Below are 223945 nucleotides of genomic sequence, written 5' to 3' on the forward strand. Positions count from 1 at the left end.
CAGGCCAATGCTTACAAAACCTGGGAAGAGATGGGTGGCACCGTCCACTACCTCCCCAAAGAAGAGCGCGATGCCCTTCTTTCTGAGATGCGGGTGGCCGTTCTTGAGCTTTTGAACGACGATCCGAAAACCGCCGAAATGCTCGCGGTCCTGCTTGACGCTGCAGACCGCACAGCAACACAATAAGATCGCGCCGCCCTGTCATTCAGATGCCAGGGCAGCCATATTTTCAGAGGGTTTTCAATGCAATACGATATGACATCCTTAGAGGCCCGGAAGCGATATAAACTCCTGTCTTCCCTTGTGGTGCCGCGCCCGATCGCATGGGTTTCCACCCTTTCTCCCTCCGGCGTTGTCAATCTTGCTCCCTATAGTTTTTTCAACGTGATGGGCCACGATCCTGCCGTGGTTGCGCTTGGGATTTTGGAACATCCCGAAAAATCGCTCAAAGACACGGTGCGCAACATCACGCAAACCGAGCGCTTTACGGTGAATTTGGTGACCGAAGAGCTTGCTCCGTTGATGAACCAAACCGCAACAGATTTGCCCTATGCCGAGAGCGAAGCAGATATGGCCGCGGTTGCGCTTTGCCCGGCCGCCACCAATGGGGTTCCAGGCATTGCGTCCTCTCCCGTCCGGTTGGAATGCCAGTTGATGCAAATCATATCGACGCGCACGCAACAGAAAATCGTCCTGGGAGAAATCCTGTCGCTTTACGTTCAAGATGAGTTGATGATCGACTCACGCACGGCCACAATTGACCTTGATGCTTATACCCCCATTGCGCGCATGGGAGGCGCGGGCCTCTATTGCAGAACGTCAGATCGTTTCAATCTCGCGCGCCCCGACAGTCACACTCAGCCGCTTGAGTGACTTTGGGCCTGTCGCGCTTTTGTGCCGTCCCAAGTTCCCGTTGAGGCCACCTGTCGCTCGAAGGCCGACCGGGATTGCATCCGAGTGCTGAATGGTGCGTTTTTTGGGACGTATGGGCGCAGTGGCCCGTTCGTATTTTCATTGCTTCGATGTTGCCACGGACTTTGAGGAACACAGAAGCAGACATTGATGCCGGGGACTGACGTCAGTTTTCGTGTTGGGCCATTTCCGCCCCCTGATCCCATGGCAACGACTTGCACAAATGGCCCGGCAGATTCTGTAGGGATTTAGCAATGGCGTCGCGAACAGCTTCAGCTCCGCGCCGGTCCAGAGTATGATCCATCTCCTTGATCCAGGCCGTTTGAATGTAGAAGCCGTTGCTATTTCTGTCTCGTGATCAGACCGGGGGATGGTTGAGATCGGCGTACTTCTGCTTCCCGGCATGTCGGATCGTTCAGCGCGCCTGGGATGAGCGGGCGAGTTCGCGCGCAAGGTCGACAAAGACCTTGAAGGCCGCAGGCGGATTGCGACGGCTGGGATAGTAAAGACACAGTGGCGCGATTTTGGGCGTCCAGTCTTCAAGAAGCCGCACCACCCGTCCGGCCTCGATGTCATTGAGCACATCGGATTCCATGAAAAAGCCAATGCCCACCGAATTCAGCACAGCCGTGCGCGCCAGACTGGCTTCGTCCAAAGTGACAGGGCCGCGCACATCTACCTGTAAAAGTTGATCGTGGTCTTTGAACTGCCAGCGAAACATCGCTCCATTTGGCAAGCGTGTGCAGACGCAAGCGTGTGCCAGAAGGTCGGAGGGCACGCGGGGCTGATCGCGAGTTGCGAGATAAGAGGGAGTTGCGACCACCGCGTATCGCCGCGCAGGACCAAGAGGGATCGCAATCATATCCGCGGGGACGCGATGTTCGCTGCGCACCCCGAAGTCAAAGCCTTCGGCCACGATGTCGACGAAATTGCCTTCGGTCACCAGATCAATGTGAACTTCGGGAAACCGTCGCAGGAACGCGATGATCAAGGGTTCGATGATCTCGCGCGCGGCCGTCGCGAAGGCATTGATGCGCAATGTGCCCGACGGTGTCTCTTGTTCGGAGCGCACAGTGTCGAGGGCTTGATAGATGTCCTTCAGGGCAGGTGTCATCTGATCAACAAATCTGCGCCCCGCATCGGAGAGCGAGACACTGCGCGTCGTCCGATTGAAAAGTCGCACGCCCAACTGCCCCTCCAGCTTGGCAATCGCATTGCTCAGAGCCGTGGTCGACAGTCCGAGGTCAAGCGCAGCGGCACGGAATGAGCCTCGACGGCTTATTGCAATCACTGCATCGAAATCTGTGAGATTGTAGCTGCCCATTGTCCCGAAAATCGAAATTCCTCATCCATATTTGTCCCTATTATCAGGATTCAATCAAGACCCTAAGGTGTAAGCACACAGAAACGGAGCAAGAAAATGCAGTATTACCAAGCCTTCATCAGTGCCGAACAAACCGCTCAGGCATATCGAATTCTCGATGCACTCATCGCCAAGCAACTTGTGTTTGGCGGTCCGGTGGTTGGCGGTCCCGCAAAGTTCTTGTGGAACTTCAGGGACAGCGATGTGTCGGCAAGCCTGCGAAAGTCCAAGCTCTATACCCTTGATCAGGATTACAAATACATCATCACCTACACACGCGAAGATCTTAAGGATGAGCTCATCGAGGTGGCTGAAGCAGCTTCGCTTGAAGAGGTCTGCATGATCTCCTTCCTGCCGATGGAGACCAACAGATCCCTGCGTTTGTTGCTTGATGCATCCTTTGAAGGCCGCGACGCGCATGCCCAGCCCGAAACCGTCGACGCGGTTGCTGCTCTGACCTTCGTGCCCAAGGCGCAAATCTCGACCCGCACCAAAAGCTCGGACGGCCCCGTTGGCGGCCGCCGCTGATCCCCCCAATTCAAAGGAGACACGTCATGTCCATCGACCTCCCACCCCCGATCGCCGCATATTTCGCCACGGACAAAAAAGGCACTGCACAGGCGATTTCCGAATGCTTCACGCAGGACGCCGTCGTCATGGATGAGGGCAATACATATATGGGCCGCGATGCCATCCGGCAATGGATGGCGAATGCGTCCACACAGTACACCTATACGGTCGAGCCCTTTTCCATCCATGAGGAGGGCGGGAAAACTGTCGTCAGCAGCCATCTCGTGGGAAACTTTCCCGGCAGCCCAGTGGATTTGCGTTACTTCTTTGTCCTTGAAGGGGACAGGATCGACGAGCTGGAGATCATCGTGTAACATCCTTCCCGGACCTGAAGGGGAAATGCGCCGCCCAGCGCGTGCCGACCTCATGGGCCTTATGGGACATGAGGGTAACCACGCTGCCGGGAGGCGTATTTTGACAGTGTTGCCTCAGCCCAAAACGGATGTCACTGCTTTTGTCGTGGCATCGACCACCTTGTCGGCCTCTTCTTTCGTCAGGCAGAAAGGCGGGGCAAAGCCAAGGATGTCGCCCTGCGGCATGGCGCGTCCGATCACGCCCTCAGACAACAAAGCCGCGGCCAGCGCATACCCCACCTTATCCGCCGGATCGAAGAAGGTGCGCGTGTCGCGGTCTTTGACAAACTCCACCGCACAGAGCATCCCCTCGCCGCGAATGTCGCCGACATGCGGGTGGTCGCCCAAAGCCACCTTCATCGTGTCGTTGAGATATGTGCCAACGGTTCCGGCATTCTCAATCAGGTTCAAATCGTCAATCAGCTTGAGATTGGCCACCCCCGCCGCCGCACCAATCGGATGCGCCGAATAGGTCCAACCATGACCGATGGGGCCGTTTTCATCAGTGCCTTGCTCCAGAACCTGCCATATTTTGTCAGACACGATGGACCCCGAAAGCGGCGCATAGGCGGAGGTCAACCCCTTGGCGATGGTGATCAGATCGGGTTTCATCCCGTAGTGATCTGAGCCAAACATGGACCCCAAACGGCCAAAGCCCGTGACCACCTCATCCGCGACCAAAAGGATGTCGTGTTTGTTCAGAACCGCTTGGATCGCGTCCCAATAGCCCGCAGGCGGCGGCACAATTCCACCCGTGCCCAACACCGGCTCGCCGATAAAGGCGGCAATCGTGTCCGCGCCTTCGCGGGCAATCAGCTCTTCGAGCTTGGCGACGCAATCGGCGACAAACGCCGCCTCCGACATGGCAAGATCGGCACGGCGGAAATAATACGGCGCTTCTGTGTGCACGACACGGTCGAGCGGCAGGTCGAATTTCTTTTGAAACGCTTCAAGCCCGGTGAGAGAGCCAGTCATCAACCCAGAGCCGTGATACCCGCGCCACCGCGAGATGATTTTCTTTTTCTCAGGGCGACCAAGGATGTTGTTGTAATACCAGATCAGCTTGATGTTGGTCTCGTTGGCGTCTGAGCCGGATTGGCCGAAATAGACTTTCGACATGTGATCCGGCGCCCGGTCCAGCACCATTTTCGCCAGCGTGATAGAGGCTTCGGTGCCGTGGCCGACATAGGCGTGATAATAGGCCAATTCGCGGGCCTGATCGGCAATCGCTTCGGCAATTTCCTGACGTCCGTAACCAACATTGACGCAGTACAGCCCGGCAAAGGCATCCAATGTTTCCTTGCCATCGCGGTCCACAATATGCACGCCCCTGGCGGTTTTGATCACCCGCGTCGGTGTTTCACCGCGCGCGTGTTGTGCCAAATGTGTGGAGGGGTGAAAGAAGTTTTCGCGGTCCCATTGGCCAAGTTGATCATTTGTCAGCATGTTATTTCCTTTTCCGTTCAAGTCTTTGCGTCCGTGTGCGGGGTCAGCCCCAATCGCGACAGACGTATTTCAGGTCCATAAACTCCTGCATCCCCATCCGCGCACCTTCGCGGCCCAGACCGGATTGTTTGACGCCGCCAAAGGGGATCGGCGCGCCGGTGACCTTGGTCCGATTGACCGCGACCATGCCGTAGTGCAGCGCCCGTGAGAGCCGATAGATGCGTTTCGGGTCTTGCGAATGAACATAGGCGACAAGGCCATATTCGCTATCATTGGCGCGTGTGATGACCTCGTCTTCGGTGTCAAATGGCGTGATCGGCGCGACGGGGCCAAAGCTTTCTTCATGCATGATCTTGGCGCTGTCAGGCACGTCAGTCAGCACGGTGGCGGGGTAGAACAACGGGCCAAGATCTGCGGGCGCACCGCCGCAGGCCAGTCTCGCACCCTTGGCCAGAGCGTCGTCGACATGCGCCTGTTGTTTGGCCACAGCGCGGGCGTTCATCAAGGGGCCGAGATCGGCGTCCTCCATGCCGGGCGCAAGAGTCAGCGCTTTGGCCGCCGCCACGAATTTCACGCAAAATGCGTCATAGATCGGACGTTCGACATAAATCCGGTTCGCGCCCAGGCAATCCTGACCCGAGGTGGCGAATTTGGCTTTGATCACCTCCGCCACAGCCCGGTCCAAATCGGCGCCTTTGAACACGATCACCGGTGCGTGGCCACCGAGTTCAAGCACCAATTTTTTCACCGTCTCCGCCGATTGGCGATACAAAAGTCGCCCGACTTCGGTAGACCCCGTAAACGACAGCGCCCGCACGCGGGTGTCTTTGGTCCATGGTTCCACCACAGTGGGCGCATCTCCGGTCACGACGTTGAACACGCCCGCGGGCATCCCGGCGCGCTCGGCCAATTCGGCCAATGCCAATGCCGAATAAGGGGTCTCAGTCGAAGGGTGCGCCACGATGGTACAGCCCGCCGCCAAAGCCGCCGCCGCTTTGCGTGTCAGCATGGCGGAGGGAAAATTCCACGGCGTGATCAGGGCGACAACGCCCACGGGTTCGAGCCAAAGCTCCACCTCGGCGTCGGGCAAATGCGAGGTCACGCCTTCGACATTCGGCCGTTTTGCCTCTTCGGCGTAATAGTCAATGAACGCTGCGGCATAGTCGATCTCGCCGCGCGCTTCCGACAGCGGTTTACCCTGCTCAAGCACCATGATCCGCGCGAGGTCCTCTTTGGCCGCGATCATCAAATCATGCCAACGGCGCAGCACCATAGCGCGCTCTTGCGGCAAACGCTGTGACCAGGCGGGAAAACCCGCTTGAGCGGCGTCAACCGCGGCGGCGGATTGCGCGGCGCTCAGTGCGGCGATATCGCCCAAATGCGCCCCTGTGGCCGGATCGGTCACGGCAAAACAGGCGCCAGCCTCGCCGGAGGTCCATTTGCCATTCACATAGGAAAAGCCCCGCAACAGACGTTTGTCGCCAATATCAGTACGGGCAGAAATCGCAGTGTCACGCATGTTGGCCTCCTTATCCCCGGTCACTGTGACGGATCACGGCAGAGGGAGAGACCAAAGTGCGGGTGAATGCGCGGTATTCGGACTGCCGGGGTGGGATGTTCTAGTCCAAATGGTCTGTGAACAGCCCAAGCGGTGGGGTGCCACCGCCTTTGACCTGTTTGGTGACAATATAGGTGAAATAGCGCGCAATGCCGATGCGCGCGTCCAACAGCGTGTCGATCAGCCGTTGATAGGCGTCGATGTCGCGGGTGACGATCTGTAACAGGTAGTCAAACCCACCACCCAAGGCCCAACAGCCCAGGATTTCCTCATGCGATTGCACCGAGGATTCAAAGGTCTGAAACGAGGCTTGGGTATGGTCGGCAAGTTCGGCGGCGACGAACACCGTCACGGTCGAACCCAATTTGCGCAGGTTGATTTCGGCGTGATAGCCCTCGATCAACCCGGCTTTTTCCAGCTTTTTCAACCGCTCCCATGCGGGCGTGGGTGAGAGGCCAATGGCCTCGGCCAGACGCGTCTTTGACATCCGTCCCTCCCGAGACAGGGCGCGCAGAATGTCGAAATCACGGGCGTCCAGTTTGATCATGGGGCAAGGTTACGCGGAAATCACCGTGCCCGCATCCCCCAAACGGGTCGCGACATGGCTGGCGATGGCAGTGTCCTGCACGCCGGTTCCGGTCAGATCGCAGATTGTGATCTGACGCAGATCGGTGCGGCCCTGGGCGACTCCCGTGATGATCTGGCCCAATTCCGGCGGAGTATGCCGCATCAGCCCTTGCGCACGTGCCGCCCGCAATTCGCCCAGCACCTCGCATTGGCTGACCCGATCACAGACATAAAGATCGGCGGTGGCCAAGGCCTCTGGCGCGATCTCGTTTTTGCCCGCCTGATCCGATCCCATGGCGGTGATGTGCACCCCGTCATGGAGCATGTCGGCGGTGATCAACGGCGTCGTCGCAGGGGTTGTGGTGACCACAAGCTGGCTTTGCGCCACAAGCGGTGCGATCTCGGTCATCACCGCCACCTCGACCCCGGTCATCGCGGCAATATCGACTGCGCAGGCTTTGGCCTTTTGCGCATCACGCCCCCAAACGAGACAGCGTTTGAACGGGCGCACCAGATGCGCCGCCTGCATTTGCAACCGCGCTTGTACGCCAGTGCCGATCACCCCCGCCGTCTCGACATCGGGCGCAAGATGGCGCGCGGCCACCGCGCCCGCCGCCGCGGTGCGGATGTCGGTGAGGTAGCCGTTGTCCAAAAATACCGCCTGAACCAGCCCGGTTTTGGTCGAAAGCAGGATCATCAAGCCATTGAGGGAGGGCAGACCCAATTGGGGATTGTCGAAAAATCCGGGCGAGACTTTCAAGGCAAAGCCGTCCACACCTGGCACATAGGCGGTTTTGACATCGACTTCGCCATGATGGGCCGCAATCGCCATGGACAGCACCGGCGGCATCACCACGCCGCCTTCGGCCAAGGCGCGAAAGCCGTTTTCGATCACATCAATGGTCTCAAGATCAAGCGAGACAACCCCGCGCAATTGCGCTTCTGTAAGGATGCGGATGTCGGGGCGGGGCGCGCTGGCCTGTGCCTCAGTCGTCATAGGGCGTTCCTTTTACAATCACATCACCAAGCCGCACATCTTGGCCCGTCACCACGCGGGTGAATTGCGCCATATCGACATTGCGCCCGGTGATCACGGTGCCCATCTGTCGGCTTGGCGCGATCTTGCCCGCCAAAAGCGCGGCGATGCCGACGACACAGGCCCCTTCGGCGACCAAACGGTCCTCGTAATAAAGCGCCTGCATGGCGGTATAAATCTCGTCTTCCGTGATCAAAACCACCTCATCCAAAAGAGTGCGGCAGAGCGGGAAGGAAAACCGGTTTGACAGCCCGATCCCGCCACCCAGACTGTCGGCCAAGGAGGCGACCTCTTCGACCTCAACCGGCCGGCCCGCTGTGATCGAGGCCGCCATCGCCGCGCCGCGATCCATGCTGACGCCGATCAGGCGGATGTCCGGTTTGATCGCACGGGCCGCAACTGCCATACCCGCCGCCAAACCCCCGCCGGAGAGCGGGATCATCAACGTGTCGAGATCGGGGCGGGCGCGCAGCATTTCCAGCGCAATGGTGCCTTGTCCGGCAATCACATGCGGATCGTCAAAGGGCGGAATGTCGATCAACCCATCGTCGCGCGCCAACTGTGTGGCATGGGTTTGGGCCTCGTCTTGCGAGCGGCCGTGGATGTGGACCTCTGCGCCAAGCGCGCGGATGCCGTCGATTTTGGCCTGCGGCACAAGGTCGGACATACAGATCACGGCGCGCAGGCCCTTTTGCGCCGCAGCATAGGCCACAGCGCGACCATGATTGCCAGTGGAACAACAGGTCACGCCTCTGGCCCCATCCGGCACATGCGCCATCGCATTGACCGCCCCGCGCAGTTTGAATGCCCCCATCGGCTGGCAAATCTCAAGTTTGAGCCAGAGATCGCCCCCGAGCTTTTGCGACAGGTACGAGGGCACAAGTGGCGTGCCATCGGCCACGCCTTTGATCACTTCTTGCGCGGCCAAAACATCCGTTAAGGCCAGCATCAGCCCGCCTCTTTGACCGCGCTGAGGAATTGCTGCGTCCGCTCCCTTTGCGGATTGCCAAACAGCGCGTCAGGCGCGCCTTGTTCCTCAATGGAGCCATCGAAAAAGAAACAAATGCGGTCCGAGATGTCTTTGGCAAAGCCCATTTGGTGGGTGACCATCAACATGGTGAGGTTGTGTTTGTTCACCAGATCGCGGATCACATTGGTCACTTCACCGATCACCTCAGGGTCAAGCGCGGATGTGACTTCGTCAAACAGCATCACCTTGGGCCGCATCGCCAAAGCGCGGGCAATGGCAACACGTTGTTGTTGCCCGCCCGAAAGACGCGAGGGGTGCTGATCCTTCTTTTCGATCATGCCGACAAGTTCCAACAGGTCCTCAGAGCGCTTGCGCGCCTCGGCTTTGGACATGCCCAGAACCTGAACCGGCCCTTCCATGCAATTTTCCAAGGCGGTCATGTGGGGGAACAGATTGAAGTGCTGAAAACACATGCCAATCTGGCTGCGCATCATCCGCAGGTGCTTGGGGGAGGCGGGCACGAGTGTGCCGTTTTTCTCCATATGGGTCAGCGGTTTGCCATCGACGTAGATCACACCTTCATTGATGGTCTCAAGCGTCATCAGCATTCGCAACACAGTGGTCTTGCCCGAGCCAGACGGACCGATCACGGTCACCATTTCGCCCGTTGCCACATCAAGGTTAAGCCGATCCAAAACGGTCAGTTTGCCGTAGCGTTTGGTGACGTTCATGAACCGCACCATCGGGATATCATCGCCAGTCAGTTCCAGCGGGTATTGCGACATATCTTCCATTATTTCAGTCCAAGTTTGCGGCGCACATAGGTTTCAAACACACGGATGAAACCGGCGGCAGGAAGGGAAATGGCGAGGAAAATCACGCCGACGAGGGTGTAGGGTTCGAGGAAGCGATAACTTTCAGATCCGATCGCATTGGCGGTGTGCATCAGTTCCGCAACGCCGATCACCGAGAGCATTGGCGTGTCCTTGAAAATCCCCACAAGATAGTTGCCCATACCCGCCAAAGCGGGCGGCACAGCCTGCGGAATGATGATCCGGGTATAGGCCTGGCGCGTGCTCATGTTGAGCGCTGTACAGGCCTCCCATTGGCCTTTGCCCACACTGTTCAAGCCACCGCGATAGACCTCGGAGAGATAGGCCGAATAATGCAACCCGATGGCGATCATGCCAGAGGTCCACGGGCTCATCCGCACTCCGAATTGCGGACCAACGTAGAACACGAAAAAGATCTGAAGGATCAGCGGTGTCGAACGGATGAACTCCACAAATTCGCGCACCACAAAGGTCAGTGCCCGGTACGGCGTGCGCTGCGCCAGTGCCAGGACCAGCCCCAACACGATGGCGATGGCATAGCCCGCCCCCGCTGCGATCAGGGTGTTGAGCGTTGCCTCAAGCAGACGCGGCAGGATTTCCCAAGTGAAATCCCATTTCCAATGAAATCCCATGGCTTAGGCCCTCCCCAACTTGCGGCGCATGACACCTTCGAGCCATCGCATAAAGGGCGTGACGATGAACCGCGCGAAGACGTAATAAACGATCAGCGCAAGACCAAAGGCCTGAGCCGAGAGGAAGGTCGATCCGTTGATCTGTTTGGCCACGAACATCAGGTCGGTGACGGAAATCAGCGACACGAGGGCGGTGTTTTTGAGAAGCTCGATCAAAAGATTGCCCCAGGGTGGCAACATATTGACCAGAGCCTGCGGCAAGATGATCCGCCACATCCGTTTGGCCGGGCTCATTGAGAGCGCATAGGCGGCTTCCCATTGCCCTTTTGGCACGGATTGAATGCCGCCGCGCACAAGCTCGGCGCCGTAAGCGCCCAAGTTCATCCCAACGGCAACAAAACCCGCGGTGAACTTATCCAGCGTCACGCCGAACAGCGGCAGCACAAAGAAAATCCAGTAAAGTTGCACCAAAAGCGAGGTGCCACGAAAAATTTCGATATAGGTCACCGACACGCCGCGGATCACGGCATTGTGGGACAGTTTCATCAATCCGGCCACCAATGCGATCCCGATCGCGAGCATCGTGGCAAGGATGAATTGGGCGGCGGTGATCCCGGTTCCTTTCAGGAAATCGGGCCAATACGTCGCGATAAATTCCCAGAGGCTCAAGGGCATCTCCCGAGGCTGAAAATGACGTGCGGGCCGGAACCGTTGTCCCGGCCCGCATCAATCACTTGGATGGATCAAAGAGAGCGTCGATCACTTACTTCATGGCGCAGGCGTCTGCGGTTTTCATTTCCCCCGGCAGGTTGCCTGTGGAGTAGCCATAGGCGGACACGGCCCCCATCATCGCATCGGAGCCAAGGTATTCGGCTTGGGCGGCGTTGAATTTTTCGACGAAATCCGCGTCCTCATCCCGAAAGCCGATGCCGACCCAGTTTTGGGTCCAGTCGGGGAGTTGACTGACGTCGGAGACTTCGACATCGCCGCCGGATTGTTCGGCCAAATTGAGCGCGGTGAAATAGGTCACCCCACCGGCATCGGCACGTCCGGCGCGCACAGCGGCGAGAATTTCGGTCGGGCCGGGTACAGTCATGACTTTGTCGTCATCAACGCCACCGCGCTCCGCCGCTTCGATTTGGTTGTAGCCCGCGCCAGTCACGAAAATCGCGTCTTTTTCGGCAAGCTGCTCGTAGTTGTTGAGGTCTTTGGGATTGCCTGCAGGCACGATGAAGGCATCGCCCACTTTGGCCATCGGCTCGGAGAACGTCATGTTTTCGCAGCGCGAACCAAGGATATACATCCCGCCGGTCACAATGTCGAAACGGCCCGCGTTGAGGCCAGGGATGAGGCCGCCCCATTCGGTGACGACCGGCTCAATGTTGTCATAGCCCATCGTTTCGAGCACGCCGATGACATAGGCATTCACAAACCCTTCGGCAGCGCCGTCTTCACCCGGATAGGCCCAAGGCACTTCGTTGGCAAAGCCGATACGGATCGGATCACCGTTTGCGATCCGGTCACTCAACGTCCCGGCCATGAGGGCGGTCGCGCTTACGCCCAGCGTGAGACCCGCAGCGGCGACGGTTTTAAGGATAGGTTTCATAAGTCACTCCCGATTATTTTCATTGACGAGGAAACAGGGCTTCCCTCAACTGATGTATACAACATTAGGCGAATCGCCTGAGTGTCAAGGAAAACGGCCCAAAAACATCCTTATTTTTCGGCTTTACATGCGGAAACGTCCTATAGAATCGCACAAGATGTGCACAATAAGCGAGAAGTACATGCCTATTGAGAATGCCCCTTTCTCCCGTTCCGAGTATGAACGGCGCATCCATTTGACACGCGAGGCGATGAGTGCGTCTGGAATCGACATTCTTTTCGTCACGAATCCGTCGAACCAAAACTGGCTCACCGGATATGACGGCTGGTCATTTTATGTGCATCAAGGCGTGATTTTGAGTCTCGAGGGCGACCCGATCTGGTGGGGACGGATGCAAGATGCCAATGGCGCCAAACGCACCGTCTGGATGGAAGACGAGAACATCCTCCACTACGCGGATCGCTATATTCAGGCCACCGACATCCATCCGATGGAAGACCTCGCTTCGCATCTGCGGATCATGGGATATGGCGACAAACGCATTGGGATCGAGATGGAGACCTATTACTTCACCGCCCGCGCCTTTGCCGTTTTGGCGCAGGGGTTGCCGGAGGCCGAACTGGTAGATGCCTCCAGTTTGGTAAACTGGAATCGGCTGATCAAATCCTCTGAGGAATTGGATTTCATGCGCCGGGCCGCCCGCATTTCCGAACTGGTGATTGAGCGCGCGATTGAATTGGCCGAACCGGGCATGCGTAAACACGATCTTGTCGGCGAGATGTTCAAAACGTCGGTGCAGGGCGAAAACGACAGTTGGGGCGACTACCCGGCCATCGTGCCGCTCTTACCCTCGGGCGCGGATGCTTCTGCGCCGCATTTGACATGGAATGGCGAGGCGCTGAAGCGGGGCGAGGCGACGTTTATCGAACAATCCGGCTGTTATCGCCGCTACCACGCGCCGCTGTGTCGGACGATCTTTTTCGGCAAACCACCCCGTTTTATGAGCGACGCGGCAGAGGCGCTAACCGAAGGGTTGAACGCCGGGATCGAGGTGGCGCGCCCCGGCAACCGGGCCTGTGACATCGCCCGCGCTTTGGATGCGGAACTGATCAAAGTGGGGATCGAGCGTCCGAACCGCTGCGGCTATGCAGTCGGTCTGTCCTATCCGCCGGATTGGGGCGAACACACGGTCTCCCTGCGCGCCTTTGATGAAACGGTTTTGGAGCCGGGCATGACCTTTCACTTCATGCCGGGGCTGTGGATGGACGGCTGGGGCATGGAGACGACGGAGACGATCCTGATCCGCGATGACGGGCCAGCGGAGCCTTTGTGCAACGTGCCGCGCAAGCTGTTTGTGAAGGACTGATCATGTCCGATCTCGACCGCTGCCAAAGCATGCTGGCCGATCTCATCGCCTTTCCCTCGGTGTCCTCCGAGAGCAACCTGTCCGTGATCCACTATATCGCGGACAGGTTGGAGCGTGCGGGCGCGCGGGTGGAGGTGCTCAAAGACCCGAGCGGCACCAAGGCCAATCTGTTTGCCACGCTCGGGCCGGAGCGTGCGGGTGGGTTGGTCCTGTCCGGGCACACCGATGTGGTGCCGGTGGCGGATCAACCGTGGCGCAGCGATCCGTTTAAAATGGTGGAGCGGGACGGCAGGCTCTATGGCCGCGGCACCTGTGACATGAAAGGGTTCATCGCCACCTGTCTGACCAAACTCGACACGCTCAAAGCGGCGACATGCGACCACCCGATCCATTTCGCCTTTACTCATGACGAAGAGGTCGGCTGTCTCGGCGCGCGCGATCTTGTCGATGTGCTCAAGGCGCGCGACATCCGGCCCGCGATGGCGCTGATTGGTGAGCCGACGCAGATGCGGGTGATCGAAGGGCACAAGGGCTGTTGCGAGTATACCGTGACCTTTACCGGCGCGGAGGGGCATGGATCGGCCCCGGAGAAAGGCGTCAACGCAATCGAATATGCGGTGCGCTACATCAACCGGCTGCTTGTTTTACGACAGGCCTTGATCGACCGCTGCCCGCCGGGATCGCGGTTTGACCCGCCGCACACGACGATCAACATCGGCGGCCTTAAGGGTGGTCATGCCCATAATGTCATCGCGGGCAAAGCCACGTTAGAATGGGAAATGCGCCCGACCTCTTTGGCGGATTATGATTTGGTGCAGCGAGATCTGGCGCAATATGTCGGCGACGTGTTGTTGCCGGATATGCAGGCGATCGCACCGCAGGCGGAGATCACCACCGAGGTGATTGGTGAGGTTGCGGGCCTCACACCCATGGACGAGAACGCCGCGCGCGATCTTTTGTATCGCCTCACCGGGGCCAACACCGCCGATGTTGTGCCGTTTGGAACCGAAGCCGGGCTTTTCCAAGAGATCGGCATGAGTGCGGTGATTTGTGGTCCCGGCTCCATTGACCAAGCTCATAAGCCCGACGAATATGTTGAACGCGATCAGCTTTGCCAAGCCATGGCAGTGCTGGATCGACTTGGGGAGACCTATGGCAGACACGACAGAGACTGAACCGATGGACATGATGCCCGAACCGTTGCGGGCCCGCGAACGTGCCGAGCGCATCCATGCGGACATCCGCAGCCGCATCTGCATGTTGGACTACCCGCCGGGCATGAAACTTTCGGAAACGGCGCTGGCCGCCGAACTTGGCATTTCACGCACCCCCATCCGCCGCGTTTTGGCGCGGCTTGAGGATGAGGGGCTCGTGACCTCGGTTCATGGGGTCGGCACCATGGTCACCAATGTCGATTATAGCGAGATGTCACAGGTTTATCGCCTGCGCAAAGAATTGGTGCTGTTGCAAACCGTGCTCGATCCGATTCAACCCGATGCCGCGTTTTTGCAACGGTTTCAGGCCTTGTATACCCGCTCCGAGGCCCTCAAAACCGCCCCATCGGCACGCGACTTTTCGCTTTTGGACCAAGACACGTTTCTGACCTTGTTAGACCTCACCGCCAATGCCCCGCTGCGGACAATGGCGGAACGGCTGTATTTTCGCACTGCCCGCATTTGGCTACAACAGGTGACCAGTTCGCATATTGATTTGATGCAGGAAATCGACATTTACGCCCGCGAACTCCAAGACCTGTTGGGGGCGCTGGAGCTCGGCGATCTGGATGCTGTCGGCCATATCCGCCGTGGCCATATTTCCATGAGCTTTGCCCGCATGCGGGTCTAAAGCCCCCGCCAACTGGGGCGCAGTGCCCAGAGGCAGGCACACACCGAAGGGATTATCGCCCAAAGACAGCATCCGGCAGACGCAGGATCAGGTTGGGGTCCGGGCTGATGTCTGACCAAACGGACCAAAGGCTATCATGGCCAACGCCAAAGAAATTGCCGCCGGTTTGGGTCAAGAGGCTGGTGATGATCTGAACATGCAAATGCGGTGCCCAGCCGCCGTTCTCATGCCAGTCCCCGAGCGGGGCAAGGTCTTGACCGATGGTAATCTCTGCCCCTTCGGCGAGGCCGGGGAGGGGGACGCCAAGGTGCCCATAAAGGGTCCAAAACGGCAGGTCCTCCGCCGTCCTATGTTCCAAAATCACCGTATGGCCGTAATCCAAAGGATCGGCATTATAGGCCAGGCGATGCACCCGTCCGGGCAAAGGCGCGCAAATCATCGTGCCAGCGGGCGCGAAAATGTCGATGCCCAAATGACGGCTGCGTGGTTCGGGACCCGAGGCATCGCGGTATTGATCGGCCATATAAACACTGCGCTGTTCGCCATAGAGGCCATAGCCGTAAAACGGTTGGTCGGCGGGCAGATCGGGCGCGCGTTGCCCGGTGAACCACGCATCAAAGGCGCGGTCGGAAAAGGCGGGCATCCCGACGCGATCCGAAGGCAGCGGCAGGAATGCGGTGCCATTGGGGTCAGGGCGCATCACCGGGGCCACCGCCACGCGCGCAAGATCGGCGCGAATGGCCGCCGCATGGGGGATCGGCGCATGGCCCAGCCCATAGCGGATCACAGCGGTTAAAAACGCCGGGTCCAGCGCCTCAAGCCTTTGAATGAGGGCGGCATCCTCAATTGGATCAAGAGCGGCACAGACCTGATCATAAAGCCTGTCTGCCTGATCTTCCGCCACAAACACGCCTGCCACAGACACCCCGTCGAGACAGGCGACAATCGCCCGGTGCAGATCCGGCGCATCGCGCAACGTCATGGCCAGCTTTTGCGCCAATTGGGCGGGCATTTCAATCTGGTGCATCAGGGGCCTCCTTAGCAGAGCGACAAGCGGAACGGCAGAGGATTACAGCATTGAGCCAGTGTCAATAAACCTTTGATGCCAACTTAGAGCCTCGCGCAGATCATGCGGCGTATGGCCGCCAAAGGAGCTTTTTTTCGCCCGCTCGAAATACTCCCGCAGCGCATCGCGATACATCGGATGGGCGCAGTTTTCGATGATCAAAGCGGCCTTCTTTTTCGGGTCCAAACCGCGCAAATCGGCCAAGCCTTGTTCGGTGACAATCACCTGCACGTCTTGGTTGATGTGATCGACATGGCTCGCCATCGGCACAATCGCGGAAATGGCACCGTTTTTGGCGGTCGAAGGTGTCATGAAAATCGACAAATAGCCGTTGCGGGCAAAATCGCCCGAGCCACCGATGCCGTTTTGAATGCGCGACCCCATGACATGGGTCGAGTTCACATTGCCGTAAATATCCGCCTCGATCAGCCCGTTCATCGCGATACAGCCAAGGCGGCGCACCAGTTCGGGGTGGTTCGAAATTTCTTGCGGCCGCAGAATCAATTTGTCGCGGAACAGCTTGGCATGGGTGTTGAAATACTCGGCCTTTTCGGGTGAAAGCGAAAAGGCGGTGGCGGAGGCGACGCGCAAGGTGCCCGCCTCGATCATATCAAGCATGCCGTCCTGTATCACCTCGGTGAAGGCGGTCATTTGTTCAAACGGCGCTTTGATCAATCCGGCCATCACCGCGTTGGGCACGTTGCCGACGCCCGATTGCAATGGCAACAGGCTGGGCGGCAGGCCCGCGCGTTTGGCCTCCCACATCAGGAATTCAAGGATGTGATCGGCAATCGCTTCCGCCGTGTCGCCGGGGGCGGAAAACGGTGCGTTGCGGTCGGGGGCGTCGGTTTCGACAATGGCGACGATTTTGGAGGGATCGACCTTGAAATGCGGCTGACCGATGCGATCGTCGGGCTTGTTCAACGGGATCGGCACGCGGTTCGGCGGCAAGGCTGTGCCGTAGTAAATGTCATGCATCCCGTTGAGCATTTCGCTTTGCCAACTGTTGACCTCAAGGATGATTTTGTCGGCACGTTCCAGCCATGTTTTGTTGTTGCCAATGGAGGAGGAGGGGATCAAATCGCCTTCGGGTGTGATGCCGGACACCTCGATGATTGCGGTGTCGAGCGGGCCCAAAAAGCCCTGCCATGCCATTGGCGCGACTTGCGACAGATGCATGTCGACATAGTTCATCTCACCCGCGTTGATTTTTTGCCGCGCGATGGGATCGGAGTTGTAGGGCAGGCGGAAATCAATGCCATCGGCCTTGGCCAAAGCACCGTCAAGCTCCGGTCCCGTCGATGCGCCAGACCAGATTTTGATCCGAAACGGATGGCCTGCGCTATGCTCGGCCTCAATGCGCGCGGCCAGAGCGAGCGGCACGGCTTTGGGATACCCCGAGCCGGTAAATCCGCTCATGCCCACCGCCGCGCCATTGTGAACAAGGCTTGCGGCGTCTTCGGCGCTCATGATTTTGGAGTGAAGCGATTGTGGCGCGATGCGCGAGGGCTGGGTCAAGGCCGGTCTCCATTTTACACGGATTCCGGGCGTGATGTGGGAGTATCACGGCAAATGGGGTCCCCTCCCTCCATCAGCGCCCGATGTTTCTCGCATCTACGCCTTCGATGGAAGGAGGGTCCAGCACATTCTTGTGATGCAACCCCGCTATGCACATTCGCACAGATATATGATAATTTATTTGCAAAACCGATCAATTGAACCGATTTTGCAAATGCCTTTTGCAGAGCTTTTTGGCGCGGTTTTGAGCGCGCTCAACCGTCGCTTTAGGCCCGGTGTCCACGCGCCACGCGCAGGAAGTGAACCACACGCGACGCAGTGTGCGCGCTCCGCGTGTCTGGCCGGTCCGCGCGGCTGAGCTGATCCCACATCGGATGTCTGCGGGCAGTGCGATCCAGTTTTGCAAACTGCACAAGGCGGTGGTTTTTCATCGGATCGTGGTGGCGATGATGGGCGTCAAAAACAGTGTTGTGGGTCATCAAAAGTCCTCCTCTTGGACGAAAAGCCTAGCAGAAAATCGGCATTTTGTCAGGTCTTGCACGCTGAGAGTAATCCCCAAGCGGGCTTTGGCTCACGCCGCATCTTGCCGCACCCGCCAGCGCCACAGCACGACCCCGGCCACGATGACGATTGCCATCGACAACAAAAACGGCGCGCCGGGCAGGTAATGTGCCGTGCCGGGGCGTGAAAAGACTGCGAAGGTTTCGGTCATGATCAAGGGGCTGAGGATGGTCGCCATGGCGGCGATGGAGCCGATCACGCCCTGTAATTCGCCTTGTTGCGTGTCGGGCGTGGCGCGGCTCATCGTGCCTTGCAGGGCAGGAATGGTGACCGAGGAAATCCCCGACAGCACGGTGACGATCCACACCAGCGGCACGCTACTGGTCACGCCCAAGGTGGCAAACACAACGATGTCGGCCAAAATGCCGCCCATGGTGACGCGATACGCCCCAAAGCGGCTCACGAGCGGTCCGATCAACACCGATTGCGCCAGACCCATGGAGAGGCCAAAGGCAAAGAGGGTCAGGCCAATCATCCGGGCGTCAAAGCCGAATTTTTCAACGCCATAAAACGACCAGATCGCCGGATAGACAAAATAGGCCATCTCATAGAGGCCAAAGACCAGCAAAAGCGGCTTTACCCCGGACAGTGATCCAATGGCGCGAAAGGCGGCGAAAGGATTGGCGCGGCGCCAATGAAACGGGCGGCGTTTGTCGCGGGTCAGGCTCTCGGGCATGACCAAAAGGCCAAAGACCATGTTGAGCCCGGCGATGCCCGCCGCCACATAAAACGGCGCGCGCGTATCAATTCCGGCCAAAAGCCCGCCAATCATCGGCCCCACGGCAAAGCCAACCCCCATCGCCGCATGGACAAGGCCAAAGCGCTTTTCGCGCTCATCAGGCGCGGAAATATCGGCCATATAGGCGGCGGCCGTGGCATGGGTCGCCGCAGTCAATCCGGCGATCAGCCGCCCGATCAGCAACAGCCAGATCGTATGCGCCACCGCCATCACCAGATAATCGAGCATCATCACGAACAGCGCTGAGATCAGAACAGGTTTACGGCCAAACCGATCCGACAGATTGCCCACAATCGGCCCAAACAGAAACTGCATGACGGCATAACCCGTGGCCAAAACCCCGCCCCAAAGCGCCGCATCGGCCAAGGTGCGCCCGGTCACGTCACGGATCAGATCGGGCATGACCGGAAAGATCAGGCCAATGCCGATGCCGTCGATCAAGACGGTGAACACGATGAACAAGATCGGAAGATGACGCAACATGACGGGCCCCTGACACAGACTGCGCCTTTTTGACCGTCAAAGCCGCCGCTGTCTATCCGTCTTTGCGCACAGCCTTGATGAGCAGATCCGCCAGGCTGTCCGGGTGAGAGAAATAGGGGGAATGGCCCGCAGCGAGGCGATGCACATGGCCCTCAGGCCAGTCTTTGACCATTTTTTCCTGCTCTTCCGGCGGGATGGTGCGGTCATCCGTGCAAAGCACATAATCGCGCGGCAGGGTGGTGGAGCGCGCGGTGATCGTCAGGGGCGTTTCTTGCGGGCGGATCGCCTGCGGTCCCAGATGCAGCAGGGCATAGGCCACGGCTTGAGCTGGGCAATCATGAAACAGCGTCGCCTCGACGGTGTCAGGGCGAAAGGTGAAAGCCTTGCCGTCCGGGGTTTTTGCAATCGCGGCCAACACCGGATGAGCACGGGCACTGCGGCGCATGTCACCAAGGCTTTTGCCATCCTCGGGCACATAGGCACACACATAGATCAACTGCGCGATGCGTTCGGGCGCCGCCTCGGCGGCGGCGGTGATCGCATAGCCACCGGCGGAATGGCCGACTAGGATCACCGGCGCGCCGATCTCGGAGATCTTATGGAGGATCGCATCGCGGTAGAGATCAAGCGTCACCTCGGTATAGGGCGTGGGATCATCGCCATGAGAGGGCAGGTCCATCGCGTGAGCCGTGGCCCCGCGCGCGCCGAGCGCCGGGACCAGATCGCGCCAACACCATGCGCCATGGGCGGAGCCGTGGACCAAAAGAAAGACCGGATCAGACGTGCCCAGCTCAGACATGGCCGATCTCCTGTAAGAATCTCGTCAAAAGCGCGGCAAAGGCCTCGGGCGCATCCACGGGCGGCAAATGCCCGGAACGCCGCAGCAATTCAAACCGCGCGCCGGGGATGACATCCAAAGTTTCGCGCATCAAATCGGCGGGGGTCGATCCGTCATAGCCGCCGCCAATGCCCAAACACGACAGACGTAAGCCCGAGGTCGGCGTATAAAAATCCGTGCCCGCGATCGCGGCACAGCACCCCAAATAGCCCTCCACAGAGGTGTCCAAAATCGACTGGCCCCAGCGTTTGGCCACCTCGGTTTTGCGAAATCCGGGGGCGAACCATCGTTCAAGCGTGGGCGCGACGATGCTTTCAAGCCCATGTGCCTCAATCGCGGCGATGCGTTTGTCCCAGACCGAGCGGGTACCGATTTTGGCCGCCGTGTTGGACAGCACCAGCGCACGAATCTGATCCAGCCGTTTGACCGCCAGGCCCTGCGCGATCAACCCGCCGATGGAAATGCCGACAAACACCGCATCACGCACCGCCAAATGATCCAGCAACCGTTCGGCGTCGCGCACCAAAGCGCCCATCGAATAGGGGCCTTTCGGCACGTCAGAGGTCCCATGCCCGCGCAGATCATAGCGGATGATCCGCAGACCTGTGGGCACAAGCGGCAGGACGTCATCCCACAGGTGCAAATGGGTGCCCAAGGCATGACAGAACACGATGGGCGGGCCACTGCGCGGCCCGTCGTCTTCCACGTTGAGAGTAATGTCGCCGAGATCAACCCGCATCTGATCGCTCCTTTAGGGGTGCGGGCAGATCATAGAGGGCGGGGCGGTGGGTCTCAATGGGGGAGGCGGGTCAAAAATCGCGCGATCACATCAAGGCTTTCAGGCTCATCCAAAAACGGCACATGGCCGCGATCCTTGACTTCGGCGCAGATCATATCCGGACGGCGTGCGCACATCTTGTCCATACAGGCGCGGGGCAAAAGCGTGGAGTTTTCACCCCGCAACAGCGCCAAGGGCAGCCCGTCAAGCGCCTCGAACAAAGGCCAAAGATCGGGTACGGCCCCGGTCACGCTTTGCGCCTCTATTGCCTCCCTGAGCTTGGGGTCATAGCGCAACTCAAGCCGCTCCTCGCCCTCGGTCCAAATCCGCCGCGCATAGCTTAGCCATTGATCCCGGCTGACATTGCGGAATTGATCTCCCAAAGCGCGGGGCAATTTGTCGGCGGCATCTTCAAACGAACGGTAGGCCGGGCGGCGACCGAGATAGTCCATGATGTGGCTCAGCCCGCGCGGATCCATCTCTGGCCCGATGTCATTAAGCAACACGCCTGAGAGCCGATGTTTGGCGCTGATCGCCAAGACCATGGCAATCAACCCGCCGCGCGAGGTGCCCAGAATGGCCGCGCGGTCCAGCCCCAGATGATCCAAAAGGGTCAGCGCATCCGCACCCTCTTGCGGTAGCGTGTAATTGAGGACATTCGGGTCATACTCCGACGCCCCGCGCCCGCGACTATCAACGCGAATGATCGTGGCCCGGTTTGCAAAATGCGCCACCACAGGTTCGAAATCATCCATGTTGCGGGTCAGTCCCGCGAGGCACAACAGGGCGGGGCCTTTGCCCTGAACGTCATAGGCCAACGATAGACCATCGGAGGTTTTGAAGGTCTCAGGCATGGGCGGCGATCTCCGGGATTTGGGTCAGATCAGAGAGGATATGAGCGGGCTGTCCGGGCATCCGGTCGACGGGCAGGGCCGCGCGGTTCACCCAGGCGGTGACAAAGCCAAACCGTGCCGCCCCGGCGATGTCCCAGCCATTGGAGGAGACAAACAACACCTCGTCGCGGGCGCATTGGAACCGATCCGGGACCATTTGATACACCTGATCGGAAGGCTTGAAGATGCCGACCGTGTCGACTGAGAGCACATCGTCCAACAGGCGGTCTAGCCCCGCCGATGACACCGCGGCATCGAGCATGTCATGCGAGCCGTTCGACAGGATCGCGGTGGAAAATCCTTTGTCTTTCAGAGTTTGCAGCATGATGGGTACCTCTGGGTAGGCGCTCAGTTCCTGATAAAGCTGTAACAATCGCGCCCGCAACGGCGGATCATCCTCAAGGCCTGCACGCGCCAGCGCCCAATCGAGCGCATCCATGGTGACGGTCCAAAACGGCGTGTGATCCCCCATGATTACGCGCAGCCAACTGTATTCCAACTGCTTGGCGCGCCAATCCTGCGCCAGTTGGGGCCACAGTTGCGCAAGGCGCGAAAACTCGGGGTCATGCGCGGCGCGCTGGGCGGCGGAGGTGACATCGAACAACGTGCCATAGGCGTCGAAAATACAGGTGGTGATGGTCACATGAGCCTCCCTTGTCGTCGGCTCAGACTGTCACGGAGCGTGCCCTGAGGAAAGAGGAGATGGTGCGGGTTTCAGAGCAATCCGGTCAAAAGCCAGAACCCGCCGGTGAAATGCACGGTCAGGGTAAAGGCATAGCTTGCCATCACCAAAAGCGCCTGATTTGGCGTCAGGCGGCTTTGGTTGGGGCGGCGGATGTGGAACAGGCTTTGCACGCCCGCGGCGGCGAGAATCATCATCGCCACCGAGTGATCGCGCAGAGCCGCCGAGGCAAAGGCGGCGGTCATGAACAGTGTGATGACACGCCCGAGACGCGGCCAAAACGCATCTGAAACCGCGCGCACAACCCGACCGCCACCAAAGGGCAGGAAGGGCAAAAGCATGATGAAATTGAACGTGCCCAACATGATTGCGGTGCTGCGCATGACATCGGCAAAGAGGGGGGCGGCCAAGGCAAAGCTGTGAAACAGGCCAAAGGCGAGGATCATCGGCACAATCGCCAAGGCAGGGGCATAGAGCGCGGCAAAGCTTTCCTCAAGCGCGTGATCAAAGGGGCGATCCGAGCGAGGTGCTGCCACAAAGGGCAGGGGGATCAGCCGCACCCGCGCCACCTCATGGCCGATGATCCGACAGGCCAGTGCGGACCCCAACTCATGCAACAGAGCGGCAAAGACAAAGCCAATGCCAAGCAAAGGCGAGGTCAGTGCCGCGACCGCGACGGTGAATGCAAATCCAATCACAACGCCCGTGCCATCAAACCCGCTTGTGGTCATCCGGCCCTGATTGGGTGACACCCCTTTGAGCAGAGGCAGGGAAAATATCCCCAAAAGAATGGCGAGGAAAAGGAATGTCATAGCGATGTGAGGCGGGCCCTTTGGCGTTGGTCTTTGGGTTTTTGATGGGGCGGAAATATGGCGACACTGTGGCAGATGGCAGGTTTGGTTGGGGATAACTCAACGTTCAACGCTGTGTTTCTGAAATGAAAACGTTTAAAAATGCTTTCAAATTCGTCAAAAAATCCATGAAAATGCAAAATTTCAGAACAGGGGATGATTTGTCCGTTCCGCCTGCTAAGTCTATAGCTTGGGTGCCCCTGTTTGGAGATAATGATGAACAGCACGGTTGAGAAACTCCGCGACTCCCTGCGGCAACTTCAGGATCAATTGGAACGGGATGCCTTGGCGGCGCGTGAAAAGTTTCAGTATCGTCTGACCAACGGCCGGGTGGTGTTTGAGGAAGAGGCCCGCAAACGCGGACGGCTTTTGCGGGTGCGCTTGTCGGTGTTTATCCGCCGCGCCCGCCCCTGGGAGGTGATCACCGCCCCGATCATCTACAGTTTGATCGTGCCCTTCGTGATCCTTGATCTCTTCGTCACCGTCTATCAGGCGATCTGTTTCCCAATCTATGGCTTGCCAAAAGTTGAACGCAAAAAATACATCGCCGTGGATCGGCACAAACTGACCTATCTGAACTTTATGCAAAAGCTCAATTGCGTTTATTGCGGCTATGGCAACGGGCTTTTGGCCTATGTCCGAGAAGTCGCCGGGCGCACCGAATATTACTGGTGCCCGATCAAACACGCCAGCCATCTGCCCGATCGTCACGAGCAGTATCAGAATTTTTTGGAGTTCGGTGATGGCGAGGCTTGGGACGAAAAATTCATTGAAATGAAAGGCAAAGCCCGTGCCTGCGAGGATTGTAGTGGTTGTGGCACGGGGGGGTGTCACTAAAGGATCAAGGCCGAAGCATCATGCCCGCCACGTTTTCTGCGATCATCATCGTGGGCGCATTGGTGTTGCCCGCGATGATCTGCGGCATGATCGAGGCATCCACCACACGCAGCCCAGATACGCCGCGCACCCGCCCTTGTGGGTCTACCACGGAGTTTTCGTCCATCCCCATGCGACAGGTGCCGACCGGGTGATAGATCGTCTCTGAGCGGGCACGAATATCCGCGATGAGCGCTTCGTCGCTTTGCAGAGACGCACCAGGTAGAACCTCGGATGCGATATGGCATGCGAGGGCGGGCGCGGCCATCACCGAGCGGGCGATTTTGAGGCCGGATAAAAGCGTTACCACATCCTCGGGGTGACTTAGATAGCCCGCTTCAATCATCGGCGCGGCCCTTGGATCATTGGAGGCCAAAGTGATCCGCCCACGCGATTTTGGCAAAAGGTCGCAGACATGCAACGTCATGCCGTAGCCAAGGGAGGTCTTGCGCCCATGATCGCGCAGATAGGCCGGGATAAAATGGAATTGCAGGTTGGGGCGCGGCTGATCGGGACCCGAGCGCACAAACCCCCCGGCTTCGGCGACATTCGAGGTCAGTTCCCCGCGACGTCTGCGGGCAAAGTCCCAAGCGGCGCGTAGGGCGCGGGGCAGGTAGGTGGGCGCAATGCCAATCGGCAGGCGATTGCGGGCGGCGGACATCACGGTGATGTCGAGATGATCGGCCAGATTTTCGCCCACCTCGGGCGCATCATGCCGCACTTCGATCCCCTGCGCGCGCAACATCTCGCCCGGCCCGATGCCAGACAACATCAACAGATGCGGTGACTTGATCGCCCCGGCACTGAGGATCACCTCGCCGCCGGGATCGAGCACAATCTCACGATCCCGCAGCGCAACGCCATGGGCCTCTGTACCCTTGAACAGCACCCGCGAGACCTGTTCCCCGGTCAAGATCGTTAAATTGGGCCGGTGGCGCACCGGATCCAAAAACGCCCGCGCGGTTGAAAATCGCTTTCCGTCTTTCTGAGTGACTTGGAACAGGCCCACGCCCTCCTGATCCGCGCCATTAAAATCGCGCTGCTCTGCAAACCCTGCCTCAACACCGGCTCGTACAAAGGCGTGTGACAACGGGTTTGGACTGCGCAGATCTGAGACGGAAAGCGGCCCGTCGGTGCCATGATACGCGTCCGAAATCTGTGTATTGCCTTCCAAGCGCTTGAACAGCTCAAACGCGCGCGGCCAATCCCACGCTGCACCTGCCGCCCGCGCCCAAGCCCGGTAATCCTCCGGGTGGCCACGCATATAGATCATCGCATTGATCGAAGACGACCCGCCCAAAACCCGTCCGCGCGGCCAGAACAGGCGGCGGTGGTTCAGGTTTGGGTCCGGGGCGGTGTGATCATTCCAATTATAGCCTTTGAGGCGCGCCAAAACCGCCAGCCCCAAAGGAACATGAATGAAGGGGGAGCGATCCTTGCCCCCGGCTTCGATCAAACAAACCCGTTTGCTTGGATCGTCCGACAGGCGATTGGCCAACACGCATCCCGCAGACCCCGCACCCACAATGATATAATCAAACATGCTGCTCTCTCCCTTGAGGAGAGGCTACATCAGCCGTGCGGCCTGTCAGGTGAGACGTCGCGTCACATCCGTGGCTTTACCCGTGATACAAATACTTAAAGAAAAGCCCCGCACGGGGGCGGGGCTTGGAGCTGTGGCAATCTGGATCGGATCAGAGATTTTCAATCCGGGGCATGCCCATGATGTGATAGCCGCCATCAACGCGGATGATTTCACCGGTTGTATACGCGCCCACATCGGAGGCGAGGTAGACGGCGGTGCCGCCCACGGCCTCAAGCGTTGCATTCGACAACAGCGGCGCGTTTTGTTCGGCGTGTTTATAGGTGCGGCGCGCGCCACCGATGGCGGAGCCAGCCAGCGTTTTCATCGGACCCGGCGAGATGCCGTTGACGCGGATGCCCTCGGGGCCGAGGTCATTGGCGAGGTAGCGGATCGAGCTTTCGAGCGCCGCTTTCGCCACGCCCATCACGTTGTAATTGGGCACAACTTTGTTGGAGCCTTCAAAGGTCAGCGTCATCAAAGTGCCGCCATTGGGCATCATTTCGGAGGCGCGTTTGGCGACGTCGATGAAGCTGTAGCACGAGATATGCAGCGAGTTTTTGAAGTTTTCGACAGAGGTGTCGCGGAACCGGCCGGTGAGTTCGTCTTTGTTGGAATAGGCGATGGCATGCACGACAAAATCAAGGCTGCCCCATTTGGCTTTCAGCGCCGCGAAAGCCTCGTCCATCTGCTCCGGGTTGGTGACGTCGACGTCGACCATCGTGTCCGAACCCACGCTTTCAGCCAGCGGTTGCAGCCGTTTGCCAAAGGCCTCGCCTTGGTAGGTAAACGCAAGCTCCGCGCCCTCGGCGGCACAGGCTTTGGCGATGCCCCATGCGATGGAACGTTCGTTGGCGACGCCCATGATAAGCCCGCGTTTGCCTTTAAGAAGATCTGCCATGGATGAAATGCCCTTTTTGCTTTGCCGGTATTTGACCGTTTTGCGACGCTAGGTCAAGTTTTTGAGGTGTTTGTGGAATGGAGGCGTCTCGGCAATGAGACCCGAGTGCGGCTGTGCGCACGAAGCTATCGTTGCGATTACCCCCAGCCTGATCGGATGTGCTACACTGAAACCAAAGGCATGACCAACATGAAAGATTGATCTATGATTGAACCCGGCAAGAACATTGCAATCAAAGTGCCACTCCATAAGTGGGAAGAAACGGTAGCCTACTACCGCGACCGCGTTGGTCTGAAGGTTACTAAAGAACTCAAGAACAGCATCGGCTTTTCTTTTGGTAATATGACTTTATGGATAGATAGAGTTGAACAGCAGAGCCAAGTGGACATCTGGCTGGAACTCTTCACTGACGATCCCGACAAGGCTATCGAAACATTGGGAAGTCCAGTCCGCGACGAGTTGGAACCGCTGGATGATGTGAATGGTCATTGGACGTCTGACCCGGCAGGCGTGATCCTTTTGGTTCGCAACGAATAGTCCCAGTTCGGCAGGTTGGACTCAGTGCCGACCTTGGCAATTCTCGGTCCAGCCGCGCACAAAGCAAAACGGCCACGCTCGTAAAACGTGGCCGTTCAAAATCATACCCTGAAACCAGATCAGTCGCGGTATTTCGACAACAACATAGACCCGTTCGTGCCGCCAAAGCCAAAGGAGTTGGTCATGACGGTATCAAGCCCTGCGTTCTCCACCAGAGTTGTGGCGATTTCATTGGCGTGGATCGCCGGATCAAGCGTCTCGACGTTGATCGACGGAATGATGAAATCATGTTGCAGCGCCAAGAGGCAATAGACCGCTTCCTGTGCGCCGGTGGCGCCTTGGGAGTGGCCGGTCATGGATTTGGTCGAGGAAATCACCGGAGTGTTGCCTTCGCCAAAGACCCGGCGCACGGCCTCGACTTCGCCAACGTCACCGACCGGGGTCGATGTGCCGTGGGCGTTGATATAGCCGACTTTGCGACCCTCAGGCAAGGTCGAGAGGGCAAGCCGCATCGCGCGTTCACCGCCCTCACCAGAGGGGGCCACCATGTCCGCGCCATCCGAGGTGGCGGCAAAGCCGGTCACTTCGGCATAGATTTTCGCGCCGCGCGCTTTGGCATGTTCCAACTCTTCGAGCACCAAAATCGCGCCGCCGCCGGAGATCACGAATCCATCGCGGTTGGCATCAAAGGCGCGCGAGGCTTTGGTCGGTGTGTCGTTGAACTTTGAGGACATCGCGCCCATCGCATCAAACAGGCAGGACAGGGTCCAATCCAATTCTTCGCCACCACCGGCAAACATCACGTCCTGTTTGCCCATCATGATCTGTTCAGACGCCGCACCGATGCAGTGCAGCGAGGTCGAACAGGCCGAGGTGATCGAATAGTTGATGCCCTTGATCTGATAGGCGGTCGCCAAGTTGGCGGAAATCGTTGACCCCATGCATTTTGGCACCGCAAACGGCCCAACGCGTTTGGTGGCTTTTGTGGCCAAGACGGATTGATGCGCGGTGAACATGGCGGAGGTGGACGGGCCACCCGAACCGGCAATCAAGCCGGTGCGCACGTTGATCACGTCTTTTTCCTCAAGGCCCGAGTCCTTGATCGCTTGGTCCATGGCGATGGAGGCATAGGCCGCCCCCGGACCCATGAACCGCAAGGCACGTTTTTCGACGTGATCTTTGATGTCGAGTTTGATGTTCCCGGCGATTTGGCTACGGAACCCATACTCTTTCATGTCTTCATTGGCAGTGATGCCGGAGGTGCCCGCCTTGAGAGAGGCCAGCACTTCCTCAGAATTATTGCCGATCGAGGAGACAACCCCGAGACCTGTGACGACGACGCGACGCATGGCGTGTTCCTTCCCTGTGGTGTTCATTTCGATCCGCTTTGGGATCAGCTCTCGGAGAGCGCGACTTTCATGTCTTTGACGATGTAAATCACTTCGCCATCGGCCTCGACGATCCCGTCCGCAACACCCATGGTCAGGCGGCGGGTTTGGATCGCTTTGGTGAAATCAATTTTATAGGTCAGCATCTTACGATCCGGCCGCACCATGCCGGTGAGTTTCACCTCACCCACGCCAAGCGCATAACCGCGCCCCTGCCAGCCGCGCCAGCCAAGGTTAAATCCGGTGAGTTGCCACAGACCATCAAGGCCCAGACAGCCGGGCATGATCGGGTTGCCGGGGAAGTGGCATTCAAAGAACCAAAGGTCCGGCGTGATGTCGAATTCCGCCACAACATGACCTTTGCCATGTGCGCCCCCGTCACCCGAAATCTCGGTGATCCGGTCCATCATCAACATGGGCGGGGCGGGAAGCTGCGCATTGCCGGGGCCGAACAATTCGCCCGCCGCACATTTAAGCAGATCTTCCTTGGTGAAACTCGTGGGATACTCGGCCATATAGAACCCTTGCCTTCCTGCAATCTTTCAAAGTCGCATCCCCTCTATCACCCCGCCCCCCAACCACGCAAGGCGCAAGAGCGGCCAAAGTCGGATGGGCGGGAGCGGGTGAAAATCAACCGAGCTGAACCGAAACGACGCCTGATCACGGCTGGCCGTTCCTTGTTGCGATCTATTTTCATTTGAATTTAACCCCGCCATCGCCTTATATTGGCACTTATACCAACGAAACGGACCCCGATGACCCAGTCCCCAGCCCCCGAGCCGACGTGCCAGGCAATGCAAGACAAGACAAAGCGCGACCCGCGTCGCGGTGAGGCGTGGCTGTGTGAGGCGGGGGTGCGACCGACCCGTCAACGGGTGGCTTTGGCAACGTTGTTGGTCGGCGATGGCCATGATCGTCATGTCACCGCCGAAAGCCTGTTTGCCGCTGCGCGCGATGCGGGCGAAAAAGTGTCTTTGGCGACGGTCTACAACACGCTGCGGGCGTTTTGTCAGGCGGGATTGATGCAGGAGGTGACCGTTGATGGGTCGCGCTCCTATTTTGACACCAATATGAATGAGCACCCGCATTTCTTTTGGGAAGATCAGGGCGCATTGACCGATGCGCCCAGCGATGAATTAAAAATCGCGCGCCTGCCCAAAGCTCCCGAAGGCATGGAAATCGCCTCTGTTGATGTGGTGATCCGTCTACGCCCCAAACTTCAGAGTTCGCACTGACCGCTGTGCCGGGCTATCGGGCGATTCTATTGAATAGGCTTGTTTTTATGCGCTTATTTTCGATCTGCGCAGGCGTCGTGACGTTGTGTATGCCGGTGGTGCCAATGGCGCTATGGGCGCAAGGTGCGGTTCCGATTCAATTCGAAACGCTCACCACACCCGGCGAATTTACGATCTATTTCACCGACCTCCAATATTCCGCTGATCAAGTCTGGTTCGTTTCCGGCAGTTGCGAAAGCGCCACTGAGGTGGCGGTGGTTTCGGTCCAGGATTACGCCTATTCCGCCGATTTGACGGTGTTTTTGGCGCGCTACGCCTTTGAAGCGGATCAGGTGGTCTGTGTCTCCAATCCGGGGCAGGCACCACAGACGTTTTGGGACGCCTATCCGCAAAAATAAAGCGTCTCAGTGGGCTGTTGGGGCTTGAGTTTGTCCCAAAACGCGGACAGGTTTCGGCCATGCACGGCATTTCACGGTCCCCTCTATGCTTGGGGGCAACTCGTTTTAGGAGACCGATGTGACACAGCTTTTTACCGGACCTGATGGTCAATCGCGCTGCGCATGGTGCGCCAGTGATCCCGAATATATTCGCTATCATGACGAAGAATGGGGCTATCCGGTTTCCGATGACATCCGTTTGTTTGAGAAAATTTGCCTTGAGGGGTTTCAATCCGGCCTGTCTTGGTGGACGATTTTGCGCAAACGCGAAGGGTTTCGCGCCGCTTTCGCCGGGTTTGATTTTCACAAAGTCGCGCAGTTTGGTGAGGCGGATGTGACTCGGCTCTTGGCCGATGCAGGCATCGTGCGCCACCGTGGCAAAATCAATGCGACGATCAACAACGCCGCCCGCGCGGTCGAGATGGTGGCGAACGAAGGCTCGCTTGCTGCCTATTTTTGGTCCTTTGAACCCATGCCTGACGAACACGGCGCACCGCAAACGGCGTCGATTTCGGAGACCTCAAAACGGCTTTCGAAAGACCTGAAAAAACGCGGCTGGAACTTTGTCGGCCCGACCACCTGTTTTGCCTTCATGCAGGCGATGGGAATGATCAACGATCACGCGACGGGCTGTGTGCATCGCGAGATCGCGGATCAAAAACGTGCGGCGTTTACGCCTCCGCCACAGGGGTGATCACCTCCGCCAATCCGCGCAGCCAGCCCCGGATGGCGCGCGGGTCCACCTCTTCGAGACGGTCCAGATCGCCCGCCGCATCCGCAAGCTGGTCCAAAATGTCGAGCCGCCTGTCATCTATCGCATCCGTGAGGGGCAGGGTGGCCGCTGCCGCCAAAAGCTGGCGCAATTCCTGCACCTCGCGCATCCTGCGAAACGCTTCGATCATCGGCCCGGTCAGGGACGGGTCACTGCGCCAATCGTGTTCAAACAGCTCTGTGACCCGTTGCCCGGCCCCTAGGCAATCAAAGGCGATACAGCCGGAATAGCCGCGCTCCGCCAGATCGCCATGAATGCCACAGGTAAACCCCGCAAGGTTGTGACAGCCCACACCTGCCGCTTTGTCATGGTCAAAATGATCGCCGCGATCAAAGGCCAAGGCCATACAGCACAGCGCGGCGCAGCGGCTACAGTCTGCAGAAAAGAGATCCGGTTTTCCCATGCCGCCATTTGACGCTAAAGCCGCGCCAATTCAACGAAAAAGGCGGCACGCGGGTGCCGCCTTGTCCATTCTTTGATCTTCATTGCTGCGAAAATACTCAGCCGACTTCAGACGATTTCGACCAGTTCAATGTCAAAGGTCAGGTCTTCGCCGGCCAAACGGTGGTTTGCGTCCAGAATGACCTCTTCGTCGGTGACGGAGACCACGGTGACCGGGATCACTTGGCCTTGCGGGCTTTGCATCTGAAGTTGCAGACCAACTTCGAGCGGGATTTCCGCCGGGATTTGGGCGCGCGGCACCGGTTGTTGCGCGTCGTCATGGCGCGGGCCATAGGCCTCGTCTGCCACGGCGACGATGGTTTTTTTCTCGCCCACGGTCATGCCCGGAAGGTGCTTGTCCATGCCGGGGATGATTTGGCCGGACCCAACTTCGAACTCAAGCGGATCACGACCCGCCGAGCTGTCGAACACGGTGCCGTCTTTGAGGGTGCCTGTGTAGTGAATGCGAACTTTGTCGCCGGATTTGACTTCGGACATCAGAAAACTCTTTTAATTTCGGGTGGATTTTGGGCGATTTCGGGTGAATTTTGAGGCCGCTTTGGTCCTGTTGGGCGCGGGTGCTCGTCGATTGCGGCTCAAGATAAGGGCTTTGAAGCAGATGTAAAGGGTGGGTTCCGTCGCCAAAGCGGCTAAAATCCCGTTAAAACCCCATTAAAACCACTGTCCCGGCTCCATCAGGCCCAGATCGAGCAACTGTTGGCTGTGCCATTCGAATTCGGTCGAATTGTGCCAACGAAAACTGTCGATGTCATAGGTCGAGCCGGAGTTGGTTTTGAGCGCCTTGGCGGTGCGAAAGGACACGATGGTCGCTGTGAGATTATGGTGCCAGGGGCAGGCGTAGGTGTTGTATTCTTCCTCGTTGAACAGGTGGGTTTCCGACAGGGTGAGGCCTTTTTTCGCTTTGAAGATTGCGATCCTGTCGATGTGACGGCGGTTGGCGGGAATATGTTCCTCAAACCGCCAGCGCAGCCCGCCGAAAAAGTCGAGTTGGCGTTCTTTTGGATGACCTGCGGCGTCCATGCGGCCCAAAGCGTAATAGCCGGATTTGTCGAGACAGGCATCTTCGAGCGAGACCGCATTGGGCGCGTCATGCAAATCACCCGCATACAGATCCACCACATAGGTCAACATCCCGCCGCGGCGTTCCTCGGTGTGGAAGGTCAGCATGTCGGTGATACTGCGGGTCTCGCAAAACGGGAAAAACAGGTATTCGGCGTTGTAGCAATAATACATCCAAATCCCCGGCGCCGCCGCGATGAGGCGATTGACCGCTTGGGTCAGCATATTGGGCGCGCGGGTGGCGTAGCGGATGCGGTGAATTTGTAGCTCAAGCCCCTCAGGCAGCGTCAGCTCATCGGGCGCAAACAACAGCACGGCTTTGAACCCAAGCGTGATATGATGGCGCAGGGTCGTGTCCACCTCGACCAGATCTTCGGCAAAGACCATCGCGACCGGCCCTTTGATCAGGGCCTCTTTGCCATCGGAAAGAAAAGTGTCGAGGCTATCGTAACGCATAAACTGTCCCTATTCGGGGTGGCGGTGTGTGTGACTGTCCCCGATAGCAGTAAAAAAGCCATGAAGAAGAGGGGATTGCAAGGATTGAGGAAACAGTTTGGGCGGTTGTCGCGACAGGGCGGCAGATCGGTCGCACCTGTCAGGCGCATGATCCTACGCCCACAACCCACAAACCCGTTTGCTCCCGCACCCCTCATGGGCTAGAGAGGCGACTTAAATTCCCCAATCATCCTGGACCCAAGGTCATGTCTGACACAAAAGCCAACACCAAAAAGCTCTATATCAAGACCTATGGTTGTCAGATGAATGTCTATGACAGCGAACGCATGGCCGAAAGCCTTGGCGGCTCGGGCTATGTCGAAGTGTCGAGCCCGGAAGAGGCGGACATGATCCTGTTGAACACCTGCCACATTCGCGAGAAGGCGGCGGAAAAAGTCTATTCCGAATTGGGGCGCTACAAAGACCTCAAGATCGCCAATCCCGATTTGAAAATCGGCGTGGCCGGGTGTGTGGCACAGGCCGAGGGCGCGGAGATCATGCGACGGCAGCCGATGGTCGATCTGGTGGTGGGGCCGCAATCCTATCACCGCCTGCCAGAGATGGAGGCGAAAGCCGGGAATGGTCAAACCGCGCTCGACACCGATTTCCCCGAAGAGGACAAGTTTGAACATCTCAAAGCCCGGCCCAAAGCCAAACGCGCGCCTGCGGCGTTTTTGACGGTGCAAGAGGGCTGTGACAAATTCTGTGCCTTCTGCGTTGTGCCCTATACGCGTGGGGCCGAAGTGTCGCGCCCGGCGGAGCGCGTGATGAGCGAGGCGCGCGATCTGGTCGAACGGGGCGTGCGCGAGATCACACTTTTGGGCCAGAATGTGAACGCCTATCATGGCGCGTTCGAGGGCGGGACTTGGGGGCTGGCCAAGCTCATTCGCGAGTTGGCCAAGGTCGATGGATTGGAGCGCATTCGGTTTACCACGAGCCACCCGAATGACATGGAAGACGACCTGATCGCCGCCCATGGCGATTGCGAAAAATTGATGCCTTACCTGCATTTGCCGGTGCAATCGGGTTCGGATAAAATCCTCAAGGCGATGAACCGCAAGCACACGGCAGAGTCGTATTTACACCTGATCGAGCGCATCCGCGCGGCGCGGCCGGACATCGCGCTGTCTGGCGATTTTATCGTTGGCTTCCCCGGTGAGACGGATGCGGATTTTGAGGCAACGATGGATCTGGTGCGCGAGGTCAATTACGCCTCTGCCTATTCGTTCAAATACTCGCCGCGCCCCGGTACGCCCGCCGCTGAGAAGGGCGATAAGATGGTCGATTTCGATGTCGCCTCAGAGCGGCTTCAGCGCCTGCAAGAGCTGATCACACAGCAGCAACGCGCGTTCCAAGACGCGATGATTGGCCGCGATGTGTCGGTTTTGTTTGAGAAAACCGGACGGCAGGCCGATCAAATGGGCGGCAAATCCGAGTATCTTCACGCGGTCCATGTCACCGACCCAACGGTGCAAATCGGTGAGATGCGCCGGGTGAGAATCATCGAGAGTCGGACCAATTCTTTGTCCGGTGTTGTTCTTGGTTAAGCCAAGCCGTTGACGTTACGATAGTTTTTTTGGCGCGTGGCGCACCATGTGCGCAACAATCGCCAAAAAATGCACGCTTCGTTGCGGGCGAAGATACAATATATGGTATTTTTCCTTCACAAACCAACGAAGTTTGCTATCATTTAGACATATTTATGGTGAATAACGCGCGGCAACCAAAGTGCCGCTCGGGTGGGGTTAAATTGGCCCGAAAACGGGACCATTGGGGGACGAAAGACGTGATCAACGCATTTCTTGAAAAAGGGCGGGCGGTGATGGCCTGTGCTGCCATCGCCGGGCTCTCGCTCAGCACTGCCGCTCAGGCGCAAATGATCTCAGGTGTGGTCAACGGCGAACGCTATGCGCCGACAATCTGGATTGACCCGGATGGCTGTGAGCATTGGGTCATGGACGATGGCGTTGAGGGCTATATGGACCTCAAAGTCGATCGTCAGGGCATTCCAACCTGTCATCCGGTTCAGGCCTGTGCGGTGATGAATTCGGATCAGTTGTTTGCCACCGACCGCTACACTATTTCAGCATCGGGCCGCAAACGTCTGACCGATTTCTTTGCTCAGGCGGGGGCCACCGCCTATATCATCATTGGTCACACCGACAGCCGTGCCTCGGATGAGTATAATATGAAACTCTCCTACAACCGCGCCAATGCTGTGGCAAAAATCGCCCAAAGCACCGGCGCGCGTATCGCGGATGTGCGTGGCTACGGCGAGCGTATGCCTGCGGCCTCGAATGCGACGGCTGCCGGGATGCAGAAAAACCGCCGCGTCGAAATCATCTGTATCAAGTGAGGAGTGGACCGATGAAAGCACTGAAAGCAATCGCCCTTCTCGGCCTTTTGGGCGCGACATCCGCCTGTACGGAAGCTGCCCTTGGCAACATGGGGTACGAATCCCATAAGAAAGACAAAACCGTCGACCGCGGCTTTGACAGCAAACACCTGTCGCAGCTTCAGGCCGGGATTTGGATCGACCCGCAGGGCTGTGATCACTGGATCATCGATGATGGTGTCGAAGGGTATTTGAGCGCACGCGTCGACAAATACGGCAAACCGGTCTGTTCCGGCATTGCGTCGCCTAACACAGCCGTTGGCCCGTATAAAGATGGCTCCAAGTTTGGCGACCCGATCTAAAGCCTCTAAAAATTTAAAATCTATGGCGGCCATCCTATACGGGGTGGCCGCTTTTCTTTTGCATGTTTTTTGGGCGCAGGCATGTTTTTTGGGCGCGGTTCCGCCGGGCCTAATGCGAAGATTTTGTGTCCCCGCTTGCCAGAACCGCAATCGCTTGGCACCATGAGGGTATAGGGACCTCTAGAGTCGGAGATATTATTTGGGCCTAAGCGCGCTGACACCCCCGAAATCGCAGGACGCAGTCCACGAAACGCTTCTCGAATTTCACGACAACAGGTTGTTGATTGACCTGTGTGGGGAGTTCGACAGAAATCTCGCTCAGATCGAGCATAAGTTGGAAGTGCAGATCGTGCGACGCGGCAACATGTTGTCGGTGATGGGAACGGGGTCTGCGCGCGGTCGCGCGGCGGCGGTGCTTCAGGAACTTTATAGCAAATTGGAAGCCGGGCGTGACGTGGAGCCGGGGGACATCGACGGTATGATCACCTTGGGCAATGCCGAGGTCGAAAAGGGTTTGCCGGGCGATCAGATTGAGATGTTCCGCGGCAGCGACGTTGAGATCAAGACCCGCAAAAAACTTGTTGAGCCGCGCACACCGGGTCAGAAAGCCTATGTGCAAAACCTGTTCAACCATGAGTTGGCCTTTGGCATCGGGCCTGCGGGCACGGGCAAAACCTATTTGGCGGTCGCGGTCGGCGTGAACATGTTGATCAACGGCCATGTCGATAAAATGATCCTGTCGCGCCCTGCGGTTGAGGCGGGCGAGCGGCTTGGGTTTTTGCCGGGCACACAGGACGAAAAAGTCGATCCTTATATGCAGCCGCTGTTCGATGCGCTCAACGATTTCATGCCCGCCAAACAAGTGGCGAAGATGCGCGAAGAAAAGACCATCGAGATTGCGCCTTTGGCGTTTATGCGTGGGCGCACACTGAGCCGCGCCTTTGTGGTTTTGGATGAGGCGCAAAACGCCACAACGATGCAGATGAAAATGTTCCTCACCCGTCTGGGCGAAGGCTCTCGTATGGTGATCACCGGCGACCGCTCGCAAGTCGACCTGCCGCGCGGTGTGCCATCTGGGCTGCGCGATGCCGAGCGGGTGCTGGCGGGCATTCAAAAAGTGTCGTTCAATTATTTCACCTCCAAGGATGTGGTGCGACATCCGCTTGTCGCCGCGATCATTGAGGCCTATGAGGCAGATGAAGCGCAGTAACGCGCACCTCGTTTGGGCAAGATGACCGCAAAAGATGACCATAGACGTCGTATATGAAGACCCGCGCTGGCAAGAGGCGGGGTTGGATGATTTGGCCGAGGCCGCAGAACATGCGACCTTGGCTTTTCTCGGGTTGGACCCGGATCTCTGCGAGGTTGCGGTTTTGGCCTGTGATGATGCGCGCATTGCCGAATTGAACGCCGAATTTCGCGAAAAACCGACGCCCACCAATGTTTTGTCATGGCCCTCCGAGGAGCGCGCCACCCCCGGCGCGCGTCCCGATATGCCCGAACCTGACATGCCGGGCATGGAAATCGAACTGGGAGATATTGCCATCGCCTATGAGACCTGCGCCGCTGAGGCCAAGGCGGGCGGCACGCCATTTAACGATCATGTGACCCATTTGCTTGTTCATGGACTGTTACATCTGTTGGGTTATGATCACATAACGGACGAAGATGCCGCGATTATGGAAGGCATTGAGACCGAGATACTTGCAACCATGGGTATCAAAGACCCATATTAGGCGAACGGTCGATTTGGGCCGCAAACCGATAGATTTGATTTCTGGAAAGGACGCATGGGCGACACCGAGCCTGGGTCTTCTACGGCAGCGCAGAGCGCGCCGACGGACCCCATAAGTAGAACGCAGACCACACCCCGAGCCACGGCGCGCAAACGCTCAAAATGGCTGGGTCGGATGGCAAAGGCGTTTTCTTCCAAACCCGCCACACAAACGGATGCAGCCGGGGCAAAATCTGTGCCCCAAACGGCACTGACCCCGCGTCCCGGCATGATGAACCTGCGCCGGATGCGCGTCGATGACGTGGCCATTCCAAAGGCCGAAATCGTTGCTGTGCCATCTGATATCAAAAAGGACGATCTGGTCGAGGTGTTCCGCGAGAGCGGAATGACGCGATTGCCGGTCTATAAGGGCACGTTGGACACGCCGGTGGGCTTGGTTCACCTGAAAGATTTTGCCCTCAATCACGGCTTCAATGGCAAGGGCGAGCGTTTCAACCTCAAAAAGATGTTGCGCCCGCTGCTCTACGCGCCACCCTCCATGCCGATCGGTGTGCTGTTGCAGAAAATGCAAAGCGACCGGATGCATATGGCCTTGGTGATTGACGAATATGGTGGGGTGGACGGGTTGGTCACGCTCGAAGATCTGGTCGAACAGGTCATTGGCGAGATTGAGGACGAACATGACATCGACGAGGATGTGTTTTGGACCCAATCCGCGCCGGGGGTGTTTGTCGCCCAAGCCAAAGCGCCGCTGGATGAATTCGAAGCCGCGATTGACATGCGCCTGACGACGGAAGAGGACGAAGAAGAGATCGACACTTTGGGCGGTTTGGTCTTTTTGCTCTGCGGTCGGGTACCGGCGCGTGGCGAGGTGATCCCGCATCCCTCTGGTGCGGAGTTTGAAATCATTGACGCCGACCCGCGACGGATCAAACGCATTCGCGTGCGCTTGCCCTCGGCGGTCAAACCGAAAGCAGAGGCTTAAACCATGCGCGTGATCCCTGTGCTGCGGCGCGGGTTTGCTCCGCCGCGGCTGTTTGCCTTGGCGGCGGGGGTCTTGGTGGCTTTGGGGCAGGCGCCGTTAAGCGCCTGGCCATTGGCGCTGACGGGATTGGTCATGGCGGTGCTGTCGTGGTCCGAGGCACTCACTGCGGGAGAGGCGGCGTGGCGCGGCTGGACGGTCGGTTTTGGCGCCTTTTTGATGTCGCTCACATGGCTGGTGAATCCCTTTCTCGTCGATCCCGTGCGCCATGCAGGGATGATCCCCTTCGCGCTGTTTTTCATGTGTGGCGGCTTGGCGCTGTTTTGGGCGCTGGCTTTTTATGCGGCCAAAAGGCTCAGGCTGGGCTTGCCAGGTTTGGTGGCATTTTGGGGGCTGGCCGAATTGGCGCGCGGGCATCTGTTCACCGGATTTCCATGGGCAATGCCCGGCTATATCTGGCTTGATCAAGCCCCGGCGCAGCTTGCAAGCCTCATCGGCCCCTATGCTCTGACTGCATTGACCTTCGCTTGGGCGGCACTGGTGGCGCGTGCGGTGCTGCGCCGCTCGGGTCTCACCGGCGGGGCGGCTCTGATCCTGATGATCTTGGCCTATGGATACGGATGGGCCCGCCTGTCACAGCCGCTGCCACAGGATCGGCCACAGTCGATCCGCGTCGTGCAACCCAATGCGCCACAACGGGAGAAATGGGACCCCGAACTGGTCTGGACCTTTTATGAACGCGCCCTGAGATTAAGTGCGCCAGAGGGGGCCGATCTGGTGATTTGGCCGGAAACCTCCGTTTCTGTGCCGCTTTGGGCCGCCGATCCTTATCTTACTGAAATCGCTCAGAATGTTTCTCCCGCACGCGCCATTGTCGGGCTGAACCGGGTCGAGGGCTATCAGGGCTATAATTCCGCCGTTCTGGTCGGCCATGATGGCCAGCCGCAAGAGATTTACGACAAACACCACCTCGTGCCCTTCGGGGAATATATGCCGATGCCCGCACTGTTGGAGCGGATCGGTCTGCGCGCCTTTACCGCACAGGAGGGCTATGGTTATTCGGCGGGGCCGGGACCGCGACTGATCGACACGGGCGGCACCGGTTTGGCGCTGCCTTTGATCTGTTACGAGGCGATTTTTCCGCGTGATCTGCGCACGGATGAGCGCCCGGACTGGCTACTGCAAATGACCAATGACGCGTGGTTCGGCACGTTTTCCGGCCCGCAACAGGCCTTGGCCCAAGCCCGGTTTCGCGCGATTGAGACCGGCCTGCCGATGGTCCGTGCCGCCAACACCGGAATTTCTGCGGTGATTGATGCGCATGGCGACATCCGTGTTGCGATCCCATTGGGCACATCGGGGGCGGTAACTTCCACCCTACCGGGGGCTTTACCAAAAACGCTCTATATGCGCTATGGTGAGACGGCCCTTTTGGGTTTGTTAACTCTTTTGATGGTATCAGGTCTGAGCGTCTCAAGACTGGGCACAGGACAGGGACAACGTGATCGCAGAACCCGAAAAACCGATTGACCCTTGCGTAGGGCAACTATATCGCATTTTAAGTATCGACCCGCACAACGGCTTCCTGGCGTGCGGGACACATGAACCAATGGAGCACCACCCACATGTCCCGTAAAGACTTCGTTTTCACTTCGGAATCTGTGTCCGAAGGTCACCCTGATAAGGTCTGTGACCGTATTTCCGACGCTGTGCTAGATGCGTTTATCGCCGAGGAACCCGAAGCGCGGGTCGCCTGTGAAACCTTTGCCACCACCAACCGTGTGATCATCGGCGGCGAAGTGGGCCTGTCCGATCAGGATAAACTCCACGCGTATATGGAAAAGGTCGATGGCATTGTGCGCGACTGCGTGCGCGACATCGGCTATGAGCAGGATAAATTCCATTGGCAAACGCTGGAGGTGCAAAACTACCTCCACGAACAATCCGCTCATATCGCGCAGGGCGTCAATGCCTCTGGCAACAAAGATGAGGGCGCGGGCGATCAGGGCATCATGTTTGGTTTCGCGACCAATGAAACAGAGGCGCTTATGCCCGCGCCGATCCAATATTCCCACGCGATGCTGCGCCGTTTGGCCGAAGTGCGCAAAAACGGCACCGAACCCGCGCTTGGCCCTGACGCCAAGGCCCAGCTTTCAGTGCGGTATCGCGATGGTCTCCCAGTGGAAATTGCCTCCCTCGTGCTCTCGACCCAGCATTTGGACGAGACCATGACTTCGGACGATGTGCGCGCGCTTGTGGCCCCTTATATCGAAGAGGTGCTGCCCGACGGGTGGCTCACCGCCAACACGATCTGGCACGTCAACCCGACTGGGAAATTCGTCATCGGCGGCCCCGATGGCGATGCGGGTCTGACCGGACGCAAAATCATTGTCGACACTTATGGCGGTGCCGCGCCGCATGGCGGCGGCGCGTTTTCGGGCAAAGATCCAACCAAAGTGGACCGCTCCGCCGCCTATGCCGCGCGCTATTTGGCGAAAAACGTTGTGGCCGCAGGCTTTGCCGACAAATGCACGATTCAGCTCTCCTACGCGATCGGTGTGGCCGCGCCCTTGTCGATTTACGCCGATTTGCATGGCACGGGGAAGGTCGAGCCGTCTCAGATCGAAGCGGCGATCCCAAAGGTCATGGACCTCACTCCGCGCGGCATCCGTACCCATCTCGATCTGAACAAGCCGATCTACCAACGCACCGCGGCCTATGGCCATTTCGGCCGTGCGCCGGACGCGGATGGCGGGTTTTCATGGGAACGCACCGATCTGGCAGAGGCTTTGGCAAACGCTGTTTGAGAGCCGGGACGTTTTGAAATATAAAATCAACGGGGCGGGATTTCTCGCCCCTTTTTGATGGGAGGCACCTCATGGTCACAACCGATACATCGCATTTGACTCAACTTGGCGGCGCAACCGCATTGCCCGCCTCGCCAGAAGAGGCGGTGTTGGAGCGGGTGCCGCACACCCACGCGGGTGAGCGCTACGTGGTGCGGTTCACCGCGCCGGAATTCACCTCGCTCTGCCCGATGACGGGGCAGCCGGATTTCGGTCATCTGATGATCGACTACATTCCCGGCAATTGGTTGGTTGAGAGCAAATCGCTGAAACTTTTCCTCGGCTCATTTCGCAATCACGGCGCGTTTCATGAGGATTGTTCGGTCTATATCGGCAAACGTCTGGCCGAGCTTCTGGACCCGGAATGGTTGCGCATCGGTGCCTATTGGTATCCGCGTGGCGGCATTCCGATTGATGTGTTTTGGGCCACCGGGCCGGAGCCAAAAGACGTTTGGATCCCCGAACAAGGCGTGCCACCCTATCGCGGACGCGGGTGACGGCCGTGTCCCGGCTTGCTCTCGCGGCGAAAACTTGGCAAAAGCCCGGCTGAAAGAGGCGGGGTTTTCATGTCTGATACGAGCAAACACACATCCGGGGTCCAATCTGACGGCCAGTCTGACGATCCGACGATGGCACAGTCCGATGATCCACATGCCTCCGCTACGCATGACTCTGGCGCGCCGTGGCGCAATTTCTATGGTCGCATCCATGGCAAGACGCTCAATCAGGCGCAAAAGGATTACCTCGTCGAGGACCTAGACGGCCTGTCGCCCGGCCCAGTGACTTGGGAAGAGAACCCCGACCGCACGCCGCTTGACTTGGCCGCGCGCTATGGCGGCAAACCGATCTGGCTTGAGATCGGCTTTGGCGGCGGCGAACATTTGGTGCATATGGCCAAGACCTATCCCGATGTCGAACTTATCGGTTGCGAGCCCTATGTGAATGGGGTGGCGGCGCTTTTGGGACGGCTGCGGCGCGCGCCTGAGGTCAAAAACGCCTCAATCCATGCGGGCGATGTCCGCGATCTGTTTGACGTGTTGCCTGATGGTTGCATTGAAAAAGCGTTCCTGAATTACCCCGATCCCTGGCCGAAAAAGCGTCACCATCGTCGCCGTTTCGTCACCGCCGAACATCTTGAACCGCTGCACCGGGTTCTCAAACCCGGTGCCGAATTCCGGGTCGCGACCGACATCCCGGACTATGTGCGTCAAACCATGGAAGAGGTGCCGCAAGCCGGGTTTGAATGGCTGGCCGAGGGCCCGGAGGAGTGGCGTAAACCATGGGCTGATTGGCCCTCAACGCGCTATGAACAAAAGGCCATTCGCGAAGGTCGCACGCCACATTACATGACATTTCGCAAGGTCTGAGGCGCAGTCATTTCGCGCCGGTTTCGCTTGGGTGTGCGCAAGCGGCCTGCCCTGACGAAGACGCGGTAGACCGGGCCGCAGGGTTGCGCTATCAGGTCTGCGAAGAATGTGAGGAGAGACACATGTCGAGCCATGGCACCCCGATCCCGATGACCGCGCGCAAATCCGGCCCCCTCAAGGGCACGGCGGCGGTGCCGGGGGATAAATCCATTTCCCACCGGGCGCTGATTTTTGGCGCGATGGCCGTGGGCGAGACCAAGATCACCGGGCTTTTGGAGGGTGAGGATGTGTTGGACACCGCCAAAGCGATGCAGGCGCTGGGTGCGGATGTGGTCCGCGAAGGTGCAGGTGAATGGACCGTGCATGGGGTCGGCGTTGGCGGCTTTACCGAGCCAGCCGATGTGATTGATTGCGGCAATTCCGGCACTGGCGTGCGCCTGATCATGGGGGCGGTCGCGACCCATGATTTTTGCACCACGTTCACCGGAGATGGATCGTTGCGCAAGCGTCCGATGGGGCGGGTGACCGATCCTTTGGCGCTGTTTGGCGCGCGCTCCGTTGGCCGTTCGCAGGGGCGGCTGCCGCTGACGCTGATCGGTGCGGCGGAGCCTGTGCCGGTCGAATATGAAACGCCGGTGCCAAGCGCACAGGTGAAATCGGCGGTGTTGCTGGCCGGGTTGAACGCGCCGGGGCAGACCGTGGTGATCGAAAAGGAAATGACCCGCGATCACACCGAACGGATGTTGGTGGGATTTGGCGCAGAACTTAGCACCGAGACCACACCGGAGGGTTATCACAAGATCACTCTGACGGGTCGGCCGGAATTGACCCCGCAAGAGGTCGCGGTGCCGCGTGATCCAAGTTCCGCCGCCTTCCCGGTCTGCGCGGCGCTGATCGTCGAGGGGTCCGAAGTGTTTGTGCCGGGGGTCAGCCAGAACACGACCCGCAACGGGCTTTACACCACATTGGTTGAAATGGGCGCGAATATCAGCTTTGAAAACCCACGGACCGAGGGCGGCGAACCCGTTGCCGATCTGCGGGTGAAATATTCCAAACTCAAAGGCATCGAGGTCCCGCCCGACCGCGCCGCCTCGATGATCGACGAATTCCCGGTCCTTTCCGTCGTCGCGGCCTTTGCCGAAGGCACGACGGTGATGCGCGGCGTCAAGGAATTGCGGGTGAAGGAAAGCGACCGGATTGATGCCATGGCGCGCGGACTTGAGGCCTGCGGTGTGGAGATCGAAGAGGATCACGACACGCTGATCGTGCATGGGCGTGGCGCCAAGGGCGTCAAAGGTGGCGCGACCTGTGCCACCCATATCGATCACCGGATCGCGATGTCGTTTTTGGTCATGGGGCTGGCCTCTGAGCAGGCTGTCACCGTGGATGACGGCAGTCCGATTGCCACCTCTTTCCCGGTGTTTGAGAAATTGATGGCGGGCCTAGGTGCTGCGATCACGCGGAACAACTGAGGCCCTTGACCTTGCGCGCGTGAGCGGGCAGCGTGAACCTCCCTTAGAAGGAAAACGCCATGAGTTTTTGCGTCGCAATTGATGGACCTGCCGCCGCTGGAAAAGGCACGATCGCCAGGGCGGTCGCAGATCATTTTGGCTTCGCTCATATGGACACCGGCTTGCTCTATCGCGCGACAGGGGTGAAGACCTTTCAGGGCCTCTCACCGCTTGAGGCGGCGCAAAACCTGCGCGCCGAGGATCTCAAACGCAATGATTTGCGCACAGGCGACGCGGGACAGGCGGCAAGCCGCGTGGCGGCGGAACCCGAGGTGCGCGCGGCATTGGTTGATTTTCAACAGGCGTTTGCGCGGCGTGAAGGGGGGGCGGTTTTGGACGGGCGCGACATTGGCACGGTGATTTGCCCGGACGCGGAAGTGAAACTTTTCGTCACGGCCACCGATGAGGTGCGTGCGCAAAGACGCCATGCGGAATTGCGGGGGAAGGGTGAAAGGGTCACTCTGGAACAGGTGCTTGAGGACCTGCGCGAACGGGATGCGCGTGACAGCGCGCGGGCCACCGCCCCATTGGCGGCGGCCAAAGATGCGGTGCTGATAGACACCTCCGAGATGAGCATTGACGAGGCGGTGGCACAGGTCGTGGCGCTGATTGAGGCCCGCCGTAGGGGATAAGATGGGGGGAGGGGTGTTTGCGGCCTGCGCATTGGCGCGCAGCGACTGAGCGCGCTTGCACCATTGTCAGTTTTTTCTTTTTCTATCAATTTGTTAGTGGGTTCCTGGACATGATACTCTGTGAGGGATGTGCGCTTGTATGATGGGGTATTTGGCCCATATTTGAGCGTAAGACATGCAGAGCACGCGTGCCATTTCCACCCACCAAAGGACTGAATTGATGTTTCTTGATAAGCTCGACTGGCGCTACGCCACCAAAAAAATGGACCCGTCCAAACCCGTCTCCGAAGACAAGGTTGCCCAGATCGTCGAAGCGATCCGTAAAGCGCCGACCTCTTCCGGGCTTCAGCCGTTCCACCTCTTTGTGATCCGCAATCCGGAGCTGCGTGCAAAACTCAAAGCCGCGGCCTATGGTCAAGAACAACTGACCGATGGCTCGCATCTTTTGGTTTTTGCAGCTTTTGATGGCTATAACGATGCACGCATCGACGCCATTGTGGACCAACATGCGGATGAGCGTCCCGGCACCCGCGAGATGTTGGAAGGCTATTACAACAACCTCAAATCCATGTATTTGCCGCGTGAAGATCATGTGAACTTCGAACATGCCGCGCGTCAGACCTATATCGCATTGGGCTTTGCCTTGGCCGCTGCCGCCGAACTGGGCGTCGATAGCACGCCGATGGAAGGCTTTGACCCGGCGCAATTCGATGAGATTCTCGGGCTGAAAGACAAGGGTCTGAAAACCGTTGTGATCCTGCCGCTGGGCACCCGTGCTGAGGAGGGCGACTGGTTGGCTCCGATGAAAAAAGTACGCAAACTGGCGGAAGATTTGATCACCGAGATCAATTGAATCCAAGATGCGACAAGGCCGGGACTGATGGTATCAGTCCCGGCCTTTTTGTGCGGGGCCCTCTGATTAAGAGGGGTTATCTTGATTTTATGCGATGAAGCAGCACGAAATTCAAGACAGGTGGCAGAAGCAACAAAACGGTAATAAGTCCAAGCATGTCACCCAGCGCGAACTTGATGGCATTGATCCGAATGTCGACTGACTGCGTGTTGGGATAGATGTAGAAAATATGGATGAGGAGGCTGATCATGACGGAGGACAAAAACCCCACAGCGATCAGTTTGCGCCAGCTCAGTTCCGGGCGTGGGGCTGGATGATGCACGCAGTGTGATGCCCAGTTTACGGCTGAAAAGATGAGGGGGGCGGTTCCATAGCTGATGCACAATGAAATATAGGCGTAGCTTGTAGCCCACGATAAATCCATGAACAAGACCGATGAGAGAACGGCTCCGGGGAGCAAGTATAAAACCGAACGCCACCCCTCGAAAAAGGCCGAGATGATTTTGATCCCGAAGGGGAGGTAGATCAAGGTGGCGCTGATGTTTTGCACCTTTGTTTGAGGCAGGATCAGTTTTTGGAGTGGCGAGATCACAAGCCAGGTGATCGCCATGGCCAAAAACAACGCTCCGCTATGAACCGCGACCGGGCGCAATACGGACAGAATGGCAAAGTAGGTGACGCGGGTCGAACTCAACATGCGCATCCCCTGACAATTGGATTTTTTACAAAGGCCGTTATGTGTTTTGTACGTTTTGACCTTTGATCCGGTAAGCTCCGTGCGGGAGATCGTCGGACTTTTCGATGAATCCTTTTTCGATCAGCCGTTTGAGAGCGCGGTGAAACGTCGGCTGAGATACATCCCGCACGGTGGGTTGAGCTCGCACGCGTTCGGTTGTACATGTTCCGGCATTTGATGCGGCACAGAACGCAAGAAAAATATCTTTTTCGTTCCGTGACAGGGTGCTGAGACCCAAATCCGTTTCCATATTGTGCAGTAAAATTCGCAATTGTGCGATCTGTGCAAAAATAGTCTGATCCATTCCCATCAAGCCTTAGTAACCATCTGACATGTACTGGCCTCGAATTTAGACCTATAAAAATATAGTCAAGATGCGTATCACGACTTTGATTTGGATCAAAACACATTTGATCACTTTTCCTAGCTGGGCAGATCTCTCTGTGCGTATTTGATATAGCTGCACTATAATATTCTACAGCTAATAAACCTATAGTTGTTTTTTACTCGATTGGGTAGAGTAAAGCTTGAAATTGGCTATAGGGTGGCGACGTGTCGGCGGCATCTTGCGAGTGTGGGCGAGATGCCGCCTATTTCTAAATGACTGTACAGCTGAGCAAACGGGCCTCGCGATTCGTTGCGAGAGCGTAGGCTGGGAGCACATATTTGGCATCAAGGCCTCTGATGTCCGGGAAAATGGCAATGATTTCTGCAATGTCTTCGGAAGTGAGGCTACGAAGGCCAACTTGACCCAAGAGAAGGGTCTCGGTCGCGAGGCCATTTGAGTGGATCACGCAGTGGGCGTCGCAGAGGATGTGGTAATACGTCACTTCATTTGCGTCGAGATGTTGGGATGCCTGATGCCCGATGAAGGATTTTGCCGGGCACAGGGTTTCCTCCATCCCGAGAAGCAATTCGACCGCGTGACCCTCGATGAGGACACGGTGTTGTGGCGAGACGTAGAGGTCCGTATGGGGGCGGCCCGGTCCAAACGCATTTGCGTGGATGCAGATCGGAGCCAGACGCTTGCGCGTTTCATGGCAGGTGATCTCACGCAGGGGGATCGTTTTTTTACCGATCCATTTGATTTCTTGTGGAGACCCATCAATATCAAGTACGAAATCACCGGGTTGAAGGGTCTCCACGGCACGCTCTCCACTGGGGGTGAGAATAAGCGTGCCAGCGCCAAAACATACCGGGGTGAAGTCCGAGTATGGCGCAGGGGAAAGGTCAATGACGACTGCCACAGCAGAAAGCAGGTTGGGGGGGCCGTCCGGGTAGCTGAAATAGATTTGGCCGCCAGCTTCAAAAACGACGACGTCCACGGATGTACCAAGCGGGATGACCACGCCCAGCACTTCAACGCCTGGGGTGGCTGTCCCAGACCCGATATATGTCACGGTCTCACCGTTGAACGTGGCCACGCCATCATCATTGGAATCGAAGGTCGCGTCGTCGTTTGTGAAGGTTCCTGTAGAGGTGCCGCCAAAACTAGAAAGCACGAGCGTTTGCGATCCCGAGAGCAAATCCAAGGAGAGGAGGGAGCCGTTATATGCGACTGCGTCAATCGTAGAACTGGGCATGGGTGCTCCATGGTAAATTCATTCTGAATACAATCACTGTGACTACACGTATTGGGCGAGTCAAATGCATTTGAGCGCCGGATTCTGGATTCGAATGTGATTATTGTTAAATTGTATTATAAAACAATTGGTTAAATTGTATTCTCTGGGTTGTTTCCATATTGGAAATTATGGCGCGCAACTGTTGATTGGCCGTAAATCTAAGCAATTTGTTGTTTTTGAGATAAATTTTCAGCATTATTATAGTCATTTTGGGCGAAGTGAACCCGCACGGTGAATCCCCAATGTGTGTATCTGAGCGTCTATCTGGCATTGATTCTCAGCACGGGGGTCACGAGGATTGGATGTGCCATCAGGCTGTAGATCGCATGGCGGGGCATCATTTCTTGCAAAACCGGAGAAACTCTCCTATATGCGCGACTGCTAACGAGGCAATCAGGTAGCACAAAGCCAATGAATCGGGGTTGGGGCGATACTCACCCTGATGGTTTCGTGTTCGAAGAATGAGCAGGCAAATCGTAATTGAAGACCGGCGGAGACAACCGCATGGCCCGTATAAACGTTTGAAAAGGAAATTGAGACCACATGGCTCAGAACGTATCTATGGAGGACTTCGAAGCCCTCTTGAATGAAAGCTTCGAAATTGACACCCCGGCAGAAGGCTCGGTTGTCCGCGGCAAGGTTCTTGCGATTGAAGCAGGCCAAGCCATCATCGACGTCGGCTACAAAATGGAAGGCCGCATCGATCTTAAAGAATTCGCAAATCCTGGTGAAGCTCCCTCCGTTGCCGTTGGTGACGAGGTCGAAGTGTTCCTCGACCGTGTCGAGAACGCCCGTGGCGAAGCTGTCATTTCGCGTGACAAAGCCCGCCGCGAAGAAGCCTGGGATCGTTTGGAAAAAGCCTATGCATCCGAAGAGCGCGTCGATGGCGTTATCTTTGGTCGCGTCAAAGGCGGCTTCACGGTCGACCTCGGCGGCGCTGTTGCGTTCCTTCCGGGCAGCCAGGTTGACGTGCGCCCCGTGCGCGACGCTGGCCCGCTCATGGGTCTCAAGCAGCCGTTCCAGGTTCTCAAAATGGACCGTCGTCGTGGCAACATCGTTGTGTCGCGTCGTGCGATCCTTGAAGAATCCCGTGCAGAACAGCGCGCAGAAGTCATTGGCGGTCTGACCGAAGGTCAGGAAGTTGACGGCGTGGTCAAAAACATCACCGAATACGGTGCGTTTGTGGACCTCGGCGGCGTTGACGGCCTGTTGCACGTCACCGACATGGCATGGCGTCGCGTGAACCACCCGTCCGAGATCCTCGCCATTGGCGAAACGATCAAGGTTCAGGTGATCAAGATCAACAAAGAAACCCACCGTATCTCCCTCGGCATGAAACAGCTGCAGGACGATCCGTGGGATGCTGTTGAGACCAAATACGCGCTCGAAACCGTTCACATGGGCCGCGTGACCAACATCACCGATTACGGCGCATTTGTGGAACTTGAGCCGGGCGTCGAAGGCCTTGTTCACGTCTCCGAAATGTCCTGGACCAAGAAAAACGTCCATCCGGGCAAAATCGTGTCCACAAGCCAAGAAGTGGAAGTCATGGTTCTCGAAATCGACACCGCGAAACGTCGCGTGTCCCTCGGTCTCAAACAAACCATGCGCAACCCGTGGGAACTCTTTGCTGAGACCCACCCGGAAGGCACCGTTGTCGAAGGCGAAGTCAAGAACATCACCGAATTCGGTCTGTTCGTGGGTCTGCCGGGCGACATCGACGGCATGGTTCACCTGTCCGATCTCTCGTGGGACGAGCGTGGCGAAGACGCCATCCAGAACTACCACAAGAACGACATGGTCAAAGCCGTTGTCACCGAGGTCGATGTTGAGAAAGAGCGTATCTCTCTCTCCATCAAAGGTCTCGACGACAGCTTCTCCGGTGCGGTTGAGGGCGTGAAACGCGGCTCGATCATCACCGTGACTGTGACCGCGATCGAAGAAGGCGGAATCGAAGTGGAATATGAAGGCGCGAAATCCTTCATCCGCCGCTCCGACCTCTCCCGTGATCGTGCCGATCAGCGTCCTGAGCGCTTCCAGATCGGGGATCACCTCGATGTGCGCGTGACCAACGTTGATCAGAAAACCCGTCGTTTGGGTCTGTCGATCAAAGCACGCGAAATCGCCGAAGAAAAAGAAGCCGTCGAACAATATGGCTCCTCCGCTTCTGGCGCGTCCTTGGGCGATATCCTCGGCGCGGCTCTGAAGTCCGGCGACGAATAATCACATCGCTTAAGTGCGACCAAGACTTTGAAAAGGCCCTGCTTTATCGCGGGGCCTTTTTGCATGAGCGCGATGGGCGCCTTCCCCTGCGGCAGCTCTCCCGAATCGCCTTGGCCACGCCGCGGCGCAGCGTTCCTCCGGATGTGCCCCCGGCGGGAAAAATTCTGAGATTTTCGAATTTTTGGGCTAAATCTCAGCACATTAGGGGTAAAAAAATTCATTCCGTGTCTCGGAGCCTATTCCCCGCAAAACGATCCCATCCTATAGTCGTTGGACAAATGAGAACGTCAAAGCGTTCCGCCAAAAATCGAAAACTGGGCTTTGGTGCAATGCCGTATGACAATGTTTGTTGTCAGCGCTTCGCATGATCCTATATCTCAGACGAAAGGCGTCACGCTTGAAAGAAACGTGCCCAAACCAAGGGGGGACTTCATGATCCGGTCTGAACTGATCCAGAAGATCGCTGATGAGAATCCGCATCTTTATCAACGCGACGTTGAGCGGATCGTGAACACGATTTTTGAAGAGATCATCGAAGCGATGGCGCGTGGCGACAGAGTCGAGCTGCGCGGATTTGGCGCCTTTTCCGTCAAGAAGCGGGATGCAAGACTGGGGCGCAATCCGCGCACTGGCGAAAGCGTTCCGGTTGATGAAAAGCATGTGCCGTTTTTCAAAACTGGTAAGCTGTTGCGCGATCGTCTAAACGGCGAGTGAGTTTTGACATAGAGGAAGGGGGCGCTGATGCGCTACATCCGTTACGCGTTTCTCGCGGCGCTTGCCGTTGTGCTGGTGACTGTGGCCTTGGCCAACCGCGATGTCGTTGTGCTCCACCTTTTGCCCGCAGATCTGGCCAGCCTCACAGGCCTGTCCCTGACCTTGAGCTTGCCGATGTTTGTGGTGATCTTTGGCGCGATCGTGGCCGGGCTTTTGATCGGGTTTGTCTGGGAATATATGCGCGAGTATAAACACCGCTCCGCGGCTTCGGGCCACAAGCGCGAAAAAGAAAAACTGGCGCGTGAAGTCGACAAGCTGAAAACAGCCAAAGCCAAGAGTGAGGGCGACGAAGTCCTGGCACTTTTGGAAAACTGATTGCACTAGAACAGGTCCATGGACACACGCGTCAAAATTTGCGGGCTGAGCACGCCCGAGACGGTCGACGTGGCTGTTGAGGCCGGGGCGCAATACTTGGGCTTTGTGTTTTTTCCGAAATCCCCCCGCTATGTCGATATCCCCAAAGCGCGCGCGCTGGCGGTTGAGGTGCCTATGGGCGTGGCCAAGGTCGCTTTGGTGGTGAATGCCACCGATGCGGAACTGGACCGGATCACCGATCAGGTGCCGCTCGATATGCTGCAACTTCACGGCACGGAAAGCCTTGAGCGGGTGTCGGACATCCGTGCGCGCTATGGCTTGCCGGTGATGAAGGCTGTGGGGGTTTCTGGACCTGAAGATTTGGCCGCCTTGGATGCCTATGGCATGGTAGCGGATCAGATTTTGGTCGACACCAAAGCCCCGAAAGGTGCGGTTATTCCCGGCGGAAATGGTCTTTCCTTTGATTGGCGGTTGATTTCCAAACGTGCCTGGAATGCGCCATGGATGTTGGCCGGTGGCCTGACGGCGGAGAATGTGGTTTCTGCGATCCAAACGACCGGCGCGAAACAGGTTGATCTCTCGTCCGGTGTTGAAAGCGCACCGGGGGTGAAGGATCCCGCCAAAATCCGTGCCTTTATGGCCGCCATTCGGGACGCCTGACCGGCTTTTTCGAGTATTTTCCCTGCAATGAAGACGGGCGCGCTTTACCGGCCCGCGCCTGTGAGCTACATCCATGTGGATCCGCAAAGGAGCATCGCGATGAACGATCTTTTCAACAGCTTCATGAATGGCCCTGACGAAAAGGGCCGCTTTGGCAATTACGGCGGGCGGTTCGTGTCTGAGACACTGATGCCGCTGATCCTCTCACTCGAAGAGGAATATGAGAAAGCCAAGGTCGATCCCGAATTTTGGGCCGAAATGGAAGATCTGTGGAAACACTATGTCGGTCGCCCGAGCCCGCTTTACTACGCGCAAAAAATGACCGAAGAGTTGGGCGGCGCGAAGATTTATCTCAAGCGTGACGAGCTCAACCACACTGGTGCACATAAGATCAACAACGTGCTGGGCCAGATCATTTTGGCACGGCGCATGGGCAAAACCCGGATCATCGCCGAAACTGGCGCGGGCCAACACGGGGTTGCCACGGCGACGGTCTGTGCCAAATTCGGTCTGAAATGCGTGGTCTATATGGGGGCGCATGATGTCGAACGGCAGATGCCGAACGTGTTTCGGATGCAGCTTTTGGGCGCTGAAGTGGTGCCGGTGAAATCCGGTCGCGGCACGTTGAAAGATGCGATGAACGATGCGCTGCGCGATTGGGTGACCAATGTGCGCGACACGTTTTATTGCATCGGCACGGTGGCGGGGCCGCACCCGTACCCGGCGATGGTGCGTGATTTCCAATCCATCATCGGCAAAGAGGTCCGGTGGCAGTTGCCCGAGCAAGAGGGCGAAGGCCGTTTGCCCGATACGGTGATCGCGGCGATTGGCGGCGGCTCCAACGCGATGGGGCTGTTTTTCCCGTTCCTCGATGACGAGAGCGTCAATATCATTGGCGTCGAAGCGGGTGGCAAAGGCGTGAACGAGAAGATGGAACATTGCGCCTCGCTGACGGGCGGGCGTCCGGGCGTGTTGCATGGCAACCGCACCTATTTGTTGCAGGACGACGATGGGCAGATTCTCGAAGGCTTCTCGATTTCTGCCGGTTTGGACTATCCGGGCATCGGGCCAGAGCACGCCTGGCTCAATGACATCGGCCGCGCCAAATATGTCTCGATCACCGACACAGAGGCTTTGGAAGCGTTTCAGTTTTCCTGCCGCACCGAAGGGATCATCCCGGCGCTTGAGCCGTCGCATGCGCTGGCGCATGTGATGAAATTGGCTCCGACCCTGCCCAAAGACCATATCATCGTGATGAATATGTGTGGGCGCGGCGACAAAGACATCTTTACTGTGGCGCGCCACCTGGGCGTGAATATCGCAGGCTCTGAAGGTCGCGATCTTAAATAATATAAAGAGATCAATGCGCTATGAGGGCCGTTCCAATGGGAGCGGCCCTTTTTCATGCCCTAAACTCAGGTTTAGGGTCGTGGGGCGGGGGTTTATGGGGCCGGGTTTAGGCCCGTGGTTGGTAGAACTCGGTAAGGTTTGTCGGTGAGAGTGCAGTCGTTCCGGGGTGCTCTCGTACCCCGTTCATTGAAACCTGATTCCTCCGAAAGGAACGACCATGCATAAAGTACTTTTGACCTCCATCGCCTTTCTCGCTGCAGGCGTACCCATCACGGCATTTGCCGAGATGACCACCGAAGAAATCGTCGATATGTTCCCCGGCGCGCAAAAAATCGAAATCAAACGCCGTGCCAACACCACCAAAGTGGAAGTGCTTGTGGATGGTGAAAAGATCGAAGTGACATTTGACAATGCCACCAACCAAATCCGCAAACGTGAGACCGAGCGGCTTTCTGACAATGATTTGGCTGATGAGCTTGATGACATTGAGCAGCATAACGGCGATACTTACGCTGACGAAGATCATGATCGTGATGAGGCCGATGATGACAGCGATGATGATCGTGGCAGCTCTCATGACAATGATGACAGTGACGACAGTGACAGTGACGACAGTGACAGTGACGACGATGACAGCGATAACGACAGTGACGATGATGGTGGCGATGACAGCGATGATGACGAAGGGGATGATCGCTAAGCCGCGCAGACAATCTGCCTGTCGCATGGCGCATCCCCGCGCCAGATGATAAAAATGACGTCCCCCGCGAAACCGCGCGGGAGACGTTTTCAAGGTGAGGATAGACGATGAATCGAAGACGCTTTTTCATAGGGTTGTCTGCGGCGCTCACCATGGGCGGGGCCGCATTGGCGCAGCCAGCCGAAGATATGATCCTCGCGCAATTGCGTCAGCAGGGGTTCAAAAAAATCACAGTCGGTCGCACCCTATTGGGGCGGACGCGCTTTGTCGCGACGGGCAACGGGCAAAGGCGTGAGATCATTCTCAATCCGGTCACTGGCGAAATTTTGCGTGATTTCTGGCAGGATGAGGTGGGGAACAAAGCCCCGCGGATTGTTGACAGTTCCGGGTCGCGTGATGCCGGTGACGGGCGGGAGGACGATACATCGCCTGATGAGGGCAATGAGGCCGAGGACGACGACGATCAGGACAGCGACGATCAGGACGACGACAAAAGCTCCTCAGACCGCGAAGACCGCGAGGATAGTCGCGACGAGAGCGACAAAGAGGATGATGGTGGAGACGACGACGAGTCTGACGACGACAGCGAGGACTGAGCAGGGGCCGCACAGCCATTTATGCGGCAAGGGGAGGGACGCGTTTGCAAGAACGCTACATAATTTTGACCATTTTCATCGTGCAGGCCATCTGCGCGTTTTTCTTTGTGTCGGACATTCTTGGATCTGTGATCGGCCTTCGTGCCAGCCCGATCGCATGGCAAACCCGTGAGCTTATTGAAATTTTGGCCGCTGTTGGGCTGCTCCTTGGCCTTGGGCTGGGGGGCATTGCTCTGAATCGCTCGTTGCGTCACCGGCAAAGGGCCGAGGATAAATTGCGCCGCGCCTCATCGGCCTTTGTTGATGTGTTGGAGGAACGGTTTGCGATCTGGTCGCTGACGCCCGCCGAACGCGATGTGGCGTTGTTTTTGATCAAGGGCCTGTCCATTTCTGATATCGCGGCAGTGCGTGCCACATCGGAAGGCACGGTCAAGGCACAGATGGGCGCAGTCTACCGCAAAGCGGGCGTAAGTGGTGCTGCGCAACTGCTGAGCTTGTTCATCGATGATCTGATGGATGGCGTCACGGTCGAGACATTGCGCGACGATGAAGCCGCCTAGAGCGTCTCAATGGCGTGGGCTTTGAGCACCTCAAGAGGCACAATCTCAAGCGCGCGGACATGGGTCGAGGCCAAAGAGACTTTGGGCGCACAGCCTTCATCATGGGCCTGAAAAAAACGTGCGGCACAGAGGCACCATGCATCCCCCGGTTTGAGGCCGACAAAGCCAAACTCCGGTCGCGGTGTCGACAGATCATTTCCGACATATTTGGAATAGGCGAGGAATTCCCCGGTCATCACCGCGCAGACGGTGTGCGAGCCGGTATCTTCAGCGCAAGTGTTGCAGGCGCCATCGCGAAAATAGCCCGTCATCGGATCGGTGGAGCAGGGCGCCAAAGCGCCGCCCAGAACATTGATCGAAGGGGAGGGGGTGACCATCGCGCATCTCCTTTCGGGTCAAGGTAGAGGGTATGGCACCGTGGTCAAGGGGAGAGGATCAGCGGAATTTGTCGCGCAGCGTGTCGAAGGGCGATTTTGGTGCCTCAGGCGCGTTTGATTTTGGGGCAGGCGCATCGGTTTTGGGAGCGCGGGCTTTGGTCCCGGTCGAGGGCCGGGGCGGGCTTGTGCGCAAGGCGACGGCATTGGAAAACTTTGCAGTATCACCAGCCGCCAGAGAGGCCGCTCCATCGGAACAGCCCCGGATCACATCGTCGAGCCAGTCCTGATCAGCTTTGGCAAAATCCGACAAGACATAGGGGGCAACGCGGTCCTTGTGGCCCGGATGGCCAATGCCCAAACGCACCCGGTCATAGTCCGCCCCGATATGTTGATGAATAGAGCGCAACCCGTTGTGCCCGGCATGGCCACCGCCGGTTTTGACCCGAACCTTGCCGGGCGCGAGGTCCAACTCGTCATGAAACACCACCACGTCGGCCGGGGTGAGTTTGTAAAACCGCATCGCCTCGCCCACCGATTGGCCGGAGAGATTCATAAAGGTTTCGGGCTTGATCAGGATCACCTTTTCGGACCCAAGTTTGCCCTCAGACACCTGACCCTGAAATTTGGACCGCCACGGCGCAAACCCGTGATCTTCCTGGACCCGGTCCACAACCATAAAGCCGATATTGTGGCGGTTTCCCGCATATTTCGTGCCCGGATTTCCGAGGCCGACAAACAAACGCATGACAGTCTCCTTTGGCGAAGACCTAGCGTGTCATGGCGCTTTTGGCGAGTCCTGAGAGGTGCGAAAGGCATGAAAGGCCGAGACGTGATCGGTGTTGAGGCACCCAACGCCCCAATCCCGGATCTGGGCAAAAAGCGCGGGCGAGACTGCGTCGGAATAGACCTGCGTGGCCAACCCTGCCGCCTGTGCCGCCCGGACGTTTTCAAGGGTGAAATCATTCTTGGCGTCATCGCAGGCATAGAATTCGACGATGGTGGCGTCAAATTTGTCGATCAGCGTCTCAGGCGTTGCGCGCCGCCAATGCACCATCTGGGCGACATCGGGGGCCGCGCGCAGCATGTCGAGGTGCATCTGTTCCGAAAAGGAGCAGGTGTAACACTGTGCGGCGATGTCGAGGCGATGGATGATTTGGGCGATGGCGTCGCAATCGGCCCATTTGACTTCGATGTAGAAGGCTGCGCGGGATTTGAAGGCGTCCAAAAACGCATCGAGACGGGGAACGGGCGTTGTCGCAAATCGAGCATCGAACCAAGCGCCCGCATCCAGGGCATCGACCTCTTTCGATGTCATGTCGGCGATCGGGCCGGTGCCGTTGGTGGTGCGGTCCACGGTCTCGTCATGCATCACATAAAGCACGCCATCACGGGTTTGGCGCACGTCGAATTCAAGAACATCCCCGCCCTGCGCCAAGGCAGCCTCGAAGGCGGGAAATGTGTTCTCAGGCGCGCTGAGGCGTGCGCCGCGGTGGCAGGCAATCTGTGTCATCATGCGCCCGTGCTAAATGGGCGAGATCACAGGGGCATGACGTTTGGCGTGGAAATGGGGGGCAAAACGAAAAACGCGAGCCCCAAAGGACCCGCGTTTCCATGCCTGAACAGGGCGGCTGAGGATTATTCCTCTGCAGCGGCCTCTTCGGTTTCTTCATCATCCGAGCTGCCAAGGCCAGCCGGTGCGGTGATGTTTGCGATGACGAAATCGCGGTCGATCACGGCTTTGGTGCCTTTGGGGAGTTCGATGTCGGAAATGTGGTACACATCGCCGATGGTGCCTTTCGAGATGTCGAGCGTGATGTGATCGGGGATATCCGCCGCAGTCACGATCAGTTCAACCTCGGTGCGCACATGGGTGACAACACCACCTTTTTTGATGCCCGGGGACACTTCCTCGCCGACGATTTCAACCGGAATGAACAGGTTGATGCGGGAGTTGCGGTGCAGGCGCATGAAATCGACGTGAGTCGGAAGGTCTTTCACCACGTCGCGCTGAACGCCACGGCAGATCACGCGCACGTCGTCCTGGCCTTCAACTTTGAGGTTGAACAGCGTGGACAAGAAACGGCCCGCTTTCAGGCGTTTCAACAGCACGTTGAACGGAAGGTTGATCGGCATCGGTTCTTTGTCGTCACCGTAAACGATACCCGGTACGAACCCGTCACGACGAGCTTGGCGAGCGGCGCCCTTGCCTGTCCCCGCGCGTACCGTGGCAATAAGATCAGGAATCTCACCAGCCATTTTAAGTCTCCAAATGTTAGGGCGGGACTCCTCCAAGGCTGTAGTCCCGCATGAAGTCGCGCGTATAGGCGAGATTCTCCCAAATTGAAAGCCCCATCTTGCTTGCCCCGGCACGCGAGGGTGCAAATGCGACTTGTGGCCCGGGCTGCTTGCGATATACCTTATCCAAAGCGCTTTGAATAAAGCGCATCCAATCCGATTCAGTACAGCTTTGGAGCCTGATATGGCAAAGACCTTTTTACGCGCGCTTACGGTTTCGCGCGGTCCTATTTTGGCGCTGGGCGCCGTCGGCGTGGTCTGGGGCACGTTCGCCGCGATGGTCCCTGTCATTAAAATTCAGGCACAAGCCAGTGATGCTGCCTTTGGCGCAGCCCTTTTGGGGTCTGCGGCTGGGGGGATGGTGGCCATGTATATTGCCCCCAAACTCTCTGAGACCCTTGGGCGCTTTGTCTTGCCCCTTTTGGCAGGTCTGTCGATGATGGTGCTGCAATTGCCGATTTTTGCCGCATCAACCGCCCTGCTTTTCCCCGTGATGGTTGCGCTTGGCATGGCCGTGGCCAGCCTCGACATCAACGCCAACCTGCGGATTTCGCAACTTGAAGAGCGCCATGGCCTGCACCTCATGAACCTCAATCACGCGATGTTTTCCCTGTGTTTCGGTACGGCAGCGCTGTTTGTGGCGACGTTGCGACAGTCCGGCTGGAGCATCGCGCAGGTCTTGCCTCTCATGGGTGGGGTCGTCTTGGTGTTGGGTCTTCTCACATTTGAAGCGCGCGATCCGGAGGTCCCGGACACGGACGAAGCGACCACGCTTGAGACGCCCGGTTTGCCATGGCGTCCGATCCTGTTGGTCGCTTTGATGTTGTTTGTGTCCTTTGTGGGCGAAAACGCCATCGAATCCTGGTCGGCGCTGTTTCTTGAGCGCGAGCTTGGTAGCGCGGCAGGGCAGGGCGGTTTCGGCCCCTCCACCCTTGGCTTTACCATGGCCACGTTTCGTCTTTTGGGGCATTTGGGCACACAGCGGCTCGGCGAGGCACGTGTGGTGCTGTGGTCAGGCGTTTTGGGCGTGATCGGGGCGCTGATCCTGTCTCAGGCCCAAACCCAACCGATCGCGCTGTTTGGGATCGCCGTCACCGCAATCGGCATGGCGGTGATCGTGCCAACCGCGACCTCTCTTTTGGGCAAACGCGTGTCGCGTCGCCATCGCAGTCTCGCCATTTCCCGCGCGTGGATGTTGGGCTTTGTCGGTTTTTTTGTCGGACCCTCAACCATCGGTTTCGTGTCTGATCATTTTGGCTTGCGCGTGGCGTTTTTATGCGTCGCAGGGATGCTTTCTGTGATCATCCCTGCGGTGCTTTCATTGACCCGTGCGCGGAACTGACTGGGGTTACGCCCAGCGACCGGCGAAATCTTCGGGCACCAAAACCATATCCCGGTCGACCTGATCCACGGTTCTGCGGCCACAGAGCGCCATGGTGGTGTCCATTTCCTTTTGGATCACTTCAAGCGCCTTGGTCACGCCTGCCTCGCCCATGGCACCAAGCCCATGGACAAAAGCGCGGCCAATATAGGTGCCTTTTGCCCCCAGAGCCAAGGCTTTGAGCACGTCTTGCCCCGAGCGAATGCCACTGTCGAGGTGCACTTCGATCTTGTCGCCGACCGCGTCCATGATTTCGGGCAGCATCCGAATGGAAGACAGCGCGCCATCAAGTTGGCGTCCGCCGTGGTTGGAGACCACAATGGCGTCCGCGCCGATATTGGCCGCCTGTTTGGCATCTTCCGCGTCCAAAATGCCTTTGAGGATGACGGGACCGTCCCACATCCGGCGCAGTTCGGCGATCCGGTTCCAGTCAAGCGACTGATCAAAGGCTTCTGCGGTCCATGCGCTCAGAGAAGATGGGTTGGTGACGCCCTTGGCATGGCCGACAATGTTGCCAAAAAAGCGTCGTTTGGTGCCGAGCATTTCAAGGCCCCATTGCGCCTTGGTCATCATATTGGCGATGGATTTCGGTGTGAGCTTGGGCGGGGCGGAGAGACCGTTTTTCAGGTCTTTGTGGCGCTGGCCCATGATTTGCAAATCGACGGTGATCACCAGAGCGGAACATTTGGCATCTGTGGCACGGGCAATCAGGCGACGCATGAAATCGTCGTCTTTGAGGGTGTAAACCTGAAACCAAAAGGGTTTGTCCGTGTGTTCGGCGACGTCTTCGATGGAACAGATCGACATGGTCGACAGGGTGAAAGGCACGCCAAATTTCGCCGCCGCCTTCGCCGCTTTGATCTCGCCATCGGCGCGTTGCATCCCGGTCAGCCCCACAGGGGCAAGGGCCACGGGCATGGCCACATCTTGCCCAATCATTTTAGAGGCGGTCGAGCGGCCCGTCATGTCCACAGCGATGCGTTGGCGCAGGCGGATCTTGTCAAAATCGGTGACGTTTTCGCGAAAGGTCTGTTCGGTCCAGGACCCGCTTTCGCAATAGTCATAAAACATCTTTGGCGTGCGCATTTTATGCAGCCGTTTGAGATCATAAACATTGGTAATGACGGGCATTGCTGATCCTAGATGGTGGAATTGGTTTTCTAACTTAACCAATTTGCACATATTGAGACCAAAGCCAAGACCAATTGCTGCGGCGTTTTGTGCGGGCACAGTGACACATCGGATCAGCCCAGTTTCAATATGGTTGTGTTGCCCAAAGTCTGATCTCCATGGGGGGCGGTCGATTACAGGCTCATAAAAATGGCAATGTTTTCGTGCAGCTTCGCGTCCAAAAACTCAATGCCAAAGGACATGTCTGGCAGCAGGTCGATCATGTCTTGGCCATTCGGGTCTTCAACGACCCCTTCAAACAGCGTTTCAAGGCCAACCCAGTCCTGCCACGTGTTGAACGCCGCCTGTTCAAGCGCATCTGGCTGCGTAATAGGGGATTGTGCCGGGCGCACGAAAGTCAGATCAAAGATATTCTGATCGAAGGTCGCAAGGATGTCTTTGAGCTTCTCCACTTGTGCTGCACCTGCTTGCGCCCCGCGCGCGAGATGAATGAGACAGGCCTCTTTGCCCGCCTCTTGCAACAGTCGGCTTTGATTTGTTGCGGTGGCAATGATCCGGGTTCGGACCAGTTTTTCTGGCGCTTGGTTCACCGAGGTTTGAAGTTCCAGGGATTGTGAAACATTGCGCCAGAGTTTTTCCAGAGATTGCGATTTAAACGTGAGTTTGAGCACCTCTTCATCTGTCAGACCTGTATCCGAGAGAAAGGCCGCCACTTTTTTGTCGAGTCCTTTCCAAACCATCTCAACAGAGCCAATTTGGGTGCGGATGTTGCCGTTTGTGATCGGGGGGATGGCATCGTTGCCCTCAGTGAGGGCGACAAGCGCTACAGAAATCTCCGTGCGGGTCTGTTCGACCACCCGACGATTGCGTGCGACATCAATTCCGGCCTGCGCGAAACAGATACTTCTGACAAGACGGTGACCAAGCGCGCTTTGCTCCCCGATCAAGAGCACATGTTGGTCATACGATGCCTCTACCTCAGAGGCGCGCAGGGGGCCGATACTGGAGACCACTGTTAAACAAATCACAAAGAGGAGGCGGATGAGGGGCATGGACGTCTCGCTGGTTTCACTGCGCTGACCTTGTGCGATTCGCCTTTCCATTCTCTTAAATTGCGGCCAGAGACCATAAAAAAGCCCGCCAAACAGCGGGCTTTTCAGCGTGGAGAGGTGGGTTTAGGCGTCCCAGGCTTTGTCTTCGCCGCCAAGGCCGCCGATCTGAACACGGGTCGGAAGCCCCATTTTGTCCAGCAGCGTAAAGAACGGTTTCGGATCCATTTCCTCAACGTTTTTCATGGTCTTCGCATCCCATTCGCCAGAGGCCACCAACATCGCAGCCGCAACAGGAGGCACACCTGCCGTGTAGGAAATGCCTTGGCTGCCGACCTCATCAAAGGCCTCTTTGTGATCGGCGACATTGTAGACAAACATCTCGATGTCCTTGCCGTCTTTCACGCCCTTCACCAGATCGCCGATACAGGTTTTACCGGTGTAATCGGGTGCCAAGGACGACGGGTCGGGCAACACGGCTTTGACGACTTTGAGCGGCACAACCTCTTGGCCTTCCGCGGTCATCACCGGCTTTTCGGACAAAAGGCCGAGGTTTTTCAAAACGGTAAAGACGTTGATGTAATGATCGCCAAAGCCCATCCAGAACCGCACATCGGCTTTGGGGTAATTGGCGGCGAGGCTGTGCACCTCATCATGGCCCGATTGATAGGCCTTTTGCGTGCCCACAACCGGCAAGTCCCATTCGCGGCCGGAGGCGAACATCGACGTCTCTTTCCATTGCTGGTCTTCCCAGTAATAGACCGTGCCGGTGAATTCGCGAAAGTTGATTTCGGGATCGAAATTGGTGGCGAAATATTTGCCATGCGACCCGGCGTTGATGTCGACGATGTCGATGGATTTGACCTCGTCCATCTGATCGGCGGCAAAGCGGGCAAAGGCGTTGACCACACCCGGATCAAACCCGGCCCCAAGGATTGCGGTGACACCCTTCTCGGTGCACAGGTCGCGCTTTTTCCATTCATAATTGCCATACCATGGCGGGATTTCACAAATTTTCGCCGGATCTTCGTGGATCGCCGTGTCGATATAGGCCGCACCCGTCTCGATACAGGCATCCATTACCGTCATGTTGACAAAAGCGGAGCCGACGTTGATCACGATCTGGGCACCGGTCTCGCGGATCAGGGCCGCCACCGCCGCACTGTCCATCGCATCGACCTGATGGGCCGCCAGAACGCCCTCTTGTTTCATCGCGCGTTTGGCATGCACGGTCTCAAGGATGGATTCGCATTTCGAAAGCGTCCGGCTGGCGATATGAATATCCCCCAGCACATCGTTGTTTTGAGCGCATTTATGCGCCACGACCTGAGCGACGCCGCCAGCGCCAATGATGAGTACGTTCCGTTTCAACGGTCGAGACCCCCTATCGTTTGGGTGGTGAGTGAAAGCGGCCTCAGCCGAGCGCCGCGACGAAATCCGGATACCCGAAGGAGCGGGCTATGGTGATGGACCCATCCAATTCGCGCAGGGCGATGGAGGGCATTTGCACACCGTTAAACCAGTTCTTTTTAACCATTGTGTAACCAGCGGCGTCCTGAATCGAGATTTTATCGCCAATTTCGAGCGGTTTGTCGAACAAGGCGTCACCAAAGATGTCCCCGGCCAAACAGGTTTTGCCCGCGATTTGATAGGCATGCGTGCCGTTTTGCGGCAATTTCGCCGTCTCGCGGTAGATCAACAGATCCAGCATATGCGCCTCGATCGAGCTGTCGACGATGGCAACTTTTTTGCCCCGATCTTCACTTTTGGTGTCGATGATGTCGAGCACGGACACTTCCAACGTGGTCGAGCCGGTGATCGAGGCCTCGCCAGGTTCAAGATAGACCTGAACACCCATCGCATCCGAGAAGGCTTTGAGGCGATCCGCGAGCTTGTCCAAAGGATAGTCATCGCCGGTAAAATGAATGCCGCCGCCCAAAGAGACCCAGTCCAAACGTTTCAAAAACGTGCCAAACTCGGCTTCGATCCGGGTCAATTGATCGGAAAACAGATCGAAATCGCGGTTTTCACAATTATAGTGGATCATCACGCCGGTGATGCGATCCAATGCGCTCTCAAGCCGATCCATGTCCCATTCGCCCAGCCGCGAAAAGGGCCGCGCCGGGTCCGCAAGATCAAATCCCGAGGTCGAAAACCGTGGGTTCAGGCGCAGTCCGGTGGCAATGCCTGTCGCCTTGGCTCCGAAACGATCCAACTGCCCGAGAGAGTTGAAAATCAGCTTGTCAGCATGGCTGACAGCTTCGTCAATCTCGTGATCGGCCCAGCCGACGGAATAGCCATGGGTTTCCTTGCCGAACTTCTCCGCCCCGAGTTTCAGCTCATAGAGTGACGACGAGGTCGTCCCGTCCATATAATCGCGCATGAAATCGAACGCCGGCCATGTGGAAAAACATTTGAGCGCCAAAAGCGCTTTGGCACCGGAGCGCTCACGCAGCCGGGCGATTTTTTCCATGTTGGGCAACAGGCGCGCCTTGTCGATGAGGTAGTAAGGCGTCTGGATCATCGTGGGTCCCCTCACGGTTTCAAAAGGGATGAACGGTGTGAGGGGCACTTAGGGCGATTCATCCTCTAGGGCAAGGAAAATACGGATGTACCGCCTCTGCTCTCATATCCGTATTGGGAGGTGGACCGGGTAAAGCATTGCGCTCCCCCGACCAGAAATGCGCTACGTTTTTGGCGTATTAAAGAACGGGTTAGGCGCGATGTGCGCCTTCGGCCAAGGCGGCGACATAGGCGATGATCTCATCCACCGACTTGCCCTGTGCGATCTCATTGACAATCGCGGACCCAACCACGGTGCCGTCAGCCACGCTTGCGATCTCTTGGGCCTTCTCGGGGGTCCGAACGCCAAAGCCCACGATCACTGGCAGGTCCGTCTTGGCCTTGATCCGCGCCACTTCCGGGGCGACGTCGGCGCCAGAGGCGGCGGCGGCGCCGGTGATCCCGGTGATCGAGACGTAATAGACAAAGCCCGAGGTATTGGTCAGCACTTTCGGCAGGCGTTTGTCATCGGTGGTCGGCGTGGCCAAACGGATAAAGTTCATTCCGGCCTTTTGCGCCGGAATGCACAGCTCGTCATCTTCTTCGGGCGGCAGATCGACGATGATCAACCCGTCAATCCCGGCCTCAACCGCATCGACCAAAAACTTATCGACACCGCGCGAATAGATCGGGTTGTAATAGCCCATCAAAACGATCGGGGTGGTGTCATCGCCCTTACGAAATTCTGCTGCCATATCAAGGGTCTTTTGCAAGGTCATGCCGTGATCCAGCGCGCGCTGACCGGCCAGTTGAATGGTCGGACCATCGGCCATCGGATCGGTAAAGGGCAGGCCCAGCTCGATGATATCCACGCCCGCACCGGGCAGGGCTTTGACAATCTCAAGCGACTTTTCAACATCGGGATCACCCGCCATCACATAGGCGACAAAGGCTTTTTTGCCCTGAGCTTTGAGCTCTGCGAATTTGGCGTCGATGCGGGTCATAGGGGCCTCCGGCTTGCAAGTCTTCACCGGGTTTGGCCGATCTTTGCGCCAAGTGCAATGGCGAAGGCTTGCGCGAGGCCTCTTTGCACCTTAGACACGCGTGGAATCTGGACAAAGGGACGCGATATGGGCTTTAAAATGGGAATTGTCGGGCTGCCGAACGTGGGCAAATCGACGCTGTTTAATGCTCTGACCAAAACGGCAGCCGCGCAGGCGGCGAATTTTCCGTTCTGTACGATTGAGCCCAACGTGGGCGAGGTTGCAGTGCCGGATGCGCGTCTGGACAGTTTGGCCGAGATCGCCGGGTCAAAGCAGATCATTCCAACGCGGATGACATTCGTTGACATCGCGGGTCTGGTCAAAGGTGCCTCAAAGGGCGAGGGGCTTGGCAACCAATTCTTGGCCAACATCCGCGAATGCGACGCCATCGCCCATGTGGTCCGTTGTTTTGAAGACGGCGATGTGACCCATGTCGAAGGCCGGGTTGACCCGGTCGATGATGCGCAAGTGATCGAGATGGAATTGATGTTGGCCGATTTGGAAAGCATCGAAAAACGCCGGGCCAATTTAGCGCGCAAACTCAAAGGCAATGACAAGGAGGCGCTTCAGCAAGATCGCCTTCTGGCCGCAGCCCAAGCCGCCCTTGAGGCCGACAAACCGGCCCGGTCCGTCGAGATCGACCCGGATGACATGAAACAATGGCGGATGCTGCAACTTTTGACGCAAAAGCCGATCCTCTATGTCTGTAACGTTGAGGAAGAAAACGCCGCCAAGGGCAATGCGCACTCAGAAGCGGTCGCCAAAATGGCCGCGGAGCAGGGCGCGGGCGCGGTGGTGATTTCGGCCAAGATCGAGGAAGAAATTTCTCAGCTTGAGGCGGAAGAAGCCGAGATGTTCTTGGGCGAAATGGGATTGGAAGAAGCCGGTCTCGACCGTCTGATCCGCGCAGGCTACGAGTTGCTGCATCTGGAAACCTATTTCACCGTCGGTCCGAAAGAGGCCCGCGCTTGGACCATTCAAAAAGGCACCGCCGCACCGCAAGCTGCGGGTGTGATCCACGGCGATTTTGAAAAAGGCTTCATCCGCGCGGAAACCATCGCTTTTGCAGACTTTGTGCAATTTAAAGGCGAAACTGGCGCGAAAGAAGCCGGCAAAATGCGCGCTGAGGGCAAGAGCTACATCGTCCAAGATGGCGATGTGATGCATTTTTTGTTCAGCCGCTGAGGCAGTTTCCAGCAGATCTAAAATCTTTGAGGGCCGTCCGTTTGGGCGGTCCTTTATGTTACATAAAGCTGCGCAAACGTTTGAGAAGCCGGGCTTTGAGGCCTTTGAATGGGGGCTCCACCAAAGCCATCCCGTTCCACTTCACTTGGCGGACCACGGGTTTGAGATGGGAAAACGTCTCGAACCCGGCGCGGCCATGATAGGCGCCCATGCCAGAGGCACCGACACCGCCAAAGGGCAGTGTGTCAAAGCCCACATGGATCACCGTGTCATTGACTGTCACACCGCCCGAAATGGAGTGATCGAGCCACAGGTTCTGCTCGGCGCGGTCCTCGGCAAAGACATAAAGTGCGAGCGGATGATCGCGCCCGGCGACAAAATCAAGCGCCTCTTGCGGCGTGTCATAGGGCAGGATCGGCAGGATTGGCCCAAAGATTTCCTCCTGCATCAAGGCGATGTCCAAAGGCGGGTCGAGCACGAGGGCGGGGGCGAATTTGCGGGCATTCCCGGTTCCGCCGTCAAGCCGGATCACCTCGGCCCCGCGCATTTTTGCCTCCGACAACAGCGCGTCAAGCCGGGCCAGATGACGCTCCGTGATGATCCCGGCAAAATCAGGGCTTTGCGCGCCTTGCGGATAGAACCGCATCATCGCGCCCATCACCGCGTCGGCCATGGGGCCAATTTTATGACGCGGCACCAAGACATAATCGGGCGCGACACAGACCTGACCGGCATTGGCGGTTTTGCCCCAGGCGATGCGCCGCGCGGCGCGGTCCAGATCGGCGGAGGGCATCAGAATGGCGGGGGATTTGCCGCCCAATTCCAAGGTCACCGGCGTCAAATTTCGCGCCGCCGCCTCGGCCACTTTGCGGCCCACAGCGGTGGAGCCGGTGAAAAACAGGTGATCAAAGGGCAGGTCGGAAAACGCCGCCGACACATCGGGGCCGCCGGTGATCACACTGATTTCGTCGGGGGCAAAGGCATCGGTGATCATGTCGCGCAAGGCGGCGGAGGTGCGCGGCGTCAATTCCGAAGGTTTCAGCATCACCCGATTGCCCGCAGCCAGAGCAGCCGCGATGGGCGCAAGCGACAGCATCACCGGAAAATTCCACGGTGCGATCACGCCGACCACGCCCAAGGGCTGGGGTCGGATTTCAGCGCGAGCAGGTTTGTAAATCAACGGCGTACGGATGCGCCGGATTTTCATCCAGGCTTTCAGGTGGCGTTTGGCGGTGCGAATCTCACCAAAACTCACGTCGATGTCAAAGGTCTGGCTTTCCTGTGCACTGCGATGGGAAAAATCGTCGGACATGGCGGTGAGCAGCGTGGGCTCCGCTTTGGTCAGGGCGTTCTCCAGCCGTGTGAGGCGGTCGAGGCGCACCTCATAGGATACCACTGGCTCCGCGCGATGGGCACGGCGCATGGCCTCGAAAACGGATGGCATCTCGGTACTCATATGACGTCTCCCCCGGTCTGTTCGGCATTGAGCCAGAAAACAGGAGCCATAGGAAGGCGGCAGATGCGTTGTGTCGTGACGTCAGAGGCCCAAAAGGCGGCGCATTGTGGCGCGAATGCCGTTTTGCGACGGTTCCAACAGGCATGCCAAAACGAATGCGAAAGGTCTGATCTCGGTCATGTTGCAGGTTCCTACGCCTGATTGTCTCTCATATGCCCCTGTTACCTCTAAATTGTCTCGATTGCGTGACAGATGGGGCAGGGGCGCGCCCAAAAAATCACCTGTTTCAACGTTTCATTAGGAGCTTTGTGGTTTTGTGGCGGCATGGATTGGCGGGGGCCGATTTTGTGCCTGTGGGCACAGTTTTGTCACGTGGGGTGAAAACATGTCAAAGATCGGAAAAAGCCTGTTCTCACGCCCTGTGTGTCCGCGCCTTGGGATGCTGATGCTTTTGGGTGTGATGGCGGTGAGTGCGCCGCAGGTGGCACTGGCGGCGTTTCCAAATCTGAAAAACCGCGCGGCTGTGCCGATGGGCGATCCTGTGGATCAACCGCCCGTGAGTGTCGGGCGTGGAGAAGGCGAAATTTCACCTTTGCCCAAGTGAGGCGCTTGGGGGGTTTATCCCGCCTCGACCCGCTTACAGGCGCAATATTTTGAGTGTGATCGGCCGATGACGTGCCGGATTTGTCTCATATATGAGGGCATTGACGATCTGGGCTAGATAGGCGCGTGCGCTTCCTCTATCACGTTCGTGTCTGAGGTTTGTCCTCTCATACGAAAGGGTCCCCATGAAGATCGCAGTCGCTGGTATTGGGTATGTTGGGTTGTCGAACGCGGTTTTGTTGGCGCAGAACCATGATGTTGTGGCCGTGGATATTTCTCCCTCTCGTGTCGATATGCTCAACGCGCGCACATCCCCCGTCGCTGATGCCGAACTTGAAGAGTTTCTGGCGCATAAGTCTCTTAAATTGCGGGCGACGACGGATGGAAAAGCGGCCTATGCAGACGCAGATTTTGTGATTGTGGCGACGCCGACGAACTATGACGCCAAGTCCAATTATTTCGACACGTCGAGCGTGGAGAAAGTCATTTTACAGGTGCTCGCCGTTAATGAAACAGCGACGATCGTGGTGAAATCGACCACTCCCGTAGGCTTTGTCAACCGGATCAGAGAGGAATTCGATACCGATCAGGTGATATTCAGCCCTGAGTTCTTGCGCGAAGGCCGTGCGCTCTATGACAACCTGTATCCCTCGCGGATCATCGTTGGCGAACGTTCGGATCGGGCGCGGGTGTTTGCGGATTTGCTGCTTGAAGGCGCGATCAAAAAGGACGTTGAGGTTCTGTTCACCGATGCGGATGAGGCCGAGGCGATCAAATTGTTTGCCAACACCTATCTCGCGATGCGGGTGGCGTTTTTTAACGAATTGGACAGCTATGCGATGGCTGGCGGGATGGACAGTCGCCAGATCATCGAGGGCATCGGTTTGGACCCGCGCATCGGGTCGCATTACAACAATCCGAGTTTTGGCTATGGCGGTTATTGCCTGCCGAAAGACACCAAGCAACTCTTGGCGAATTATTCGGAAGTGCCACAAAACCTCATTCGCGCCATTGTGGATGCCAATCGTACCCGCAAAGATTTCCTCTCCGATCAGATCATCGCGAAGCGTCCAAAAGTGGTTGGCGTGTACCGTTTGGTGATGAAGGCGGGGTCCGACAATTTCCGCCAATCCTCGATCCAAGGCATCATGAAACGTGTCAAAGCCAAGGGCATCGAGGTCATCGTCTATGAGCCGGTGATGACGGAGAGCGCGTTTTTTGGCTCGCGTGTGATCAATGATCTGGCCGCGTTCAAAGCCGAGGCGGACGTGATCGTCGCCAACCGCGTCACCGATGACATTTCTGATGTTTCTGAGAAAATTTTCACCCGCGACCTGTTTGGCGCGGATTGAGGACAGACCCTATGCCCACAGCTCTCGTCACCGGCGCGGCCGGATTTATCGGCTCTTTTGTCTGCCGCACTCTATTGGAGGACGGCTTTCGTGTGATCGGTCTGGATTGCCTGTCCGATTATTATGACGTGGCCCTCAAGGAGCGCCGTGAAGACACGTTGTTGGCCTATGATGGCTACCGCGCGGTGCATGATAAGGTCGAAACACCGGGCCTTTTGATGTCGCTGTTCGAAGACGAAAAGCCTGATGTGGTGATCCATCTCGCGGCTCAGGCGGGGGTGCGTTATTCGATCGAGAATCCGCGCTCCTATCTTGAAAGTAACCTCATCGGCACGTTTGAATTGTTGGAAGCGGCGCGTGCCTTTCCCCCCAAACACATGCTTTTGGCCTCCACCTCATCGGCCTACGGTGCCAATACCGAAATGCCGTACCGCGAGACCGACAAGGCCGACCATCAGATGTCGTTCTATGCCGCGACCAAGAAATCCACGGAAAATATGGCGCATTCCTACGCGCATTTGTTTGACCTGCCGATCACCATGTTCCGATTCTTTACCGTTTATGGTCCCTGGGGGCGCCCCGATATGGCGCTGTTCAAATTCACCAAGGCGATCTTGGAGGACAGGCCGATCGACGTCTATAATTTCGGCGATATGAAGCGCGATTTCACCTATGTCGAAGACCTCGTGCATGCCATCCGCCTGTTGATCGACGCGGTGCCGGTGCGGCCCGAGGATGGCGTGGTGGAGGAGGGCGACAGCCTGTCGCCAGTTGCGCCTTTCCGGGTGGTGAACATTGGCAACTCCGACGCCGTGCAATTGGTGGAGTTCATCGAAGCCATCGAGGCCGCGACCGGCAAAAAAGCCACGCGCAACCTCATGCCGATGCAAGCCGGCGACGTGCCCGCCACTTGGGCCAATGCCGATCTGTTGCAAAAACTCACCGGATACGCGCCGAAAACTGCAGTGAAAGACGGCGTTGCCAAATTCGTAGGGTGGTATCGGCAGTATTACGACAAGTGATCGCCGCCCTGGCACGCAGATCGCATGCAGAAAAACATGCGCTCATAGGGTGTCATTTTATCTTGTGTCTCTGAAACGCCTCCATTACACGGGTCGGCGGAGACGTGGCCGAGTGGTCGAAGGCGCTCCCCTGCTAAGGGAGTAGGCCCGGAAGGGTCTCGAGGGTTCGAATCCCTTCGTCTCCGCCACCCACCATTTTGGTTGATTGGCATCCGGTGCTGTTCTACCTTCTAAGGTACTGAATAGACACATCGTTCTACTCACTTTCAATTGCGACCACCTCATATCGGTTACGCTCGGTGGTCTTCATTCCGAACGTGTCTACGATGACAATGACGTTGAGCTGGATCTGATTGCGCCTAAATCAAAGCGTGCGCAGTGGCGGCACAAGGGTGTCGGTCCTGCGTACCTGTGCTTTGACCGCCGCATCAAATAGAGTGGCCACGATCTGAATTCTTGGGAACAGTGTGCGGGTCGTGACCCCGAGGCCACCTGACGCACAAAGCCCCGCACTGGGCGGGGCCTTGCAAAGTACGATCTGCACCATCTTTGTAGCCCGTTCCCGTCCACCTCAACGCCTAGGCTGATTGCTGTGGACTCTTCAGGTTTCGTGTCTTCCTCATCGCCGACGCGGTCATACGGTGATGAGGCTGACGTCTCTTTAATATGTAGGCTGTATCAGGATTTTTTCTTCATCGCGTCCAACAAGGCGGCCCCGAGGGCGCTGTTGCCGCTTGGGGTTGGTGTGCGGTTCTGCGGCGCTGGGGCCTTTTTATGATCTTTGGAGCCGCCCGGTTTTCCACCCGCTTTGCCCGATGGCGCGCCCTGCGGTTTGGCGGCGAATGTCCCGCGCGCGGTAGGCGCATCGCTGCGGCGCCCATCGTTGGCGCTATTGCCGTCTTTGCGCATCGTCAGCCCGATCCGTTTGCGCGGAATGTCGACTTCCGTCACCCGCACCCTCACAACATCCCCGGCTTTCACCACCTCATGTGGGTCTTTCACGAACCGGTCGGCCAGTTGGCTGACATGGACCAACCCGTCTTGGTGCACGCCGATGTCAACGAAGGCACCAAAGGCGGCCACATTGGTCACGGTGCCCTCAAGGCTCATCCCCGGTTTCAGGTCCTTGATGTCCTCAACCCCGTCGGTGAAGCTCGCGGTTTTGAATTCTGGCCGCGGATCACGGCCCGGTTTTTCCAGTTCGGTGAAAATGTCGCGCACGGTCGGCAGGCCGAAATCGCCGGTGACAAACTCCTCGGCGCGCAGGCCTTTGAGGGCGGCGGTCTGCCCCATGATGTCGCGAATGTCACGACCACAGGCCGCCACGATTTTGCGTGCCACATCATAGGCTTCGGGGTGCACAGAGGAGGCGTCCAAAGGCTCCGCCCCATCACGAATGCGCAGGAATCCGGCGCATTGTTCAAAGGCTTTCGGCCCCAAACCGGCAACTTTCAAAAGCGCCTTGCGCGACGGGAAGGCGCCGTGTTGGTCGCGGTGCAAGACGATGGCATGGGCCAAAGACGGACCAAGCCCCGCGACCTGTGCCAACAGCGGCGCCGAGGCCATGTTGAGGTCCACGCCCACCGCGTTCACCGCGTCTTCGACCACAGCGTCAAGCGCCTGCGACAACCGCCGTTGGTCGACGTCATGTTGATATTGGCCAACGCCGATGGATTGCGGCGTGATCTTGACCAGTTCGGCCAGAGGGTCTTGCAGGCGGCGGGCAATCGAGACCGCGCCGCGCAGGCTGACATCGAGATCGGGGAATTCCTGTGCGGCCAATTCGGAAGCCGAATAGACCGACGCACCCGCTTCGGACACGATGACTTTGGTCGGCACTTTGACGCCCTGCGGCAGGCGTTTGAGCGTGTCTGCGACAAGCCGCTCGGTCTCCCGGCTGGCGGTGCCATTGCCGATAGCGATCAGGGCGATGTTATGCCGTCCTATCAATTCGATGAGTTTGGCCTCTGCGCCGCGCACATCCATTTTGGGCTGAAACGGATAGATCGTTGCCGTGTCCAAAACCTTGCCCGTGGCGTCCACAACGGCGGCTTTCACGCCGGTGCGAATGCCGGGGTCCAGGCCCAGCGTGGCTTTTGCACCTGCCGGGGCGGCCAAGAGCAAGTCTTTGAGATTGCGGGAAAAGACGTTGATCGCCTCGTCATGGGCGCGCTGACGCAATTCGCCCAACAGATCGATATAGAGCGAGATCGAAAACTTCACCCGCCACGCCCAACGCGCCACACCGCGCAGCCACTCATCGCCGGGCAATTGTCCCTCTGTGCCCAAAGCTGCGCCGATCATGGCGATGGCGCGCGGTTCGCCCTCCTCAGAATCGGGGCCGATTTCCATCGTCACGATGTCTTCTTTCGCGGCGCGCAGGATCGCCAAAGCGCGGTGGGACGGAATATCCGACCAGCGTTCGCGGTGGTCGAAATAATCGGAAAATTTCGCGCCCTCTTGGTCCTTGCCCGCAATGAGTTTGGCGGTGACAAAGGCCTCGCGTCGCATGAAATCACGCAGCTTGCCCAAAAGATCAGCACGCTCTGACAGTTCCTCGGTCAGGATGTCGCGCGCGCCATTGAGTGCGTCTTTGACGGTGGGCACCGCCTCGGTCACATAGGCTTCGGCCAGGGTTTCGGGCGGAGCCGTCCGGTTGGTATCAATCGCGCGCAGCAAAGGCTCCAAGCCGTTTTCACGCGCGATCATCGCCTTGGTCCGGCGTTTGGGTTTGTAGGGCAGGTAGATGTCCTCAAGCGTCGATTTGCTTTCGGCTCCGGCAATGGATTTGGCCAGATCGGCGGTCAATTTGCCCTGTTCGGAAATGGATTTCAGGATGGTCGCGCGGCGGGATTCCAGATCGCGCAAATAGGTCAGCCGGTCGGACAACATCCGCAATTGCGTGTCATCCAAGCCGCCCGTGACCTCTTTGCGGTAACGCGCGACAAAGGGCACGGTCGCGCCGCCATCCAACAGATCGACCGCCGCGCTGACTTGCGACGGGGCGGCGGAGATTTCAGTGGCGATGGTGCGCGCGATGCGGGCGGCGATGGCGGCAGGTGAGGTGGCCGGTGCGGCGGTGGCGTGATCCAAAACAGGCTCCATGTCTAACAGAACCGCAGTCATACCCGCCCTGTCGGGCGAGGCCAAGTCACAAGCCGCGTGGGCCAAATGAAAACACCTGTTGAGGCGGCCCAACCGAGGCTTGCTCGATTGGACCTGAAGACGTGTCGCCCAAAGACCTCAGGCCGGTTGATCGGCGTCCAGTAATTCATTGGCGCGGTTCAAAATCGCCGCGCCATCCAGGCCGCGGTCATTGAGCTTGTCGATCCAGGCCTGATGTACTGGCTGTGCGATCTCGCGCCATGCCGAAATTTCCTCTGCCGCGATCTCACCGATGGTGTTGCCCTGTTTGATCACCACCTCTTTGCCCATCTGTTCAAACGTATCAAATTGGCGGCCAATACGTTGCGACAGCGCGATGCCGGAATGATCGTCGATCACCTTGCGCAGATCGTCCGAGAGGTTCTCATAAACGCGTTGGTTCATCAGCATCGAGAAGGTGTTGGCATACAGCCCACGCGACGCGGGGGCAGGGGCGGATGAGAATTTGGTCAGTTCTTGTAGCTTGAACGCGGGCACCACCTCATAGGGCAGGCAACAGCCGTCGATCACCCCATTTGAGAGGCCAACAACCATTTCGGTCACCGGGAAAAACACCGTCTCCGCGCCCATCAGTTCAAGCAGCTTGCCCGTCGCCTGATTGGGGGCGCGCAGCTTGAGACCTTTGAGATCATCGGCGGTGTGAATAAGCCCCTCGCGGGTGTGGAATTTGCCGCCATCATGGGTGTGAAACCCAAGCGTTTTGGTGCCCGGATATTCATCTTGGCCAAACTCATCCATCAGCTTGTGCATGACCACGGAGGTCTTTTCGGCATTGGTCACCATAAAGGGCAGCGCCAACGTTTCGGCCACCGGGAAGCGATCCGGCGAATAGACCGGAAGGGTCCAGCTTATGTCGCAAATGCCCTGACGGACCTGATCAGGCAACTGACCAGGTTTGCCGCCAAGCTGCATCGACGGGAACAGTTGGATGTCAATCGCGCCCTCGGAGGCGGTGCGAATTTCCTCGATCCAGGGTTCAAAAAACTGCGTGTTCATTGTTGCCGGGGCGGGCAACATCGAATGGAGTTTCAGGGTCACTTCGGCGGCATTGGCGCGCTTCAAAAACGCCGGGGTGGCCAGTGCCGCCCCCATGCTCGCCAAAACCGTGCGGCGGGTGAATGATGTGGTCATGTGGGTCTCCTCCCTTGTGTTCCGACGGCGTTGCGCCGGTCATGCGTTGGTGCGCTTCAATCTGGCCTGCGCTTTGCCGCCTCCTCCTGCGGCAAAGGGGCCGTTTCGGTCAGTCCACGGTAACGGGCAAATGCACCACAAGCCCGTCTAAATCCTCGCTCACTTTGATCTGACAGCTCAACCGCGAGCTGGGCCGCACCTCGTCTTCGGCACAGTCCAACAAATCCTCTTCGCCTTGGCTCGCCTCTCCGGTGCGTGCGTCTTCAATGTAGCAATGGCAGGTGGCGCACATCATTGCGCCGCCGCATTCGGCGAAAATACCGTCGATGCTATGGGCCAGTGCCGTCTGCATCACGCTGTCTCCTGCGCGTGCGCTGACGGTCTGGCTGCGGCCGTCGGGTTGGACGAATGTGATTTTCGTCATGGTTTAGTCCTCATTTAGTGCGTTATATTGATATTAGGCCAATGTGACTGGCAGGTTCAGTGGGCCACGAAAGCCAAAGCCACTCCAAATCACCTCCTTCGGGTCGGTCAGGGCCATGTTGGGAAAGCGCTCGAACAAAAGCGGCAACATGATCTGCCCCAGCGTGCGGCGCGCGACCTGCGCCCCGGCGCAATGATGCGGGCCGCTGCCAAAGGCCTGATGCGGATGTTTGTCGCGAAACACGTTGAACGCCTCGCCATCGGCATAGATCGCCTCATCGCGATTGGCGGAGGCTTGGATGGTCATCACCGTCTCGTTTGGGCCGATCACATGATCGCCGATCTGCACCTCTTGCGTGGTGCGCCGACCCGACACCTGAATGGGCGCGACCCAGCGCACACCCTCCTCGAAGGCGTCAAGCCATGCCTCTTGGCGTTTGACCTCTTCGAGTTGCTCAGGGTTGGTCAACAGCCCGTAGAGAATGGTCGCCAAAGCATCGCGCGGTTCGTTGATGCCGCCGCCAATGGCGATTTTGATATTGGCGTACATCTGACTGACCGGGATCGGCATTTTCGCATTCAACATGACGGAAAAGGCCGAATTGTTTGGCGCGGCGATGTGACGGGGCATGACCTGTTCGAACAGCGCGTTCATTTCGGCATTGGCCGCGTCGGAGAGGGCAAAAAGTTCAGGGTCATTGCCAAAATTGCCCGCCCCGTCGATCAGGCGCTGGGACCAGCGTTGCATCTGTTCGTCCGTGGCCTCTTCCAGCCCCAACATATGCGCCAGAATGCGCGCGGCGATCGGGCCGCAAAGGTCGGCAAACAGGTCCACCGTCTCACCTTTGGGCAGGCGCGAGACATAGTCTTCTGCCAGTTTGGTATAAAGCTCGGCCCAGTCGGTGCGGATCACTTTCGGCGAAAAGGCGGGCTGCATCGCCATGCGTTCGGCCCGGTGTTCGTCACCATCCTTGCGCATCAATGTATGGGCCTGAAACGCCGGTTTCATCGGAGTCATTGGATCATCCGAGCTGAAAATCTCCGGGTTTTCCTTGATCCATTTTGTGTGCTCAAACCGGGTGACGAAAATCCGATTGGTCTGCGCCACGCGCACCACAGGCGTCTCGGCCCGCATTTGGCGATAGATCGGGTATGGGTCTCGGGTGAGATCGGCCAATGTGACCGCCTCATTCACGGGAATGTCCAACATCAACAGATCTCCTCCCAAAGCTGTGATCCTGTCAGGAAAGCAGGGCAGAGTTCATCAATCAATGCGATCAATTTGATTTCACATATCTACCAAATAGATTTATAAAACCGCTCAACCATGGCCCAAAGGAGCGTGACGTGAGCAAGCCCATCGACCTTCTCGCCACAGATTTTCGCGCCCTTGATGTGTTGGTCCGGGTTTACCGCTTTGGCTCATTCACGCGCGCCGCCGAAGATCTTGAGATGAATCAATCGGTTGTCAGCTACACCATCGATAAGCTCAGAGGCGTGTTCGACGATCCACTGTTTGTTCGCGAGGCGCGTCGGCTGATCGCGACGCAGCGCTGTGAAGAGGTGGTGGCGGAGGCGGGTCAGTTGTTGGAACGGTTTTCCCAACTGACGGCCAATCGCGATTTCGATCCGAAAGAAAGCACTCAGACGGTGACCATCGCTTGCAACTACTATGAGCGCGAGTTGATCATTCCGCACCTGGCCCATTTGATCCGCGCCGAAGCGCCGAACCTCAAAATCGAGATTATCGATTCTTCCTATCTCGGCCATGATAAACTGTTGCGGATGGAGGCGGATTTGCTGATCGGTCCCTTCGTTCAACTGGGGGCCGCGTTTTATACGCGCACGCTCTATGAGGACCATTATGTTTGCATGATGGACCCGGCCCATCCAAAGGCCAAAACGGCGCTGACGATGGAGGATTACCTGACCCTCGATCACGTCTACATCACCTACGGCGGCAAATGGAAATCGGGCTATATGCAGACCTTGGAACAAGAGGGTCACGAGATTTCCATCGCGATGCGCACGCCCAGCCCGGCGGGCATTCAAAGTCTGATCAAAGGCACCGGACTTGTCGCGACGGTGCCCGAGCGCCTGTCGCGCAAACTTGGGACGGGGCTTTTCATTGCGCGTTGTCCGGTGCCAACACCGGTGCAAATTCAGATGGTGTGGACCGCGCGCACCCATGCCTCGCGGATGCACAAATGGCTGCGCGATCTGGTGGTGCAAAGCGCGCGCAGGATGTAGTCCGCGGACAGTTAGACCGGGTTTTTGAGCCGGTAATCCAATTTCGGACGGCTCAGGCCCAATAGGCGGGCGGCGGCGGAGACATTGCCATCGGCCTCTGCCACCGCCCGCTGTTCGATCCGCGACACCAATGCATCCACACCGATCCCCGCCTCAAAGAGTGGCACAAGCTGATCCCAAAGCTCGACAAAATCATCCTCGCCCTGCGACAGTGAGGGGGCCGAAGGCCGTGGATCAAGTCGCGCGGAGTCGAGATCATTGCGGTCAATCACCGGCGGCGCGGCGGCACAGAGCGCGGCGCGCATCAGGGTCGCACGCAATTCGGGCAGGTTTCCGGGCCAAGCGGCGGTGCGGATGAAAGCCTTCGCCTCTTCTGTGAGCGAGGGTGCCTCAAGCCCCGGTTTTGGCCGCATCTGGGCCAGATAACACTCTGCCAGATCGGCAAGGTCATCCGGGCGCGCGGACAGCGGCGGCATTGCGGCAGGCAGGACAGAGAGCGCGTACATCAACTCGGACCGCAGCGCCGTGTCGCGCCTTAACAGTTGCAGCGGCAGATGCGATAACCCGATGACAAGAAGGTTTTCAGGGGGGATGCCATCGGTTTTGATCATGTCGATCAACGCCACCTGAAGATCATCCGCCAACGCGTCGATCCCCTCGATGATCAACGTCTGCCCGCGCACGCCGGGGGCGGAGATGGTTTGGCGCAGGCTGTCCAAAAGCGCGGGCAGCTGTGGCGATGTGGCGTGACAGCGGTGGGTCTTGCCGTGACCAAACCGCGCGACATGGAGCCAATCGGCGGCGATGCGACAGCCCGCCCCCTCTGGTCCGGTGATCAACGCGTTCAGCCCAGCGTGAGCGATTTTTTCCAATGTGTGACGAACGGGAGCGACAACCCGGTCTTCCAATCCCGCGCCCTCCATCGGCGCGGACTTGCCCGCAGCCTTTCGGAGGCGCGAGGGCATTTCGGCCCGGTTGACCAAGACCTCATCCAGGAACATCCGAACAAAGGGATCATCCTTGCCCCAACCGTCCACGGTCTTGCCCACCACGCGGCAGGATTTGTCACCCATCGCCGCACAGCTCACCTCTTTGTAGAGCACGAGTTTGCGAAAAAAGACGCTGGCGTAACCTGCCGCATAGCCGGTTTGGGCCCAGCAGACCGGGGCAAGCGCGCGCCCGTGGCGGCGTTGATATTCGACGGCTTCGACGGATTGATGCCATAGGAAGTCACCGGAAAACCGATCTGTTTTGAAATCAAAGTCGTTGTGCAGGGTCTCCACCCGCACGGTGCCCGTCACCATATGTAGTCGAGTTCCGGCGGTGAATGCGTCGCCAATGTCCAGATTCGGCCAGCCTTGGCGAATGAATTCCGCATCCTCGCGCCCGTTGCGATAGCCCAAGCGCATCATGAGCACCTTGGCCTCGTGTTCGCCAAACCGGCGGACCAATTCGTCCTGAAGATCGGCGCCAAAGGTCGCGCGAGACAGCACCATCCGTGCGCCATGTAGCTCAATCGCTCCTTTCGAGGGGCTGAACTCAAGCGTGTCGATCAGGTCCGCCAAGGTCGGACGGCCCCCGCGGTGGAGGAGTTGTTCTTCGTCATCTGATGTTTTCATGACGGGATATTACGCAAATGATAAAGTCATTTCACCATATAATTAATCTGCACCGCAGAAAGACTGCGACATTCTGGCACAATGCGAAGTTTTTATCGCAGGTAACCCCATGACATAAATCGCAATTCCTGGGCATTTTGCCCGTGCTGCAAAGCGGCGTAAATTATTTGCTTTGACGCAAATCCTCCCGACCGATCTGTTGAGTGCTGCCCTTGAAAACGGGCGAAAGGGAGGACTTATGACACAGCAAAACCTTATCACGAAACTGCCGCCGGAGCCGCATGAGGCGATGATCAATCGCTTTGGCAAAGAAGGGGCGTTCATCCCCGGAGATGACAAAAATAACCCTTGGGTGCCGTTTGGCGACAGTGCCGCGATCAAACATCTGGCCTTTGATGTGCGCAGCAATTCGGTGGCCAATATTCTCTGGGTCAAAGGCGGTGGACGGATCGGCACGCACAAACATCGCGGTGTCGTTTCGGCGGTCACATTGGAGGGATCTTGGGGCTATTACGAATACGACTGGATTTCTCGTCCGGGCGATTTTGTTTATGAATTGCCGGGCACGGCGCACACGCTCTATTCCGACGATCCCAATGGCATGAAGGCGCTGTTCTGGATCAACGGGGCGATCGAATTTTTTGACGATGAAGCCAAGTATGATTTCACGGCGGATGTGTTTTGGTTCATCGACCATTACGTCAAGCATTGTGAGGCCAATGGCCTAGAGATCAACAAAGATATGTTCATCTGATCCTGCGGGACCGAAGGGAGGAGACCGCATGTCTTTGGAGAGCATGTTCGATGTGGCAGGCAAATCTGTCCTTGTGACGGGGGCCGCTTATGGCTTGGGTCGAGCCTATGCCGAGATCATGGCCGCGCAGGGCGCGCATGTGAGTGTGCTTGATCTGAACGCGGATCAGCTTGCGCGCACCGTGGCGGAGATCGCCGCCACAGACCCGCGCGGCACGATCCACGCAGAGGTGGTTGACGTGACCGACCGCGCGGCAATGGATGCGGTGTTTGACACCGTCTCAGTGCGTCAGGGCGGCATCGACGTGGTCTTTGCCAATGCGGGTGTGGATGCCGGGCCGGGGTTCTTGACCCCCGAAGGCCACCGCAACCCGGACGGCGAGATCGACAATCTCGATGACGCCCATTGGGATAAGGTGATCGGGATCAATCTGACCTCGATCTACTACACGATGAAACTTGCCGCCCGGCATATGAAACGGCAAGGACGCGGCGGTTCGATCATCGCCACCTCGTCAATTGCGGCCTTTTATGTCGATGGCATCGTCGGCACGCCCTACATGCCCGCAAAGGCCGGGGTCAGCCATCTGGTCAAACAGGTGGCGATGGAGCTTGGCCGCTACGGCATCCGCGTCAATGCGATCTGTCCGGGGCCGTTCATCACCAATATTGCCGGGGGGCGGATGGCGAATGTGGAGGATCGTCAGGCTTTCGTTCGCTGGTCCTGTCTGGGCCGTGTGGCCGAGACCGAGGAGATCAAGCCGCTGGCGCTTTATCTGGCCTCGAACGCCTCCGGCTATGTCACCGGATCGCAAATGGTGATCGACGGCGGGCTGATCCTACGCCCCGCGCCGGAACTCGACTGACCACGGCGTGCGGCCCGCGAAGGCCGCCCGCCATACAGCACGACATAGCACAGGCGTCACGACCAAGGGCTTGGAGGAGCTCCGTGACGCATAAAATTAAGGGAGGACCTAACATGACACTGAACATCCATCCGCACAGCCATCTTGACCGGCGCAGCCTGCTTAAGGGGTTGGGGGCGGTCACCGCCGCCACCATCGCACTGCCCCATGCGGCACGGGCCAAGGGGGCAAAGACCATCAAGATCGGGGTGATCAGCCCGATGACCGGACCGCTGTCGCTGTTTGGCGACACCGATGATTATACCGTCACCAAGATCATGGATTTGGTCAAAGACGGGATCGAGATCGGCGGGGAGACCTATAATGTCGAAATCCTGTTGAGGGACGCGCAATCAAACCCCAACAAAGCCGCCGAACTTGCCGGAGATTTGATCCTCAACGACGAGGTGCATTTTATGTTGCCCGCCTCGGCCACGGACATCAACAACCCGACCGCAGATCAGTGCGAACTCTACGGCGTGCCCTGTATCTCGTCAAACTCGCCCTGGCAGGCCTTTGTCATGCCGCGTGGCGGGGCCGAACAGCCGTTCGATTGGACCTATCACTTCTTTTGGGGTCTTGAGGACGTGTTGGGCACGTTCACCGGCATGTGGAAATCCATCGACACCAACGGCAAGGTCGGGATGCTGTTCCCACGCAACGCCGACGGTGAAACCTGGGGCAGCGACGAATACGGTCTGCCGCCTGCCGTGCGGGCCGCGGGCTTTGAGGCCTTCGCGCCGTCGATGTTTGAGCCGCGCACCAATGATTTCTCCGCCCAGATCGCAGAGTTCAAAAACAACAATTGTGAGATCGTCGGTGGCATCACCTATGTCGCTGATCTCAAAACCTTTATCACCCAGTGCAACCAACAAAACTATCACCCCAAAGTGGTGACTGTGGCGGCGGCACTTTTGTTCCCGTCCGGGATCGAGGCGATGGGCGATTTGGGCGTGGGGATGTCCTCTGAAGTCTGGTGGACGCCTGCCTTCCCTTACACCTCTTCGCTCACCGGCCAAACCAGCCGCGACATTGCAGATGCTTGGGAGGCGGAAACCGGCAATCAATGGACCCAACCTCTGGGCTATGCGCATGCGCTCTGGGAGGTCGTGCTCGACACCCTCAAGCGCTCCGTGGACCCTCTGGACCGCGCGGCCAACCGCGATGCGCTCAAAGCGACTGATCTGGCGACGCTCGTGGGTCCCATCCGCTTTGGCGACGGTCCGCATCCGAACATCTGCAAAACGCCAATCTTTGGCGGCCAATGGGTCAAAGGTGAAACATGGCCGTTCGATCTCAAGATTGTGGACACGTCGCTTCACCCCGACGTGCTTCAACCCGAAGCGGAAATGCTCCCGCTGGACTGGTCATAAGGCGCAGCCATGACAGATCAGGCGATTTTGTCAGCGAAAGGGCTGACCAAGCGCTTCGGCGCACTCACCGTGGTGGAAGACGTCAGTTTTGACGTTGGCCGCGGTGAGGTGCTGGGCATTCTCGGGCCGAATGGCGCGGGAAAAACCACGTTGTTCAACCTGATCAGTGGCGATTTGGCCGCGAATAGCGGGGAGCTGTCTTTGGACGGCTCTCCACTGCGGGCCGAGCCACCGTTCAAACGCTGTAAACGCGGGATCGGGCGCACCTATCAGGTGCCCCAACCCTTTGGTGCGATGACAGCCTTTGAAAACCTGTTGGTCCCGGCGATGATGAGTGCGCGGATGAGCGAAGCGGAGGCCAATGACCATTGTGCCGAGGTGCTGCGTGACTGTGGGCTGTTGCCCTATGCCAACACGGCGGCGGGCAGTCTGACGCTGTTGAACCGCAAACGGCTTGAACTGGCGCGTGCACTTGCGGGGCGGCCCAAACTTTTGCTGCTCGACGAGATCGCGGGCGGTTTGACCGAAGCGGAAGGCGCCGAACTGGTCGGCTTGGTGCGCCGGGTGCGCGACCAAGGCGTGACCATCATTTGGATTGAACATGTGCTGCACGCACTCATGGCGGTGGCGAACCGGGTCATGGTGCTCAATTTTGGCGTCAAGATCGCCGAAGGCACCCCCGACGCCGTCATGCAAGACGCCGAGGTGCAGCGCGTTTACATGGGGATCGAAGCATGAGTGACACACCCATTTTATCGACGCATGGCCTCACAGGAGGCTATGGCGATTTTCAGGCGCTGTTTGGCATCGACATGCACATTGATGCGGGCGAGGTCGTTGCCCTGATCGGTGCGAACGGAGCCGGGAAATCGACGTTTCTGAAATCCATTTTCGGGCTTTTGCCGGTGGATCGGGATATGGTGAAATTCGAAGGCAACCCTGTTGGTGGGACGCCCGCCCATATGATGGTTCGGCGCGGCATCGCCATGGTGCCCGAAGGACGCAGGCTTTTTGTCGGCATGACGGTCGAGGAAAACCTGCGCATCGCGATTGACAATGCGCGTCTGCCGGAAGGCGAGGGGCCATGGACCCGCGAGCACCTGTTCGATCTGTTTCCGATCCTGCGTGAAAAACGGCGGCAACCGATTGAAGATCTGTCCGGCGGACAACAGCAAATGGTTGCGATTTCGCGCGCGCTTTTGTGCCAGCCCAAGGTGCTGTTGTGCGATGAGATCAGTCTGGGTCTTGCGCCCAAAGTGATCCGTGAGATTTACGAAATCCTCCCGGAAATCAGCGCCTTTGGCACCGCTATTGTGTTGGTCGAACAAGACGTTGGCCTCGCGCGGGAGGCCTCAAATCGGCTGTATTGTATGCTCGAAGGACGCATCACATTGACCGGCGTCTCACAGGACATCTCCCGCGATGCCATCGCGGCGGCTTATTTTGGAGCGTCTCATGCAGTGGCTTGATGCAGTGATCCAGGGCGTCCTTTTGGGCGGAATGTATGCGCAATATGCGCTGGGCATGGCGTTGATGTTCGGTGTGATGCGGATCGTCAATATCGCCCATGGCGATGTGATGATCCTCTTGTCTCTCATCGCCGTCTCATTGGCTGGAGTGCTGCCCTTTGGCAATCTCGGGCTCATCGTTGTGATCGTGCCGATCGCGGTGGTGATTGGGTGGATTTTACAAAAGTTCATCCTGAACAAAGTGGTCGGCGCCGATCCTTTGCCCTCGCTCATAGCCACCTTCGGCCTGTCCATCGCCTTACAGAATTTCATGTTGGAACTCTGGTCGGCGGACACGCGCAGCCTGCCCAATTCCGACATCGCCAGCGCGAGTTTTCAGATCGGTTCGATCTATGTCGGGCTCTTGCCGGTGATCGTTTTGATCACGGCTCTGGTGCTGACCGGCGGGTTGGATGCGGTGCTGCGGTTTTCCCGCTTTGGCCGGGGCTTGCGCGCCGCCGCCGCCGACACGGAAGCCGCCGCGATGACCGGGGTCGACCCCAAACGCATTTATGCGATCGCCACAGCCATTGCCGTTGGCATTCTGGGGCTGGCCGCCGTGTTTGCCGCATTGCGGGCCACGGTGTCGCCCTCTGATGGTTCGGCCCAGTTGATCTACGCGTTTGAAGCGGTGATCATCGGTGGCATGGGCTCGGTCTGGGGGGCGTTTCTGGGCGCGATGGTGCTTGGCGTGGCACAGGCCATCGGTCTTCGGATTGATCCGGGTCTGGGTATTCTTTTCGGACATCTCGTCTTTCTCGCGGTGCTGGCCACACGGCCCGAAGGCATCATGGCGCGCAAAAAATGAGGCAGGGACACATGACATCAAAAACACATCACACCGAAGTCGTCCGCGCGACCCGATCCAGCCGGATCGCCATGACGCTGTGCCTCGCTCTTCTCTTGGCCCTCATCGCCATGCCGTGGTGGGCCAGTTCGGGCAATATCCGCTGGGCCATTGAACTGTCGTGCTACATCGCCATTGCGCAGATGTGGAACCTGCTGGCGGGCTATGCCGGGCTGGTTTCCGTCGGCCAACAAGCCTTTATCGGCGTCTCGGGCTATCTGCTTTTCGTTCTGGCGCAAAATTTTGGCGTGAACCCTTTTGTCGCCGTCCTCTTGTCGCTGATTGCGCCTGCGATCCTAGCGGTGCCGACCTACCTGTTGCTGCGGCGTCTGGACGGACCGTATTTTGCCATCGGCACATGGGTCGTGGCCGAAGCGGTGCGGTTGGCGACCTCGAACATTGATTATGTCAACGCGGGGGCGGGTCTGACCTTGCGGGTGATGACCCAATATAGCCAGCATGAGCGCGAGGTCGGCTTTGTCCTGCTCTGTGCGCTCCTGCTGCTCACCACCATTGGCGGCAGCTATTGGTTGTTGCGTTCGCGCATTGGGCTTGCACTGACGGCGATGCGTGACAATCCAGTGGCCGCTGCCAGCCAAGGCGTCAATGTCGGTCGGTTGCGGTTCTACATCTTTATCGCGGCGGCGGTTGGCACAGGCTTTGCCGGAGCGATCTATTATATGGCGCAGCTTAGGATCACACCGTCGGCGGGCTTTGATCCGTTCTGGGGCTCGATGTCGATTTTCATCGTCATGGTGGGTGGCATTGGTGCGATTGAGGGCGTGTTGATCGGCGCGTTGATCTATTTCCTCGCCGACCGCCTGTTTGGCGAATTCGGCTCGGCCTATTTGATCGTGCTGGGCCTGCTCACCTTGGTGATTGCGCTCTACGCGCGGGGCGGGGTCTGGGGTCTTCTCCAAAAATGGGGAGATCACGCGTGGTTCCCGGTTCGGCGTAAATTGATCGTGGAGGAAAACCCATGAAGGCCGCCGTTTTCAAGGCTTTGGGCCAACCGCTTTGCCTCAATGAGGTGGCGCAACCCGAGGCGGGGCGTGGGCAAGTGCTGCTCAAAGTCTGTCGATGTGGCATCTGTGGCTCGGATTTGCACATGACCGAAGACGCCACCTTTGGCCTTCAGGGCGGCGAGGTGATTGGTCATGAATTTTCGGGCGAAGTGATCGACGTGGGCGCGGGTGTGACCCACCTCAAACCCGGCGATCACGTCTCGGCCGCCCCGCTCAAAGGCTGTGGCACCTGTCCCGCGTGCCTGCGTGGCGAACCGGCGTGGTGTCCAAAGTTTACCCTCATTGGCGGTGGCTTTGCCGAATATGCCGCGCTGGATGAAATGCAGTGCCGCAAATTGCCGTGGGGTATTTCCGCCACTGACGGCGCTTTGGCCGAACCTCTGGGCGTGGCGCTGCATGGGATCATGCGGGCAAAGATGAGGCCGGGGGCGCGCGTGGCGATCATTGGGGCCGGGGCCATCGGCCTTGCCGTGGCGTTTTGGGCGCGGCGCATGGGCGCGGCCTGCGTCGTCGTGGTCGACATGCATGATCACCAACGCGAGCGGGCCATGCAACTCGGCGCGACGGATTTCATCGTGTCAGACCTGGAGCTTGCTCACAAACTGACCCAGGCCTGCGACGGCCCGCCAGAGATGGTGTTCGAATGCGTTGGAAAACCGGGGCTGATTGACCATTGTGTCGATCTTGTTGCCCCACGTGGAAAGGTCGTTGTTCTGGGGCTTTGTACTGCTCCCGATCACATGAACAGCTTTCGCGCCATCTCCAAAGAGGTCGAGATCGTGATGTCGGTGTTTTTCAACATGGCAGAGTTTGAAATGGCGATCCGCGCGCTGGATGCCGGAACCTATGCGCCGCAGCATTTGATTTCGGACACGGTGACGCTCGCCGAGATGCCACTGGCGTTTGAGGCGCTGCGTCAGCGCACGACACAATGCAAAGTGATGGTCGATCCAAGTGCCGGCTGACATGGGTTCGGTGAACCCGGCAGACATATCGTGCTACGTGTGTTTAAAGAGGAGAAGCGCCCGCATTTGGGCGTTTCATGTCGCGTTTGAGCCAGGTGAGGCACGCGATCAGGTGCGGGTGATTCGCGCGCTCTTCTGGGCGCAAAACCCAATAGCTCTCGGGGGACGTCACCGCTGGCCCAAATGGCTCCCAAAGTCGCCCTTGGCGAAGGTCGTCTTCGACATAAAGCCGCGGCACCACGGCCAATCCGAGCCCAGCACGGGCTGCTGGGGTAAGCAGGCCACTGTGGCCCAGCCGCACGCCCCGGATCGCGCCGCTGTGCGCGGTGCCCGAGAGGCGCAGCCATGTCATCCAAAGACTCGGACGGGCGGCATTTTGCAGCGTGGGGATCTGTGCGAAATCGAGATGATCCAAAGGGGCGCCGGGCGAGATCAGCGTGGGAGCGGCGACGACGGTGAGTGTTTCGGCGCAGAGCCGATCACTGCGTACATCAGAAACCGCACCGGTGCCTCGCACAATGGCCAGATCGGCGGGAGATGTGGAAAAGTCACAGGCCCCCTCCGCCTCTATCACCTCTAAAATAACCTCTGGGTGGGCGGCGAGAAATCCGCCGAGCCGCGGCAAAAGCCAACATGCGGCAAACCCGGGACTGGTCTGAAGAATCAAAGCCTCTTCGCGCCGTTGCCCGCGCACAGCATCCAGCGCCGCTTTTTCCAATCTGGCCAAAAGCGGGTCAATCTCGCGCCAATACTGCGCCCCCACCTCGGTCAGCACCAGCCGCGATCCAATCCGTTGAAACAGGCGCACCCCGAGAAACTGCTCCAGCGTGCCGATCTGTCGGCTCACCCCGCTTTGGGTGAGGCCAAGGTCTTCGGCGGCGCGGGTAAAGCTGCGATGGCGCGCGGCCAGATCAAAGCACTCAAGTGCGGAGAGGGAGGGGATGAAACGGCGCAAGGACGCGCTCCTTTTGGAACAGGCATGGTGAAGATTATCATGAGTAAAAGTCATGACAGAATGTACATTTCAACCATTTTATTTTCTCTACCATGTGTCATTGTCATGAAAGATGTCCGGTCGTGCCACAGGCAAAGGGACCACATCACAGTCTTTCTGATTTCAAATGGACCCGTCATGACACAGCCGCAGGGCAAACATATCGCCGTCATCGGCGCCGGAATTGTCGGCATCAGCACCGCCGCTGCACTTCTGAAAGATGGGCACCGTGTAACGGTGATTGACCCGGCCTCGCCCGGAGGCCCCCATGCCGCCAGCTATGGCAACGGCGCGTTCATCAGCCCGGCGTCGATCCTGCCGGTGTCGCAACCCGGTCTGTGGCGCAAAGTGCCGAAAATGCTGGCCGATCCACGCGGGGCTTTGACCATCCGCTGGCGTGATCTGCCTGCGTTGATGCCGTGGCTTGTGCGGTTTCTCTGGGCCGGGGCGACCGGGGAGAAAGTGGCACGGACGGCGCGTGCACTCTCCAGTCTTTTGGCGGATGCGCCGCAGCGCCATGCCGATCTGGCCGCCCGTGCGGGCCTGTCGGATATGATCGTCCAAAACGGCTTGCTCTACGCCTTTCGGGAGCGGGCGGAGTATGAGGCGGAGGCGTTTGGCTGGGGGCTGCGCCGCGACACTGGCGTGGCGATGGCTGAGATTGAGGGGCAGGCTTTGCGCCGCGCCGCCCCCGCGCTTGATCCTGCGTATCGGTTTGGCGTCCTGATCAACGACGGGGCGCATTGCACCGACCCCGGCGGCTATGTGGCCGGGCTTGCCGACTGGCTAACCGGGCAGGGCGTGGTGGTCCGGCGGGACCGGGTGATCGGGTTTGACCTCTGCGTGGGGCGATTGCGCGGGCTGCGCTGTGCCGATGGCAATCTGGCCTGCGATCTGGCGGTGATTGCGGCGGGTCTGGCCTCCGCTCCGCTTGCCGCGTCCTTGGGAGACCCGGTGCCTTTGGCCGCCGAGCGCGGCTATCATGTGGAGCTCAGAGAGGCGCCGTTCACGCTCGACATTCCGATCATGCCGCAGGATGGCAAAATGGCCAATGTCACCACCCGTGGCGGCCTGCGCGCCGCAGGACAGGTGGAACTCGCCGCGCCAGATGCGCCGCCAAATTGGGCGCGGGCCGAAATCCTTTTTGAGCATCTGAAACAGAGCTACCCGGCTCTGTCAGGGGCGACAGTTTCACAGGCGGCGCGCTGGCAAGGCAATCGGCCCTCGACGCCGGACGGCAAGCCCGTGATCGGTCGATCCACCCGGTCCAAAGATGTGGTCTACGCCTTTGGGCACGGCCACATCGGCCTCGCATCGGCTCCGATGACCGCGGCGTTGGTCGCGGATTTGGTCGCTGGACGCCACCCCGCCCGCGACCTAACGTCTTTCTCACCGACCCGCTTTTCCCTGAGACAAAGAGAGACCCGATGACATCCTCCAAACCTCTGACCGCTTTCGGTCCTGATTTCACCTTTGCCTATGATGATTGGCTCGCCCATCCGGCCGGGTTGGGCACCGTGCCGGGTGACAGCCATGGTGCGCAGGTGGCGATCATTGGGGCTGGTGCCGCAGGCGTGATTGCGGCCTATGAGCTGATGAAGCTGGGACTGCGCCCGGTGATTTACGAGGCCTCGCGTTTTGGCGGGCGGCTGCGCTCTGAGGTGTTTGATGGCACCCAAGATGTGATTGCAGAGATGGGAGGGATGCGGTTTCCGATCTCGTCCGCGAGCTTTTATCACTACCTAAACTTGATGGGATTGCAGACAAAACCTTTTCCAAATCCGCTCACAAAGGCCGCAGGGTCCACCGTGATCGACCTTGAGGGCGAGACGCTTTTCGCGCGCGATCTCAATGATTTGCCCGATATGTATCGCGAAATTGCGGCAGCTTATAGCGATGCTTTGGAGCAGGGGGCCGGTTTTGGCGCGTTGCAAGCGGCCATTCGGAACAAGGACGCAGCGCAGGTCAAGGCGCTCTGGGATCCCATCGTAGAGGCCTGGGATGAGCGCACTTTTTATGACTTTGTCACAAGCTCGCAGGCCTTTCAAAACCTGAGCTTTCGCCATCGCGAGGTCTTTGGCCAGGTGGGATTTGGCACCGGCGGTTGGGATTCAGATTTCCCCAATTCCATGCTCGAAATTCTGCGGGTCAATCTTTTGGGCTTCGATGACGATCAACGCTATGTGGTCGGCGGGGTCGAGAGTGTCTTGCGCCGTCTTTGGACCGCCACGCCGCCCTGCGCGCATTGGCCGGAGGGCACCTCTTTGGCCTCTCTGCATGGTGGCGCAACCCGGTCTCGGGTGACGCATATTTCCCGTGCGGCGTCTGACACATCCTTCACGGTGCGCGACCAATGGGACAACGAAGTCGCCTATGAGGCGGTGCTCGCAACCTGCCAGAGTCACCTTTTGACCACCGCGATTGATGTCGAAGAGGACCTGTTTGCCCAACCGCTTTGGATGGCACTTGATCGCACGCGCTACATGCAGGCGGCGAAGACATTTGTGATGGTGGATCGACCATTCTGGAATGACATTGACCCGGCGACCGGGCGACCTCTGTTGTCGATGACGTTGACCGACCGGATCACGCGGGGCACCTATTTCTTTGACAACGGGCCGGACGCGCCGGGGGTGATCTGTCTGTCTTATTCCTGGATGACGGATGCATTGAAGCTTCTGCCGTTGTCGGATGAAAAGCGGGTTGATTTGGCCTTGAACGCTTTGGAGAAAATCTATCCCGGCGTGGATATTGCCTCTCATATTCGTGGCGTGCCGAAATGCATCAGTTGGGAGGCGGACGAGAATTTCCTTGGGGCGTTCAAGGGCGCTTTGCCGGGGCATTATCGTTATAATCGCCGTGTCTATGGCCATTTCATGCAGGCGGATCAGCCCGCCGCACATCGCGGTATGTTCCTTGCGGGCGACAGTGTGAGCTGGACGCCAGCATGGGTCGAAGGCGCGGTTCAGACCGCTTTGAACGCGGTTTGGGGCATCATGACCCACTTTGGTGGGGCCTCAAATGCGGTCAATCCGGGGCCGGGCGATGTCTATCAGGATCAGGGTCCGGTGGCCCTGTCTCAGTAGCGAAACAGGACGTTTTTGCCAGCCGTTTTACCCCTAAGTCCGCGACGGATTTAGGGGTGTTAAATGTGATTTAAGATGTTGTTTTTTATTTACAAAAATTCATTTTGATGGTTGTTTTGGTGAGCTTTCCTCCTGACAAAAGGCCCGCCTCCATGACCGAACATCACAGTGCTTCGCAGCGTAAAATTGGCATCATTGGTGCGGGTAAAATCGGCTGCGCCATCTACGAGGCCCTGGCCGAGATGGCGGGGGTTGAGATCTCCTATATGCTGGCCGGTCGGCGCCGTCCCGAAGGGGTGCCCGAGGCGCTGATCCTGACGGACATGGCGCAGGCGCTGGCCCGAGATGTGGACTTGGTGATCGAAGCCGCCGTGCCGGAGGTGATCCACGAACACGGCGCGGCGATCTTGGCCAAAAGCGATCTGTGCGGGTTTAGCTGTACCGCGCTGTCCGTGCAGCAGACCGAGCAGGCGTTGCGCACGGCCTGTGCCACACATGGCACGCGGTTTTTTGTCCCGCATGGTGCCGTTCTGGCGCTGGATGGTTTGGCCGATGGGCGCGATGTGATTGAACGCGTGAGCATCACGACGATCAAAAGCGGGCCGAGCCTTGGCCTGTCTGAGACGGCCGAGGGGGCGGTTTTTGAAGGCTCGGCGCGTGAGGCCTGTCTTACATTCCCGCGCAATGTGAACGTGCATGCCGCCGTTGCACTGGCCGGGCTTGGATTTGACCGCACGGTCAGCCGAGTGGTGGCCGAGCCGGGTAAAAAGACGATGGAGCATCATATTCACGTTGAAGGGCAGGGGCTTGAATGGGACATCCACGTGGCGTCGCAGTCCTTGGGCGGGGTGAGCGGGGCCTATACGCCGCGGTCTGCCGTGGGCACGGTGCGGCGTATTCTGGGTGGGGCGGGCGTGACCATCGCGTAACGCCCGTGCGCCACTGGTCACATTGAAAAGGCTTTCATCAACATCCGCGCCGCGGTGATCAACAGGAAGACGGCGAAAATCCGTTTGAGCTTTTGCGCCGGAAGTCGATGCGCCAAGGCCACGCCCATTGGAGCGGAGATCAGCGTCATCGCGATGGTGGCGGCAAAGGCCGGGAGGTTGATAAGGCCCAGCGAAAAGGGTGGCTTGCCTTCAAGTGCCCAGCCATGCAGCGCGAAACTCACCGAAGATGGCAGCGCGATCAAAAGGCCAAAGCCCGCCGCCGTGCCGACCGCGCGGTGCATCGTCAGGCCCGATAGCGTCAGGACCGGCACCCCAAAAGAGCCGCCGCCGATGCCCATGAGCACCGACAGAAAACCGATGGCCGAACTCAACGCCGAGCGAAACGGTTCGCGCGGCAGGCGTTCGGTTCCGGTCTCTTTGAGGCCGCCAAAGGCCATTTGGGCCGAAACGATCATGCCCAAGACACCGAAAATGCCCAACAGGATTTGCGAGGACAGCCGGGTGGCGACGAAAGCGCCAATCACCGCGCCGATCACGATGCCGGGCGCCCAAGTTTTCAGGATGTCCATATCGACCGTGCCGCGTTTGCGATGCGATTGAACCGAGCGCAGGGAGGTCACGACAATGGTGGCCAACGAGGTGGCAACGCAGACCTGCATCAGATGCGCGCTCTCATATCCCATTGAGGAAAAGAGAAAATAAAAGGCGGGGACAAGAACAATGCCACCACCGAGGCCCAAAAGTCCGGCAATAATGCCCGCGATGAAACCGGTGGCGATGAGCACGGCGGCCAGTTCGAGGTAGAGCGTGATGTCGGTCATGGTCTGGATCAGCCTAGGGTTAAGCCGCCATCGACATGCACGGTCGCGCCGGTGATCTGACTGGCCTCTGAGGACAGCAAGAAGGCGACGGTTGCAGCGATGTCGGTGGGTTCGGTGAGCCGCCCGGTGGGGGTGGCGGCCATGGCGGCAGACAGAGTGTCTGTTGACACCGCGAGATGGCCACCGCCCTGTTTGCGGGTGAAGCCCGGTACCACCGCATTCACTGTTGTGCCTGAGGGCGCAAGTTGCAGCGCAAGGGCGGCAACCAAGGCCTCTAGGGCGGCCTTGGCGGCGGAAGTGGTGGGAAAGCTTGTGCCCGCTTTGCCGTGAACATGGGCGACGAAAGAGCTGATGGCGACCACGCGACCGCAGGGCGAGCGTTCAAGATCGCTTAGGGCTTCTGACGCCAAAAGCGCAAATGCGCCGGGCATCATCGCAAAGTCGCGCATCAAATCATCATGGGTGAAGCTGCCGAAAGGGGCCTTTGAAGCCTTTCCAGCGTTGCTGACGATCTGGTCGATCTGGCCGAACGCGGATTGAGCCGAGGCGATCAAGCGGCTGCATGTGGCAGGATCAGCAAGGTCGCCGAGTTCCAACACCACGTCTGAACCCGCCGCGCGGCAGTCTTGGGCGACCGCGTCAAGAGCGTCGGCGTTTTTGCCCGTGTGAAGCAGAAGGGCGGTGTCAGGAGCGGCAGAGCGCCGGGCGATGGCTGCGCCGATGCCGCTCGCAGCGCCGGTGATTAGGAGGGTGCGTTTCATTGGGTCAGTCATGTCTTTCGTTGCGCGTGTCCGCCGCAATCTTTCGGTCAGCCGCCTTGAAAGCGCCGCGCCGAACGCGTCGGGCGGGGCAGTCATATGGGATCTGTCAGTCGCAGTGCGGCACTTTGTGCGGCGTATTTTGGAGCTTGAGGGGTGGGAATGCCTAAACTCAATTTTTTGTATATGGTATACTAAATTGACTGACAAGTGATTTTCAGACTTTTCAGACTACCGAGTTGTTTGGTCGGAAAATGCACACTATCTAACGCTACGTCATGCGGAATGCCTTTATTTTTAACGTAAGTAGCGTCTCTAGGCGGCTGAATCCGTGCGGGGCATCGTTTGGTGAAACGCTCTCTTCCGATTCTGCTGCACTGCAATATTGGATACAGATTTTGGGATTTTCCGCGCTCACGCCCCGCGTTTCGTATTCTGTTTCGCGTGTTTGACGCCTGAGGTGTGGTGATTTTGCATAATAATTGTGCGAAAGTTGAAAGCTGCCGTCCCCTGGCCTTTTTGTTGTCACGAAGTCGTTGACAGTTTTTTCGACTGCTTCCTAGGCTGGGTCAGGGAATGTCGGGACTCGTCAAAAAAACACCTGAGCCAATCAGGCCATGACCTCCTTAGCCAACGGGAAAAAAGATGAACGCACTTACACGCACCGCTTTCCGGGCCACGCTTTCGCGTGCGCTCTTATCCTCGCTCTTTCTAAGCGCCGCCGTCCCGCTCTATGCCGCCGGACTGACCATTGCCATCGGGTCTGAGCCGACCACCCTCGACCCGCAACAGCGCGACGACGGGGCGGAGCGGGCCATCACCGACAATATTTTTGAAACGCTGTTGGAGCGCACCCCTGATGGCGTGCTCATCCCTGGCCTTGCCGCAGAGATGCCGACACAGGTCGATGCGCTGACCTGGGAATTCAAGCTGAAGCCCGATGTCAGTTTTACCAACGGCGAGCCGTTCAATGCCGATGCCGTTGTCACCTCTGTCCTGCGGATCATCAACCCGGATTACAATTCGGAACAAATGGCCTATCTGGGCACGATTGAAAGCGCCACAAAAGTGGACGATCTGACCGTGCATATCACCACCAAATCCCCCGACCCGGTGCTGCCGGCGCGGATGTATTGGATGAAAATGGTTCCGGCGAGTTATTCCGCAGATCCCGAATTTGGCATGAAGCCCATCGGCACGGGTCCTTATGAGATCTCCGGTTGGGAGCGTGGTGAAAGCATCACGTTGGTGCGCAATGACGCCTATTGGGGCGATGTGCCGGAGATCGACGATGTCACCTATCGCTTTGTTAGCGAGCCGGGCACGCGCCTGTCGGGGTTGATGGCCGGGGAGTTGGACGTGATCCGCAACCTCTACCCCGAATTTGCCGCAGCCGTGCCAAAAGCGATCACCGCGCAGGGGCTTGAGACCTCGACGCTGGTGCTGTCCACGGCCAATCCGGTGATGCAGGACCCGAAAGTGCGCAAGGCGATGAACCTTGCGATTGACCGTGCGGCTTTGGCCGAGGCCTTGTTTGTCGGCAATGCACAGCCGGTCAAAGGCCAGCTTGTGAACCCGAAAAGTTTTGGCTTTAACACCAGCTTGCCCGCCTACAGCTATGATCCAGAGCAAGCCAAGGCGCTGATCGAAGAGGCGGGGGCCACGGGTAAAAAGATCACCCTCGTCGGGGAATCTGGCCGGTGGTTGAAAGACCGCGAGTTGATCGAGGCCGTGGGGTCGTATTGGTCGGAAATCGGTCTGGATGTGGACATACGCATCGAGGAATTCGGCGAATACCTCAATCAGCTCTTTGATAAGAACAGCCGTCCTGACGCAATTTTTGTGACCAATTCCGACGAGTTGCTTGATGCGGACCGTCCGCTGACCGCAGCTTTGGAATTTGGCGCAAGCTATGCCTCCAACGTCGATGAAGAGATGGCCGCCGCCATTCAGGCTGCCCGTTCCGAGACCGATGTCGAGGCCCGCGCCGCGCTGTATGACGAGATCACGCAAAAGGCCTATGATCTTGACTACTTGGCACCGCTGCTCAATCAAGAAGACGTTTATGGTCTCAGCGAGCGGTTGAATTGGACGCCCCGCATCGACGCCAAACTTTTGGTCAAGGAAATGTCCGTGATCGAGTGATCGGTCGATATTTTCCAACCTCACAGGCAGAGCGGACCATAGGTCGGCTCTGCCCCTCGCAATTTTCAGGAATGGAGCGGACTCATGGGGACGTTCATATTAAGGCGATCTCTTCAGGGATTCCTTGTGGTGCTTGGCGTAACGATTGTGGTGTTTGTCGCAACCCGAATGATTGGCGATCCGGCGCAAGTGATGTTGCCGCTGTCGGCCACGGATGCACAACGCGCCGCGTTTGAGCAACAATTCGGGCTGGATCGCCCGCTGGATGCGCAGTTCATCAGTTTTGTTGGCGATCTAATGCGGTTTGATTTTGGCGAAAGCCTGTGGCAGCGCCGCGCGGCGCTTGAGGTGGTGCTTGAAAAACTGCCCAAAACCCTCGAACTGATCGGGGTGGGGCTGTTGCTGGCGACGGTGGTTGGTATTCCGCTTGGCGCTTTGGCGGCCGTGCGCCCGGATGGTCTGTTTGACCGTGTCGTTGTCGGGCTGAGCCTGACGGGGCTGTCCGTGCCGCAATTCTGGCTTGGGCTTTTGCTGATCATGGTGTTCGCGGTGGGGCTTGGTTGGGTGCCGACCTTTGGCTCCGGCTCACTCGCCCATATGATCCTTCCGGCGATCACGTTGGCGGTACCCTCAATGGCGCGGATCATGATGCTGGTGCGCTCCTCGGTGATCAACGAGTTGAACCAACAATATGTACGCACCGCAAAAGCGCGCGGAATGCCGTTTGGCCGGGTGCTGTTTCAACACGCCATGCGCAACGCGCTTGTGCCGGTTTTAACGCTCGTCGGCTGGGAAGTGATCAGCGCATGGGCGGGTTACACGGTGGTGGTCGAGACGGTTTTTGCCTGGCCTGGCCTTGGCTTCACCGCGATGAAGGCGATCAACCACAGCGATCTGTTCTTACTGCAAGCCATCGTTTTTGTCGTCGCTGTCGGCATCGTCTTGGTCAATATTGGGCTCGATGTGCTGTTTAAACTGATCGACCCACGGATCAAGGAGGCTTGACCCATGACAATCACCTCATCCTCGATGTCTGACCGTTCCACGACACCCTCCATGATACAAGGGGCTCTCATGTCAGTCGCACCCCTCGGGCGCTTTCTCAAAGAGCTGTGGCGGGACAAGGCGGGCTTTACCGGCTTTGCCTTTCTCGTCCTTTTGGTGCTCGCCGCCCTGTTTGCGCCTCTGCTGGCACCCCATGATCCGGCGGCGCAATCGGTGTTGGCCCGGCTCAAACCGCCGATTTGGATGGAGGGCAGCGTCAGCGGCCATTTGCTTGGCACCGACATGCTGGGCCGCGACATTCTTTCTCGGCTCTTGTTTGGCGCGCGCTCGTCCTTGTTGGTCTCCGTGTCCGTTGTGGCGCTGGCCGGGTCTTTCGGCGTCATGGCCGGGCTTTTGGCGGGGTACAAAGGCGGGTTGACCGATGCGTTGATCATGCGGGTCGTCGATGTTCAGGTCGCCTTTCCGGGCCTGCTTTTGACCCTGCTTTTGGTCGCCGTGATCGGGCCATCCACCGCGACGATCATCATCGTTTTGACCTTTTCCAACTGGATGATCTACACCCGCGTCGTGCGTGGGATCGTGATGTCGCTGCGCCAAACGCCCTTTGTCGAAGCGGCAGAGGTCGTTGGTTGCAAAAGCGCGCGGATTATCCTCAAACACATCCTGCCAAACTTGATTTCGCCGCTCCTCACGCTGGCGATCCTTGAGTTCACCAACATTATTTTGGCCGAAGCGGCGCTCTCATTTCTGGGTCTCGGGGTGCAACCCCCGGCGACAAGTTGGGGCCTCGATGTAGCGGGTGGCAAAAACTACATGATGATCGCGTGGTGGCCGATCACCTTCCCGGGGCTTTGCATCGCGATGACGGTGCTTTCAATCAACCTTTTCGCCAACTGGCTGCGCGTCACGACGGAACCTGCCGAACGTGAAAAACGCTACGCCCGTGGCCGTGCCGCCAAAATGCGGCGCGCAAAAAAGACCTGACATCAGATCAGATCGGAAAGTGAAAAAAATGGCATACGCACAACCCACTCCCATCCTGGAAGTCCGCGATCTTCATGTGGAATTCGATACAATGTCGGGTCTCGTTCAGGGCCTGCGCGGGGTTTCTTTTTCGGTCATGCCGGGGGAAACTTTGGCGCTGGTCGGTGAAAGTGGCTCCGGCAAAAGCGTGACGGCGCAGGCTGTCATGGGGCTTATTGGCCTGCCGGGATCTATCGTCTCGGGGGATATTCTTTGGAAAGGCCAGTCGCTTTTGACGCCGGAAGGGCAAAAAAAGGCGGCCAGTTTACGCGGCAAGTCCCTGTCGATGGTGTTCCAGGATCCGATGACCTCGCTCAACCCGCTGATGACCATCGGCGCGCATCTGGTTGAGGTATTGCGGCGGCATATGAAGCTCTCGAAACCCCAAGCCTTTGCGCGCGGGGTAGAGTTGCTGGAGGCCGTTGGCATCACCGAACCGCGCCGCCGTATGGCGCAATATCCGCATGAGTTTTCCGGCGGGATGCGCCAGCGCGTGATGATCGCTCTGGCCATCGCCTGTGAGCCGGAGCTTTTGATCGCGGACGAACCGACCACCGCGCTTGATGTGACCATTCAGGCGCAAGTGCTTGATCTTTTGGCCGATTTGCAAAAATCCATGGGGCTGTCCATTGTTTTGATCACTCATGATCTTGGCATCGTGGCCGGGCTATGTGAGCGGGTAGCGGTGATGTATGCGGGCTCGATTGTCGAGGCGGGCAGTGCGGCCACCGTGTTTGAGCAGGCCGAACATCCTTACACCCAAGGCCTCATTCGCTCGACCCCGCGTCTGGACGATCGTCGTGATCGGCTCGTGTCCATCGAGGGCGCGCCGCCGAGCCTGTTGCACCCGCCAAAAGGCTGCGCGTTTCAGTCGCGTTGTCCGGTCGCGTCACGCCAATGCGACACCAAACCCGCCCGGCAAGAAACGCCAGCGGGCGGGTCGGTGTCCTGTTGGACGCCCTCACTTCCGGCTTGGGCAGATGTGGCGAAAACCACGGAGGTCCATGCCCGATGACCGATTTATCCAACCGATTCAACCCCGCCCAACCTGTGCCATCCGAGCCGCCGATTTTATCGGTGCGCGGGCTGTGCGTGACCTTCGATGGTCCACGCGAAGGCCTTTGGGGGCCACCGAAAAAGGTCCAGGCGCTCGACAATATCACCTTTGATTTGGCGCGTGGAAAGACGCTTGGCCTTGTCGGCGAGTCCGGTTCCGGCAAGTCCACGCTGGGCCGTGCGATCATGCGCCGCCTGCCCTTGTCGAACGGGCGGGTGTTTTTTGAGGGCAAGGATATCACGGCCGTCAAAGGTGAGGCGCTGCGGCGTCTGACCCGCAACATTCAGCTCATTTTCCAAGACCCTTACACCAGCCTCAATCCGCGGATGACGGTGCTTGAACTCATTGCTGAACCTCTGTTGGTGCATGGTCTGGTGTCCTCCATCGACGAGGCGCGCGATCAGGTGGTCGAGCTGTTGCGCTTGGTGAACCTGCCCGTGGAGACCATCGACCGGTTTCCGCACAGTTTTTCCGGTGGCCAACGGCAACGCATCGGCATCGCGCGGGCACTGGCGCTCAAACCGCAGCTCATCATCGCCGACGAACCTGTCTCGGCGCTGGATGTGTCGGTGCGCGCGCAGGTGGTGAACCTGATGCAGGATTTGCAACAGGAATTGGGGCTGACCTATGTTTTCATCGCCCACGACCTGTCCGTGGTGCGCCATATTTCCCATGACATCGCGATTCTGCATCGCGGGCATATGGTGGAAATGGCGGGTCGAGACGCAATCTATGAGGCGCCGGAACATCCCTATACCAAGGTGTTGTTGTCTGCGGTGCCGGAGCCCGATCCAAGCCATCGTCGCAACGGCGGGGTGAATGCGCCCAAGACCCTGCCGACCCAGACCTTAGCCTTTGATGGGGTCGGGTGTCGGTATCGAAAATGCTGTGACAAGGCTGGCGGGCATTGCCAACGCGAAGCGCCGCCTTTTGCCAAACATGAGGGGGGGCATTGGGCCGCCTGTTGGCATGTTGGAATGACGTAAGATTGGTCTCACGGATCATAAAAGGGGCGCCCCTTGGAGCGCCCCTTTTGGTTTTTAATGGTTTGGTTTCTTGTGGTTTAGCGCCCCAATGTCGTGCCGTCCTTGCGTGGGTCCGACCCGGCGATCAGCCCGCCATCGGGCGCGCGCACGACGCATTGCGCCCCGCCAAAGTCACTGCGCCCGCCCAATTCACCCGCGCCCGTCGCATCCTCAAACCCTGCCGCTTTGAGCGCCGTGGCAAAGGCCGGATCACTGCCCGGCTCAAGGGCGATGCGCGTGTCGCTTTCAAGTCGCCAGCGCGGCGCATTGATCGCCTCTTGCACGTCTTGCCCCCATGCCGCCACGCGCAGCATCAGCTGAATATGGCCCTGCGGCTGCATCAACCCGCCGACCACGCCAAAGACTGCATGAAACGCGCCATCCTTGAGCGCCGCCGCCGGGATGACGGTATGGTAGGGCCGCTTGCCACCCGCCACACCATTGATATGCCCCGGTGCGGAAAATCCGTGGCCGCGGTTTTGCAAGCAAATGCCCAGTTCCGGCACGCCAATGCCCGATCCAAACCGTTTGAAGACGCTGCTCATCAGGGTGACGGCAAAGCCCTCGCGATCAACAATGGCGGTGCATACGGTATCGCCGGACGGATCGGCGACGGTGTTGCGAGCGTATTTCATGCCGTCACGGGTGGCTTTGACCACCTCGATCATGCTCATAGGATCGTCCATCGGCAGGTCCAGTGTGTCGAGTGTCTCAAGCGCCTTGAGCACGCCGATGCCGTGGGTGTTGGGCGGGCATTCGAGAATTTCGATGCCTTTGAACATGCGCCGCACCGGAACATCAAAAAAGCCCTCATGCGTGGCAAGGTCTTCGACGGTCAAAAGCGCGCCGCGCGCCCGTGCGGCTCGTTCGATCGCCTCTGCCGCCACACCTTTATAAAACGCATCCGGGCCGTGGGTAGCGATGGAGGCCAAAAGATCCGCCAATGCGGGATTGGCAAAACGGTCCCCGGCCTTTGGGATGTTCGCGCCGTGATATATCAAGTTCGACGCCGGGTCGTTTTGAATGATATGCGCAAAAATCGCCCATTCACGCGCGCAAACGGGCGCAACATCAAAACCATCGCGCGCAAGCTCAATCGCAGGAGCGAGCAGATCGGCAAAGGGCAGGCGACCAAAACGGGCGTGCAAATCCCCCCAGCCGCGTGCCAGACCGGGCGTGGTGACCGAATAGGGGTGGCGTTCGGGGATTTTTTGATCTGGGAAGGCTCTCACATGATCGGGGGTCAGCGCCATCGGCGCGCACCCGGTGCCATTATAAGTCAGCGGGGCCTCATTGGGGGGCAGCAGCATGGCAAGGCTGTCACCGCCCAGCCCGGTCGCCATCGGTTCCACCACACCAAGCACTGCATCCGCCGCAATCGCGGCATCAACGGCGGTTCCGCCGCGTGCGAGCATCGCCATGGCGGCAGCGGCAGCACGCGGATGTCCGGTGGCGACGGCTTCGGTCGCGCTTTTGAGGGCGGTCGGGGCGGGGGCTTTGGTCATGGTGGGGTGACGTCCTTGTGTCGGAGATTCTCTCTCGGCAATCTGACATATAAATTCAAAAAAGTATGTAATTTGTATTTCTAACAGTGAGTGTTATTTTTGCATAAAATTAAAAAATACATTAAAAACATGGTGATGAGTAAATTTTAACTTTTTGGATCATCGTGCAATAAGCTGTAGACCTTAAATTTGGTATACAGTATGGTGACTATAGGAGCTCAAAGACTCTTGCAATCTGCTGGTGTCGGCAGGGTCCCGCACAGATAAAAACCAACACGGAGAGACGGAAATGGGCCAAGTCCTGAATCCCGATGAACTACGCACAGCCCTCGAAACAGCCATCAAGGGCAACACCGCCAACGCGTCCCCGTTTAGCCTTGCTTGGGCGAGCGGAAAACTGTCGCGCGACCATCTCGCGCGCTGGTGTGAAAACCATTATCACTATGTCGGCCCCTTCGCCGAATACCTCGCATATGTCTACGCACGCCTTCCCGCAGAGTTCGAAGAAGCCAAAGATTTCATGCTTCAGAACATGTATGAAGAAGAGCTGGCGGCAGATCGTCACACCGATCTTTTGATCCGTTTTGGCGAAGCCTGTGGCACAAATCGCGCGCGCATCCTCAACCCGGACAACATGACCGCCACCACACGTGCACTTCAGGCGTGGTGCTACACTGTGGCGATGCGCGAAGATCCGATCGTTGCCATCGCGGGCCTTGTTGTGGGTCTCGAAAGCCAGGTGCCGTCGATCTACCGCAAGCAAACTCCGACATTGCGCGACACATACGGTTTCACCGACGAAGAGGTCGAATTCTTCGATCTGCACATCGTCTCTGATGAAATCCACGGCGAGCGCGGCTATCAGATCGTTCTGGAACACGCCCGCACCTATGAGCTTCAGCAGAAATGTTTGAAAATCTGTGAAATCGGCGCGCAGATGCGTCTGCTTTATACCACGGCACTCTATAATGAGTATGTGGGCGCAGAAATCCCGCTCTCCGACCTGGGCCTCGCCGCCTGATCTGACCCCTGAGAGGTGGGTTTCGGCCCGCCTCTCCCAGCCGGAAAATCTCATGCCAAAAGTTATCTTGCACAAGGGCGGCGAGGTGTTTGAGGGCGACGTTGCGCCTAAAACCAACCTTGTGGTCAGCGCCGGAATCCGTAAGTTTCCGTTCCCCAATCTGGCCTATAAATGCGGCATGGGCAAATGCTCGACCTGTACCTGTCGCATTCTGGCCGGGGCGGACCATTTGGAGCCGCCAAACTGGAAAGAGAAACGCCAACTTGGTGAACGATTGGACGAGGGCTACCGCCTCGCGTGTCAGCTCTGGGTCACCGAAGATATCGAACTCGCACAAGACGTCTAAGTCTTTGTATCGCCCCAAGGGGCGGTGCTTCCTTTATCCTTGCCGAGGGCTGTCTCATGTATGTCATTCTGACCACCAAACCCGATGAATTCCGCACAATCATGGGCGATGGCGTCGTGCTCATCGAATCCTATGATTACATTTTTTATGGTCGCAAGCGCGCAAATTTCACCATTGCCGAGATCGTCGATGCCGACCGCATCACCATCGTCGAAGACGAGCCGCCGCATATCGTCAACAAGGTGCCGTGCAAAATGTTCGAGTCCTTTGACACGGTCGAAGAGGCGCGGGCGGAACTGAATGTTCTGACCCATTTCGGCAGCATGGATATCGAGCTGCGCGCCGTGTGAGCCGCGCCAAATCGTCTCCCCCGGTCGCCTGACCAAATCATAGAACGCACAAAGACAGGCCATGGATAAGATCAACATCACCTTTATTCCCAACGACAACAAAACCATTTCTGTCGATGCGGGCAGCAATCTTTTGCGCGCCTCGCTGCGCGAAAAGGGCGGTATTCCGTTCAAATGCGGCGGCGGATTTTGCGGCACCTGTCGCTGCAAAGTGGTCGAGGGGTTGGAGCATACCGACGACGTGAAAGCCAAAGAGCGCAAACATCTCACCGACGAAGATGTGGCCAATGGGTTTCGCATGGCCTGCCAGACCTTCGTGCGTGGCGATGTGAAAGTGTCTTGGGGTGAAACCCCTTCAAAAGAAACGCAAAAGCGCGCCTGAATGGGCGGCGCGACACAAGGGGCAAACATGTCTTATCTCAATTTTATTGGCGGGGACTGGGTTCCGGCCCTCTCCGGCGAGACGTTTGAAAACCGCAATCCCGCCGACCAAACCGACCTCATCGGCCTGTTTCCGAATGGCGGGATGGAGGATGTGGCCGCCGCCGTCGAAACCGTGTCCGCCGCGTGGCCGGCATGGGCCGCCAAAGGCCCGGAGGCGCGGGCGGATGTGCTTTACAAAGCGGCCGATATTATCTCGTCGCGCATTGACGCCATCGCCGCGGAACTGACCCGCGAGGAGGGCAAGACCCTCACCGAGGCGCGCAATGAAACCAGCCGGATCGCCGCCAATTTTCGGTTTTATGCGGGGGAGGCGTTGCGTCTGAAGGGCGAAAGTTTCCCGATGCCTGAGGGGCAAATCGCACTGACGCTGCGCCAGCCTGTGGGGGTTGTCGCTGTGATCACGCCTTGGAATTTCCCGCTGTCGATGGCGGCGCGCAAAATCGCGCCTGCGCTTGCGGCGGGCAATGGGGTGATCTTTAAGCCGTCCGAAATGACCCCCTTGATGGGTCAGCGCCTAGTTGAGGTGTTGTTGGATGCGGGGCTGCCAAAAGGCCTCATCGCCCTTATTCACGGTCGCGGCGCTACCGTGGGCCAGGCCATCACCTCGACGCCGGGGATCGACGCGCTGACCTTTACCGGATCTTACGGGGTGGGGATGCAAATCGCGTCCGCTTTGACCACAGATACCCGGTGTCAGTTGGAAATGGGCGGCAAAAACGCCACTGTTGTGTTGGAAGATGCCGATCTGGATCGCGCGGTGGACATCATTCGGCGCGGCGCTTTTGGTCTGACGGGTCAGGCCTGTACCGGCACAAGCCGCGTGCTTGTGGCGCGCACCCATTATGACGCGCTGGTCGAGAAATTGTCGGTGGCTGCTGCTGGGATCACCATCGGTGCAGGCACGCGCGAAGGCGTCAATATGGGGCCGCTGGCCACCAGTGCGCAGCTTGATAAGGTCAAAGCCTACCTTGGCATCGCCAAGCAGGAAGGCGGGCGGATCACCACCGGCGGCTTGCCCGAGGCCTCTGCCGATCTGGCCAATGGCTTCTTTATCCGTCCAACCGTGATTGCCGGCGTGCCTGCGGACAGCCGCCTGTTGCGCGACGAAATTTTCGCGCCGGTCGTGGCTGTGCGTGCCGTGGATGGCGTCGATGAGGCGATCGAAATCGCCGATGATACCGAATACGGTCTGGCCATTTCCCTTGTGTCCAATGACATGGCGTCCATTCTCAAAATTGCGCAGAAAACCCAGCACGGTGTGGTCAAGGTCAACAGCCCGACCACGGGTGTGGCGCTCAACGCCCCCTTCGGCGGGTTCAAACATTCCTCCAACCAAAGCGCGAAAGAGCAAGGCGGGGCCAATGTGATGGACTTCTACAGCCGGATCAAAAGCGTCTACCTGGGGGGCTGAATGGAATTTGTCCACGATCTGGTCGGTGGAAATCTATTAACCCTGCATGTCTTGGGTATGGTGGCGATGGTCTTTGTCGCCGCCATTCTCCAAGGCGTGGGGGGCTTGGGCTTTGCCATGTTCTCGGCCCCGCTGTCGGCGCTGTTTTTCCCGGAAATGGCACCCGGCCCGCTGCTGGTTCTGGGGGGATGCCTGTCGGTCATGGTGGTTCTGCGCGAACGCTCCGCGATCGATTACAAATCGGCGGGCATGATGATCACAGGCCGGGTGATTGGCAATTTCATCGCCGTGGCCGTGATGACACTGTTGAGTGCGACAAGCTTTTACATTCTCTTCGCGGTGCTGATCTTATTGGGCGTGGCGCTGAGCTATAGTGGCCTGAGGATCGTTGCCAATTGGCGCACGTTGGGGGCGGCTGGGATCACGTCGGGCATTATGGGCACGATCACCTCTTCGGGCGCGCCGCCCTACGCGATCGTCATGCAAAACGCGGCCCCCGCCACCTTGCGGGCGACGCTGAATTTCACCTTCTTTTTTGGTGCGACAACCTCGCTGCTGTTGCTGGCGTCGGTGGGGCGCTTTGGCCTACATCAACTGCTGTTGGGTCTGTTGTTACTGCCTGCGCTGCTTTTGGGTTTCACCGTTTCAACACACCTTGCGCGGCATGTGCCAAAAGGCGCGATCCGTCATGTGCTTTTGGGGCTGTCCGCCCTCAGCGCGGTCGGGCTTTTGCTGCGGGCGGCATTTTGAGGTGGATCTGCGGGGCCTTAGACCTCGTCTGTCGCCTCCGGCGTGTCGACCGAATTATACACGTGGCGCGCCGCCAAAAGGGCTGCAAGTTCTTCGTCTCCGGCAATCACCGCGCGCAGAATGTCGGCGTGCTCCTGCCAGCTCTTTGACACTTTCACCGGGTCATCTTGCTTAAACAGCATCGCGGTTTGGTCGCGCAGCGTGCGGATCAGGTCCTGAAGGGTCGCATTGCCCGACACCTGACCAAGTGCGGTGTGAAACGCGTCGTTATGGGCGCTGATTTGGCTAAAATCACCCTCTTCGATGGCGTTTTCGCCCGCCGCAAGAACACGCTGCAATTCGGCGATCCGCTCTGGGTCTTTGCGCTTGGCCGCGAGCTTGGCATTGAGCGATTCAAGCGTCGCGCGCACTTCGATCAATTCCATTTTCTGATCGGGCGCGGGCATCGAGACGGTCGCCCCGCGCCGGGGAATGATCTTGACCAGACCTTCGGCGGCCAGTTCCCGCAACGCCTCGCGCACGGGCATGCGCGACACGCCCATTTCCTCGGAAATCCGACCTTCGACAAGGCGGGCGCCGGTTTCGAATTCGGCGTTCAAAATCCGTTGGCGTAGCGCATCCTTGACCATTTTCGTCAATGGTGTGTGCGCGTCTCCCAGAGCCACTGTCATCTGTTGTCCTGCCGTCTCTTTTGTGGCGCGCGGTCGGGGTGGGCCGCGCGCGTTTCATGAAGTTGTATACCAGATAGCAAAGCGGCTTGCCAAGTCGTGAGGCGGCATGATCGGGTCCTGGGCAGGGCTTGGGGTAACCGGCGGGAATCGCGGTTTTCATCCGCAGGACAGAGGTGATCTGTGTCCTGTCTGGCGTTTGCTTTTGAAACATATATCATTTGGTATACTAAAAAATGACATATGAAGAGTTATTTGGCGTATTTCGCTAAAAATATGTTGCATAAGCGGGCTATTTTTGAAAACAGTATACAAAATAAAAGTTACAATCGCACAACTCAAGAGATGATCCATTGAAAACTGTCCTCAGACTTCAGTCCGAAGAGGCGCGCGTGATGATCGCGGCCGCTGTTGAAAAATCCAAAGAAATCGGGGTGCTCGAAACAATTTGCATCGCGGATGATGGGGGATTCCCGATCCTGATCGAACGTATGGATGGTGCGCGCGTCACAGGCCCGCAAATCAGTTGGAATAAGGCCTTTACGGCGGCCACGCACAAACGTTCGACCCATCTGTTCAACAAGGCCCCCAACGGTCCGGCGCTGCCGGGGAATGAGGCCTTTGGTATCCAATTGTCCTTTGATGGCAAGTTCGCCGTTTTCGTTGGCGGCTTTCCGATTGTCGTCGATGGCGAGGTCGTTGGCGGCGTTGGCCTGTCGGGCGGCAATGGCGAACAGGACACAGCCGCAGGCGTTGCGGCGCTGCAAGCCCTGTCCGATCTTTTGAGCCCGCAAGGGCATGAGGTTCTTGTCGCCGCCGACATCAAAAAGTGAGGCCATCATGACTATCATTCGCGCAGTTCACAAAGTCGAAGAGGGCACGTCGGAAACTGCGGCTCTGCATGTGACCCTGGCCGAAACCGGCAAGACCTTTCCGGTCCAACCGCATGAATCCGTGCTCGCGGCGGCTTTGAACGCCGGGATTGAGTTGGCCCATGAGTGCAAGACCGGGTTCTGTGGCTCTTGCCGGGTACGGGTTTTGGCGGGCGGTGTCGCCTATGCGGATGATCCCATTGGATTGAGCGACCAGGAGCGCGGCTGTGGTTTTGCGCTGGCCTGTCAGGCGCGGGCGCAAACCAACCTCGTGATCGAAGCGCCGTTGATGCCAACAGATCGCCCCGAACCGTCCCAAATCACGGCTCAGGTTTTGGCCGTCGATCAGGTTTGCGGTGACATCACCCGGCTGCGGTTGTCGCCTGTTGGCGGCATGCCGGCGTTTCTTCCGGGGCAATATGTGGATGTGGTCACACAGAGCGGTGCCACGCGGTCGTTTTCGATTGCCTCTGCCCCAGATGAGACCATGATCGAATTGCACATCCGCACCATCCCCGGCGGAATGTTCACCGCTGGCATCGTCCCGGCGCTCAAATGCGGGGAGGTCGTGGCGCTGCATGGACCGCATGGGCTGTTCCGCCTGCGTCTCGATGATTTTCGCCCCCTCGTTTTGGTCGCCACAGGCACGGGCATCGCGCCGCTGCGCGCCATGCTTGCGGCGCTTAAGGGTGATCCGGACTGTCCACCCGTCGCGCTCTATTGGGGGATGCGTGAGGAAAGCGAGCTTTACCTCGCCGATGAGATCGCCACGTTGGGCGCGGCGTTGGAGGATTTCACCTTTGTTCCGGTCCTGTCGCGTGCCGCAGAAAGCTGGTCGGGGCGGCGAGGCTATGTCCAGGATGCGGTACTCGAAGATCTGCCCGATCTGTCAGAACATGCGCTCTATCTGTGCGGCTCGCCGGCGATGATCGGCGCGGCACGTGGGCGGTTTCTTGAAGCCGGGGCGAGCGTCAACCACATCTATGTGGATAGCTTTCACTTCGCTCACAATCTGTAACCGGAGCCGCCTTTGCACGCGCTCGCAACACAGGGGGATCGAGGCACCATGTCCTCGTCCATATTCAAATATTTTCGCTGGAGCTTTGCCGTCACCGTGATCGGGATTGGGCTCTGTATCTGGCTCGGCTGGGCCTATACCGGGCGGGTCTCCGGCATGATCGCCTTTGCTACAATTGGGGTTATTCTCTCAGTTCTGGAAATCTCGTTGAGCTTCGACAATGCCATCGTGAATGCCAATAAACTCAAAGATATGAGCGACGTCTGGCGGCGGCGCTTTCTGACTTGGGGCATTCTGATTGCCGTCTTTGGCATGCGGATCATCTTTCCGCTGGCTGTTGTTTCTATCGCCGCCAAAATTGGTCCGATTGAGGCCATTCGCCTCGCGGCCAGCGAGCCCTCCGAATATGCGCGCCTGATTGGGGCCGCGCATCTGTCGATCTCGGCCTTTGGTGGGACGTTTTTGATGATGGTGGCGTTGAACTATTTTATCGACCCCGACAAGGAGGTCGATTGGCTGCGCCCGCTCGAAAATCTTTTGCGGACATGGGCTTCCGTGCGCGGAGTGGCGATTGGTTTGGTGTTGCTCATCGTCTTGCTGATCTCAGGGTTTCTTGATCAGGCGGAACGCGGCTCATTTCTGGTCGCTGCGATTGCGGGACTGGTGGCCTTTATCGCGGTCGAAACGCTCGGGCATGTTCTTGATCGTGGCCCGATGATGGCGGCGGGCGGGTTCGGCGCGTTCATGTATCTCGAAGTGCTGGATGCCTCCTTTAGTTTCGACGGGGTGATCGGGGCCTTTGCCCTGACGCAGAACCTGTTTCTCATCGCTATCGGTCTGGGCATCGGCGCGATGTATGTGCGCTCGATGACGATCATGTTGGTGGAAAAGGAAACGCTGACCGAGTTTCGCTATCTCGAACACGGGGCGTTCTATTCGGTGTTTGTGTTGTCTTGCGTGATGTTCGTGCAAAGCCTCGTGCATATCCCAGAGGTGATCACCGGGCTGATCGGTGCGGGCTTTATCCTGCTCTCGCTTGTCTCTTCGCTGCGCTACAACAAACGCCATGTTCATCCGGCGGCGGCGGAATAGACCGTATCCCTTGACGGTCTCTCTAAGGCGCTTTTTCGGGGTCCCCTTGCCCGAGAAAGCGCCTTATTTTATCGGGGCAGGATTTTATCGGGGCAGGGCGAAACTCAGCCCCCTGCATCGACAGGGCTTCTGGCGGATAGTCTGTGAGTTTCGGAAGATCAACGATCAAAAGCGTCTCGTCACGACCTGCCTGCGCCAGCGCGCGCCCATCGGGCCCGGCAATCACCGATCCGCCGCCAAATTGTATGCCGTTTTCGGCGCCGCACGAGTTGGCATAGGCAACAAAGCCGCGGCTTTCATGGGCGCGGGCCGGGACCAGCACGTCTTGGACGTGTTCATAGCCGGCGGGATTGGCGGTTGGGACAAAAAGGACCTCCGCTCCGGCGCGCGCCAGTGTTGCAGCATGGCCGGGGAACTCGATGTCATAACAGATCAATATCCCGCATCTGCGCCCGGCAAGTTGGAAGGTCGGGGATAGGTGATCGCCCGCTGTAAAACTCGCACGCTCCATGTCACCGAAAAGCTGAACTTTGCGGTAATGGGACAAAATCGCGCCATCTGCACCTATGCAGCTTGCCGCGTTATAGACTGTTGACCCTGACCGTTCGGCCCAACCAAACACCAACGCACATCCCGTGCCCGCCACCCGCGCGCGCAGATCATCCATCCAAGCGCCCGCGATCGGCTGAGCCTCGGCGTGATGTAAATCGGGCCGATTGTATCCGGGAAAAAACAATTCGGGCAGCACAAGCACGTCGGCACCTTGGGCAGCGGCTTCTCGCAAAAGCGCCTCTGTCCGCTCAAATGAGTGGTCGGCTGGCGCGGATTGAAACAGCGCCAGTTTCATGTTGGGCTGCCTGTGTAAGGTGTCGTGGTCAAAATGCCCCTCTCTTTCGTTCAGCTATAGCGTTCAATCAATGTAGTCGTATCCGTCACATCACCAAAGAACAGCGCGAAATTGATCAAGGCAAAGGCGTGTTCGTCATCGCGCAGGGAGGCACAGGCATCATGCACCATAGTTGTCCGAAAGTTGAGCATCATCGCGTCCCGCGCGGTGGAGTCACAACAGGCATTGGTCATGGTTCCTCCCACCAAAATCGCCTCAATACCCGCCGCGCGCAGCCTATGTTCCAAATCGCCTGCACCTTGGATCACCCCACTATAGCGGGTCTTTTCAACGATCATATCCTCGTCGCGTACATCAAGAGCAGGCCAAATTTGCGAACCTTCGGCCTCGCGCTCCAACGCGGCACAACGGGTTTCGAACCGCGCGGGCGTCAGCAAGGTTTGATGAAAATGCGGGATCTCGGCCAGCGCCTGTTCGGTGTAGAGCGTTCTGATCCAGACCACGGTTCCGCCCGCTTGGCGTAACGCCTTGGCCAGCCGGTTGATGTTGCCGACGATGGCCCGTGCATTGGGCACACTGGCACCGCTTTGCGGATCAAGAAAATAGTTTTGCATGTCGACCACGACCAGAGCGGTCCGATCCGCAGGGAGGGAATCGTGTACATGCAGGCGACCTTGGCGGGCGTTGATGCGCTCAACGGCCCAGTCCGGCATCTCAAACGGGTGCACTTTGCTCATTTTGTGATCTCCATGGTCGGTTTGTGCGCAAATTATTTGCTCTTGCTGGGGTATTTTAGTGACCTCAGTTCAGTATATTGTATACTGCAATTCAAGTCGATAGGTCCAGATCACAACACTTTCGGCAAAAAATACAACACTCTCGTCAACAGGAGGTATTATGAAAATCGCACGCACTCTTTCCTTTATCGCTGGCATCACGGCGGCAACGCTGACGACATTGCCCACACCGGCTGCCGCCGAAGATGTGACCAAAATCTCCTTCATGGAGGTCATTCACTCGCTGTTTTATTCGCCGCTCTATGTCGCGATCGGCAATGGTTATTTTGAGGAAGAGGGCATCGCCTTTGATCTCATCGCCGGTCAGGGCAGCGACAAGGTGACGGCCGCCTTGCTCTCGAACTCTGTGGACATTGCGCTCGCCGGGCCAGAGACCACGCTTTATGTCGAGACTGGAAAGTCGCCTGAGAAAATTCGCATCATTGCCGGGCTGACGGCAACGGATGGCTCCTTTCTGATCGGGCACGACCCCGCGACAGGCGACTTTGATTGGTCCTCTTTGAAGGGCAAAAAAATCCTGGGCTGGCGCGAAGGCTCGTCCCCGGCGATGTTCCTGCGCGCGGCGCTTGAAAAGGCCGGTTTGAACCCGGACGAAGATGTTGAAATCATCACCAACGTTGCCATTCCCGCCCGGATGGGGGCCTTCATGTCGGGCGTTGCCGATTATGGCACCTTCTTTGAACCGGATGTGACCACGCTTGAGGCCAACGGTCTGTATGCCCAAACCAATGTCGGACAAGCAGTCGGTGACATCGACTATACGGTCTTTATTGCCCGCGAAGCCTATATCGCCGAGCATCCAGAGGTGGTTGCGGGCTTTGTCAAAGCAATCGCCAAGGCTGAGGCCTGGATTGCCGAGGCCCCGGAGGCCGATGTTGCACAGGTTTTGCAGCCCTATTTCCCCGGCGTCGGTCTGGATGAGTTGGCCCAAAGCGTGCTGCGGCACCGTGCGGCAGGCGTTTGGAAAACCACGCCTGCGGTTGCGCCTGAGGCCATTGATGCCCTTCAAGACATGTTGATGTACAACGGCCTTTTGGCCGTTGAGACAAAAGTGGCTTTTGAAAACGTCGTCGATCCCAGTTTCTTTGCGCAGAGTGCGCAATAATGACGGGCGATACCACAGGGCGGCCCCTCGCGGTGCCGCCCAAAATTGAATTTCGCAACGTCGAACTGCATTACTTTTCGACCAAGGGCGAAACCCACGCCGTGAGTGACATGAATTTCACCGTCAACAAAGGGGAATTCATTTCCATCGTCGGGCAATCCGGCTGTGGCAAATCGACGTTGCTGTCTCTGCTGTGCGGATTGATGCAAACGACTTCGGGACAGGTGCTGATCGACGGGAAACCCGTCAAAGGCCCTTCGCCGCAAGTGGGGTTTATGTTGCAACATGACAGCTTGTTTGAATGGCGCACCATCCTTGAGAACGCGCTGCTTGGGCCGGAAATTCGCGGCATGGACATGCCCGCCGCACGAGCGCGGGCCGAGCGGATTTTGACGAATTACGGTCTTGGGCAGTTCCTGCATCACCGTCCAACGCAATTGTCGGGCGGGATGCGTCAACGCGCGGCGTTGGGGCGAACCATGTGTATGGAGCCGGATATCCTTTTGCTTGATGAACCGTTTTCGGCGCTGGATTTTCAGACCCGCATGTCGATTTCCGAAGAAATCGGCGAGATCATCCGGCGCGAGGGCAAGACCGCGATCCTTGTCACCCATGACATCCCTGAAGCCATCGCCATGGCCGACCGGGTGATTGTTTTGAGCCCGCGCCCCGGACGGCTCAAAAACATTCATGAGATCACCTTCCCAAGTTTGGGCGAGGTGCGTCCCGGCTGCATGGCGGTGCGCGATGCGGAGGAGTTCAAAGACTATTTCCACACAATCTGGACGGAGATGGAATCCGATGGCTGACACGACCCCGAACGCGACGCCAAGCGTCGCCTATCAAAACTGGGCAGCACGTCAGGGCCGCGCCCGCCGAAAAGTGATCGTCGGGCGCCTGCTTTTGCTGTTGGGCTTTTTGGCTCTCTGGGAATATGCGCCGCGCAACGGCATGGTGAATCCGATGCTCACCAGTTACCCAAGTGCCGTTTGGGACGGGTTTTGGGACCTGATTGCACAGGGCAAACTGGGGCTTCATATTGGCGTCACGCTGATGGAGGTGATGATCAGCTTTGCCATCGCCATGATCCTCGGCACAGTGATCGCCATTTGTTTATGGTTGTCGCCGATGTTGGAACGGGTGCTTGATCCCTTCTTGGTGGTGCTCAACGCCTTGCCAAAAATTGCCTTGGTGCCGATCTTTTACATCTGGTTGGGTCCGACCGGGTCGATCTATGCCGTCGCCATTGCCGTGGCGTTGTTCATCACGATTCTGATGCTCTACACCGGGTTCAACCAAAGCGATCCCAACAAGATCAAACTGGCGAAAACCCTTGGGGCAGGACAGGTGCAAATCCTGACCAAGGTGATTTTGCCGGGCAATGTTCACACCTTCATGGCGACGTTGAAAGCCAATGTCGGTCTGAGCCTTGTGGGGGTGATTGTGGGGGAATTTCAGGCGTCCAAAGCTGGTCTTGGCTATTTGATCGTCTATGGCAGCCAGATTTTCCGCATGGATATGGTGATGGCCGCCATTGTAATCCTCAGTCTGATTTCGGTTGGCATCTATCTGGTCGTGCAAAAAGCCGAAGCCTTGCTGACACGCTGAACTGCATTATGGAAGGGGCGCGGGGGGCATGTGTCATCCCCGCGCCTTTTCACCGTTTTGGACCCTGTGGTCCTGTCTTAAACCCGTTTGCTCAGAATCTCGGCCAGAACGGACACGGCGAGCGAGGACGCATCGCGCGCGGGTCCAAAGAGACCGATTGGACCATGCAGCCGGTCCATCGCACTTTGCTTTAGCCCCGCAGCGGCGAGGCCTTGCCGCCGCCGGTGTTGTGTCTGTCTGCCGCCAAGACAACCGACATAAAACGCCTCGCTTAGCAGTGCTTGCGCCAGCAGCGGCTCCTCATCTTCCGCACTGTGATGCAGAAATGCGATGGCGGTCTGGGCGTCGATCTCGCCCAATCCGTGCTGCCGACCTCCTCTTGTGATGCCCACATCCGCAGCCTGCGCCACCCCAATCAGCGCTTCAGCCTCAAGGCTCTCGCCCGTGACGACGATCCGCACGGGCGGGGTGAAATGGGTCACAAACCGTGCGTCCTGCCACCCGGTTTGGGCGGTGCTCGGTTCGGCCATCACCTGCGCGCTGTCTTTGTCATAGACCAGTGTCGCGGTCTGACGGCGCTCTAGCCGCGCCAAGACATCCCGGATCGGTGCGCCGTCGCGCAACACATGCACCAAAAGCTCAAGCCCACCACCACAGGGGAGGGTGATGTCGAAAAAGGGCGACCCCTTGCCGAAACGTATCAGGCGATCCTGACCGGTCTGAAGGGCGGACAGGGCCTCCGTCGCAACCGCGGCTTCGACACATCCGCCCGAGACGTAGCCACAATAGGCACCGTCTTCACGCACCGCCATAATGGTGCCTAAACTGCGTGAGGCACTACCATCGATCCCGACCAAAAGCACCAAGGCCGCCGCCGGACCCGACTCCATCGCCTGGCAAAGAAACTCCAACACATGCTGAGGGCGATCCGTTTTTTGCGGACAAAACGGCGTCCTGTCCGCGACCGAACCCGGTGCCGACGCGAGGGGGGCGTGCTGTGGGCGGGGCATCGGTGCTTCCATGTTACGCGCGCTCTCAGATCACTCTGAAAAGGCAATCGTATTCTCGTGCCAATGGCGCGACAGATGCGCCAGGTCGACACCTGAACTGAGACCGTCGATCAGCCCCAACACCCGAGGCGCGGTCAGAGGCAGGGCGTTCACCGGGGTTCCGATGGCATTGGCCACAGCGCAGGCAATGGTTGCACCCACGTTCAAAATTGGCACCTCTCCGGCGCCTTTCGTGCCCAAAGGCCCACAAGACGGTGCCCCCTCATAGAGGTGATAGTCGATTGGCAGGGTGTCGAGCGCGGTCGGAATGCGGTAGGAAGAAAAGCCGGTCTGATCAAACGCACCCTCTGCATTGATCGTGATTTCCTCATGCAAGGCGTAGCCAATGCCCTGCGTGACCCCGCCCTGAATTTGACCATGGATCGCGCGGGGATTCAGCGCCCGACCGACGTCTTGGATGACGCGGTAGGCGAGGACCTCGACCTTGCCGGTATCCGGGTCGACCGCCACATCGCAATCATGCACGGCAAACACCGGAATATCTATCGCATCGATGAAATGCCCCGCCGCACAGCCCGGCATTGCTGGAATGCCCGGCGCGGTAAACGCCCCGCTGCCAGAAATCGGCCCGTGCTCCAACTCTGCCTGTGCGATCACGGTTTGAATGGTGGTGCCAGAGCCGGGTCGGTCACGGATTTCCACCCGGCCTTGGGCGAGGACTAAATCGTCTTGCGGCGTTTGCAGCATTTGGCTGGCGACGGCCAAAAGTTTGGAGCGGACCTCGGCGCAGGCCTCTTGGCTGGCCGCGCCAATCGACACGGTCGTGCGCCCGCCGCCGACGCCCAGATCGCGCCCGGAAGCATCCGTATCCGCGGTTTTGACGATGACCGCATCCGGGTGAATGCCCAGATTGGCCGCCACGATTTGCGGCAAGGATTGCACCATGGTGCCCGATCCGATTTCGACGCCGGAGGTGACCAACGTGGCGCTGCCATCGACGTTGAGATTGACCGTGGCGCTTGACGGGCCGACAAAAATGAACCAGGTGCCAACCGTCGTGGCGCGCCCGTAAAGCCGTCCATCGGGGCCTTTTTTCGCGCGCTCATGCGGCCCATAGGTGTCGATGGCCAGATCCAGCATCGGCCCAAGCACGTCACCCTCAAACACCTGTCCCGTCGCGCCGATGTCGCCATCTCCCACCACGTTGCGCCGCCGAAAGGCGACCGGGTCCATGCCAATGGCCTTGCAGATTTCGTCGGTGTGACATTCAAGCGCAAAGGTGTTGTACACGCCGTTGCAGGCACGAAAGGCCCCATTCGGCGGCGTGTTGGTGTAGACCGCTTGACTGGCGATTTTCACCGATCCCAACCGGTAATTGCCGCCCAGCGTATGCGCCGTCATCGTGGTGAGGAACACTTGTTCGCCGCCATAAGCGCCGCAATCCATCAACACCGTGGCTTCGCGCCCGACAATGTCGCCCTCTGGGGTCACCGCTGACCGGATCAGGATGTCGGCATTTTCGCGGCTCAAACAGGTCATTTGCTCTTCGCGGCGGGAGTTCACCAGCGACACTTTGCGCCCGGTTTTGCGTGCCAAAATCGCGGCGAAGGGTTCCAGAGAGCAATCGAATTTTAACCCAAACCCGCCGCCAACGGCGGGCACGGTGACATGGACTGCTGCCTCGGGTACGCCTAAAATCTTGGCCGTCACATGGCGCACGGTCCATGGCACTTGGGTCGAGGTGTGAATGTGAAACCGCCCGTCTTCATAGGCGGCCACCACGGCGCGCGGTTCAAACGGCACATGGCTTTGACGCCCGACCCGATAGGTGCCCTCCACAAGGATGACGTCGTCGCGAGCAAAGGCCGCATCGGTGTCGCCGCGCACCACCGTGGCTTCCCACGCGATATTGCCACCGCGTGCCGCGCCTTCGCGCAAAATCTCGTAGCTGGCCCAATCGGGGTGGATCAATGGCGCGTCTTTGGCCAGCGCCTCCGCCATGGTCAGAATTGGCGCTATCGGGTCGATCTCGACCAGAATGGCTGCGGCTGCGGCGCGCGCTTGGGCCAGGGTGGTCGCGGCCACCACGGCCAGAGGTTCGCCATGATAGCGCACCACGTCTTTTGCAAACAGCGGATGGTCGGCGATGCCGATCCCATGCAAACCGGGCGCGTCCTCACGTGTTGCAATCGCTTTGACCCCCGGCATGGACAGCGCGGGGGTGACGTCGATTTTGACGATCCGTCCCGACGCGGTCTCTGAACGGCGTGCAGCGGCGTGCAACATGCCGTGGCTGCTCTCGTCGACGGTATAGCGGGTGCGCCCCAGCAGCTTGTCCTTTGCATCCCGCCGAGGCAGGTTCATCACAGCAGTATTGGGAGGGTAGGGCAGTGTCACGGGCGCACCTCTTCCACGGGGCCAAGACCATTTGATCCAAGCGACAGGAGCGCATCTATAATGCGTTCGTAACCGGTGCAGCGGCAGATATTCCCGGTCATGGCCGATTTGAGTTCGGCGCGCGTGGGCGACGGATTTTCCGCCATGAAATGCGTCATCGACAGCACCATGCCGGGAAAGCACATGCCGCATTGCACGACATCGTATTCCAAGAACGCCTTTTGAACCGCAGTCAGGGTTTCACTGTTGGACACCCCTTCGATCGTTGTGATCTCCGCCCCGGCAAGGCGGCCAACGGGCAGCAGGCAGGACACTTTTGGTACGCCGTCGATCTGAACGATACAGGCGCCGCAAAAGCCTTCGCCACAGACATCCTTGGCCCCGGTGAGGTGCAAATCGTCGCGCAGGACCTCAAGCAAGGATCGGCGCGGATCGCCGTGATAGGGGACCGGGTCGCCATTGATCATCAAAGTCAGCACCATATTTAGGCTCCTTGCGCGGTCAGCGATATGTCAGAGACGGCCTGTGCCACCAAAGCGGGCAACACCCGCAGGCGGTACCAACCTTGGCCATCCACGGCGTCACGGCCCACAAAGTCCTGTGATGCGCGGGCGGCGGCGTGGGCGCGGATGCTGTCCGACGTCATCTTTTGATCGTCGCACAGCGCTTCCAAAGCGTGCCAGCGCCGCGCACGCTCTTCGACCGACCCCACGGCAATCCGCAGGTCATGCAGCGTGCCATCAGGGTGGATTGCCGCCGAGAGGCTGACCACCGCAAGCGGATAGTCCCCGGCCTGCCTTTGCATCAACCGCACATGCGCCGAACGTCTAGAAGTGCGGGGCACGGTGACGTGGTGCAGAATATGAGGCCTGTCGACAGGGGTGTTGAGGTAATCCTCAAGCGAGAGGGTCTCGCGGCCCGAGGAGGTTTCAAGCGTCACCTTTGCATTCAACGCCAGAAGGGCGGGGGCCAAGTCCGCAGAGTGAAAATCCCGCGTGCATAGGTTGCCACCTAAAGTGGCCATGCGGCGGATGGCGGGGGTCGCGGATTTGCCCGCCGCCGTGGCGAGCGCTGCCAGATCGGGCGCGCCGATCACCGCGTTGCATATGTCCTGATGGGTTGCCATCGCCCCCACAACCAGCACCTGATCATCGAGTGTGATGTCTGTGAGGTCTGGAATCTCTGCCAGCGATATAAAGGTCCGCTCACGCGCCTCGCGCATGACCCATGTGCCCCCGGCCATCACGGTTGCCGTCTCTCCCAAACGTGTCAGGAGATCGAGCGCCTGCGAAACGCGGGTCACTGAGATCAGGCTCTGCTGTGGTATCTCCATCATGTCCGTCATCTTTGTAAGAGCGGTCGATCAAGGGCGTGCGGGCCTGCAACGGCCCGCGCACAGAGTGGGGTTAGCGACCGCGCATGATCATGCGGTAACGCATCTGGTCAAAGATCACCGCGAGGATCAAAAGCCCGCCCAAAAGCACCATCTGCATGTAGGAGCTGATCTGGGCGAGGTTCATGCCGTTTTGTACCATGACGATGAAAAACGCGCCCAGGACCACGGTCTGCACCTTGCCGATCCCACCTCTGAGCGAGACACCCGCGATGACACAGGCGGCGATGGATTCAAGCGCCATCGAGCCACCCAAATTGGCCTCGCCGCTTTCCACCCGCGCGGTCAGCAACAGCCCGGTCAGCGACGCGATCAGCGAACAGAGAATGTAAGACACCATCAAAGTGCGCTTGGTGTTGATGGCCGAGAGATGCGCGGCCTTGATATTGCCGCCGACGGCGTAAATCTGTGTGCCCAAAGGCGTGCGCGACATCACCAGCCACATCACCACGATACAGATCGCGGCGATAAACACCGGGACCGGCACGCCGAACCATTTGCCAAAGCCAAACGTGTCGCCAAAGGCAAAGGGCAGGCCGGACACCGGCACGCCCCCGGTGAGAAACAGCGCAAGTCCTGCGCCCACAGAGGAGACACCCAGCGTCATGATAAAGGGCGAGACCTCGAAATAAGCCACACCGACGCCATTGACGAGACCCACCAGCAGGGCGGTGAACCCCCCCGCCGCGATCCCGATCAAAATCGCCAACCAGATCGCATCGGGCATCACGCCCGCCGCCCATGTCATCGACACGGCGGAGACGACAGAGGTCAGCGCAATCGCGGTGCCAACCGACAGATCAAACCCGCCAGAGACCAAAACCAACATCTGTCCCAAGGAGACCAAAACCAGATAGACCGATTGCCGCGCCACATTGACGAGGTTTTGCCCGGTCAGGAATTTCGCGGACATCAACGAGAAAACCACCAAAGCGATGGCCAAAAAGAACGGCAAGACGCCGACCCGCAAAAACAGTTTGCGCAGAACGCCGGAGGTGTCAGCAGATGTGGGTGCAGTTGTCATAGGGTCGGTTCACTTTCAACAAAGAAGTGTTTCAAAACAGTGTCCTCGGTGGCATCAGCCCGCGCCAATTCGGCGGTGACATGGCCATGTGCAAAAACGAGGAGACGGTGAGACAGGTTGATCGCTTCGGGCAGATCGGAGGAGATCACGACCACGGCCTTGCCCGCCTCCGCCAGCGATTTGATCTTGAGATACAGCGCGGCGCGGGTGCCCATATCGACGCCCACGGTCGGCTCATCAAAGATGTAAACATCGGCGTCTTGGCCAAAGGCCTTGCCAAACAACACCTTTTGTTGGTTGCCACCCGAAAGCTGCGAGACATATTTGGTGCGGTAATCATGGGGCAATTCGACGCGATCCGCGATCTCTGCGACCCGCTCACGCACCACGCGCCAAGTGATCCATCCGCGCTTGGACGCGGTGCCCGAGGTCACCACATTCAGCCCGAGATTGTCATTGGAGGTCTTGGCCAGATCCAGCCCCTCGGCCTTGCGATCCGGCGACAGGTAATACAGACCACGGCGGATGATCTCGCGGGTCGAAAGATGGGTGATGTCCTGGCCTTTGAGGATGACGGTGCCCGTTTGATGCGCGGTCAGCCCCATCATGGCGCGGAAAAACCGCGATTTGCCGCAGCCAACCAGCCCCGCCACGCCCAGAACCTCACCCGCCCGCAGGCTCAGGCTGCTGGGGGCCACGCCGGGCGTCGACAGCCCGTTGACCTCAAGCACGACCTCGCCGGGCATGGTCGCAATCACCGGATAAATTTCCGCAATCGCGCGTCCGGTCATCATCTCGACCAAATGCGCCTCATCTGTATCCGTCATGGCGACCGTGCCGATTTTCGCGCCATCGCGCAGAACTGTGACCCGATCGGCAATGCGGGCGAATTCCTGCATCCGGTGGGAAATGTAGACGATGCCAACGCCCTTGGCCTTTTGCTGTTGGATGAAGGCAAACAGGTGATCGACCTCGCGGTCGGTCAGAGAGGCGGTCGGTTCATCCAAGATCAAGACCTTGAGATCGCCGTGAAACGCCTTGGCAATTTCAACCATCTGTTGCTGGGCGCGCGACAGGGAGGCGACCTGTGCCGAGGGGGAGAGGGCAAAGCCCAACGTGTCGAAAATCTCTTGTGCGCGTCGGCGCATTTCGCCGTGATCAATCAAAAATCCGGCGCGCGGCTCTTGGCCCAAAAACATGTTTTCGGCCACGGTCAGCGTCGGGATCAGCGAGAATTCCTGAAACACAGTATAGACGCCATGGGATTTGGCGCGCGCCACCGTGTCGAAATTCATCGTATGACCGTCAAGGTAAATCGCGCCTTCAGAGGGCGATGTGGCGCCCGCGAGCATGGAAATCAGCGTCGATTTCCCGGCACCATTTTCGCCAAACAACACATGAACCTCGCCTGCATTCAGGTCAAAATCCACCGCATTGAGGGCGCGCACGCCGGGGTAGTCCTTGGTCAATCCGTGGGTGGAGAGTAGGGGACGGGGCATAGTGGGCCTCCAAATGGGACAGTGGACCGGGACACATCTGCCCCGGCCCGAGATCAAAGATCAGCCGTTATTCGACGGAGAACACCGGGCGGAACCCATCCGGCGGCAAGATCGCATCGCGCGCCACCGAGCCGATATTGTCGCCATCGACGACAAAGATTTTCGGACCCACATGTTTGATGTAATCCTTGCCTTCGATGAGGCGGACAGCTTGGTCCACGGCGATCCGGCCCTGAATGACCATCGAATCCGCCGGAGCAGCGGCGATCATGCCGCGTTGGATGCCGGTATAGACGCCCGGTGTCATGTAAAACGCCAAAAGGCCGATCTCATCGGTGAGGCCACGTTCGCGCAAAAGACCCTGTGCCGCTTCGGCGGTGACCGCCGTGCCTGCGAGGTATTTCACGTCGGGGTTGGATTGCAAAACGTCTTCGACCAGCTTGAGCTGTGCCTCTTTGCCGGTGTCGCCATAGCGCGGTTCCAACACTTCAACAGCCGAACCTTCGATGGCGGTCATAAAGCCGGTGTTGGCGGCCTCGACCCAACCAGCACCCGCAGGTCCGGGGAACCAACCGACCTGAACCGGGTCCGTGCCAGCGGGATGTTTGTCCGCCAGATATTTGCCGGTTTCAAAACCCATCGTGTAGAAAGACACCAAGGATTTGGCGGAAATGTCCGGCGAGGACACACCGTTGATCACGTCGATCACCGGGATGCCTTTGGCGGCCACTTCGGAAATCACGCTGTTGAGGCCGTCATAGGAAATCGCCCCGATGATCACCGCATCCGCGCCGGAGGCAACGCAATCTTCGATCTGGCTGACCTGTTTCGACAGTTCGGTATAGCCGCCCGCCTCGACAAGGTTCATTTTGACGCCAAGACGTTTGGCTTCTTCGGCCACGCCGTAATCCACGCCAAGCCAATAGGCGTCTTTCATATGCGGGAAAGACACGCAGATGTTATAGGCCTTATCGGCTTTCTCAAGCGCTTCATAGGTCACCGGAGTGGAGGCGCCGTCGGTGGAAAAGGCGGGGGTCACCTCTTCGGCCTCATAGGGATACCACGCATCGGCGAGCGCCGGGGTGGTGAGCATGGCGGCAAAGGCCACACTGGTCAAAAGGGCATGTTTCATGGATCTGACTCCTTGTTGGGTCCATCAGTTGAAATGCGGTCATTGCCGCGTTTTTATTATGAAAGGGGAGCGGGTGCTCCCGGTCGGCATCAGGCCCCTAAGCGAGGGCCTGACGGATGTCTGCGAGCATGGTTTTGCGCGCGGCGCGTGCTGCCAGCGCCTCGTCCATCTTGACACGTTTGAAGGTGACGGGAGTGTTGGGCTGCAATTGACCGATCAGGTCCATATCCGCCGAAATCACCGCGCCCAGGGTAAAATAGCCACCGCCCGAGACCGCATCGCGGTGCAACACGATGGGCTCCAAGCCGCCGGGCACCTGAATCGAGCCATAGGAATAGCAGCCATCCACAATGTTTGAGGGATCGGAGCCTGCGCCAAAGGGTTGCGGACGATCGACAAATTCCATCGGAGTGCCACCACGGAACCGATACCCCATGCGGTCGGCTTCGGGCGCGACCACCCATGCATCATCGAAAAACGCCTTTTGGCTTTTCTCGGTCAGACGGTGCCAATAGAGCCCGGTCAACACCCGCAATACGGCGGGGGTGCCGGGGCGGCGGCGGAGCGCCAGGGGAACAGAGCGCCCCTCCGCCACCACCGCGCCAGTGCCAACCGGGATCGCATCCCCGGCGGCCACGGCGCGCCCTTCGAAACCACCCAAGGCTCCGATGGGATAGGTGGAGCGCGACCCAAGCGCAGGCTCGGTCGCGATGCCGCCGGAAACGGCAATATACAGCCGCGCACCGGCTTTGAGAAAGCCAAAGGACAGCACTTGACCGGGTTTGACGGTGAACGACGTCCATGTCTCGCGCGGATCCCCATCAAGCATCATCGGGATGTCGGCACCTGTGACGGCGACGCTCATCTCGGCTCCGAATTTGATCTCCGGCCCCATGAACACGGCTTCCAATCCCGCCGCGCCCTCGTCATTGCCGACCAAAAGGTTCGCGGCCCGCAGCGCCAAGCGATCCATCGCGCCGCCTTCGGGAATGCCAAGATGAAAGTAGCCGGGGCGGCCAAGATCCTGAACACTGGTTGCAAGTCCCGGTTTGATGATCTCAAGCGTCATTGAGGGCCTCCATCAGCTTGGCGTTGAAACCGGTCATGTCGGCGTTGAACGCGTCGAGATCAAATTTGACCTCGGCAATGCGCGGCGCATAAGTGCCCGCCTCAACCTCTTTGACGATCCGGTCGTAGTCTGTGCGATCAATCGGTTTCCATTTGACGATGTCGCCGGGGCGGAAAAACACCATGAAATCGCTCAGGTAGCTGGTCTTTTGCTCCGGGTCATAGATCGGCATCGGTGTGATCCCGAACATCTGATAACCACCGGCACCACGCACCGAATAGATGCAGGAAAAACACCCGCCATAGCCCACGGTCAGTTTCGGCGTATCGGTCCGGGGCCGTAGGTATTTTGGCACCTCAAGCTGTTTGTCGCGCTCGACCAGTTGGTAGAGAAACGGCAGACCCGACACAAAGCCCACCATCGAGACGAACCAAGGTTGGGAATGATGCGCCTCGATAAAAGCGGCGACGCTGTCATAGCCGTTGATCTTGGCGGCATATTCCAAATCCGACCCACTCGGATCCTGGTGGCGTTCGCGGAACCGCATCAGGGTTTCATGGGTCCACGGGTCTTCATAAAACACCGGAATTTCGATGATCCGGGTCTCAAGGCGTTTCTCTTGCGCCTCCGCCTCGTGTTCCAATTCCTTGATCTTGGCCATGATGGCGTCAGGGGCGATGACATCGGGGTCAAACCGCACCTCAAAGGAGGCATTCGCCGGGCAAATCTCGGTCACGCCGGGGATATTCGCGGCGCGCACCAGTTTGCTTAAGGACAGGCAGATAAAGAAGGCATCCAGAGACATTTCATCGTCGATCTCGACATAGATATGTTCGTCCCCGCCATAGCTGTAACGCGTTTTCATGCGGCGTCTCCTTTGGTTGCGATCAAATGTCCGGCGGCCAGCCACGGTTCCAGCCATTGGGTGTGAAACGCGCCTTTGCGCACCTCAGGGTCGGCCGCCAGCGTAAGGTGCAGCGGCACCGTGGTTTTCGTGCCGCCGATCTCCAATTCGGTGAGGGCGATGACCAATTTATCAATCGCCTCATTGCGGGTCGGGGCATGGACAATCACCTTGCCCAACAGCGAGTCATAGAACGGCGGGATTTGGTAGCCCTCGGAAAGGAAGTGATCAAACCGCACGCCTTCGCCGTTGGGCTCGACCAGTTTCGACACCACGCCGGGCCATGGCATGAATTGCATGAACGGATCTTCGGCACAGATGCGCACCTCGATGGCGTGGCCTGAGCGGGTGATCTGATCTTGGGTCATCGACAGTTTGGCCCCGCCGCAGACATTGATCATTTCCGCCACCAGATCGACGCCGGTGAGCATTTCGGTGACCGGATGTTCGACCTGAATGCGGGTGTTCATTTCGATGAAGTAAAACGCGTTGGTCGCCTCATCATAAAGGTACTCAAGCGTGCCCGCGCCACGATAATTCACCGCCTTGGCCAACGCCACGGCAGAGGCGCAAAGGGCTTCGCGGGTCGGTTCGTCCAAACAGGCAGCTCCGGCTTCTTCCCAGACCTTTTGCCGACGTCGTTGCAGGGAACATTCGCGTTCAAAACAATGCACCGCAGTGTCGCCATCGCCCAAGATTTGCACCTCGATGTGGCGCGGCGACAGGATGGCGCGTTCGATATAGAGGCCACCGTCGCCAAAGGCAGCTTCGGCTTCGGCCTTGGCTTGCGGGGCGAGGGTTCTGAGCTCTGCCTCGTTCGACGCGATGCGAATGCCGCGCCCGCCGCCACCCGCTGCGGCTTTGATCATCACCGGATAACCGATCTCGGCGGCCACTTTCAGTGCGTCCTCGACGTCAATCCGCCCCTCGGAGCCGGGCACCACCGGCACACCGGCAGCTATTGCCGCCTGACGTGCCGCGACCTTGTCGCCCATACGCTCGATCGTGTCCGCGGTGGGACCGACGAAAATCAACCCGGCGGCTTCGACAGCGCGGGCAAAGCGCGGGCTCTCGGACAAAAAGCCGTAGCCCGGATGGATCGCATCCGCACCTGTATCCTTGGCGGCTTTCATCACGGCCTCGATGTTCAGATAGCTGTCTTTGGAGGGCGCAGGGCCGATACAGATGGCCTCGTCGGCCAGCTTGACCGCCAGCATATCGGTGTCAGCTTCGGAATGGGCCTGGATCGCGTGGATGCCCAACGCTTGCGCGGCGCGCACGATCCGCACGGCAATCTCGCCTCGGTTGGCAATGAAAAGACGTTCAATAGCCATCAGATCACGCAAGCTCCGCAAGCACAGCACCGGCGGTCACCGGGGCGGCGTCGTCGATCATGTATTTGACAAAGGTGCCCTCAACTTCGGAGGTCACAGCGATAAAGGTTTTCATCACTTCGACCAGACCGATGGTGTCGCCAATGGCCACCGCATCGCCGGGGGATTTGAACACCGGCTCCTCGGGGGAGGGCTTGTGATAAAATGTGCCGGGGAGGGGGGATTGAATGTTGCTCATGGTCGTTTCCTGTTGGTTTAGCTCTGTTGGCTTAGGCGGTTTCAAGCACGGCGGAGGCCGGTGCAATATGGATGCCGTTTTCGGTCAGAGTGGCGCGGATGGCGCGTCCGATGTCCAGAGCGCCCGGCGTGTCGGAGTGAAAGCAAATCGACTCGAACGCGATGTCGATATCTTTGCCCTCAACCGTGGTCACTTTGCCCTCAAGACAGGCGCGCAGGCACTTTTGTGCAATCGCCTCTGGATCGGGTCGGCCAACGCGGCGGGTGAAAACAATCGCACCGTCAGTGCCATAGTCGCGATCGGCATAGAATTCGCGCACCACTGGGTGACCCAGCCGTTTGGCGACCTCGTAGGTCTTGGACACACCCATGCAATAGATCAAAAGATCGCCGCTGATCGCGCCAAGGCTTTCGATCATGTGGCGTGACAGCTCTTCGTTGCGCGCGGCCTCCATGTAAAGCGCGCCATGCGGTTTGACGTGCTGAAGCCGGATGCCGTGGCGGCGGCCAAATTCACGCACCGCGCCGACCTGATAGATGATGTCGTTGACCAATTCTTCGTGGGTGGTCTGGATGAAGCGACGGCCAAAGCCCTGAAGGTCGCGATAGCCGGGATGCGCGCCAAGCCCGACGCCGTAGACCTGGGCCAATTTGATCACCCGATCCATGGAGTTCGGATCACCGGCGTGAAACCCTGCGGCGATGTTGGCCGAAGAGATCAATGCCATCAGATCTTCGTCGGGCGCTTCGCCCAAGACCCAATGGCCAAAGCCCTCACCCATGTCGCAATTTAAATCGATGATCTTCTGCATGACTGGTCCTTGTTCTCTGTGGAACCAGCATTTTCCAAATTGAGTCTGTTTGTAAAATTCAGAATTCAACTATAGCATTATCTAATTTTCCAAATTCAAAATTTCAATTCAGATCAGATTTTGCGCGAATTTGGGCAAAAATAGGCAACTTCGAAACGACTGCAACAGTCATTATTCTGTTTTTGAGATAATGCTAAGTTCAAAAATTGAATTTCCGAATTCATTGGGCATCCTCTACACTGACATCGAAGCACCGCGCCAAGGTGTTCGGAAAATCCGAAGAGGACGGTCCTGATGAATCTGCGCCAATTGAAATATTTCCTCGCCACCGCCGAGTTGGGTCAGGTCAGCCGTGCCGCCAGTGAGTTGTCGATCTCGCAATCCTCGATCACGACGGCGATCCGCGAGTTGGAACAGGAAATGGACACCATCCTGTTTGTGCGCACGGCGCATGGGATGGAGCCGACCGCATCGGGGCGCGAACTTGTGGGGGCGGCGCGCGACGTGTTGGAAAAGGTCAATATCGCGCGCAACATCGGCCAAGGTCGATCCGAGATTGAAGGCACCATCAACATTGCCGCCACCTATACGGTGATCGGCTATTTCCTACCCTTTCATCTCGACCGCCTGACCCACCGGTTTCCAAAACTCGACATTCGCATCAGCGAGCTGAACCGGGAGAGCATCGAAGAGGGGTTGATGACAAATCGCTTTGACATGGCGGTTTTGCTGACCTCGAACACCGCCAATCCCGAACTTGAGACCGAAACCTTGCTGCGCTCGCACCGCCGCCTTTGGGTGCCGCAAAACCACCCGCTGCACCAGCAGGGCCGCGCGACATTCGAAGATATTGCGAAAGAGGATTACATCATGTTGACCGTCGATGAGGCGGCCAATACGTCGATGAAATATTGGGGGCCAACCGGGCTGACGCCCAACATCAAACTGCGCACCTCTTCGACCGAGGCGGTGCGTTCCATGGTCGCCAACGGGCAGGGCATCACCATCCTCTCGGATATGGTCTATCGGCCTTGGTCCTTGGAGGGGCGCCGGATCGGCACGGTCGCGACCGACCGCGAAATCCCCTCTATGGATGTGGGTTTGGCGTGGCGTCGTACGCAGGACATGAGCGAGCCTGTTCGGGTATTTTACGACTACTTTATGGATGCATTCCTGTCGCCGCAAATGTCGCAACTCGCCGGGCGCAGTTAAGGGTGGCGACCCGTCAGAGTCGCCGCACGTTGCGGTTAGGCCGACAGACGTTGCCGCACGAGCGTGACCCAATAAGAACTGCCCCAGCCAATCACATCGTCATTAAAATTATAGGCCGGGTGATGCAGATTGGCCGACGGTCCATTGCCGATATTGATCATACAACCCGGCACTTTGTTCAGCATAAAGGCGAAATCTTCGCCCCCCAAAGTGGGCGTCATATCCAACGTCACATTCTCCTCACCGGCCACCGCGCGCGCGGCTTCGGCGGCAAATTCGGTCTCTTGCGCGTGGTTCACCAGCACCGGATAGCTGCGTTTATAGTCCAGTGTGCCGACACAGCCATGTCCGGCGGCGATATTGGACACGATCTCACCGACCCGGTGTTCGACATGATCCCGCAGCGCCTCATTCATCGTGCGCACCGTGCCTTTGACGGTGATCTGTTGCGGGATGACGTTATGGGCGTGGCCGCCCTCAATCGCACAGAGCGACACAACATGGGCGTCAAACGGATCGACAGAGCGCGCGCTCATGCCGTGGATGGCCTGAATGATCCCGGCAAGGGCCGGAAACGGGTCAATGCTTGTGTGCGGTTCGGCGGCGTGTCCGCCTTTGCCGGTGATGGTGATGGTCAGTATGTCCACGGCGGCCATAATCGGCCCCGGAGCGGTGGTGAATTTTCCCACATCGAGCCCCGGCATATTGTGCATGCCGTAGACCTCATCACAGGGCCAACGCTCAAACAACCCGTCTTCGATCATCGCCTGCGCGCCCGCGCCGCCCTCTTCGGCGGGTTGGAAGATCACGATCACCGTGCCGTCAAAGGCGCGCGTTTCTGCCAGATGTTTCGCCGCGCCCAGCAACATGGTCGAATGGCCGTCATGCCCACAGGCGTGCATTTTCCCCGGCACTTTCGAGGCATAAGCCAGCCCGGTTTCTTCCAGAATTGGCAGCGCATCCATATCGGCGCGCAGTCCAATCATCCGCCCGGAGATATTGGTTTTGCCGTGGATCACACCGACCACGCCGGTCTGGCCCATCCCCTCGACCACCTCATCCACACCCGCCGCGCGCAGAGCCTCGGCCACTTTCGCGGCGGTGCGATGGACCTCGTACAAAAGCTCGGGGTTTTCGTGCAAATCATGGCGAAATGCGATCAAATCCTCGATCTCGCGCGCCACCCAATTTTCAATCGCCATGTTTTATCCTTTCGTCATTTTATATCGAAAATCACAATGGCTCGCGCCTTTCATGATCGTCTGTGTCCGGGTCAATTCGATCTTCGGGTTATAGCCGACGCAAAAATCGCCATCGCGATTGCAGGACAACAGATGCCCGATGTCGCCCAGCCCCATGTCCTGATACATCTCCGCATAGCGACAGCGCGTGACGTTAAAGGCCATTTGATCCGGCTCAGTCACCAGGACATCCATCTCAAGCGCGTCTTCTTTGGTCCAGTTCGGCAGAATATCGGCAAAATCCGACAGGTTCGGCGCATGGCCCAAATCTTCGGCCAGGGCTTTGCCCTGTTCAATCGCGGAGCGCGAGCAGGTCTCGCCAATCACCGCTTCCGCCTCTTCGCGGCCCGCGCGTTCGGTAATTACGTCGAGCACATGTTTGAGGATCATCGCTTCAATGCGGCGGCGTTCGAGGATGGGGAGGTCTTTCATTGCGTCACCTTTGCTCATAGTTTCGGCTCCTGACGGTCTTTGCGTTGCAACCATGTCAGATAGAGCGGTGCAACCCGGCGACCAATGGCATGAAACGGCAGTGGATGCGGCTCGGTGACCGGCAGGGCCAGCCCGCGCTCATCCTCGCCATCCACGGCCCGCGCGATCTCGCGGCCCAAAGCATTGCCAAGCGCCACGCCGCGCCCGTTACAGCCAATCCAGGTCCAGCCATTCGGACCCAGTTTGTGGACCCGCGGAAAGCGGTCCCAATTCATCGACAGATAGCCGGACCAGATATGCGTCATTTTCGGCGGCGCGAGCTGTGGGAAACTGTCGGCCAGATTGGCCGCGACCTTGCGCGCGATCCGGGCCTCAACGTCGCCACCGCCAAGGATCGCCCCGCCGGTGATCAACCGATTGCGCGCATCATAGCGGAAAAACCGCAAATCGCCACGCGTGTCAGACACCGCCTGACGCCCCGGCAAAAGCGTGGCGCGCAAATTGTCCGAGAGCGGTTCGGTGGACATTTGCCACGAATGCACCGGGATGATGGACCGTGCCAAACGCTGCGCCAACCCGGGGGACAATTCGCCGGTGTAGGCATTGGTGGCAAGGATCAGCGCGCGGGCTTTGACCGTGCTTTTGACTGTGCCGTGGGTGGTTTTGACGACCCACTCCGCCCCGGTATGTGCATAGCTCTCCACGCGGGTTTGTTCAAAAATTTTACCGCCGTGGCGCTCTACCGCCCCGGCCAGTCCGCGCGCCAAAGCCAGCGGGTTGATATGTCCGCCCGAAGGCGCCAACATCCCGCCGTACCAATGATCCGTGCCCATCAATGCGGTGGTGGCGGCGCGGTCAAGGTATTCGACCTCAAGCCCAAACCGCGTCCAGGCCTCCACCCGCTTTTGGCTTAATTTGGTGCGTCCGGGTGAGTGCGCCGGTTGAAACCACCCGGTTTGCTCCGCTTCGGCCTCAATCCCCTCATCGCGGATTTTGTCAAACAACATCCCCGCAGAAGCCCCGATCAATTCGGCAAATTTGCGCCCGGTCTCGCCAAAGCGCGCCACCCACATATCGGGTTCGGCGGCGGTCAGTGTGGGGATCACTTGGCCGTTGTTGCGCCCCGATGCGCCCCAGCCCACGGCCTGACCTTCGAGCACCACAACATCGCGCCCGGCCTTGGCCAGATGCAGCGCGGCAGACAAGCCGGAAAAACCGCCGCCGATGATCACGGTGTCGGTCTCGATCGGGCTGCTCAGGGGCGCGTTGGGCGGACGTTTGGGGGCGGTGTCGGCCCAAAGCGAGGGCGGGAAGGAAACGGGGCTTTGCATTTTGGGTCTTTCGGTAGTGTGATAGGTAAATTCTACGGAATGGGCGTTTTGGCGAATAGGTTTCTATGGTTTGCGGAAACGTGGGTCTGTACTGAGAGGCAAAAGAGGCGAGGCGATATGAGCGACACAAGTTTTGATGAGATTGACCAACGCATTCTCGACATTTTGCAGGTGGACAGCGACCTGCCGATTGCCGAGGTGGCGGACCGGGTGGGGCTGAGCCCGACACCGATTTGGCGGCGCATCAAACGCATGGAGGCGGCGGGGTTGATCCGGGGTCGGGTCGCTTTGATCGATCAAAAACTGGCGAATGTGCCGATGACGATTTTCATCGGCGTGACCGCGCCGCGTCACGCGATGGAATGGTTCACGCAGTTTCGCGCGCTGATCGAAGACATCCCGGAAGTGGTCGAGGCCTATCGTCTGACCGGGGCGACGGATTACATCATGAAGGTCGTGGTGCCCGACATTGCCACCTATGACGTGGTTTACCAGCGGATGATCGAAGAGGTGGAATTTTCGACGGTGAACTCGTCGATCTCGATGGAGGAGTTGAAATTCACCACCGCCGTTCCGACCAAATACCTGTGATTTGGGCGGCTGGGGCAGGGGCATAGGGTGCCCCTGCCGATATGTCGGATGTTTAAGCGGTCTCATGGACGTGGCCGCCCAAATAGGCCTCCGCCACACGCGGATCATTGGCCAAAGCCGAGGCGTCGCCTTCGATCACGATCTTGCCGTGTTCAATCACCGAAGCCGTGTCCGAAATCCGCAGCGCGGCTTTGACGTTTTGTTCGACCAACAGCACGGCATAGCCCTCAGCGCGGATTTTCGACACCAGCTCGCAGATAAAGCCCACCAAGCGCGGGGCGAGGCCCAGCGAGGGTTCGTCCAAAAGCAACACTTTGGGTTTGCGCATCAACGCCCGCCCAATGCAGAGCATCTGTTGCTCGCCGCCCGACATCGACCCGGCCTGTTGCTTCAGGCGCTCTTCGAGACGCGGGAACAGGGCCAAGACATGATCCAATTCCTGCCGCCCCAGTGGCCCAGCCCCGATCACAAGGTTTTCCAACACGGTCATGTTGGAAAAAATCTGACGGCCTTCCGGGGCCTGCATGATGCCGCGCTCAACGATCTCGTGGCTTTTGAGCTTGGAAATGTCTTCGCCTTCCAAAAGGATTTCCCCGCCCGTGGCGTGATAAATCCCGGAGATACAGCGCATCAGGGAGGTTTTGCCCACCCCGTTGGCGCCCAGCACGGATACGATGCCCTGCTCCGGCACGGTGACCGAAATGTCGTGCAAAATGTCCTGAATGCCGATTTTGAGCGACAGGTTTTTGATCTCAAGAATGTTGCTCATCCCTCATCTCCCCCAAGGTAGGCCTCTAACACGCCGGGGTCTTGGCGCACCACTGCAGGCACGTCATCGGCGATTTTACGACCCGAGGCGAGCACCACAAGCCGTTCGCAAATGCCCATGACCAGCCCCATATCGTGCTCCACCAACATGATGGTCAGCCCCTCTTTGTTCAGCCCGGTGATGAAGTGCGCCAGTTCCGTGGTCTCGGAATCGTTCATGCCTGCGGCAGGTTCGTCCAAGATCAAAAGATCGGGTTTCATCGCCAAGGCACGCGCGATCTCAAGGTATTTGCGCTTGCCGTAGCTGAGGTTGGCGGCGAGGTCATCGGCATGATCGGCCAAGCCCACCCGTTCCAACATCTCATAGCTGCGCTCCGAGATGTCTTTTGCCCGCGCCTTGCCGCCGAAGAGCGAGGAGATAGGACCGACGCCAATCATCCCAAGTGCGCCGACGGAGATATTGTCGAACACGGTCATGTTCGGAAACACCCGCAGGTTTTGAAAGGTGCGCGACATGCCTTTGTGGGCGATCTTATGCGCCGACAATCCGGTGATGACCTCGCCCTTAAACCGCACCTCGCCAGAGGAGGGTGGCGTGAAGCCGGAGATCAGGTTGAACAGCGTGGTTTTCCCGGCACCATTCGGCCCGATCAGGCCAAACAGCTCGCCTTGATGGACCTGTGTGCTGACATCATCGACCGCTTTGAGGCCGCCAAAGGCGCGGGTCAGATGGTCGAGTTCGAGAATAGCGGTCATTTCCAACCGATGCCTTTCTCGCCTTTTTTGGCGGCCCAGCCTTGGCCAAGGACACGGCGGGCAAAGTTGAGGGCGGAGACTTCGCCGAACAGACCTTTGGGCAAAAACAGGATGGCGGAGAACATCAGGACACCGACGATGATGTTGCGAATATCCCCAACCGAACGCAGGGCTTCGGGCAGAAGGATCAACAACAACGCGCCGATCAACACCCCCGGAAGGCTGCCCAGACCGCCGACCACAACCATGGTCAGGATCAGGATGGATTGCGAAAAATGGAAGTCATTGGGCGAGATGTAGCCCGTGGTGTAGGCCCAAAGCGCACCGGCGATGCCAGCGAAAAAGGCAGAGATCACAAAGGCTTGGATTTTCATCACGGTGACATTGATGCCCATGGCCGAGGCGCATTGATCGTCTTCGCGCAGGGAACGCAACGCATTGCCATAATAGGAATGGCTGAGCCGGTTGAGCACGAGGATAGAGATCGCAACGATGCCCGCGACGACATAGTAGATGCCCAGATCACTGTCGATTTCTAAGCCAAACAGGTTGATGCCAGAGAACAACATCACACCATTCGGCCCGTTGGTCAGGCCAACCCAATTGAGAAACACCAGATAAAGCATCTGACCAATGCCCAGCGTGGCAACGGCGAAATAGATCGACATCAGGCGCATGGTGGGCAGGGCGACCAAAAAGGCGATGGCGGCGGCGGACAGGCCCGCAAGCGGCAGGCCAAGGGTGAAGCCAATGCCATGATTGGCCCCCAAAATCGCTGCCACATAGGCCCCTACGCCGTAAAGCGCGGCATGACCCAAGTGCAGCAGTCCAGCCACCCCGGTGACGAGGTGAAGCGAGGCCGCGAGCAACATGAAAATCGCGGCGATGGTGGCGATCTGATAGTAGTAGCCTTTGTCAAAACCGACGAGCAGCGCCGGGATCAGGGCAAAGGCCAATACGAGCAGGCCGAGTTTGATGAGGAGCGATTTAGACACGTTCCCTCCTTGCGCCAAAAAGGCCTTGCGGGAAAAAGATCAGGGTCAACAAGAGGAAGGCATAGGCCACCATGTCGGACCAAACGGAGGGCATGAAGCTGGTCGAAAGGCTCTCGGACAAGCCCAAGATGATGGCGGAGATCACAGCGCCGGGCACGGAGGACAAGCCGCCCATGACCATGGCAACAAAGGCCTTGATGCCGGGCGTAAAGCCCATTGAGGGGAAGATCGCGCCGTAATACAGACCCACCAAGATGCCCGCGAGCGCGCCCATGGCGGAGCCGATGACAAAGGTGATGATGATGGTGCGGTCGGTGTTGATGCCGCAATATTTCGCGCCCAACGCGTTGTTTGAGACGGCGCGGATCGACAGGCCGATGGGACTTTTTTTCAGCAACCATTGCAAGCCGCCGAGCATCAGTAACGTGACGCCCAAGATGATCAAATCGCCGTTGACGATGGTGATCGGGCCGATGTGGATCGGTTTGTTGATCAGATAGGCCAGATCGACGGTTTGGAATTGTGAGCCAAAGACCATCTCCATCGCTTCGCGGGCGATGATCGACATGGCGAGCGAAGACATCAGCGTGGCCTCCCGCATGGCGCGCGATTTCAACGAGGCCTCATCCGAGAAGCGGCGGAACGGGCGAAACGCCATACGTTCAAGGCCAAACCCGGCCAAGGCGCCCGCAGCCAATGCGATAAACAGCACCACCAAAAGCGGCGGTCCAAAGGCCGAAATTGCCATAAGCCCGGCAAAGGCACCGATGGTGTAGACCTCGCCATGGGCAAAGTTGACCACGTTCAACACGCCGAAAATCAACGTAAATCCGATGGCCATAAGCGCGTAGATCATGCCCAAGGACAAACCGATGGCCAATTGTTGCAGGATATAAGGATCGAGCACGTCGTCCCCCTTTTTGGTATGGTCCCCGCCCGGTCAGCCCGGAGGCTGTGCGGACGGGGAGAAGGGTTTATTCGACTTCGACAAACACGCCGCCCACTACGGAAGCCTTGGTCAGCTCCTTCAGCGGTTCGCCGTTTTCATCGAATGTGGTGTTGCCGGTGACGCCCGGAAAATCACTCGTGGCGGCCACAGCATCGCGCAGGCTCTCGCGGGTGAGATCCGGGTAGGCTTTGACCACGGCGGCCAACATGATGTTCACCGCGTCATAGGCCTGTGCCGGGAACTGACCGGGGGCGTGATCATGGGTTTTGTCCCATTCGGTGACGAAGTCCTGAACATTCGCATCCATCCGCGTCGGCAAGAAGGTCGCGGTCAGCAACAGGCCTTCGGCAGCCTCGCCCGCCAATTCGATCAACTGGTCATTATAGGCCGCCGAGGTCGAATAGATCGGGATTTCGGCGTCAAGCTGTGCCATTTGTTTGAGGAACTGCGCGCCATCTTCATAGAAGAAGCCGGTGTAGACCGCGTCGGGTGCCTGATCTTCGAGCTTGGTGATGATGGAACGGAAATCGGCCAGACCGCGGTTGAAGAATTCGGTGTAAACCACTTCGCCACCGGCGGCTTCAAACGGCTCGACAAAGCCTTTCGCCACGGATTGACCCCAGTCGGTTTGCTCCGCGATCACCGCGACTTTTTTGATGCCTTTGTCCATCATCCACTGGGCGTTCACGGCGCCTTCTTGGTCTTGGGTGGTGATGTTGCGGAACTGCCATTTGGAGATTTTGGCAAAATCCGGGTGCGACGCGGTTTGCGACAATTGCACCATTCCGGCTTTTTTATACACCTGAGCCGCGGCCATCGACACGGTCGAGGTGAAATCGCCCAAAACGCCGACGATCTCTTTGTCATCGACAAATTTGCGCGCGATGGTCACGCCCTCTTTGGCGTCAGAGCGCGAATCCTCATAGATGATTTCGACCGGAACAGGCAGCGCGCCCGAGGCGTTGAATTTGGTCAATGCGATCTCTGCCGCATCTTTGAAATCCTGACCATATTGCGCGGTGTTGCCGGTGAGCGGCAGTTGGTAACCGAGTTTAACACTGTCTTGGGCAAAGGCTGCGACCGGGGTCAACGCGGTGGCAGCAGCAAGCAAAAGTGCCGTTCTGCGTGTGAGTTTCATGGTGAGTTCCTCTGTTGGTCGGAAGGGTGTTTGAGTGTGAAAGAGCCCGGTTGATCCGGGTCTGAGGGTGTGGACTTTGGCGGGCTTATTCCACCGCCACGGGGCCGGGTTCCACGATCAGGCGGCAACATCCGGTTTGGCCGGGTTTCCAGGTTTCGCCCTTAAAGGTAAACCCTGCCGCGCCAAACATGCCCGCGTCAATCGCGCCCGCCGCACGGCAGAGCATCTCAAGCTCTTCGCCCTCGCGCCCGGCGGCTTCCCAATTGTCTTTGAGTGGGCAGCGGTGAAACTGAATCTCCATCCCCTCAGCGTCGCATTTGCGCAGCTCAGGCGCAAACAGGTGATCGCGGCAGGGAATGCCAGCCAGAAACTGTTCGGTCAGAGCTTCGATATTGGCGGGGCCATGCGGTTTGAGCTTTTGCCCCATTTCGGCACCAAGGCGGTAGGTGGCTTCGCCCATCAATTCGATGGTCTTTTCCGGGCCAAATTCTTCGCGCAGCACATCGAACATGTGCATATAGAATTTGGCGCGCATCGCGTAAGCGCCGGACAGTTGTTCCAGAGTGATTTCGGGGGCGTCGGTCATGTCGGTCTCCTGTGGTCCATTTATATCGGCGCGCCTCACGGGCGTGTTTTCGATCAAGCCGGGGGATGAGACACCACATCCTGTGGCATCCAAAACCCCCGCAGAGCTTCGCAATTCGGCTCAAAGACGGGGCTGTGTTTCAAAGCGGGACGGTCCCGCGCAGCGGCCAGCTCGGCGGCGAGCGTAAGAAACATGTCCCGTTGCGCAAAGGGTTGGCGTTTGGTTGGGGTGTCGATCCTCCAGAAGCCTTTGAGTGTGGCGGGGGTGTTGGCCGCACCGTTTTTATGTCGCCAAAGCCCCTGAGCCACATCCACATCATAGTCCGAAAGGAAGCGCAATCCATTGTTACATATAAACAAAATCGAAGATATGATGTAGTCAACCGTCTGCGCGTCAAAGAAGTAGTTGAACCCCAGCCGCACCCAGCCGGGCCGCATCAGGCTTTTGCCCTGCGCAATCGCGGCCTCATAGGCGGTGGCGGTCTCTTGCGGGATATGCAGCAATTCGTGACCATAAGGGCCAGCACAAGAACAGCCACCCCGCGCCTGAATGCCAAACAGATCGTTGAGCAGAGCAACGACATAACCATAATGCAGCATTCGCCCTTCACACGAGATGTTGAAGGACAAAACCCCAAGCCGATCCGTGTCCAGTGGCCCAAGAAGACTCAGACCCGGCGCGGTGGAGAGGCGGGCAAAGGCCTCGCGCATCATCGCGCGTTCGCGCCGTTCGATCTCGGCTGATCCCACCGCCTCTTTCAGCGCCATGACGGCCCCTGCGCGGATGTCGCCGACGATGCCGGGCGTGCCCGCCTCTTCGCGCCGTTCGATGTCGCGCACATAGGTGTGGTGGCCTGCGGTGACATAGCTCACCGTGCCGCCACCTGTGACGCCGGGGCGGGTGGAGGTGAACAGCGCCTTCTCCGCCACCAAAACGCCAGAGGCACCGGGGCCACCAATGAATTTATGCGAGGAATAGAAAATCGCGTCGATCCGCGCATCCGGGTCCGTGGCGTCAAGGGTCAAAGACATGTCGACATAGGGAGCCGCAGCGGCGAAATCACAGACGAAGCGCGCGCCATGTCGGTGCAGCAGCGTCGCGATGGCTTTCAGATCTGAGCGCACGCCGGTCACATTGGAAGCGGCGGAGAAGGCACCGATTTTAAGGACCTCTTCCGGGTGGGCCTTCAGGCGTTCGGCCAGATGGGCGAGGTCGATTTGGCCCAAAGCGTCAAGGCCGATACGCTCCATCACTGCGCCGGTTTCGCGCCAGGGCAGATCGTTTGAGTGGTGCTCATAGGGGCCGACAAAAACCACCGGAGCGTCGCCCGCGCGCACTTTGGCCTCAATGTCCATGCCGCGCACCAGCCGATCCACCGCCGCCGTCGCGCCATTGCCGGTGAAGATCACCACATGGTCGTTGGTTGCGCCAAGCGCATCGGCGATGATGCGTCGCGCCTCTTCGCGCAGGGCCGTGGTTTCGCGCCCGGTATAGGAGGTCTCGGTGTGGGTGTTGCCATACACCGGCAGGGCGATGTCCGTGATGGCCGCTTCGATCATGCCAAGCGAACGCCCCGAGGCGATGAAATCGGCATAGACCAAAGGGCGTGGGCCATAGGGGCCGGGGATGGCTTGACCCTCGCCGATGACGCTGTCGCGGATTCGCGTGATCAAATCCTCTTTGGCATCGAGGTCAAAGGTGACCTCTGTCTCAGGATGTATCGGAGTTGCCGCAGGGTGGACCATCGTCAAAAGTTCCTCGCATGATCTTCATGTGCCACCGGGGCTTGCGTTGATGTCGGGCATGCCGGTGATTTGAGGAAAAAGTGACACCTATTCGTCATATTGAGCAATAGATTTCTAGTATTAGTCATAAGAAAGCAAAATAAATCTAGTATATGTAATTTTTGAGGGGGGAACAGAGCGGTAAATTTGCAAGAATGGCGATTTCGGAGAAAAATTTTCGACAGTTTCAATCTGTTGAAGAAAGCCCCGTGTTTCTGATGCCTGTTTTAACGGCAAAATGAAAACGAGGAGGCGCAGGCCTCCCCGCCTAAATCGTTCTTAAACCGCATAAAAACTGGGCTAAATGGCGATGCGGCACCAGACACAGTCATGATCTGCCAGAGGCCGACCTGTGGCGTCGAGAGAGGTGAGAATCCCCTTATCCCGGCTCACCAGATCGCGACCGGCCAGCCAATCGAGCTTCATCACCCGCTCCGGGTGCGGCGTGATCAGAGAGGGGCGTGTGGTCATGCCCTCGGCGGTGAACTCCCAACTGTAGCCTTGCTCTTGGCCAAGGGCAAAAAGCGTCTCTTTGCGCCAATCGAATTCTGGCGGCATGTGATTGCCGGTGTTGAGATCGCCACCAATGAGCACGGGCATATTCGGTGCAAAGTCCTCCACCGCCTTGAGCAAAATCTCAAATTGCGCGTGCCGATGCACGGGGCCCGCGTTGCTTTCAAGATGGGTGGAGACGACGCAAATCGGCCCGCGTTCCGTCGGTACAATCGCAGCCAGTGCCATCCGCCCGCCCAAACGCGGTTGATCCGGGTCGGCGCCGCTGTCGGTGCTGAACCAATGGCCATGATCATCCAGCCGGATCAGCGTCACCGCCTCAAACGGCACAGAGGACAGGATCGCGTTGCCATGCCAACCGAGTGCATTGAAATCATCGGTGCAATAGGCCCGCTCGGTCGCGCCGCCCAAATCCAACTCATGAAACTCGACGCCAAAAGCGTAGACCATGCCCAAAGCCTCGGCCATCTCCGCCGTGGTGTGGCGCTGGCCGGTACGGGCCATGCCGTGATCGACCTCGGAGAGCAGGACCACGTCAGGGGCGAGCGCCCCCAGATGCGCGGCAGTGTCGGCGGGGAACAGGCAGCGTTCGACATTCCATGCCGCAACCGTGATCTCGGCGGGCAGGGCGGTACGGGTGGTTTGGCCTCCCAATTGCACCGCGTTCATCGCCATCACATCGGCCATCAGCGCGCGATGGGCCTCGGCGGTGCGCGGCGCGGCAAGAAGCGCGCTGCGTTGTTCGGTAGTGACGGGGGGGAGGCGATCCAACAGCGAAATCACGCCTTGCTCTCCACCGTGGTGTTGGATCGCGCCTGCGGTGTCGCCTTATGACGCACATCCATCCGTTTGCCGGTGTCCGGGTGAAACAGGCACAGATGCGAGGGATCGCAGGACAGCCGCAGTGGGCCGGTTTTGGCGGCGATCTCTTTGGCCAGATGCACGGTCAGCTGTTGTCCTTCGACGCGCCCATGCAACAAACGATGCGCGCCAAGTTCTTCGACCAGATCGACCTCCATCGCAATCGGACCTTTGGCGTCGATGAACAAATCCTCAGGCCGCAGGCCAAGCGTGACCGGGCCGCGATGATCCACCGTCATTGGCACGTCAAGCCCGGCAAAAGACAGGATGCCCTCTGACAATTCGCCCGCGACAAGGTTCATCGGCGGAGCGCCCATGAAAGAGGCGACAAAGGTCGAGGCCGGGTTGTGATAAATCTCGGAGGGCGTGCCGATTTGTTCGATGCGGCCCCCGTTCAACACGATGATGCGGTCGGCCATGGTCATGGCTTCGACCTGATCATGGGTGACATAGATCGAGGTGACACCAAGGCGACGTTGCAGCGCCTTGATTTCGATCCGCATCTGATTGCGCAGTTTCGCGTCCAGGTTGGAGAGCGGTTCGTCAAACAGGAACAGCGCCGGATCGCGCACGATGGCGCGGCCCATGGCAACACGTTGGCGTTGCCCGCCCGAGAGTTGACTGGGCTTGCGATCAAGGTAGTCATTGAGGTTGAGCATCGCCGCGGCTTCGGCCACTTTCGCGTCAATTACGTCTTTCGGTGTTTTACGGTTTTTCAGGCCATAGGCGATGTTTTTGCGCACACTCATATGTGGGTAAAGCGCGTAGTTTTGGAACACCATGGCGATGTCACGATCCGCGGGATCGACGTCATTGACGATGCGCTCCCCGATGGAGAGCGTCCCTTCGGTGATGTCCTCAAGCCCTGCGATCATCCGCAACAACGTGGATTTGCCACAGCCCGAGGGGCCAACGAGGACAACGAATTCGCCATCTTCGATGTGGAAAGAGGAAGGGGTCACGGCCTCTGCGCCGTTGGGGTAGATTTTGCGGACAGAGTCCAAGCTAACCTGAGCCATAGTTGTAGTCCTTATTTATCGGATTCCGTGAGGCCCTTGACGAACCAGCTCTGGAAGAAAATGACGACGAGCACGGGCGGCAGAATGGCGATCAGCGCCAACATATTGGCCCGGCCAAATTCGGGGATGTTGTTGCCTTCGAGCGTCTGCACGATCTGTTTGATGCCGCGCACGAGGGTGTACATGTTCTCATCCGTGGTGATCATGGTGGGCCAGAGATATTGGTTCCAGCCGTAGACAAACATGATGATGAACATCGCCGCGATCATGGTCTGCGAAAGCGGCACAAGGATATCGATGAAGAATTTGATCGGCCCCGCCCCATCAATCCGCGCCGCTTCGATCAACTCTTCGGGTACGGAGCGAAAGAACTGGCGAAAGAAAAACGTCGCCGTCGCGGACGCAATCAGCGGGATGATCAGGCCCTGATAGGTGTTCATCATGCCGAGTTGTTGCACAATCTCGTAGGACGGAAGGATGCGGACCTCCAAGGGCAACAGGAGCGTGGTGAAGATCAACCAAAACGCCAAAGTGGCAAAGCGCAGGCGGAAATAGACGATCGCATAGGCGGCCATCATCCCGATCACGATTTTGCCCAAGGCAAAGCCAAGACCGAGGATCATCGAGTTTTTCAGCATGTTCATCCCGGTGTTTTGACCGGAAAAGCCCGAGGCTTCGAACATCGCTTTGCGAAAGTTGTCATCAAGCTCAGTGCCGATGGTGAAAGTGGGCCCAAGTTTCATCGTCTCAAGGTCCGGCGTGGTCACGGTTTGCAACATGATCAACAGCGGCAACAGCATGAGCAGCGAGCCCAAGATCAGGATCGCGTGATCAAACACGGTTTCAAGTTTGAACCATGTACGTTTGCGCGTCTGCGCGATGGCATGGGCGTGGGCGGAAATGTCAGTCATGTCAGATCCTCAAGTGTAATGAATGCGCCGCTCAATCAGGCGGAACTGAAAGACGGTGAGGGCCAGGACGAGGATCATCAGGATCACGGATTGCGCCGAGGAGCCGCCAAGATCATTGCCGCGGAAACCATCGACGAAAACCTTGTACACCAGCGTCATCGGGTTGTTGCCCGGCTCGCCTTTGTTGAGCGTATCGATCACGCCGAACGTGTCGAACAGCGAATAGGTGATGTTGGTGATCAGTAGGAAAAACCCGGTCGGCGCGAGCAGAGGGAAGGTGATGTCCCAAAATCGACGGGTGCCAGAGCGGTTGTCCAAAAGCGCGGCTTCGCGCACGGAGCGCGGGATGGATTGCAGGCCGGAGAGGAAAAAGATGAAATTGACCGGGACCTGTTTCCACACGGAGACCACGATCATGGCAAAGGCCGTGTCAAAATAATTGACGCCTAAGGTAAAGTCCCAGCCAAAGAATTTGAACAAATCCGACAGCGGTCCCCAGGTTTGGTTGAACATCAAAAGCCCGATGAAACCCGCAACGGGCGGGGCGACCGCATAGACCCACATCAACAGCGTGCGGTAGGTCTTGGCCCCGCGCAGAACCTTGTCGGCCTTGACCGCAAACAACAGCGCCAAAGCGAGCGAGAAAAACGTCACCAACACCGTGAAGAGCACGGTGAACTTCGCCACTTTGAGATATTCGACGGAGCTGGTGAGGTGGGTGTAATTCTCAAGCCCCACAAAGGTCTGACCAAAGCCAAACGGGTCTTGCAGGTAGAACGAAGAGGTCACGGCATGCAACGCCGGCCAATAGAAAAAGATCGCGATGATCAACAGTTGCGGCAAAAGCAACAGGATCGGCAACCATTTGGTGGAGAAACCAGCGCGTTTCATGGGGGAGGGCCTTTCTGAGAAAGCCTGACGGCCGCAGCGGGTGCGGCCGTCAGTGTGGTGTCACAGGCAAGGCTTAGCCTTGGGTTTTTGCGAAACGGGCCAAAAGCTCGTTGCCTTCTTTTTCGATCGTCGCCATTGCGTCATCGACCGTGGTCTCACCCGACAAGATGCGGCTGAACTCGCGGTTTTCGACGTCACGGATTTGAACGTAGAAGCCCATGCGATACCCTTTGGTGTTTTCACCAGAGGTCAGCATCAACTGTTTGATGCCGGTTTCAGCAGCCGGGAAACGGTCATAATGGCCGTCTGCTTTGGCCATTTCATAGGCCGCAGTGGTGATCGGCACATAGCCGGTTTCACGGTGCCACATGTACTGAACTTCCGGCGAAGTCAGGTACCGGAAGAACTCAGCCGTGGCTTTGTTTTCCTCGGCGGATTTGCCGGACATGGCAAAGAGGGACGCGCCGCCGATGAAGGTTTGGTAACCCTCTTCGGTGATGGAGGACCAGAACGGCAGGTTGGTGGCGGAGAAGTCAAACGGAAGGTCTTTTTTCATCAACCCGCCGAAGGAGCCGGAAGAGCCGATCCAAAGGCCAACTTTGCCCTGTTCGAACTGGGCTTGGTTGTCGTTCCAACCGGTGCCGTAAAAGCCAAAATAGCCATCGTCCAGCCACTGCTTGACATGAGTCCAATGCATTTTGAATTCGTCGGTGTTGACGAGAATTTTGGTGCCCTCAGAACCATCGTAGCCATTGTCATTGGTGGCAAACGGCAGGTTGTGACGGCTAAAGAAGTTCTCGGCAAATTCCCACGGCAGGTGCGATTGTACGAGTGGCACGTAACCGGCGGCTTTCAACGCGGGGGCGGTCACGGTTTCGAACTCTTCATAGGTTACAGGAGCTTCAACGCCCGCCGCTTCAAGCGCCTGTTCGTTGAAATACATGATGGGGGAGGAGGAGTTGAACGGCATGCCGATCATTTTGCCAGCGTTGTCGGCGTAGAAGTAACGCACACCGGAGATGTAGTCTTCGATGTTGAAATCCACGCCATTCTCGGACAGCAGATCCTGCACCGGAACAGTCGCGCCTTTGGCGCCGATCACGGTGGCGGAGCCTGCGTCAAACACCTGAAGGATGTTCGGCTGTTCACCGGCGCGGAACGCCGCGATGCCCGACGTCAGGGTCTCTTCGTAAGAACCTTTGAACACGGGAGTGATTTTGTACTCATCTTGCGAGGCGTTAAAGCCAGCCGCGATTTCATTGACGGTTTCGCCAAGATCGCCACCCATCGCGTGCCACCACGTGATTTCGGTTTCGGCAAAGGCGGCTGTGCCCAACAGGGTGAACGCTGTTGCGGCCCCCAGGATTTTCGATGTTGTCTTGATGGTCATGTCACATCTCCGGTGTCTGTTTAAATCACGCAGGCATCCCAAGCGGGGCGCAAGCGTCGAAAAAGGTCCGTCCTCCCTCACGGGAGAAACGCGCAAGACACGTGCAGGCCCCGGATGTCCATCAGGGCCTGCACGCCTGTGCACACGTGTTCAGATACCCGGCGGATGTAATGGGAATGTGAAAGATTTTTATCATTCTTGACAAAATATGACCCAAAGCCCGACAGAGACGCCGTGGATCAAGACAAGCTCATAGCCCCCAAGCGTCACCGCCGTGTGACAGCTCAAGACGTGGCCGAGGCCGCGGGCGTATCGCGTTCCGCAGTGTCACGCGCTTTTACCGAAGGCGCGTATCTGGACGAGGAAAAACGTGAGCGCGTACGCGACGCCGCTCTCAAACTGGGCTATCGACCAAATGCCTTGGCGGCGGGGCTTCAGGGTGGGCGCTCGCATCTGGTCGCGATTTTCGTCGGCGACATGCGCAATGCCTATGACACCGAAGTCGTCACCCGCCTTGTCGGCGCACTGAACGCCATTCAAAAATGGCCGATCCTGATTGATGGCGGCGGGCTTTCATCCGTCAAAGAGGCGATGGGCGAGGTGCTGCGCTATCCTTTGGATGCGTTGATCCTGCGCTCCGGCTCCATGGACCCCGCCATTGCCAGAGAATGCACCAAGCTGCACATCCCGGTGATCTCGTCGGGGCGCGTCCTCAATCATCCGCAAATCGACAATGTCTGTTGTCGCAATGCGCAAGGAAGCCAGGCCGCCGCCCAGCTTTTGTTGGACCGTGGCCGCCAAAATTTTGGCTATATCGCTGGACCCTTGGGCTATAGCTCCTCAAGCGCGCGCCAAGACGGCATGATGCGGGCTTTGGCCGCCGCCGGGCTGGCACCTGTTGCCATTGAGGCCGGGGATTTTACGGTTGAGAGCGGGTTTGCCGCCGCCGAACGCCTGTTTGAGCGCGCGCGCCTTGATGCGCTGCTCTGTGCCAATGATGCCATGGCCATCGGCGCGCTGGGGGCTGCGCGCGCGCGCGGGATCGACGTTCCGGCCGATCTGTCCATCGTCGGATTTGATGATATTTCCATGGCGCGCTGGCCGGGGATCAATCTGACAACCGTCTGCAATCCGATCGACATTTACGCCGATAAAGTCGTCGAATTGCTGAGCGCACGTCTGGCCGATCCCGAAAAGCCCAGTGACGTGGCCTATATCGACACGCATCTGGTTTTGCGCGGGACTCATTAGGTCGCAGCCTCTGTTGCAGCCCTCTGGCCCGGATCACATCCGCCCGAATTTTGACCCCCTGACCCGAAAATCGCCCGTAGAATGACCAAAAGCCCCTGTCGGAGGATTTCCCCTATAGGTTGTGGTCTTCACCTGATCCGTTGCCGCATATCCTGATCTCAGTCAACGCGATCCGCCTGTAGATCGTCCTGGGGAGGAGGATACAGGCCTTATTTGAAAGAGAGAGATATGTTTTCAGTCTTGGATTTCCGGGCATTTTCGTCTGGGCAAGATTCGGTCGGGTTTACGACAGCACTGGGGGAGGCCTGTCGCGACAGTGGCGTTTTTTTTCTCACACATCACGGCATTCCGCGCGGGCTTTTGACGGATGTGGGCGAGGTGGCCGATACGTTTTTTGCCCTGCCAACGCGGGACAAAACCCCCCTCGACATCCGCCATTCCAACACCAATCGCGGCTGGGCGGGCTATGGTGTCGAAGTGATGGCGGACCGCCCGGATGTGCCTCTGTACAAAGAGAGTTTTAGCATCGGCTTGGATCTTCAACCCAACGATCCGCGTGTGCTGGCACATGAGCCGTTTCGCGCCCCAAACGCGTGGCCCGCGATCGACATGTTTCGCGATGTGATGTTGGATTATTACAAGGAAATGCTGGCGCTGGGGCGGCTTTTGATGCGCGCGGTCGAACGTGATCTCGATCTGCACGCCGATTTTTTCCAGCCGCATTTCACCGAACCGATGGCCACCCTGCGCCTGTCACATTACCCGGCCAACCCGTGGGACATTGCCGCCACTGACACCGTGGACGGTCCGGCACAGCATGATTACGGCGCGTTGACGATGGTGCTGACCGATGGCTCCGCCGGGATTCAGGTTCAGGACAAAGCGGGCCAATGGGTCGATGTGCCGGACATGCCGGACAGTTTGTTGGTGTTGGTCGGGGATTGCCTGATGCGGTGGTCCAATGATCAATATCGCTCGGCGCCGCATCGGATTTTACCGCCCGCCGCGCCGCGCCGTTTGGCGGCCTTTTACCTTGATCCCAATCCCGACAGCCTGATCACCCCGCTGCCCGGCACGGGTGCGGCGCATTACGCGCCCATTCGCGCCGCGGAGTATTTACGGGCGCGTTTGGACGAGATTTATCTTTCGGCGGCCGTGGCGCAGTAGCGTTGGATTGAGACTGGCTGGACAGGGGCATGAGCGGCCAGTAAGGCTGCAGTATGACCCATATTTTTGATCAAGACCTCGATGCCATCGACCTGTTGTGCCCGCTGCCCGTGCTCAAAGCCCGCAAGCGGCTTTTGGCGATGGCACCGGGCGAGATATTGCGCCTGCGGGCCTCTGATCCGGCGGCGGTGATCGACGTGCCGCATTTTTGCGCCGAGGCGGGGCATGAATTTGTGTCGATGTCCGACGAGGATGGCGTGCAGAGCTATCTGATTCGCCGCAGCAAAACCACGCTTTAAGAGGTCAACATGGCTTCGGCGCGGGCGAGGTCTTCGCGCGTGTTGATGTTGAAAAACGGATCAAACGACGGGGATGTCTCAAACACCACCGGCACCACGCCTTTGCTCTCGGCAAACTGCCGCATCCGCCGTTGATCGTGCCGCAACGCCTCCCGAAGCTCATCGCGCAATGCCACCGGCCAAAGCGCGAAGGTCGGATGCCAAAACCGTCTGCCTTCTGCCTCGGTCACGGCCAGGCCAAAACCTACGGGCGAGGAACCCGCTTGCAGCCGTGTCACAAGGTCGGTTGGGAAAAACGGCGTGTCGGTGGCCACCGTCACAATCGCCTCAAAGCTCATGCGCGCGGCCCAGTCCAACCCGGCCAAAACCCCCGCCAAAGGCCCCTGCGACTCTATGCTGCCATCGGAGAACACCGGATAGCCAAAGTCGGCAAAGCGGGTCAGGTCGCCATTGGCGCTGATCGCGAGTGTGGCGCATTGCGGCGAAAGCCGCGCGATCACCCGCTCGATCAAAGGTGCACCGCCAAGCCGCATCATGCCCTTGTCCTGCCCGCCCATTCGGGTCGCTTGCCCCCCCGCAAGGATCACCCCGGCGATCTGCGTTATTCTTGGTGTCACTGCGTGCTTTCCTCTCTGGCGTTCCGTCTGTATGTCCAGATACCATCCAATCAAGGCTCGCGGACTGCAAGGGCCAGACAGATCAAGGGCTGGTTCATGTTGGGATATGTGATGATGGCGGGGCGCGGCGAAACCGATGCGGTGTTATGCGCCTTGGCCGACCGGCTGATCTCCGAGGGCCGCCGTCTCGCGGGCGCGGTGCAAATCAATCGCGAGCGTCCCGGCGCAAGCAAATGCCATATGGAACTGAAGCTGCTGCCCTCGGGGGAGAGCCGATCCATCACGCAAGCCTTGGGTGAGATGTCGCAAGGCTGCCGTTTGGACGCCGAGGGGCTTGAACTGGCCGTGGCACAGGCGGAACGGGCCTTGGAGGCAGGGGCGGAGTTGGTTGTGATCAACAAATTCGGCAAACAGGAAGTGGCGGGCCGGGGCTTTCGCGCGCTGATCGCCGAGGCGCTGCATCGCGGTGTCCCGGTAATCCTTGGGGTCAATGAGAAAAACCTTCACGGCTTTGACGCCTTTGCTGGCGACATCGCCGAACCGCTTGCGCCCGATCTGACGGTGCTGTTGGAGTGGTGCCATGCAAAGTTGCATGTCGATTAAAAAATATGCGCATAAGCTTAATTTTTGACATATTGCCAAAGGGCACAGCGCGCGCCGCGCGGGAATCGTTTACTTTATAGGCCGATCGCCGCGATCTGAGGCCATGAGTGCCCCCCTATCCATCATCGTCGTCGAAACCGACCGCACCCGCGCGCAGCTGATCGTGGACAGCCTGCGGCAAGCGGGTGACTTCGACATTTATATCATCGCCGAAGTCACTGGGCTGGCGCGCCAAATACAGGCGCGTAACCCGGACATCGTGCTGATCGACATCGAAAACCCGTCTCGTGACACGATGGAAGAGCTGACCTTGGCCTCCGGTCCTCTGGATCGCCCGGTGGCGATGTTTGTGGATCGTTCGGATGAGGGCCTGTCTGCCGCTGCGATCGAGGCGGGGGTCTCGGCCTATATTGTTGACGGATTACATTCAAACCGGGTCAAACCGATTTTGGATGCCGCCATCGCCCGGTTTCGGATGTTTCAGCGGATGCGCACGGAATTGGCTGAAACCAAAAAGGCGCTGGAAGAACGCAAGGTCATTGACCGCGCCAAGGGCATGTTGATGCGCGCGAAAGGCATCGGCGAAGACGAAGCCTATGCGCTTTTGCGCAAAACCGCGATGGACCAGGGGCGTCGCGTTGCCGATGTGGCGCAGGCTTTGGTCACGGCGGCGGGGCTTTTGGCATGAGGGCGGTGACGGTTTCGGTCGGGTTCATACCGCTCGTCGATGCAGCCCCTTTGATTGTGGCACAGGAAATGGGATTTGCCGCCGAGGAGGGCATCAACCTTGCCCTCAAACCTGCGCCCTCCTGGTCCTCGCTGCGCGATATGTTGTCTTTTGGTCAGGTCGAGGCGGCACATATGCTGTCGCCGCTTCCAGTCGCCACGGCGTTGGGTCTGGGCGGGGCGGGGGCGAAACTGTCGGCCGTCTCAGTGCTGTCGGTGAATGGCAACGTGATCGGCGTGTCCAATGCTTTGGCTGCGCGGCTGCACGATCAGGGCCATGATTTCGGCTTTAACGATGCCTATAAGGCGGGCACCGCCTTGATCGCGGCCGCCAAGGGGCGGTTGCGGATCGGTGTGCCATTTCCGTTTTCGATGCATGCCGAGCTTTTATATTACTGGCTCTCGGCGCTGGGCCTTCCTGCGCCGCAATCGGTCGATATCCACACCGTGCCGCCGCCTTTGATGGCCGATGCGATGGAGGCAGGCGACATTGACGCGTTTTGCGTCGGCGAACCTTGGGGGTCGCAGGCGGTGGACAATGGCGTGGGGCAGCTTTTGTTGCCTGGATCGGCAATCTGGTCCTGTGCGCCCGAAAAGGTCTTGGCGGTGCGCTCAGACTGGGCCGAACAGGAAAGCGCCTTGATGGGTCGGTTGATCCGGGCCGTGTGGCGCGCGGGGCGTTGGTTGGGCGAACCGGACAGCCGGATGTTGACCTCCGAACTTTTGAGCCGCCCCGAATACCTTGATCTGCCCTCGGACATGCTGGAGCGCGCCTTGACGGGGCGTTTGGTGATCGGACCTGCGGGCGAAGAGCGTCATGTCGACGGGTTTGTCGAATTCTTCAAAGGGGCTGCGACTTTCCCATGGCGGTCGCAGGCCGAATGGATCGGAATGCAGTTGGCCACCCGGATGGGGTTGGATCAGGTGATGGCGCGCAGCGTGGCCGCCGGAGTGTTTCGTTCCGATCTTCACCGTCAGGCGCTTGTGGGAACCACCGCGGATTTGCCGGGTGCCTCCTCGAAAGTCGAGGGCGGATTGGATGCACCCATGGCGGTGGCTTCTGAGGCGGGGCACTTGATCCTTGGTCAAAATCGGTTCTTTGATGGGCGTGTTTTTGATCCAAAGGGGGATTGATGCGCAAATAATGGGCAAAACTGTGCGTTTGCAGCATTTTTTGGTCCGCACGACCCGACGCCTTTTGCATGTGCAGCGCGATTCCACGCATAGATAAGACATCGAAGGCAACGATGCCGCGATACGAGATTTCCATCCCGATGATCGGGATGACTGAGCAAAGCCGCTCGACAACCGCCCCCTCCTCCCGGGCGATTTGTCGGCGGCTTTTTTTTATTTTTCGCCTCCAACAGGGCATGCACTGACTAAGGGACACACAGATGAAACACCTTCTTCTCGGCCTCGCGGCCACCACGGCGCTCGCCACTCCTGGCTGGGCTGAGATGCTTGATCTCGAAAAAGATCAACTGACCTTTGGTTTTATCAAGCTGACCGATATGGCGCCTTTGGCCGTGGCCTATGAACAGGGTTTTTTCGATGACGAAGGCCTGTTTGTGACGCTGGAAGCCCAAGCCAACTGGAAAGTGCTTCTGGACGGCGTGATCGACGGCACCCTGGACGGCGCGCATATGTTGGCCGGGCAACCCTTGGCCGCGACCATCGGCTATGGCACCGAAGCGCATATCATCACGCCGTTTTCGATGGATTTGAACGGCAACGGCATCACCGTGTCGAACGAGGTGTGGGATGAGATGAAGCCGAACATCCCATTGGATGCGGAGGGCAAGGTGCAGCACCCGATTTCCGCCTCGGCTCTGGCTCCGGTGGTTGAAAGATTCCGTTCCGAAGGCAAGCCCTTTAACATGGGCATGGTCTTTCCGGTCTCCACGCACAACTACGAGCTGCGCTACTGGTTGGCAGCGGGCGGGTTGCATCCGGGGTTCTATTCCACCGACAACATCACCGGCCAGATCGGCGCGGATGTGTTTCTCTCCGTCACGCCGCCGCCGCAGATGCCGGCCACGTTGGAAGCGGGCACCATCAACGGCTATTGCGTCGGTGAACCGTGGAACCAACAGGCCGTGTTCAAAGGCATCGGCGTGCCGGTTGTGACCGATTACGAACTGTGGAAAAACAACCCGGAAAAGGTGTTTGGCATCACCGCTGAGTTTGCCGAGGAGAACCCGAACACCACCAAAGCGGTTGTCAAAGCGTTGATCCGCGCCGCGATGTGGCTGGACGAAAACGACAACGCCAATCGCGCAGAGGCCGTCAAAATCCTGTCGCGCCCGGATTACGTCGGGGCCGACGAAGAGGTGATTGCCGCGTCGATGACCGGGACTTTTGAATATGAAAAGGGCGACAAACGCTCGGTTCCCGATTTCAACGTGTTCTTCCGCTACAACGCCACATATCCGTTCTACTCGGACGCAGTGTGGTATCTGACCCAGATGCGCCGTTGGGGGCAAATCTCTGAGGCCAAGCCGGACAGCTGGTACGACGAGGTCGCCAAATCCGTTTACAAGCCGGAGATTTATTTGGAGGCTGCAAAACTGTTGGTCGAAGAGGGTCTGGCCGATGAGGCCGACTTCCCGTGGGACAGCGATGGCTACAAGACCCCGACCCCGGCCGAAGATGTCATCGACGGCATCGGCTATGACGGCCGCGCGCCCAACGCCTATCTCGACAGCCTGCCGATCGGCCTGAAAGGCGAGCAGATCGTCATTGGCACCGAAGTCAAAGGCTAACCCATACCTCCCCTGGGGCGCGCTTTCGGGTGCGCCCATTTTTCCGCCCCTGATTTTCCCGCGAGGACCCTGCAATGACCGCCATAGATCCGCACGCTCTGGACACACAGGCCAAAGCGGCCCGCCGTGCGAAACTGTTCACCCGCATCAACAAAGCCGACACTTGGTTTCAGGTCTTGGGTCTGAGTTGGATGACCCCGATTTTGAAAGCCATCGCGGGCGACAACCCCAAGGCACAGGTCAAAGAGATCTGGAAACTCTTGGGGGTGCCGGTTTTGGCGATCCTGTGTTTCTTGATGCTCTGGGGCACATTGGCCCCGAAAGTGCAAACCTCATTGGGCGCAATCCCCGGCCCCTCGGCCGTTTGGGAAGAGGCCGTGAACCTACATTATGACGCGATGGCCAAGGCCGAAAAGAAGGCCGCGTTTGAAGAGCGCGTGGACAAACGCAACGCGCGGTTGATCGAACAGGGCAAAGCCGACGAGGTCAAAGACATCGCCTACACCGGCTCGCCGTCCTATTACACGCAAATCTGGACCTCGATCAAAACCGTGTTTTTCGGCTTTCTGATCGGCTCGGCCATTGCCATTCCTTTGGGGATTTTCGCGGGTCTGTCGCCCTATGCCAACGCCGCAATCAACCCTTTGGTGCAGATTTTCAAACCGGTGTCGCCGCTCGCATGGTTGCCGATTGTGACGATGATCGTCTCCGCGCTTTACACCAACAATGACGGGATGTTCGCGAAATCCTTCCTTGTCTCCGCCATCACCGTGACGCTGTGTTCGCTCTGGCCGACGCTGATCAACACATCGCTGGGGGTCGCCTCCATCGACAAGGACCTGATCTCGGTCTCCAGAGTGCTCAAAATGAACACCTATTCGAAAGTCACCAAATTGGTGCTGCCCTCGGCTTTGCCGTTGATCTTTACCGGGCTGCGTCTCTCGCTCGGTGTGGGTTGGATGGTGTTGATCGCCGCTGAAATGCTGGCGCAGAACCCCGGCCTTGGCAAATTCGTCTGGGATGAGTTCCAAAACGGCTCCTCGCAATCTCTCGCCAAAATCATCGTCGCGGTGCTGACCATCGGCATCATCGGCTTTCTGTTGGATCGGGTGATGTTCGCGCTGCAATCCCTTTTCACCTTCTCCAACAACCGGTGACCGACATGAGCATTCTCACATTCGACAATGTCTCCAAAGGCTTCGGTCAGGGTCTCACGCGCTCCGAGGTGTTGAAACATATCAACCTCGACGTGAAAGAGGGCGAGTTCCTTGTGCTCTTGGGCTTTTCCGGGTCGGGCAAGACCACGCTGATCAATCTGATGGCCGGGCTTGAAACGCCGTCTGAGGGGACCGTGTCGTTTAAGGGCAAGCCGATCACCGGGCCGGGGCCTGAGCGTGGCTTGATCTTTCAAAGCTATTCTTTGATGCCTTGGCTGACGGTCAGCGGCAATGTGCGCTTGGCGGTGGATACGATCTTTCCGGGTCTGTCCAATGCCGAGAAAGAGGCCAAGGTCGATCACTATGTCGGCATGGTTGGCCTGTCGCATGCCGCCGCGCGCCGCCCCGCTGAATTGTCGGGTGGGATGCGCCAGCGCGTCAACGTTGCCCGCGCCTTGGCGATGAACCCTGAGGTTCTGTTGCTCGATGAGCCGCTGTCGGCGCTTGACGCCCTGACCCGCGCCAATCTGGCCGATGAGATCGAACATATCTGGGAGGCGGATCAAAAGACCTGTGTCCTGATCACCAATGATGTCGACGAGGCCATTCTTTTGGCCGACCGGATCATTGCGCTCAATCCCGATGGGACGCTGGGCCAAGAGTTCACGGTCACCATTCCGCGCCCGCGCGACCGGATTGCGATGAATACGGATGATGGGTTTAAAATGCTGCGCGCGCGAGTGACCAAATATCTGATGGATGTCGGGATCGAAAGCAAAGCCGAGGGCACCAAGGTTCTGCCCAATGTCATGCCGATCCATTCGGTACCCGCCGCCGTCGCCAAGGCACAAGAAGGCATGATCGAAGACCGCTTCCTCGATTTCTCGCAAATCCATAAAATCTATCCCACCCCCAAAGGTCCGCTGACCGTGGTTGAAAATTTCGACCTGAAAGTGAACCGGGGTGAGTTCATTTCGATCATCGGCCATTCGGGATGCGGCAAGTCCACGGTCCTGACCATGGCGGCAGGGCTCAATGACATCTCCAAAGGCGTGATCAAACTCGACGGTTATGAAGTGCGCGGGGCGGACCCGGAACGCGCCGTGGTGTTTCAGTCGCCGAACCTGTTCCCCTGGCTCACCGCCAAGGAAAACGTGGCGATTGGGGTGGACAAGGTCTATCCGAAAGCCTCGCAGGCCGAGCGTCAGGACGTGATCGAATATTACCTCGAACGGGTCGGTCTGGCCGATGCGATGGACAAAGAGGCCGCGTCGATGTCGAATGGCATGAAACAACGCGTCGGCATCGCCCGCGCTTTTGCCCTGTCGCCGAAACTGCTGTTGTTGGATGAACCGTTCGGCATGCTCGATAGCCTCACGCGCTGGGAGCTGCAGGAGGTGTTGATGGAGGTCTGGGAGCGCACCAAAGTCACCGCGATCTGTGTCACCCATGACGTCGATGAGGCGATTTTGCTTTCGGACCGGGTGGTGATGATGACCAACGGCCCACAGGCGACCATCGGCAAAATCACCGACGTCAAACTGCCCCGCCCGCGCACCCGCAAGGCGCTGTTGGAACACCCGGATTATTACCACTACCGCCAAGAGGTGCTCGATTTCTTGGAGGAGTACGAACATGGCGCCAAGCCCAAATCCATTCCGACCCCAAAAGCCGTTGCGGCGGAGTGATCTCGATGGATGATCCGAGCATTTTTTTCGTCGGGGGGGCCCTCTGATGCCACAGCGGCTTGTCATCGTCGGGGCGGGGATGGCCTCTGGGCGACTGTTGGAGCATCTGTTGGCGCAGGCCCCTGAGGCCTTCGACATCACCCTGTTCAATGCCGAGCCGCGCGGCACCTATAATCGCCTGATGCTTTCGCCCGTTTTGGCCGGGGAGATAAGCTATGACGAGATCGTCACCCATGATGATGCATGGTACGCTCACCATAACGTGACCTGCCGCTTTGGCGAATGGGTCATCGCGATTGACCGCGAGGGCAAGCGGGTGATCGGTACAAAGGGTGCGGTGCCCTATGACCGTTTGGTCATCGCCACGGGCTCGGCCCCCTACATCCCGCCGCTGCCGGGGCATGATCTGCCCGGTGTGATCGCCTACCGTGATGTTGAAGACACCGACCGGATGATCGGGTTGGGCGCGGGGTCCAAGGCGGTGGTGATCGGTGGCGGGCTTTTGGGGCTTGAAGCGGCGGCGGGGATGGCGGCGCGCGGGGTTGAGGTCACCGTGGTGCAGCGGGCGGGTCATCTGATGAACCGCCAACTCGATGCGCCAGCCGCCGATCTGTTGCAACAGGCGCTTGAGGCGCGCGGCATTACCGTTGTCTGCAACGCCCAGTCGCAAGAAATCCTGGCCGATGCCGCCGGACAGGCGCGGGCGCTGCGCTTGGCCGATGGCTCTGAGCTCCCCTGCGATCTGGTGCTGATGGCCGTTGGGATTGTGCCCTCTGTCGGCCTTGCGCGTGAGGCGGGGTTGAGGGTCGGGCAGGGGGTTTGTGTCGATGATCAACTCCTAACCTCTGATCCATCCATCTATGCGCTGGGCGAATGCGTTGAACACCGGGGCGCGGTCTTTGGTCTTGTCGCGCCGCTGTTTGATCAGGCCAAAGTACTGGCCCAAACCCTGCGCGATCTGCCCGGCTGTTTCGTCAACAAAGACGTCTCCACCAAGTTGAAAGTCACGGGCTGCGATCTCTTTTCCGCTGGCGATTTTTCCGAGGCAGAGAGGCGTGAGAGCATCGTCTTTTCCGATCTGCGCGCAGGCGTTTACAAACGTTTGGTGATTGAAAACAACCGTCTGATCGGCGCGGTGATATACGGCGACACCCAGGATGGTGGCTGGTTTTTCAACCTGATCCGCGACGGTGTCGATGTGTCTGCGCTGCGTGACACGTTGATTTTTGGCCCGGCCTATCAGGACGCGCCCAAACCCGAACCCGCTGCGCCTGCGCCGGTTGATGTACCCGTTTTTATGGAGGTTTTGGCATGAAACGCCCCCAATCCGCCTGTTCTTTGCGCTCAACCTGCCCCTATTGCGGGGTCGGGTGTGGCGTCCTTTTGGCGGTCGATGATCAAGGCGCGCTGGAGGTCCGGGGCGATCCCGATCACCCGGCCAATTTCGGGCGGCTCTGTTCCAAAGGCTCGGCTTTGAGCGAAACCGTCTCCCTCGATGACCGCCTTTTGACGCCGCGCGTCCATGGCCAGGACACAGATTGGGACAGCGCGCTGGATCTGGTCGCAACGACGTTCAAAGACACCATCGCCAAACACGGGCCAGATTCGGTTGCCTTTTACGTCTCGGGTCAATTGTTGACCGAGGATTACTATGTCGCCAACAAGTTGATGAAAGGCTTTATCGGCTCCGCCAATATCGACACCAATTCGCGCCTTTGCATGGCCTCGACCGTGGCCGGGCACAAACGCGCCTTTGGCACCGACACGGTGCCGGGCACCTATGAGGATCTGGACGAGGCCGATGTGATCGTGCTCACCGGATCGAACCTCGCGTGGTGTCACCCGGTGCTCTATCAACGTATCCTTGCCACCCGCAAAGCACGCCCGGATCAGAAACTCGTGGTCATCGACCCACGCCGTACCGCCTCTTGCGATCTGGCGGATTTGCATCTGCCGCTGGCGCTTGGTTCGGATGTGGCTCTGTTCAACGGGCTTTTGGCCGAGATCGAAAAACGCGGCCTGATTGATGCGGAGTTTGCCAAATATGTCTCCGGACTGGATGCAGCTTTAGTGAGCGCACGCGCCGATGATCTCGCGGCCACCGGCCTCTCTGATGACGTTCTGGCCGAGTTCTTCGATCTCTGGTGCGGTACGAAAAAGGTTGTCACGATCTTTTCCCAAGGCGTCAATCAATCCTCGTCGGGCACCGATAAAGTCAACGCCATCACCAATTGCCACCTCGCCACCGGGCGGATCGGCAAGCCGGGGATGGGGCCGTTTTCCGTCACTGGCCAACCCAACGCCATGGGCGGGCGCGAGGTCGGCGGATTGGCCAATATGTTGGCCTGTCACCTCGATCTCGAGAATGCCGATCATCGCAACGCGGTCAAAGACTTTTGGTCCGCTCCTGTCATGCCAGAGGTTGCGGGGCTGAAAGCGGTTGAGATGTTCAAGGCGGTGGGCGAGGGCAAGATCAAGGCGCTCTGGATCATTCACACCAACCCCGCCGTCTCCATGCCAGACGCGGATAAAGTGCGCGATGCCATTGCCGGATGCGATTTTGTCGTGGTTTCCGACATCACCGTCGCCACAGACACCGCCCGTTTGGCGCATGTGCTTTTGCCCGCGACCGGATGGGGCGAAAAGGACGGCACGGTGACCAATTCGGACCGGATGATGTCGCGTCAACGTGCGGTTTTGCCGGCGCCGGGATTGGCCCGCCCCGATTGGCATCAACTGGCCGAAGTCGGACGGCGCATGGGCTTCAACGCCGCGTTTGAATATGAAACCCCGGCGGAGATTTTCCGCGAATATGCGGCCCTTTCGGGGATTGCGGGCGGCTTTGGCCGCGATTTTGACATATCCGGCCTCGCGGACCTCTCGAACACCGCTTATGCCGATCTTGCGCCGACCCGTTGGCCGGTTTCAAGCGGCAAAAAGGGCGGTCGCTTCTTTGCCGATGGCGGGTTTTTCACCCCTGATGGCAAGGGGCGGATGCTGCCCGTGGCGTGGAAACCGCCGGTGGCCAAAACAGAGAAACGTTACCCGTTCCGTCTGAACACCGGGCGCATTCGCGATCAATGGCATACGATGACCCGCACTGCGCGCTCACCACGTCTATCGGCGCATTTGGCCGAACCTTTTGTGGAAATTCACCCAGAGGATGCGAGCGCACAGGGTATTGGCCCGACCGCATTGGTCCTGCTCAAAACCCCGAATGGCCGGGCGATCGTGCGCGCGATGATCACGGATCGGACTCCCAAAGGCGAGGTTTTTGTGCCGATGCACTGGACCGGGGAAAATGCCCCCTCGGGGCGGATTGACGCTTTGGTGCCCTCGGTCACGGACCCGATTTCCGGCCAACCCGAAAGCAAAGGCGCAGTGGTTTCGGTCACGCCCTTTGCCGCCAAATGGTACGGCTTTGCCATTTCGCAAATGCCGATCAAACCGAAATACGACTATTGGGCCTTGGCCAAAACCTATGCCGGATACCGGGTTGAATTGGCCGGGATGACCGTGCCCGAAGATTGGATCGAAGAGGCGCGCACGCTGTTTGGCCTGCCTGATGCCGATGTCCAGACCATGTTGGACCCGGCCAAAGGCACGGCGCGGGTGGCGTTTCATGTCAACGGTGCCTTGGTCGCCGCTTTGTTCGTCTCACGCACGCCCGTCGCAGTGATGCGCGACTATCTGGCGGCTCTGCCGGGCCAGGAGGTGCCGGGCGTGTTGGCGGGCAAGTCGCCTGCCAATCAACCGGACCCCGGTCCCGTGCTCTGCTCTTGTTTTAATGTCGGGATCAACACTATCTTGGCGGCAATTGAAACGCGCGGGTTGATGAGCGTGGAGGCGATTGGCGCGGCATTGGATGCGGGCACGAACTGTGGCTCCTGTCGCCCGGAAATTTCCGCCCTCATCGCCAAGGCCCAAACCAAAGAAGCCGCTGAGTGAGCCCCGATGAGCATTGCTGAATTTGTCCGCATTCTGGGCCGTGGCCCCGGTCGGTCCCGATCCTTGACTTTTGAGGAGGCGCAAGAGGCGCTGTTGCGGGTGTTGCGTGGGGAGGCGGCACCCGAAAGCGTCGGCGCGATGCTGATGCTGATGCGGATGAAAGGCGAGGTGCCCGGCGAGATCGCTGGCTTTACCGCCGCGTTGCGTGCCGGTTTGACCGCCGTGCCGAGGCCGGATTTGGACTGGCCGTCCTATGCCGCCGGGCGCACGCGTGGCCTGCCGTGGTTTTTGCTCTCGGCGCGGCTGATCGCTTTGGGCGGGCATAAGGTTTTGATGCATGGTTGGAACGGGCTGGGCGAAAACGGTCATTTGATCCGCGAGGGCCTGCCCTTTGCCGGGATCGAGAGTTGCGACAGCCCGCGTGCTGCGCGCGACACGATGGAGCGCGCGGGTATTGCCTATCTGCCGCTGGAAAATTTCTCGCCCGAGCTGTTGCGCCTGTTGCAATTGCGCGCCGATTTTGGCCTGCGGTCTTGCCTCAACACCGTGGCGCGGATGCTCAACCCCGGCGGTGCGCGGGCCTCGGTCCAAGGTGTGTTTCACCCGCCCTACCGAGAGCTTCAGGCCGATGCCTCCGCCCTTTTGGGCCTGCCCGCGATGACGGTGATCAAAGGCGGCGGCGGCGAATTTGAACGCAACCCGTCAAAGGACATTCAGGCCTTTGGCTTGCGCAATGGGCAGAGTTGGGAGGCGCTTTTCCCGCCTGCCGGGGAGGAGGCGCGCCGGTTGAACGATGGCGAAACGGAGCTGTCACGCCTGTCTGATCTGTGGCACGGGCGTCTGGATGATCCGTTTGCCGAGGCGATTGTCCTCTCCACCGCAGCTCTGGCGCTTGACACGTTGGGCGAGGTGGCGCCGGAGGAGACGGCGCACAGGCTTTGGGCCCATCGCTTGGCGTAAACGTGGCATTGGGCGCCCTGTCTTTACCTTAAATTCCTTCGGCTTTTACCATGCCCTTGCCCGATTTTTGCCGTTTTACACCAGCACTGTGAGGGCATGACAGGCGATGGAGGCCCGGAACATGGACTATGCACTCGACTATGCACATATGGCACAAGAGGCGCTGACACAGTGGATGGCGGGGCTGGATGCTGCTGATCAGGTGACGATGATGGCGATTGGATTTGGCCTGATGATCTTTGCGGTCGCAGCCCTGATGATCCAACGCCACCGCGAGGTCAAAGCACAGCACCCGACCCGCAGCACGCTGGTTGAGGAGAGCGCGAGCTATGTGACCCCCGGCGAACGCCATATTGCGCCTGCGGGCAAGCAAAAGGGCGATGCGTTCCTGCGCCGGCTTGATCACTTGGCCTAACCAAAAATGGCCTAACATTCTCATTGTATTCAGATATTTTCCACGAGCGTTTTATGTATAAATTGGTTCTTCAGGCGGTTTTATTTTCGGCACTGGCGATTGGATTCGTCGTCTTTAAATCAGACGGCTTGCGTCAGGCGGCGCAGACTGGGGACATCTCACACCTGTCCTCAACCAGCGTAGCCGCCGCGTCCTATATGTCGTTGACCGATCAGCTTTCGGGCAAGTCTGGCCATGCTTCCGCAGGCTACGGTATATATGATGCCTATGGCAGCCCGAGCCAACCGTGGTACGCCAAATATGACCCGCGTCAGCTATGGCGCGCGCACCCGAGACAGATCAAATTGAACCCCAAAACCATCCTCGCACCGCACAGTGACGGGGAGAGCCCCGACAGCCTTGCCGCGCAACTTGCCAAAAAGGGATTGAATGCTGAAGATGTGAGCGTGGTCAAATTGAACTGAGCGGCTCGCGCCCGGTTCAAACCTGATCAAAAATCGACGTCAACATTGGGTAATTTCAGCTCTTTCATCAAGTCGCGAAGCTCCTGACGGGCGGCAACGTTGGAAATATTGAGCGCCGATTTCACACCGATGTCTTTCAAATCCAAAAGCGTCAGACCGCGCGGGAACAGTTCGCGGTAAATCACCCGCTCGGAAAACCCCGGCGCGACGCGGAACCCGATCCGTTTCGCCAGCTCCTCCATCGCGTCACCGATCTTTTTCTTGTTGTGCATCTGTTGCGCGCCCAAACGGTTGCGCAAGACCACCCATTCGATCGGTTTCAACCCGGCCTGTGCCCGCAATTGCCGGGCGTTCCAGACCATTTCGGAATAGACGGAAGGGCCGAGAATTTTGTTGGTGTCAGGATCAACCCGCGCCAAAAGGTCAAAGTCGATGAAACTGTCATTCATCGGCGTGATCAACGTGTCGGCCAGCGAATGCGCCACCTGAGACAGGCGGGTGTGTGAGCCGGGACAGTCGATCAGGATGAAGTCACAGGATTCCTCAAGCCCGGTCACGGCCATCGACAGACGACGATCATAGATGTTCTCGCCCTCGGCCAAATCCGCGGCCTCGATTTGTGGCAGGTCGCGATATTCGGGCGTCGGAAGGTCCATGCCTTCACGCACGCAATAGGACAGGCGATTTTCCAAATAGCGGGCGAATGTTTTTTGGCGCAGATCCAGATCCAGCGCGCCCACCCGTAGGCCCAGACGGGACAAAGCCGTCGCCACATGCATGGACACGGTTGACTTCCCGGCCCCGCCCTTTTCGTTCCCGACGATGATAATATGCGCCACGTCCCGTATTCCCACTTCTCTCGGCGCGCTTGTTGGTCTGCGCGCTCATGTCGTTTGAGTTCTTGTATGCCGTTGTTCGGGGCTTTTGTTCAAGTGCGATCAACATGCGGGAAGGGGCAACCTCAGGGCCGTTGCCGAAATGTGGCATTGCTGCGCGGGGGGGGGGCTGGGTCTGGTTTGGCCGAAGCCCAGAGATGCGGGCAGGACTGGAAAAGAGGGACAGCGTGCTCGCAACGAAAAACGCCGCCCCATGGGGCGGCGTTGATCATCATAAACGGGGATTGGCTTAAAAGCCGAGGCCCGCATATTTGTTTTTGAACTTCGACACGCGACCGCCAGCATCCATAAGGCGCGAGCTGCCGCCGGTCCATGCCGGGTGCACGGTCGGGTCGATGTCGAGGGCAAGCTGGTCGCCTTCGTTGCCCCAGGTGGAGCGCATCTGAAGGATCGTGCCGTCGGTCATTTTGACGTCGATGAAGTGGTATTCGGGGTGTGTATCTTTTTTCATCGGTCAGATCCTTACGCGTCTGCGCCGGAAAGCGGCTTGTAATTGGTGACTTCGGCGATACGTGCGGATTTACCACGACGATCACGGAGGTAGTACAGTTTGGCGCGACGCACACGGCCACGACGCACAACTTCGATCGACTCGATGTTGGTCGAGAACAGCGGGAACACACGTTCCACGCCTTCGCCAAAGGAGATTTTACGCACGGTGAAAGAGCCAGCGATGCCCTTGCCGTTTTTGCGGGAGATGCAGACACCTTCGTAGTTCTGCACACGGGTGCGCGTGCCTTCGGTCACTTTGTAACCGACGCGGATGGTGTCACCGGCTTTGAAATCCGGGATGGTCTTGCCGAGGGCAGCAATCTGCTCGGCTTCCAGTTGGGCGATAAGGTTCATCGCTTTACTCCAATGATGCTCACGGTTTTGGCCCGTGAAGGTTTACGCGTCCTCAGAGCTCTGTGTCTTCTATCGGGTCCGCTGATGCGCCCGCCAGAGGTTCAGGTCGTCTTTGCTTTGGTCATTTTCCGGGTCTCAGGTGATGCCGAAGAAAACATCAGACCAAAGAAAAAAGATCCGCGAACCGATTCCGGTCCCGGATGGGCGGTGTATAGGGCCATCCAGCCATTCGATCAAGAGGGTTTTCCCCTTTATTTGTTGGATTTTTCGGCCTCATAGGCCGCCCACATGTCCGGCCTGCGTTCGCGGGTGATTTTTTCGGACATCTTTTGCCGCCACTCCGCAATTTTACCGTGATGACCCGACATCAACACCTCTGGGATCGGCATGCCGCGCCACTCAGCGGGTTTGGTGAATTGCGGATGTTCCAAAAGGCCGTTGGAATGGCTTTCGTCTTCGATGCTCTCGGCATTGCCCAAAACGCCGGGCAAAAGCCGCACCGTGGCGTCGATCATCGCCTGTGCTGCGATCTCGCCGCCAGTGAGGACGAAATCGCCAAGAGAGACCTCTTCGATGCCGTAGTGAAACAGCACCCGGTCATCGACGCCCTCAAAGCGGCCACAGATCATCGTGATCCCGCGCGCCTTGGACCAACGTTTCGCCGTCGCCTGATCAAACCGTTTGCCGCGTGGCGACAGGTACACCAGCGGCCAGTCTTCGCGGTTGGGCGGTGTGCCGTTCATGGCAAAGTCAATCGCCCGGCCCATCACGTCAGGGCGCAGCACCATCCCCGCACCGCCCCCCGCAGGCGTGTCATCGACATTGCGGTGTTTGCCCTCGCCAAACTCGCGCAGGTGGATTTGCTCCAACTGCCATGTGCCCTCTTGCAATGCTTTGCCGGTCAGGCTTTCGCCCAAGACTCCCGGAAAGGCCTCAGGAAACAGCGTGATGATTTTTGCTTTCCACACCCCCATCAGGTCCGGCGTGTTGGTCATCAACTCGCGCGGCGCCACGGTGGGGCGCACGGCGAGGCGGCCATGGGATTTCATCGGCTTTGGGGCGGTGGAGTCGGATTCGTCAGACATACCGCCATATAGCCGTGCCCAAGAGATGCGCCAAGGGCGAAAGGAAACGTGAAAGCTGATCCGCTTTAGGTGCCGTTGGGTTTACAATCGCCTCCTGCGCCATTTGATAGGCGGGGATCTTCGATGTCCAACAGCGAAAAGAAATCAATGGCGCGGGCTGAGACCTTGGTCTTGGTGGCTTTAGGCGTTACCGCGATGGCCCGACAAACCGAGAACCGCGTACCATCGCGGCGTCAAAAGCACGCGGTCTTGTAGGTCGGCTTCAACATGCGGCGCAAGATGGCCACGTTGCGAAACGAAAATGTCTTGGAGCGTCGTCGCGCCGGTTTTGTGAAACCCGGCATGGATGAGAATCCGTCGGCTCACTCAAACAGCCCCTCCGGCGGGTCCGCGATGATCCGGCCAGACGCCAAATCCACCGTCGGCACAACCGCCATCGTAAATGGCATCAACACCGAGGCTTTCAACGCAGGCCCTGAGACTTCCAACAAATCACCCGCGCCGTGGTTAAGCACATTACTCACCGTGCCCAACACCGCGCCGCCCGTATCCAGTACAGTCAGCCCGATCAAGTCGGCGTGGTAATATTCGTCGTCGGGCAATGAGGGCAAAACGTCCCGCTCGGCATAAAGCACGACGCCTTTGAGTGCGTCGGCCTCTTCCTTGGTGGTCACACCTTCCAGATCGGCGGCAAAGCCGTTTTTGATCGCGCGGGTGAGGGTGAGGTTATAGGTGGTTTTACCGTCCTCAGAGGTGAGGGGCGAGTAGTCGCCAATCGCCTCGGGATCAGCGCAGAAACTTTTGATCCGCACTTCGCCATGAACGCCAAACGCGCCCGCAATGGCGCCAACGATGATTCTTGTATCCGTCATATCCAACTCTCGACTGGCCTTTGCGGCGCTTCAGATTAACGGTCCAGAATGTCCGGGCAAGGGTGACGTTTTTCCCACCCAAGGCGTTCCAGTTCCGGCAGTTCCGTGTCTTCTTCGGGGTGCCCGATGCAAAGATAGCCGATCAGGCTCCATGTGTCTGCCACCTCAAGGTCGCGGCAGAGCGCCTTGGGGTCAAGGATCGAGACCCAGCCCAAACCAATGCCCTCGGCGCGCAGCATCAGCCAAAATTGCATGATTGCGGAGACCACGGAATAGCGCAGCATTTCGGGCATGGTGGCCACGCCCAAGCCTTTGCCCTCCGTTGTGGCCTCGTCACAAAATACCGCGATTTGCACCGGGGCTTCGCGCATCCCGGTCAGTTTCAACCCGGCATATTGTTTGGCGGTCTCGCCGCTATAGCCGGCCAGCGCGTCGGCATTGGCGGCCTCGAAATTCTCAAGCGCGGCTTTGCGCGCAGTTTCTGATGTCAGGCGCACAATCCGCCACGGTTGCGACAGACCAACCGAGGGCGCCAAGGTGAAGGCATCCAGGCATTTGGTCAGAACCGCCTCATCCACCGGATCGGTGCGAAACCGACGCACGTCCCGCCGCCAGCGCAGCAGCGCATGCAGATCGTTTCGAAACGCTTGTGAAAACTGGCCGATGTGAGATGTCGTCATCTGTTTGATCCTGTATCGCATCCATCCGCCTCATGCCGCGTGAGGTGGCACCATAGGCAGGTCTTTCGGGTCAGAAAATCACCCCAAAGGGGAAACGCCGGACCTACCAAACGGCAGACCCGGCGCAGAACAGCAGGGGTCAGGTCAAAAGGCCTGGTGCCCCGTCCGATACCGATGCGGACGGGCCGCAGCGGTCCAGAGCTTATTCCTCAGCAGCAGCTTCGGCCGGCGCGGCAGCGGCTTCAGCGGCAGCAGCAACTTTTGCAGCTTTCTCTTCAGCGCGCTCGACGGCTTTTTTGCCCGGCTTGGCTTTGTTCGGGTTGGCGCGGACTTTTTTCTCAAGAACGCCAGCCGCTTCGAGCATACGTGCCAAACGGTCGGTCGGCTGTGCGCCTTGGCCGAGCCAATATTTCACGCGGTCGAGGTCCATTTTGACGCGATCTTCGGAGTCTTTCGGCAAGAGCGGGTTGTAGGTGCCCAGCTTTTCGATAAAGCGGCCATCACGCGGCATGCGCGCGTCGGATGCAACGATGGAATAGTGCGGGCGTTTTTTGGAACCGCCGCGGGCGAGACGAATTTTCATAGCCATGGTGTAATCTCCTGATTGAGCTATTGAGCTGAGACGTGTTTGAAAACGCTCAGCAATCCTGATGTTTTTCGTGGTGGTGAATGACTTCCTGAATGATGAATTTCAGGAATTCCTTTGCGAATTCCGGGTCTAGATCGGCACGTTTGGCCAAGTCTTCGAGCCGGGCAATTTGTTTGGCCTCCCGATCGGGATCGGAGGGCGGCAGGTCATGCGCGGCTTTGAGTTTGCCGACAGCCTGTGTGTGTTTGAACCGCTCGCCCAGCGTATAGACGAGGATCGCATCGAGCCGATCAATGCTTTCGCGATGCTCTTTGAGGATTTCCTGAGCGCGGGTGACATCATTGCTCATGCGTAGGCCTCCATTCCGCCGTCTTGCAACGCCTCTGGCGAGGGGTGGCGATAGACAAGGCAGTCCTCTTGATCGGGTGTGTCGGCGGTTGTGTCCAACGTCGCGCCCAGCCGTTCGGCCAGCGCAATCGAACGGACATTGCCCGCGTCGATGTAGGACACCAACGTGTCGTGACCCAGTTCGACATAGGCATAGGAGCGGGCCATTTCGGCGGCTTCAAAGGCGTAACCATGGCCCTCAAACCCCTCCATCATGAACCAGCCGAGTTCGAGTTCCGGGAAATGCGGCGGTTTGTTGAGTGCAACCTGACCAACAAACGCCCCGTCTTTGAGCCGCTCAATGCCCCATGCGCCGTGACCGAAAAGATCCCATTGCGCGATGTCACCACAGAACGCGAACCAAGCCTGACGGCGGGTCAGCGGCCCATGCATAAACGTCGAGCGCTCGGAGGCGAACATGTCAGCGAAGTGATCGAAATCACTTGCAACATGGCCGCGCAACCGCAGGCGCTGGGTGTCTATGGTGGGGGCGAGCGTCATGACTATTTCTTTTTGCCCAGACCGGAGAGATTGGAGGGCAGGCCCATGCCGCCGCCCAGCCCCGGAAGACCGCCCGGAAGGCCAGACATGCCCTTGGGCAATGCGCCAGAGAGCGCCTTGGTGGCTTCGGCCATTTTTGCCGGGTCCATATCTTCGAGACCTTCGGGGCCGCCTTTGCCAAACATGCCTTTGACCGCCTGTTTCAACATGCCGCCCTTGCCCATTTTGCCCATCTTTTTCATCATGTCCGCCATTTGGCGGTGCATTTTCAAAAGTTTGTTGAGCTCGGACACTTCAAGACCTGCACCCTTGGCGATCCGCTTTTTGCGTGAGGCCTGCAAGAGCGCCGGGTTGGCGCGTTCTTTTTTGGTCATGGATTGCACGAGGGCGATTTGGCGGGTGATGACCTTGTCGTCAAAGCCCGCATCGCTGACCTGCTTGGCCATTTTTCCCATGCCGGGCATCATCCCCATGATGCCTTCCATGCCGCCCATTTTTTGCATCTGTTCAAGCTGCATCTTCAGGTCGTTCATGTTGAACTGACCCTTTTGAAAGCGCTTCATCATCCGCTGGGCTTGGTCGGCCTCGATGGTTTCCTGTGCCTTTTCGACAAGCGCAACAATGTCGCCCATGCCTAGGATGCGACCCGCCACACGGTCCGGGTGGAACTCTTCGAGCGCGTCCATCTTTTCGCCCAAGCCGACGAATTTGATCGGCTTGCCGGTGACCGCACGCATGGAAAGCGCCGCACCCCCGCGACCGTCGCCATCCATCCGGGTCAACACGACGCCGGTGATGCCGATCCGGCCATCAAAGTTTTCGGCGGTGTGCACCGCATCTTGGCCGGTTAGACCGTCCACCACCAAAAGCGTCTCACGCGGGGCGGTGACGGCTTTGACCTCTTCGACTTCGGCCATCAACGCGTCGTCGATCGACAAACGACCGGCGGTGTCGAGCATATAGACGTCATAGCCGCCCATCAGCGCCTGTTGTTTGGCGCGTTTGGCGATGTCGGCGGGCTTTTGCCCCGGCACGATCGGCAAAGTGTCGACGCCGATCTGATCGCCCAAGACCTTGAGCTGATCCATCGCCGCCGGACGATAGACGTCAAGCGAGGCCATCAACACGCGCTTGCCCTGTTTGTCTTTCAAACGCTTGGCAAGTTTCGCGGTGGTTGTGGTTTTACCACCACCTTGCAGACCGACCATCAAGATCGCGGCAGGCGGGTTGTCGACCTTAAGTTGACCGATTTCGGCACCGTCTCCGGCCAGAACCGCGATCAATTCGTCATGGACGATTTTGACAACTTGCTGACCCGGAGTCACGGATTTAGTGACGGCTTGGCCGGTGGCCTTGGCTTCAACCGCTTTGACGAAATCACGCGCCACGGGCAGCGAGACATCGGCCTCAAGCAGGGCCACACGCACTTCGCGCAGGGCGGTTTTGACATCGTCTTCGGACAAAGCACCCTGTTTGGTGAGCTTGTCGAAGACGCCAGAGAGGCGTTCGGACAGATTTTCAAACATGGGCCGTTCTCCTTTTTCGATCCGTTTTGGGATCAGGGGCCGTTAACGATGTGCTCTATGTGGGGACAGAGCGGCGAATTGCAAAGCCCAAATGCGGTTCCGCCCCCGTGGGCGTATAACGCTGACGGGGGGCGATCCTGGCACTCGGCCTGAGGACCGGAAGACACGACTTCCGGGGAATTTGATCCGGGCAATACGCGCCTGCGTATGGAGAGTCAAGACAATGAGGCGTCAGATCCGCGCACAACGCGCTGGTCGATGGGCCAAATCACTCTAATATTTAATCTACGGCTCAGGGGGAGAGACCAGATGAAGGACGCACAGATGACAGTCCGCGCACAAGACGCCTGTGAAACCGGGGTGCTTTATGTGGCGGGCGGGGCGGATTATGTGGATTTGGCGATCCAATCGGCGCGCTCCTTACGGGCACAGGACCCCGATATTGCCATTGATCTGGTCACCGACCTGCCGGAAAACCTGCCGCGGGATTTGTTTGATCGGGTCACCGCCTGTCCTGACATGCACCCGCGCGAGAAGCTGCGTGCCATGTCCGCCACCCGGTTTCAACGCACGCTCTATGTCGATTGCGACACGCTGTTTGTTGCACCTCTGGGCGATCTCTTCGCGGTACTGGATCGGTTTGAATGCGCGCTCACCCATGATGTGCGCCGCGATTGGGCGTTGATCCAGGAGGGACGCGACCACCAAACCCCTTATGCCTTTCCGCAACACAATTCTGGGGTGTTTCTCTATCGCCGCTCGGAACCGATGTGGGCGTTTCTGGCCGAATGGGCTGATCGGTTTTTCGCCGATGATGCGATTGAGCGCGATCAGATCATTCTCAAGGACCTGTTATGGGAAAGCGATTTGCGCTTTTACGTTTTGCCGCCCGAATTCAACCTGCGCCGGGTGACGGTCTTGGATGCGTGGGAGCCGCTGGATGCCCGCCCGACCATTCTCCATTCGCATCGGTTTCAGGACCACATGCGCGCCAAGGACGGTCAGGCCGCAGAACGCATTTCAACGCTGGAGACGCTTTTGGCGGTCGAACGGGTGGCCTTGGCGCAGGAATGGGATGCGGCGCTGCCTGAGCAGGCGCAGCGTTGGGCGCATTTGCGGAAATAAAGGAATGCCCTTGCAATTTTGAACGGACGGCGTGAGTGTGGCGGGAAAGCGTTCCTTGCTGCACATGAGGTTGTTGATGTCTGTTGAAAACTGGGATGAATTTCGCACCGCCTTTCATGTTGCCAAAATGGGCACTGTCTCAGGGGCCGCTCAGGCGCTTGGTGTGCATCATGCCACCGTGATCCGCCATATCGATTCTTTGGAATCGCGCCTTGGGGTCAAACTGTTCCAACGTCATGCGCGCGGCTACACCTCGACTGAGGCCGGGCTTGATCTGTTGAAAATTGCCCAGACCACCGACGATCAGTTTTCGCAGCTCGTCTCACGCATCAAAGGCCGTGGTGAAAAGGTCGAGGGCGAATTGGTGATCACCTCCTTGCCCGGTGTCGCGCGGCTTATGGCGCCCGCGATTGCCGAGTTTCAGTACCAACACCAAGATCTCTATGTGCGCTATGTGATGGACGAACGTGTGCTGCGGCTGGAATATGGCGAGGCGCATGTTGCCATCCGCGCGGGCCTGCCGCCGCAGGAACCCGACAATGTGGTTCAGAAATTTTACAGCCAAGCCTTTGGCCTCTACGCGCATGAGACTTACCTTGAACGCTATGGCCGGCCCGATGACGCCGATCTCACAACCAAGCTGCGCTTCGTCGCCTTGGACAACAAGACCTCGCGCGCACCTTTCATGATTTGGATGAATGAGAATGTCGCCGATGATCGGGTGGTGTTTCGCACCTCTGATGGCGAAGCCCTGGCCGAGGCTGTCATAGCGGGGGCAGGTGCCGGGTTCATGCCGACATGGCGGGGTGAGCGGACGTCCGGGTTGGTACAACTGATGCCTCCCACGCCGGAGCTGGAAAGTCAGGGGTGGCTGGTGACCCATGTCGATCTGCATCGCACCGCCAAGGTGCAGGCTTTTCTAAAGTTTTTGAAAGCCTATGCGAAGGACATGGAAGATTTGCCCGAAAGATACTCGGCGTGATGACAACGCACGTCACGGCCCCTGTGCGCGTGCGGGCAATGGACGCGCCCGCACCGTTTCGGTAAGGGGCATGGGGCCAGTTGATCGCAACTGGTTTCACAGGGAGCCTCTCGTGCCACACAAAGCTTCTGCCAATGACCGGCGCAACGGGCATCTTGCGATGCTCACCTTCTCTTTCCTCGTTGCCGGGTCCTTTTCGCTTGGGGCCATGGCTGCCAATGAAATCACCCCGCTTGCGATCAATGGGGTGCGTTTTGTTCTGGCCGCGCTGATCGTGGGTGTTTTGGCGCTTGTGACCGGTGGCATTCCGCGCGCGTCTTTCAAACAGCCATGGCGCTACGCCATTCTCGGCGGGATTTTCGCGCTGTATTTCGTCATGATGTTTGTCGGATTGAAAACCGCGACGCCGGTCTCCGCCTCCGCCGTCTTTACCCTGACCCCGGTTTTGGCCGCGTTCTTTGGCTATCTCATCATGCGCCAAATCACCACGCGCCGCATTGCCGTGGCTTTGGCCATTGGTGCCGCGGGTGCGCTTTGGGTGATTTTCAGGGCGGATCTCAAGGCGCTTTTGGCGTTTCAAATCGGCAAAGGCGAGGCGCTGTATTTCATCGGCGTTGTCGCTCATGCGATCTACACACCTTTGGTGCCGCGTCTGCACCGGGGCGAGCGTACCTTTGTCTTTACCTTCTTTATCCTTTCCGCAGCCTCCATCGTGATCCTCGCGTTCGGCTGGCGCGATATTCTGGCCACCGATTGGGCCGCGCTGCCCTCGATCGTCTGGATCACCTTGGCCTATCTCGCTGTTGTCGCCACCACCATCACCGCCTCGCTTTTGGCCTTTGCCTCCGTGCGTTTGGCGGCGGCAAAAGTCATGGCCTACACCTATCTTGTGCCCTCATGGGTGATCATTTGGGAAATTTTTCTGGGTCATGGCGTGCCGCCGATGTTGGTGTTCGGTGGGATCGGCTTGACGATTTTGGCGCTCTATTTGTTGCTCAAACACGAGGCGTAAACCTGTGTCGAAGCGCATCACAGTGGCGCTGAACGGCTTTGGCCGACAGCGGGCCACCGTGCCCGAGAAAAAACGCGCGCCCGCCAACAGACAAAAGACGTTGCAAGGACGCGACGACGTGTAGGGGCTCTTCTTCGAATGGCGGCGATTTCGGCCGGGCGCGGCACGCGATACCGCCCAGCAAAATCCCGGATGCCGCCAAATCCCCGGCGATGACGCGGCCGTCCTCCAAAAGAACCGACACGGACCCCGGCGTATGGCCGGGCGTGTGGAGCACCTGCGCCGCAATCCCAAACTCTGAAAGATCAAACCCGTCCGTGGTCATGATCACATCGGGCGTCACGGCCTCAAACGGTCGTTGGATCGCACCCGTCCTGTAAAACACCCGGCCAAAAGGTCCGCTTGGTCTGAGCCGCGGCGGCTCGCCCTGACAATAGGGAAGCTCATCGTGATGCGCGAGCAGGGGCGCGGCGCTACGCATCTGCACACGGGCGGCGGAGCCGGCGTGATCAATGTGAGCATGGGTGAGAAGGATGAGGGTGAGATTTGACCAATCCAAGCGCCTTGCGTTCAGCGCCTTTTCGATCTTGGGCTCTGAATTGGGCAGGCCTGTGTCCACCAAAACGGCGCGATCTCCCCGACTGATCAGAAAGGCATTGAGCATGCCAAAGGGCAGCATGGGGATGGTATCGACAAATGTTTGGGTCATGGCGCGTGTCTCGGATAGGATCAGGATGCAATCGGTGATGACATCGCCGCCAGACGCCCGCAATTGGGCACTTTTTTGTAACCGGAGGACCAGATGCAGCATATGAGGCCGCCCCAAAACCGTCCGTGGACTGTCCCAGAGACGGGCGCTTGCCCTGTGGGGGAGACGCTGCGGCTATTGGGCGGCAAGCACGGCCCATCTGTGCTTCATTGTTTGCTGGGGGGAGAGATGCATTTCCTCGAACTGACCCGCGCCCTCGATGGCATCAGTCGGAAGGTTTTAAAGGCGCAGTTGCGGGCGTTTGAAGACAATGGATTGGTGTTGCGGGTCGCCAAATATGACGCCCGCCGACGGGTCGGCTATTCTCTGACCGACAAGGGCCGCGCGCTGGGGGAGATCGTGGGACAGCTTTACGATTGGAGCCAAGAGTGGGCATAGGGGACGTTTAGTCTTGCGGCAGTTCCTGCGCTAAAAACCGTTCCAACCCATCAAGGTCCAGTTCGACGAACTGCCCAAACCCCTGCATCCATACAGAGGAGGCGCGGATCGCGCTCGGGTCGAGTTTGCACCATTTCACCCGACCGCGCTTTTCTTGCACGATCAATCCGGCGCGGGTGAGGATGCCAAGATGTTTGGAAATCGCCGCCAGTGACATCTCGAACGGTTCGGCCACATCGGTCACCGCCATGTCGTCCTCAAGCAACATCTCAAGGATCGCCCGACGGGTCGGATCAGACAGGGCGGCGAATATGAGATCAAGATCATGCGACATATCAAATCCGTTAGGGCCACACGATGCTTTGGTCAACCATTTGGTTGAATAACGAAAACGCGAGCGGCGAGCGCTAACAGCGGCAAAGGCATGTTGGGTGCTGCCTTTATTGCGATTGAAATACTCAATTAAAACATATGGTTAAGCCATTTTAAAATGGGGTATTCCCGTGTTGACTCTGAATGCCCTCCCGCATAGCTTGCCGCCAAGCAACCAAAGGGGCTTTTTGCCATGACCGACCCGCATGATCCCGAGCGCCTGCGCGCTTTGGAAGATCGGATCGAAAAGGCAAAAGGGGCGCTGACGCCCAAAGCCTCCCGCGGTGAAGAACACTTTTCTCAGGCCAATATGGCCTGGCGGATGGTGGTGGAATTGGTGGCTGGTCTCTTGATCGGCTTTGGTATGGGGTGGGGCTTGGATAAGCTCTTGGGCACAACGCCCTTGTTCCTCGTACTGTTCATAGGCTTCGGTCTTGCTGCGGGCGTCAAAACGATGATGCGAACCGCCAAGGAAATCGAAGCTGGGCAGGTGGCAGATGCCGCCAAGAATGATAACGCGGGTGACCCCGCACGTGATGAGAGGGATTGAACGTGGCAACTGAAGCGCATGGTTCCGAGAGCAGCTTGGCCTTCCACCCGATGGATCAGTTCAAGCCGGTGTCTCTGTTTGGCGACGGCACGATCCATTGGTACACCGTGACCAACGTCACGCTTTGGATGGCGATCACCGTTCTGGCGATCGTGCTCCTTTTGGTCGTCGGCTCCCGTGGCCGCGCCATGGTGCCCTCCAAAGGTCAGTCCATTGCCGAGCTGATGTACGGTTTCGTCTATAAGATGGTAGAAGATGTCGCTGGCAAAGACGCCATCCGCTACTTCCCGTATATCATGACGCTGTTCTCGTTCATCGTCTTCGCCAACATACTTGGCCTTCTGCCGCTGTCCTTCACCACCACGTCCCACATTGCTGTGACCGGTGTTCTCGCCCTCTTGGTGTTCTCTTTCGTCACCATTCTGGGGTTTGTGAAAAACGGCTCCAAATTCCTCGCGTTGTTCTGGATTTCCTCCGCGCCGCTCGCTGTGCGCCCGCTTCTTGCGGTGATCGAGCTGATCTCCTACTTCGTGCGCCCTGTCAGCCACTCCATTCGTTTGGCTGGTAACATGATGGCCGGCCACGCCGTGATCAAAGTGTTTGCGGGCTTTGCCGCCATCGCCGCTATCTCGCCGGTTTCGATCCTTGCGATCACCGCGATGTACGGTCTCGAAATTCTCGTGGCCTTCATTCAGGCCTACGTGTTCACCATTCTGACCTGTGTCTATCTCAAAGACGCACTGCACCCGGTTCACTAAGTCCGGTCAGGTTTAGAACTCACTTTTTCAGCCAATTCCAACGTAAGGAGATACCCCCATGGAAGGCAATATCGCAGAACTCGGCAAATACATCGGTGTAGGCCTCACAGCAATCGGCATGGGTGGCGCAGCCATCGGTGTGGGTAACGTGGCTGGCAACTACCTGTCCGGCGCTCTTCGTAACCCGTCCGCAGCTGCATCGCAAACTGCGACCCTCTTCATCGGCATGGCCTTTGCAGAAGCTCTGGGGATCTTCTCGTTCCTCGTCGCTCTTCTGCTGATGTTCGCCGTCTGATCGAACACTCTATCCTTACGGCAGGGTGGGTCGGTTTTCCGATCCACCCTCGCGTAAACTAGGGGTCTCTCCGGCATAGGTTTCGGAGAATTAGGTCAGAGCCAGGAGGATAAGATGGCAACAGAGACGCACGGGGCAGAGTTGGCGACCGCTGAGGCAGGCATGCCGCAGCTCGACTTCGCGACATTCCCCAACCAAATTTTCTGGCTTCTGGTCACGCTTGTCGTGATCTATTTCGTGCTCTCGAAAATCGCCCTGCCGCGCATCTCTACGGTGCTTGCGGAACGGTCCGGCACGATCATGAATGATATTTCTGCCGCTGAAGAGCTCAAGCTCAAGGCCAAAGAGGCAGAAGCAGCCTATAACGCGGCTCTCGCTGAGGCGAAGTCTGAAGCGCAACGGATCTCCAACGAGACCCGCGCTGCGATTCAGGCCGATCTCGACACAGCGCTTGCCAAAGCCGATGCACAGATTGCGGCCAAAGCGGCCGAATCTGAGAAAGCCATCACCGAAATCCGCGATGGTGCGATGGACAGTGTCAAAGCTGTGGCCAAAGACACCGCCAAAGAAATCGTCGCCGCTCTCGGTACAACTGCGGATGCACGCACCATCACCGCCGCGGTCACCGCGCGTATGAAAGGGTAAGGATATGAAAAAACTTTCTCTTCTCATCGCATTGGTTACTGCAACCCCGGCCTTGGCCGCATCCCAAAACCCGTTTTCGGGCGATTTCTGGACGCTGACCAACACCAACCTGATCGTCCTTTTGGGCTTTTTGGTGTTTGTTGGCATTCTGATCTGGAAAAAGGTTCCGGCTCTGTTGGGCAAAATGCTTGACGACCGTGCGGCTGGCATCAAATCCGATCTGGACGAAGCCCGTGCCCTGCGTGACGAAGCGCAGTCGATCTTGGCCTCTTACGAGCGCAAACAGCGCGAAGTGCAAGACCAAGCCGACGCTATTGTCGCTCAGGCCAAAAAAGACGCGGAATTGGCTGCCGAGAAAGCGAAAGAGGACATCAAGACCTCGATCCAACGTCGTCTCGCCGCGGCTGAAGACCAGATTGCGGCAGCCGAAGCTGCGGCCATCCGTGACGTGCGCAACGCAGCCATCACCGTCGCCATTGGCGCGGCCTCTGACATCATCACCAAACAGATGACGGCAGCAGATGCCAATACGTTGATCGAAACCTCGATCACCGAAGTCGGTGAAAAACTGCACTGATCTTTCCCTGACCTGACCCGTCAAACCCCGATCAAAAAACCCCCGCTTTGGCGGGGGTTTTGTTTTGAGTATTTGGCTGCAATGAAAGGGGTCAGCCCCGCGACTGTTCATGCTCAAACCTGAGCCGGGCAATGTCTTCGTTGCGCTCGAATTTCTGCTGATCGCTGAGCGCCGTTTCGACATAATCCAGATGCCGGATCACTGCCGCGCGGGCGGCGTCCGGGTCGCGCGCTTGCAACGCGTCATTGATGGCGCGGTGTTGATCCAACAGAAGGGCGCGGTTGGTGCGTTGTTTGAAGATCACCGAGCGGTTGTAAAACACACCCTCACGCAGCAGATCAAACATTGACCGCATCATATGCAGCATGATGACATTGTGGCTGGCCTCAATGATCGAGAGGTGAAACTCCGCATCAAGCCGTGCTTCGTCCGTTGGATTGCGCTTAGGATGCGCCGCTTCCATTTTTTTAAAGATCGCGTTGATGACGTTTAAATCGGTGTCGGAGGCAAAGCGGGTGGCACGTTCGGCGGCCAGGCCCTCCATGTCACGACGAAACGCGATGTAGTCAAACACCGCCTCGTCATGGCTGCCAAAGAGTTTGACCAAGGCGGGGGAGAAGGCCGACCCCAAGACATCCGCGACAAACACGCCTGCGCCGGCTTTTGTGGTCAAAAGCCCCTTGGACGAGAGCTCTGCGAGGGCTTCGCGCACCGAGGGCCGCGATACGCCCAGACGCTCCGCCAAATCGCGTTCCGAGGGCAGGCGTTCGCCGGGTCGCAAAATGCCACGCAGGATCAACAATTCGATTTGCTTCATCACCGAATGCGACAGTTTTTCGGCGTTGATTTTTTGAAATGGCATGGGCCCCTCCATAAGAGTGATCAAATCATATGACCAGACGCGCAGAGGTGCCACGAAAACACGCATCTGTTGGCCGTGAAAAAGGCCGGGACTGAGCCCGGCCTTTCAAATCGTCCCCTTTTGGCGAGGTCAGGTCATCGGCGTGATGACGATTTCGACGCGGCGGTTTTGCGCGCGGCCTTCTGGGGTCAGGTTGGTGGTCACAGGCGCATCTTCGCCGCGGCCATAGGCCTGAACCCGGCCCGGAGCCACGCCATTGGCGGTCAGGATCGTTGCCACAGCAGAGGCGCGGCGGGTCGACAAGGCTTGGTTGTAGGTTGCAGAGCCGGTGTTGTCCGTGTGACCGATCACCTGAACCGTGGTGTTCGGATAATCCTGAAGGTTATAGGCCAGTTTGCTCAGGTCGCTTTGCAGCGAGGGCATCACAACGGAGCTATCGGTGGCAAACAGAATGTCCTGTGGCATGGTGACAATCAACTGCGAGCCGGTGTTGACGATTTTCACGTCATCATTGCCGAGATCCTGACGCAAATCTGCGGCTTGTTTGTCCAATTGCTGACCGATGGCGCCACCAATGGCCCCACCAATCACCGCACCGACGGCGGCTTTTGCCAATTTGTCGTCATTGGAGCTTGCGCCTAAAATGCCGCCAAGGGTCGCGCCGATAACGGCACCTTGGGTGGTTTTCTGATTGGAATCAGCGCTATAGGTGTCCATGCACGCCGTCAGGCCAAAACTGGCGATCAGCGGGATGGCAACGAAAAGAGGGGATTTCATATCGTATCCTCGTGTTAAAACTGCTCTGGCGCTGGTTTTACCGCTCTATTGCGCCAGAAACACGGTGGATTTTCGCGGAGCACGCAAGTGCGGCGGGTTTCTGCTCAGTCGGGACGTGGGATTGACTGTCGGCTTGCAGGCTTTCATAGGCCAAAAGCGCGCGTTTGACAGGTAGACCCCAGTGATAGCCGCCCAAAGCGCCGGTTTTGCGCAAAACGCGGTGGCAGGGGATCAACCAGCTCACCGGGTTGCGCCCGACGGCGGTGCCGACCGCGCGCACGGCTTTGGGCGCACCAATGGCCGCAGCGATGTCGGAATAGGTGGTGACCTGACCCGAAGGGATCGACAAAAGCGCCTCCCAGACTTTGATCTGAAACGGCGCACCGATGAGGTGCAGTTTCAGATCGCCGCCGCCGATGGCTGCGGTGATGTAGGGGCGCACGGCTTCGGTGTCATCAATGTAGGTGGCGGCGGGCCAACGCCCGGAGAGGTCGGCAAAGGCCGCCTCTCGCGTGGTCTCAGAGATAAAGGCGAGGGCGCAGAGGCCGCGCTCGGTGGACATGGCCAAGGCGTCGCCAAAGGGCGTGGCGAACCAGCCGTATGCGAGTGTCAGCCCCGCACCTTTGCGGGCAAAATCCCCCGGCGTCATCGCATCCCAGCGCATAAAGAGATCGTGCAGGCGGCCCGTGCTGGACAGCCCGGCACCATCGGCGACCTCAACCATTGTATGATTTTGTGCAATCATCGCCTTGGCATGGCCCAAGGTGAGATATTGCTGAAACCGTTTTGGCGACACTCCGGCCCATTGCGAAAAGATTTTTTGCGCGTGATGCGGGCTCATGCCCAGAGCCTGTGCCAGTGCGTCAAGCGGCAAGGGTAGGGGGGCCTGATCCAACAGGTCGATGGCGCGACGGATCACGTTGAAATGGTATTGGTCTTCGAGGGGCTTGTCTTCATAGGTCACGGGCGGCATCCAAGATCAGAGGGTAACGGTCAAACCTTAGCGCCTTAGCGCGTCTCTGCCGACCCGAAACTTGGTGAAACGCCGATGATCCGGGGGCCTAGGCGGCTATGCGACGTGCTGCGATGGCAGAACGCAGTTGCAACGCGAGAGCTTCGCCTCGTTTGAGCATCATGCGCGCTGTTTCGGTGTTCCGGTGGTTTGGTTCGAGTTTTGTGAGGAGGCTCATTACGGTTTCAGACGGAAGCATGGATAGGGTTCGTTCATCCGCAAACAGGCTTTCGATCCAAACGCCTTCGGCCAAAAGCACCTCATGCTCCTTCATGAGAAGATGGCAATAGGCATATTCCGGATGGGGAATCGCATAGGCGGCCTCCGCTTCGGTGGCGATGTCGGAAACGGGAACAAACACTTCGGCTTCGGCAAAATAAAGTTCAATTTGCGGTGCGCTCAGGAGAATATGATGATCCGGCGACAGGATCAGATCGCGTTCCGGGGCGTGTTCGCCCAGAGCGCCCGCGAAAATGCGCAGAGGCTTGATGACATGGGCCTCATCCAACGCACTTCTCCCGACCCAAAGGAGCGGTTGATAGCCGTGATCGCGTGTCAACAACAGATCGCCGGGGCGTAGCCATTCGACGGGTTGCGGACCTTCGCTGGTTTCAATCATCACGCCGGGGCCAAATCCCGAAAGAGATTTGGGACCGCTCCGTGTTTCGTGATCTGGCATCGGGGACTCATCGGACAAAAGCTCCGCCCCCGTCATCCCCATTCCCGCAAAAGGGCTCATATCCGCGAAAGCGTTCATATGTGTGATCCTGAAACAGCCAAGTTAGGGCGAGTTTTTCAGTAAACCCTGAAGACCGGATTAATCGCCCCCGTTCAAAGGCTCTAAATTGTGCGTATTTTCATCTGATTTTAGGAAAATTGCACGCATGTCACCTACGGCTTGCTCCGCGCGGCGCGACAAGGCATTAGAATGCCCATGAAACAGCTTGAGTATCACACGATCAAAGAGATCTTCACCCGGTTCCAAACCGCCGAGGCCGAGCCGAAAGGCGAGCTTGATCACGTCAACGCCTATACATTGGTGGTGGCCGTGGCGCTTTCGGCGCAGGCGACCGATAAAGGTGTCAACAAGGCCACAAATGCCCTGTTCAAAATCGCCGACACGCCGCAAAAGATGCTCGATTTGGGCGAAGAGGGATTGATTGAACATATCAAAACCATCGGCCTCTATCGCAATAAGGCCAAGAATGTCATCAAGCTGAGCCAAATTTTGGTGGATGACTATGACGGTGAGGTGCCCTCGTCGCGCGCCGCTCTTGAAAGCCTGCCGGGGGTGGGCCGCAAAACCGCCAATGTGGTGTTGAACATGTGGTGGCATGTGCCAACCCAAGCCGTCGACACCCATATTTTTCGGTTCGGCAATCGTTCGGGCGTGGCCGTGGGCAAGGATGTCGTCGCGGTCGAACGCGCGATCGAGGACCACATCCCCGCCGAATTCCAACAGCACGCGCATCACTGGATGATCCTGCACGGACGCTACACCTGCAAAGCGCGTAAACCTTTGTGCAGCACATGTTTGATACGAGACCTCTGCGCCTTCGAGGAGAAAAATTTTGACTAAAACCTATCAGGTTGTCGGTATCGGCAACGCCATCGTCGATGTGATCAGCCAGGCCGATGACAGTTTCCTCGACCTTATGGGGATCGACAAAGGCATCATGCAGCTTGTCGAACGCGAGCGCGGCGAAATGCTTTATGGCGCGATGGAAAACCGGGTTCAAACGCCGGGGGGGTCCGTCGCCAACACTCTGGCGGGGCTGGGTATGCTGGGGCTGAAAACCGGCTTTATCGGGCGGGTGCATGACGACGCTTTGGGACGGTTTTATGCCGCCGAGATGGTGGCCGATGGCACAGCCTTTGTGAATGCGCCGGTGCCGGGTGGTGAATTGCCGACCTCACGGTCGATGATTTTCGTCTCCCCGGATGGCGAGCGGTCGATGAACACCTATTTGGGGATTTCTTCGGAAATTTCCGAGGCTGATGTGACCGAGACCGCAGCGGGCGACACGGATATTATGTTCCTTGAGGGCTATCTTTACGACAAACCCAAGGGAAAACACGCCTTTGACCAGGCCGCGAAACTGACCAAAGCGGCGGGCGGCAAGGTTGGGATTTCTCTGTCCGATCCGTTCTGTGTGGACCGTCACCGTGATGATTTTCGGACCTTTGTCAAAGAGATGGATTTCGTCATCGGCAACGAACATGAATGGGAAAGTCTCTATCAGGCTGACCTGTCGACGGCCTTGGAATTGGCAGCCTTCGAATGTGGCCTCGTGGTCTGTTCGCGTGGTGGCTCTGACGTGGTGTTGGTGCGCGGCGATGAAGAGGCTGTGGTGCCGGTCAAACGCGTGCAACCGGTGGATACCACTGGGGCGGGCGATCAATTCGCGGCGGGCTTCCTTTATGGCTACGCCACCGGGCAAAGCCTTGCGACCTGTGGCCGGATGGGCTGTGTGGCCGCCGCCGAGGTGATTTCCCACATCGGCCCGCGCCCTGAGGCGGACCTCAAGGTCTTGTTCCAAAAAGAAGGGCTGATCTAAAGCCTGACTTCGGATCAAAAACGGCGCGCAGGAGGCCCCTCGCGCGCCGTTTTTATGAGTATTTGGACTACAATGAAGATCAGTGCGCTTCGGCCCAATTGTTGCCAATACCGGCATCCACCTCAATCGGGACATCAAGTACGACGGCGGGGTAGGCGGCGTTTTTCATCACATCTTTGACCACGTCGATCACCTGATCACAGGCGTCCTCATCGACCTCGAAAATCAATTCATCGTGGACCTGCAACAACATGGTGGCGGGCAGATCGCGGATGGCGTCGGGCATCCGCACCATGGCGCGGCGGATGATATCGGCGGCGGCACCTTGGATCGGGGCGTTGATCGCGGCGCGTTTGGCAAAGCCGGCCTGCGGCCCTTTGGTGGCGATCTCCGGCGTATGGATTTTACGGCCAAACAGAGTTTGGACATAAAGGTGCTCTTTGGCGAAAGCCACGGTGTCGTCCATATAGGCGCGAATGCCCGGGAAGCGTTCGAAATATCGGTCGATAAAGCCTTGTGCCTCGCTGCGGGGAATACGCAGGTTTCGTGCAAGTCCAAAGCCCGAAATGCCGTAAATCACGCCAAAATTGATCGCTTTGGCTTGGCGGCGGACCATCGGGTCCATGCCCTCAATCGGCACACCGAACATCTCGCTTGCGGTCATGGCATGAATGTCCAACCCGTCACGGAACGCCTGTTTGAGACTGTCGATCCCGGCGACATGGGCGAGGATACGCAATTCGATTTGTGAGTAATCGAGCGAGATCAATTTGCGGCCTTTCGGCGCAATAAAGGCCTCGCGAATGCGGCGGCCTTCGTCAGATCGCACCGGGATGTTTTGCAGGTTCGGATCGGTCGAGGACAAACGCCCGGTCACGGCTCCGGTTTGCACATACGAGGTGTGAACGCGGCCAGTTTCAGGGTTGATGAACCGTTGCAGCGCGTCGGTGTAGGTTGATTTCAGCTTGGAGAGTTGACGCCAATCCAGCACACGTGCGGGCAGGTCCTGCCCCTCTGAGGCGAGGTCTTCGAGGATGTCCACACCCGTGGCATAGGCTCCGGTTTTGCCTTTTTTGCCGCCGGGCAGGGACATTTTATCAAACAGGATTTCACCCAATTGCTTGGGGGAGCCGACGTTGAAATTTTCGCCCGCCAGGTCGTGAATTTCGGCCTCAAGCCCGGCCATTTTTTGCGCGAACGCGTTGGACATGCGCGAGAGCACATCGCGGTCCACCATCACCCCGGCCATTTCCATCCGCGCCAAAACCGGCGAGAGCGGGCGCTCCAGAGTTTCGTAGACGGTGGTGACCTGTTCAGTATGAAGTTTCGATTTGAACACCTGCCACAGGCGTAGGGTGACGTCGGCATCTTCGGCGGCATAGGCGACCGCTTTGTTGATCTCGACCTTGTCAAAGGTGATCATGGACTTGCCACTGCCCAAAAGCTTTTTCGTCGGGATCGGAACATGGTCCAGATAGCGCTCGGACAGGGTGTCCATGCCGTGATTGTGTAGACCGGCGTGGAGCGCATAAGACATCAACATGGTGTCGTCATAGGGCGCGACAGTCACGCCGTTGCGGGCGAAAATCTTAGCATCATATTTCATATTCTGGCCGATTTTGAGGATGCTGTCGTCCTCTAAAACCGGTTTCAACGCGTCCAGAACCATGGATTTGGCCAATTGCCCATCGACAAGGTTCGAGCCGCCGAACAGGTCATCTTCGCCAATCGTGTGACCCAAGGGGATGTAACAAGCCGTGCCCGGCTCGACACAAAGCGAGATGCCGACCAACTCGGCCTGCATCTCATCCAGGCTGGTGGTTTCCGTGTCCACGGCAACATAGCCGCGGGCATAGATTGCGTCGATCCAACGCTCAAGCGCGCCCATGGTCGAGACTTTTTCATAGGTTTCGGTGTCAAACGGCACGGGTTTCGGCGCGGACGGGGCCTCCGACATGGCCGCGGCGGGGGCCGGAACGTCCGGGATCGCAGGGGCCTCGACGCCAAAGCGTTCGGAGACGCGTTTGACGATGGTGCGGAACTCCATTTTGGCGAGAAAAGCGAGGAGATCATCGAGCTTGGGGGTTTGTACTTCCAGACTGTCGAGGGAGAAATCCAGGACCATGTCACAATCGAGTTTCACCAGGTCGCGCGACACGCGGATTTGGTCGACATTGTCGATCAGGGCCTGACGGCGTTTGGGTTGTTTGATCTCTTCGGCGCGGGCCAAAAGCGTGTCTAGGTCGCCATATTCATTGATCAAAAGCGCCGCCGTTTTGATCCCGATCCCCGGCGCGCCGGGCACGTTATCCACCGAATCTCCGGCCAGTGCCTGAACGTCCACAACCCGTTCGGGACCGACGCCGAATTTTTCTTCGACGCCCTCGCGGTCAATGCGCTTGTTTTTCATTGGGTCGAGCATTTCAACCCCACCGCCGATCAATTGCATCAGATCTTTGTCCGATGAAATGATGGTGACTCGCCCGCCGGCCTCGCGCGCCTGACAGGACAGGGTGCCGATGATGTCGTCGGCTTCAAACCCTTCGATTTCGATGCAAGATACATTGAACGCGCGGGTGGCTTCGCGGGTCAGTGGGAATTGCGGCACCAGTTCTTCGGGGGCAGGGGGGCGGTTGGCTTTATAGGCCGGGAAGAGGTCGTTGCGAAAGGTTTTCCCGGAATAGTCAAAGATAACAGCGGCATGGGTGGGCGCATCGCTGCCAGTGTTGGCCTCGATATAGCGGTAAAGCATGTTGCAAAACCCGGCGACGGCCCCGACGGGAAGCCCATCGGATTTACGCGTCAGAGGAGGGAGCGCGTGATAGGCTCTGAATATGAAGGCAGAGCCGTCAATGAGGTGAAGATGGCTGCCTTTACCGAATGTCATGACGCGTGTCCTCTGATCGCAAATCCCGTGCCTTGATAACACGGAAAGCGTGAGGGGCTGCAACCCGGATACGCGTCTTTATGCGTCTGAGAGGCTGTTCTACGCAAGATCGGGTCGCGCGAAGGTGAAATCAGGCGATTGCCCCTTTGGGCACGACTCCTTCTTTCATCCCTTGGGCGATAAAGCTCAGCACGCTATGCCACGCCTTTTCAAGCTCCGTTCCCCAGTCTTCGCCGCCGAATTCGGCGAACACTTCAACGAGCAAGTCAACGACCAGGTCCGATTGGGTTTCCCAAATGCCAAAACCGGAAAAATCGCGTCCCAAGGTGTGTAGCGTGGCAAACATGGCCTGAGGATGATCGAGGGAGAGAAAAGCGATTTCGAGAAGACCATTCACGCGAATGGCTTCTTCCGTCAGGCTTTCCGAATAGAGATCGCGCGTGTGAGGCGCGATTTCAAACAGTCGCTCATAAAAACGTTTGAACATCTCCGGTCGCACCGGCGCGAGGCGCCGGAAATCGTTTCGAACCAAAGAGATTTGTTTCACAGCCAGCACCAGAAACGCCTTTCACATCAATACAATGATGAGGCTAGGTGCAAGACTTTAAGATATCGCAAACATTCGGAATAAGACGCCTTTCAAGCGTCTTTGAGTTTGGCGCTCTCATGGATGAATTTTTTGTCGCAATAACCGCATTCGACATAGCCCTTATCATGGGGAATCACGAGCCAGACGCGGGGGTGACCCAAGGCACCTTCGCTGCCATCACAGGCCACTTTCCAGGTGGAGACCACTTCGGTTTCTGGGGCTTGGATCGCCATGTTTGTCTGTCCCTTTATGACTGTTTTGCCGTGCATCATGCGACCTGAGCGGGGATGTGCGGCGCCAATCATGGGGTCTGCACCACCGCGCTGTTGCCGAAGCGCGTCCAACCGCCTAAGTCAGGTCAGCATGATAACGATCCGTGCGGCGCGGACAAGAGGCATCCGCTTTATCTGACATGCCAAAAAGGGAGAGAGACCATGACCGACGCGATTGAGATCGAGGCTCTGCGCAAGACCTACAAGGGCAGCAAGGGTCAGCCGCCAAAAGAGGCGCTCAAGGGCATTGATTTGACCATCCCGCGCGGGTCGATTTTTGGCCTTTTGGGGCCGAATGGTGCGGGCAAATCGACGATGATCAATATCCTCGCCGGGCTGGTGATCAAATCCTCGGGCAAGGTCAAAATCTGGGGCTTTGATCAGGATGTGAACCCACGGCAATCGCGCGCCGCCATTGGCGTGATGCCGCAGGAATTGAACCTTGATCCGTTCTTCACCCCGCGCGGCGCTTTGGAGGTTCAGGCCGGATTATATGGTGTGCCGAAAAAAGACCGGCGTTCGGACGAAATCCTTGATCTGATTGGCTTAACCGACAAGGCGGACGCCTATGCGCGCACCCTTTCGGGGGGCATGCGTCGTCGGCTTTTGCTGGGCAAGGCTTTGGTGCACAATCCGCAAATTCTCGTGTTGGACGAACCGACGGCGGGTGTGGACATTGAGCTGCGTCAGATGCTTTGGACCAATGTGCGCCGCCTCAATGAGGAACGCGGCATGACCATTATTTTGACCACGCATTACCTCGAAGAAGCGCAGGAAATGTGTGACGAAATCGCCATCATCAACCACGGCGCATTGATCAAACGCGACACGACCAAAAATCTGTTGGACTTGATGGACGCCAAGACGCTTTTGATCGAACCGCAAGGCGCGGCACCGGCGCAGTTTGATTTGCCGGAAGGTGTGCGGATGGAGCGCAAAAAGGACGGCACGTTTGTGTTTGATTATTCGCGCGGCAAAACCTCGGCCAATGCAATTTTGGATGCGGTGAAGGCTGCGGGAATCGTGATTGAAGATGTGCGCACGATGGAGCCCGATCTTGAGGATGTGTTTGTGGAACTGACCTCCGGCAAATAAGTGAGATCACGTAAAACACAAAAGCCCCGCAATTGCGGGGCTTTGTCGTTTTGGGAGCTGGCGTGATCAGCGGCTGGTCAGCGGGCCGATGGGTTCGCCACCCAAAAGATGGATGTGGAAATGTGGCACTTCCTGATGCGAATCTGGGCCGGAATTGGTGATTAACCGATAGCCATTGCCGCCCGAGGCCTCTGACACGCCAAGCTGTTTGGCAATCTGCGCCACCGATTTGAAAAAATCGAGCTGCTCGGCATCTGAGGCAGCCTGTACAAAATGATCAAAGCACCGGTACGCCCCTTTGGGGATCACCAAAACATGGGTCGCTTTTTGCGGCGAAATGTCGGGGAACGCCAATGTATGGTCGCTTTCAAAAATCGGGCTGACCGGAATCTCTTGGCGCAGGATTTTGGCGAAAACATTCTGGTCGTCATAAGCATAGGGCATGGGGTCTTCCTCAGTCGGAAAATAGATAATGCATCGAGACGATCTCGCGCGCGTCATCTTCGGAGATGTCGAGGAAACGTGCAAGCGGGCGGGCGTTTTCCTCGGGGGTTTTGGATTGCGAAATCCGGTCGTAATTCTCAAATTCCGCGTCGCGAATGCGGTCGCCTTCGTGATTGATGTCGGCGCGGATCGTTGGCAACAGCCGTTCCAACGCGTCCTCAGGCGTCTGATCCCCGGCAAGACCGGTGCGTTTGGCATGGCCGGTCAGATACTCATCGCTAAACTCGCATTCGATTTCCAACAGCCGCGTGCCGGAGCGGTCGTTGTAAAAGTCGCGAATGAGGTCGAGACCGGCAGGGTCAATGCAGACGACCATACGGTCTGTTTCGAAATAATCCAAAAGCATCCGCACCCAAGCGCGCCTGTGCCGGGTGCGTTTTTCCAAACTCTTTTCAATGCCGCCCAAATCCGGCAGCGGCGTGTTTTCTTCGCTGAACAGATATTCGAGGCAGGGAATGTCTGTTTTCGCCTTGATCTGCGAGACGAGTCGCTTGGCGACGTGCCATTTTTTGCAAACAATCATCAAAAGTTCGCGGTCACGGCCCAGCGAACTTTCGGTTTCCCAAAATCGCTGAGAAAAACGCCGCCCGTCGCGGCCGCGCCCGGTCAGAAATTCAAACAGGGATCGACCCTCATTTGAAATTTTAAACTGAATCCCCTTGGCCGCAAACAAATCGCCCAATCGTTTCTTCAACTCTTTCGCCTCGGGCGAAATTTTGCGGGCGAACAGATAGTCCTGCGAGATCAGCAAATCATAGTGGTCATTATAAAACACCACGGGCATGCCGTAGTCGGTGAACATCAAAAAGGTCAGGGTGCGGGTTTGGATTTCATGTTCCGGCACAAGATGCGGCACGAGGGTTTGAAAAAAGGTTTCGTCCGGAATCCATGTCGTGCGGAAAAACTGCATGACATCTTTGCGCTTTTTGATGAAATCCAAAATCCACTCGACGGTGCGGCGGCGCAAACACCACCATTGCGATCCAATCATAACCTGTAGATCATCGGGGATTTTGCGTTCAAGGCCAAACCGGCGTTGCCACCAAAAGCTTTGATAAAACAACCACTTTTGGGTGCGTTCATTGAAGAAATGGCGATAAATCAACCGCTCTTCCTTGATCCCGGTCTTGATCCAGTCAGAGGTGAAAAAATCGAAGCTTTCGATATAATCCATGTCATTGCGGTCAAGGAAATCATGCATGTATTCGGCCGTTTTGACCGACATGCAATCACCCGACAGCATGTAAAAATGGGTCGCGCGTGGAAAGGCTGCTTCCGCCGCTTCAAGTGCGTAAATCGTGGCTTGCACAAGGCTCCATTCGCCCCAGCCACATTTGATCCGCTTGGTCGCAAAGGCGACATTCGGATTGTCTTTCAGGCCGTTTTTGATCGCCTCAAAGGTCTCTTTGCCGCCGCGCGCATCAAAGTGAATGGAGATGTAATCTCCGGTGCGGGTCAGGCGGCGCGCCTGGTCAATGATGGCCTCAGGGTCCTTGTGGCACAGGAGAATGAATGCAATTCGTGCCATTTTGGAAACCGTAACCTCATTTTTGCCGCATTGTTCGCATATAAGCGTAACCAATCATTGAATAATCAAGGTAAGTTTGCTTTTAAAGCGAAAAGGGTCACGGACGCGTGGCATATCAGGAGTTGTGGTAAAATATGGGCTTTCCCGGAACTTGGATGACAGAAAGCGAAAGTGTCGTATATCGCGTCGTCCCCAAATGCGCGTGTTCGACCATCGGACAGATCATGTTCTATTCCGATCATGGCGAGTTTTTCGATGGCGACATCCATGATAGCAAAGATCGGATGCACAAATGGGCCCAAGAGGGCAGCCAGCAGTTGATCGAAGCCAATGTGCAGGGTCACAAATCCTACGCTTTCACCTGTGTGCGCAATCCGTATACCCGTGTGCTGTCATCGTTTTTTGACAAGGTCTGCGGCATTCAACGCAATGGCAAACGCTATCGTGGCAATCTTGTCCCGCAGCTGATCCAAAAATACGGCATCGAAGTTGGCGGCGAGGACGGCAAGGACGAGTTCGATCAAATCGCTTCTTTCCGGCGGTTCCTGTTGTTTGTGCGTGATACCATCCGCTGGCGTCGGCCGATGGACCCGGACATTCACTGGTCCGCGATGGCCGGGCATGTCTCGACGTTCATCGTCAATGGCGGCACCTACGACAAGATTTTCTTTACCGAGACCTTCAACGACGGCATGCAGGACGTGCTCGATCACATCGATACCCCGCATAAAGTCGATTTGGCCACGATCCCGCGGTTTAACGAATCCGAAGGTCACGGCCCAAAACGGCTTCACCCGGTTGAGGATTATTTCGACGATCTGTCGATGCATTTGATGTGGGAAATCTACAAAAAGGATTTCCAACTGTTCCAATACGACTTTGAAAACCCCGGCAATAAAATGCCCAAAGGCGACGTCGATCTGGACGAGGTTCACGCCAAACTTGGCGATTAAACCCACTTAAGTGCGACGTATAATTGAGACATAAAACCCCCGCCGACTCGCATCGGCGGGGGTTTATTTTGTCCGGGCCCTGATGTGGGCGCGGAGATTATTGAACGTTGTTCACATCGCGAACGGCCAGCGTGTTGACGCCGTCGTTGGAGAGAACGACAATCGCATCAGAAATTGCCGGACGGGACAATTGCACTTTCACGTTGGTGTTTGCACCAGCGTGTACAGCTTCGGAGCCCAAAAGCGCACCGCGCTCACCGTTGTGGAAATCGTAGATGTAAACCGTGCTGTTGGTGTCAGCGCGTACCAGATCAAGGTTGACGGTCGAGGTCAGCGACTGAGCTTGGCCGGGGATGATGTAGTTCGGGCCAGCGAAAGCGGCAGAACCAGCAACGGCAACAACAGCGGCGGCAGCGAGAGTTTTGAAAGAGTTGGTCATGATAGAAGTCCTTTATCAGCGTTTCATTTAGGGGGACGCGCTGTCTGTGTGTTTTTGCGCGCCTCGATGAAATGGATATAGAGCTTGGTTTGAAGTGTTTAAATGGGAACAAACATACAGGTTTTATCTATTGTGTTGTGCGAAAATGCAGATCACAATTTAGCGATATTATCGTTATTTCGCGTGAGTATTAGGCGATCTGGGCTAATTTTTTTTAAATACGCACATATCAAGGGGTTTTTGCAAAAATGCACATACTTTGAGGATGCGCATTAAGAACTTGTCACATTCGCCCCAAATACCCCAAAACCGCCGGATCAATCCGCCGCGCCAAGGAGTCAAAATCCGTCTCCCCGCCATGAAGTGCCGGATGGGCCATGCCAATGATGAGGTTCAAAATGTCGCCTGCGGCTTGCTCCGGTTGCGGCACTTTATGCTGGGTCAGGCACAGCGCCAAACGGGCACGGGTTTGGGACATCATGGTCAAACTGTCCGGGTCGGGTGGCAATTGCGCTTCTAAATGTTCAAGGGCGTCTGCCCGATGCGCGCGATGCACATGGTGATGGATCACCGCCCGAACCAGCCGCGCCATGGCAAAGGACAGGCTCTTTCCAACCACAAAATCCATCGCTCGAAAAATATCGTCGCGCATCTGGGCGCGCATCTGTCGGATCAGCTCGGCGAAAATCGCCTCTTTTGAGGGGAAATATTGATAGAGAGATCCAACAGACACGCCCGCGCGATCTGCCACCGCATTTGTGGTCACCGCGTCTGCGCCTTGGGTTTCCAAAATGCGAGCCGCCGCCTCAAGGATCGCATGAACCGTGGCCTTGGAGCGTGCTTGTCGCGGTGTTTTGCGGGGCGATAGCGGGGACGTGGAGTTGGTCATGGGATGCGAGTTTCCAAAATGTGAGCAATAGCTCATGTTCGACTCAAAACCCGCCGTTGACAAGCGCGCCCTCGGGGTGTCCGCTTGCCCCAAACAGACAGGACGTCCAATGCCCCATGATCACCACAGCCATGCCGCTCATGGCCACCACCACCACCACATCGACCCGGAGGCGGGTGATGCGCGGATGGCGGCGGCCATCGGGGTCAATCTGCTGTTGACCGTGGCCCAAATCATTGGCGGGGTGATTTCTGGCTCCATGGCACTGATTGCCGATGCGATCCACAATCTCTCAGACGCGGTGTCTTTGGTCATCGCCTTTGGGGCCCGCAAACTGGCCCGCCGCCCGCGCGATGGGGCCATGACCTTTGGCTATGGCCGCGCCGAAGTGGTCGCCGCGATGATCAATTACATCACGCTCATGGTGATCTCCATTTACCTCTTTGCCGAAGGCGTGGCGCGGTTTTGGAACCCTCCGGAGATCGAAGGCTGGATCGTCATCATCATCGCCGGGATCGCGCTTGCCGTCGATCTGGTCACCGCAGCACTCACCTATTCCATGTCGAAAAACAGTCTCAACATCCGCGCCGCATTTCTCCATAACCTCGCGGATGCGGGCACCTCCGTGGCGGTGATTTTCGGCGGGGCGGTGATCCTGATCTACGATTGGCGCTTGATTGATCCGATCCTCACCGTGGTCATTTCACTCTATATCCTCTGGCACGCCTTTGTGGAAATCCGTCCGGTCATTCGCATCCTGATGCTCGGCGCGCCAGACGGCACACGGGCTGACGAGGTCGCCGCGGCAATGGGCGAAGTTGAAGGCGTTGAAGACGTGCATCATGTGCATTTGTGGCAGATCGACGAACACCACAGTTCCGTAGAGGCGCATGTGGTTGTTGCGGGTGAGACTCATGTGGTGCTGGCGCAGGTGAAGGGCCTGTTGAAGGAGCGGTTCTCCATCACCCATTCCACGCTTGAAGTCGAGGCACCGGGGCAGGGCTGTGTGCCCGGATCAGAGGTCTCATAGGGCTATTGGGCCTGACGAAACCAATCCAACCCCTCTTCGGTGCGTTTTTTCGGGATATATTCGGCGGAGACCCAGCCCTGATAGCCGCTCGCATCCACGGCGCGGAAAAACGCCGGATAATCGACCAGACCTTTGATGGGTTCATGTCGATCCGGTGGTCCGGCGATTTGGATGTGGCGCACATAGGGGGCATATTTTTCCCAGGCGAGCATCGCGTCGCCGGTGATGATCTGGGCGTGATAGGCGTCAAATTGCAGCCCAAGGTTCAGTTCCGCCACGCTGTCCAAAACCTCAATCGCCAGATCGAAATCATCCAGGAAATACCCCGGCATGTCGATCGGATTGATCGGCTCAATCGTCAGGCTCATGGTTGGCGCCTCGGCCGCCGCCCATGCGAGGTTCTTTTTAAAAGTCTCAAGCGCGACCAACCCCTTGGCTTTTCCGGCCATGATATGCATGTGCGCGGCACCTAGGAATTGCGCATATCTGAGTGCGCGTTTGAAATCCTTGCGGAACCGATCCTCAAGGCCGGGCACGGCGGCAAACCCGCGCTCGCCGCCGGTGTAATTCGGCGGCGGCGTGTTGATCAGCACCATCTTGAGGTTCAGATCGGCCATGCGTTTGGCCACCTCGGACGCCGGTTCCTCATAGGGAAACAACACCTCAACCGCCTCAAAACCACAGGCTTTCGCCTCGGCGAACCGTTCCAAAAACGGATATTCCTTAAACAGAAAGGACAGGTTGGCGGCAAATTTTGGCATCAGCTGAGATCATCCACGGGGGCGATTGGGAAAAACACGCCCTTGGACCAGACCCCGAACATCGCCGTGCCGTCAATCTCCTGCGTGACAGCATGGTCAACAAGGCGAAAGAAGCTTTTGCGATCAATCAACGCCTCCAATCCCGCCCTGATCTCCACATAGGGCGCGGGCTCGCCGTTCCGGTCGGCAAAGCGCATCGGGTGATCGGGCCCCGCTTCGGCCTCATCCCCCACCGAGGTCTGAAAGGTCAAAACCTGATCCTGCCCTTGGCCCGAAACGGTAAAATCCACCGCCAAAAACGGTGCATCTTCAACGGTGATCCCGACTTTTTCCACCGGGGTGACCAAAAAATAGGCGTCACCTTCGCGTTTCAACACGGTTGAGAACAACCGCACCAATCCGATCCGCCCAATCGGTGTTCCCAGATAAAACCACGTCCCATCCCGCGCGATCCGCATATCCAGATCGCCACAAAACGGCGGGTCCCATTTTTCCACGGGCGGCAAACCGTGGGTTTTTGCGGCCTTGATGGCGGCGGCAATGCTTTCGGCTGAGACAGTCACGCGAAAATCCCCCTTCTGACCTCTTTGTCATTTGTGCTTTGCAGCATAGATCGCTCTAATGGCGAGAGTAAGAGTGACACGGAACGTCCCAAGAGGTGAAGCCCATGACCGAGACCGCCACCACCACAGGCCTTGTGCCCGAAGATCTTGTCACAGAAGATCTTGTCACTGAGATCGAAGCACTGGGCGCGAAGCTGTCGGAGGCGAAATCCTCGATCACCCGCCGCTTCATCGGTCAGGAAACAGTGGTCGATCTGGTCTTGTCCGCCATGCTTTGCGGAGGCCACGCGCTTTTGTTGGGCCTGCCGGGGCTTGGCAAAACCCGCCTTGTCGACACGCTTTCGACCGTCATGGGCCTTAAAGGCGCGCGGGTACAATTCACCCCGGACCTGATGCCCGCCGACATTCTTGGCTCCGAGGTCTTGGAAACCGCCACGGACGGCAGCCGCGCGTTTCGGTTCATCGAAGGTCCGGTGTTTTGTCAGCTCCTTTTGGCCGACGAAATCAACCGCGCCAGCCCCCGCACCCAATCCGCGCTGTTGCAAGCGATGCAGGAAAAATCCGTGACCATCGCCGGGCAGCCGCATGATTTGGAGGCGCCGTTTCACGTCCTCGCCACGCAAAACCCGCTGGAACAAGAGGGCACCTATCCGTTGCCGGAGGCGCAGTTGGACCGGTTCTTGGTGCAAGTCGATGTGGCCTACCCGGACCGCGACACCGAGCGTGACATTTTGATCGCCACCACGGGCGCGATGGAGGAAGAGGCCCATGCCGTTTTCACCGCCGAGGAGTTGATCAAAGCTCAGGCGTTGCTGCGCAAGATGCCGGTGGGCGAACAGGTGGTCGAGATGATCCTTGATCTGGTGCGCGCCTGTCGTCCGCATGAACCCGAAGCCACGCCCGCGATCAACGCGTCTGTGGCGTGGGGGCCGGGACCGCGCGCCGCTCAGGCCTTGATGTTGACCATTCGCGCCCGCGCGCTTTTGGATGGTCGCCTTGCGCCCAGCCCCGAGGATGTGATCGCCATGGCCAAACCTGTGCTTATTCACCGCATGGCGATGACCTTTGCCGCCCGTGCGCGCGGCGAAGATCTGGCCTCGATCATCGACACGGTCGCCGCCACCCTGTCGGAAAATCGGTCCGCGGCGTGAGCCTTTCGCCCCCATCCTCCTTGCGCGCCCGCGCCGAAGCCTTGGCCGGACCCTTGCCGCCGCTTCAGGCGCAGGCCGAACAGCTTGCGCGCACGCTTTTGTTGGGCGGGCATGGGCGGCGTCAGGCCGGGATGGGCGATGAGTTTTGGCAATATCGCCCGGCAGAACCCGGCGATGCGGGGCGGTCGATTGATTGGCGCCGCTCTGGCCGCTCGGACGGGCATTTCGTGCGCGAAAAGGAATGGCAATCGGCGCAGTCGGTGCATCTTTGGGCCGATCTGTCGGCGTCGATGGGGTTTTCCTCTGATAAAAATCACCCGACCAAACAGGAGCGCGCCGGGCTTTTGACCATGGCGCTGGCGATCCTTTTGATGAAGGGCGGGGAACGCGTGGCTTTGGCCTCTTTGGGCACCCCGCCACGCATCGGCGCGTTGCAATTGCGGCGCATCGCCGAAGGCTTGCGCGCTGATCCAAGCCCAGAGCGCGCGGAATACGGCGCGCCAGACGCCACATCGTTTTTGCCCAGATCCCGCGCAGTGTTTCTGTCTGATTTCCTCGGTCCGATCGAGCCGGTTGAACGCGCCATCGGGGCGGCGGCGGATCGCGGCATCACCGGGCTGTTGTACCAAATTCTCGACCCCGCCGAAGAGGCTTTTCCCTTTCAGGGGCGCACCATTTTCACCTCGATGGCGGGCGGGTTGCGCCATGAAACCCTGCGCGCGTCCGACCTGCGCGACCGCTATCTGGACCGTCTGGCCGAACGCAAAGCCCAGCTTGCGCATCTGGCGCATCAGGCCGGATGGCGCTTTGCCACCCATCACACCAACACCCCGGCACAGCCCGCGCTTTTGTGGCTTTATGAGGGTCTGGAGGGGGCACGCTGATGTGGATTTTAGGCCCCGTAGGCTTCACCGCGCCTTGGGTTTTGCTTGGGCTTTTGGCTCTGCCGATCCTGTGGTTCGTGCTGCGCGCCGTGCCACCCGCACCGATCCGCCGCCGCTTTCCCGGTATCGCGCTTTTGCTGGGCCTTACCGATGATGAGACTGAGGCGGATCGCACGCCGTGGTGGCTTTTGCTGTTGCGCATGTTGGCGGTGGCGGCGTTGATCTTGGCCTTTGCCGGGCCGGTGTTGAACCCACGTGTGGACCGTGGCGGCACCGGGTCTTTGGTTGTCGTGATGGACGCAAGCTGGGCCTCAGCCCCTGATTGGGCCTTGCGGATCGGACGGGTGGAACAAGCGCTTGAAGAGGCTGAGGCGGGCAATCGCACCGTGTGCATTTTGACCGCCACCGACCTCTCGGCCCAGCCGTGCGACTTTCTCTCCGCCTCCGATTGGCGCGCGCGTTTGTCGGGGCTTGCGCCCGCGCCCTATGCCCCGGATATGGCCGAACTTTTGACGGCACTTGGCACGATCCAAGGTGGCTATGAAACGCTTTGGCTCTCGGATGGGTTGGACCGTTTGGGCCGCGCCGATGTCCTGACCGTCTTGGACGCAAAGGGGCCTGTGTCGGTGTTCGAAACCCCGCGCGCGCTCTATGGGTTGGGGCCGACTTCGGTCGATGAGACCGGCGTGGATCTATTGGTGCAACGGCGCGGAACGGCGGGCGAGGCTTCGGTGACCGTTTTGGCACATGGTCCGGACCCGGCGGGTGTGCCTCGGGTTTTGGCGCGCCAAGAGGTGACATTCGGCAGCGGCGAGGACGCGGTGTCCGCCCTGTTCGATTTGCCGCCTGAACTGCGCAATCGCATCACTCGGTTTGAGATCGAAGGACAGCGCTCCGCAGGCGCAATCCGTTTGGCCGATGACAGCCTCAAACGCCGCGAAGTCGGCCTTGTGACGGTGCGCGACAGCCGCGAGGGGCTTCAACTTTTGTCGCAACTGCATTACCTGCGCGCGGCGTTGAATGGCAAAGCCGATGTGATCGAAGGTGCCTTGGCTGACCTGATCCAAGCCAACCCGGATGTGATCATTCTGGCCGACATCGCCCATCTGTCCGGCGGCGAGGCCGCGCCTTTGCTGGACTGGGTCAGTGAGGGCGGGCTTTTACTGCGCTTTGCCGGGCCAAATCTCGCGGCCTCTGATGTGGCGCGCGACGCGGAAGACCCGCTTTTGCCGGTGCGCCTGCGCGCGGGCGGGCGCACGATTGGCGGCGCAATGTCATGGGGCGAGCCGAAAACCCTGCGGCCCTTTGCCGAGACCTCGCCGTTTTACGGCCTGCCGGTGCCCGACGATGTCACCGTCTCGGCCCAAGTCATGGCGCAACCCGACCCCGATCTGGCGGTGCGGGTGATCGCGACCTTGGGCGATGGCACGCCGATGGTGACGCGTAAGCCGGTGGGGCAGGGCCAGGTGGTGTTGTTCCATGTCACCGCCAATGCCGAATGGTCCACCTTGCCGCTTTCGGGGCTGTTTGTGGCGATGCTGGATCGGCTGGCCGTGACCTCGCGGGCGGCACAGGCGGAGGCCGATGATCTGGCGGGGCAAACAGTGCAGCCCATGAAACGGCTGGATGGGTTTGGAACGTTGAGTGACGCGGCGGCGATGGTGCCCATTGAAGGGGCGGTCTTTGCCACCGCTAAGGCGTCTGCGGCCACCCCGCCAGGACTGTACCAAGCCCGCGACAGCGTTTTGGCGCTCAATGTTTTGGGGGCAGAGGATCGCCTCATTGCGACGCAATGGCCCGCGGATGTTCCCGTCACGGGCGGTCAGACCCGCAACGAACGTCCGCTGACGCCCATGCTCCTTTTGGCGGCGCTCACGCTTTTGGGGGGCGATGTGATTGCCTCGCTTTGGCTCTCTGGCCGCTTGTTTGGCGCGCGGATGGTGCCGATTTTGCTGCTCGCTCTCGCGATACCGCTCTCCGCCCCGCGCGCCCAGGACGCGCCGGACACCCTGTCTGATCCGTTTGCTTTGGCCGCCAGTACTGAGGTGGCGTTGGCTTATGTGCGCACCGGCGATGCCCGCATCGACAGCCTGTCTGAGGCGGGTCTTGCGGGGCTGTCTGCCGTGCTCAATGCTCGCACGTCGGTGGAACCGTCGCCGCCGATGGGGGTGAGTCTCGACACCGATCCGCTTGGGTTCTTTCCGATCCTCTATTGGCCGGTGACCGCCGATCAACCGATCCCAACGGCTGCCGCCTATATCAAACTCAACGCCTATTTGCGCACCGGGGGCATGATCTTGTTTGACACCCGTGACGCCGATGTCGCGAGCTTCGGCGCGGCGACGCCGACAGGTCTGAAACTTCAGGCTCTGGCGCGTCCGCTTGACATTCCCGCGCTCGAACACATCCCCGAAGATCATGTCCTCACCCGCACCTTTTATCTGTTGCGCGAATTCCCCGGACGCCATGCCGAGGGCACAGTCTGGGTCGAAGCCTCGGCCAATGCCGAACAGGCCGAAGGCATGCCGTTTCGCAATCTCAACGACAATGTCACCCCGGTGGTGATTGGCGGTGGCGATTGGGCGGCAGCTTGGGCCGTGGATGGCACAGGCGTGCCGTTGGTCCCGGTGGGGCGCGGGTTCAATGGCGAACGTCAGCGTGAGTTGGCCTATCGCTTTGGCGTCAATTTGGTGATGTATGTGCTGACCGGCAATTACAAATCCGATCAGGTCCATGTCCCCGCCTTGTTAGACAGGTTGAGCCAATGATCCGCGATCTGATCTTTTCCCCGCATCTGCCGCTCTCCGCGCTGGCGATCCTCGCCGGGATTGCGCTGGTGCTTGTGGGGTTCTCTGCCCTGCGCGGGCTGCGCGGCTGGCCCTTACGGGCAGGGGCCGCGGCGTTGATCCTGATCTATCTCGCCGGGCCCTCGCTGCAACAAGAAGAGCGTGATCCGCTGTCCGACATCGTGCTTTTGTTGGTCGATGAAAGTGCCTCGCAAGACCTCGCGGACCGCAGCACCCAAGTGGCCGAAGCCGTGGCGGGTCTCACGGCGCGCCTCAATGCCCTGCCCAACACCGAGCTGCGGATCGTGCCCTTGGGCGATGCCCCCGACAATCGCGGCACACTGTTGATGACCGCGCTCGCGGAAGCCATGGCCGACGAGCCACGCGGGCGTTTGGCCGGGGCGATTATGGTCTCGGATGGACAACTGCACGATGTGGAACTGGCCTCGGATTTCCCGGCGCCGCTGCACCTGTTGCTTACTGGCGCGCCGACCGATTGGGATCGTCGCCTGATCGTGGAAAACGCGCCCAGCTTTGCTATTCTGGACGAAGAGGTCACTCTGACCCTTAAAGTCGAGGACCAAGGCGCCGTGCCCGCCTCCATTGGCAACACCACTCCGCTGATCGTGTCGATTGACGGCGGTGACGCGCAGGAATTCACCATCCCCGTCGGGCGCGCCATCGACGTGCCGCTGACCTTGGCACATGGCGGGATGAATGTGATCCAATTCACCCTGCCCGAAGCCGCCGGTGAGTTGACCACGCGCAACAATGCCGCGATGGTTCAAATCAATGGCGTGCGGGATCGTCTGCGCGTGCTTTTGGTGTCGGGCGAGCCGCATAATGGCGAACGCACATGGCGCAACCTGTTGAAATCGGACCCCTCTGTCGATCTCGTGCATTTCACCATTTTGCGCCCACCGTCCAAACAAGACGGGGTTCCGGTCACCGAACTGTCGCTTATTGCCTTTCCAACCCGCGAATTGTTCATGGAAAAGGTCGATGATTTCGACCTGATCATCTTTGACCGCTACAAATTGCGTGGCATCCTTCCGCCCTCCTATCTGGACAACATCGCCCGCTATGTCGAAGACGGCGGGGCGGTTTTGTTTGCTGCTGGACCCGATTTTGCCAGTGCCGACAGTCTGTATCGTTCGCCCTTGGCGCGGATCATTCCGCTGGCGCCCTCGGGGCGGATTTATGAGCAGGGCTATCAACCGCGCCTGACCGATATCGGCGCGCGCCATCCGGTCACCGAGGGCCTTGGCGGGTTGCGTGTTGCCACGGATGCGCCGGAGTGGGGCCGCTGGTTCCGGCAAATCGACCTTGATCCTGGCACGGAAACGGGACCGGATGCGCCCGAGGTGGTGATGTCTGGTGTCGACGATCGTCCACTTTTGGTGCTGGATCGGGTCGGTGAGGGCCGGGTGGCTGTGCTGGCCTCCGATCATGCGTGGCTTTGGACCCGCGGGATCGAGGGTGGCGGGCCGCAGCTCGAATTGTTACGGCGTTTGGCGCATTGGATGATGAAAGAACCGGAGCTTGAGGAAGAGGCGTTGACCGCCACCTCTGACGGTGCGAGTTTGACCATTACCCGGCGCAGCCTGTCTGATAGCGACCATGAGGTCACCATTGAGGCCCCCGATGGCACCACCGTGACCGTGCCGATGGAAGAGGTCAGTCCGGGGCGGTTTATGGCTCAGCATCAAGGCGCTGAGATGGGGCTCTATCGTCTCACGGAAGGGGATCAGGAGGCGGTGATGGTCTTGGGGCCCGCAGCGCCGCGTGAGTTCGAAGAAACCATCGCGACGGGGGCTAAACTGGCCCCTGTCATTGCCGCGACCAAAGGCGGCGTCATGGCGCTTTCGAATGGACTCCCGATGATCCGCACCGTGGCCGAGGGCCGGGTGGCGGCGGGACGTGGCTGGATCGGCGTGACCCCGCGCGCGGCGTTTGTCACCCAATCCACCCGTCTGACGCCACTGTTCCCCGGCTGGCTTTGGCTGGTGATCTTGGCCGGATTGACCGTTTGGGCGTGGTTACGCGAAGGGCGGCGGTGAGGCGACTATCGCAGGTCGCGCCCCTTTGGCACAAGGCGGCGATTTGCGGGCGGCACTTGGGGGGCACTTTGTGCTCCAAAGCCACCACATTCGCCACGCAGGGTGTGAAGGTTTGCGGTGCGGGACTTTGCGGACCTTTAGCCGTTTACATTGATTGCAGAAGAAAGCGCGGAGGTTTCCTTGGCTTGAGTTCTCGCTGCTGACGCCTTGACCTAAGGAAGTTCTTGAAGGACAGATGGCCTATGAGGTTCTGTTTAATAGCATCCTTGTGGCTTTGCGTTATCGCACGTGCCGCGTCGGCAGAGATTCCAATGCCCTTTCGTAGTGGTGCCGCTTTCCTCGGTGCTGAGAACGTAGTTTTATGTTCAGATTTTGCGGAACTGAACGCACCGCGCCTATCTCTGTTTCTTAGTGAATTGGGGGGTGAGGTCGCTGCCGCGAGAGTTCTGGATGGCCCTGCTTTGCTTTCTAAAGCCGAAGGTTTCAATGTCTTATTTGTTGTTTCTGGGACTGAGGCATTAGAGGGTACAAAGGAATGTGCGCTCGCCACTGCACCTTATGGTAAGGCCATAGCCGCCGAAATGAATGATACTGTTCAAAGACTTTTGAGTGGTTTCGAGCATCCCAACCCGACAATAAATGCCGCTCTCGGTCCCACAGATTGGTTGAGCTCCTATTACTACCACGAAAGTGAGAACTGGATCACTGTCGTTGTTGTAATGCGAACCCCATCGGCGCACCAAATAGACCACACAATGATACGGCTGTTCGACCAGCCGGAAGACATCTGTGTGCACAATCTGGCGTGCCTAAGTAGGTAGATATGGGCTCATTCCAGACCTTCGCCGCATCATTCACGAACAGGGCTCTTCCTTATTTGCATCGGGATTTGTGTGTTCTGTGCGCCCATTCGGCTTGCTCTAAGGTGAACACGTCTCAGAAAAGGCATCAACCTTCGTCGCGCAGTAAAATTTCGCGGGAGGTGGAGGCGAATTCGCGTCGCAGCAGGATGAACAGGGTGAGCGTTGTGCTCACCAGCAAGCCGACCGGGCCAAGCAGCCATCCAAGCGAGCCAAGCGCGAAATAAATGCCGCGCAAGCCACCGTTAAAGGCGCGGGCCGCTGTGATGTTCAAATCCCCCGCCTTTTGCGCGCGGGGCAGGGCCAAGGGGTCGTTTTTGTCATTCGGCACCGAAGCCATGACCACGCCGCAATAGCCAAACAGCCGGTTGGACCAGATGAATTTTAAAAAGGCGCTGGTGATGAACAGCAGGGCCAACAGAATTTTAACTTCCCAAATGATTTCAGGCGCATCGAGAGCGAGGTTTTGGGCCACGTCACTCAATTTTTTCGCGTTCGAGATCGCCGCCAAGCCACCGCCGATGGCGATCAGACAGGCGGAGGCAAAAAACGATGTGCCCTCGCGCAGGGTGCCTAAAATCGTTGCGTCAAAAATCCGTGGCTGGCGGGTGATCATCTGGATCATCCATTGTTTTCGGTAATTGGCCACCAAAACAGAGGTCGAGATACGCGATCCCAACGGGCGTTCGATGACATAGCCAATCCCGAACCACGCCAACAGCAAATAGCCGACGGCGAGGGCATCGAGGGACGTGAAAAATTTGAGATGATCCATGAGTTCCATATCATAGCAATACGCAAACCATGTAGACTTGTCATTCTGGTAAATTGGTTATAAAAAGTTACCAATGAAAGCGAGGAGATCACAATGGACATGCCGACCCCCAATCCCGACCTCCTTGCGCAAAAGCCAAAACTTGTGGCGCAACTGCGCGCGGTTCTGCCGTCTGACGCGGTGATCGACGCGCCCGAAGAAGTGCGGGCCTATGAATGTGATGCGCTGACCGCCTATCGTTGCGCGCCTTTGGTGGCGGTGTTGCCGAGCACGACCGAAGAGGTGGCCGCCATCCTGCGCATCTGTCACCAGATGGGCGTGCCCGTGGTGCCGCGTGGATCGGGGACCTCGCTTGCGGGGGGCGCTTTGCCGACGGCGGATTGCGTGATCCTTGGGGTGGCGCGGCTGCGTGAGGTGATTGAGATCAACACCAGCGACCGCTACATCCGGGTGCAAACGGGCATGACCAATCTCTCGGTCACCGCCGCGGTCGAAAGCGACGGATTTTTCTACGCCCCCGATCCCTCAAGCCAATTGGCCTGTGCCATTGCCGGCAACATCGCGATGAATTCCGGCGGCGCGCATTGCCTCAAATATGGGGTGACGACGAACAATCTTTTGGGCGTCACCCTGGTTTTGGCCGATGGTGAGGTGGTCGAGATCGGCGGCGCACATATGGATGCGGGCGGGCTTGACCTTTTGGGGGTGATTTGCGGCTCCGAAGGGCAGCTTGGGGTCGTCACCGAGGCGACTCTGCGTATTTTACCAAAACCCGAAGGCGCGCGTCCGGTGTTGATCGGATTTGACAGCAACGAGGTTGCGGGGGCCTGTGTGGCCGACATCATCAAATCGGGTCTGATCCCGGTGGCGATTGAGTTTATGGACCGTCCGATCATCCGCGCCACGGAATCCTTTGCCGGGGCGGGTTACCCCGATTGCGAGGCGCTTTTGATCGTCGAGGTCGAAGGATCGCCACAAGAAATCGCGGACCAACTGGCCCGCATCACCACCATCGCCAAACGCCACAATCCGGTTGAAATTCGCGAAAGCCAAGGCCCGGAGGAAAGCGCACGGATTTGGTTGGGGCGCAAATCCGCCTTTGGCGCGATGGGGCAGATGGGCGATTATATTTGCCTTGATGGCACGATCCCGGTGGGTGCGCTGCCCACTGTGCTCAAACGCATCGGGGAGCTGTCCGAGGCCGCAGGGCATATGGTCGGCAATGTGTTTCATGCGGGCGACGGCAATATGCACCCGCTGATCCTGTTCGACGCGAACGAGCCCGGCCAATTGGAAAGCGCTGAGGCGTTGGGCGCGGATATTTTGAAGCTCTGCGTCGATGTGGGCGGCTGTTTGACCGGAGAGCATGGCGTGGGGGTTGAGAAACGCGATCTGATGACCCATCAATTTTCCCCCGCCGATCTTGAGGCGCAAATGGCGGTGAAGGATGTATTTGATCCGACGTGGATTTTGAACCCGGCGAAGGTTTTCCCGCTTGCTGTGAGCGCGGGTCGGAGGGGTGCGCAATGAGTATTATGGCCACGGTAAAAGACATATCCTGCGACAGTGAAGCGCAGCTTGCCGATATGATCCGCACGGGCGGGCCGTTTGTGGTCACGGGCGGCGGGACAAGCCGGATTGGGCTGGCTGAGGGAGATCGGTTGCTTTGGACCGGCGCGCAGTTTGACTATGATCCGGGGGCTCTGACGCTTGTGGTGTCGGCTGGGATGGCTGTGGATGCGGTGAGCGCACGGCTTGCAGAAGAGCATCAAAGATTGGCGTTTGAGCCGCCTGATTTAGGGCCGCTACTTGGACGCGACGGGGCGCGCAGCATCGGCGGGATGGTGGCGACCAATGCCTCTGGCCCGCGCCGGGTGGCGGTTGGCGCCTGTCGCGATGCCTGTCTCGGTGTGCGCTTTGTCGATGGTCGCGGCAAGATCGTCAAGAACGGAGGGCGGGTGATGAAAAATGTCACCGGGCTTGATCTGGTGAAGCTGATGGCGGGCAGCCAAGGCACGCTAGGGGTCTTGACCGAAGTGAGCCTCAAGACCCAGCCGATCCCGGAAACCACCGCGACGTTGATCTTTGAAGGTCAAACGGAGGTGGAGGCGGTCAACACGATGTCGCGTGCTTTGGGCACGCCTTTTGACATTACGGGTGCGGCGCATCTCCGCCAAGTGGCGGATGGCACGCCCGCGCGCACGCTTTTGCGGCTCGAAGGGATTGAAAGCGCGGTGCGCTACCGGGTGGAGGCATTGCAACAACGGCTGTCTGATCTGGGTGAGGCTGCCGTAGAGTGGGAGGCCGCGCAGAGTGAGGCGACATGGCGCGCGATCCGCGATGTGACGCGGTTTGTCGGCGTGCCCGGCGATGTGTGGCGGCTGTCGGTGACGCCGTCTGAGGCACCGGGTTTGGTGGCCGCAATCGCACCTTTGGATGTGATTTATGATTGGGGCGGCGGTCGGCTTTGGCTTTTGATGTCTGCGGGCACGGATGTGCGCGCCAAGATGGGCAAAGGTCACGCCACTTTGGTGCGCGCCAGCGACGAGACCAAGCGCGCGCTTGGCGTGTTCCCGCCGGAAAACAGACTCGTTGCGCAGTTGTCCAAGGGGCTGCGTCAAAAATTCGATCCAGAACAGAAATTTAACCCTGGGATGATGGGCTGATGCAGACGAATTTTACTCCCGAACAGCTCACCGATCCCGGTATTGCGCGCGCCAATGAGATCTTGCGGTCCTGTGTGCATTGCGGGTTTTGCACCGCGACATGTCCAACCTATGCGGTCTTAGGCGATGAACTAGACAGCCCACGCGGGCGGATTTATCTGATCAAGGATATGTTGGAAAATGACCGGCCCGCCGACGCGCGCACGGTCAAACATTTGGATCGTTGCCTGTCCTGTCTGGCCTGCATGACGACCTGCCCGTCGGGGGTGCATTACATGCATCTGATTGATCACGCGCGCGTGCATGTTGAGAAAACCTACAAACGCCCGATGATGGATCGGCTGCTGCGCTGGACCTTGGCGCGGATCATTCCCTATCCGAACCGGTTTCGCATCGCGCTTTTGGGGGCCAAAATTGCCAAGCCTTTGCGGCATCTTGTGCCCGATCCGCGCCTGAAAGCGATGTTGGAGATGGCCCCGAAGGTCATTCCGCCAGTGTCGCGCAATGACGATGCACAGGTGTTCCCGGCGAAAGGCCCACGTAAAATGCGGGTGGCTTTGATGACGGGTTGTGCGCAAAAGGCGCTTGATACCGATATCAACGACGCCACCATCCGGCTGTTGACCCGGTTCGGCTGTGACGTCGTCGTGGCCAAAGGTGCTGGCTGTTGTGGTGCGCTGACCCATCACATGGGTAAAGAGGCGGAGAGCCACAGTGCTGCGGCCAAAAACATCCGCGCTTGGATGGCGGAAATCGTGGGCGAGGGCTTGGATGCGATTGTGATCAACACCTCGGGCTGTGGCACTACGGTGAAGGACTACGGCCATATGTTTCGCGGCTCTGGGATGGCGGAAGACGCGGCTCAGATCGCCGCTTTGGCCAAAGATGTCTCCGAAGTTTTGATGCAACTCGACCTGCCCGCGGGCAAACAGGAGTTGAAAGTCGCCTACCACGCCGCCTGTTCGCTGCAACACGGCCAACAGATCAAAACCTATCCCAAGGACCTTTTGAAACGGGTGGGATTCGAGGTGGTTGAGCCACGCGATGGCCATTTATGTTGCGGATCTGCAGGCACCTACAACCTTTTGCAGCCCGAAATTTCAAAAAATTTGAAAGCCCGAAAAATAAAAACTTTGTCGGAGAAGACACCAGATGTCGTGGCTGCAGGCAATATCGGCTGCATGATACAGTTGGGATCAGGCATAGATGTGCCGGTGGTTCACACGGTTGAATTGCTTGATTGGGCAACAGGTGGCCAAAAACCGCCCAAATTGTTCTCGAATCGGCCATAATCCCGCCCTGAAGTCCCATTACCGCTGGGGGGCGAACAGGGAATGGGACCTACAATGAAATATTTGCTCACCGTCGTCTTTCTGCTCCTCTCGTTGGGGCAGGCACAGGCCGATAGCGCGCTCAAGGCCTTTCGGACCGGGGACGACAGTCGCGGATGGGAAGCCGTCGGGCGTCTCGATTTCGCCGGGCGCAGCTTTTGCACCGGCTCTTTGATCACCGAAACTTTGGTGCTGACGGCGGCGCATTGCATGTTTGACATCTATTCGCACAAACCCCACGCACCCAGTGACGTGACCTTTAAGGCCGGGTGGCGCAATGGCTCGGCTCAGGCCTACCGCACGGCTCGTGCCATCTATGTCCACCCCAGCTTTTCGATTTCCACCGGAGATCGCCATGATCGTCTGGTCAATGACATCGCTCTGATCGAATTGGACCGCCCGGTGCGTGATGGCTCTGTGCAGCCCTTTCCAACCGCTGCGCGTCCTGAAAAAGGCCAGGCCGTGGGCGTGGTTTCCTATGCCCATGACCGGGCCGAAACCCCGTCCTTGCAGGCGAGCTGTCTTGTGATGGCGCGTCAGGGGGGCGTTTTGGTGACCTCTTGCGATGTTGATTTCGGCTCCTCCGGTGCGCCGATTTTTGACATGACCGGTTCGCGCCCGCGCATCGTTTCGGTGATCTCCGCCAAGGCGCGATATCACGGCCAAAAGGTTTCGGTTGGCACGTCGCTTGACGGCTCCTTGGGCGATCTTTTGAAACTGGCTGCTACCGGAAAAAGCAGCTTTAAAAAGGTCGACGCTGGCCCGTTGCCCGAGTTGACGGACACCGAATTTGTGGTCGGTGTGGCCGGGCATTGAGCGAGCATTGAGCCACCTCTTGAAACCTCTTTCCCCCATCCCCAAATTTACAGGGTCGGACGCCTAGATAGGGTCCGACCCTTCGCCTGTCCTGCCCGATTGGGCGTGTGGAAGGCTTAACATTTGGATTCGCTCACTGGAGGATACCCATGCGTAACTTTGATCTTGCCCCGCTGTACCGGGCCACTGTCGGCTTTGACCAAATCGCGGATATGATGGACCGCGTTCTGACCCAAGAGGTCACTCAGCCAAGCTACCCGCCTTATAACATTGAAAAAACCGCTGATGATGCTTGGCGTATTTCGCTGGCCGTTGCCGGGTTCTCAACCGAAGACATCGCCATTGAACAGCGCCATAACGCGTTGATCGTCGCCGCGCGCAAAGCCGATGGTGAGGACGAAAAGTCCAAAACCTATCTGCATCGCGGCATCGCCACCCGCGCCTTTGAGCGTCGGTTCCAGCTAGCCGATCACGTCAAGGTGACGGGCGCGTCGCATGTGAATGGCATGTTGCACATCGAGCTTCAGCGCGAAGTGCCAGAGGCGCTTAAACCGCGTCAGATCGAGATCACCGGCCCCAATACGGTGGAGACCAAGGTGATTGAAACCGCGCCGGAGACTGTCGAGGTCTAATCGACTTCCTGGTCTACATCCTCAAACAAAAACGCCCGCCATTTGGCGGGCGTTTCCATGTTTTTCAGGGCAGATTACATCTTGCCGATGGACCAGAAGAAGGTCTCACCCGAGCTGTCATCCACACCGTCATTGTCGGTGGAGACAAACATCTCGCCGTCTTTGGTGATGGCAAGGCCTTCGACCTTATCCACCACATAGCCGCCAAAGGATTTCAGGTCCGGGATCAGGTCGCGAACTTCTTCTTTCGACACAACTGGAAGCGCAGAGCCAAGCGGCGCAGGCACCATTTCAGAGGCCGGGATGCGGTAGATCTTTTTGATCTTGGCATTGGCGCCGATCTGATTGTCACGCTCGATGACATAGAAGTAATCGCCATAGGCCACGAGGTCAGACAGACCAACCCAGCCCGCGTCCGGGGTCGCCAGCGGATAGGACACAGCGCCCCATTCCTCGGTCTCAAGGTTATAAGCGACCAGTTTCACGCTGTGCTTGGCGTCGTCTTTCCATTCGCGCTGAACCGGCATCCAAAGCGTGTCACCAACCTTGGTGATGCCTTCAAAGCCAAAACGGGTCTCAACGTTCAGCAACTCAGCCGGCAGGCCGATCTCTTTTTTGATCTCGCCCTTGGCGTTCACATTGTAAATCGCATGGGGGGTGACGCGGTCTGTGCGGCCTTCGGACGCAACCCAGAAGCCGCCTTTGCCGTCCAGCGTGATGCCTTCCATGTCGAGTTTCTGCGCCGCATCGCCATTGGCACGGGTCACGCGGATCGCATCGACGATTTTCGCCGGTTTGGCCGACGGGTCGATTTTGAAAATGGTCGGCTGATAGCCATAAAAGCTGTCGTTGACGGCGTAGATCATGCCGTCTTCATCCGCGACCATGCCAGAGATCGCGCCCCAGCCGGTCAATCCGTCCATGCCTTCAGAGGTCAGCGTCGGGTACTGAGCCGGAGCGTCTTGCAACTCATAGACCATGACATGCGACCGCACGCCGCCGTCTTCGATCAGATCGGCTTCGTTGGCGGTCACAAACAGATTGCGCGACGGGATGGCGATCACGCCTTCGGGCGCGATACCGGAGGGCAGGAGTTGCTTGAACACCGGGCTGGACGCATCGGTCACATCATAGACGGACACGGTCGAGGCGCGCTCGGCCAGAATGAATGCGTAGGTTTTGTCACCGAATGTGGCGACTTCCATGCCCTCAGGTTCTGCGCCTTTGGCGTCGGAGCGTTTGTCTGGGTAATGGCCGGACTGAATGATCGGCGTTTCAAATTCGGAGTTCGATTCCCACACCAATGCGCCATCTTTTTTGAACACGGTGACAGAGCGCGAACCGCCGTCCATGTCGCCTTCGTTGGCAATCATGAAGTGATCGTCGTCGAGCCACTGAACCCCATCGGGTTCGCGCAGGCGGCCCATTTGTTCGCCGGTGAAATCAAGCGCGGCACGTTCGTCTTCGGTGTCAATCCGCACCAGATCGACAGTGCCAGCCGGGAAGTGTGAGATCACCGTACCATTGGCGTCGATCACAACCATTTCGTTGTTTTCTTGCATCGTGACGACGGTTTCGTTCAACCCGTTCACGTCAACAAACTCGGGCTCGGGATCGTCAGCGCCGATTTCGGCGAGACCTGTCACATCGGTGGTTTTCAGAGTGGCACAGTCGGCCAGATCATCCGCGACGGAGACCATCGACACCCAACCTGCGGGCATTTGACCGATGCGGCCATCGCCTGCGTCTTCGTCGCGCTCGTTCTCGATCGCGATGACAACAAAGCTGCCAGCTGCATCATGTGCAGTCGAATCCGGCTGGCCACCCAGATCACAGGTGCCGGTGATGGAGCCGTCGGCCATGTTCACGGAGACCAGTTTGCCCGAGGGTTTGACATAGCTCTCAGAGGTGTTGACGGCGACAAAGGCGGTGTTGCCGATCACGGTCACGGAGGTCGGTTCGCCGCCCATGTCGACGTTGCCTCTGGCAACTGGGTTTTTCGGGTCGGTGATGTCGATCAATCCGATCACGCCCAAGGGGCTGTCGGTGTAAACAAGCGTCATGCCGTCCTCGGAGGCACCGATGATTTCGGCAGAGGTGGGGCGGGCGCGATCTTCGCCCTCGGCCATATTGTCCGGCGTGGCAAAAGATGCGATGCGGTTGAAATTCATCTCGGCATTGGCCGCAGTCGTGCAGAGCGCAAGACCGGAGGCCGCCAGCAACAGGTGCTTTTTCATCATAGATCCCTCGGGGTTTTCGTTCCCACGCGGTGTGGCGCGCCTTGGTATCGTGTTCGTGACGTTTGTGTTTCAGTTTTGTGAAACGCGACTCTGACCCTGCGCTGTGCATGGATGCGCCTCTGTGCTGTGCGTGAATGCGGATCACTATTCATGTCAGCGGTGTTGACTTAAATGCAGCGGAGAGCGAGATACAAAGCAATGGAGGTCCCTCATGAGTCTGTCATCGCTTTTCGCCAGTCGCACATCCCGGATGAAAGCCTCGGAAATCCGCGAGCTTTTGAAGCTTTTGGATCAACCCGATATAAACTCTTTTGCCGGGGGCATCCCCGATCCGGCCTATTTTCCGCGCGACGCCTTTGCGGCGGCGATGGCTAAGGCCACCGATGTGCATGCGGCGGGGGTTTCGCTGCAATACGCCACCTCTGAGGGCTATACGCCGCTGCGCGATTGGATTGTGGGCTATATGGCGCGGCTTGGCGTGACGTGCGAACGCGACAACATCCTGATCACCGCCGGATCGCAACAGGCGTTGGATTATCTCGGCAAAGTGTTCCTCGACAAGGATGACACGGTGATGGTCGGCTGGCCGACCTATCTGGGCGCACTTGGCGCGTTTAATGCCTATGAACCGGTCTATGATCGACTTGACCCGGCCGACAACCGCAGGCCGCAAGACATCGTTGCGGCCGCCGAGCAGAACGGTGGCAAAGTCAAATTTTCCTATCTGTCGCCGGATTTCGCCAACCCCACCGGAGTGACGCTTTCCGTTGAAGACCGCCGGGCGATTTTGGCACAGGCACAGGCGTTGGATTGCGCCATTGTCGAAGACGCCGCCTACCAATCGCTGCGCTATTCCGGCGAAGATCTCCCGTCGATCCTGGCGCTTGAGATGCAAGAGACCGGCGATATCAACGCGTGCCGCACGATTTATCTTGGCTCCTTTTCCAAAACCCTCGCCCCCGGTTTGCGGGTCGGCTGGGCCGTGGCCGCCAAGCCTGTCATTTCGCAATTGGTGCTGACCAAACAGGCGGCGGACCTGCAAACCGCAACGATCAACCAGATCGCTGTCGCCGAAGTGGCGCGGGCGGTGTTTGACACCCATGTCGACACTTTGCGCAGCGTTTACGGCACGCGGCTTCAGGCGATGCTGACATCGCTTTCGACGCATATGCCCGAAGGCGTGTCCTGGACTGAACCTGCGGGTGGGATGTTTGTCTGGGTCACTTTACCGGAGGGCATGGATGGGGCCGAGCTGTTGAAACAGGCGTTGCAGGCCAATGTGGCTTTTGTGCCGGGGGCTGCGTTTTTCGCTGATGGCTCAAACACCAACACGCTGCGGCTGAATTTCTCGATGTCGGCTCCGGCCAAAATTGAACAGGGCATCGCGCGCCTCGCTCAGGTTATTCGAGCGCAGATGTAAGGCAGAGTGAGGCGGTGCAATCCCGCCTCCACTCTAAGTCTTATGATCGCAAATCTCAGTAGCCGAACCGGCCCAGATCGCGAAAATTGATCTGTTCAAGAAGCGGAACGATCACATCTTGTTCGCCGCCTTCCACCTGAACCAAAACGCGCCCTTCGATCAGCGCCGACACTGTGCCGTCCTGATCGACGAATTTTTCGCGCCCCACGCGGATGGTTTTCAGGCCCATCGCCCCGGCGTTTTGCAGCATCCCGCCCATCATCCCGATCATCGGGCTGTCGACGACGATGGTCATGGTAAACTCTTCTCCCGCGTCATTGAAATAGCGTTTCGCCGCTGCCGTGCCGCCGCCCATCATGGCAAAGCCCGCCACCGTGTCGGCGTCGTCTTCCATGGTCCACCCGTCAGGCGCGGCGGGGAAAAAGTCGGACAAGGCGCCCGTTTGCATCTCTTTGAGCAACTGTTTGGCATAGTCGAGTTCGTCAATGGCATAGCCGACATCGCCCTCACCATAGGCTTTCAGTGCGCTTTCAAGCGTGTCTGTGACCTCGTCGGCAAAAGCGGCGGTGGTCATGGTGGTGAGCAAGGCCGTGGTCGTGAGCATTCTCGTGAAACGGTACATAATGGTCCCTCCAGCAAACAATGTATAAAGCTAAGCGTCTCCCTTGGCTTCGGGCAAGGGGGAAGAATAAGGCGCAGGCGTCAGTCTGATCGGTCCAGACAGTTCAGACATCCATTTTTTGTTTGCGACTGTTGGGTTAGGTTGGTGCACCGGACCATAGCACGATGAGCAAGAGGAAAGACAGATGGGTCATTTGGGTGAAAGCGGCGGGTTTTTTGTCGCTGTTGCGCTGCCTGTGGTGCTGATCGGCGCTGCGGCACTGGCGATTCCTTTTGTGGTGACACCGAAAGGGACGCGCTCACAGCGGCGTTTGTTTCTTTCGGTTCTGATGAGTGCTCTCCTCCTGTTTGGTCTGAGTGGTGTGCTGTTTGCGGTGCTCTATCAGGCGGAGGGCAAACCGCTTTGGCAGGTTTTCCCACAGCAATCGCAACAGGTATGTGCCTTTTTGGCCCGCCGCGCCGTGCTTGCCACCCTTGTCTGGGGGCCGCTGATGCTTTTGGCCTGGCTGAGCCTCGCGCGCCGGATTGAACGGATCAAGGCCGAGGAGGGGATGCGTCTCCACCCCATGGACGACGCATCGTAACGGTAGGTGCCTGACCGGCACAGGATCAAAGCCCCTCGCGCTTTTATCGGAAGCCCGCTAAACAGAACCTTGAATATGGGCTGCACGGCACTGTGCCGGATTGGCGCCCCCTCAGACAGGAGAGACAAACATGCTTGGTTTCCTGCGCTTCTTGGTGATCGGTTTCGTGCTTTTGAGCGTGCTTTACGGCCTTTTGATCATTTACGTCCGCTCGCTGACCCGCGAAAGATTAGAGGACGAATGGGCGGAGGAGGGTTCCATTGGCGACAGGGACGCTTATGTGGAGGAGGGGATCAAAGAGTATGAGCGCTCGTTTCGGCCAAAGCTGTTGCTGCTCGTCTATATCCTGCCGCTGATTGCCTTTTGCGTGATCTTCTATGTGACCAATTTTATGTAAGGACGGCCCCGATGCGCTACGTCAAATGGACCCTGATCGCTCTGATCGTTTTGCTGGTGGGGGGATTTCTTCATTACACCCTGCCACAACATGACATTGTGCGGATCGTGAACACCTATGAGGAGCGTCAGGATATTTCCGGTTGGACGTCGATGTTCTGGCAAGCGCCCGACAATGGCTCGACCACAACGCAAAACCGCGATGTGCAATTCATTCAGGCGGTGCGGCCAAACGGCAAATCCATCGTCTACCGCAATGAGGACACCGGTTGGGGCTGGCCGCCCTATTTCAAATTTGACACCGCGAATCTCTACACCGAAGCCAATGACGCGATTTCCAACAAGGAGACCCCGGAATGGGTCTCTGTGACCCATTATGGCTGGCGGTCTCAGGTCCTGTCGCTGTTCCCGAATGCCATGGGGATCAAACCGGTGTCCGGTCCCGACGCGACCATCATCCCATGGGTCAATATCGTGATCCTGACCTTCCTCGCCGTGGTGGCGTTGTTGATCTGGCGGATGCTGGCGCAGTTCCGCGAGCGCACGATTGATCCGCTGGTCGAGGATGTCGAAGACGCGTGGGATGTGATGGATGAGAAAAAGGACAATGCCGTCGATAAGGTCAAAGGCTGGTTCAAAAAACGCTAAAGGAAAGGGGCCAGAAGGCCCCTTTTTCATGTCTCGTTTTCGTGTCGCATCATTCGCCGTAAGGCACCCAAATCGTTTTGACCTCGGTCGCCTGCGCCAACCAATCGCGCGCCGCATAGGTTCGCGTTTGACCAAAGTTGACCCAAGTGCGTTTGAGGTTCCCGGCACTTTCCAATTCGATCGTTTTGGAAATGTCAGCACCGGAAAACGACCACACCGCCTCAAGATCCATGTGACCCGCCATCGGTTTCGCCAAATCGCTATGCGATCCGGTGAGGATATTGACCACGCCCGCAGGCACATCGGAGGTGTCGAGCACCTGATAAAAATCGGTGGCGGCCAAGGGATAGGCTTCTGACGCTACGGCGACCACCCTGTTGCCCATGGCAATGGCGGGGGCGATGACGTCGATCAACCCGCCCAAAGGCCGGTCATCACAAAACGCACCGATCACGCCCACCGCCTCATTCATCGCCAAGGCCACGCCGCGCATCGGCACGGGTTTCGCCGCCCCGTCGAGCTTGTCGGCCCAAGCGGCAAAGGTGAACAGCGTGTCGATGGCCTCCGCCACTTCCTCTTTGGCTTTTGCCTCAGTTGTGCCGGTCAGGTCGCGAATGCGCTGGGCAAATTCATCCGCTCGGGCCGAGAGGTTTTCCCCAACGAAATAGAGCACTTGGGCGCGGTTGTGCGCTGTGGTTTTGCTCCAGCCTTTCGCCCCCTGCGCCGCTTCCACCGCGTTGCGGATGTCTTTGCGCGAGGCCAGAGAGGCATGGCCCAAAAGCGTGCCCTTGGGCGCATAGATCGCTTGCGAATAGCCACTGTCAGGCCGCGCCTGCTTGCCGCCGATGTAGAGTTTTGCTGTGCGATCGAGGTTCAGAACCTCCACCGTGTCGGGTTTTGAATGCGCCATCGCGGGCTTGACGGTGGTGACTTTGCCCTTGGGCTTGGTGTAGGCCATCAGACCCTCCCAACCGCCCTCACGACCAAACCCGCTTTCGCGCACACCACCAAATCCGGCGGCCGCATCGAACATGTTCGACCCGTTGACCCAAACCACGCCGGCGACCAGTTTGGGCGCAATATCAAGCGCCAGATTGACGTTCTCGGACCAAACCGAGGCGGCCAGGCCAAAGCGGGTGTTGTTGGCGACCTGAACCGCTTCTTCGGGCGTGCGGAAGGTGGTCGAAACCAACACCGGACCAAAGATTTCCTCCTGCATCAGCATCGCAGAAGGGTGCAATCCGCTGATCAAGGTCGGCGGGTAGAAACAGCCCTCGGGCGCGGGACAGGGTTGATTGACCGTGCCCTCCATACCGCCTTTGGCAATCAGTGCCTCGATCCGTTCCAACTGTTTCGGGTCCACAATGGCCCCCACGTCGATGCATTTGTCCAACGGGTTGCCAATGCGCAGTTTCGACATGCGGTCAATCAGCCGGGCGTGGAAATCCTCCGCGATGCCTTCTTGCACCAAAAGCCGCGAGCCTGCGCAACAGACCTGCCCTTGGTTAAAGAAAATCGCGTCCACCAGCCCCTCGATGGCGCTGTCAATATCGGCGTCTTCAAAGACGATATAGGGGGATTTTCCGCCCAGCTCCAAGGTCAGAGATTTGCCTGATCCGGCTGTCGCCTGACGGATGCGACGCCCCACGGCGGTCGATCCGGTAAAGGCGATTTTGTCGATGTCTGGATGGGTGACGATCATCTCACCCACGGCCCCATCGCCGGTCACGATATTGACCACGCCTTTCGGCACACCCGCCTCTTGGCAAATCTGCGCAAACAAAAGCGCGGTGAGCGAGGTATATTCGGCGGGTTTCAATACCACCGTGTTGCCCATGGCAATCGCGGGCGCGACTTTCCACGCGAGCATCAATAGTGGGAAATTCCACGGGATGATCTGACCACAAACGCCAAGCGCCGCGCGGTTGGGCAATTCTTCGTCCATCAACTGCGCCATGCCCGCGTGGTAATAGAAATGCCGCGCCACCAAAGCCACGTCGATGTCACGGCTCTCGCGGATCGGTTTGCCGTTATCCAGCGTCTCCAGCACCGCAAACAGGCGCGCGTGTTTTTGCACCAGACGGGCCAAAGCATAAAGCACCTTGGCACGGGCTTTGCCGCCGCGTTTTTCCCATTTGGCTTGGGCTTTTCGCGCGGCCGCCACGGCCATGTCCACCTCGCCCAAAGAGGCTTGGGTCAAATGCGCAAGCACCTCGCCCGTCGCCGGGTTTTTCGCCAAAAACACCTCACCGGGCGCTGTCGCAGGCGCGGTCATTTTGCCATCAATGAAATGGCCAAACCGGTCGCCCCCCTCCACCAGCCACGCCAAAGCCTCCGCCGCCGATTCCGGTGCTGCGCCATAGTCCATGGTCTCGAAAATCTCTTTTACGGTCATCATTGTGATCCTTCTTGCGGGCGCTTAACCGATGGCATGGCGGTAGCCCGCCGAATAGTGACCTGTCACATGATGCTCCAACTGGCGCTCGATGTCGCCCAAAAGCGAGGAGGCGCCAAAGCGGAACAGATGCGGTGACAGCCAATGGTTGCCCAGCTCTTCTTTGATCAAGGACAGGTAGACCAAAGCGTCCTTGGCCTTGGAAATCCCGCCCGCCGGTTTGTAGCCGACGCGGTAGCCGGTGCGGGCGTGGTAGTCGCGGATCGCGCGGATCATCACGAGGGAGACGGGCAGGGTGGCGTTGACACTTTCCTTGCCTGTGGAGGTCTTGATGAAATCGGCCCCGGCCATCATGCAGACCTGCGATGCGCGCGCGACATTGCGCAGCGATCCCAACTCACCGGTGGCCAAAATCGCTTTGACATGGGCCTCGCCACAGGTGGCGCGAAACTCGCGCATTTCGTCATAAAGCGCTTGCCAGTTCCCGGCCAAAACATGGCGGCGCGAAATCACGATGTCGATCTCTTTCGCCCCGGCCTTGACGCTTTCCTCAATCTCTTTGACCCGCAGGTGATAGGGCGACAGCCCCGCCGGAAAGCCGGTGGACACGGCGGCAACCGGGATGCCGGTGCCGTCCAGGGCCGCGACAGCCGTTTCCACCATCTCGTGATAGACACAGACCGCGCCGGTGGTGATCGGCCCCATGCCGAGCGCATCCAGAATGTCGGTGCGCACCGGATGGGCCGCCTTGGCGCAGAGCCGTTTGACCCGGCCCGGCGTGTCATCGCCCGCCAAGGTGGTCAGATCAATCATGGTGATGGCTTTCAAAAGCCACGCCGCCTGGTGATCCTTTTTGACACTGCGCCGCCCCGGCAGGGTGGCACACCGCCGTTCAATCGCCGAGGTGTTGGCCTGAACGCCCCGGATCACATCCAGATCAAGCGCCATGCCCGGATTGCGCGGTTCATGGATCTGCGGCAGATGCATGCCTGAGGTGGCGGCACTGGTGTCAGCTTTGGTCATTTCGGGTGTGCCCATGGAAAGCTCCGTCCTTGCTTACTCACAAGCTGGCATGTGTGGAGGGATTTGGCAATCATTGACCAGTTGGTCAAATGGGCTGGGCCACGCCTTTTTGATGTTTCACCCGGTATTGCCGCGGCGTCATGCCGAAACGGGTGCGAAACAGCCGATGAAAATGGCTCATGTTTTGAATGCCGATTTCCTCAGAAATCTCAGAGAGCGAATCCGGCGTGCCGCGCAATTGCCGGGCGGCATAATCCATGCGCAGCCCGTTTACGAAATCCGAGGGTGTCATTCCCAAAGACGCCTGCATCGTGCGCGCGACATGGGCATGGGCTTTGCCGCATTGCGCCACCAACCCGGAGGCGCCATCACGAAACACCTCCGGTTTCTCCGCCGCGATCATGGCCTCATTGAGCCAAACCGGCATGGCGACGCTTTGATCGCGCGCCTCACTGGCCAGTTCCGCGATCAGGGGCAAAAGAAAGGCTTCGAGGTAGAGCGCGGTGCGTGGCGCGGCGTCCAGCGCCTTGGCGGCCGCCGAAAGACGCGACAAATGCCGCATGTCGCGATGGACCACGGTCGGTGCGGCACCGGGGCCGGGGAACACCTGTGCAACCTCTGCAAATCGCGCCAATACCTCTTTGATTCGGCGCTTTCGAATGATGACATTGACGATATGGCTTTCCTCGCCGACGCCTTGCAATCCATGCGGATGACCCGGCGACAAAAACACGATGTCACCTTCATTCAGCGCCAGTCTCGCCTCAGGCGTCACAAGACGCGCCCGTCCATTGTGCAACCAGAACAGCTCGTAAAAATCTTGGTTATGCAGCGCTTTTGGCCGCGCACGAGACAAAACTGAGCGTGAAAAATGAAATTCCTCGCCCTTGGCTAAAATGTCTTTGGCCCAAATGTCTTTGGTCGCAGTCTCGATGGGGATCAGTTTCGCTGGCATCATGTGCAAAACCTAACACAGGACCTTCTTTGGATCGCATGAAATTCCGCCACGTCATGAAAATTTCGCGATGCAATCGCGGTTTTGCTGCATTCGCGAGCATGGTGCTCTTCAGGTGACAGCGCGGCCTAAACCGGGTAAGGCCACGGGCAAGCATAGACCACCCTGAGGAATCGCCCAGATGACCGACATTCTTTTCGACCGTTCCGTGAAAATTGCCCCCTCCATTCTCGCGGCCGATTTCGCCAATTTTGGCCGTGAGATCGAAGCCGTTGAGGCCGAGGGCGCCGATTGGATTCATGTCGATGTGATGGACGGGCATTTCGTCCCGAACCTGACCTTTGGTCCGGCAATGTGCAAGGCGATCCGGCCACATATCAAGACCGTGATGGACGTGCATCTGATGATCTCTCCGGTCGATCCCTATATCGACGCCTTTGCCGAGGCGGGTGCCGATATCATCACCGCCCATGTCGAGGCCGGTCCGCACATCCACCGCACGCTGCAAGCCATCCGTGGGGCCGGCGCAAAGGCAGGGCTGGCACTCAATCCGGGCACCCCTGTTGAGGTGGTCGATTACCTGTTGGATATGGTCGATCTGGTCTGTGTGATGACGGTGAATCCGGGCTTTGGCGGTCAGAAATTCATTCACTCTCAGGTCGAAAAAGTGCGCAAGCTGCGGGCGATGATCGGGGATCGCCCGATCCACATCGAGATCGACGGCGGCGTTGATCCGATCACAGCCCCGTTGGTGGTGGCCGCAGGGGCAGATGCGCTTGTGGCAGGATCTGCCGTGTTCAAAGGCGGTTCGGTGAACAACCCGGCGCCATATGGCGACAACATCCGCGCCATCCGCGCCGCTGCCGCAAAAGTGCTATAAGCGCCGAAAGGGTCGTTAGCCTGCAATGGTCGCAGGCAATAGGAATGTGATGTCATCGCGGGCGGACAGTTTCGCGATGTCTTCTTCGTAATGCTGCGTGACCATATCGATCACGCCAGCGTCCCAACCCGGCAAATCACAGGGCTCATCAAGCGCGTCTTCTTTGCCGTATTTATCCAAGAATGCCAAAACCGTGCGTTCATATTGGGCGTCGGTTTCGGGCGGATGTTTGGTCAAAAACACCTGAAGCCGTTTCAACCCCTCCGGTTGGATCAGATCGCGCAAAGCGGCGAAACTGCCGCGCAATTTGGCGTCGTTGGGCAGGCCTGCGATCTGGCGCATCACCCGCGGCCAGATCAGCGGCGTGTCCTCTTCGCACCACAGCGTCAAGGGCACGTTGGGCAAGGCGTTGCGCAGGGCCTCCACCGTGTCGTGCCAGCGTAGGTTTTCCGGCTGGACGCTGCGCAAAAACGAACTCGTCGCCCCCCGCGCCTTGCCGGAATCCTGTAGGTTTTGGGCAAACACTGCCGGGTTGCGCAGGGCCAGGCTGAGGCGCAGATCCGAGCTTTCAAACAGTTCGGCAATTGGGGCAACCCGCGTTCCAATGTCGGGGTACAGCCGATCTGCATGAAGCGCCTCGGCCAAGGGCGAGGCCCAGTTGGCGTCGGCCATGATCACCGTCTTGGCGGCGTTGCCCTGAAGAATTTCGTCCAAAAGCGCGATCTCTTCCGCTTCAATCGGTGGTAAACCGTCCAGACGCTCCAAAAGTTCGGTCATCGCCCGTCGATAGAGACGTGCTGGCGGTGTGCGAATGTCGCGTTCGGCAAAGCCTTGCGAATTTTGCCGCAAACCCTCGACGATTCGGGTGGTCCCGGCAAAATGAAGGCCAATATGCAAATGAACCCGCTTGCGCACAGGGGGTTGATCAGTGGTTTGATCGGTCTCGGTCAATGCACCGTCTCCCCTTTGTCCACGGTGAAAAAGAAATCCTCGTCTGGGTCTTTGGCGACGATTTCATCAGGGACGGTTTGTGGCCCATTCAAAAAGACATTCGCGCCAAAATGCCGATGCATCCGCGCCAGTTTTTCCATCCGCCAGCCAGTCAACTCCTGGTAAAACGCGGCGTAGTTTTCTGTGGCACGCAGCGCGTCGATTTTCTCGCGGTGCGCTTTGACACAGGCCTCATGCTGAGCGCGGATGTCAGGGTCGGCCATCAGGCGGTCAAATTCCACCTGCAACTGCGGGATCATCCGCTGAATCGAAGTTTCTTGCTCGTAATTGTTGTTCATGCGGAACCAATAGGCCAGCCCCTGATCGCGGTCCACATGGTTCACCCGGCCCCGGTCGCGTTTGACCAAAAAGCTTTCGGCCGAGCGCACGGCATAGTGATTGAGCTGCACCACGTCATAGCCATAGGTCGAGGCATTCGAACGCCAAGCGTTGCGAAACTCGTTTTTCGGCATCGGCTTGGCCGAGCCGTTGTACCAGCGGATTTTGTCCCAGATTTGCGGTTTCAGCCCCTTGGGCCGATGCACGCCGAGTTTTTTGAACAGGCCGACATTTTTAAACAGGGTTTTAAAGCCCCAGGCCTGATGCGGTTTGTTGGCAAACTCCGGCGCACAGCGATCAAACTGCGCCAAGAGGAATGCGTCCTCATACTCATGCACATCAGCATTGCCGAACAGCCGCCATGTGCAGGAAATCAGGTTGGCATCGGGCACCACATCAAACAGCGCGCTCATCGTGCCATCCCCGACTTTGATGTTGATGAACTCATCCACATCCATCGAAATCGCCCAATCCGCGCCCGTCACCACCTCTTCGTTCTCGGCACTTTGCAAGGCGTGGTGCTGTGGTTTGAGGCCCGTGTCGTGGAACTTATTGTCGCGGTGTTGGACATAGCCCTTGGCTTGCAACAGGTCCAAAAACGTGTCGGTGCCATCCGTGCAATCATTGGTGTAGACCAAAAATCCCTCGACCCCGATGGCGCGGTGATAGGCGATCCATTCCAAAATGAACGGGCCTTCGTTTTTCATACAGGTGACAATCGCCACCGAATTGTCGCCGCGAGGCGGTTTGGCCACCTTTTCTTCGGGCATCAAAATCGGTTTGTGACCCCATTCCGAGGCGGCCATGTCAATGAGCGCCTGCGCATGAATAAGCGAGGCTTTCGGCACGATCCGCGACACGGTGGGCGCGACGTGGCGCAGCGCCATGTAGCGGTAAAACCCGTAGCGCGTGGTTGGTTCGACCCCGCCGACCCGAACCAGCCGAAACACCGCCCCCTCGGGCAGTTTGGCGGGGGCCACACACCAGCGCCCCCGGCGCTTTTTCTCATCGAACTGGACGCAAACGTGATCGCCAAACTGTACCGTGTCGCCCTCGCGCACCCGCCATGGATAACATTGCTGGCCGATCAGTTGCACAACCCCATGTTCGGCCTCTTGTGCCAGATCGAACACGGAGCCTTCGGGGGCGGGCGGGATCAGGTCATAGACCTCGATGTTGGCCACGGCGCGGGCCTGATGCAAATACAGGTGCCGCAGGATTTCATAGACCAAGACATCCGCCAAAGGCGCGCTCCACGGATCGGCCTCGGGCACCTCCATCCGGTCCTTGCCGGGCGCGCCGGGGGTGACATAGGGATGGGTTTCAGAGGGCAAATGGGGATGGCCCAGCGGCACATCACAATTCACCAAAACCACCGCCATATCGCCACTCAGCTCCGGTAGCCCCTTGGCCAAAGCCTCGGCAAACCCACCATCCGCGCCGGGACGTGCCCGGTCCAAAATCACCGCCCCGTTCATGCCCTGATGCACCGCGTGATAGCGCAGCCACTCCAAAACCACCTCCGCGCTCTCGCCATTGCGGGTGGAGAGCGCCACGTTGCGCCCGGCCATATGCGCGGGCTCGGGGGTGATCGGGGTGATGTCGCAAAGCGCCCCTTGGAAATAGGCGCGGATGCCCTCGGGTGGGACAGTGCCGGTGATCCAGGGCGCATCGCCGACGGATTTCAATTCAGCATCCAGCAACAGGTTTTGTGCCACCGCCTCGCTCATCTGAGTGCTGCGGCTGAAAAACAATTCGGCCTTGCCACTTTCAAGCCCGATGGCTGCCAAAAGCGTGGCGGGGCCAAGTGTGCGGTGGGTCAGGGTGCGTGTGATGAGGTGGGTCATGGGGGAGGAGGGGCTCATGCCTTGGGTCAGGCCTCTGGTGTCAGGGTTTTGAGCCGCGCCAGATGCGCGGCCAATTGCGTTGGGCCGGGCGGGGTGGAGCCGCCCATGAGGGTCAGTTGCCACATCAATTCCACCACATCGCGTCGCGACAACAAGGTTTTGAGCCGCGCGCGATGGGCGGCGACACTGGCCTTATGCAACGGCTCAAACGCCGCCATTTCGGCACGCACAGCATGGGCCACGGGCCGCATGGCGGCGATGCGTGTGTCTGAGGTGACGTTAAAATTCCGTTCGGCCCAATAGCCCGCGCCGATCGGCTTTTGCATATGATTGGGCAGGCCGCGCGCGGATTTGAGCACGAATTCTTCGATCGACCGCACGGAGTAATGATTGAGCCAAGCGCGCTCTTTTTCATGCGGCACGCCGAACAGGTTGATCCGGGCTTGGGCCATGGCAAAGGCCGTGGGCAAGGCGGCGCCACTCGCGGACACCCAATTTGGCAGATCTTGGTCCTTGGGGTTTTTCGGACGATGCACGCCCAAGTCACGAAAGGCTTTGGGCCGGTGCAGCGTTTTAAAAAAATGCGCCAGGGGCAAGGCGATGCCGTCAGGCGCAGCCATGGTAAAGCGCTCGGGCACCGGCACATCATCCCATGTGCCAAACCCGTTGTTGCCAAACAGATGCCAGCGCAGCGGCATCGCGTCTGCCGTCTCTGGCATCAATTCCGCGACAGACCTGGGGTCTTGCATCACCAGATACTCATCGACATCAAAAAACAGCGCCAGATCGGCGCTCCGGTAGCGTTTGTGTTTGGACAGGAGTTTCATCGCCTGCCATTGCACCGATTTTTCGCCCTTGGGCACAAAAGGCACATGGGTGATGAGACCCGCCGCGTCCAAGGCATCGAGCATCTGATCACTGCCGTCGGTGCAGTCATGTGAGGCGATGAGAAAATGGGTAAAACCGGCGGCTTTATGATGGGCGAGCCAATCCAGAAGCCAAGGCCCCTCGTCGCGGATGCATGTGATCGCGAGTGTGTTCACCCTTAACCTACCCGTAGCTGCGGCGCATGGTCCGCGCGTAACTCTTGTGCGACTCTGTCATTCGGCACCGTGACGGAGCCTGATGTCCAAACTGTGCCAGATGCCTGCCAAGTTCGACCGTTTCGGCCCTGTTTTTCTGGCCTTTGTGGTCTCATATGGCCCGGGCCAAGTCAAGCGCGCGGGAGCAAAGGTCTTGGGTCGGTCTCGGCCTAGACCTATGTTTCGCGCTCAGAGTGCGCATTTGTGTCGCAATCGGTTGAAGTGGTGCGGCGGTGCCGCAGTTGTTTTCCCATTCGAAACAATGCTGTTTTCAACTGTATTTTGGGATGCTTCTGCGATATGCGTCACAGTCGATAGTCTTTTGCTCTGGAAGGGAAAAATGGCACAGTTACCAGTGATCGGTGCGTTGTGGATGGAAGGTCCGCTGAGTTACCTCGAACAGCTTTGTCTGAAATCCTTTGTCGATGCAGGGCATAAGGTCGTTCTGTATCATTACGGGCCGCTTGAGAACGTCCCAGAGGGGATCGAGCTTGGCGATGCCAATGAATTCCTGCCGCAGACGAATTTCCTGCAACATGAACGCACCGGCTCGCCCGCGCTGCATTCCGATCTCTTCCGCTATAAAATGTTGGAAAAAAGCGACAATGTGATCTGGGCCGACACGGACGCCTATTGCATGCGCCCGTTTGAGACCGAGACCGGCCACTATTTTGGTTGGGAAAGCGACAAACACATCAACGGTGGTGTGCTGGGTCTGCCGAAAGACAGTGATGCGTTGAAGGCGCTGTTGGAGTTCACCTCCGACGAGTTTTCGATCCCAAGTTATTACGGCGAGAAATACCAAGCCGAGTTGGAACAAAAAAAGGCCGAGGGCACGCCGGTCCACGCCTCTGAACAACCATGGGGCGTCTGGGGGCCACATGCGGTCAGCCATTTCTTGCACCAAACCGGCGAAGAAAAATACGCTTTCCCACAGGAGGTGCTCTATCCGTTCACCTTCAAAGACCGCCGGATCATGTTGAAACGCGACGTCGATGTGTCGCCCTATGTGACCGACAAAACCACCTCTGTGCACCTCTATGGTCGCCGGATGCGGATGCGTTTGATCGAGAAAGAGGGCGGCGCACCGCACCCGAAATCCTTCCTCGCCTCGCTGTTGCGCAAGCATGACATTGATCCGGCCAAAGCGCCGATCATGACCCGCCACAAACCGCAGCTCGATGACAGTGCGGTCAAAGACACCGCCGCCAAAGACAACAAGGCGAAACCCTCCGACCCCGCGCAGGGTTTGGTCATTGGCGACCCGGCCTTTATGGCGCGGATTGGTCTTGAGGCTCTCAAAGGCGATAAATCTTTTGGTCAGGTTGCCAAAGAATTTAAGGTCGATAACAAACTGGTCCGCGCGTGCCGCGACCGTATTCGCGACCATGCCAGCGACCTGTTCGTTCCGGTCGACGTGGGCGGTGTTTCCGCCTCCGATCTGATGGCGAATTACATCCATCGCCGGCATTTCCTGCAAACCGCGAACCTGTCGGCCTTTACCCCGCCGGGATCGAAGTTTTTGTTTATGAAGACCTCAAAAGCGGCCTGTTCGACGGTGATGGCCACCTTGATCCGGCAAATGGCACGGGCGCGGGGCGACGAGGGAAATGGCGTGATGGAAACGCTGAATTCGGTCCACTCCCCACCCGCCAACCTGGTGATGAGCGGTTTGAAAGCCTTGAACGAACAGATGATCATGAACGCTTTGGCGGACCCGGATGTGTTCAAATTCACCGTGATCCGCGACCCGATCAGCCGCACCGTGTCGGCCTGGGCCGATAAGATCGACGGCAATGAAAAAGAAAAAGGCCGCCTGATGCGCTATCTTGGGCGCGACGAGAACAGCAATATCACCCTCAAACAATTCATCGCGCTTCTGGCCGAGGATGAGGGCGCGCGTGATCTGGACCGGCATTGGCGGCTTCAGCGCAAAGAGACCAGCTATGATTTGATCGACTATGATTACATCGGGCTGGTGGAAGAGATGGATGCGGCGATGGAGAAAATCGTTGGCACCTGTTTTGGTACAGAAGCTGCGGGGGAGATCGTCGACACAAGGCGCACCCTTGGCCACAAAACCAAATCCTCTGAACTGATCAAGACCCTGTCTGCGAAGGATTTGAAAAATCTCGAAAAGGCCTTTGGCCCCGATTTCGAAATGTATGAAGAGGTCAAAGCCCGGCTGAGCCAATCCGCCGCCGCGTGATCAATTCGTCAGAAACAGTCAAAACGGATCGGGGATCAATACCCGATCCGTTTTGCGATTTTGGTCAACAGCGTTGGCGCCACGGCCACGATGATCACGATCCGCACGAGGTGATGGATCGAGATATAGGCGACTTCTGCATTCATCGCCAAAGCCACCAAGGACATTTCGGTTAAGCCCCCCGGCGCATAGGCCAAAAGCACTTGTTCCACGGTTTGCCCAAACAAAGTGTGAAACAGCATGGCCACCGCCAGCGACAGCGCCATCATCAAAAGCGTGCCACCCAAAGTGAGCAACAGCGTTTGGGCCACAAGCCGCCCCCCAGCGCCCTTGAACCGCGCGCCCATGGACGAACCAAGGATCACCTGTGCTGCCACGATGATTAACGCCGGGGGCGAGGAATGGGTCAGCCCGGAAATATGCGCGGCCGCTGACAACAAGAGCGGCCCCAAAAGTCCGGGTGCAGGCAGGCGGAGTTTGCCGCCAATCCATGCGCCCAAAACCGCACAGCCGATCAGGATCAAGGCACTTAAAGCCGTCATCGACGTGGCCGGGCCCGAGGCCAAGGACACGCCACGGACCTCATAGCCCAGGATCACCCGAAACCACAGCGCGATGATCGAGATCGACACGACGATCCGCCCGGCATGGGCCAGAATGATCCGCTTTTCATCGCCGCCGAGCGCGCCGCCAATCACCGTCATCTCATTGAGGCCGCCGGGCATGGCGGAGAAAAACGCGGTGATCGGATCAAGCCGCCCGACCTTGATGTAAAACGGCACCACCAGCGCCGCAGCCATCGCCAGATAGATCGACAGCCCCGCCAAGGAGAGGCCCCAACGCGCCAGATGGTGAAAGGTCTCGGGGGTGAAACTTGACCCAAGCATCACCCCGATCACCGGGATCACGATCGGGCGCAAGGCGTTTGGCGCCTCAAGCGGCGCGCCCGCCATCACGCAGGTGAAAATCACCAACATCGGCCCAAGCATCCACGGCAAGGGCAAATGTGCCAGATAAAATCCGGTGCCGCCCGCGGCACCGAGGCACAGGGTCAGCACGATCAGCGCAAGACGCTTGGGGTCGGGGCGTGTGGGGGACAGGGGCTGGGGCAAGGTAACGACCTCG

227 protein-coding genes, 1 tRNA gene, 2 pseudogenes and 1 riboswitch (1 of these 231 running past the window's edge) are annotated in these 223945 nt (G+C 58.3%); of the genes and pseudogenes, 114 read left to right on the forward strand and 116 right to left on the reverse strand.

The window, feature by feature from the left end; genetic code table 11:
* Together B30_RS10335 and B30_RS10340 are read left to right on the forward strand one after the other, a co-directional pair.
* On the forward strand, window positions 1–186 hold the final stretch of the coding sequence (locus B30_RS10335) for a TRAP transporter substrate-binding protein (RefSeq protein ID WP_009572010.1). The gene continues 843 nt to the left of window position 1, outside the view; only the last 186 of its 1029 coding nucleotides appear in the window; its start codon lies off the left edge, out of view; it ends in the stop codon at window positions 184–186.
* Window positions 187–255: 69 nt separating this feature from the next.
* Entirely contained in the window at window positions 256–873 is a 618-nt protein-coding gene (locus B30_RS10340) for a flavin reductase family protein (protein WP_226946262.1), read from the forward strand.
* 86 nt (window positions 874–959) lie between these two features.
* On the opposite strand, the pseudogene B30_RS22750 reads toward B30_RS10340, so the two are convergent.
* Both B30_RS22750 and B30_RS10345 read right to left on the reverse strand, forming a co-directional pair.
* Window positions 960–1192: pseudogene (locus B30_RS22750) on the reverse strand (transposase); the annotation flags it as partial.
* A gap of 135 nt (window positions 1193–1327) precedes the next feature.
* Window positions 1328–2236, reverse strand: coding sequence for a LysR family transcriptional regulator (locus tag B30_RS10345; RefSeq protein ID WP_009572012.1), 909 nt, complete (start codon window positions 2234–2236; stop codon window positions 1328–1330).
* Between the two features lie 96 nt (window positions 2237–2332).
* Here B30_RS10345 and B30_RS10350 point away from each other — a divergent pair, with 96 nt between their 5' ends.
* Window positions 2333–2803, forward strand: a complete 471-nt coding sequence (locus B30_RS10350) for a hypothetical protein (protein ID WP_009572013.1) — start codon at window positions 2333–2335, stop codon at window positions 2801–2803.
* Between the two features lie 26 nt (window positions 2804–2829).
* Entirely contained in the window at window positions 2830–3159 is a 330-nt protein-coding gene (locus B30_RS10355) for a nuclear transport factor 2 family protein (protein WP_009572014.1), read from the forward strand.
* 114 nt (window positions 3160–3273) lie between these two features.
* Here B30_RS10355 and B30_RS10360 read toward each other — a convergent pair whose 3' ends face one another.
* The 9 genes from B30_RS10360 to B30_RS10400 form a co-directional block, all read right to left on the reverse strand.
* Window positions 3274–4644 carry an aspartate aminotransferase family protein gene (locus tag B30_RS10360; protein WP_009572015.1) on the reverse strand — a complete coding sequence of 457 codons (1371 nt, stop codon included), beginning with the start codon at window positions 4642–4644 and terminating at the stop codon, window positions 3274–3276.
* A gap of 43 nt (window positions 4645–4687) precedes the next feature.
* On the reverse strand, window positions 4688–6163 hold the full coding sequence (locus tag B30_RS10365; RefSeq protein WP_009572016.1) for an NAD-dependent succinate-semialdehyde dehydrogenase: 1476 nt from the start codon (window positions 6161–6163) through the stop codon (window positions 4688–4690).
* A gap of 100 nt (window positions 6164–6263) precedes the next feature.
* On the reverse strand, window positions 6264–6746 hold the full coding sequence (locus tag B30_RS10370) for an Lrp/AsnC family transcriptional regulator (protein WP_040402304.1): 483 nt from the start codon (window positions 6744–6746) through the stop codon (window positions 6264–6266).
* A gap of 12 nt (window positions 6747–6758) precedes the next feature.
* Window positions 6759–7766, reverse strand: a complete 1008-nt coding sequence (locus B30_RS10375) for a cyclodeaminase (protein WP_009572018.1) — start codon at window positions 7764–7766, stop codon at window positions 6759–6761.
* Complete coding sequence (eutB, locus tag B30_RS10380; RefSeq protein ID WP_009572019.1) at window positions 7756–8754, reverse strand: hydroxyectoine utilization dehydratase EutB; 999 nt, start codon at window positions 8752–8754, stop codon at window positions 7756–7758. The genes B30_RS10375 and eutB overlap by 11 nt, the downstream gene beginning before the upstream one ends.
* Window positions 8754–9569: an ectoine/hydroxyectoine ABC transporter ATP-binding protein EhuA gene (gene ehuA, locus B30_RS10385; RefSeq protein ID WP_040402252.1), complete on the reverse strand. Its 816-nt coding sequence runs from the start codon at window positions 9567–9569 to the stop codon at window positions 8754–8756. Before ehuA ends, eutB begins: the two co-directional genes overlap by 1 nt.
* Window positions 9569–10240, reverse strand: coding sequence for an ectoine/hydroxyectoine ABC transporter permease subunit EhuD (ehuD, locus tag B30_RS10390; protein WP_009572021.1), 672 nt, complete (start codon window positions 10238–10240; stop codon window positions 9569–9571). The genes ehuA and ehuD overlap by 1 nt, the downstream gene beginning before the upstream one ends.
* Window positions 10241–10243: 3 nt before the next feature.
* A complete protein-coding gene (ehuC, locus tag B30_RS10395; protein WP_009572022.1) occupies window positions 10244–10915 on the reverse strand; it encodes an ectoine/hydroxyectoine ABC transporter permease subunit EhuC in 672 nt (223 codons plus the stop codon).
* 88 nt (window positions 10916–11003) lie between these two features.
* Window positions 11004–11846, reverse strand: a complete 843-nt coding sequence (locus B30_RS10400) for a transporter substrate-binding domain-containing protein (protein WP_009572023.1) — start codon at window positions 11844–11846, stop codon at window positions 11004–11006.
* Between the two features lie 181 nt (window positions 11847–12027).
* Here B30_RS10400 and B30_RS10405 point away from each other — a divergent pair, with 181 nt between their 5' ends.
* The 3 genes from B30_RS10405 to B30_RS10415 are packed head-to-tail and all read left to right on the forward strand — an operon-like array spanning window position 12028 to window position 15057.
* Entirely contained in the window at window positions 12028–13212 is a 1185-nt protein-coding gene (locus B30_RS10405) for a M24 family metallopeptidase (RefSeq protein WP_009572024.1), read from the forward strand.
* A gap of 2 nt (window positions 13213–13214) precedes the next feature.
* A complete protein-coding gene (gene argE / locus B30_RS10410; RefSeq protein ID WP_009572025.1) occupies window positions 13215–14387 on the forward strand; it encodes an acetylornithine deacetylase in 1173 nt (390 codons plus the stop codon).
* Window positions 14365–15057 carry a GntR family transcriptional regulator gene (locus B30_RS10415; protein ID WP_040402255.1) on the forward strand — a complete coding sequence of 231 codons (693 nt, stop codon included), beginning with the start codon at window positions 14365–14367 and terminating at the stop codon, window positions 15055–15057. The genes argE and B30_RS10415 overlap by 23 nt, the downstream gene beginning before the upstream one ends.
* Window positions 15058–15109: 52 nt before the next feature.
* On the opposite strand, the gene B30_RS10420 is transcribed toward B30_RS10415, so the two are convergent.
* The 9 genes from B30_RS10420 to B30_RS10460 all read right to left on the reverse strand — a co-directional run bounded on the left by B30_RS10420 (window position 15110) and on the right by B30_RS10460 (window position 23427).
* Window positions 15110–16084: a peptidoglycan DD-metalloendopeptidase family protein gene (locus tag B30_RS10420; RefSeq protein WP_009572027.1), complete on the reverse strand. Its 975-nt coding sequence runs from the start codon at window positions 16082–16084 to the stop codon at window positions 15110–15112.
* A 42-nt stretch (window positions 16085–16126) separates the two neighbouring features.
* Window positions 16127–17641, reverse strand: coding sequence for an acetyl-CoA hydrolase/transferase family protein (locus B30_RS10425; protein WP_009572028.1), 1515 nt, complete (start codon window positions 17639–17641; stop codon window positions 16127–16129).
* A 266-nt stretch (window positions 17642–17907) separates the two neighbouring features.
* The gene (locus B30_RS10430) at window positions 17908–18120 is read right to left on the reverse strand and encodes a hypothetical protein (RefSeq protein ID WP_009572029.1); all 213 of its coding nucleotides are present in this window, start codon (window positions 18118–18120) and stop codon (window positions 17908–17910) included.
* 92 nt (window positions 18121–18212) lie between these two features.
* Complete coding sequence (locus B30_RS10435; RefSeq protein WP_009572030.1) at window positions 18213–19424, reverse strand: TCR/Tet family MFS transporter; 1212 nt, start codon at window positions 19422–19424, stop codon at window positions 18213–18215.
* A 52-nt stretch (window positions 19425–19476) separates the two neighbouring features.
* Window positions 19477–20223: an alpha/beta fold hydrolase gene (locus tag B30_RS10440; RefSeq protein ID WP_009572031.1), complete on the reverse strand. Its 747-nt coding sequence runs from the start codon at window positions 20221–20223 to the stop codon at window positions 19477–19479.
* The gene (gene pcaD / locus B30_RS10445) at window positions 20216–21001 is read right to left on the reverse strand and encodes a 3-oxoadipate enol-lactonase (protein ID WP_009572032.1); all 786 of its coding nucleotides are present in this window, start codon (window positions 20999–21001) and stop codon (window positions 20216–20218) included. Before pcaD ends, B30_RS10440 begins: the two co-directional genes overlap by 8 nt.
* 53 nt (window positions 21002–21054) lie before the next feature.
* Window positions 21055–21894: an alpha/beta fold hydrolase gene (locus B30_RS10450; protein WP_009572033.1), complete on the reverse strand. Its 840-nt coding sequence runs from the start codon at window positions 21892–21894 to the stop codon at window positions 21055–21057.
* Window positions 21887–22576 carry a haloacid dehalogenase type II gene (locus B30_RS10455; protein WP_009572034.1) on the reverse strand — a complete coding sequence of 230 codons (690 nt, stop codon included), beginning with the start codon at window positions 22574–22576 and terminating at the stop codon, window positions 21887–21889. The genes B30_RS10450 and B30_RS10455 overlap by 8 nt, the downstream gene beginning before the upstream one ends.
* Before the next feature lie 71 nt (window positions 22577–22647).
* Window positions 22648–23427 (reverse strand): stage IV sporulation protein FB, encoded by a 780-nt coding sequence (locus tag B30_RS10460; protein ID WP_009572035.1) that lies wholly within the window; start codon window positions 23425–23427, stop codon window positions 22648–22650.
* Between the two features lie 255 nt (window positions 23428–23682).
* On the opposite strand from B30_RS10460, the gene B30_RS10465 reads away from it, so the two are divergent.
* Window positions 23683–24303: a hypothetical protein gene (locus B30_RS10465; RefSeq protein WP_009572036.1), complete on the forward strand. Its 621-nt coding sequence runs from the start codon at window positions 23683–23685 to the stop codon at window positions 24301–24303.
* Window positions 24304–24307: 4 nt separating this feature from the next.
* Here the strand turns inward: B30_RS10465 and B30_RS10470 are convergent, their stop codons facing one another.
* Both B30_RS10470 and B30_RS10475 read right to left on the reverse strand, forming a co-directional pair.
* Window positions 24308–25885, reverse strand: a complete 1578-nt coding sequence (locus B30_RS10470; RefSeq protein ID WP_009572037.1) for a GMC family oxidoreductase — start codon at window positions 25883–25885, stop codon at window positions 24308–24310.
* A 151-nt stretch (window positions 25886–26036) separates the two neighbouring features.
* Complete coding sequence (locus tag B30_RS10475) at window positions 26037–26825, reverse strand: enoyl-ACP reductase FabI (protein WP_009572038.1); 789 nt, start codon at window positions 26823–26825, stop codon at window positions 26037–26039.
* Between the two features lie 204 nt (window positions 26826–27029).
* On the opposite strand from B30_RS10475, the gene B30_RS10480 reads away from it, so the two are divergent.
* Window positions 27030–27362: a glyoxalase/bleomycin resistance/dioxygenase family protein gene (locus B30_RS10480; RefSeq protein ID WP_009572039.1), complete on the forward strand. Its 333-nt coding sequence runs from the start codon at window positions 27030–27032 to the stop codon at window positions 27360–27362.
* 119 nt (window positions 27363–27481) lie between these two features.
* On the opposite strand, the gene fabB is transcribed toward B30_RS10480, so the two are convergent.
* Together fabB and fabA are read right to left on the reverse strand one after the other, a co-directional pair.
* Complete coding sequence (gene fabB, locus B30_RS10485) at window positions 27482–28711, reverse strand: beta-ketoacyl-ACP synthase I (protein WP_009572040.1); 1230 nt, start codon at window positions 28709–28711, stop codon at window positions 27482–27484.
* Between the two features lie 44 nt (window positions 28712–28755).
* A complete protein-coding gene (fabA, locus tag B30_RS10490) occupies window positions 28756–29265 on the reverse strand; it encodes a bifunctional 3-hydroxydecanoyl-ACP dehydratase/trans-2-decenoyl-ACP isomerase (RefSeq protein ID WP_009572041.1) in 510 nt (169 codons plus the stop codon).
* 279 nt (window positions 29266–29544) lie between these two features.
* Between fabA and irrA the strand changes: the two genes are divergently transcribed.
* From irrA to B30_RS10505, 3 genes are all read left to right on the forward strand, one after another.
* Complete coding sequence (irrA, locus tag B30_RS10495) at window positions 29545–29985, forward strand: iron response transcriptional regulator IrrA (RefSeq protein WP_009572042.1); 441 nt, start codon at window positions 29545–29547, stop codon at window positions 29983–29985.
* Window positions 29986–30032: 47 nt separating this feature from the next.
* Window positions 30033–30383, forward strand: coding sequence for a hypothetical protein (locus B30_RS10500; protein ID WP_009572043.1), 351 nt, complete (start codon window positions 30033–30035; stop codon window positions 30381–30383).
* Between the two features lie 118 nt (window positions 30384–30501).
* Complete coding sequence (locus B30_RS10505; protein ID WP_009572044.1) at window positions 30502–31116, forward strand: DNA-3-methyladenine glycosylase I; 615 nt, start codon at window positions 30502–30504, stop codon at window positions 31114–31116.
* Here the strand turns inward: B30_RS10505 and B30_RS10510 are convergent.
* The 3 genes from B30_RS10510 to B30_RS10520 all read right to left on the reverse strand — a co-directional run bounded on the left by B30_RS10510 (window position 31094) and on the right by B30_RS10520 (window position 33171).
* Window positions 31094–31597, reverse strand: coding sequence for a hypothetical protein (locus B30_RS10510; protein WP_009572045.1), 504 nt, complete (start codon window positions 31595–31597; stop codon window positions 31094–31096). The genes B30_RS10505 and B30_RS10510 overlap by 23 nt on opposite strands.
* Before the next feature lie 107 nt (window positions 31598–31704).
* The gene (locus tag B30_RS10515; protein ID WP_009572046.1) at window positions 31705–32133 is read right to left on the reverse strand and encodes an FKBP-type peptidyl-prolyl cis-trans isomerase; all 429 of its coding nucleotides are present in this window, start codon (window positions 32131–32133) and stop codon (window positions 31705–31707) included.
* 174 nt (window positions 32134–32307) lie between these two features.
* Window positions 32308–33171, reverse strand: coding sequence for a hypothetical protein (locus B30_RS10520; RefSeq protein WP_009572047.1), 864 nt, complete (start codon window positions 33169–33171; stop codon window positions 32308–32310).
* A 245-nt stretch (window positions 33172–33416) separates the two neighbouring features.
* On the opposite strand from B30_RS10520, the gene miaB reads away from it, so the two are divergent.
* From miaB to B30_RS10585, 13 genes are all read left to right on the forward strand, one after another.
* Window positions 33417–34757: a tRNA (N6-isopentenyl adenosine(37)-C2)-methylthiotransferase MiaB gene (miaB, locus tag B30_RS10525; protein ID WP_009572048.1), complete on the forward strand. Its 1341-nt coding sequence runs from the start codon at window positions 33417–33419 to the stop codon at window positions 34755–34757.
* A 239-nt stretch (window positions 34758–34996) separates the two neighbouring features.
* A complete protein-coding gene (locus B30_RS10530; RefSeq protein ID WP_009572049.1) occupies window positions 34997–35566 on the forward strand; it encodes an OmpA family protein in 570 nt (189 codons plus the stop codon).
* Between the two features lie 11 nt (window positions 35567–35577).
* Window positions 35578–35907: a hypothetical protein gene (locus B30_RS10535; RefSeq protein ID WP_009572050.1), complete on the forward strand. Its 330-nt coding sequence runs from the start codon at window positions 35578–35580 to the stop codon at window positions 35905–35907.
* A 199-nt stretch (window positions 35908–36106) separates the two neighbouring features.
* A complete protein-coding gene (locus B30_RS10540; RefSeq protein WP_009572051.1) occupies window positions 36107–37117 on the forward strand; it encodes a PhoH family protein in 1011 nt (336 codons plus the stop codon).
* A gap of 34 nt (window positions 37118–37151) precedes the next feature.
* Window positions 37152–37643 (forward strand): rRNA maturation RNase YbeY, encoded by a 492-nt coding sequence (gene ybeY / locus B30_RS10545; protein WP_009572052.1) that lies wholly within the window; start codon window positions 37152–37154, stop codon window positions 37641–37643.
* 54 nt (window positions 37644–37697) lie between these two features.
* A complete protein-coding gene (locus B30_RS10550; RefSeq protein WP_040402258.1) occupies window positions 37698–38627 on the forward strand; it encodes a transporter associated domain-containing protein in 930 nt (309 codons plus the stop codon).
* A 3-nt stretch (window positions 38628–38630) separates the two neighbouring features.
* On the forward strand, window positions 38631–40154 hold the full coding sequence (lnt, locus tag B30_RS10555) for an apolipoprotein N-acyltransferase (RefSeq protein ID WP_009572054.1): 1524 nt from the start codon (window positions 38631–38633) through the stop codon (window positions 40152–40154).
* A 36-nt stretch (window positions 40155–40190) separates the two neighbouring features.
* Window positions 40191–40241, forward strand: a riboswitch (SAM-SAH riboswitch).
* Window positions 40242–40249: 8 nt separating this feature from the next.
* Entirely contained in the window at window positions 40250–41431 is a 1182-nt protein-coding gene (gene metK, locus B30_RS10560) for a methionine adenosyltransferase (RefSeq protein ID WP_009572055.1), read from the forward strand.
* Window positions 41432–41502: 71 nt separating this feature from the next.
* The gene (gene queF, locus B30_RS10565; protein ID WP_009572056.1) at window positions 41503–41967 is read left to right on the forward strand and encodes a preQ(1) synthase; all 465 of its coding nucleotides are present in this window, start codon (window positions 41503–41505) and stop codon (window positions 41965–41967) included.
* Window positions 41968–42099: 132 nt separating this feature from the next.
* On the forward strand, window positions 42100–42837 hold the full coding sequence (gene trmB, locus B30_RS10570) for a tRNA (guanine(46)-N(7))-methyltransferase TrmB (RefSeq protein WP_051130620.1): 738 nt from the start codon (window positions 42100–42102) through the stop codon (window positions 42835–42837).
* A gap of 122 nt (window positions 42838–42959) precedes the next feature.
* Window positions 42960–44309: a 3-phosphoshikimate 1-carboxyvinyltransferase gene (gene aroA, locus B30_RS10575; RefSeq protein ID WP_009572058.1), complete on the forward strand. Its 1350-nt coding sequence runs from the start codon at window positions 42960–42962 to the stop codon at window positions 44307–44309.
* Window positions 44310–44368: 59 nt separating this feature from the next.
* A complete protein-coding gene (locus tag B30_RS10580; RefSeq protein WP_009572059.1) occupies window positions 44369–44980 on the forward strand; it encodes a (d)CMP kinase in 612 nt (203 codons plus the stop codon).
* Between the two features lie 220 nt (window positions 44981–45200).
* Window positions 45201–45833 carry an NAD(P)H-dependent oxidoreductase gene (locus B30_RS10585; RefSeq protein ID WP_009572060.1) on the forward strand — a complete coding sequence of 211 codons (633 nt, stop codon included), beginning with the start codon at window positions 45201–45203 and terminating at the stop codon, window positions 45831–45833.
* A 76-nt stretch (window positions 45834–45909) separates the two neighbouring features.
* Here the strand turns inward: B30_RS10585 and B30_RS10590 are convergent, their stop codons facing one another.
* From B30_RS10590 to B30_RS21380, 3 genes are all read right to left on the reverse strand, one after another.
* A complete protein-coding gene (locus B30_RS10590; protein WP_040402261.1) occupies window positions 45910–46530 on the reverse strand; it encodes a hypothetical protein in 621 nt (206 codons plus the stop codon).
* A gap of 37 nt (window positions 46531–46567) precedes the next feature.
* Window positions 46568–46873 (reverse strand): hypothetical protein, encoded by a 306-nt coding sequence (locus B30_RS10595; RefSeq protein ID WP_009572062.1) that lies wholly within the window; start codon window positions 46871–46873, stop codon window positions 46568–46570.
* 292 nt (window positions 46874–47165) lie between these two features.
* On the reverse strand, window positions 47166–48101 hold the full coding sequence (locus tag B30_RS21380) for a Hint domain-containing protein (RefSeq protein ID WP_198430602.1): 936 nt from the start codon (window positions 48099–48101) through the stop codon (window positions 47166–47168).
* 636 nt (window positions 48102–48737) lie between these two features.
* Between B30_RS21380 and rpsA the strand changes: the two genes are divergently transcribed.
* The 8 genes from rpsA to B30_RS10645 all read left to right on the forward strand — a co-directional run bounded on the left by rpsA (window position 48738) and on the right by B30_RS10645 (window position 55372).
* On the forward strand, window positions 48738–50417 hold the full coding sequence (gene rpsA, locus B30_RS10605) for a 30S ribosomal protein S1 (RefSeq protein WP_009572064.1): 1680 nt from the start codon (window positions 48738–48740) through the stop codon (window positions 50415–50417).
* A gap of 432 nt (window positions 50418–50849) precedes the next feature.
* Window positions 50850–51131: an integration host factor subunit beta gene (ihfB, locus tag B30_RS10610; RefSeq protein ID WP_009572065.1), complete on the forward strand. Its 282-nt coding sequence runs from the start codon at window positions 50850–50852 to the stop codon at window positions 51129–51131.
* Between the two features lie 27 nt (window positions 51132–51158).
* Entirely contained in the window at window positions 51159–51506 is a 348-nt protein-coding gene (locus tag B30_RS10615) for a lipopolysaccharide assembly protein LapA domain-containing protein (protein ID WP_009572066.1), read from the forward strand.
* A gap of 18 nt (window positions 51507–51524) precedes the next feature.
* A complete protein-coding gene (locus B30_RS10620) occupies window positions 51525–52166 on the forward strand; it encodes a phosphoribosylanthranilate isomerase (protein ID WP_009572067.1) in 642 nt (213 codons plus the stop codon).
* A gap of 99 nt (window positions 52167–52265) precedes the next feature.
* Window positions 52266–53516, forward strand: a complete 1251-nt coding sequence (gene trpB, locus B30_RS10625; protein ID WP_009572068.1) for a tryptophan synthase subunit beta — start codon at window positions 52266–52268, stop codon at window positions 53514–53516.
* Window positions 53517–53733: 217 nt separating this feature from the next.
* Window positions 53734–54216, forward strand: a complete 483-nt coding sequence (locus B30_RS10630; RefSeq protein WP_009572069.1) for a hypothetical protein — start codon at window positions 53734–53736, stop codon at window positions 54214–54216.
* Between the two features lie 107 nt (window positions 54217–54323).
* Window positions 54324–54812: a PepSY domain-containing protein gene (locus B30_RS21385; protein ID WP_009572070.1), complete on the forward strand. Its 489-nt coding sequence runs from the start codon at window positions 54324–54326 to the stop codon at window positions 54810–54812.
* Between the two features lie 65 nt (window positions 54813–54877).
* Window positions 54878–55372: a helix-turn-helix transcriptional regulator gene (locus tag B30_RS10645; protein ID WP_232616918.1), complete on the forward strand. Its 495-nt coding sequence runs from the start codon at window positions 54878–54880 to the stop codon at window positions 55370–55372.
* Here the strand turns inward: B30_RS10645 and B30_RS10650 are convergent.
* The 4 genes from B30_RS10650 to B30_RS10665 all read right to left on the reverse strand — a co-directional run bounded on the left by B30_RS10650 (window position 55369) and on the right by B30_RS10665 (window position 58005).
* On the reverse strand, window positions 55369–55749 hold the full coding sequence (locus B30_RS10650) for a DUF2237 family protein (protein ID WP_009572072.1): 381 nt from the start codon (window positions 55747–55749) through the stop codon (window positions 55369–55371). The genes B30_RS10645 and B30_RS10650 overlap by 4 nt on opposite strands.
* A gap of 58 nt (window positions 55750–55807) precedes the next feature.
* Window positions 55808–56494, reverse strand: coding sequence for an aminoacyl-tRNA hydrolase (gene pth / locus B30_RS10655; RefSeq protein WP_009572073.1), 687 nt, complete (start codon window positions 56492–56494; stop codon window positions 55808–55810).
* Between the two features lie 30 nt (window positions 56495–56524).
* Entirely contained in the window at window positions 56525–57259 is a 735-nt protein-coding gene (locus tag B30_RS21390; protein WP_051130614.1) for a glycerophosphodiester phosphodiesterase, read from the reverse strand.
* A gap of 125 nt (window positions 57260–57384) precedes the next feature.
* The gene (locus B30_RS10665; protein WP_009572075.1) at window positions 57385–58005 is read right to left on the reverse strand and encodes a 50S ribosomal protein L25/general stress protein Ctc; all 621 of its coding nucleotides are present in this window, start codon (window positions 58003–58005) and stop codon (window positions 57385–57387) included.
* Between the two features lie 223 nt (window positions 58006–58228).
* Here B30_RS10665 and B30_RS10670 point away from each other — a divergent pair, with 223 nt between their 5' ends.
* Window positions 58229–59386, forward strand: coding sequence for an MFS transporter (locus B30_RS10670; protein ID WP_009572076.1), 1158 nt, complete (start codon window positions 58229–58231; stop codon window positions 59384–59386).
* 6 nt (window positions 59387–59392) lie between these two features.
* Here the strand turns inward: B30_RS10670 and B30_RS10675 are convergent, their stop codons facing one another.
* The 5 genes from B30_RS10675 to trpA all read right to left on the reverse strand — a co-directional run bounded on the left by B30_RS10675 (window position 59393) and on the right by trpA (window position 65111).
* Complete coding sequence (locus B30_RS10675) at window positions 59393–60556, reverse strand: alpha-hydroxy acid oxidase (RefSeq protein ID WP_009572078.1); 1164 nt, start codon at window positions 60554–60556, stop codon at window positions 59393–59395.
* Between the two features lie 173 nt (window positions 60557–60729).
* Window positions 60730–61608 carry a hypothetical protein gene (locus B30_RS10680; protein WP_009572079.1) on the reverse strand — a complete coding sequence of 293 codons (879 nt, stop codon included), beginning with the start codon at window positions 61606–61608 and terminating at the stop codon, window positions 60730–60732.
* A 123-nt stretch (window positions 61609–61731) separates the two neighbouring features.
* On the reverse strand, window positions 61732–62976 hold the full coding sequence (locus tag B30_RS10685; RefSeq protein WP_009572080.1) for a saccharopine dehydrogenase family protein: 1245 nt from the start codon (window positions 62974–62976) through the stop codon (window positions 61732–61734).
* 43 nt (window positions 62977–63019) lie between these two features.
* A complete protein-coding gene (locus tag B30_RS10690) occupies window positions 63020–64129 on the reverse strand; it encodes a carboxynorspermidine decarboxylase (RefSeq protein ID WP_009572081.1) in 1110 nt (369 codons plus the stop codon).
* Window positions 64130–64319: 190 nt separating this feature from the next.
* Window positions 64320–65111 carry a tryptophan synthase subunit alpha gene (gene trpA, locus B30_RS10695; RefSeq protein ID WP_009572082.1) on the reverse strand — a complete coding sequence of 264 codons (792 nt, stop codon included), beginning with the start codon at window positions 65109–65111 and terminating at the stop codon, window positions 64320–64322.
* 126 nt (window positions 65112–65237) lie between these two features.
* Here trpA and ychF point away from each other — a divergent pair, with 126 nt between their 5' ends.
* The gene (gene ychF / locus B30_RS10700) at window positions 65238–66335 is read left to right on the forward strand and encodes a redox-regulated ATPase YchF (RefSeq protein WP_009572083.1); all 1098 of its coding nucleotides are present in this window, start codon (window positions 65238–65240) and stop codon (window positions 66333–66335) included.
* Between the two features lie 58 nt (window positions 66336–66393).
* On the opposite strand, the gene B30_RS10705 is transcribed toward ychF, so the two are convergent.
* Window positions 66394–67791 (reverse strand): coniferyl aldehyde dehydrogenase, encoded by a 1398-nt coding sequence (locus B30_RS10705; protein ID WP_009572084.1) that lies wholly within the window; start codon window positions 67789–67791, stop codon window positions 66394–66396.
* A gap of 385 nt (window positions 67792–68176) precedes the next feature.
* On the opposite strand from B30_RS10705, the gene B30_RS22175 reads away from it, so the two are divergent.
* The 4 genes from B30_RS22175 to B30_RS10720 all read left to right on the forward strand — a co-directional run bounded on the left by B30_RS22175 (window position 68177) and on the right by B30_RS10720 (window position 70956).
* Complete coding sequence (locus B30_RS22175; RefSeq protein WP_157789807.1) at window positions 68177–68395, forward strand: hypothetical protein; 219 nt, start codon at window positions 68177–68179, stop codon at window positions 68393–68395.
* A 184-nt stretch (window positions 68396–68579) separates the two neighbouring features.
* Window positions 68580–69746: a nucleotide sugar dehydrogenase gene (locus B30_RS10710; protein WP_009572086.1), complete on the forward strand. Its 1167-nt coding sequence runs from the start codon at window positions 68580–68582 to the stop codon at window positions 69744–69746.
* An 11-nt stretch (window positions 69747–69757) separates the two neighbouring features.
* The gene (locus B30_RS10715) at window positions 69758–70768 is read left to right on the forward strand and encodes an NAD-dependent epimerase/dehydratase family protein (RefSeq protein ID WP_009572087.1); all 1011 of its coding nucleotides are present in this window, start codon (window positions 69758–69760) and stop codon (window positions 70766–70768) included.
* 98 nt (window positions 70769–70866) lie between these two features.
* Window positions 70867–70956, forward strand: a tRNA-Ser gene (locus B30_RS10720).
* A 490-nt stretch (window positions 70957–71446) separates the two neighbouring features.
* On the opposite strand, the gene B30_RS10725 is transcribed toward B30_RS10720, so the two are convergent.
* The 4 genes from B30_RS10725 to B30_RS10740 all read right to left on the reverse strand — a co-directional run bounded on the left by B30_RS10725 (window position 71447) and on the right by B30_RS10740 (window position 76697).
* A complete protein-coding gene (locus B30_RS10725) occupies window positions 71447–73873 on the reverse strand; it encodes a Tex family protein (RefSeq protein WP_051130621.1) in 2427 nt (808 codons plus the stop codon).
* 138 nt (window positions 73874–74011) lie between these two features.
* On the reverse strand, window positions 74012–75064 hold the full coding sequence (locus B30_RS10730) for a TRAP transporter substrate-binding protein (protein ID WP_009572089.1): 1053 nt from the start codon (window positions 75062–75064) through the stop codon (window positions 74012–74014).
* 109 nt (window positions 75065–75173) lie between these two features.
* On the reverse strand, window positions 75174–75488 hold the full coding sequence (locus B30_RS10735; protein ID WP_009572090.1) for a 2Fe-2S iron-sulfur cluster-binding protein: 315 nt from the start codon (window positions 75486–75488) through the stop codon (window positions 75174–75176).
* A gap of 33 nt (window positions 75489–75521) precedes the next feature.
* Entirely contained in the window at window positions 75522–76697 is a 1176-nt protein-coding gene (locus tag B30_RS10740) for a cytochrome P450 (protein WP_009572091.1), read from the reverse strand.
* 137 nt (window positions 76698–76834) lie between these two features.
* Between B30_RS10740 and B30_RS10745 the strand changes: the two genes are divergently transcribed.
* Complete coding sequence (locus B30_RS10745; protein ID WP_009572092.1) at window positions 76835–77737, forward strand: LysR family transcriptional regulator; 903 nt, start codon at window positions 76835–76837, stop codon at window positions 77735–77737.
* Between the two features lie 11 nt (window positions 77738–77748).
* Here B30_RS10745 and B30_RS10750 read toward each other — a convergent pair whose 3' ends face one another.
* On the reverse strand, window positions 77749–79356 hold the full coding sequence (locus B30_RS10750) for a XylR N-terminal domain-containing protein (protein WP_009572093.1): 1608 nt from the start codon (window positions 79354–79356) through the stop codon (window positions 77749–77751).
* A gap of 238 nt (window positions 79357–79594) precedes the next feature.
* On the opposite strand from B30_RS10750, the gene B30_RS10755 reads away from it, so the two are divergent.
* The 8 genes from B30_RS10755 to B30_RS10790 all read left to right on the forward strand — a co-directional run bounded on the left by B30_RS10755 (window position 79595) and on the right by B30_RS10790 (window position 86732).
* Window positions 79595–80110: a 2,4'-dihydroxyacetophenone dioxygenase family protein gene (locus B30_RS10755; protein ID WP_009572094.1), complete on the forward strand. Its 516-nt coding sequence runs from the start codon at window positions 79595–79597 to the stop codon at window positions 80108–80110.
* Window positions 80111–80138: 28 nt separating this feature from the next.
* Window positions 80139–80975 (forward strand): SDR family NAD(P)-dependent oxidoreductase, encoded by an 837-nt coding sequence (locus B30_RS10760; RefSeq protein ID WP_009572095.1) that lies wholly within the window; start codon window positions 80139–80141, stop codon window positions 80973–80975.
* A 113-nt stretch (window positions 80976–81088) separates the two neighbouring features.
* Window positions 81089–82387, forward strand: a complete 1299-nt coding sequence (locus B30_RS10765) for an ABC transporter substrate-binding protein (protein ID WP_009572096.1) — start codon at window positions 81089–81091, stop codon at window positions 82385–82387.
* A gap of 9 nt (window positions 82388–82396) precedes the next feature.
* Window positions 82397–83125: an ABC transporter ATP-binding protein gene (locus tag B30_RS10770; protein ID WP_009572097.1), complete on the forward strand. Its 729-nt coding sequence runs from the start codon at window positions 82397–82399 to the stop codon at window positions 83123–83125.
* Window positions 83122–83856 carry an ABC transporter ATP-binding protein gene (locus tag B30_RS10775; RefSeq protein ID WP_009572098.1) on the forward strand — a complete coding sequence of 245 codons (735 nt, stop codon included), beginning with the start codon at window positions 83122–83124 and terminating at the stop codon, window positions 83854–83856. The genes B30_RS10770 and B30_RS10775 overlap by 4 nt, the downstream gene beginning before the upstream one ends.
* On the forward strand, window positions 83843–84703 hold the full coding sequence (locus B30_RS10780) for a branched-chain amino acid ABC transporter permease (protein ID WP_040402321.1): 861 nt from the start codon (window positions 83843–83845) through the stop codon (window positions 84701–84703). Before B30_RS10775 ends, B30_RS10780 begins: the two co-directional genes overlap by 14 nt.
* An 11-nt stretch (window positions 84704–84714) precedes the next feature.
* Window positions 84715–85725 (forward strand): branched-chain amino acid ABC transporter permease, encoded by a 1011-nt coding sequence (locus B30_RS10785; RefSeq protein WP_009572100.1) that lies wholly within the window; start codon window positions 84715–84717, stop codon window positions 85723–85725.
* Window positions 85722–86732: a zinc-dependent alcohol dehydrogenase gene (locus B30_RS10790; RefSeq protein ID WP_009572101.1), complete on the forward strand. Its 1011-nt coding sequence runs from the start codon at window positions 85722–85724 to the stop codon at window positions 86730–86732. The genes B30_RS10785 and B30_RS10790 overlap by 4 nt, the downstream gene beginning before the upstream one ends.
* A 43-nt stretch (window positions 86733–86775) precedes the next feature.
* Here B30_RS10790 and B30_RS10795 read toward each other — a convergent pair whose 3' ends face one another.
* Window positions 86776–87687, reverse strand: a complete 912-nt coding sequence (locus B30_RS10795; protein ID WP_009572102.1) for a LysR substrate-binding domain-containing protein — start codon at window positions 87685–87687, stop codon at window positions 86776–86778.
* Between the two features lie 177 nt (window positions 87688–87864).
* Between B30_RS10795 and B30_RS10800 the strand changes: the two genes are divergently transcribed.
* The 3 genes from B30_RS10800 (at window position 87865) to B30_RS10810 (ending at window position 91741) form a co-directional block, all read left to right on the forward strand.
* A complete protein-coding gene (locus B30_RS10800) occupies window positions 87865–89157 on the forward strand; it encodes an NAD(P)/FAD-dependent oxidoreductase (protein WP_009572103.1) in 1293 nt (430 codons plus the stop codon).
* Window positions 89154–90812 carry a flavin monoamine oxidase family protein gene (locus tag B30_RS10805; protein WP_009572104.1) on the forward strand — a complete coding sequence of 553 codons (1659 nt, stop codon included), beginning with the start codon at window positions 89154–89156 and terminating at the stop codon, window positions 90810–90812. Before B30_RS10800 ends, B30_RS10805 begins: the two co-directional genes overlap by 4 nt.
* 152 nt (window positions 90813–90964) lie before the next feature.
* Window positions 90965–91741, forward strand: coding sequence for an aspartate dehydrogenase domain-containing protein (locus B30_RS10810; RefSeq protein ID WP_009572105.1), 777 nt, complete (start codon window positions 90965–90967; stop codon window positions 91739–91741).
* 17 nt (window positions 91742–91758) lie between these two features.
* Here the strand turns inward: B30_RS10810 and B30_RS10815 are convergent, their stop codons facing one another.
* Window positions 91759–92583 (reverse strand): sulfite exporter TauE/SafE family protein, encoded by an 825-nt coding sequence (locus B30_RS10815; RefSeq protein WP_009572106.1) that lies wholly within the window; start codon window positions 92581–92583, stop codon window positions 91759–91761.
* Window positions 92584–92591: 8 nt separating this feature from the next.
* Entirely contained in the window at window positions 92592–93344 is a 753-nt protein-coding gene (locus B30_RS10820) for an SDR family NAD(P)-dependent oxidoreductase (protein WP_198430603.1), read from the reverse strand.
* 642 nt (window positions 93345–93986) lie between these two features.
* On the opposite strand from B30_RS10820, the gene B30_RS10825 reads away from it, so the two are divergent.
* The 5 genes from B30_RS10825 to B30_RS10845 all read left to right on the forward strand — a co-directional run bounded on the left by B30_RS10825 (window position 93987) and on the right by B30_RS10845 (window position 99557).
* Entirely contained in the window at window positions 93987–95486 is a 1500-nt protein-coding gene (locus B30_RS10825) for an ABC transporter substrate-binding protein (RefSeq protein ID WP_009572108.1), read from the forward strand.
* Between the two features lie 84 nt (window positions 95487–95570).
* Complete coding sequence (locus B30_RS10830) at window positions 95571–96491, forward strand: ABC transporter permease (RefSeq protein ID WP_040402266.1); 921 nt, start codon at window positions 95571–95573, stop codon at window positions 96489–96491.
* A 69-nt stretch (window positions 96492–96560) separates the two neighbouring features.
* Entirely contained in the window at window positions 96561–97475 is a 915-nt protein-coding gene (locus B30_RS10835) for an ABC transporter permease (protein WP_198430604.1), read from the forward strand.
* Between the two features lie 28 nt (window positions 97476–97503).
* Complete coding sequence (locus B30_RS10840) at window positions 97504–98529, forward strand: ABC transporter ATP-binding protein (RefSeq protein WP_009572111.1); 1026 nt, start codon at window positions 97504–97506, stop codon at window positions 98527–98529.
* Complete coding sequence (locus B30_RS10845) at window positions 98526–99557, forward strand: ABC transporter ATP-binding protein (RefSeq protein WP_009572112.1); 1032 nt, start codon at window positions 98526–98528, stop codon at window positions 99555–99557. Before B30_RS10840 ends, B30_RS10845 begins: the two co-directional genes overlap by 4 nt.
* Before the next feature lie 77 nt (window positions 99558–99634).
* On the opposite strand, the gene B30_RS10850 is transcribed toward B30_RS10845, so the two are convergent.
* Complete coding sequence (locus B30_RS10850) at window positions 99635–101101, reverse strand: gamma-glutamyltransferase family protein (protein WP_009572113.1); 1467 nt, start codon at window positions 101099–101101, stop codon at window positions 99635–99637.
* Window positions 101102–101390: 289 nt separating this feature from the next.
* Between B30_RS10850 and B30_RS10855 the strand changes: the two genes are divergently transcribed.
* The 6 genes from B30_RS10855 to B30_RS10880 all read left to right on the forward strand — a co-directional run bounded on the left by B30_RS10855 (window position 101391) and on the right by B30_RS10880 (window position 105423).
* Window positions 101391–102122 (forward strand): TenA family transcriptional regulator, encoded by a 732-nt coding sequence (locus B30_RS10855; protein WP_009572114.1) that lies wholly within the window; start codon window positions 101391–101393, stop codon window positions 102120–102122.
* 52 nt (window positions 102123–102174) lie between these two features.
* Window positions 102175–102468, forward strand: coding sequence for a 2Fe-2S iron-sulfur cluster-binding protein (locus B30_RS10860; protein WP_009572115.1), 294 nt, complete (start codon window positions 102175–102177; stop codon window positions 102466–102468).
* Between the two features lie 56 nt (window positions 102469–102524).
* Window positions 102525–102818 (forward strand): hypothetical protein, encoded by a 294-nt coding sequence (locus tag B30_RS10865; RefSeq protein ID WP_009572116.1) that lies wholly within the window; start codon window positions 102525–102527, stop codon window positions 102816–102818.
* Between the two features lie 61 nt (window positions 102819–102879).
* Entirely contained in the window at window positions 102880–103200 is a 321-nt protein-coding gene (locus B30_RS10870) for a 2Fe-2S iron-sulfur cluster-binding protein (RefSeq protein WP_009572117.1), read from the forward strand.
* Between the two features lie 27 nt (window positions 103201–103227).
* Window positions 103228–104673: an aldehyde dehydrogenase family protein gene (locus B30_RS10875; RefSeq protein WP_040402327.1), complete on the forward strand. Its 1446-nt coding sequence runs from the start codon at window positions 103228–103230 to the stop codon at window positions 104671–104673.
* On the forward strand, window positions 104674–105423 hold the full coding sequence (locus B30_RS10880) for a sulfite exporter TauE/SafE family protein (RefSeq protein WP_009572119.1): 750 nt from the start codon (window positions 104674–104676) through the stop codon (window positions 105421–105423).
* Window positions 105424–105440: 17 nt separating this feature from the next.
* Here the strand turns inward: B30_RS10880 and B30_RS10885 are convergent, their stop codons facing one another.
* Complete coding sequence (locus tag B30_RS10885) at window positions 105441–106094, reverse strand: GntR family transcriptional regulator (RefSeq protein WP_009572120.1); 654 nt, start codon at window positions 106092–106094, stop codon at window positions 105441–105443.
* A 350-nt stretch (window positions 106095–106444) separates the two neighbouring features.
* Between B30_RS10885 and B30_RS10890 the strand changes: the two genes are divergently transcribed.
* From B30_RS10890 to B30_RS10900, 3 genes are read left to right on the forward strand one after another with little or no spacing between them, the layout of a single operon-like run.
* On the forward strand, window positions 106445–106924 hold the full coding sequence (locus tag B30_RS10890; RefSeq protein ID WP_009572121.1) for a GlcG/HbpS family heme-binding protein: 480 nt from the start codon (window positions 106445–106447) through the stop codon (window positions 106922–106924).
* Window positions 106925–106931: 7 nt separating this feature from the next.
* Window positions 106932–107981 (forward strand): 2Fe-2S iron-sulfur cluster-binding protein, encoded by a 1050-nt coding sequence (locus B30_RS10895; protein ID WP_009572122.1) that lies wholly within the window; start codon window positions 106932–106934, stop codon window positions 107979–107981.
* Window positions 107982–108029: 48 nt separating this feature from the next.
* A complete protein-coding gene (locus B30_RS10900; protein ID WP_009572123.1) occupies window positions 108030–109073 on the forward strand; it encodes a DUF475 domain-containing protein in 1044 nt (347 codons plus the stop codon).
* Between the two features lie 22 nt (window positions 109074–109095).
* Here the strand turns inward: B30_RS10900 and B30_RS10905 are convergent, their stop codons facing one another.
* Together B30_RS10905 and B30_RS10910 are read right to left on the reverse strand one after the other, a co-directional pair.
* Window positions 109096–109920 carry a carbon-nitrogen hydrolase family protein gene (locus B30_RS10905; protein WP_009572124.1) on the reverse strand — a complete coding sequence of 275 codons (825 nt, stop codon included), beginning with the start codon at window positions 109918–109920 and terminating at the stop codon, window positions 109096–109098.
* A gap of 50 nt (window positions 109921–109970) precedes the next feature.
* A complete protein-coding gene (locus B30_RS10910; protein WP_009572125.1) occupies window positions 109971–110657 on the reverse strand; it encodes an isochorismatase family cysteine hydrolase in 687 nt (228 codons plus the stop codon).
* 160 nt (window positions 110658–110817) lie between these two features.
* Here B30_RS10910 and B30_RS10915 point away from each other — a divergent pair, with 160 nt between their 5' ends.
* From B30_RS10915 to B30_RS10925, 3 genes are read left to right on the forward strand one after another with little or no spacing between them, the layout of a single operon-like run.
* Window positions 110818–111822, forward strand: coding sequence for an ABC transporter substrate-binding protein (locus tag B30_RS10915; protein ID WP_009572126.1), 1005 nt, complete (start codon window positions 110818–110820; stop codon window positions 111820–111822).
* Entirely contained in the window at window positions 111822–112631 is an 810-nt protein-coding gene (locus tag B30_RS10920) for an ABC transporter ATP-binding protein (RefSeq protein ID WP_009572127.1), read from the forward strand. The genes B30_RS10915 and B30_RS10920 overlap by 1 nt, the downstream gene beginning before the upstream one ends.
* Window positions 112624–113430 (forward strand): ABC transporter permease, encoded by an 807-nt coding sequence (locus B30_RS10925; protein ID WP_009572128.1) that lies wholly within the window; start codon window positions 112624–112626, stop codon window positions 113428–113430. The genes B30_RS10920 and B30_RS10925 overlap by 8 nt, the downstream gene beginning before the upstream one ends.
* Window positions 113431–113507: 77 nt before the next feature.
* Here the strand turns inward: B30_RS10925 and B30_RS10930 are convergent, their stop codons facing one another.
* The 12 genes from B30_RS10930 to B30_RS10985 form a co-directional block, all read right to left on the reverse strand.
* Window positions 113508–114344 (reverse strand): XdhC family protein, encoded by an 837-nt coding sequence (locus B30_RS10930; protein ID WP_198430605.1) that lies wholly within the window; start codon window positions 114342–114344, stop codon window positions 113508–113510.
* Between the two features lie 126 nt (window positions 114345–114470).
* Complete coding sequence (locus B30_RS10935) at window positions 114471–116837, reverse strand: xanthine dehydrogenase family protein molybdopterin-binding subunit (RefSeq protein ID WP_009572130.1); 2367 nt, start codon at window positions 116835–116837, stop codon at window positions 114471–114473.
* A complete protein-coding gene (locus tag B30_RS10940) occupies window positions 116834–117319 on the reverse strand; it encodes a (2Fe-2S)-binding protein (RefSeq protein WP_009572131.1) in 486 nt (161 codons plus the stop codon). The genes B30_RS10935 and B30_RS10940 overlap by 4 nt, the downstream gene beginning before the upstream one ends.
* 2 nt (window positions 117320–117321) lie before the next feature.
* On the reverse strand, window positions 117322–118173 hold the full coding sequence (locus B30_RS10945) for an FAD binding domain-containing protein (RefSeq protein WP_009572132.1): 852 nt from the start codon (window positions 118171–118173) through the stop codon (window positions 117322–117324).
* Between the two features lie 70 nt (window positions 118174–118243).
* Window positions 118244–119254 (reverse strand): ABC transporter permease, encoded by a 1011-nt coding sequence (locus B30_RS10950; protein WP_009572133.1) that lies wholly within the window; start codon window positions 119252–119254, stop codon window positions 118244–118246.
* A complete protein-coding gene (locus tag B30_RS10955) occupies window positions 119251–120753 on the reverse strand; it encodes a sugar ABC transporter ATP-binding protein (RefSeq protein WP_040402269.1) in 1503 nt (500 codons plus the stop codon). Before B30_RS10955 ends, B30_RS10950 begins: the two co-directional genes overlap by 4 nt.
* A 67-nt stretch (window positions 120754–120820) precedes the next feature.
* Window positions 120821–121885 (reverse strand): TMAO reductase system periplasmic protein TorT, encoded by a 1065-nt coding sequence (gene torT, locus B30_RS10960; protein ID WP_009572135.1) that lies wholly within the window; start codon window positions 121883–121885, stop codon window positions 120821–120823.
* Between the two features lie 97 nt (window positions 121886–121982).
* Window positions 121983–122954 (reverse strand): biotin-dependent carboxyltransferase family protein, encoded by a 972-nt coding sequence (locus B30_RS10965; RefSeq protein ID WP_009572136.1) that lies wholly within the window; start codon window positions 122952–122954, stop codon window positions 121983–121985.
* A complete protein-coding gene (locus B30_RS10970; RefSeq protein ID WP_009572137.1) occupies window positions 122944–123819 on the reverse strand; it encodes a 5-oxoprolinase subunit B family protein in 876 nt (291 codons plus the stop codon). The genes B30_RS10965 and B30_RS10970 overlap by 11 nt, the downstream gene beginning before the upstream one ends.
* Window positions 123816–125192, reverse strand: a complete 1377-nt coding sequence (locus B30_RS10975) for an acetyl-CoA carboxylase biotin carboxylase subunit (RefSeq protein WP_009572138.1) — start codon at window positions 125190–125192, stop codon at window positions 123816–123818. The genes B30_RS10970 and B30_RS10975 overlap by 4 nt, the downstream gene beginning before the upstream one ends.
* A 4-nt stretch (window positions 125193–125196) precedes the next feature.
* Window positions 125197–125430 carry an acetyl-CoA carboxylase gene (locus tag B30_RS10980; protein ID WP_009572139.1) on the reverse strand — a complete coding sequence of 78 codons (234 nt, stop codon included), beginning with the start codon at window positions 125428–125430 and terminating at the stop codon, window positions 125197–125199.
* Window positions 125431–125461: 31 nt separating this feature from the next.
* The gene (locus tag B30_RS10985; protein ID WP_009572140.1) at window positions 125462–126241 is read right to left on the reverse strand and encodes a 5-oxoprolinase subunit PxpA; all 780 of its coding nucleotides are present in this window, start codon (window positions 126239–126241) and stop codon (window positions 125462–125464) included.
* 294 nt (window positions 126242–126535) lie between these two features.
* Here B30_RS10985 and B30_RS10990 point away from each other — a divergent pair, with 294 nt between their 5' ends.
* Window positions 126536–127453, forward strand: a complete 918-nt coding sequence (locus tag B30_RS10990) for a LysR family transcriptional regulator (RefSeq protein ID WP_009572141.1) — start codon at window positions 126536–126538, stop codon at window positions 127451–127453.
* A 35-nt stretch (window positions 127454–127488) separates the two neighbouring features.
* On the opposite strand, the gene B30_RS10995 is transcribed toward B30_RS10990, so the two are convergent.
* From B30_RS10995 to B30_RS11005, 3 genes are read right to left on the reverse strand one after another with little or no spacing between them, the layout of a single operon-like run.
* The gene (locus tag B30_RS10995) at window positions 127489–128655 is read right to left on the reverse strand and encodes a M20 aminoacylase family protein (protein WP_009572142.1); all 1167 of its coding nucleotides are present in this window, start codon (window positions 128653–128655) and stop codon (window positions 127489–127491) included.
* A gap of 3 nt (window positions 128656–128658) precedes the next feature.
* The gene (locus B30_RS11000; protein ID WP_009572143.1) at window positions 128659–129144 is read right to left on the reverse strand and encodes an L-2-amino-thiazoline-4-carboxylic acid hydrolase; all 486 of its coding nucleotides are present in this window, start codon (window positions 129142–129144) and stop codon (window positions 128659–128661) included.
* Window positions 129141–130457 (reverse strand): NAD(P)/FAD-dependent oxidoreductase, encoded by a 1317-nt coding sequence (locus B30_RS11005; protein ID WP_009572144.1) that lies wholly within the window; start codon window positions 130455–130457, stop codon window positions 129141–129143. Before B30_RS11005 ends, B30_RS11000 begins: the two co-directional genes overlap by 4 nt.
* Window positions 130458–130574: 117 nt before the next feature.
* Here B30_RS11005 and B30_RS11010 point away from each other — a divergent pair, with 117 nt between their 5' ends.
* Complete coding sequence (locus B30_RS11010; RefSeq protein WP_009572145.1) at window positions 130575–131048, forward strand: Lrp/AsnC family transcriptional regulator; 474 nt, start codon at window positions 130575–130577, stop codon at window positions 131046–131048.
* A 52-nt stretch (window positions 131049–131100) separates the two neighbouring features.
* Here B30_RS11010 and B30_RS11015 read toward each other — a convergent pair whose 3' ends face one another.
* The 12 genes from B30_RS11015 to B30_RS11070 all read right to left on the reverse strand — a co-directional run bounded on the left by B30_RS11015 (window position 131101) and on the right by B30_RS11070 (window position 143609).
* Entirely contained in the window at window positions 131101–131817 is a 717-nt protein-coding gene (locus B30_RS11015) for an ABC transporter ATP-binding protein (protein WP_009572146.1), read from the reverse strand.
* On the reverse strand, window positions 131814–132572 hold the full coding sequence (locus tag B30_RS11020) for an ABC transporter ATP-binding protein (RefSeq protein WP_009572147.1): 759 nt from the start codon (window positions 132570–132572) through the stop codon (window positions 131814–131816). Before B30_RS11020 ends, B30_RS11015 begins: the two co-directional genes overlap by 4 nt.
* A complete protein-coding gene (locus B30_RS11025; protein ID WP_009572148.1) occupies window positions 132569–133567 on the reverse strand; it encodes a branched-chain amino acid ABC transporter permease in 999 nt (332 codons plus the stop codon). Before B30_RS11025 ends, B30_RS11020 begins: the two co-directional genes overlap by 4 nt.
* Complete coding sequence (locus B30_RS11030; protein WP_009572149.1) at window positions 133560–134474, reverse strand: branched-chain amino acid ABC transporter permease; 915 nt, start codon at window positions 134472–134474, stop codon at window positions 133560–133562. Before B30_RS11030 ends, B30_RS11025 begins: the two co-directional genes overlap by 8 nt.
* A gap of 67 nt (window positions 134475–134541) precedes the next feature.
* Window positions 134542–135654: an ABC transporter substrate-binding protein gene (locus B30_RS11035; protein ID WP_009572150.1), complete on the reverse strand. Its 1113-nt coding sequence runs from the start codon at window positions 135652–135654 to the stop codon at window positions 134542–134544.
* An 85-nt stretch (window positions 135655–135739) separates the two neighbouring features.
* The gene (locus tag B30_RS11040) at window positions 135740–136240 is read right to left on the reverse strand and encodes an L-2-amino-thiazoline-4-carboxylic acid hydrolase (RefSeq protein WP_009572151.1); all 501 of its coding nucleotides are present in this window, start codon (window positions 136238–136240) and stop codon (window positions 135740–135742) included.
* A 53-nt stretch (window positions 136241–136293) separates the two neighbouring features.
* Window positions 136294–137985 carry an aminotransferase class V-fold PLP-dependent enzyme gene (locus B30_RS11045; protein WP_009572152.1) on the reverse strand — a complete coding sequence of 564 codons (1692 nt, stop codon included), beginning with the start codon at window positions 137983–137985 and terminating at the stop codon, window positions 136294–136296.
* Between the two features lie 339 nt (window positions 137986–138324).
* Window positions 138325–139320 carry an endonuclease/exonuclease/phosphatase family protein gene (locus B30_RS11050; protein ID WP_009572153.1) on the reverse strand — a complete coding sequence of 332 codons (996 nt, stop codon included), beginning with the start codon at window positions 139318–139320 and terminating at the stop codon, window positions 138325–138327.
* On the reverse strand, window positions 139317–140417 hold the full coding sequence (locus tag B30_RS11055) for an ABC transporter ATP-binding protein (RefSeq protein WP_009572154.1): 1101 nt from the start codon (window positions 140415–140417) through the stop codon (window positions 139317–139319). The genes B30_RS11050 and B30_RS11055 overlap by 4 nt, the downstream gene beginning before the upstream one ends.
* A gap of 11 nt (window positions 140418–140428) precedes the next feature.
* Window positions 140429–141328, reverse strand: coding sequence for an ABC transporter permease subunit (locus B30_RS11060; RefSeq protein WP_009572155.1), 900 nt, complete (start codon window positions 141326–141328; stop codon window positions 140429–140431).
* Between the two features lie 9 nt (window positions 141329–141337).
* Window positions 141338–142219 (reverse strand): ABC transporter permease subunit, encoded by an 882-nt coding sequence (locus B30_RS11065; protein WP_009572156.1) that lies wholly within the window; start codon window positions 142217–142219, stop codon window positions 141338–141340.
* A 73-nt stretch (window positions 142220–142292) separates the two neighbouring features.
* Complete coding sequence (locus tag B30_RS11070; protein ID WP_009572157.1) at window positions 142293–143609, reverse strand: extracellular solute-binding protein; 1317 nt, start codon at window positions 143607–143609, stop codon at window positions 142293–142295.
* A gap of 234 nt (window positions 143610–143843) precedes the next feature.
* Here B30_RS11070 and B30_RS11075 point away from each other — a divergent pair, with 234 nt between their 5' ends.
* The 3 genes from B30_RS11075 to B30_RS11085 all read left to right on the forward strand — a co-directional run bounded on the left by B30_RS11075 (window position 143844) and on the right by B30_RS11085 (window position 146326).
* Complete coding sequence (locus B30_RS11075) at window positions 143844–144860, forward strand: LacI family DNA-binding transcriptional regulator (RefSeq protein ID WP_040402344.1); 1017 nt, start codon at window positions 143844–143846, stop codon at window positions 144858–144860.
* A 228-nt stretch (window positions 144861–145088) separates the two neighbouring features.
* On the forward strand, window positions 145089–146027 hold the full coding sequence (locus B30_RS11080; RefSeq protein ID WP_009572159.1) for an isopenicillin N synthase family dioxygenase: 939 nt from the start codon (window positions 145089–145091) through the stop codon (window positions 146025–146027).
* Window positions 146028–146080: 53 nt separating this feature from the next.
* Window positions 146081–146326 (forward strand): sulfurtransferase TusA family protein, encoded by a 246-nt coding sequence (locus B30_RS11085; RefSeq protein WP_009572160.1) that lies wholly within the window; start codon window positions 146081–146083, stop codon window positions 146324–146326.
* Here the strand turns inward: B30_RS11085 and mobA are convergent.
* Window positions 146323–146943: a molybdenum cofactor guanylyltransferase MobA gene (mobA, locus tag B30_RS11090; RefSeq protein ID WP_269771046.1), complete on the reverse strand. Its 621-nt coding sequence runs from the start codon at window positions 146941–146943 to the stop codon at window positions 146323–146325. The two genes, B30_RS11085 and mobA, sit on opposite strands and share 4 nt — an antisense overlap.
* 96 nt (window positions 146944–147039) lie before the next feature.
* Here mobA and B30_RS11095 point away from each other — a divergent pair, with 96 nt between their 5' ends.
* The 11 genes and pseudogenes from B30_RS11095 to B30_RS11145 all read left to right on the forward strand — a co-directional run bounded on the left by B30_RS11095 (window position 147040) and on the right by B30_RS11145 (window position 159666).
* Window positions 147040–147546 carry a DUF2478 domain-containing protein gene (locus tag B30_RS11095; RefSeq protein WP_009572162.1) on the forward strand — a complete coding sequence of 169 codons (507 nt, stop codon included), beginning with the start codon at window positions 147040–147042 and terminating at the stop codon, window positions 147544–147546.
* A 103-nt stretch (window positions 147547–147649) separates the two neighbouring features.
* Complete coding sequence (locus B30_RS11100; protein ID WP_009572163.1) at window positions 147650–148234, forward strand: ANTAR domain-containing response regulator; 585 nt, start codon at window positions 147650–147652, stop codon at window positions 148232–148234.
* Window positions 148231–149406 carry a CmpA/NrtA family ABC transporter substrate-binding protein gene (locus B30_RS11105; protein WP_009572164.1) on the forward strand — a complete coding sequence of 392 codons (1176 nt, stop codon included), beginning with the start codon at window positions 148231–148233 and terminating at the stop codon, window positions 149404–149406. The genes B30_RS11100 and B30_RS11105 overlap by 4 nt, the downstream gene beginning before the upstream one ends.
* Before the next feature lie 260 nt (window positions 149407–149666).
* Window positions 149667–151034, forward strand: a complete 1368-nt coding sequence (locus B30_RS11110) for a CmpA/NrtA family ABC transporter substrate-binding protein (protein WP_009572165.1) — start codon at window positions 149667–149669, stop codon at window positions 151032–151034.
* 74 nt (window positions 151035–151108) lie between these two features.
* Window positions 151109–152191 (forward strand): ABC transporter permease, encoded by a 1083-nt coding sequence (locus B30_RS11115; protein ID WP_009572166.1) that lies wholly within the window; start codon window positions 151109–151111, stop codon window positions 152189–152191.
* A 5-nt stretch (window positions 152192–152196) separates the two neighbouring features.
* Window positions 152197–153879 (forward strand): ABC transporter ATP-binding protein, encoded by a 1683-nt coding sequence (locus B30_RS11120; RefSeq protein ID WP_009572167.1) that lies wholly within the window; start codon window positions 152197–152199, stop codon window positions 153877–153879.
* 46 nt (window positions 153880–153925) lie between these two features.
* Window positions 153926–155149: pseudogene (locus tag B30_RS11125) on the forward strand (NAD(P)/FAD-dependent oxidoreductase); the annotation flags it as partial.
* 41 nt (window positions 155150–155190) lie between these two features.
* Window positions 155191–157827: a nitrate reductase gene (locus B30_RS11130; RefSeq protein ID WP_009572169.1), complete on the forward strand. Its 2637-nt coding sequence runs from the start codon at window positions 155191–155193 to the stop codon at window positions 157825–157827.
* 6 nt (window positions 157828–157833) lie between these two features.
* Window positions 157834–158787: a glycosyl transferase family protein gene (locus B30_RS11135; protein WP_009572170.1), complete on the forward strand. Its 954-nt coding sequence runs from the start codon at window positions 157834–157836 to the stop codon at window positions 158785–158787.
* Window positions 158788–158908: 121 nt separating this feature from the next.
* Window positions 158909–159202 (forward strand): hypothetical protein, encoded by a 294-nt coding sequence (locus tag B30_RS11140; RefSeq protein WP_009572171.1) that lies wholly within the window; start codon window positions 158909–158911, stop codon window positions 159200–159202.
* Between the two features lie 53 nt (window positions 159203–159255).
* On the forward strand, window positions 159256–159666 hold the full coding sequence (locus B30_RS11145) for a hypothetical protein (protein ID WP_009572172.1): 411 nt from the start codon (window positions 159256–159258) through the stop codon (window positions 159664–159666).
* A gap of 26 nt (window positions 159667–159692) precedes the next feature.
* On the opposite strand, the gene B30_RS11150 is transcribed toward B30_RS11145, so the two are convergent.
* The 11 genes from B30_RS11150 to ffh form a co-directional block, all read right to left on the reverse strand.
* Window positions 159693–160505, reverse strand: coding sequence for a division plane positioning ATPase MipZ (locus B30_RS11150; protein ID WP_009572173.1), 813 nt, complete (start codon window positions 160503–160505; stop codon window positions 159693–159695).
* Between the two features lie 286 nt (window positions 160506–160791).
* Complete coding sequence (gene rpmE / locus B30_RS11155; protein ID WP_009572174.1) at window positions 160792–161013, reverse strand: 50S ribosomal protein L31; 222 nt, start codon at window positions 161011–161013, stop codon at window positions 160792–160794.
* Between the two features lie 11 nt (window positions 161014–161024).
* Window positions 161025–161408 (reverse strand): 50S ribosomal protein L19, encoded by a 384-nt coding sequence (gene rplS / locus B30_RS11160; RefSeq protein ID WP_009572175.1) that lies wholly within the window; start codon window positions 161406–161408, stop codon window positions 161025–161027.
* Between the two features lie 251 nt (window positions 161409–161659).
* Complete coding sequence (gene trmD / locus B30_RS11170) at window positions 161660–162493, reverse strand: tRNA (guanosine(37)-N1)-methyltransferase TrmD (protein WP_009572176.1); 834 nt, start codon at window positions 162491–162493, stop codon at window positions 161660–161662.
* 180 nt (window positions 162494–162673) lie between these two features.
* Window positions 162674–162859: a hypothetical protein gene (locus B30_RS11175; protein ID WP_009572177.1), complete on the reverse strand. Its 186-nt coding sequence runs from the start codon at window positions 162857–162859 to the stop codon at window positions 162674–162676.
* Complete coding sequence (rimM, locus tag B30_RS11180) at window positions 162856–163365, reverse strand: ribosome maturation factor RimM (protein WP_009572178.1); 510 nt, start codon at window positions 163363–163365, stop codon at window positions 162856–162858. Before rimM ends, B30_RS11175 begins: the two co-directional genes overlap by 4 nt.
* Window positions 163366–163400: 35 nt before the next feature.
* On the reverse strand, window positions 163401–164045 hold the full coding sequence (gene bluB / locus B30_RS11185; protein ID WP_009572179.1) for a 5,6-dimethylbenzimidazole synthase: 645 nt from the start codon (window positions 164043–164045) through the stop codon (window positions 163401–163403).
* A gap of 202 nt (window positions 164046–164247) precedes the next feature.
* Window positions 164248–164634 carry a 30S ribosomal protein S16 gene (rpsP, locus tag B30_RS11190; RefSeq protein ID WP_009572180.1) on the reverse strand — a complete coding sequence of 129 codons (387 nt, stop codon included), beginning with the start codon at window positions 164632–164634 and terminating at the stop codon, window positions 164248–164250.
* Between the two features lie 49 nt (window positions 164635–164683).
* Window positions 164684–164983: a chorismate mutase gene (locus B30_RS11195; RefSeq protein ID WP_009572181.1), complete on the reverse strand. Its 300-nt coding sequence runs from the start codon at window positions 164981–164983 to the stop codon at window positions 164684–164686.
* Window positions 164980–165522 (reverse strand): GNAT family N-acetyltransferase, encoded by a 543-nt coding sequence (locus B30_RS11200; protein WP_009572183.1) that lies wholly within the window; start codon window positions 165520–165522, stop codon window positions 164980–164982. Before B30_RS11200 ends, B30_RS11195 begins: the two co-directional genes overlap by 4 nt.
* 2 nt (window positions 165523–165524) lie before the next feature.
* Window positions 165525–167048, reverse strand: a complete 1524-nt coding sequence (ffh, locus tag B30_RS11205; protein WP_009572184.1) for a signal recognition particle protein — start codon at window positions 167046–167048, stop codon at window positions 165525–165527.
* Window positions 167049–167372: 324 nt separating this feature from the next.
* Between ffh and B30_RS11210 the strand changes: the two genes are divergently transcribed.
* The 3 genes from B30_RS11210 to B30_RS11220 all read left to right on the forward strand — a co-directional run bounded on the left by B30_RS11210 (window position 167373) and on the right by B30_RS11220 (window position 170167).
* Complete coding sequence (locus B30_RS11210; RefSeq protein ID WP_009572185.1) at window positions 167373–168173, forward strand: hypothetical protein; 801 nt, start codon at window positions 167373–167375, stop codon at window positions 168171–168173.
* A 76-nt stretch (window positions 168174–168249) separates the two neighbouring features.
* Window positions 168250–169155, forward strand: coding sequence for a LysR family transcriptional regulator (locus B30_RS11215; RefSeq protein WP_009572186.1), 906 nt, complete (start codon window positions 168250–168252; stop codon window positions 169153–169155).
* Between the two features lie 160 nt (window positions 169156–169315).
* On the forward strand, window positions 169316–170167 hold the full coding sequence (locus B30_RS11220) for a DMT family transporter (protein ID WP_040402351.1): 852 nt from the start codon (window positions 169316–169318) through the stop codon (window positions 170165–170167).
* On the opposite strand, the gene B30_RS11225 is transcribed toward B30_RS11220, so the two are convergent.
* Window positions 170151–170978 carry an MBL fold metallo-hydrolase gene (locus B30_RS11225; protein ID WP_009572188.1) on the reverse strand — a complete coding sequence of 276 codons (828 nt, stop codon included), beginning with the start codon at window positions 170976–170978 and terminating at the stop codon, window positions 170151–170153. The genes B30_RS11220 and B30_RS11225 overlap by 17 nt on opposite strands.
* On the opposite strand from B30_RS11225, the gene B30_RS22660 reads away from it, so the two are divergent.
* Window positions 170979–171314 carry a winged helix-turn-helix transcriptional regulator gene (locus B30_RS22660; RefSeq protein ID WP_040402277.1) on the forward strand — a complete coding sequence of 112 codons (336 nt, stop codon included), beginning with the start codon at window positions 170979–170981 and terminating at the stop codon, window positions 171312–171314.
* Window positions 171315–171321: 7 nt separating this feature from the next.
* Here B30_RS22660 and B30_RS11235 read toward each other — a convergent pair whose 3' ends face one another.
* Window positions 171322–171648, reverse strand: a complete 327-nt coding sequence (locus B30_RS11235) for an ArsR/SmtB family transcription factor (protein ID WP_009572190.1) — start codon at window positions 171646–171648, stop codon at window positions 171322–171324.
* A 231-nt stretch (window positions 171649–171879) separates the two neighbouring features.
* On the opposite strand from B30_RS11235, the gene B30_RS11240 reads away from it, so the two are divergent.
* From B30_RS11240 to B30_RS11260, 5 genes are all read left to right on the forward strand, one after another.
* Complete coding sequence (locus B30_RS11240; protein WP_009572191.1) at window positions 171880–172236, forward strand: AtpZ/AtpI family protein; 357 nt, start codon at window positions 171880–171882, stop codon at window positions 172234–172236.
* 2 nt (window positions 172237–172238) lie between these two features.
* Window positions 172239–172994 (forward strand): F0F1 ATP synthase subunit A, encoded by a 756-nt coding sequence (locus B30_RS11245; protein WP_040402279.1) that lies wholly within the window; start codon window positions 172239–172241, stop codon window positions 172992–172994.
* A gap of 58 nt (window positions 172995–173052) precedes the next feature.
* On the forward strand, window positions 173053–173289 hold the full coding sequence (locus B30_RS11250; protein WP_009572193.1) for a F0F1 ATP synthase subunit C: 237 nt from the start codon (window positions 173053–173055) through the stop codon (window positions 173287–173289).
* A 114-nt stretch (window positions 173290–173403) separates the two neighbouring features.
* A complete protein-coding gene (locus B30_RS11255; RefSeq protein ID WP_009572194.1) occupies window positions 173404–173934 on the forward strand; it encodes a F0F1 ATP synthase subunit B' in 531 nt (176 codons plus the stop codon).
* A 4-nt stretch (window positions 173935–173938) separates the two neighbouring features.
* Window positions 173939–174511 carry a F0F1 ATP synthase subunit B gene (locus B30_RS11260; RefSeq protein WP_009572195.1) on the forward strand — a complete coding sequence of 191 codons (573 nt, stop codon included), beginning with the start codon at window positions 173939–173941 and terminating at the stop codon, window positions 174509–174511.
* A 91-nt stretch (window positions 174512–174602) separates the two neighbouring features.
* Here the strand turns inward: B30_RS11260 and B30_RS11265 are convergent, their stop codons facing one another.
* The 4 genes from B30_RS11265 to B30_RS21400 all read right to left on the reverse strand — a co-directional run bounded on the left by B30_RS11265 (window position 174603) and on the right by B30_RS21400 (window position 177919).
* Window positions 174603–175373, reverse strand: coding sequence for a FadR/GntR family transcriptional regulator (locus B30_RS11265; protein ID WP_009572196.1), 771 nt, complete (start codon window positions 175371–175373; stop codon window positions 174603–174605).
* Between the two features lie 129 nt (window positions 175374–175502).
* The gene (locus B30_RS11270; RefSeq protein WP_009572197.1) at window positions 175503–176150 is read right to left on the reverse strand and encodes an OmpA family protein; all 648 of its coding nucleotides are present in this window, start codon (window positions 176148–176150) and stop codon (window positions 175503–175505) included.
* Between the two features lie 37 nt (window positions 176151–176187).
* Window positions 176188–177123: a methylated-DNA--[protein]-cysteine S-methyltransferase gene (locus tag B30_RS11275; RefSeq protein ID WP_009572198.1), complete on the reverse strand. Its 936-nt coding sequence runs from the start codon at window positions 177121–177123 to the stop codon at window positions 176188–176190.
* Window positions 177124–177211: 88 nt separating this feature from the next.
* Complete coding sequence (locus tag B30_RS21400; protein WP_009572199.1) at window positions 177212–177919, reverse strand: Hint domain-containing protein; 708 nt, start codon at window positions 177917–177919, stop codon at window positions 177212–177214.
* A gap of 171 nt (window positions 177920–178090) precedes the next feature.
* Between B30_RS21400 and nth the strand changes: the two genes are divergently transcribed.
* On the forward strand, window positions 178091–178741 hold the full coding sequence (gene nth / locus B30_RS11285; RefSeq protein WP_009572200.1) for an endonuclease III: 651 nt from the start codon (window positions 178091–178093) through the stop codon (window positions 178739–178741).
* A complete protein-coding gene (locus tag B30_RS11290; RefSeq protein ID WP_009572201.1) occupies window positions 178734–179720 on the forward strand; it encodes an adenosine kinase in 987 nt (328 codons plus the stop codon). The genes nth and B30_RS11290 overlap by 8 nt, the downstream gene beginning before the upstream one ends.
* Window positions 179721–179799: 79 nt before the next feature.
* Here the strand turns inward: B30_RS11290 and polA are convergent, their stop codons facing one another.
* The 3 genes from polA to B30_RS11305 form a co-directional block, all read right to left on the reverse strand.
* On the reverse strand, window positions 179800–182607 hold the full coding sequence (gene polA, locus B30_RS11295; protein ID WP_009572202.1) for a DNA polymerase I: 2808 nt from the start codon (window positions 182605–182607) through the stop codon (window positions 179800–179802).
* Between the two features lie 130 nt (window positions 182608–182737).
* On the reverse strand, window positions 182738–183163 hold the full coding sequence (locus B30_RS11300) for a globin domain-containing protein (RefSeq protein ID WP_009572203.1): 426 nt from the start codon (window positions 183161–183163) through the stop codon (window positions 182738–182740).
* A gap of 83 nt (window positions 183164–183246) precedes the next feature.
* Window positions 183247–183429: a zinc-finger domain-containing protein gene (locus B30_RS11305; protein WP_009572204.1), complete on the reverse strand. Its 183-nt coding sequence runs from the start codon at window positions 183427–183429 to the stop codon at window positions 183247–183249.
* Window positions 183430–183630: 201 nt separating this feature from the next.
* On the opposite strand from B30_RS11305, the gene B30_RS11310 reads away from it, so the two are divergent.
* Window positions 183631–184563, forward strand: a complete 933-nt coding sequence (locus tag B30_RS11310; RefSeq protein ID WP_009572205.1) for an ABC transporter ATP-binding protein — start codon at window positions 183631–183633, stop codon at window positions 184561–184563.
* 66 nt (window positions 184564–184629) lie between these two features.
* Here the strand turns inward: B30_RS11310 and B30_RS11315 are convergent, their stop codons facing one another.
* Both B30_RS11315 and B30_RS11320 read right to left on the reverse strand, forming a co-directional pair.
* Window positions 184630–185007, reverse strand: a complete 378-nt coding sequence (locus tag B30_RS11315; RefSeq protein ID WP_009572206.1) for an HIT domain-containing protein — start codon at window positions 185005–185007, stop codon at window positions 184630–184632.
* A gap of 10 nt (window positions 185008–185017) precedes the next feature.
* A complete protein-coding gene (locus B30_RS11320) occupies window positions 185018–186595 on the reverse strand; it encodes a DUF5928 domain-containing protein (RefSeq protein ID WP_009572207.1) in 1578 nt (525 codons plus the stop codon).
* A 134-nt stretch (window positions 186596–186729) separates the two neighbouring features.
* Here B30_RS11320 and B30_RS11325 point away from each other — a divergent pair, with 134 nt between their 5' ends.
* A complete protein-coding gene (locus B30_RS11325) occupies window positions 186730–187548 on the forward strand; it encodes a sulfotransferase family protein (protein WP_009572208.1) in 819 nt (272 codons plus the stop codon).
* A 97-nt stretch (window positions 187549–187645) separates the two neighbouring features.
* Here B30_RS11325 and B30_RS21405 read toward each other — a convergent pair whose 3' ends face one another.
* Window positions 187646–187987: a hypothetical protein gene (locus B30_RS21405; RefSeq protein WP_009572209.1), complete on the reverse strand. Its 342-nt coding sequence runs from the start codon at window positions 187985–187987 to the stop codon at window positions 187646–187648.
* 283 nt (window positions 187988–188270) lie between these two features.
* Window positions 188271–188876: a TetR/AcrR family transcriptional regulator gene (locus B30_RS11335; protein ID WP_009572210.1), complete on the reverse strand. Its 606-nt coding sequence runs from the start codon at window positions 188874–188876 to the stop codon at window positions 188271–188273.
* A 109-nt stretch (window positions 188877–188985) separates the two neighbouring features.
* On the opposite strand from B30_RS11335, the gene B30_RS11340 reads away from it, so the two are divergent.
* Window positions 188986–189906 (forward strand): cation diffusion facilitator family transporter, encoded by a 921-nt coding sequence (locus tag B30_RS11340; RefSeq protein WP_009572211.1) that lies wholly within the window; start codon window positions 188986–188988, stop codon window positions 189904–189906.
* A gap of 2 nt (window positions 189907–189908) precedes the next feature.
* Here the strand turns inward: B30_RS11340 and B30_RS11345 are convergent, their stop codons facing one another.
* Complete coding sequence (locus B30_RS11345; protein WP_009572212.1) at window positions 189909–190667, reverse strand: hydroxypyruvate isomerase family protein; 759 nt, start codon at window positions 190665–190667, stop codon at window positions 189909–189911.
* On the reverse strand, window positions 190667–191230 hold the full coding sequence (locus tag B30_RS11350) for a DUF1285 domain-containing protein (protein ID WP_009572213.1): 564 nt from the start codon (window positions 191228–191230) through the stop codon (window positions 190667–190669). The genes B30_RS11345 and B30_RS11350 overlap by 1 nt, the downstream gene beginning before the upstream one ends.
* Before the next feature lie 104 nt (window positions 191231–191334).
* Here B30_RS11350 and B30_RS11355 point away from each other — a divergent pair, with 104 nt between their 5' ends.
* From B30_RS11355 to B30_RS11375, 5 genes are all read left to right on the forward strand, one after another.
* The gene (locus tag B30_RS11355; RefSeq protein ID WP_009572214.1) at window positions 191335–192381 is read left to right on the forward strand and encodes an AAA family ATPase; all 1047 of its coding nucleotides are present in this window, start codon (window positions 191335–191337) and stop codon (window positions 192379–192381) included.
* Entirely contained in the window at window positions 192378–193265 is an 888-nt protein-coding gene (locus B30_RS11360) for a DUF58 domain-containing protein (RefSeq protein WP_009572215.1), read from the forward strand. The genes B30_RS11355 and B30_RS11360 overlap by 4 nt, the downstream gene beginning before the upstream one ends.
* A complete protein-coding gene (locus B30_RS11365; RefSeq protein ID WP_009572216.1) occupies window positions 193265–196033 on the forward strand; it encodes a DUF4159 domain-containing protein in 2769 nt (922 codons plus the stop codon). The genes B30_RS11360 and B30_RS11365 overlap by 1 nt, the downstream gene beginning before the upstream one ends.
* Window positions 196030–198111 (forward strand): membrane protein, encoded by a 2082-nt coding sequence (locus tag B30_RS11370; RefSeq protein WP_009572217.1) that lies wholly within the window; start codon window positions 196030–196032, stop codon window positions 198109–198111. Before B30_RS11365 ends, B30_RS11370 begins: the two co-directional genes overlap by 4 nt.
* Before the next feature lie 311 nt (window positions 198112–198422).
* On the forward strand, window positions 198423–198932 hold the full coding sequence (locus tag B30_RS11375; protein WP_152002039.1) for a hypothetical protein: 510 nt from the start codon (window positions 198423–198425) through the stop codon (window positions 198930–198932).
* A gap of 127 nt (window positions 198933–199059) precedes the next feature.
* Here the strand turns inward: B30_RS11375 and B30_RS11380 are convergent, their stop codons facing one another.
* Complete coding sequence (locus B30_RS11380) at window positions 199060–199746, reverse strand: DUF599 domain-containing protein (RefSeq protein ID WP_009572219.1); 687 nt, start codon at window positions 199744–199746, stop codon at window positions 199060–199062.
* A gap of 93 nt (window positions 199747–199839) precedes the next feature.
* Between B30_RS11380 and B30_RS11385 the strand changes: the two genes are divergently transcribed.
* From B30_RS11385 to B30_RS11405, 5 genes are all read left to right on the forward strand, one after another.
* Window positions 199840–201276 carry an FAD-linked oxidase C-terminal domain-containing protein gene (locus tag B30_RS11385; RefSeq protein WP_009572220.1) on the forward strand — a complete coding sequence of 479 codons (1437 nt, stop codon included), beginning with the start codon at window positions 199840–199842 and terminating at the stop codon, window positions 201274–201276.
* On the forward strand, window positions 201273–202412 hold the full coding sequence (locus B30_RS11390) for an FAD-binding protein (protein ID WP_009572221.1): 1140 nt from the start codon (window positions 201273–201275) through the stop codon (window positions 202410–202412). Before B30_RS11385 ends, B30_RS11390 begins: the two co-directional genes overlap by 4 nt.
* Window positions 202412–203704, forward strand: coding sequence for a glycolate oxidase subunit GlcF (glcF, locus tag B30_RS11395; protein ID WP_009572222.1), 1293 nt, complete (start codon window positions 202412–202414; stop codon window positions 203702–203704). The genes B30_RS11390 and glcF overlap by 1 nt, the downstream gene beginning before the upstream one ends.
* Window positions 203705–203758: 54 nt before the next feature.
* Window positions 203759–204559 (forward strand): trypsin-like serine peptidase, encoded by an 801-nt coding sequence (locus B30_RS11400; RefSeq protein ID WP_009572223.1) that lies wholly within the window; start codon window positions 203759–203761, stop codon window positions 204557–204559.
* Window positions 204560–204708: 149 nt separating this feature from the next.
* Window positions 204709–205191, forward strand: a complete 483-nt coding sequence (locus B30_RS11405) for an Hsp20 family protein (protein ID WP_009572224.1) — start codon at window positions 204709–204711, stop codon at window positions 205189–205191.
* Window positions 205192–205265: 74 nt separating this feature from the next.
* On the opposite strand, the gene B30_RS11410 is transcribed toward B30_RS11405, so the two are convergent.
* Entirely contained in the window at window positions 205266–207428 is a 2163-nt protein-coding gene (locus B30_RS11410; protein WP_009572225.1) for an esterase-like activity of phytase family protein, read from the reverse strand.
* 214 nt (window positions 207429–207642) lie between these two features.
* On the opposite strand from B30_RS11410, the gene B30_RS11415 reads away from it, so the two are divergent.
* A complete protein-coding gene (locus B30_RS11415) occupies window positions 207643–208851 on the forward strand; it encodes an aminotransferase-like domain-containing protein (protein WP_009572226.1) in 1209 nt (402 codons plus the stop codon).
* A gap of 55 nt (window positions 208852–208906) precedes the next feature.
* Here B30_RS11415 and B30_RS11420 read toward each other — a convergent pair whose 3' ends face one another.
* The gene (locus B30_RS11420; RefSeq protein WP_009572227.1) at window positions 208907–209473 is read right to left on the reverse strand and encodes a hypothetical protein; all 567 of its coding nucleotides are present in this window, start codon (window positions 209471–209473) and stop codon (window positions 208907–208909) included.
* Window positions 209474–209657: 184 nt separating this feature from the next.
* Here B30_RS11420 and B30_RS21410 point away from each other — a divergent pair, with 184 nt between their 5' ends.
* The 3 genes from B30_RS21410 (at window position 209658) to B30_RS11435 (ending at window position 211100) form a co-directional block, all read left to right on the forward strand.
* A complete protein-coding gene (locus tag B30_RS21410) occupies window positions 209658–210056 on the forward strand; it encodes a hypothetical protein (protein WP_009572228.1) in 399 nt (132 codons plus the stop codon).
* Between the two features lie 130 nt (window positions 210057–210186).
* A complete protein-coding gene (locus tag B30_RS11430; protein WP_009572229.1) occupies window positions 210187–210453 on the forward strand; it encodes a hypothetical protein in 267 nt (88 codons plus the stop codon).
* An 11-nt stretch (window positions 210454–210464) separates the two neighbouring features.
* Window positions 210465–211100 (forward strand): DUF1523 family protein, encoded by a 636-nt coding sequence (locus B30_RS11435; RefSeq protein WP_009572230.1) that lies wholly within the window; start codon window positions 210465–210467, stop codon window positions 211098–211100.
* A 49-nt stretch (window positions 211101–211149) separates the two neighbouring features.
* On the opposite strand, the gene B30_RS11440 is transcribed toward B30_RS11435, so the two are convergent.
* From B30_RS11440 to B30_RS11450, 3 genes are all read right to left on the reverse strand, one after another.
* Complete coding sequence (locus B30_RS11440) at window positions 211150–213495, reverse strand: aldehyde dehydrogenase family protein (RefSeq protein ID WP_009572231.1); 2346 nt, start codon at window positions 213493–213495, stop codon at window positions 211150–211152.
* Between the two features lie 24 nt (window positions 213496–213519).
* Window positions 213520–214533 (reverse strand): deoxyribose-phosphate aldolase, encoded by a 1014-nt coding sequence (gene deoC, locus B30_RS11445; RefSeq protein WP_009572232.1) that lies wholly within the window; start codon window positions 214531–214533, stop codon window positions 213520–213522.
* A gap of 70 nt (window positions 214534–214603) precedes the next feature.
* A complete protein-coding gene (locus B30_RS11450) occupies window positions 214604–215476 on the reverse strand; it encodes a helix-turn-helix domain-containing protein (RefSeq protein ID WP_009572233.1) in 873 nt (290 codons plus the stop codon).
* 178 nt (window positions 215477–215654) lie between these two features.
* Between B30_RS11450 and rpe the strand changes: the two genes are divergently transcribed.
* Window positions 215655–216353 carry a ribulose-phosphate 3-epimerase gene (gene rpe, locus B30_RS11455; RefSeq protein ID WP_009572234.1) on the forward strand — a complete coding sequence of 233 codons (699 nt, stop codon included), beginning with the start codon at window positions 215655–215657 and terminating at the stop codon, window positions 216351–216353.
* A 15-nt stretch (window positions 216354–216368) separates the two neighbouring features.
* Here the strand turns inward: rpe and B30_RS11460 are convergent, their stop codons facing one another.
* From B30_RS11460 to B30_RS11470, 3 genes are read right to left on the reverse strand one after another with little or no spacing between them, the layout of a single operon-like run.
* Entirely contained in the window at window positions 216369–217304 is a 936-nt protein-coding gene (locus tag B30_RS11460; protein ID WP_009572235.1) for a hypothetical protein, read from the reverse strand.
* The gene (locus B30_RS11465) at window positions 217301–219529 is read right to left on the reverse strand and encodes a glycosyltransferase family 2 protein (RefSeq protein ID WP_100220093.1); all 2229 of its coding nucleotides are present in this window, start codon (window positions 219527–219529) and stop codon (window positions 217301–217303) included. Before B30_RS11465 ends, B30_RS11460 begins: the two co-directional genes overlap by 4 nt.
* Window positions 219530–219555: 26 nt before the next feature.
* Entirely contained in the window at window positions 219556–220572 is a 1017-nt protein-coding gene (locus B30_RS11470; RefSeq protein ID WP_009572237.1) for a glycosyltransferase family 2 protein, read from the reverse strand.
* A 379-nt stretch (window positions 220573–220951) separates the two neighbouring features.
* On the opposite strand from B30_RS11470, the gene B30_RS21965 reads away from it, so the two are divergent.
* Window positions 220952–222820, forward strand: coding sequence for a sulfotransferase family 2 domain-containing protein (locus B30_RS21965; RefSeq protein ID WP_009572238.1), 1869 nt, complete (start codon window positions 220952–220954; stop codon window positions 222818–222820).
* Between the two features lie 35 nt (window positions 222821–222855).
* On the opposite strand, the gene B30_RS11480 is transcribed toward B30_RS21965, so the two are convergent.
* Window positions 222856–223932 (reverse strand): AbrB family transcriptional regulator, encoded by a 1077-nt coding sequence (locus tag B30_RS11480; protein ID WP_232616919.1) that lies wholly within the window; start codon window positions 223930–223932, stop codon window positions 222856–222858.
* Window positions 223933–223945: the final 13 nt, after the last annotated feature.

Origin of the sequence: Celeribacter baekdonensis B30 (assembly GCF_000299875.1) — a bacterium.
Taxonomy (GTDB): Bacteria; Pseudomonadota; Alphaproteobacteria; order Rhodobacterales; family Rhodobacteraceae; genus Celeribacter; species Celeribacter baekdonensis_A.

What these genes read in the sequence shown, in the direction of transcription:
- B30_RS10340 (WP_226946262.1), top strand. Translation starts at nt 256, where the DNA reads ATGACATCCTTAGAGGCCCGGAAGCGATATAAACTCCTGTCTTCCCTT.
- B30_RS10345 (WP_009572012.1), bottom strand. Translation starts at nt 2,236, where the DNA reads ATGGGCAGCTACAATCTCACAGATTTCGATGCAGTGATTGCAATAAGC.
- B30_RS10350 (WP_009572013.1), top strand. Translation starts at nt 2,333, where the DNA reads ATGCAGTATTACCAAGCCTTCATCAGTGCCGAACAAACCGCTCAGGCA.
- B30_RS10355 (WP_009572014.1), top strand. Translation starts at nt 2,830, where the DNA reads ATGTCCATCGACCTCCCACCCCCGATCGCCGCATATTTCGCCACGGAC.
- B30_RS10360 (WP_009572015.1), bottom strand. Translation starts at nt 4,644, where the DNA reads ATGCTGACAAATGATCAACTTGGCCAATGGGACCGCGAAAACTTCTTT.
- B30_RS10365 (WP_009572016.1), bottom strand. Translation starts at nt 6,163, where the DNA reads ATGCGTGACACTGCGATTTCTGCCCGTACTGATATTGGCGACAAACGT.
- B30_RS10375 (WP_009572018.1), bottom strand. Translation starts at nt 7,766, where the DNA reads ATGACGACTGAGGCACAGGCCAGCGCGCCCCGCCCCGACATCCGCATC.
- eutB (WP_009572019.1), bottom strand. Translation starts at nt 8,754, where the DNA reads ATGCTGGCCTTAACGGATGTTTTGGCCGCGCAAGAAGTGATCAAAGGC.
- ehuA (WP_040402252.1), bottom strand. Translation starts at nt 9,569, where the DNA reads ATGGAAGATATGTCGCAATACCCGCTGGAACTGACTGGCGATGATATC.
- ehuD (WP_009572021.1), bottom strand. Translation starts at nt 10,240, where the DNA reads ATGGGATTTCATTGGAAATGGGATTTCACTTGGGAAATCCTGCCGCGT.
- ehuC (WP_009572022.1), bottom strand. Translation starts at nt 10,915, where the DNA reads ATGCCCTTGAGCCTCTGGGAATTTATCGCGACGTATTGGCCCGATTTC.
- B30_RS10400 (WP_009572023.1), bottom strand. Translation starts at nt 11,846, where the DNA reads ATGAAACCTATCCTTAAAACCGTCGCCGCTGCGGGTCTCACGCTGGGC.
- B30_RS10405 (WP_009572024.1), top strand. Translation starts at nt 12,028, where the DNA reads ATGCCTATTGAGAATGCCCCTTTCTCCCGTTCCGAGTATGAACGGCGC.
- argE (WP_009572025.1), top strand. Translation starts at nt 13,215, where the DNA reads ATGTCCGATCTCGACCGCTGCCAAAGCATGCTGGCCGATCTCATCGCC.
- B30_RS10415 (WP_040402255.1), top strand. Translation starts at nt 14,365, where the DNA reads ATGGCAGACACGACAGAGACTGAACCGATGGACATGATGCCCGAACCG.
- B30_RS10420 (WP_009572027.1), bottom strand. Translation starts at nt 16,084, where the DNA reads ATGCACCAGATTGAAATGCCCGCCCAATTGGCGCAAAAGCTGGCCATG.
- B30_RS10430 (WP_009572029.1), bottom strand. Translation starts at nt 18,120, where the DNA reads ATGACCCACAACACTGTTTTTGACGCCCATCATCGCCACCACGATCCG.
- B30_RS10435 (WP_009572030.1), bottom strand. Translation starts at nt 19,424, where the DNA reads ATGTTGCGTCATCTTCCGATCTTGTTCATCGTGTTCACCGTCTTGATC.
- B30_RS10440 (WP_009572031.1), bottom strand. Translation starts at nt 20,223, where the DNA reads ATGTCTGAGCTGGGCACGTCTGATCCGGTCTTTCTTTTGGTCCACGGC.
- pcaD (WP_009572032.1), bottom strand. Translation starts at nt 21,001, where the DNA reads ATGCGGGTTGATCTCGGCGACATTACTCTCAACGTGGAAGACGACGGG.
- B30_RS10450 (WP_009572033.1), bottom strand. Translation starts at nt 21,894, where the DNA reads ATGCCTGAGACCTTCAAAACCTCCGATGGTCTATCGTTGGCCTATGAC.
- B30_RS10460 (WP_009572035.1), bottom strand. Translation starts at nt 23,427, where the DNA reads ATGACATTCCTTTTCCTCGCCATTCTTTTGGGGATATTTTCCCTGCCT.
- B30_RS10465 (WP_009572036.1), top strand. Translation starts at nt 23,683, where the DNA reads ATGAACAGCACGGTTGAGAAACTCCGCGACTCCCTGCGGCAACTTCAG.
- B30_RS10470 (WP_009572037.1), bottom strand. Translation starts at nt 25,885, where the DNA reads ATGTTTGATTATATCATTGTGGGTGCGGGGTCTGCGGGATGCGTGTTG.
- B30_RS10475 (WP_009572038.1), bottom strand. Translation starts at nt 26,825, where the DNA reads ATGGCAGATCTTCTTAAAGGCAAACGCGGGCTTATCATGGGCGTCGCC.
- B30_RS10480 (WP_009572039.1), top strand. Translation starts at nt 27,030, where the DNA reads ATGATTGAACCCGGCAAGAACATTGCAATCAAAGTGCCACTCCATAAG.
- fabB (WP_009572040.1), bottom strand. Translation starts at nt 28,711, where the DNA reads ATGCGTCGCGTCGTCGTCACAGGTCTCGGGGTTGTCTCCTCGATCGGC.
- fabA (WP_009572041.1), bottom strand. Translation starts at nt 29,265, where the DNA reads ATGGCCGAGTATCCCACGAGTTTCACCAAGGAAGATCTGCTTAAATGT.
- irrA (WP_009572042.1), top strand. Translation starts at nt 29,545, where the DNA reads ATGCAAGACAAGACAAAGCGCGACCCGCGTCGCGGTGAGGCGTGGCTG.
- B30_RS10500 (WP_009572043.1), top strand. Translation starts at nt 30,033, where the DNA reads ATGCGCTTATTTTCGATCTGCGCAGGCGTCGTGACGTTGTGTATGCCG.
- B30_RS10510 (WP_009572045.1), bottom strand. Translation starts at nt 31,597, where the DNA reads ATGGGAAAACCGGATCTCTTTTCTGCAGACTGTAGCCGCTGCGCCGCG.
- B30_RS10515 (WP_009572046.1), bottom strand. Translation starts at nt 32,133, where the DNA reads ATGTCCGAAGTCAAATCCGGCGACAAAGTTCGCATTCACTACACAGGC.
- B30_RS10520 (WP_009572047.1), bottom strand. Translation starts at nt 33,171, where the DNA reads ATGCGTTACGATAGCCTCGACACTTTTCTTTCCGATGGCAAAGAGGCC.
- miaB (WP_009572048.1), top strand. Translation starts at nt 33,417, where the DNA reads ATGTCTGACACAAAAGCCAACACCAAAAAGCTCTATATCAAGACCTAT.
- B30_RS10535 (WP_009572050.1), top strand. Translation starts at nt 35,578, where the DNA reads ATGAAAGCACTGAAAGCAATCGCCCTTCTCGGCCTTTTGGGCGCGACA.
- ybeY (WP_009572052.1), top strand. Translation starts at nt 37,152, where the DNA reads ATGACCATAGACGTCGTATATGAAGACCCGCGCTGGCAAGAGGCGGGG.
- B30_RS10550 (WP_040402258.1), top strand. Translation starts at nt 37,698, where the DNA reads ATGGGCGACACCGAGCCTGGGTCTTCTACGGCAGCGCAGAGCGCGCCG.
- lnt (WP_009572054.1), top strand. Translation starts at nt 38,631, where the DNA reads ATGCGCGTGATCCCTGTGCTGCGGCGCGGGTTTGCTCCGCCGCGGCTG.
- metK (WP_009572055.1), top strand. Translation starts at nt 40,250, where the DNA reads ATGTCCCGTAAAGACTTCGTTTTCACTTCGGAATCTGTGTCCGAAGGT.
- queF (WP_009572056.1), top strand. Translation starts at nt 41,503, where the DNA reads ATGGTCACAACCGATACATCGCATTTGACTCAACTTGGCGGCGCAACC.
- trmB (WP_051130620.1), top strand. Translation starts at nt 42,100, where the DNA reads ATGGCACAGTCCGATGATCCACATGCCTCCGCTACGCATGACTCTGGC.
- aroA (WP_009572058.1), top strand. Translation starts at nt 42,960, where the DNA reads ATGTCGAGCCATGGCACCCCGATCCCGATGACCGCGCGCAAATCCGGC.
- B30_RS10580 (WP_009572059.1), top strand. Translation starts at nt 44,369, where the DNA reads ATGAGTTTTTGCGTCGCAATTGATGGACCTGCCGCCGCTGGAAAAGGC.
- B30_RS10585 (WP_009572060.1), top strand. Translation starts at nt 45,201, where the DNA reads ATGTTTCTTGATAAGCTCGACTGGCGCTACGCCACCAAAAAAATGGAC.
- B30_RS10590 (WP_040402261.1), bottom strand. Translation starts at nt 46,530, where the DNA reads ATGTTGAGTTCGACCCGCGTCACCTACTTTGCCATTCTGTCCGTATTG.
- B30_RS10595 (WP_009572062.1), bottom strand. Translation starts at nt 46,873, where the DNA reads ATGGATCAGACTATTTTTGCACAGATCGCACAATTGCGAATTTTACTG.
- rpsA (WP_009572064.1), top strand. Translation starts at nt 48,738, where the DNA reads ATGGCTCAGAACGTATCTATGGAGGACTTCGAAGCCCTCTTGAATGAA.
- ihfB (WP_009572065.1), top strand. Translation starts at nt 50,850, where the DNA reads ATGATCCGGTCTGAACTGATCCAGAAGATCGCTGATGAGAATCCGCAT.
- B30_RS10615 (WP_009572066.1), top strand. Translation starts at nt 51,159, where the DNA reads ATGCGCTACATCCGTTACGCGTTTCTCGCGGCGCTTGCCGTTGTGCTG.
- B30_RS10620 (WP_009572067.1), top strand. Translation starts at nt 51,525, where the DNA reads ATGGACACACGCGTCAAAATTTGCGGGCTGAGCACGCCCGAGACGGTC.
- trpB (WP_009572068.1), top strand. Translation starts at nt 52,266, where the DNA reads ATGAACGATCTTTTCAACAGCTTCATGAATGGCCCTGACGAAAAGGGC.
- B30_RS10630 (WP_009572069.1), top strand. Translation starts at nt 53,734, where the DNA reads ATGCATAAAGTACTTTTGACCTCCATCGCCTTTCTCGCTGCAGGCGTA.
- B30_RS21385 (WP_009572070.1), top strand. Translation starts at nt 54,324, where the DNA reads ATGAATCGAAGACGCTTTTTCATAGGGTTGTCTGCGGCGCTCACCATG.
- B30_RS10650 (WP_009572072.1), bottom strand. Translation starts at nt 55,749, where the DNA reads ATGGTCACCCCCTCCCCTTCGATCAATGTTCTGGGCGGCGCTTTGGCG.
- pth (WP_009572073.1), bottom strand. Translation starts at nt 56,494, where the DNA reads ATGCGTTTGTTTGTCGGCCTCGGAAATCCGGGCACGAAATATGCGGGA.
- B30_RS21390 (WP_051130614.1), bottom strand. Translation starts at nt 57,259, where the DNA reads ATGACACAGATTGCCTGCCACCGCGGCGCACGCCTCAGCGCGCCTGAG.
- B30_RS10665 (WP_009572075.1), bottom strand. Translation starts at nt 58,005, where the DNA reads ATGGCTGGTGAGATTCCTGATCTTATTGCCACGGTACGCGCGGGGACA.
- B30_RS10670 (WP_009572076.1), top strand. Translation starts at nt 58,229, where the DNA reads ATGGCAAAGACCTTTTTACGCGCGCTTACGGTTTCGCGCGGTCCTATT.
- B30_RS10675 (WP_009572078.1), bottom strand. Translation starts at nt 60,556, where the DNA reads ATGCCCGTCATTACCAATGTTTATGATCTCAAACGGCTGCATAAAATG.
- B30_RS10680 (WP_009572079.1), bottom strand. Translation starts at nt 61,608, where the DNA reads ATGCCCCTCATCCGCCTCCTCTTTGTGATTTGTTTAACAGTGGTCTCC.
- B30_RS10690 (WP_009572081.1), bottom strand. Translation starts at nt 64,129, where the DNA reads ATGATCCAGACGCCTTACTACCTCATCGACAAGGCGCGCCTGTTGCCC.
- trpA (WP_009572082.1), bottom strand. Translation starts at nt 65,111, where the DNA reads ATGACCCGCATCGACGCCAAATTCGCAGAGCTCAAAGCTCAGGGCAAA.
- ychF (WP_009572083.1), top strand. Translation starts at nt 65,238, where the DNA reads ATGGGCTTTAAAATGGGAATTGTCGGGCTGCCGAACGTGGGCAAATCG.
- B30_RS10705 (WP_009572084.1), bottom strand. Translation starts at nt 67,791, where the DNA reads ATGAGTACCGAGATGCCATCCGTTTTCGAGGCCATGCGCCGTGCCCAT.
- B30_RS22175 (WP_157789807.1), top strand. Translation starts at nt 68,177, where the DNA reads ATGTCAAAGATCGGAAAAAGCCTGTTCTCACGCCCTGTGTGTCCGCGC.
- B30_RS10710 (WP_009572086.1), top strand. Translation starts at nt 68,580, where the DNA reads ATGAAGATCGCAGTCGCTGGTATTGGGTATGTTGGGTTGTCGAACGCG.
- B30_RS10715 (WP_009572087.1), top strand. Translation starts at nt 69,758, where the DNA reads ATGCCCACAGCTCTCGTCACCGGCGCGGCCGGATTTATCGGCTCTTTT.
- B30_RS10725 (WP_051130621.1), bottom strand. Translation starts at nt 73,873, where the DNA reads ATGGAGCCTGTTTTGGATCACGCCACCGCCGCACCGGCCACCTCACCT.
- B30_RS10730 (WP_009572089.1), bottom strand. Translation starts at nt 75,064, where the DNA reads ATGACCACATCATTCACCCGCCGCACGGTTTTGGCGAGCATGGGGGCG.
- B30_RS10735 (WP_009572090.1), bottom strand. Translation starts at nt 75,488, where the DNA reads ATGACGAAAATCACATTCGTCCAACCCGACGGCCGCAGCCAGACCGTC.
- B30_RS10740 (WP_009572091.1), bottom strand. Translation starts at nt 76,697, where the DNA reads ATGTTGGACATTCCCGTGAATGAGGCGGTCACATTGGCCGATCTCACC.
- B30_RS10750 (WP_009572093.1), bottom strand. Translation starts at nt 79,356, where the DNA reads ATGAAAACATCAGATGACGAAGAACAACTCCTCCACCGCGGGGGCCGT.
- B30_RS10755 (WP_009572094.1), top strand. Translation starts at nt 79,595, where the DNA reads ATGACACAGCAAAACCTTATCACGAAACTGCCGCCGGAGCCGCATGAG.
- B30_RS10760 (WP_009572095.1), top strand. Translation starts at nt 80,139, where the DNA reads ATGTCTTTGGAGAGCATGTTCGATGTGGCAGGCAAATCTGTCCTTGTG.
- B30_RS10765 (WP_009572096.1), top strand. Translation starts at nt 81,089, where the DNA reads ATGACACTGAACATCCATCCGCACAGCCATCTTGACCGGCGCAGCCTG.
- B30_RS10770 (WP_009572097.1), top strand. Translation starts at nt 82,397, where the DNA reads ATGACAGATCAGGCGATTTTGTCAGCGAAAGGGCTGACCAAGCGCTTC.
- B30_RS10775 (WP_009572098.1), top strand. Translation starts at nt 83,122, where the DNA reads ATGAGTGACACACCCATTTTATCGACGCATGGCCTCACAGGAGGCTAT.
- B30_RS10780 (WP_040402321.1), top strand. Translation starts at nt 83,843, where the DNA reads ATGCAGTGGCTTGATGCAGTGATCCAGGGCGTCCTTTTGGGCGGAATG.
- B30_RS10785 (WP_009572100.1), top strand. Translation starts at nt 84,715, where the DNA reads ATGACATCAAAAACACATCACACCGAAGTCGTCCGCGCGACCCGATCC.
- B30_RS10790 (WP_009572101.1), top strand. Translation starts at nt 85,722, where the DNA reads ATGAAGGCCGCCGTTTTCAAGGCTTTGGGCCAACCGCTTTGCCTCAAT.
- B30_RS10800 (WP_009572103.1), top strand. Translation starts at nt 87,865, where the DNA reads ATGACACAGCCGCAGGGCAAACATATCGCCGTCATCGGCGCCGGAATT.
- B30_RS10805 (WP_009572104.1), top strand. Translation starts at nt 89,154, where the DNA reads ATGACATCCTCCAAACCTCTGACCGCTTTCGGTCCTGATTTCACCTTT.
- B30_RS10810 (WP_009572105.1), top strand. Translation starts at nt 90,965, where the DNA reads ATGACCGAACATCACAGTGCTTCGCAGCGTAAAATTGGCATCATTGGT.
- B30_RS10815 (WP_009572106.1), bottom strand. Translation starts at nt 92,583, where the DNA reads ATGACCGACATCACGCTCTACCTCGAACTGGCCGCCGTGCTCATCGCC.
- B30_RS10820 (WP_198430603.1), bottom strand. Translation starts at nt 93,344, where the DNA reads ATGAAACGCACCCTCCTAATCACCGGCGCTGCGAGCGGCATCGGCGCA.
- B30_RS10825 (WP_009572108.1), top strand. Translation starts at nt 93,987, where the DNA reads ATGAACGCACTTACACGCACCGCTTTCCGGGCCACGCTTTCGCGTGCG.
- B30_RS10830 (WP_040402266.1), top strand. Translation starts at nt 95,571, where the DNA reads ATGGGGACGTTCATATTAAGGCGATCTCTTCAGGGATTCCTTGTGGTG.
- B30_RS10835 (WP_198430604.1), top strand. Translation starts at nt 96,561, where the DNA reads ATGTCAGTCGCACCCCTCGGGCGCTTTCTCAAAGAGCTGTGGCGGGAC.
- B30_RS10840 (WP_009572111.1), top strand. Translation starts at nt 97,504, where the DNA reads ATGGCATACGCACAACCCACTCCCATCCTGGAAGTCCGCGATCTTCAT.
- B30_RS10845 (WP_009572112.1), top strand. Translation starts at nt 98,526, where the DNA reads ATGACCGATTTATCCAACCGATTCAACCCCGCCCAACCTGTGCCATCC.
- B30_RS10850 (WP_009572113.1), bottom strand. Translation starts at nt 101,101, where the DNA reads ATGACCAAAGCCCCCGCCCCGACCGCCCTCAAAAGCGCGACCGAAGCC.
- B30_RS10855 (WP_009572114.1), top strand. Translation starts at nt 101,391, where the DNA reads ATGGGCCAAGTCCTGAATCCCGATGAACTACGCACAGCCCTCGAAACA.
- B30_RS10860 (WP_009572115.1), top strand. Translation starts at nt 102,175, where the DNA reads ATGCCAAAAGTTATCTTGCACAAGGGCGGCGAGGTGTTTGAGGGCGAC.
- B30_RS10865 (WP_009572116.1), top strand. Translation starts at nt 102,525, where the DNA reads ATGTATGTCATTCTGACCACCAAACCCGATGAATTCCGCACAATCATG.
- B30_RS10870 (WP_009572117.1), top strand. Translation starts at nt 102,880, where the DNA reads ATGGATAAGATCAACATCACCTTTATTCCCAACGACAACAAAACCATT.
- B30_RS10875 (WP_040402327.1), top strand. Translation starts at nt 103,228, where the DNA reads ATGTCTTATCTCAATTTTATTGGCGGGGACTGGGTTCCGGCCCTCTCC.
- B30_RS10880 (WP_009572119.1), top strand. Translation starts at nt 104,674, where the DNA reads ATGGAATTTGTCCACGATCTGGTCGGTGGAAATCTATTAACCCTGCAT.
- B30_RS10885 (WP_009572120.1), bottom strand. Translation starts at nt 106,094, where the DNA reads ATGACAGTGGCTCTGGGAGACGCGCACACACCATTGACGAAAATGGTC.
- B30_RS10895 (WP_009572122.1), top strand. Translation starts at nt 106,932, where the DNA reads ATGACTATCATTCGCGCAGTTCACAAAGTCGAAGAGGGCACGTCGGAA.
- B30_RS10900 (WP_009572123.1), top strand. Translation starts at nt 108,030, where the DNA reads ATGTCCTCGTCCATATTCAAATATTTTCGCTGGAGCTTTGCCGTCACC.
- B30_RS10905 (WP_009572124.1), bottom strand. Translation starts at nt 109,920, where the DNA reads ATGAAACTGGCGCTGTTTCAATCCGCGCCAGCCGACCACTCATTTGAG.
- B30_RS10910 (WP_009572125.1), bottom strand. Translation starts at nt 110,657, where the DNA reads ATGAGCAAAGTGCACCCGTTTGAGATGCCGGACTGGGCCGTTGAGCGC.
- B30_RS10915 (WP_009572126.1), top strand. Translation starts at nt 110,818, where the DNA reads ATGAAAATCGCACGCACTCTTTCCTTTATCGCTGGCATCACGGCGGCA.
- B30_RS10920 (WP_009572127.1), top strand. Translation starts at nt 111,822, where the DNA reads ATGACGGGCGATACCACAGGGCGGCCCCTCGCGGTGCCGCCCAAAATT.
- B30_RS10925 (WP_009572128.1), top strand. Translation starts at nt 112,624, where the DNA reads ATGGCTGACACGACCCCGAACGCGACGCCAAGCGTCGCCTATCAAAAC.
- B30_RS10940 (WP_009572131.1), bottom strand. Translation starts at nt 117,319, where the DNA reads ATGGTGCTGACTTTGATGATCAATGGCGACCCGGTCCCCTATCACGGC.
- B30_RS10945 (WP_009572132.1), bottom strand. Translation starts at nt 118,173, where the DNA reads ATGATGGAGATACCACAGCAGAGCCTGATCTCAGTGACCCGCGTTTCG.
- B30_RS10950 (WP_009572133.1), bottom strand. Translation starts at nt 119,254, where the DNA reads ATGACAACTGCACCCACATCTGCTGACACCTCCGGCGTTCTGCGCAAA.
- B30_RS10955 (WP_040402269.1), bottom strand. Translation starts at nt 120,753, where the DNA reads ATGCCCCGTCCCCTACTCTCCACCCACGGATTGACCAAGGACTACCCC.
- torT (WP_009572135.1), bottom strand. Translation starts at nt 121,885, where the DNA reads ATGAAACATGCCCTTTTGACCAGTGTGGCCTTTGCCGCCATGCTCACC.
- B30_RS10965 (WP_009572136.1), bottom strand. Translation starts at nt 122,954, where the DNA reads ATGACGCTTGAGATCATCAAACCGGGACTTGCAACCAGTGTTCAGGAT.
- B30_RS10970 (WP_009572137.1), bottom strand. Translation starts at nt 123,819, where the DNA reads ATGAAAACGCGTTACAGCTATGGCGGGGACGAACATATCTATGTCGAG.
- B30_RS10975 (WP_009572138.1), bottom strand. Translation starts at nt 125,192, where the DNA reads ATGGCTATTGAACGTCTTTTCATTGCCAACCGAGGCGAGATTGCCGTG.
- B30_RS10980 (WP_009572139.1), bottom strand. Translation starts at nt 125,430, where the DNA reads ATGAGCAACATTCAATCCCCCCTCCCCGGCACATTTTATCACAAGCCC.
- B30_RS10985 (WP_009572140.1), bottom strand. Translation starts at nt 126,241, where the DNA reads ATGCAGAAGATCATCGATTTAAATTGCGACATGGGTGAGGGCTTTGGC.
- B30_RS10990 (WP_009572141.1), top strand. Translation starts at nt 126,536, where the DNA reads ATGAATCTGCGCCAATTGAAATATTTCCTCGCCACCGCCGAGTTGGGT.
- B30_RS10995 (WP_009572142.1), bottom strand. Translation starts at nt 128,655, where the DNA reads ATGGCGATTGAAAATTGGGTGGCGCGCGAGATCGAGGATTTGATCGCA.
- B30_RS11000 (WP_009572143.1), bottom strand. Translation starts at nt 129,144, where the DNA reads ATGAGCAAAGGTGACGCAATGAAAGACCTCCCCATCCTCGAACGCCGC.
- B30_RS11005 (WP_009572144.1), bottom strand. Translation starts at nt 130,457, where the DNA reads ATGCAAAGCCCCGTTTCCTTCCCGCCCTCGCTTTGGGCCGACACCGCC.
- B30_RS11010 (WP_009572145.1), top strand. Translation starts at nt 130,575, where the DNA reads ATGAGCGACACAAGTTTTGATGAGATTGACCAACGCATTCTCGACATT.
- B30_RS11015 (WP_009572146.1), bottom strand. Translation starts at nt 131,817, where the DNA reads ATGAGCAACATTCTTGAGATCAAAAACCTGTCGCTCAAAATCGGCATT.
- B30_RS11020 (WP_009572147.1), bottom strand. Translation starts at nt 132,572, where the DNA reads ATGACCGCTATTCTCGAACTCGACCATCTGACCCGCGCCTTTGGCGGC.
- B30_RS11035 (WP_009572150.1), bottom strand. Translation starts at nt 135,654, where the DNA reads ATGAAACTCACACGCAGAACGGCACTTTTGCTTGCTGCTGCCACCGCG.
- B30_RS11040 (WP_009572151.1), bottom strand. Translation starts at nt 136,240, where the DNA reads ATGACCGACGCCCCCGAAATCACTCTGGAACAACTGTCCGGCGCTTAC.
- B30_RS11045 (WP_009572152.1), bottom strand. Translation starts at nt 137,985, where the DNA reads ATGGTCCACCCTGCGGCAACTCCGATACATCCTGAGACAGAGGTCACC.
- B30_RS11055 (WP_009572154.1), bottom strand. Translation starts at nt 140,417, where the DNA reads ATGGCTCAGGTTAGCTTGGACTCTGTCCGCAAAATCTACCCCAACGGC.
- B30_RS11060 (WP_009572155.1), bottom strand. Translation starts at nt 141,328, where the DNA reads ATGACTGACATTTCCGCCCACGCCCATGCCATCGCGCAGACGCGCAAA.
- B30_RS11065 (WP_009572156.1), bottom strand. Translation starts at nt 142,219, where the DNA reads ATGAAACGCGCTGGTTTCTCCACCAAATGGTTGCCGATCCTGTTGCTT.
- B30_RS11070 (WP_009572157.1), bottom strand. Translation starts at nt 143,609, where the DNA reads ATGACCATCAAGACAACATCGAAAATCCTGGGGGCCGCAACAGCGTTC.
- B30_RS11080 (WP_009572159.1), top strand. Translation starts at nt 145,089, where the DNA reads ATGTTTTCAGTCTTGGATTTCCGGGCATTTTCGTCTGGGCAAGATTCG.
- B30_RS11085 (WP_009572160.1), top strand. Translation starts at nt 146,081, where the DNA reads ATGACCCATATTTTTGATCAAGACCTCGATGCCATCGACCTGTTGTGC.
- B30_RS11095 (WP_009572162.1), top strand. Translation starts at nt 147,040, where the DNA reads ATGTTGGGATATGTGATGATGGCGGGGCGCGGCGAAACCGATGCGGTG.
- B30_RS11100 (WP_009572163.1), top strand. Translation starts at nt 147,650, where the DNA reads ATGAGTGCCCCCCTATCCATCATCGTCGTCGAAACCGACCGCACCCGC.
- B30_RS11105 (WP_009572164.1), top strand. Translation starts at nt 148,231, where the DNA reads ATGAGGGCGGTGACGGTTTCGGTCGGGTTCATACCGCTCGTCGATGCA.
- B30_RS11110 (WP_009572165.1), top strand. Translation starts at nt 149,667, where the DNA reads ATGAAACACCTTCTTCTCGGCCTCGCGGCCACCACGGCGCTCGCCACT.
- B30_RS11115 (WP_009572166.1), top strand. Translation starts at nt 151,109, where the DNA reads ATGACCGCCATAGATCCGCACGCTCTGGACACACAGGCCAAAGCGGCC.
- B30_RS11120 (WP_009572167.1), top strand. Translation starts at nt 152,197, where the DNA reads ATGAGCATTCTCACATTCGACAATGTCTCCAAAGGCTTCGGTCAGGGT.
- B30_RS11130 (WP_009572169.1), top strand. Translation starts at nt 155,191, where the DNA reads ATGAAACGCCCCCAATCCGCCTGTTCTTTGCGCTCAACCTGCCCCTAT.
- B30_RS11135 (WP_009572170.1), top strand. Translation starts at nt 157,834, where the DNA reads ATGAGCATTGCTGAATTTGTCCGCATTCTGGGCCGTGGCCCCGGTCGG.
- B30_RS11140 (WP_009572171.1), top strand. Translation starts at nt 158,909, where the DNA reads ATGGACTATGCACTCGACTATGCACATATGGCACAAGAGGCGCTGACA.
- B30_RS11145 (WP_009572172.1), top strand. Translation starts at nt 159,256, where the DNA reads ATGTATAAATTGGTTCTTCAGGCGGTTTTATTTTCGGCACTGGCGATT.
- rpmE (WP_009572174.1), bottom strand. Translation starts at nt 161,013, where the DNA reads ATGAAAAAAGATACACACCCCGAATACCACTTCATCGACGTCAAAATG.
- rplS (WP_009572175.1), bottom strand. Translation starts at nt 161,408, where the DNA reads ATGAACCTTATCGCCCAACTGGAAGCCGAGCAGATTGCTGCCCTCGGC.
- trmD (WP_009572176.1), bottom strand. Translation starts at nt 162,493, where the DNA reads ATGTCTGACGAATCCGACTCCACCGCCCCAAAGCCGATGAAATCCCAT.
- rimM (WP_009572178.1), bottom strand. Translation starts at nt 163,365, where the DNA reads ATGACGGATACAAGAATCATCGTTGGCGCCATTGCGGGCGCGTTTGGC.
- bluB (WP_009572179.1), bottom strand. Translation starts at nt 164,045, where the DNA reads ATGACGACATCTCACATCGGCCAGTTTTCACAAGCGTTTCGAAACGAT.
- rpsP (WP_009572180.1), bottom strand. Translation starts at nt 164,634, where the DNA reads ATGGCTATGAAAATTCGTCTCGCCCGCGGCGGTTCCAAAAAACGCCCG.
- B30_RS11195 (WP_009572181.1), bottom strand. Translation starts at nt 164,983, where the DNA reads ATGAGCAATGATGTCACCCGCGCTCAGGAAATCCTCAAAGAGCATCGC.
- B30_RS11200 (WP_009572183.1), bottom strand. Translation starts at nt 165,522, where the DNA reads ATGACGCTCGCCCCCACCATAGACACCCAGCGCCTGCGGTTGCGCGGC.
- ffh (WP_009572184.1), bottom strand. Translation starts at nt 167,048, where the DNA reads ATGTTTGAAAATCTGTCCGAACGCCTCTCTGGCGTCTTCGACAAGCTC.
- B30_RS11210 (WP_009572185.1), top strand. Translation starts at nt 167,373, where the DNA reads ATGACAGTCCGCGCACAAGACGCCTGTGAAACCGGGGTGCTTTATGTG.
- B30_RS11215 (WP_009572186.1), top strand. Translation starts at nt 168,250, where the DNA reads ATGTCTGTTGAAAACTGGGATGAATTTCGCACCGCCTTTCATGTTGCC.
- B30_RS11220 (WP_040402351.1), top strand. Translation starts at nt 169,316, where the DNA reads ATGCTCACCTTCTCTTTCCTCGTTGCCGGGTCCTTTTCGCTTGGGGCC.
- B30_RS11225 (WP_009572188.1), bottom strand. Translation starts at nt 170,978, where the DNA reads ATGCTGCATCTGGTCCTCCGGTTACAAAAAAGTGCCCAATTGCGGGCG.
- B30_RS22660 (WP_040402277.1), top strand. Translation starts at nt 170,979, where the DNA reads ATGAGGCCGCCCCAAAACCGTCCGTGGACTGTCCCAGAGACGGGCGCT.
- B30_RS11235 (WP_009572190.1), bottom strand. Translation starts at nt 171,648, where the DNA reads ATGTCGCATGATCTTGATCTCATATTCGCCGCCCTGTCTGATCCGACC.
- B30_RS11240 (WP_009572191.1), top strand. Translation starts at nt 171,880, where the DNA reads ATGACCGACCCGCATGATCCCGAGCGCCTGCGCGCTTTGGAAGATCGG.
- B30_RS11250 (WP_009572193.1), top strand. Translation starts at nt 173,053, where the DNA reads ATGGAAGGCAATATCGCAGAACTCGGCAAATACATCGGTGTAGGCCTC.
- B30_RS11255 (WP_009572194.1), top strand. Translation starts at nt 173,404, where the DNA reads ATGGCAACAGAGACGCACGGGGCAGAGTTGGCGACCGCTGAGGCAGGC.
- B30_RS11260 (WP_009572195.1), top strand. Translation starts at nt 173,939, where the DNA reads ATGAAAAAACTTTCTCTTCTCATCGCATTGGTTACTGCAACCCCGGCC.
- B30_RS11265 (WP_009572196.1), bottom strand. Translation starts at nt 175,373, where the DNA reads ATGCCATTTCAAAAAATCAACGCCGAAAAACTGTCGCATTCGGTGATG.
- B30_RS11270 (WP_009572197.1), bottom strand. Translation starts at nt 176,150, where the DNA reads ATGAAATCCCCTCTTTTCGTTGCCATCCCGCTGATCGCCAGTTTTGGC.
- B30_RS11275 (WP_009572198.1), bottom strand. Translation starts at nt 177,123, where the DNA reads ATGCCGCCCGTGACCTATGAAGACAAGCCCCTCGAAGACCAATACCAT.
- B30_RS21400 (WP_009572199.1), bottom strand. Translation starts at nt 177,919, where the DNA reads ATGAACGCTTTCGCGGATATGAGCCCTTTTGCGGGAATGGGGATGACG.
- nth (WP_009572200.1), top strand. Translation starts at nt 178,091, where the DNA reads ATGCCCATGAAACAGCTTGAGTATCACACGATCAAAGAGATCTTCACC.
- polA (WP_009572202.1), bottom strand. Translation starts at nt 182,607, where the DNA reads ATGACATTCGGTAAAGGCAGCCATCTTCACCTCATTGACGGCTCTGCC.
- B30_RS11305 (WP_009572204.1), bottom strand. Translation starts at nt 183,429, where the DNA reads ATGGCGATCCAAGCCCCAGAAACCGAAGTGGTCTCCACCTGGAAAGTG.
- B30_RS11310 (WP_009572205.1), top strand. Translation starts at nt 183,631, where the DNA reads ATGACCGACGCGATTGAGATCGAGGCTCTGCGCAAGACCTACAAGGGC.
- B30_RS11315 (WP_009572206.1), bottom strand. Translation starts at nt 185,007, where the DNA reads ATGCCCTATGCTTATGACGACCAGAATGTTTTCGCCAAAATCCTGCGC.
- B30_RS11320 (WP_009572207.1), bottom strand. Translation starts at nt 186,595, where the DNA reads ATGGCACGAATTGCATTCATTCTCCTGTGCCACAAGGACCCTGAGGCC.
- B30_RS11325 (WP_009572208.1), top strand. Translation starts at nt 186,730, where the DNA reads ATGGGCTTTCCCGGAACTTGGATGACAGAAAGCGAAAGTGTCGTATAT.
- B30_RS21405 (WP_009572209.1), bottom strand. Translation starts at nt 187,987, where the DNA reads ATGACCAACTCTTTCAAAACTCTCGCTGCCGCCGCTGTTGTTGCCGTT.
- B30_RS11335 (WP_009572210.1), bottom strand. Translation starts at nt 188,876, where the DNA reads ATGACCAACTCCACGTCCCCGCTATCGCCCCGCAAAACACCGCGACAA.
- B30_RS11340 (WP_009572211.1), top strand. Translation starts at nt 188,986, where the DNA reads ATGCCCCATGATCACCACAGCCATGCCGCTCATGGCCACCACCACCAC.
- B30_RS11345 (WP_009572212.1), bottom strand. Translation starts at nt 190,667, where the DNA reads ATGCCAAAATTTGCCGCCAACCTGTCCTTTCTGTTTAAGGAATATCCG.
- B30_RS11355 (WP_009572214.1), top strand. Translation starts at nt 191,335, where the DNA reads ATGACCGAGACCGCCACCACCACAGGCCTTGTGCCCGAAGATCTTGTC.
- B30_RS11365 (WP_009572216.1), top strand. Translation starts at nt 193,265, where the DNA reads ATGTGGATTTTAGGCCCCGTAGGCTTCACCGCGCCTTGGGTTTTGCTT.
- B30_RS11370 (WP_009572217.1), top strand. Translation starts at nt 196,030, where the DNA reads ATGATCCGCGATCTGATCTTTTCCCCGCATCTGCCGCTCTCCGCGCTG.
- B30_RS11375 (WP_152002039.1), top strand. Translation starts at nt 198,423, where the DNA reads ATGCCCTTTCGTAGTGGTGCCGCTTTCCTCGGTGCTGAGAACGTAGTT.
- B30_RS11380 (WP_009572219.1), bottom strand. Translation starts at nt 199,746, where the DNA reads ATGGATCATCTCAAATTTTTCACGTCCCTCGATGCCCTCGCCGTCGGC.
- B30_RS11385 (WP_009572220.1), top strand. Translation starts at nt 199,840, where the DNA reads ATGGACATGCCGACCCCCAATCCCGACCTCCTTGCGCAAAAGCCAAAA.
- B30_RS11390 (WP_009572221.1), top strand. Translation starts at nt 201,273, where the DNA reads ATGAGTATTATGGCCACGGTAAAAGACATATCCTGCGACAGTGAAGCG.
- glcF (WP_009572222.1), top strand. Translation starts at nt 202,412, where the DNA reads ATGCAGACGAATTTTACTCCCGAACAGCTCACCGATCCCGGTATTGCG.
- B30_RS11400 (WP_009572223.1), top strand. Translation starts at nt 203,759, where the DNA reads ATGAAATATTTGCTCACCGTCGTCTTTCTGCTCCTCTCGTTGGGGCAG.
- B30_RS11405 (WP_009572224.1), top strand. Translation starts at nt 204,709, where the DNA reads ATGCGTAACTTTGATCTTGCCCCGCTGTACCGGGCCACTGTCGGCTTT.
- B30_RS11410 (WP_009572225.1), bottom strand. Translation starts at nt 207,428, where the DNA reads ATGAAAAAGCACCTGTTGCTGGCGGCCTCCGGTCTTGCGCTCTGCACG.
- B30_RS11415 (WP_009572226.1), top strand. Translation starts at nt 207,643, where the DNA reads ATGAGTCTGTCATCGCTTTTCGCCAGTCGCACATCCCGGATGAAAGCC.
- B30_RS11420 (WP_009572227.1), bottom strand. Translation starts at nt 209,473, where the DNA reads ATGTACCGTTTCACGAGAATGCTCACGACCACGGCCTTGCTCACCACC.
- B30_RS21410 (WP_009572228.1), top strand. Translation starts at nt 209,658, where the DNA reads ATGGGTCATTTGGGTGAAAGCGGCGGGTTTTTTGTCGCTGTTGCGCTG.
- B30_RS11430 (WP_009572229.1), top strand. Translation starts at nt 210,187, where the DNA reads ATGCTTGGTTTCCTGCGCTTCTTGGTGATCGGTTTCGTGCTTTTGAGC.
- B30_RS11435 (WP_009572230.1), top strand. Translation starts at nt 210,465, where the DNA reads ATGCGCTACGTCAAATGGACCCTGATCGCTCTGATCGTTTTGCTGGTG.
- B30_RS11440 (WP_009572231.1), bottom strand. Translation starts at nt 213,495, where the DNA reads ATGACCGTAAAAGAGATTTTCGAGACCATGGACTATGGCGCAGCACCG.
- deoC (WP_009572232.1), bottom strand. Translation starts at nt 214,533, where the DNA reads ATGGGCACACCCGAAATGACCAAAGCTGACACCAGTGCCGCCACCTCA.
- B30_RS11450 (WP_009572233.1), bottom strand. Translation starts at nt 215,476, where the DNA reads ATGATGCCAGCGAAACTGATCCCCATCGAGACTGCGACCAAAGACATT.
- rpe (WP_009572234.1), top strand. Translation starts at nt 215,655, where the DNA reads ATGACCGACATTCTTTTCGACCGTTCCGTGAAAATTGCCCCCTCCATT.
- B30_RS11465 (WP_100220093.1), bottom strand. Translation starts at nt 219,529, where the DNA reads ATGACCCACCTCATCACACGCACCCTGACCCACCGCACACTTGGCCCC.
- B30_RS21965 (WP_009572238.1), top strand. Translation starts at nt 220,952, where the DNA reads ATGGCACAGTTACCAGTGATCGGTGCGTTGTGGATGGAAGGTCCGCTG.